The sequence below is a fragment of the Yoonia sp. KMU-150 genome (genome assembly GCF_056858355.1).
Map to the genome: position 1 here is coordinate 1 of NZ_JBXEQF010000002.1, position 224,372 is coordinate 224,372.

The 224,372-nt window shown below is 62.4% G+C and carries 223 protein-coding genes and 3 tRNA genes (1 of these 226 running past the window's edge); 108 read left to right on the forward strand and 118 right to left on the reverse strand.

Features of this window, described 5'->3' with window-relative positions; all coding sequences use genetic code 11:
- Positions 1-150: 150 nt before the first annotated feature.
- From AC04PH_RS12745 to AC04PH_RS12775, 7 genes are all read left to right on the forward strand, one after another.
- The gene (locus tag AC04PH_RS12745) at positions 151-888 is read left to right on the forward strand and encodes a hypothetical protein (RefSeq protein WP_483066195.1); all 738 of its coding nucleotides are present in this window, start codon (positions 151-153) and stop codon (positions 886-888) included.
- Between the two features lie 240 nt (positions 889-1,128).
- A complete protein-coding gene (locus tag AC04PH_RS12750; RefSeq protein WP_483066196.1) occupies positions 1,129-1,713 on the forward strand; it encodes a hypothetical protein in 585 nt (194 codons plus the stop codon).
- Complete coding sequence (locus tag AC04PH_RS12755; protein ID WP_483066197.1) at positions 1,713-2,381, forward strand: ABC transporter ATP-binding protein; 669 nt, start codon at positions 1,713-1,715, stop codon at positions 2,379-2,381. The genes AC04PH_RS12750 and AC04PH_RS12755 overlap by 1 nt, the downstream gene beginning before the upstream one ends.
- The gene (locus AC04PH_RS12760) at positions 2,378-3,547 is read left to right on the forward strand and encodes an ABC transporter permease (protein WP_483066198.1); all 1,170 of its coding nucleotides are present in this window, start codon (positions 2,378-2,380) and stop codon (positions 3,545-3,547) included. The genes AC04PH_RS12755 and AC04PH_RS12760 overlap by 4 nt, the downstream gene beginning before the upstream one ends.
- A 15-nt stretch (positions 3,548-3,562) precedes the next feature.
- Entirely contained in the window at positions 3,563-4,333 is a 771-nt protein-coding gene (locus AC04PH_RS12765; RefSeq protein WP_483066199.1) for a DUF4198 domain-containing protein, read from the forward strand.
- Positions 4,330-4,665, forward strand: a complete 336-nt coding sequence (locus AC04PH_RS12770) for a hypothetical protein (RefSeq protein WP_483066200.1) — start codon at positions 4,330-4,332, stop codon at positions 4,663-4,665. Before AC04PH_RS12765 ends, AC04PH_RS12770 begins: the two co-directional genes overlap by 4 nt.
- Positions 4,666-4,669: 4 nt before the next feature.
- Positions 4,670-5,560 carry a metal ABC transporter substrate-binding protein gene (locus AC04PH_RS12775; RefSeq protein ID WP_483066201.1) on the forward strand — a complete coding sequence of 297 codons (891 nt, stop codon included), beginning with the start codon at positions 4,670-4,672 and terminating at the stop codon, positions 5,558-5,560.
- A gap of 54 nt (positions 5,561-5,614) precedes the next feature.
- Here the strand turns inward: AC04PH_RS12775 and AC04PH_RS12780 are convergent, their stop codons facing one another.
- The 5 genes from AC04PH_RS12780 to hmgA all read right to left on the reverse strand — a co-directional run bounded on the left by AC04PH_RS12780 (position 5,615) and on the right by hmgA (position 11,113).
- Entirely contained in the window at positions 5,615-5,800 is a 186-nt protein-coding gene (locus tag AC04PH_RS12780) for a DUF2783 domain-containing protein (protein ID WP_483066202.1), read from the reverse strand.
- A 3-nt stretch (positions 5,801-5,803) separates the two neighbouring features.
- Entirely contained in the window at positions 5,804-7,429 is a 1,626-nt protein-coding gene (locus AC04PH_RS12785) for an FAD-dependent oxidoreductase (protein ID WP_483066203.1), read from the reverse strand.
- A gap of 32 nt (positions 7,430-7,461) precedes the next feature.
- A complete protein-coding gene (locus AC04PH_RS12790; protein WP_483066204.1) occupies positions 7,462-8,412 on the reverse strand; it encodes an MBL fold metallo-hydrolase in 951 nt (316 codons plus the stop codon).
- 61 nt (positions 8,413-8,473) lie between these two features.
- Positions 8,474-9,727 (reverse strand): fumarylacetoacetase, encoded by a 1,254-nt coding sequence (gene fahA / locus AC04PH_RS12795; RefSeq protein ID WP_483066205.1) that lies wholly within the window; start codon positions 9,725-9,727, stop codon positions 8,474-8,476.
- 24 nt (positions 9,728-9,751) lie between these two features.
- Positions 9,752-11,113, reverse strand: coding sequence for a homogentisate 1,2-dioxygenase (hmgA, locus tag AC04PH_RS12800; protein ID WP_483066206.1), 1,362 nt, complete (start codon positions 11,111-11,113; stop codon positions 9,752-9,754).
- On the opposite strand from hmgA, the gene AC04PH_RS12805 reads away from it, so the two are divergent.
- Positions 11,112-11,675, forward strand: a complete 564-nt coding sequence (locus AC04PH_RS12805; RefSeq protein WP_483066207.1) for a MarR family winged helix-turn-helix transcriptional regulator — start codon at positions 11,112-11,114, stop codon at positions 11,673-11,675. The two genes, hmgA and AC04PH_RS12805, sit on opposite strands and share 2 nt — an antisense overlap.
- A 49-nt stretch (positions 11,676-11,724) precedes the next feature.
- Here AC04PH_RS12805 and AC04PH_RS12810 read toward each other — a convergent pair.
- A tRNA-Arg gene (locus tag AC04PH_RS12810) sits at positions 11,725-11,801 on the reverse strand.
- Positions 11,802-11,924: 123 nt separating this feature from the next.
- Between AC04PH_RS12810 and AC04PH_RS12815 the strand changes: the two genes are divergently transcribed.
- The gene (locus AC04PH_RS12815; protein ID WP_483066208.1) at positions 11,925-12,959 is read left to right on the forward strand and encodes a LacI family DNA-binding transcriptional regulator; all 1,035 of its coding nucleotides are present in this window, start codon (positions 11,925-11,927) and stop codon (positions 12,957-12,959) included.
- Here AC04PH_RS12815 and AC04PH_RS12820 read toward each other — a convergent pair.
- From AC04PH_RS12820 to AC04PH_RS12845, 6 genes are read right to left on the reverse strand one after another with little or no spacing between them, the layout of a single operon-like run.
- The gene (locus AC04PH_RS12820; protein ID WP_483066209.1) at positions 12,956-13,876 is read right to left on the reverse strand and encodes a dihydrodipicolinate synthase family protein; all 921 of its coding nucleotides are present in this window, start codon (positions 13,874-13,876) and stop codon (positions 12,956-12,958) included. The two genes, AC04PH_RS12815 and AC04PH_RS12820, sit on opposite strands and share 4 nt — an antisense overlap.
- Positions 13,866-14,552: an aspartate/glutamate racemase family protein gene (locus AC04PH_RS12825; protein ID WP_483066210.1), complete on the reverse strand. Its 687-nt coding sequence runs from the start codon at positions 14,550-14,552 to the stop codon at positions 13,866-13,868. Before AC04PH_RS12825 ends, AC04PH_RS12820 begins: the two co-directional genes overlap by 11 nt.
- Positions 14,552-14,959, reverse strand: coding sequence for a VOC family protein (locus tag AC04PH_RS12830; RefSeq protein WP_483066211.1), 408 nt, complete (start codon positions 14,957-14,959; stop codon positions 14,552-14,554). The genes AC04PH_RS12825 and AC04PH_RS12830 overlap by 1 nt, the downstream gene beginning before the upstream one ends.
- On the reverse strand, positions 14,956-16,347 hold the full coding sequence (gene hydA / locus AC04PH_RS12835; RefSeq protein ID WP_483066212.1) for a dihydropyrimidinase: 1,392 nt from the start codon (positions 16,345-16,347) through the stop codon (positions 14,956-14,958). The genes AC04PH_RS12830 and hydA overlap by 4 nt, the downstream gene beginning before the upstream one ends.
- Before the next feature lie 50 nt (positions 16,348-16,397).
- Positions 16,398-17,096 (reverse strand): winged helix-turn-helix domain-containing protein, encoded by a 699-nt coding sequence (locus AC04PH_RS12840; RefSeq protein WP_483066213.1) that lies wholly within the window; start codon positions 17,094-17,096, stop codon positions 16,398-16,400.
- Positions 17,074-17,355, reverse strand: coding sequence for a hypothetical protein (locus AC04PH_RS12845; protein ID WP_483066214.1), 282 nt, complete (start codon positions 17,353-17,355; stop codon positions 17,074-17,076). Before AC04PH_RS12845 ends, AC04PH_RS12840 begins: the two co-directional genes overlap by 23 nt.
- A gap of 164 nt (positions 17,356-17,519) precedes the next feature.
- Between AC04PH_RS12845 and AC04PH_RS12850 the strand changes: the two genes are divergently transcribed.
- The 4 genes from AC04PH_RS12850 to AC04PH_RS12865 all read left to right on the forward strand — a co-directional run bounded on the left by AC04PH_RS12850 (position 17,520) and on the right by AC04PH_RS12865 (position 20,579).
- On the forward strand, positions 17,520-17,999 hold the full coding sequence (locus AC04PH_RS12850; RefSeq protein ID WP_483066215.1) for a hypothetical protein: 480 nt from the start codon (positions 17,520-17,522) through the stop codon (positions 17,997-17,999).
- Between the two features lie 73 nt (positions 18,000-18,072).
- Positions 18,073-18,711: a ribonuclease HII gene (locus tag AC04PH_RS12855; protein WP_483066216.1), complete on the forward strand. Its 639-nt coding sequence runs from the start codon at positions 18,073-18,075 to the stop codon at positions 18,709-18,711.
- Positions 18,712-18,800: 89 nt separating this feature from the next.
- On the forward strand, positions 18,801-19,925 hold the full coding sequence (locus AC04PH_RS12860) for a DNA methyltransferase (RefSeq protein WP_483066217.1): 1,125 nt from the start codon (positions 18,801-18,803) through the stop codon (positions 19,923-19,925).
- A 135-nt stretch (positions 19,926-20,060) separates the two neighbouring features.
- Positions 20,061-20,579, forward strand: coding sequence for a DUF4329 domain-containing protein (locus AC04PH_RS12865; RefSeq protein WP_483066218.1), 519 nt, complete (start codon positions 20,061-20,063; stop codon positions 20,577-20,579).
- 3 nt (positions 20,580-20,582) lie between these two features.
- Here AC04PH_RS12865 and AC04PH_RS12870 read toward each other — a convergent pair whose 3' ends face one another.
- Positions 20,583-21,722 carry an alkane 1-monooxygenase gene (locus tag AC04PH_RS12870; protein WP_483066219.1) on the reverse strand — a complete coding sequence of 380 codons (1,140 nt, stop codon included), beginning with the start codon at positions 21,720-21,722 and terminating at the stop codon, positions 20,583-20,585.
- Between the two features lie 31 nt (positions 21,723-21,753).
- Entirely contained in the window at positions 21,754-22,749 is a 996-nt protein-coding gene (locus AC04PH_RS12875) for an A/G-specific adenine glycosylase (RefSeq protein WP_483066912.1), read from the reverse strand.
- A 120-nt stretch (positions 22,750-22,869) separates the two neighbouring features.
- On the opposite strand from AC04PH_RS12875, the gene AC04PH_RS12880 reads away from it, so the two are divergent.
- Positions 22,870-23,382, forward strand: a complete 513-nt coding sequence (locus AC04PH_RS12880) for a DUF721 domain-containing protein (RefSeq protein WP_483066220.1) — start codon at positions 22,870-22,872, stop codon at positions 23,380-23,382.
- A gap of 17 nt (positions 23,383-23,399) precedes the next feature.
- Positions 23,400-24,020 carry a DsbA family protein gene (locus AC04PH_RS12885; protein WP_483066221.1) on the forward strand — a complete coding sequence of 207 codons (621 nt, stop codon included), beginning with the start codon at positions 23,400-23,402 and terminating at the stop codon, positions 24,018-24,020.
- Here the strand turns inward: AC04PH_RS12885 and lpxK are convergent.
- The 8 genes from lpxK to AC04PH_RS12925 all read right to left on the reverse strand — a co-directional run bounded on the left by lpxK (position 24,017) and on the right by AC04PH_RS12925 (position 32,437).
- Positions 24,017-25,006 carry a tetraacyldisaccharide 4'-kinase gene (gene lpxK / locus AC04PH_RS12890; protein WP_483066222.1) on the reverse strand — a complete coding sequence of 330 codons (990 nt, stop codon included), beginning with the start codon at positions 25,004-25,006 and terminating at the stop codon, positions 24,017-24,019. The two genes, AC04PH_RS12885 and lpxK, sit on opposite strands and share 4 nt — an antisense overlap.
- 2 nt (positions 25,007-25,008) lie before the next feature.
- Complete coding sequence (locus tag AC04PH_RS12895) at positions 25,009-26,184, reverse strand: 3-deoxy-D-manno-octulosonic acid transferase (protein ID WP_483066223.1); 1,176 nt, start codon at positions 26,182-26,184, stop codon at positions 25,009-25,011.
- 14 nt (positions 26,185-26,198) lie between these two features.
- Positions 26,199-26,444, reverse strand: coding sequence for a DUF4170 domain-containing protein (locus AC04PH_RS12900; RefSeq protein ID WP_483066224.1), 246 nt, complete (start codon positions 26,442-26,444; stop codon positions 26,199-26,201).
- 68 nt (positions 26,445-26,512) lie between these two features.
- Positions 26,513-27,115: a hypothetical protein gene (locus AC04PH_RS12905; protein ID WP_483066225.1), complete on the reverse strand. Its 603-nt coding sequence runs from the start codon at positions 27,113-27,115 to the stop codon at positions 26,513-26,515.
- A gap of 70 nt (positions 27,116-27,185) precedes the next feature.
- Positions 27,186-27,971: a 3'(2'),5'-bisphosphate nucleotidase CysQ gene (locus AC04PH_RS12910; protein WP_483066226.1), complete on the reverse strand. Its 786-nt coding sequence runs from the start codon at positions 27,969-27,971 to the stop codon at positions 27,186-27,188.
- Positions 27,958-29,304: a TldD/PmbA family protein gene (locus AC04PH_RS12915; RefSeq protein ID WP_483066227.1), complete on the reverse strand. Its 1,347-nt coding sequence runs from the start codon at positions 29,302-29,304 to the stop codon at positions 27,958-27,960. Before AC04PH_RS12915 ends, AC04PH_RS12910 begins: the two co-directional genes overlap by 14 nt.
- 61 nt (positions 29,305-29,365) lie before the next feature.
- Entirely contained in the window at positions 29,366-30,880 is a 1,515-nt protein-coding gene (locus tag AC04PH_RS12920; protein WP_483066228.1) for a hypothetical protein, read from the reverse strand.
- Positions 30,881-30,949: 69 nt separating this feature from the next.
- A complete protein-coding gene (locus AC04PH_RS12925) occupies positions 30,950-32,437 on the reverse strand; it encodes a DUF2125 domain-containing protein (RefSeq protein WP_483066229.1) in 1,488 nt (495 codons plus the stop codon).
- A gap of 132 nt (positions 32,438-32,569) precedes the next feature.
- Here AC04PH_RS12925 and AC04PH_RS12930 point away from each other — a divergent pair, with 132 nt between their 5' ends.
- The 3 genes from AC04PH_RS12930 (at position 32,570) to AC04PH_RS12940 (ending at position 35,989) form a co-directional block, all read left to right on the forward strand.
- On the forward strand, positions 32,570-33,322 hold the full coding sequence (locus AC04PH_RS12930) for an SDR family oxidoreductase (protein WP_483066230.1): 753 nt from the start codon (positions 32,570-32,572) through the stop codon (positions 33,320-33,322).
- Positions 33,323-33,515: 193 nt separating this feature from the next.
- Complete coding sequence (locus AC04PH_RS12935) at positions 33,516-34,823, forward strand: mechanosensitive ion channel family protein (RefSeq protein WP_483066231.1); 1,308 nt, start codon at positions 33,516-33,518, stop codon at positions 34,821-34,823.
- Entirely contained in the window at positions 34,820-35,989 is a 1,170-nt protein-coding gene (locus AC04PH_RS12940; RefSeq protein ID WP_483066232.1) for a TIGR03862 family flavoprotein, read from the forward strand. The genes AC04PH_RS12935 and AC04PH_RS12940 overlap by 4 nt, the downstream gene beginning before the upstream one ends.
- On the opposite strand, the gene AC04PH_RS12945 is transcribed toward AC04PH_RS12940, so the two are convergent.
- The gene (locus AC04PH_RS12945; protein WP_483066233.1) at positions 35,990-36,652 is read right to left on the reverse strand and encodes a hypothetical protein; all 663 of its coding nucleotides are present in this window, start codon (positions 36,650-36,652) and stop codon (positions 35,990-35,992) included.
- Positions 36,653-37,429: 777 nt separating this feature from the next.
- On the opposite strand from AC04PH_RS12945, the gene AC04PH_RS12950 reads away from it, so the two are divergent.
- Positions 37,430-37,630 carry a hypothetical protein gene (locus AC04PH_RS12950; RefSeq protein WP_483066234.1) on the forward strand — a complete coding sequence of 67 codons (201 nt, stop codon included), beginning with the start codon at positions 37,430-37,432 and terminating at the stop codon, positions 37,628-37,630.
- Between the two features lie 62 nt (positions 37,631-37,692).
- Here the strand turns inward: AC04PH_RS12950 and holA are convergent, their stop codons facing one another.
- The 5 genes from holA to AC04PH_RS12975 form a co-directional block, all read right to left on the reverse strand.
- Positions 37,693-38,715 (reverse strand): DNA polymerase III subunit delta, encoded by a 1,023-nt coding sequence (gene holA, locus AC04PH_RS12955; RefSeq protein ID WP_483066235.1) that lies wholly within the window; start codon positions 38,713-38,715, stop codon positions 37,693-37,695.
- Positions 38,712-39,044, reverse strand: coding sequence for an LPS assembly lipoprotein LptE (gene lptE, locus AC04PH_RS12960; RefSeq protein ID WP_483066236.1), 333 nt, complete (start codon positions 39,042-39,044; stop codon positions 38,712-38,714). The genes holA and lptE overlap by 4 nt, the downstream gene beginning before the upstream one ends.
- Positions 39,045-39,195: 151 nt before the next feature.
- Positions 39,196-41,742 (reverse strand): leucine--tRNA ligase, encoded by a 2,547-nt coding sequence (gene leuS, locus AC04PH_RS12965; RefSeq protein ID WP_483066237.1) that lies wholly within the window; start codon positions 41,740-41,742, stop codon positions 39,196-39,198.
- Positions 41,743-41,819: 77 nt separating this feature from the next.
- On the reverse strand, positions 41,820-42,251 hold the full coding sequence (locus AC04PH_RS12970; protein WP_483066238.1) for a DUF3576 domain-containing protein: 432 nt from the start codon (positions 42,249-42,251) through the stop codon (positions 41,820-41,822).
- A gap of 159 nt (positions 42,252-42,410) precedes the next feature.
- Positions 42,411-43,511, reverse strand: coding sequence for a porin (locus AC04PH_RS12975; protein WP_483066239.1), 1,101 nt, complete (start codon positions 43,509-43,511; stop codon positions 42,411-42,413).
- Positions 43,512-43,744: 233 nt separating this feature from the next.
- Between AC04PH_RS12975 and AC04PH_RS12980 the strand changes: the two genes are divergently transcribed.
- Entirely contained in the window at positions 43,745-44,398 is a 654-nt protein-coding gene (locus tag AC04PH_RS12980; protein WP_483066913.1) for a YggS family pyridoxal phosphate-dependent enzyme, read from the forward strand.
- Entirely contained in the window at positions 44,391-45,038 is a 648-nt protein-coding gene (locus AC04PH_RS12985) for a pseudouridine synthase (RefSeq protein WP_483066240.1), read from the forward strand. The genes AC04PH_RS12980 and AC04PH_RS12985 overlap by 8 nt, the downstream gene beginning before the upstream one ends.
- 3 nt (positions 45,039-45,041) lie before the next feature.
- On the opposite strand, the gene AC04PH_RS12990 is transcribed toward AC04PH_RS12985, so the two are convergent.
- Positions 45,042-46,487 carry an aldehyde dehydrogenase family protein gene (locus AC04PH_RS12990; protein WP_483066241.1) on the reverse strand — a complete coding sequence of 482 codons (1,446 nt, stop codon included), beginning with the start codon at positions 46,485-46,487 and terminating at the stop codon, positions 45,042-45,044.
- Positions 46,488-46,610: 123 nt separating this feature from the next.
- Between AC04PH_RS12990 and AC04PH_RS12995 the strand changes: the two genes are divergently transcribed.
- Entirely contained in the window at positions 46,611-47,264 is a 654-nt protein-coding gene (locus AC04PH_RS12995) for a peroxiredoxin (RefSeq protein ID WP_483066242.1), read from the forward strand.
- 58 nt (positions 47,265-47,322) lie between these two features.
- Here AC04PH_RS12995 and AC04PH_RS13000 read toward each other — a convergent pair whose 3' ends face one another.
- The 4 genes from AC04PH_RS13000 to pnp form a co-directional block, all read right to left on the reverse strand.
- Entirely contained in the window at positions 47,323-47,868 is a 546-nt protein-coding gene (locus tag AC04PH_RS13000) for a L,D-transpeptidase (RefSeq protein WP_483066243.1), read from the reverse strand.
- Positions 47,869-48,003: 135 nt separating this feature from the next.
- Complete coding sequence (locus tag AC04PH_RS13005; protein ID WP_483066244.1) at positions 48,004-48,561, reverse strand: L,D-transpeptidase; 558 nt, start codon at positions 48,559-48,561, stop codon at positions 48,004-48,006.
- A gap of 139 nt (positions 48,562-48,700) precedes the next feature.
- On the reverse strand, positions 48,701-49,285 hold the full coding sequence (locus tag AC04PH_RS13010; RefSeq protein ID WP_483066245.1) for a L,D-transpeptidase: 585 nt from the start codon (positions 49,283-49,285) through the stop codon (positions 48,701-48,703).
- 273 nt (positions 49,286-49,558) lie between these two features.
- Entirely contained in the window at positions 49,559-51,688 is a 2,130-nt protein-coding gene (gene pnp, locus AC04PH_RS13015; RefSeq protein WP_483066246.1) for a polyribonucleotide nucleotidyltransferase, read from the reverse strand.
- A 293-nt stretch (positions 51,689-51,981) separates the two neighbouring features.
- Here pnp and AC04PH_RS13020 point away from each other — a divergent pair, with 293 nt between their 5' ends.
- Positions 51,982-52,611, forward strand: coding sequence for an RNA ligase family protein (locus AC04PH_RS13020; RefSeq protein ID WP_483066247.1), 630 nt, complete (start codon positions 51,982-51,984; stop codon positions 52,609-52,611).
- A gap of 207 nt (positions 52,612-52,818) precedes the next feature.
- Here the strand turns inward: AC04PH_RS13020 and rpsO are convergent, their stop codons facing one another.
- The 8 genes from rpsO to rbfA form a co-directional block, all read right to left on the reverse strand.
- The gene (gene rpsO, locus AC04PH_RS13025; protein ID WP_483066248.1) at positions 52,819-53,088 is read right to left on the reverse strand and encodes a 30S ribosomal protein S15; all 270 of its coding nucleotides are present in this window, start codon (positions 53,086-53,088) and stop codon (positions 52,819-52,821) included.
- A gap of 154 nt (positions 53,089-53,242) precedes the next feature.
- Positions 53,243-54,088, reverse strand: coding sequence for a calcium-binding protein (locus AC04PH_RS13030; protein WP_483066249.1), 846 nt, complete (start codon positions 54,086-54,088; stop codon positions 53,243-53,245).
- Positions 54,089-54,190: 102 nt separating this feature from the next.
- A complete protein-coding gene (locus tag AC04PH_RS13035; RefSeq protein WP_483066250.1) occupies positions 54,191-55,075 on the reverse strand; it encodes an alpha/beta fold hydrolase in 885 nt (294 codons plus the stop codon).
- Positions 55,072-55,584 (reverse strand): DUF1643 domain-containing protein, encoded by a 513-nt coding sequence (locus tag AC04PH_RS13040; protein WP_483066251.1) that lies wholly within the window; start codon positions 55,582-55,584, stop codon positions 55,072-55,074. Before AC04PH_RS13040 ends, AC04PH_RS13035 begins: the two co-directional genes overlap by 4 nt.
- Before the next feature lie 127 nt (positions 55,585-55,711).
- Positions 55,712-56,197: a hypothetical protein gene (locus tag AC04PH_RS13045; protein WP_483066252.1), complete on the reverse strand. Its 486-nt coding sequence runs from the start codon at positions 56,195-56,197 to the stop codon at positions 55,712-55,714.
- Positions 56,198-56,398: 201 nt separating this feature from the next.
- Positions 56,399-57,316, reverse strand: a complete 918-nt coding sequence (gene truB / locus AC04PH_RS13050) for a tRNA pseudouridine(55) synthase TruB (protein WP_483066253.1) — start codon at positions 57,314-57,316, stop codon at positions 56,399-56,401.
- 130 nt (positions 57,317-57,446) lie between these two features.
- The gene (locus tag AC04PH_RS13055) at positions 57,447-58,163 is read right to left on the reverse strand and encodes a phosphodiester glycosidase family protein (protein ID WP_483066254.1); all 717 of its coding nucleotides are present in this window, start codon (positions 58,161-58,163) and stop codon (positions 57,447-57,449) included.
- Complete coding sequence (rbfA, locus tag AC04PH_RS13060; RefSeq protein ID WP_483066255.1) at positions 58,163-58,558, reverse strand: 30S ribosome-binding factor RbfA; 396 nt, start codon at positions 58,556-58,558, stop codon at positions 58,163-58,165. The genes AC04PH_RS13055 and rbfA overlap by 1 nt, the downstream gene beginning before the upstream one ends.
- A gap of 105 nt (positions 58,559-58,663) precedes the next feature.
- Here rbfA and dapB point away from each other — a divergent pair, with 105 nt between their 5' ends.
- Positions 58,664-59,488, forward strand: coding sequence for a 4-hydroxy-tetrahydrodipicolinate reductase (gene dapB, locus AC04PH_RS13065; protein WP_483066256.1), 825 nt, complete (start codon positions 58,664-58,666; stop codon positions 59,486-59,488).
- Between the two features lie 90 nt (positions 59,489-59,578).
- A complete protein-coding gene (locus AC04PH_RS13070; protein ID WP_483066257.1) occupies positions 59,579-59,941 on the forward strand; it encodes a dihydrodipicolinate reductase in 363 nt (120 codons plus the stop codon).
- Here AC04PH_RS13070 and AC04PH_RS13075 read toward each other — a convergent pair.
- On the reverse strand, positions 59,938-60,117 hold the full coding sequence (locus AC04PH_RS13075) for a DUF1674 domain-containing protein (RefSeq protein WP_483066258.1): 180 nt from the start codon (positions 60,115-60,117) through the stop codon (positions 59,938-59,940). The genes AC04PH_RS13070 and AC04PH_RS13075 overlap by 4 nt on opposite strands.
- A gap of 72 nt (positions 60,118-60,189) precedes the next feature.
- On the opposite strand from AC04PH_RS13075, the gene AC04PH_RS13080 reads away from it, so the two are divergent.
- The 5 genes from AC04PH_RS13080 (at position 60,190) to AC04PH_RS13100 (ending at position 66,015) form a co-directional block, all read left to right on the forward strand.
- The gene (locus tag AC04PH_RS13080; RefSeq protein ID WP_483066259.1) at positions 60,190-61,461 is read left to right on the forward strand and encodes an RsmB/NOP family class I SAM-dependent RNA methyltransferase; all 1,272 of its coding nucleotides are present in this window, start codon (positions 60,190-60,192) and stop codon (positions 61,459-61,461) included.
- Positions 61,462-61,617: 156 nt separating this feature from the next.
- Complete coding sequence (locus AC04PH_RS13085; protein ID WP_483066260.1) at positions 61,618-63,336, forward strand: heparinase II/III family protein; 1,719 nt, start codon at positions 61,618-61,620, stop codon at positions 63,334-63,336.
- 7 nt (positions 63,337-63,343) lie between these two features.
- Positions 63,344-64,933: a bifunctional phosphoribosylaminoimidazolecarboxamide formyltransferase/IMP cyclohydrolase gene (gene purH, locus AC04PH_RS13090; protein ID WP_483066261.1), complete on the forward strand. Its 1,590-nt coding sequence runs from the start codon at positions 63,344-63,346 to the stop codon at positions 64,931-64,933.
- A gap of 16 nt (positions 64,934-64,949) precedes the next feature.
- Positions 64,950-65,450: a signal peptidase II gene (gene lspA, locus AC04PH_RS13095; protein WP_483066262.1), complete on the forward strand. Its 501-nt coding sequence runs from the start codon at positions 64,950-64,952 to the stop codon at positions 65,448-65,450.
- A 52-nt stretch (positions 65,451-65,502) separates the two neighbouring features.
- On the forward strand, positions 65,503-66,015 hold the full coding sequence (locus AC04PH_RS13100; protein WP_483066263.1) for a DUF3035 domain-containing protein: 513 nt from the start codon (positions 65,503-65,505) through the stop codon (positions 66,013-66,015).
- A 10-nt stretch (positions 66,016-66,025) separates the two neighbouring features.
- Here the strand turns inward: AC04PH_RS13100 and AC04PH_RS13105 are convergent, their stop codons facing one another.
- The 8 genes from AC04PH_RS13105 to AC04PH_RS13140 form a co-directional block, all read right to left on the reverse strand.
- Complete coding sequence (locus AC04PH_RS13105) at positions 66,026-66,394, reverse strand: GFA family protein (protein ID WP_483066264.1); 369 nt, start codon at positions 66,392-66,394, stop codon at positions 66,026-66,028.
- A 124-nt stretch (positions 66,395-66,518) separates the two neighbouring features.
- Entirely contained in the window at positions 66,519-68,774 is a 2,256-nt protein-coding gene (rnr, locus tag AC04PH_RS13110) for a ribonuclease R (RefSeq protein WP_483066265.1), read from the reverse strand.
- A gap of 82 nt (positions 68,775-68,856) precedes the next feature.
- Complete coding sequence (dapE, locus tag AC04PH_RS13115; RefSeq protein ID WP_483066266.1) at positions 68,857-69,999, reverse strand: succinyl-diaminopimelate desuccinylase; 1,143 nt, start codon at positions 69,997-69,999, stop codon at positions 68,857-68,859.
- Positions 69,989-70,342, reverse strand: a complete 354-nt coding sequence (locus tag AC04PH_RS13120; RefSeq protein WP_483066267.1) for a hypothetical protein — start codon at positions 70,340-70,342, stop codon at positions 69,989-69,991. The genes dapE and AC04PH_RS13120 overlap by 11 nt, the downstream gene beginning before the upstream one ends.
- 80 nt (positions 70,343-70,422) lie before the next feature.
- Positions 70,423-70,668 (reverse strand): GlsB/YeaQ/YmgE family stress response membrane protein, encoded by a 246-nt coding sequence (locus AC04PH_RS13125; protein WP_483066268.1) that lies wholly within the window; start codon positions 70,666-70,668, stop codon positions 70,423-70,425.
- Positions 70,669-70,710: 42 nt separating this feature from the next.
- Complete coding sequence (locus AC04PH_RS13130) at positions 70,711-70,998, reverse strand: hypothetical protein (protein ID WP_483066269.1); 288 nt, start codon at positions 70,996-70,998, stop codon at positions 70,711-70,713.
- The gene (gene dapD, locus AC04PH_RS13135) at positions 70,998-71,825 is read right to left on the reverse strand and encodes a 2,3,4,5-tetrahydropyridine-2,6-dicarboxylate N-succinyltransferase (protein WP_483066270.1); all 828 of its coding nucleotides are present in this window, start codon (positions 71,823-71,825) and stop codon (positions 70,998-71,000) included. The genes AC04PH_RS13130 and dapD overlap by 1 nt, the downstream gene beginning before the upstream one ends.
- Positions 71,826-71,884: 59 nt before the next feature.
- Positions 71,885-72,448, reverse strand: a complete 564-nt coding sequence (locus AC04PH_RS13140; RefSeq protein WP_483066271.1) for a thioredoxin family protein — start codon at positions 72,446-72,448, stop codon at positions 71,885-71,887.
- Between the two features lie 50 nt (positions 72,449-72,498).
- Between AC04PH_RS13140 and AC04PH_RS13145 the strand changes: the two genes are divergently transcribed.
- Positions 72,499-73,344 carry an LOG family protein gene (locus tag AC04PH_RS13145; protein ID WP_483066272.1) on the forward strand — a complete coding sequence of 282 codons (846 nt, stop codon included), beginning with the start codon at positions 72,499-72,501 and terminating at the stop codon, positions 73,342-73,344.
- 134 nt (positions 73,345-73,478) lie between these two features.
- Complete coding sequence (locus AC04PH_RS13150; protein ID WP_483066273.1) at positions 73,479-74,489, forward strand: hypothetical protein; 1,011 nt, start codon at positions 73,479-73,481, stop codon at positions 74,487-74,489.
- On the opposite strand, the gene AC04PH_RS13155 is transcribed toward AC04PH_RS13150, so the two are convergent.
- Positions 74,486-75,544 carry a LacI family DNA-binding transcriptional regulator gene (locus AC04PH_RS13155; RefSeq protein WP_483066274.1) on the reverse strand — a complete coding sequence of 353 codons (1,059 nt, stop codon included), beginning with the start codon at positions 75,542-75,544 and terminating at the stop codon, positions 74,486-74,488. The genes AC04PH_RS13150 and AC04PH_RS13155 overlap by 4 nt on opposite strands.
- A gap of 199 nt (positions 75,545-75,743) precedes the next feature.
- Here AC04PH_RS13155 and AC04PH_RS13160 point away from each other — a divergent pair, with 199 nt between their 5' ends.
- From AC04PH_RS13160 to AC04PH_RS13195, 8 genes are all read left to right on the forward strand, one after another.
- Positions 75,744-76,970 (forward strand): ABC transporter substrate-binding protein, encoded by a 1,227-nt coding sequence (locus AC04PH_RS13160; protein ID WP_483066275.1) that lies wholly within the window; start codon positions 75,744-75,746, stop codon positions 76,968-76,970.
- A gap of 91 nt (positions 76,971-77,061) precedes the next feature.
- Positions 77,062-77,979, forward strand: coding sequence for a carbohydrate ABC transporter permease (locus AC04PH_RS13165; RefSeq protein ID WP_483066276.1), 918 nt, complete (start codon positions 77,062-77,064; stop codon positions 77,977-77,979).
- Positions 77,972-78,898 (forward strand): carbohydrate ABC transporter permease, encoded by a 927-nt coding sequence (locus tag AC04PH_RS13170; RefSeq protein WP_483066277.1) that lies wholly within the window; start codon positions 77,972-77,974, stop codon positions 78,896-78,898. Before AC04PH_RS13165 ends, AC04PH_RS13170 begins: the two co-directional genes overlap by 8 nt.
- Positions 78,899-78,900: 2 nt before the next feature.
- Positions 78,901-79,980 (forward strand): ABC transporter ATP-binding protein, encoded by a 1,080-nt coding sequence (locus AC04PH_RS13175; protein WP_483066278.1) that lies wholly within the window; start codon positions 78,901-78,903, stop codon positions 79,978-79,980.
- The gene (locus AC04PH_RS13180) at positions 79,977-82,346 is read left to right on the forward strand and encodes a beta-mannosidase (protein ID WP_483066279.1); all 2,370 of its coding nucleotides are present in this window, start codon (positions 79,977-79,979) and stop codon (positions 82,344-82,346) included. Before AC04PH_RS13175 ends, AC04PH_RS13180 begins: the two co-directional genes overlap by 4 nt.
- A gap of 12 nt (positions 82,347-82,358) precedes the next feature.
- Positions 82,359-83,120, forward strand: a complete 762-nt coding sequence (locus AC04PH_RS13185) for a sugar phosphate isomerase/epimerase family protein (RefSeq protein ID WP_483066280.1) — start codon at positions 82,359-82,361, stop codon at positions 83,118-83,120.
- 3 nt (positions 83,121-83,123) lie between these two features.
- Positions 83,124-84,242: a Gfo/Idh/MocA family protein gene (locus tag AC04PH_RS13190; protein ID WP_483066281.1), complete on the forward strand. Its 1,119-nt coding sequence runs from the start codon at positions 83,124-83,126 to the stop codon at positions 84,240-84,242.
- A 58-nt stretch (positions 84,243-84,300) separates the two neighbouring features.
- Entirely contained in the window at positions 84,301-85,200 is a 900-nt protein-coding gene (locus AC04PH_RS13195) for a hypothetical protein (protein ID WP_483066282.1), read from the forward strand.
- Here AC04PH_RS13195 and AC04PH_RS13200 read toward each other — a convergent pair.
- The 3 genes from AC04PH_RS13200 to AC04PH_RS13210 form a co-directional block, all read right to left on the reverse strand.
- Positions 85,197-85,415, reverse strand: coding sequence for a hypervirulence associated TUDOR domain-containing protein (locus AC04PH_RS13200; protein WP_483066283.1), 219 nt, complete (start codon positions 85,413-85,415; stop codon positions 85,197-85,199). The genes AC04PH_RS13195 and AC04PH_RS13200 overlap by 4 nt on opposite strands.
- 38 nt (positions 85,416-85,453) lie before the next feature.
- Positions 85,454-86,635, reverse strand: coding sequence for a dual-specificity RNA methyltransferase RlmN (gene rlmN / locus AC04PH_RS13205; protein ID WP_483066284.1), 1,182 nt, complete (start codon positions 86,633-86,635; stop codon positions 85,454-85,456).
- Between the two features lie 97 nt (positions 86,636-86,732).
- Entirely contained in the window at positions 86,733-87,239 is a 507-nt protein-coding gene (locus tag AC04PH_RS13210; protein ID WP_483066914.1) for an invasion associated locus B family protein, read from the reverse strand.
- Positions 87,240-87,493: 254 nt separating this feature from the next.
- Here AC04PH_RS13210 and AC04PH_RS13215 point away from each other — a divergent pair, with 254 nt between their 5' ends.
- Together AC04PH_RS13215 and xth are read left to right on the forward strand one after the other, a co-directional pair.
- A complete protein-coding gene (locus tag AC04PH_RS13215) occupies positions 87,494-88,489 on the forward strand; it encodes an asparaginase (protein WP_483066285.1) in 996 nt (331 codons plus the stop codon).
- Between the two features lie 9 nt (positions 88,490-88,498).
- Positions 88,499-89,287, forward strand: a complete 789-nt coding sequence (gene xth / locus AC04PH_RS13220; RefSeq protein WP_483066286.1) for an exodeoxyribonuclease III — start codon at positions 88,499-88,501, stop codon at positions 89,285-89,287.
- A gap of 47 nt (positions 89,288-89,334) precedes the next feature.
- On the opposite strand, the gene AC04PH_RS13225 is transcribed toward xth, so the two are convergent.
- Positions 89,335-89,979, reverse strand: coding sequence for a GDSL-type esterase/lipase family protein (locus AC04PH_RS13225; RefSeq protein WP_483066287.1), 645 nt, complete (start codon positions 89,977-89,979; stop codon positions 89,335-89,337).
- Between the two features lie 105 nt (positions 89,980-90,084).
- Here AC04PH_RS13225 and AC04PH_RS13230 point away from each other — a divergent pair, with 105 nt between their 5' ends.
- From AC04PH_RS13230 to AC04PH_RS13245, 4 genes are read left to right on the forward strand one after another with little or no spacing between them, the layout of a single operon-like run.
- A complete protein-coding gene (locus tag AC04PH_RS13230) occupies positions 90,085-90,999 on the forward strand; it encodes a tetratricopeptide repeat protein (RefSeq protein WP_483066288.1) in 915 nt (304 codons plus the stop codon).
- 26 nt (positions 91,000-91,025) lie between these two features.
- Positions 91,026-91,673, forward strand: coding sequence for an LON peptidase substrate-binding domain-containing protein (locus AC04PH_RS13235; protein ID WP_483066289.1), 648 nt, complete (start codon positions 91,026-91,028; stop codon positions 91,671-91,673).
- Positions 91,670-91,849, forward strand: coding sequence for a Trm112 family protein (locus AC04PH_RS13240; RefSeq protein ID WP_483066290.1), 180 nt, complete (start codon positions 91,670-91,672; stop codon positions 91,847-91,849). The genes AC04PH_RS13235 and AC04PH_RS13240 overlap by 4 nt, the downstream gene beginning before the upstream one ends.
- Positions 91,846-92,232 carry a hypothetical protein gene (locus AC04PH_RS13245; protein WP_483066291.1) on the forward strand — a complete coding sequence of 129 codons (387 nt, stop codon included), beginning with the start codon at positions 91,846-91,848 and terminating at the stop codon, positions 92,230-92,232. Before AC04PH_RS13240 ends, AC04PH_RS13245 begins: the two co-directional genes overlap by 4 nt.
- A 16-nt stretch (positions 92,233-92,248) precedes the next feature.
- Here the strand turns inward: AC04PH_RS13245 and AC04PH_RS13250 are convergent, their stop codons facing one another.
- Complete coding sequence (locus tag AC04PH_RS13250; RefSeq protein ID WP_483066292.1) at positions 92,249-93,496, reverse strand: UbiH/UbiF/VisC/COQ6 family ubiquinone biosynthesis hydroxylase; 1,248 nt, start codon at positions 93,494-93,496, stop codon at positions 92,249-92,251.
- Between the two features lie 48 nt (positions 93,497-93,544).
- Here AC04PH_RS13250 and AC04PH_RS13255 point away from each other — a divergent pair, with 48 nt between their 5' ends.
- The 4 genes from AC04PH_RS13255 to AC04PH_RS13270 all read left to right on the forward strand — a co-directional run bounded on the left by AC04PH_RS13255 (position 93,545) and on the right by AC04PH_RS13270 (position 100,065).
- Positions 93,545-94,876: an amidase gene (locus AC04PH_RS13255; protein WP_483066293.1), complete on the forward strand. Its 1,332-nt coding sequence runs from the start codon at positions 93,545-93,547 to the stop codon at positions 94,874-94,876.
- A 143-nt stretch (positions 94,877-95,019) separates the two neighbouring features.
- Positions 95,020-96,198, forward strand: coding sequence for an aminotransferase class I/II-fold pyridoxal phosphate-dependent enzyme (locus tag AC04PH_RS13260; protein ID WP_483066294.1), 1,179 nt, complete (start codon positions 95,020-95,022; stop codon positions 96,196-96,198).
- 10 nt (positions 96,199-96,208) lie between these two features.
- Entirely contained in the window at positions 96,209-99,226 is a 3,018-nt protein-coding gene (locus AC04PH_RS13265; protein ID WP_483066295.1) for a DNA translocase FtsK, read from the forward strand.
- 227 nt (positions 99,227-99,453) lie between these two features.
- Positions 99,454-100,065: a LolA family protein gene (locus AC04PH_RS13270; protein ID WP_483066296.1), complete on the forward strand. Its 612-nt coding sequence runs from the start codon at positions 99,454-99,456 to the stop codon at positions 100,063-100,065.
- Positions 100,066-100,119: 54 nt separating this feature from the next.
- On the opposite strand, the gene AC04PH_RS13275 is transcribed toward AC04PH_RS13270, so the two are convergent.
- Both AC04PH_RS13275 and AC04PH_RS13280 read right to left on the reverse strand, forming a co-directional pair.
- Positions 100,120-100,704: a transglycosylase SLT domain-containing protein gene (locus AC04PH_RS13275; protein ID WP_483066297.1), complete on the reverse strand. Its 585-nt coding sequence runs from the start codon at positions 100,702-100,704 to the stop codon at positions 100,120-100,122.
- A gap of 79 nt (positions 100,705-100,783) precedes the next feature.
- Complete coding sequence (locus AC04PH_RS13280) at positions 100,784-101,665, reverse strand: AEC family transporter (protein WP_483066298.1); 882 nt, start codon at positions 101,663-101,665, stop codon at positions 100,784-100,786.
- A gap of 83 nt (positions 101,666-101,748) precedes the next feature.
- Here AC04PH_RS13280 and hspQ point away from each other — a divergent pair, with 83 nt between their 5' ends.
- Entirely contained in the window at positions 101,749-102,075 is a 327-nt protein-coding gene (hspQ, locus tag AC04PH_RS13285) for a heat shock protein HspQ (protein WP_483066299.1), read from the forward strand.
- A gap of 49 nt (positions 102,076-102,124) precedes the next feature.
- Here the strand turns inward: hspQ and AC04PH_RS13290 are convergent, their stop codons facing one another.
- On the reverse strand, positions 102,125-103,702 hold the full coding sequence (locus tag AC04PH_RS13290) for a gamma-glutamyltransferase family protein (protein WP_483066300.1): 1,578 nt from the start codon (positions 103,700-103,702) through the stop codon (positions 102,125-102,127).
- 250 nt (positions 103,703-103,952) lie between these two features.
- On the opposite strand from AC04PH_RS13290, the gene AC04PH_RS13295 reads away from it, so the two are divergent.
- From AC04PH_RS13295 to AC04PH_RS13335, 9 genes are all read left to right on the forward strand, one after another.
- Positions 103,953-105,116 carry an acetyl-CoA C-acyltransferase gene (locus AC04PH_RS13295; RefSeq protein WP_483066301.1) on the forward strand — a complete coding sequence of 388 codons (1,164 nt, stop codon included), beginning with the start codon at positions 103,953-103,955 and terminating at the stop codon, positions 105,114-105,116.
- Positions 105,117-105,221: 105 nt separating this feature from the next.
- A complete protein-coding gene (locus tag AC04PH_RS13300) occupies positions 105,222-105,677 on the forward strand; it encodes a GAF domain-containing protein (protein ID WP_483066302.1) in 456 nt (151 codons plus the stop codon).
- 88 nt (positions 105,678-105,765) lie between these two features.
- Positions 105,766-106,335 (forward strand): helix-turn-helix domain-containing protein, encoded by a 570-nt coding sequence (locus AC04PH_RS13305; RefSeq protein ID WP_483066303.1) that lies wholly within the window; start codon positions 105,766-105,768, stop codon positions 106,333-106,335.
- Positions 106,335-106,955 (forward strand): LysE family translocator, encoded by a 621-nt coding sequence (locus AC04PH_RS13310; RefSeq protein ID WP_483066304.1) that lies wholly within the window; start codon positions 106,335-106,337, stop codon positions 106,953-106,955. Before AC04PH_RS13305 ends, AC04PH_RS13310 begins: the two co-directional genes overlap by 1 nt.
- Positions 106,955-107,335, forward strand: coding sequence for a GFA family protein (locus AC04PH_RS13315; protein WP_483066305.1), 381 nt, complete (start codon positions 106,955-106,957; stop codon positions 107,333-107,335). Before AC04PH_RS13310 ends, AC04PH_RS13315 begins: the two co-directional genes overlap by 1 nt.
- Entirely contained in the window at positions 107,332-109,800 is a 2,469-nt protein-coding gene (locus AC04PH_RS13320; RefSeq protein WP_483066306.1) for a GcvT family protein, read from the forward strand. Before AC04PH_RS13315 ends, AC04PH_RS13320 begins: the two co-directional genes overlap by 4 nt.
- Before the next feature lie 21 nt (positions 109,801-109,821).
- Complete coding sequence (locus AC04PH_RS13325; protein ID WP_483066307.1) at positions 109,822-110,709, forward strand: homocysteine S-methyltransferase family protein; 888 nt, start codon at positions 109,822-109,824, stop codon at positions 110,707-110,709.
- Complete coding sequence (locus AC04PH_RS13330) at positions 110,709-111,659, forward strand: GlxA family transcriptional regulator (protein WP_483066308.1); 951 nt, start codon at positions 110,709-110,711, stop codon at positions 111,657-111,659. Before AC04PH_RS13325 ends, AC04PH_RS13330 begins: the two co-directional genes overlap by 1 nt.
- Positions 111,660-111,752: 93 nt before the next feature.
- Positions 111,753-114,197 carry a GcvT family protein gene (locus AC04PH_RS13335; RefSeq protein ID WP_483066309.1) on the forward strand — a complete coding sequence of 815 codons (2,445 nt, stop codon included), beginning with the start codon at positions 111,753-111,755 and terminating at the stop codon, positions 114,195-114,197.
- A gap of 117 nt (positions 114,198-114,314) precedes the next feature.
- Here AC04PH_RS13335 and AC04PH_RS13340 read toward each other — a convergent pair whose 3' ends face one another.
- The 6 genes from AC04PH_RS13340 to AC04PH_RS13365 form a co-directional block, all read right to left on the reverse strand.
- The gene (locus AC04PH_RS13340; protein ID WP_483066310.1) at positions 114,315-115,682 is read right to left on the reverse strand and encodes a S41 family peptidase; all 1,368 of its coding nucleotides are present in this window, start codon (positions 115,680-115,682) and stop codon (positions 114,315-114,317) included.
- Positions 115,683-115,697: 15 nt separating this feature from the next.
- Complete coding sequence (locus AC04PH_RS13345; RefSeq protein ID WP_483066311.1) at positions 115,698-116,825, reverse strand: murein hydrolase activator EnvC family protein; 1,128 nt, start codon at positions 116,823-116,825, stop codon at positions 115,698-115,700.
- On the reverse strand, positions 116,822-118,336 hold the full coding sequence (gene gpmI / locus AC04PH_RS13350; RefSeq protein ID WP_483066312.1) for a 2,3-bisphosphoglycerate-independent phosphoglycerate mutase: 1,515 nt from the start codon (positions 118,334-118,336) through the stop codon (positions 116,822-116,824). The genes AC04PH_RS13345 and gpmI overlap by 4 nt, the downstream gene beginning before the upstream one ends.
- Before the next feature lie 69 nt (positions 118,337-118,405).
- The gene (rlmH, locus tag AC04PH_RS13355) at positions 118,406-118,876 is read right to left on the reverse strand and encodes a 23S rRNA (pseudouridine(1915)-N(3))-methyltransferase RlmH (protein WP_483066313.1); all 471 of its coding nucleotides are present in this window, start codon (positions 118,874-118,876) and stop codon (positions 118,406-118,408) included.
- A 6-nt stretch (positions 118,877-118,882) separates the two neighbouring features.
- A complete protein-coding gene (gene rsfS, locus AC04PH_RS13360; protein ID WP_483066314.1) occupies positions 118,883-119,239 on the reverse strand; it encodes a ribosome silencing factor in 357 nt (118 codons plus the stop codon).
- A 195-nt stretch (positions 119,240-119,434) separates the two neighbouring features.
- The gene (locus tag AC04PH_RS13365; protein ID WP_483066315.1) at positions 119,435-120,826 is read right to left on the reverse strand and encodes a mechanosensitive ion channel family protein; all 1,392 of its coding nucleotides are present in this window, start codon (positions 120,824-120,826) and stop codon (positions 119,435-119,437) included.
- Positions 120,827-120,973: 147 nt separating this feature from the next.
- On the opposite strand from AC04PH_RS13365, the gene AC04PH_RS13370 reads away from it, so the two are divergent.
- The 8 genes from AC04PH_RS13370 to AC04PH_RS13405 all read left to right on the forward strand — a co-directional run bounded on the left by AC04PH_RS13370 (position 120,974) and on the right by AC04PH_RS13405 (position 128,555).
- Entirely contained in the window at positions 120,974-121,558 is a 585-nt protein-coding gene (locus AC04PH_RS13370) for a hypothetical protein (protein WP_483066316.1), read from the forward strand.
- A gap of 96 nt (positions 121,559-121,654) precedes the next feature.
- Positions 121,655-122,251: a hypothetical protein gene (locus tag AC04PH_RS13375; RefSeq protein ID WP_483066317.1), complete on the forward strand. Its 597-nt coding sequence runs from the start codon at positions 121,655-121,657 to the stop codon at positions 122,249-122,251.
- A gap of 244 nt (positions 122,252-122,495) precedes the next feature.
- On the forward strand, positions 122,496-123,902 hold the full coding sequence (gene leuC / locus AC04PH_RS13380) for a 3-isopropylmalate dehydratase large subunit (RefSeq protein WP_483066318.1): 1,407 nt from the start codon (positions 122,496-122,498) through the stop codon (positions 123,900-123,902).
- Positions 123,902-125,125 (forward strand): AAA family ATPase, encoded by a 1,224-nt coding sequence (locus AC04PH_RS13385; protein WP_483066319.1) that lies wholly within the window; start codon positions 123,902-123,904, stop codon positions 125,123-125,125. The genes leuC and AC04PH_RS13385 overlap by 1 nt, the downstream gene beginning before the upstream one ends.
- Complete coding sequence (locus tag AC04PH_RS13390; RefSeq protein WP_483066320.1) at positions 125,122-125,673, forward strand: DUF4276 family protein; 552 nt, start codon at positions 125,122-125,124, stop codon at positions 125,671-125,673. The genes AC04PH_RS13385 and AC04PH_RS13390 overlap by 4 nt, the downstream gene beginning before the upstream one ends.
- A gap of 9 nt (positions 125,674-125,682) precedes the next feature.
- On the forward strand, positions 125,683-126,288 hold the full coding sequence (gene leuD / locus AC04PH_RS13395; RefSeq protein WP_483066321.1) for a 3-isopropylmalate dehydratase small subunit: 606 nt from the start codon (positions 125,683-125,685) through the stop codon (positions 126,286-126,288).
- Positions 126,289-126,693: 405 nt separating this feature from the next.
- The gene (locus tag AC04PH_RS13400; protein ID WP_483066322.1) at positions 126,694-127,491 is read left to right on the forward strand and encodes a hypothetical protein; all 798 of its coding nucleotides are present in this window, start codon (positions 126,694-126,696) and stop codon (positions 127,489-127,491) included.
- Positions 127,491-128,555: an endonuclease/exonuclease/phosphatase family protein gene (locus AC04PH_RS13405; RefSeq protein ID WP_483066323.1), complete on the forward strand. Its 1,065-nt coding sequence runs from the start codon at positions 127,491-127,493 to the stop codon at positions 128,553-128,555. The genes AC04PH_RS13400 and AC04PH_RS13405 overlap by 1 nt, the downstream gene beginning before the upstream one ends.
- On the opposite strand, the gene AC04PH_RS13410 is transcribed toward AC04PH_RS13405, so the two are convergent.
- The gene (locus AC04PH_RS13410) at positions 128,490-129,401 is read right to left on the reverse strand and encodes an NAD-dependent epimerase/dehydratase family protein (RefSeq protein ID WP_483066324.1); all 912 of its coding nucleotides are present in this window, start codon (positions 129,399-129,401) and stop codon (positions 128,490-128,492) included. The genes AC04PH_RS13405 and AC04PH_RS13410 overlap by 66 nt on opposite strands.
- A 90-nt stretch (positions 129,402-129,491) precedes the next feature.
- Here AC04PH_RS13410 and AC04PH_RS13415 point away from each other — a divergent pair, with 90 nt between their 5' ends.
- From AC04PH_RS13415 to AC04PH_RS13430, 4 genes are read left to right on the forward strand one after another with little or no spacing between them, the layout of a single operon-like run.
- Positions 129,492-130,388: a LysR family transcriptional regulator gene (locus tag AC04PH_RS13415; protein ID WP_483066325.1), complete on the forward strand. Its 897-nt coding sequence runs from the start codon at positions 129,492-129,494 to the stop codon at positions 130,386-130,388.
- A gap of 57 nt (positions 130,389-130,445) precedes the next feature.
- Entirely contained in the window at positions 130,446-131,549 is a 1,104-nt protein-coding gene (gene leuB, locus AC04PH_RS13420) for a 3-isopropylmalate dehydrogenase (RefSeq protein WP_483066326.1), read from the forward strand.
- Positions 131,546-132,211 (forward strand): alpha/beta hydrolase, encoded by a 666-nt coding sequence (locus AC04PH_RS13425; protein WP_483066327.1) that lies wholly within the window; start codon positions 131,546-131,548, stop codon positions 132,209-132,211. Before leuB ends, AC04PH_RS13425 begins: the two co-directional genes overlap by 4 nt.
- 42 nt (positions 132,212-132,253) lie before the next feature.
- Positions 132,254-133,246 (forward strand): DMT family transporter, encoded by a 993-nt coding sequence (locus tag AC04PH_RS13430; protein WP_483066328.1) that lies wholly within the window; start codon positions 132,254-132,256, stop codon positions 133,244-133,246.
- Here the strand turns inward: AC04PH_RS13430 and AC04PH_RS13435 are convergent.
- Positions 133,227-133,724 (reverse strand): A24 family peptidase, encoded by a 498-nt coding sequence (locus tag AC04PH_RS13435; RefSeq protein ID WP_483066329.1) that lies wholly within the window; start codon positions 133,722-133,724, stop codon positions 133,227-133,229. The genes AC04PH_RS13430 and AC04PH_RS13435 overlap by 20 nt on opposite strands.
- Positions 133,721-134,572 carry a helix-turn-helix transcriptional regulator gene (locus AC04PH_RS13440; RefSeq protein ID WP_483066330.1) on the reverse strand — a complete coding sequence of 284 codons (852 nt, stop codon included), beginning with the start codon at positions 134,570-134,572 and terminating at the stop codon, positions 133,721-133,723. Before AC04PH_RS13440 ends, AC04PH_RS13435 begins: the two co-directional genes overlap by 4 nt.
- Positions 134,573-134,934: 362 nt before the next feature.
- Between AC04PH_RS13440 and AC04PH_RS13445 the strand changes: the two genes are divergently transcribed.
- The 8 genes from AC04PH_RS13445 to AC04PH_RS13480 all read left to right on the forward strand — a co-directional run bounded on the left by AC04PH_RS13445 (position 134,935) and on the right by AC04PH_RS13480 (position 142,336).
- Positions 134,935-135,129 carry a Flp family type IVb pilin gene (locus AC04PH_RS13445; RefSeq protein WP_483066331.1) on the forward strand — a complete coding sequence of 65 codons (195 nt, stop codon included), beginning with the start codon at positions 134,935-134,937 and terminating at the stop codon, positions 135,127-135,129.
- Positions 135,130-135,209: 80 nt separating this feature from the next.
- Positions 135,210-136,652 carry a pilus assembly protein TadG-related protein gene (locus tag AC04PH_RS13450; RefSeq protein ID WP_483066332.1) on the forward strand — a complete coding sequence of 481 codons (1,443 nt, stop codon included), beginning with the start codon at positions 135,210-135,212 and terminating at the stop codon, positions 136,650-136,652.
- Positions 136,649-137,137, forward strand: a complete 489-nt coding sequence (locus AC04PH_RS13455; protein WP_483066333.1) for a TadE/TadG family type IV pilus assembly protein — start codon at positions 136,649-136,651, stop codon at positions 137,135-137,137. Before AC04PH_RS13450 ends, AC04PH_RS13455 begins: the two co-directional genes overlap by 4 nt.
- A complete protein-coding gene (locus AC04PH_RS13460) occupies positions 137,134-137,757 on the forward strand; it encodes a TadE/TadG family type IV pilus assembly protein (RefSeq protein ID WP_483066334.1) in 624 nt (207 codons plus the stop codon). The genes AC04PH_RS13455 and AC04PH_RS13460 overlap by 4 nt, the downstream gene beginning before the upstream one ends.
- A gap of 11 nt (positions 137,758-137,768) precedes the next feature.
- Positions 137,769-138,971: a CpaE/TadZ family protein gene (locus AC04PH_RS13465; RefSeq protein ID WP_483066335.1), complete on the forward strand. Its 1,203-nt coding sequence runs from the start codon at positions 137,769-137,771 to the stop codon at positions 138,969-138,971.
- A 6-nt stretch (positions 138,972-138,977) separates the two neighbouring features.
- The gene (locus tag AC04PH_RS13470; protein WP_483066336.1) at positions 138,978-140,372 is read left to right on the forward strand and encodes a TadA family conjugal transfer-associated ATPase; all 1,395 of its coding nucleotides are present in this window, start codon (positions 138,978-138,980) and stop codon (positions 140,370-140,372) included.
- An 11-nt stretch (positions 140,373-140,383) separates the two neighbouring features.
- On the forward strand, positions 140,384-141,343 hold the full coding sequence (locus AC04PH_RS13475; RefSeq protein ID WP_483066337.1) for a type II secretion system F family protein: 960 nt from the start codon (positions 140,384-140,386) through the stop codon (positions 141,341-141,343).
- Between the two features lie 9 nt (positions 141,344-141,352).
- Positions 141,353-142,336 (forward strand): type II secretion system F family protein, encoded by a 984-nt coding sequence (locus AC04PH_RS13480; RefSeq protein ID WP_483066338.1) that lies wholly within the window; start codon positions 141,353-141,355, stop codon positions 142,334-142,336.
- Here AC04PH_RS13480 and AC04PH_RS13485 read toward each other — a convergent pair.
- The 3 genes from AC04PH_RS13485 to AC04PH_RS13495 all read right to left on the reverse strand — a co-directional run bounded on the left by AC04PH_RS13485 (position 142,330) and on the right by AC04PH_RS13495 (position 145,795).
- Positions 142,330-143,940 (reverse strand): bifunctional helix-turn-helix transcriptional regulator/alpha/beta hydrolase, encoded by a 1,611-nt coding sequence (locus AC04PH_RS13485; protein ID WP_483066339.1) that lies wholly within the window; start codon positions 143,938-143,940, stop codon positions 142,330-142,332. The genes AC04PH_RS13480 and AC04PH_RS13485 overlap by 7 nt on opposite strands.
- 140 nt (positions 143,941-144,080) lie before the next feature.
- Complete coding sequence (locus tag AC04PH_RS13490; RefSeq protein WP_483066340.1) at positions 144,081-145,073, reverse strand: NAD(P)H-quinone oxidoreductase; 993 nt, start codon at positions 145,071-145,073, stop codon at positions 144,081-144,083.
- 23 nt (positions 145,074-145,096) lie between these two features.
- Positions 145,097-145,795, reverse strand: a complete 699-nt coding sequence (locus tag AC04PH_RS13495; protein WP_483066341.1) for a COQ9 family protein — start codon at positions 145,793-145,795, stop codon at positions 145,097-145,099.
- Positions 145,796-145,903: 108 nt separating this feature from the next.
- Between AC04PH_RS13495 and rpsU the strand changes: the two genes are divergently transcribed.
- Positions 145,904-146,110, forward strand: coding sequence for a 30S ribosomal protein S21 (gene rpsU / locus AC04PH_RS13500; RefSeq protein WP_339932682.1), 207 nt, complete (start codon positions 145,904-145,906; stop codon positions 146,108-146,110).
- 297 nt (positions 146,111-146,407) lie between these two features.
- Here the strand turns inward: rpsU and rnhA are convergent, their stop codons facing one another.
- The 5 genes from rnhA to ispH are packed head-to-tail and all read right to left on the reverse strand — an operon-like array spanning position 146,408 to position 149,311.
- Positions 146,408-146,863, reverse strand: a complete 456-nt coding sequence (gene rnhA / locus AC04PH_RS13505; protein WP_483066342.1) for a ribonuclease HI — start codon at positions 146,861-146,863, stop codon at positions 146,408-146,410.
- The gene (locus tag AC04PH_RS13510; protein WP_483066343.1) at positions 146,864-147,457 is read right to left on the reverse strand and encodes a class I SAM-dependent DNA methyltransferase; all 594 of its coding nucleotides are present in this window, start codon (positions 147,455-147,457) and stop codon (positions 146,864-146,866) included.
- Positions 147,457-147,906 (reverse strand): DUF3429 domain-containing protein, encoded by a 450-nt coding sequence (locus AC04PH_RS13515; RefSeq protein ID WP_483066344.1) that lies wholly within the window; start codon positions 147,904-147,906, stop codon positions 147,457-147,459. The genes AC04PH_RS13510 and AC04PH_RS13515 overlap by 1 nt, the downstream gene beginning before the upstream one ends.
- The gene (locus AC04PH_RS13520; protein ID WP_483066915.1) at positions 147,903-148,355 is read right to left on the reverse strand and encodes a YdeI/OmpD-associated family protein; all 453 of its coding nucleotides are present in this window, start codon (positions 148,353-148,355) and stop codon (positions 147,903-147,905) included. Before AC04PH_RS13520 ends, AC04PH_RS13515 begins: the two co-directional genes overlap by 4 nt.
- A gap of 5 nt (positions 148,356-148,360) precedes the next feature.
- Positions 148,361-149,311 carry a 4-hydroxy-3-methylbut-2-enyl diphosphate reductase gene (ispH, locus tag AC04PH_RS13525; RefSeq protein WP_483066345.1) on the reverse strand — a complete coding sequence of 317 codons (951 nt, stop codon included), beginning with the start codon at positions 149,309-149,311 and terminating at the stop codon, positions 148,361-148,363.
- Between the two features lie 231 nt (positions 149,312-149,542).
- Here ispH and AC04PH_RS13530 point away from each other — a divergent pair, with 231 nt between their 5' ends.
- The gene (locus AC04PH_RS13530; protein WP_483066346.1) at positions 149,543-150,010 is read left to right on the forward strand and encodes an SRPBCC family protein; all 468 of its coding nucleotides are present in this window, start codon (positions 149,543-149,545) and stop codon (positions 150,008-150,010) included.
- 37 nt (positions 150,011-150,047) lie between these two features.
- Here AC04PH_RS13530 and AC04PH_RS13535 read toward each other — a convergent pair whose 3' ends face one another.
- Positions 150,048-150,887 carry a prephenate dehydratase gene (locus tag AC04PH_RS13535; RefSeq protein WP_483066347.1) on the reverse strand — a complete coding sequence of 280 codons (840 nt, stop codon included), beginning with the start codon at positions 150,885-150,887 and terminating at the stop codon, positions 150,048-150,050.
- 121 nt (positions 150,888-151,008) lie between these two features.
- Here AC04PH_RS13535 and AC04PH_RS13540 point away from each other — a divergent pair, with 121 nt between their 5' ends.
- From AC04PH_RS13540 to AC04PH_RS13565, 6 genes are all read left to right on the forward strand, one after another.
- The gene (locus AC04PH_RS13540) at positions 151,009-151,533 is read left to right on the forward strand and encodes a c-type cytochrome (protein ID WP_483066348.1); all 525 of its coding nucleotides are present in this window, start codon (positions 151,009-151,011) and stop codon (positions 151,531-151,533) included.
- 184 nt (positions 151,534-151,717) lie between these two features.
- Positions 151,718-153,628, forward strand: coding sequence for an extracellular solute-binding protein (locus AC04PH_RS13545; RefSeq protein WP_483066349.1), 1,911 nt, complete (start codon positions 151,718-151,720; stop codon positions 153,626-153,628).
- Positions 153,629-153,650: 22 nt separating this feature from the next.
- The gene (locus AC04PH_RS13550; RefSeq protein WP_483066350.1) at positions 153,651-154,730 is read left to right on the forward strand and encodes a microcin C ABC transporter permease YejB; all 1,080 of its coding nucleotides are present in this window, start codon (positions 153,651-153,653) and stop codon (positions 154,728-154,730) included.
- Positions 154,727-155,836, forward strand: coding sequence for an ABC transporter permease (locus AC04PH_RS13555; protein ID WP_483066351.1), 1,110 nt, complete (start codon positions 154,727-154,729; stop codon positions 155,834-155,836). The genes AC04PH_RS13550 and AC04PH_RS13555 overlap by 4 nt, the downstream gene beginning before the upstream one ends.
- Positions 155,833-157,425, forward strand: a complete 1,593-nt coding sequence (locus AC04PH_RS13560; protein ID WP_483066352.1) for an ABC transporter ATP-binding protein — start codon at positions 155,833-155,835, stop codon at positions 157,423-157,425. Before AC04PH_RS13555 ends, AC04PH_RS13560 begins: the two co-directional genes overlap by 4 nt.
- Positions 157,426-157,427: 2 nt before the next feature.
- Positions 157,428-157,967 (forward strand): ion channel, encoded by a 540-nt coding sequence (locus AC04PH_RS13565; RefSeq protein ID WP_483066353.1) that lies wholly within the window; start codon positions 157,428-157,430, stop codon positions 157,965-157,967.
- A 135-nt stretch (positions 157,968-158,102) separates the two neighbouring features.
- Here the strand turns inward: AC04PH_RS13565 and AC04PH_RS13570 are convergent, their stop codons facing one another.
- The gene (locus tag AC04PH_RS13570; RefSeq protein ID WP_483066354.1) at positions 158,103-159,638 is read right to left on the reverse strand and encodes a D-alanyl-D-alanine carboxypeptidase family protein; all 1,536 of its coding nucleotides are present in this window, start codon (positions 159,636-159,638) and stop codon (positions 158,103-158,105) included.
- A 352-nt stretch (positions 159,639-159,990) separates the two neighbouring features.
- Here AC04PH_RS13570 and clpS point away from each other — a divergent pair, with 352 nt between their 5' ends.
- From clpS to AC04PH_RS13585, 3 genes are read left to right on the forward strand one after another with little or no spacing between them, the layout of a single operon-like run.
- Positions 159,991-160,332, forward strand: a complete 342-nt coding sequence (gene clpS, locus AC04PH_RS13575; protein WP_483066355.1) for an ATP-dependent Clp protease adapter ClpS — start codon at positions 159,991-159,993, stop codon at positions 160,330-160,332.
- A gap of 24 nt (positions 160,333-160,356) precedes the next feature.
- The gene (locus tag AC04PH_RS13580) at positions 160,357-161,331 is read left to right on the forward strand and encodes a class I SAM-dependent methyltransferase (RefSeq protein ID WP_483066356.1); all 975 of its coding nucleotides are present in this window, start codon (positions 160,357-160,359) and stop codon (positions 161,329-161,331) included.
- 31 nt (positions 161,332-161,362) lie between these two features.
- The gene (locus AC04PH_RS13585; RefSeq protein ID WP_483066357.1) at positions 161,363-162,169 is read left to right on the forward strand and encodes an SDR family NAD(P)-dependent oxidoreductase; all 807 of its coding nucleotides are present in this window, start codon (positions 161,363-161,365) and stop codon (positions 162,167-162,169) included.
- Here the strand turns inward: AC04PH_RS13585 and AC04PH_RS13590 are convergent, their stop codons facing one another.
- Entirely contained in the window at positions 162,170-162,553 is a 384-nt protein-coding gene (locus AC04PH_RS13590) for a hypothetical protein (protein WP_483066358.1), read from the reverse strand.
- Positions 162,554-162,665: 112 nt separating this feature from the next.
- Between AC04PH_RS13590 and hemF the strand changes: the two genes are divergently transcribed.
- Positions 162,666-163,556, forward strand: a complete 891-nt coding sequence (gene hemF / locus AC04PH_RS13595) for an oxygen-dependent coproporphyrinogen oxidase (protein WP_483066359.1) — start codon at positions 162,666-162,668, stop codon at positions 163,554-163,556.
- Between the two features lie 107 nt (positions 163,557-163,663).
- On the opposite strand, the gene AC04PH_RS13600 is transcribed toward hemF, so the two are convergent.
- Positions 163,664-165,073: an FAD-binding oxidoreductase gene (locus AC04PH_RS13600; protein WP_483066360.1), complete on the reverse strand. Its 1,410-nt coding sequence runs from the start codon at positions 165,071-165,073 to the stop codon at positions 163,664-163,666.
- A gap of 253 nt (positions 165,074-165,326) precedes the next feature.
- On the opposite strand from AC04PH_RS13600, the gene AC04PH_RS13605 reads away from it, so the two are divergent.
- A complete protein-coding gene (locus AC04PH_RS13605) occupies positions 165,327-168,293 on the forward strand; it encodes a hypothetical protein (protein ID WP_483066361.1) in 2,967 nt (988 codons plus the stop codon).
- Between the two features lie 304 nt (positions 168,294-168,597).
- Here the strand turns inward: AC04PH_RS13605 and AC04PH_RS13610 are convergent.
- Positions 168,598-168,674 (reverse strand) — tRNA-Met (locus AC04PH_RS13610).
- A gap of 117 nt (positions 168,675-168,791) precedes the next feature.
- Between AC04PH_RS13610 and AC04PH_RS13615 the strand changes: the two genes are divergently transcribed.
- A complete protein-coding gene (locus tag AC04PH_RS13615) occupies positions 168,792-172,361 on the forward strand; it encodes a hydantoinase B/oxoprolinase family protein (protein WP_483066362.1) in 3,570 nt (1,189 codons plus the stop codon).
- Positions 172,362-172,407: 46 nt separating this feature from the next.
- On the opposite strand, the gene AC04PH_RS13620 is transcribed toward AC04PH_RS13615, so the two are convergent.
- The 12 genes from AC04PH_RS13620 to AC04PH_RS13675 all read right to left on the reverse strand — a co-directional run bounded on the left by AC04PH_RS13620 (position 172,408) and on the right by AC04PH_RS13675 (position 186,339).
- Positions 172,408-173,418: a cytochrome d ubiquinol oxidase subunit II gene (locus tag AC04PH_RS13620; protein WP_483066363.1), complete on the reverse strand. Its 1,011-nt coding sequence runs from the start codon at positions 173,416-173,418 to the stop codon at positions 172,408-172,410.
- Between the two features lie 3 nt (positions 173,419-173,421).
- Entirely contained in the window at positions 173,422-174,828 is a 1,407-nt protein-coding gene (locus AC04PH_RS13625; RefSeq protein WP_483066364.1) for a cytochrome ubiquinol oxidase subunit I, read from the reverse strand.
- Positions 174,829-175,017: 189 nt separating this feature from the next.
- Positions 175,018-175,986 (reverse strand): aldose epimerase family protein, encoded by a 969-nt coding sequence (locus AC04PH_RS13630; RefSeq protein ID WP_483066365.1) that lies wholly within the window; start codon positions 175,984-175,986, stop codon positions 175,018-175,020.
- A complete protein-coding gene (locus AC04PH_RS13635) occupies positions 175,983-177,884 on the reverse strand; it encodes a beta-galactosidase (protein ID WP_483066366.1) in 1,902 nt (633 codons plus the stop codon). Before AC04PH_RS13635 ends, AC04PH_RS13630 begins: the two co-directional genes overlap by 4 nt.
- Before the next feature lie 48 nt (positions 177,885-177,932).
- Entirely contained in the window at positions 177,933-178,754 is an 822-nt protein-coding gene (locus AC04PH_RS13640) for an SMP-30/gluconolactonase/LRE family protein (RefSeq protein ID WP_483066367.1), read from the reverse strand.
- The gene (locus AC04PH_RS13645; protein ID WP_483066368.1) at positions 178,751-179,368 is read right to left on the reverse strand and encodes a 2-dehydro-3-deoxy-6-phosphogalactonate aldolase; all 618 of its coding nucleotides are present in this window, start codon (positions 179,366-179,368) and stop codon (positions 178,751-178,753) included. Before AC04PH_RS13645 ends, AC04PH_RS13640 begins: the two co-directional genes overlap by 4 nt.
- 3 nt (positions 179,369-179,371) lie before the next feature.
- Complete coding sequence (locus AC04PH_RS13650; RefSeq protein WP_483066369.1) at positions 179,372-180,274, reverse strand: 2-dehydro-3-deoxygalactonokinase; 903 nt, start codon at positions 180,272-180,274, stop codon at positions 179,372-179,374.
- Positions 180,271-181,002 (reverse strand): SDR family NAD(P)-dependent oxidoreductase, encoded by a 732-nt coding sequence (locus tag AC04PH_RS13655; protein ID WP_483066370.1) that lies wholly within the window; start codon positions 181,000-181,002, stop codon positions 180,271-180,273. Before AC04PH_RS13655 ends, AC04PH_RS13650 begins: the two co-directional genes overlap by 4 nt.
- On the reverse strand, positions 180,999-183,164 hold the full coding sequence (locus AC04PH_RS13660) for an alpha-galactosidase (RefSeq protein WP_483066371.1): 2,166 nt from the start codon (positions 183,162-183,164) through the stop codon (positions 180,999-181,001). Before AC04PH_RS13660 ends, AC04PH_RS13655 begins: the two co-directional genes overlap by 4 nt.
- Before the next feature lie 13 nt (positions 183,165-183,177).
- Positions 183,178-184,026, reverse strand: coding sequence for a carbohydrate ABC transporter permease (locus tag AC04PH_RS13665; protein ID WP_483066372.1), 849 nt, complete (start codon positions 184,024-184,026; stop codon positions 183,178-183,180).
- Between the two features lies 1 nt (position 184,027).
- Positions 184,028-184,963: a carbohydrate ABC transporter permease gene (locus AC04PH_RS13670; protein WP_483066373.1), complete on the reverse strand. Its 936-nt coding sequence runs from the start codon at positions 184,961-184,963 to the stop codon at positions 184,028-184,030.
- Between the two features lie 116 nt (positions 184,964-185,079).
- Positions 185,080-186,339, reverse strand: a complete 1,260-nt coding sequence (locus AC04PH_RS13675) for an ABC transporter substrate-binding protein (protein WP_483066374.1) — start codon at positions 186,337-186,339, stop codon at positions 185,080-185,082.
- A gap of 186 nt (positions 186,340-186,525) precedes the next feature.
- Here AC04PH_RS13675 and AC04PH_RS13680 point away from each other — a divergent pair, with 186 nt between their 5' ends.
- From AC04PH_RS13680 to AC04PH_RS13695, 4 genes are all read left to right on the forward strand, one after another.
- On the forward strand, positions 186,526-187,335 hold the full coding sequence (locus tag AC04PH_RS13680; protein WP_483066375.1) for an IclR family transcriptional regulator: 810 nt from the start codon (positions 186,526-186,528) through the stop codon (positions 187,333-187,335).
- 3 nt (positions 187,336-187,338) lie between these two features.
- Complete coding sequence (locus AC04PH_RS13685) at positions 187,339-188,400, forward strand: ABC transporter ATP-binding protein (protein WP_483066376.1); 1,062 nt, start codon at positions 187,339-187,341, stop codon at positions 188,398-188,400.
- Complete coding sequence (locus AC04PH_RS13690; protein WP_483066377.1) at positions 188,400-188,801, forward strand: ectoine synthase; 402 nt, start codon at positions 188,400-188,402, stop codon at positions 188,799-188,801. Before AC04PH_RS13685 ends, AC04PH_RS13690 begins: the two co-directional genes overlap by 1 nt.
- Before the next feature lie 184 nt (positions 188,802-188,985).
- Positions 188,986-189,678 (forward strand): hypothetical protein, encoded by a 693-nt coding sequence (locus tag AC04PH_RS13695; RefSeq protein WP_483066378.1) that lies wholly within the window; start codon positions 188,986-188,988, stop codon positions 189,676-189,678.
- A 28-nt stretch (positions 189,679-189,706) separates the two neighbouring features.
- On the opposite strand, the gene AC04PH_RS13700 is transcribed toward AC04PH_RS13695, so the two are convergent.
- The 11 genes from AC04PH_RS13700 to AC04PH_RS13750 all read right to left on the reverse strand — a co-directional run bounded on the left by AC04PH_RS13700 (position 189,707) and on the right by AC04PH_RS13750 (position 203,671).
- Positions 189,707-190,579, reverse strand: coding sequence for a dimethyl sulfoxide reductase anchor subunit family protein (locus AC04PH_RS13700; protein WP_483066379.1), 873 nt, complete (start codon positions 190,577-190,579; stop codon positions 189,707-189,709).
- Positions 190,579-191,358, reverse strand: coding sequence for a 4Fe-4S dicluster domain-containing protein (locus AC04PH_RS13705; protein WP_483066380.1), 780 nt, complete (start codon positions 191,356-191,358; stop codon positions 190,579-190,581). Before AC04PH_RS13705 ends, AC04PH_RS13700 begins: the two co-directional genes overlap by 1 nt.
- A gap of 73 nt (positions 191,359-191,431) precedes the next feature.
- Entirely contained in the window at positions 191,432-194,260 is a 2,829-nt protein-coding gene (locus AC04PH_RS13710) for a molybdopterin oxidoreductase family protein (protein ID WP_483066381.1), read from the reverse strand.
- An 11-nt stretch (positions 194,261-194,271) separates the two neighbouring features.
- Entirely contained in the window at positions 194,272-195,033 is a 762-nt protein-coding gene (locus AC04PH_RS13715) for a TSUP family transporter (RefSeq protein ID WP_483066382.1), read from the reverse strand.
- 2 nt (positions 195,034-195,035) lie between these two features.
- Positions 195,036-196,097 carry an acetate/propionate family kinase gene (locus AC04PH_RS13720; RefSeq protein ID WP_483066383.1) on the reverse strand — a complete coding sequence of 354 codons (1,062 nt, stop codon included), beginning with the start codon at positions 196,095-196,097 and terminating at the stop codon, positions 195,036-195,038.
- 121 nt (positions 196,098-196,218) lie between these two features.
- Complete coding sequence (locus AC04PH_RS13725; RefSeq protein WP_483066384.1) at positions 196,219-197,154, reverse strand: phosphate acyltransferase; 936 nt, start codon at positions 197,152-197,154, stop codon at positions 196,219-196,221.
- A gap of 7 nt (positions 197,155-197,161) precedes the next feature.
- On the reverse strand, positions 197,162-197,902 hold the full coding sequence (locus AC04PH_RS13730) for a TSUP family transporter (RefSeq protein WP_483066385.1): 741 nt from the start codon (positions 197,900-197,902) through the stop codon (positions 197,162-197,164).
- A 3-nt stretch (positions 197,903-197,905) separates the two neighbouring features.
- Positions 197,906-199,678 carry a sulfoacetaldehyde acetyltransferase gene (xsc, locus tag AC04PH_RS13735; protein ID WP_483066386.1) on the reverse strand — a complete coding sequence of 591 codons (1,773 nt, stop codon included), beginning with the start codon at positions 199,676-199,678 and terminating at the stop codon, positions 197,906-197,908.
- Between the two features lie 212 nt (positions 199,679-199,890).
- Entirely contained in the window at positions 199,891-201,366 is a 1,476-nt protein-coding gene (gene pdxR, locus AC04PH_RS13740) for a MocR-like pyridoxine biosynthesis transcription factor PdxR (RefSeq protein ID WP_483066387.1), read from the reverse strand.
- A gap of 257 nt (positions 201,367-201,623) precedes the next feature.
- Positions 201,624-202,196, reverse strand: a complete 573-nt coding sequence (locus AC04PH_RS13745; RefSeq protein WP_483066388.1) for a hypothetical protein — start codon at positions 202,194-202,196, stop codon at positions 201,624-201,626.
- A gap of 92 nt (positions 202,197-202,288) precedes the next feature.
- Entirely contained in the window at positions 202,289-203,671 is a 1,383-nt protein-coding gene (locus tag AC04PH_RS13750) for an aminotransferase family protein (protein WP_483066389.1), read from the reverse strand.
- Between the two features lie 209 nt (positions 203,672-203,880).
- Here AC04PH_RS13750 and AC04PH_RS13755 point away from each other — a divergent pair, with 209 nt between their 5' ends.
- The gene (locus AC04PH_RS13755; RefSeq protein ID WP_483066390.1) at positions 203,881-204,438 is read left to right on the forward strand and encodes an NYN domain-containing protein; all 558 of its coding nucleotides are present in this window, start codon (positions 203,881-203,883) and stop codon (positions 204,436-204,438) included.
- A gap of 51 nt (positions 204,439-204,489) precedes the next feature.
- On the forward strand, positions 204,490-205,383 hold the full coding sequence (locus tag AC04PH_RS13760) for an endonuclease/exonuclease/phosphatase family protein (RefSeq protein ID WP_483066391.1): 894 nt from the start codon (positions 204,490-204,492) through the stop codon (positions 205,381-205,383).
- A gap of 4 nt (positions 205,384-205,387) precedes the next feature.
- On the opposite strand, the gene AC04PH_RS13765 is transcribed toward AC04PH_RS13760, so the two are convergent.
- From AC04PH_RS13765 to AC04PH_RS13780, 4 genes are all read right to left on the reverse strand, one after another.
- Entirely contained in the window at positions 205,388-205,783 is a 396-nt protein-coding gene (locus tag AC04PH_RS13765; RefSeq protein WP_483066392.1) for a PIN-like domain-containing protein, read from the reverse strand.
- 10 nt (positions 205,784-205,793) lie between these two features.
- Positions 205,794-206,462, reverse strand: a complete 669-nt coding sequence (locus tag AC04PH_RS13770; RefSeq protein WP_483066393.1) for a hypothetical protein — start codon at positions 206,460-206,462, stop codon at positions 205,794-205,796.
- A 54-nt stretch (positions 206,463-206,516) separates the two neighbouring features.
- Positions 206,517-208,727, reverse strand: a complete 2,211-nt coding sequence (gene uvrB / locus AC04PH_RS13775) for an excinuclease ABC subunit UvrB (RefSeq protein WP_483066394.1) — start codon at positions 208,725-208,727, stop codon at positions 206,517-206,519.
- Between the two features lie 92 nt (positions 208,728-208,819).
- Complete coding sequence (locus AC04PH_RS13780) at positions 208,820-209,230, reverse strand: hypothetical protein (RefSeq protein ID WP_483066395.1); 411 nt, start codon at positions 209,228-209,230, stop codon at positions 208,820-208,822.
- Positions 209,231-209,370: 140 nt separating this feature from the next.
- Here AC04PH_RS13780 and AC04PH_RS13785 point away from each other — a divergent pair, with 140 nt between their 5' ends.
- A complete protein-coding gene (locus AC04PH_RS13785; RefSeq protein WP_483066396.1) occupies positions 209,371-210,609 on the forward strand; it encodes an aminopeptidase in 1,239 nt (412 codons plus the stop codon).
- On the opposite strand, the gene AC04PH_RS13790 is transcribed toward AC04PH_RS13785, so the two are convergent.
- Complete coding sequence (locus tag AC04PH_RS13790) at positions 210,606-211,610, reverse strand: helix-turn-helix domain-containing protein (protein WP_483066397.1); 1,005 nt, start codon at positions 211,608-211,610, stop codon at positions 210,606-210,608. The genes AC04PH_RS13785 and AC04PH_RS13790 overlap by 4 nt on opposite strands.
- A 144-nt stretch (positions 211,611-211,754) precedes the next feature.
- Between AC04PH_RS13790 and AC04PH_RS13795 the strand changes: the two genes are divergently transcribed.
- The 4 genes from AC04PH_RS13795 (at position 211,755) to AC04PH_RS13810 (ending at position 213,960) form a co-directional block, all read left to right on the forward strand.
- On the forward strand, positions 211,755-212,825 hold the full coding sequence (locus AC04PH_RS13795) for an alpha/beta hydrolase family protein (protein ID WP_483066398.1): 1,071 nt from the start codon (positions 211,755-211,757) through the stop codon (positions 212,823-212,825).
- An 85-nt stretch (positions 212,826-212,910) separates the two neighbouring features.
- A complete protein-coding gene (locus tag AC04PH_RS13800) occupies positions 212,911-213,222 on the forward strand; it encodes an ETC complex I subunit (RefSeq protein ID WP_483066399.1) in 312 nt (103 codons plus the stop codon).
- A 53-nt stretch (positions 213,223-213,275) separates the two neighbouring features.
- Positions 213,276-213,352 (forward strand) — tRNA-Arg (locus AC04PH_RS13805).
- Between the two features lie 161 nt (positions 213,353-213,513).
- Positions 213,514-213,960 (forward strand): MarR family winged helix-turn-helix transcriptional regulator, encoded by a 447-nt coding sequence (locus tag AC04PH_RS13810; protein WP_483066400.1) that lies wholly within the window; start codon positions 213,514-213,516, stop codon positions 213,958-213,960.
- 15 nt (positions 213,961-213,975) lie between these two features.
- On the opposite strand, the gene AC04PH_RS13815 is transcribed toward AC04PH_RS13810, so the two are convergent.
- Entirely contained in the window at positions 213,976-214,332 is a 357-nt protein-coding gene (locus AC04PH_RS13815) for an iron chaperone (protein WP_483066401.1), read from the reverse strand.
- Positions 214,333-214,508: 176 nt separating this feature from the next.
- Here AC04PH_RS13815 and AC04PH_RS13820 point away from each other — a divergent pair, with 176 nt between their 5' ends.
- Both AC04PH_RS13820 and AC04PH_RS13825 read left to right on the forward strand, forming a co-directional pair.
- Positions 214,509-215,069: a CAP domain-containing protein gene (locus AC04PH_RS13820; RefSeq protein WP_483066402.1), complete on the forward strand. Its 561-nt coding sequence runs from the start codon at positions 214,509-214,511 to the stop codon at positions 215,067-215,069.
- A 170-nt stretch (positions 215,070-215,239) separates the two neighbouring features.
- A complete protein-coding gene (locus AC04PH_RS13825) occupies positions 215,240-215,749 on the forward strand; it encodes a CAP domain-containing protein (RefSeq protein ID WP_483066403.1) in 510 nt (169 codons plus the stop codon).
- Between the two features lie 61 nt (positions 215,750-215,810).
- Here AC04PH_RS13825 and AC04PH_RS13830 read toward each other — a convergent pair whose 3' ends face one another.
- From AC04PH_RS13830 to pcaD, 7 genes are all read right to left on the reverse strand, one after another.
- Positions 215,811-216,767, reverse strand: a complete 957-nt coding sequence (locus AC04PH_RS13830; protein WP_483066404.1) for a phosphatidate cytidylyltransferase — start codon at positions 216,765-216,767, stop codon at positions 215,811-215,813.
- On the reverse strand, positions 216,764-217,447 hold the full coding sequence (locus AC04PH_RS13835; RefSeq protein WP_483066405.1) for a lysophospholipid acyltransferase family protein: 684 nt from the start codon (positions 217,445-217,447) through the stop codon (positions 216,764-216,766). The genes AC04PH_RS13830 and AC04PH_RS13835 overlap by 4 nt, the downstream gene beginning before the upstream one ends.
- A 164-nt stretch (positions 217,448-217,611) precedes the next feature.
- Positions 217,612-218,841: a mandelate racemase/muconate lactonizing enzyme family protein gene (locus AC04PH_RS13840; protein WP_483066406.1), complete on the reverse strand. Its 1,230-nt coding sequence runs from the start codon at positions 218,839-218,841 to the stop codon at positions 217,612-217,614.
- A gap of 44 nt (positions 218,842-218,885) precedes the next feature.
- Complete coding sequence (locus tag AC04PH_RS13845) at positions 218,886-219,974, reverse strand: Zn-dependent alcohol dehydrogenase (protein ID WP_483066407.1); 1,089 nt, start codon at positions 219,972-219,974, stop codon at positions 218,886-218,888.
- 60 nt (positions 219,975-220,034) lie between these two features.
- Positions 220,035-221,261 carry a TCR/Tet family MFS transporter gene (locus tag AC04PH_RS13850; protein ID WP_483066408.1) on the reverse strand — a complete coding sequence of 409 codons (1,227 nt, stop codon included), beginning with the start codon at positions 221,259-221,261 and terminating at the stop codon, positions 220,035-220,037.
- Between the two features lie 46 nt (positions 221,262-221,307).
- Positions 221,308-222,063, reverse strand: coding sequence for a lyase family protein (locus tag AC04PH_RS13855; protein WP_483066409.1), 756 nt, complete (start codon positions 222,061-222,063; stop codon positions 221,308-221,310).
- 18 nt (positions 222,064-222,081) lie between these two features.
- A complete protein-coding gene (gene pcaD / locus AC04PH_RS13860; protein WP_483066916.1) occupies positions 222,082-222,882 on the reverse strand; it encodes a 3-oxoadipate enol-lactonase in 801 nt (266 codons plus the stop codon).
- Positions 222,883-223,256: 374 nt separating this feature from the next.
- On the opposite strand from pcaD, the gene AC04PH_RS13865 reads away from it, so the two are divergent.
- The gene (locus AC04PH_RS13865; RefSeq protein WP_483066410.1) at positions 223,257-223,655 is read left to right on the forward strand and encodes a barstar family protein; all 399 of its coding nucleotides are present in this window, start codon (positions 223,257-223,259) and stop codon (positions 223,653-223,655) included.
- A 135-nt stretch (positions 223,656-223,790) separates the two neighbouring features.
- On the opposite strand, the gene AC04PH_RS13870 is transcribed toward AC04PH_RS13865, so the two are convergent.
- Positions 223,791-224,372, reverse strand: partial view of an endonuclease/exonuclease/phosphatase family protein gene (locus AC04PH_RS13870; protein ID WP_483066411.1) — the final stretch only. Its footprint extends 630 nt past the window's final position; only the last 582 of its 1,212 coding nucleotides appear in the window; the start codon falls outside the window, past its right edge; the stop codon is at positions 223,791-223,793.

The window sequence follows — 224,372 nt, forward strand, 5'->3', positions numbered from 1 at the left end:
CAAATCCAGAACATAAAAACCCCGTCAGGCCCATAACCTGAAGGGTTTTGTGCGTCCCGGAGGGGCTCCAGTGGAGCCACTCAGCACAAAACGGGCGGAGCCCAGGCGTAGGTTCAAATCCTACTCCCGCAACCAAATCCAGAACAGCCCGTGCGACCTTCGAACAGTTCCCCGGACGGTTTGCCCACGGCAAGCCCTCGTCAGGCGCAGAACGAGCGGAGAAAAGGCGAGGGGGTAAAGCGCAGGCTTGCCGACGAAATCAAAATCTCGGGCGAACACTCTTCCGACAGCGAAGCGCTTCGCTATACTCTGCACACAGCCTCGTCGGAGAGACTTTTGCATCATCGCCGCGCCAACCGGATCCTCGCTTCAGTCATCTGCATTCCGGCGGCCATGGCCCTGATCGGCTGCGCACAGCCCGGACCTCCGCCGGAACGGTATCTCGCCAGCCAGAAAATCCTGCGCCAGCTTGGCGATGCGCCATGGGTGTTCCGGAACTGCGACGGCACCCGCGTCGGCGGCCATCTCGTCGACAGCGCACAGGGCTATACAATGTCCTACGTCGGATCAAAGAACCTGCCCGGTGATGAAGGGCCGATTGATATCTTCGTCGCCCAAGGCGATGCACTGAACTGCGGACTGATATTCTGGAACCTGCCAAGACGAGGGCAACCGTTGCCAAAAGAAAGCCACTTTAGACAAAAATGGCAAATCATCGAATTTCCAGATGTACAAAGGATTATTGGCAGTAGCTATCTCGATGATCTCGAAAGGGACGGTCCATCGCTTGTCTGGCGGGCCACTCAATTGAACGAAAACCGAATCTTGAGCACAACATTCGCCATTCTTGGCGGTGAATTGTACGTAGAATGGCAGAAATGGAATTGAACAAAATCAAACCCAATGATCTTCAAACGTTCTAGCCGTCACACAATCCCACTGCGTAGTGATCGCAGTGGTCTCCATCCAATCAGTCTGCAAATGTGCCTGTCATAAAATGGACCGACATCAATAACCTCACGATCCGGTAAGATATCCAGGTTGACGGTTCAGCCCCTCTTGTAGTCCGCGCCGCAGTGTAAGAGTCTTCCGACGACACCATCTGGCAGCCCGGACTTACCCCACCCAATGAATCGCACGTATCTCTATACCGGTCTTGCGCTTGCCGGTGCCGGTGCCGTCGCTGTGGCCGTGACGGTGTTTCTGCCGTCACAGGACGGTGTGCCTGCGGATCAGGCGTTTTCCGCGCCGGGTCTGGACGCGATGACCATCGAGGAAGCACGCGCGGAATTCTGGCGTTTGACGCCGGCGCTTTTGCTCGTCGTCTACGACGCTTTCGGCAAGACTGACGAAGACCAGATCTACGACACACTCGCCAGCGTGACCCACGGCGATGCATTGGAGTATCTCTACCTGGAGCGGGTCGGTGCCATGGCGGGCGGCGGACTTGAAGAGGCGGATCAGACCATCCACGAAATCAAACTGCTCAACACAAAGGTTGCGCGCGCGGGCGGCGCGCTGGCCATCGACGCGTCGTGGCAGGTGATCGGGACAGTCGGACATGCGGAACATCTGCATGTGCGCGGCAACACCTACAGCGCCGACCTGTCTGTCGCGCCGGTCGACGGTGCCTGGCGCATCACGGATTTCGAGTTGCTCGAGGTCAATCGGGACACGGCGGGGGAAACCTTTCTCGCGCCGCAGACCAACTGATGATCACCGTCAAGGACCTTACCTTTCGCTACAGCGCGACGAGCTTCCGGCTGCACGTGCCGGACTTCACCCTGAACGACAGGGAGCGGGTGGCTATCGTCGGCCCAAGCGGCAGCGGCAAGACGACGCTGCTTAACCTCATCGCGGGGATCCTGACCCCGCAGACCGGTCAGATCGACGTGGCGGGGACGGCCGTGGCCACATTGTCGGATACGGCACGCAGGCGTTTTCGCGCGAGCACGATCGGGTTCGTCTTTCAGGATTTTGCGTTGCTCGATTACCTCTCGGCCCGGCAGAACATACTTTACCCCTATCGGATTACGCCTGCGCTGACACTGGACACCGCCGCGCGTGAGCGTGCCGAGGCACTGGCGGTCTCTTGCGGAATCGGTGACAAGCTCGACCGGCATCCAACCGCGCTCAGCCAGGGCGAGCAGCAGCGTGTCGCAATCTGCCGCGCGCTCGTCACGCAGCCCAGGCTGATCCTGTCGGATGAGGCGACAGGCAATCTCGATCCCGACAGCAAGGCCCGGATCCTCGATCTGCTGTTCGAGCAGGCAGCCGAAGCCGGCGCTGCGGTACTGGCTGTCACCCATGACCACGAGCTATTGCCACGGTTCGAGCGTGTTCTGGATTTTGCACAGTTTCGGGAAGGGGTAGAGGCATGAATGCGCTCTATCTTGCCTTTGCCTATCTGCGGTACCACTGGGCTCGCAGTCTTGTGCTGACGCTTGTGACCGCGCTGATCCTTTTTGTGCCGGTCGCGACACAGATCCTGCTGTCGACCAGCGAACGCGCGCTTGTGGCGCGGGGTGATGCCACACCGCTGTTGCTGGGCAGTCGTGGGTCACAGCTGGATCTGACGATGTCCGCGCTTTATTTTTCGGACGAGCGGCCCGACCCGGTCCCGATGCGCGAGGTCGAGGCGGTCTGGGACAGCGGACTCGCCGTGCCGATCCCCGTGCATACGGCGTTTTCGTCCGGCGGATACCGGATCGTCGGGACAACACTCGACTATTTCGCGTTTCGTGAACTTGCGGTTACCGACGGTCGCGGACTGTCCGTGCTCGGTGATGCCGTCATAGGCGCCGAGGTCGCGCGGCGCCTTGGAAAAGGCGTGGGCGATACGCTCGTGTCGTCGCCCGAAAATCTGTTCGATCTGGATGGGGTGTACCCGCTTGAGATGCCGATTGTCGGGGTTCTCGCGCCGACAAATTCGCCGGATGACGAAGCGGTCTTTGTCGATATCAAAACCGCTTGGGTCATTCAGGGTATCGGTCACGGACATGAGGATGTCGTGACCGCGGCCGAGGTGGCAGCTGGCAGTCAGGCGCTCGCCAATGCCGCGGTGGTGCAATATCAGCGGATCACCGACGAGAATATCGACAGTTTTCATTTTCACGGCGCGCAGGATGACTTTCCAGCCTCTGCCGTGATTGTCGTGCCGAACGATACGCGCTCCGCCACGATCCTGAAGGGACGGTACCTTGATACGGCGGCCCCCACCCAGCTGATCGCCCCCGCTGGCGTGATACAGGGGCTGGTGGATCGCATCTTCCGGATCAAGGCCCTGCTGGACGTGGTCACCGCAATTATCGCAGTTGCGGCACTGGCCGCGGTTGGGTTGGCGGTCTTTCTGAGTTATCGTCTGCGCGCCCGCGAGATCGTGACTGCCGTAAAATTAGGCGCACGTCGCGGAATGGTCCTGCGGTTGTTGTCGGCGGAAACATTCACACTACTGTTTCTTTCGGCCGGTATCGCTGCCGGTGGCGCGGTGATCGTATCGCGGAATGCAGAAAACTGGGTGGGCTGGTTGCTTGCCCTTGGATCGTAACCAACAGGAGTTTTTATGAAACGTAGTCTTGTCACGGCGTCGCTGGCCGGGTTCATCGCCGCAACACCGGCAATGGCGCATTATGGTATGATCATCCCAAGCGATCCGATGATCAGCCAGGAGGACGGTCGCAGTGTCGCGCTGACGATGTCGTTCTCGCATCCGTTCGAGACTGACGGAATGATGCTCGACACGCCGGTCGCGTTTTCTGTGGCGCACGAAGGCACCGTGACTGACCTGCTGGGCGACCTTCAGGATGCTACTGTGATGGACGAACAGGGCTTCACGCTGGACTATCCGTTGGACCGGCCGGGCACCTATATCTTTGCGATGGAACCGCAGCCCTATTGGGAGCCCGCCGAGGACGCGTTCATCATTCACTATACAAAAACCTATGTCACAGCCTATGGCGATGACGAGGGATGGGATACAGAGCTGGGCCTGAAAACCGAGATCGTGCCGTTGTCCAAGCCTTTCGGCCTGTGGGAGCATAACGTCTTTCAGGGCATCGTGAAAATGGATGGCGAGCCTGTTCCCTATGCCGAGGTCGAGGTTGAATTCTATAACGACGGTGCGGGCGCAACGGTGCCCGATGATTTGATGATCACCCAGACCGTCAAGGCGGATGCCGACGGTGTCTTCACCTACGCGCCGCCTTCGGACGGTTGGTGGGGCTTTGCCGCATTGAGTACCGCCGATTACACGCTTCCGCAGGATGGCGAGGACAAGGCTGTCGAACTTGGCGCCGTGATCTGGGTCCACTTCGAAGAATGGACCGGGCAGTGATCCGTACCGCAGCCCTTGTCTGTCTTGCTGCCGCAGCTCCTGTCGGGGCTGCGGCGCACCAGTTGGTGGTTTTCGCTTCGGTCGACTGCGAGGCGGTGATGGTCGAGGCAAAGTTCTCAAACGGGAATGTTGCCCAGCAGGGCGAGGTACGCGTGCTCGACGGCGAGAACACGGTGCTCCAGACCCTGCAACTCGATATGGAAGGCACCGCACGTGTCCTGCTTGACGCGATCGACCATTCCGGCGGCCTGACCATCGAGGTCGATACCGGCAGTCACGACAATTACTGGATCGTGACCCCCGACGATATCGCCCGGAATTGCGGAACCTGAGGTGATGCGCTTGCTGAAACACATTCTGGCGGTCTGGCTCCTCGTCGGGCTGCCGCATGGCTCGCTGGCGCAGGATCGGGCCAGCGTGATAGCCGTCAATCATCCGCTTGCCTATTTCGCCGAACGTCTGCTGGGCGACGGTGCTGACGTCATGTTTCCGGTGCCGGCTGACGTCGATCCGTCATTCTGGCGACCGTCGATTGCGGATATCAGCGCGATTCAGGAGGCCGATCTCATTCTTCTGAACGGTGCCGGATTCGCCACCTGGATAGATCGGGTTTCGCTGCCGCGCGCAAAGGTGGTCAATACGTCCGCGGGCTTTGAGGATCGCTTTATCGTGACGGAGAGTATCACTCACAGCCACGGCGACGGGGGCGAGCATTCTCACGAAGGTCTTGCATCCTACACATGGCTCGATCCGGTGCTGGCGATCGCACATGCAGAGACGATTGCCGCTGCGATCACCGCGCGCGGACTTGCGGCGGAAGAGGATGTCGCGCGCGGGCTGGAGACGTTGCGGGCCGATCTGATGGCGATGGACGCTGATGCCGAAGCGGCGCTTGGTCATTTGCAGGGCGTGACCATGATCGCAACGCACCCGCGTTATCAATACCTTGCGCGGCGCTACGGTCTTACGCTTGCGTCGATGGAGTGGGAGGCAGGCGCGATGCCCACCGAGGCCGAAATCTCAGACTTGCGCGCGCTCGTCGCGGCAAGCGATGCAAAGGTGTTGATCTGGGAAGCGGAACCGCCGGCAGGCGCGTTCGAAATGACGGCGCAACTTGGGCTTGAAAATGTGGTATTTCCGCCCTTGGCACACGGTGTCGCGGGCCAGACCTATCTGGAAGCGTTTGACGCGGGGATCAAGGCGCTGGCCGCGGTCACCGCCCCCTAGCCGGTCGCATTGTTTTCAGAAGACCGCTTGTGCACGAGTTGGCACGGTTCCCGCCTACTGTGCCGCTTCGAGAGCCTCGCGCAGAACCTCCGGGTCACCGATGTGATTGGCTAGGATCAAGATCAGCCGCGCGTTGAACGCTTCGCTTTCGCTATCCGGCTTTCCGTCATGCGCCGCGATCAGGCTTGCATAGAAGGCGTCCGGATCCGCGATATTGGGCTTGGTGTTCAGTTTGGCCATGGGTCACGCCTTTCCGCAACAGGTGGTGATCGCAGCCTGCAGGTCGGCCGCGTCGTAAGATGGCCAGCGCGCAGCGATGTGCTGATCGGGGCGGATCAGATATACCGCGCCTGCAGCCTGCCCAAGATAGCGCGCCGCGATCGCGCCGGTCGTATCGTCCGCCGTGGAAATGCGCAGAGTGCGTAATTTCTGGCCCACGACGTCAGTCAGGTCCGGTACGTCAACGTTGATCGCCATTACGACAAAGCCGTCGCCAAGATGATCCAACAAATATTCTTCGCCCAATGGCGCATCTTTGCAGGCGCTGCCGACGCGGGTCGACACCGGGCCACCGGGCAAACGATCCGGTCCGTTCAGGGATGACCCGTCATAGACGCATGGCACCGAAAGACGCCCCGAATTGACCAGCGGCCTGGCCAAGTCGAACTTCTCGGAAAGGGTGAGGACGGCGTTGCGAAACCGATGGCTGACGTCTGACTTCGGCGTGATGAATTCGGTGGCGCGGGTCGAATTCAGGATATTTTCGTCGGCGGCCTGAATGCGTTCCTGATCGTAGCTGTCGAGCAGGCTGTCCGGGGCGATGCCGCGGACGACAAGCCCGAGTTTCCAGCCCAGATTATCGGCATCCTGAATGCCGGAATTTGCCCCGCGCGCGCCAAATGGCGAAACCTGATGCGCGCTGTCCCCGGCAAAAAGGACGCGCCCATGCCGGAAGCTCTTCATCCGTCGGCACTGAAACGTGTAGATGGATGACCAGATGATCTCGTAATCCACATCCGGGCCAAGCATGGCATCTAGGCGTGCGCGGATGTTGTCTTGTCCGAGTTCCCTTTCACGGTCGATATCCCAGCCGATCTGGAAATCCACGCGCCAGATGTCGTCGGGTTGCCTGTGCAGCAGCGTCGACGCACCGGATTTGAAATACGGCTCGAACCAGAACCAGCGTTCTGTCGGAAAACTGTCGGAGACCATCCTGATATCTGCGATCAGAAAATTGTCCTCGAAAACCCGCCCCTCGAACGTCAGGCCCAGCATGTCGCGGACTGGCGATCCAGCGCCGTCACAGGCAACGACATAGTCGGCGGCAAGGCGATACGGGCCATCGGGTGTCTGGATATCGAGCAGTGAGTGATCGGCGAGCGTTTCGATGTGCGTGACGCGATTCCCGCCGCGGATGTCAATCGACGCACCGGCGGCGATTTCTTTCTCGATCTGCTCGAAGATGAATTTCTCGAAATACGGTTGGGGAAGGTTGATAAAGGCGGGATGTCGGTGCCTGTCTTCGGCGGTCAGATTGAATTCAAAGACCTTTCGATCGTCCTGAAAAACCTTGCCCACGTTCCAGACGACGCCTTTGTCCAGCATGGGTTTGCTACAGCCATAGCGGCTTGCGATTTCCAGTGTACGTTTGGCAAAGCAGATCGCACGGCTGCCCTTTCCGACGCCCTCGTGATCGTCCAGAACCACGACAGGCACGTTTTGTCGTCCGAGATCGAGCGCAAGCGCGAGACCGACCGGTCCGCCGCCGACGATCACGACTGGATGCCTGACAGGAGTCTTGGCTGCCTGATCCGCCGAGGCCTTGTAGGGGTAGAGCCTGAAGGCGAGGGCGTAACGGTCCGCAGGCATATCGCTACCTCTCTGGTCGGGTTGCTACGGGGTCAGCCTTGCAGCGCCGCCCACATCTCCAGATCGCGTTTGTCGGTCCAGATGCGCGGATGGGCGATGCCGCGTGCTTCGTCATAGGCCCGGGCCACGTTGAAGGGCAGACAATGTTCGTAGATCGCGTAGTCGGCAAACTTGGGGTCGCAGATGGCGCGGACGGCATCCCATGCCTCTTTGAGCGAACCACCTTTGGCCGCCACCCGCGCAGCGGGGCGATAGGTGCTCTCGATAAAGTCGCGGGTGCTGGCGATCGCGCCCTCCACTGCGTCCTTGCCGATCAGCGCGCCGCCGCGACCCGGTGCCACAGCGTCGACATCATGGGCAAGAATATTGTCGAGCGTCCTGCCCCAATCGGCAAAGTGCCCATCGCCGCAATAGCAGGCCGAGCGGTCCTCGACGATGTCACCGGTGAACATGACATTTGCGTCGGGAACATGAATCACGGCGTCGCCCGCGGTATGTGCCCGCCCGATGTGTTTGATGTTCACGCGCCGATTGCCCAGATAGACGGTCATGCTGTCGCTAAACGTGGTTGTCGGCCAAGTCAGGCCGGGAATGCTCTCGTGCCCTTCGAACAGGCGGGGGAAACGCTGAAATTCGCTGTCCCAGTCTTCTTGCCCGCGTTCGGCAACCATACTACGGGCCGCATCCGACATGATGATCTGCTCAGCGCCATAGGCCGACGCGCCCAAGACGCGCACCGCGTGATAATGTGTCAGAACCACGTGGCTGATCGGTTTGTCGGTCACGCCGCGGACCTGCTCGATCACCTTTTGCGCCAGTCGTGGCGTCGCCTGCGCCTCGACGATCATCACAGAAGTGTCGCCGATGATGACGCCCGAATTCGGGTCGCCCTCGGCCGTGAAAGCATAAAGATCGCGCCCGACCTCGTCGAAGGTTATCTTCTTTTCCGTGAGATCCCCTTGGGATGCAAAGGCTTTGGGCATCTGTTGTGTCCTTTCGAATGCGCCGGGCGAGGCCCGGGCGTGCGTCAATACCGTTCGGCGATCAGGGAAACTGTGGCGCGGACCTTATTGTGCCGGTACAGATACCGAACCCGATTTTGTAGTCTGTGCCATGTGCGGCACCTGACAGGGTCAGCGTATCGCCGTCTTCGATAAAGCACCGTGTGTCACCTGTGTCGAGCGTCAGCGGCTCCTCCCCACCCCAGGTCAGTTCCAGCAGGCTGCCGCACTGATGTTTCTCCGGACCCGAAATCGTTCCGGAGCCCAGCAGATCGCCTGCGTTCATGGCGCAGCCGGACGCGCTATGATGGGCGAGCAGTTGCGGCGCGGAATAGTAGAGTTCGTTGTAGTTCGTCCGTGCGATCACGGTCGCGGCTTTGCCCGCCGGTTGCATGCTTACGCTGAGATCAATGTCGAAAAGCATCGGGGAAGGCTCTTCCAGATAGGGCAGGAGCGCGACCTCGCGGGGCGGCGTGCTGCAGCGAAACGGCTCCAGCGCGGCAGGGGTCACGATCCAGGGGCTGATGGTCGTAGCGAATGCCTTGGCCTGAAACGGGCCGAGCGGTTGATACTCCCAGGCCTGAATATCCCGCGCCGACCAGTCGTTCAGCAGAACGTAGCCAAAGATCATATCGGACGCTTTCTGCACACTCACGGGCTGGCCGATCTCGGTCGAGGTGCCTACGATCGCGCCCATCTCAAGTTCGATATCAAGGCGCTGGCTTGGCCTGAACGAGGGTGATGCGGCTTCCGGTGTCTTGGTCTGACCGTTGGGCCGGACGATATCGGTCCCGCTGACGACGACCGTCGATGCGCGCCCGTTGTAGCCGATGGGGATATGCAGCCAGTTGGACGGCAGAGCGTTTGCTGCGCCGCGGAACATCGTTCCGACATTGGTGGCATGGTGGCGACTGGCATAGAAATCCGTAAATTCCGACACCATGAACGGCAGATGCATCTGTGCCTTCGCTTGCGGGATCAGGCATTCTGCGATCCGGTCCCGATCAGGGCTGTCTTGGCTCAGAAGATCGGTCAAACGGCGGCGCAGCGTTTGCCAGGTATCCGGCCCAAGCTCCATGACGTCGTTCCAGTAAGGGACTTCAAACAAACCGTTTTCACCCAATAGGGGGCCCAGCACATCCTCGACCGCGACCAGATCGAGGATCATGTCGCCGATAGCGACCCCGCATTGCGGATCGGAATCTTCTGTCGAAAACACACCGTAGGGCAGGTTGTTGAGCGGAAAGGGGGTATTCGCGCTGTTGGCGGAGGGGACCCAGGACGTCAGACGTGGCATTTTCACCCCCTCGTGCGTACAGGATCATTTCTTTCCCGGCGCGCCATCGAATTTCTTTTCGATGTCATCCCAGCAGTCAATGTAGTTGTCCTGCAGCGGGGCCTGACGCGCCGCGAATGCGGTCAGATGCTGTGGGAAACGGGTCTCGAACATGAACGACATCGTGTTGTCGAGCTTATCCGGGCCCAGGTTTGCATGCGACGCTTTCTCGAACGCTTCCTTGTCCGGCCCATGCGGCAGCATCATATTGTGCAGCGAGATGCCGCCGGGCACGAAGCCCTGCGGTTTGGCGTCGTACTGGCCATAAATGTTACCCATCATCTCGGACATGATGTTCTTGTGATACCAGGGTGGGCGGAATGTATCCTCCGCCACCATCCAGCGTTCGCGGAACAGGACAAAGTCGATGTTGGCGGTGCCTTCCACACCGGAAGGTGCTGTCAGCACCGTAAAGATCGACGGATCAGGATGGTCGAAAAGGATGGCCCCGACCGGGCAGTAGGTGCGCAGATCATATTTGACCGGAGCGTAGTTGCCGTGCCACGCGACCACGTCCAGAGGCGAGTGGCCGATCCGTGTGCGGTGGAATTGGCCGCACCATTTGACCGTCACCGTCGAAGGAACCTCGCGGTCCTCGAACGCGGCGGCGGGCGTTTTGAAGTCGCGCCTGTTCGCCATGCAGTTCGCCCCGATCGGGCCACGTCCAGGCAGTTGAAATTTTTGCCCGTAGTTCTCGCAGACAAAGCCGCGTGCCGGCCCCTCGACAACCGCCACGCGATACAAGAGCCCGCGCGGGATGATCGCGATTTCTTTCGGTTCGAGGTCGATCACACCCAGTTCCGTAAAGATGCGCAGCAGGCCCTCCTGCGGTACGATCAGCAGTTCCGAATCCGCCGAATAGAAATATTCATCCTCCATCGTGGCGGTCGCCAGATACACGTGCGTGGCCATGCCGACCTGCGTGTTGACATCGCCCGCCGTGGTGATCGTGCGCATGCCGGTAACGAAGGTCAGATTTTCCGTGGTATGGGGCAGCGGGTCCCAGCGGTATTGTCCCAGGCTGGCGACATCCGGGTCCACATGCGGCGCCGATTTCCAGAACGGCATTTCGATTTTTTCGAAACGCCCGCAGTGCTTGACCGAAGGGCGGATGCGGTAGCACCATGTCCGTTCATTCTTGTGGCTGGGTGCGGTGAACGCTGTTCCCGACAGTTGTTCACCGTAAAGACCGTAGTTTACCCTTTGCGGGCTGTTCATACCCTGCGGCAGTGCGTCGGGCAGCGCCTCCGTTTCAAAATCGTTGCCGAAGCCGGGCATGTACCCCGCCGTCGTGCCACCACTGTCCTGGGCGCGTGTCATCCTGTCTGACGATGCCTGTTTAGCCATGGTCATTTCCCCGATCACCAACGAATCTGTTTGCAAGTATTCGCGGTCGTCCCTACCGCGTCAACAAACTTGTTGCATTTGCAATGACTATGTCGGCAGTCTGACCGTCAGGAGGGCAATCATGACTGCAACGCTTCCCGACTTCGACCTTGACCGCTATCTGCCGTATCGCCTGACAAACGTCGCGGCCCAGTTGAGCGCCGATCTTCTAAGACAGTACAAGGCGCGTTTCGGCATTTCGATGCCGGAATGGCGGGTCCTTCTGAACGTCGGCTACACGGAAAACCTTTCGGTCCGCGACATCGAGCAGCGGGTGAACCTTGAAAAATCAAAGGTCAGCCGTGCAGCATCCCGCCTGGAAGCCAAAGGCTACCTCGTCAAGCATATCGACAACCGCGATCGCCGCCTGCTCAGACTCGCGCTGACACAGGATGGCGTGCGCCTGCTCCACGATCTCATCCCGATCGCTCAGGGATTTCAGGCAGAACTGCGGGACAAACTCGGACCGTCATATGATAACCTTCACGCCGCCCTCGACCGGCTGACATCGCCAAACGCATGACGGCACGCGCCAACGTCTGCCACCGAACGTATGTCACACATCCCGAAAATGGCGACCCCGGCAGGATTCGAACCTGCAACCTGCCCCTTAGGAGGGGGCTGCTCTATCCAGTTGAGCCACGGGGTCTGCTCTACTTCATTGCCCGTCGTGCGGCGGCCGGTCAACGGTTGACCGGCTTCCCATGCGCTTTCTTGGCTTGGACAGGCGGGCGAGGCGGCGTAAAGATGTCATGACTGCGCATAATTCAGGATGCCCGACGTGACAATTCCTCCTCGCCGCCCTTTGACGCTTCGCGATGTATCGGAGGCATCGGGCGTGAGCGAGATGACCGTAAGCCGGGTATTGCGCAACAAGGGCGATGTCAGTGCGGCGACCCGCTCGAAGGTGCAGGATGCGGCCAAGCGCCTGGGTTATGTGCCCAACAAGATCGCGGGTGCGCTGGCATCGAGCCGGGTCAATCTGGTTGCAGTGATCATTCCGTCGCTGGGCAACATGGTGTTTCCAGAAGTGCTGGCTGGCGTGTCGGAGGTTCTTGAAGACACCGATCTGCAACCGGTGGTCGGGGTGACCGACTATTTGCCTGAGAAGGAAGAGAAAGTCCTTTTCGAAATGCTGTCCTGGCGGCCCTCCGGTGTGATCATCGCGGGGCTGGAACATTCGGAAGCGGCGATGGCGATGCTGCAGCAGGCCGGAATTCCGGTCGTCGAGATCATGGATGTCGACGGTGTCGCGGTCGATTCCTGCGTCGGAATATCGCATCGCCGCGCCGGGCGCATGATGGCGGAAAAGATCATCGACGCAGGCTATCGGCGTATCGGCTTCATGGGTACGAAAATGCCGCTCGATCACCGCGCGCGCAAGCGGTTCGAAGGCTTCACCCGGACGCTGGCCAAGGCGGGAATAGAGATTGCGGACCAGCAATTCTATTCCGGCGGCTCCGCCTTGGCCAAGGGGCGCGAGTTGACAGCTGTGATGCTGGACCGGACGCCGGACATAGATTTTCTCTATTATTCCAACGATATGATCGGTGCCGGGGGGCTTCTCTATCTTCTGGAGAAGGGGGTCGATGTGCCGGGCCAGATCGGTCTGGCCGGATTCAACGGTGTGGAACTGCTCGATGGCCTGCCGATGCAACTGGCAACCATGGATGCCTGCCGCCGCGAGATCGGGCAGCAGGCTGCCCGCATTGTTGCGGATCACTATGCACCCGATGCAAATCGCGCCGCGCAACGGGTCGAGCTGGAACCGAAAATTGCACTAGGCGATACGCTGATCCGCGACTAATCGAGGTCGAGCGCCGCCAGTTTGGCCGTTTGTCGCGCAATAAGCCGGTTGACCTCGTCTGCGGTTGCGGCGTCGATCCCGCCTCCGGGTTTGCGCACCGTCGGGTAAGCGATGGCCCCACGTTGGGCCAGCACGTGCTTGCGCACGCCAAGGCCCAGCCCGGGCTGGCTTTCGTATCGGACCAGCGGCAAGTAGCAATCGAAAATATTCTGCGCTCGCGATACGTCACCGGCATTATGTGCGGAGACGACACGCGCCATCATTTCGGGATAGGCAAACCCTGTCATGGCGCCGTCGGCGCCACGCGCCATTTCCTCTGGCAGGAACTGCCCACCATTGCCGCAGAGGATCGAAATGCGACGACCGCCCCCTTCGGACGCGGCGCGCAACGCACTGATCTTGGCCAGTCCGGGCCAGTCCTCGTGCTTGAGCATGACGCAGGTCGGCAGGTCTTCGACAATCTTGATGATGACCTTGGCCGGGATCGTCACCGTCGTCACCAAAGGAAAGTCCTGCAGCACAAAGGGGGTGTTTCCCAACGTCTCGGCCGTCGCGTGGTAGTAGGAGAGAATCTGGTCATCGCTGCGCAGGTTGCCGGGCGGGGCCACCATTACACCGGCTGCGCCAGTGTCCATGGCTGCGTCCGCTAGCGCCTGCATTGCCGCAAATCCGGGGGCCGATACGCCGACGATAATGGGCAGGTCCGTACGCGCAACGACCCGCGCGATGACGGCGCGGGATTCCTCTGCCGACAGTTTTCCAGCCTCGCCCATAATCCCGAGGATGGTCAGCCCTGTGCAGCCCTTTTCAACATAGAAATCTACCATGCTGTCGACGCTGTTCAGATCGAGGCTGCCGTCCGGCAGAAAGGGTGTGCAGGCGATTGTGAAGACGCCTTTGGCAGTTTCATCCAGCATAAGCATGTCCTTTGACGCTATGTGATTGCCCCAGCGCGATCCGGCAAAGCGCCATGCCGACGGCGGCCTGACAGGGTTCGACGACCGGAATACGAAGGGCATGTTCCAGCGGGGCGCGATATTGCGCCATCCCGGCGCATCCCATGATCAGCACTTCCGCGCCGTCGTCATCACGCAGTACGGTTCCCGTTTCCACCATTTCATCCAGCGTGCCGTCACCGGAAAGCGCGGTCACGCCCAGACCCAACGCGCGTTCGCCGACGATCCGGGACGACACACCCATCGCACCAAAGGCCCGCATGTGGCGGGGGATCGACGCGGGTTTGATCGCGATTACCCCGATACGCTGCCCCAGTGTCATCGCGGTCATCATGGCCGCCTCCTGAATGCCCAAAACCGGCAGGTCCGTGGCATCGCGCAAGGCGTGCAGGCCAGGATCGCTGAAACAGGCGATGACATAGCCAAGGGCGCTCTCCTTTTCCCGCGCAGCGAGATCGAGCATCGGAGTGATCGTGCGATCCGCCTGTTCCTGCGTTTCGATCCCCGGTGGCCCTTCGGCCAACGTCAGACACCGGATGGGAATTCCAAACCTGTGCAGCGGCTTCAGCGCCGCGGCGATCCCGTCAGTCACCGCCTGAGTAGAATTCGGATTGATGACGATCAGTGCCTTGTCCATCAGTCCATGCCCGGTTCGAAATCGTGGCGCGTGCTGGTCTGGATTTCGATCTGATATCCTTCCGGGTCGTTGAAGACGAATGCGCGGATGCCGATTTCGTCGTTCACGAAAAGCTCCGACAGGCCATCGAGCGCCTGATCCTGTGCATAGGCATACCAATCGTCCACGTCCGGCACCCGGAGGCACACCTGAACCGGGCGCGTCTCGGCCCATTTGTTCATGCCGCGGCTTTCATCTACCAGTCCGATGTGTGCGCCCGGGCACAGGCGGTAGATCTTGCACCAGCCCTGGTCGATGGCGAGCCGCAGTCCCAGTATATCTTCATAGAACCGCATCGCGGTTTGCAGGTCGCGGTAGTAGAGAAACGTGATCGCTAGGCTTGCGGTATTGTCCGGGCGTCGGGTCATATGGGCCATCCTGTCTGCGTGCGGGTCAGCCATTGCCCCTGACCGGGCGTAGCGCTGCATGTGCCATCTCTCACGATCACCTCGCCGCGTAGAATTACCGTCTCGGGCCAACCTGTCACGGTCGTTCCTTTCCAGGGGTTATAGCCGACATTGTCGTGCAAATCGTCCGCCGCGTAGGTATGTGATTTTTCCGCGTTCCACAGCACAAGGTCGGCGTCGCAACCAACCGCGACCCGCCCCTTGGCGGTCAGCCCGTAAAGCTCTGCCGCCGCGGTCGCGGTCAGGCGGGCAAAGCGCACCAGATCGCCGCGCCCTTGGTTTACTATCGCATCGAAGAGCAGCGGCAAACGGGTTTCCAGACCCGGCAGACCGTTTGCAATACTCTGAAAGGGCGGGTTTGGACCGGCGGACAGTTTCCCGGTTTCATCGAAGCGATAGGGCGCATGGTCAGATGACACCATGTCCAGCGTGCCGTCCGCCAACCCTTGCCACAGCGCCTCCTGATCCTGCGTTGTGCGTTGTGGTGGTGAACACATCCATTTCGCGCCGGTCACACCGGGTTGGTCGAGTACCTCGTCGGTCATCCGCAAATAGTGGGTGCAGGTTTCAGCCCTGACCGGAACACCGCGGGCTCGTGCGGCACGCACGATCTCGACGCCTTCGGCGGTGGAAACATGGAAGATCATTACCGGCTGATCGAGGTATTCCGCGAAATGGCAAATTCGTGAAATCGCCTCTACCTCGGCCATGCGCGGGTGGGACGCGGCGTGGTACTTCGGTGCCGTGTTGCCCTGCGCGATCAGGTCTGCCTTTGCGGATGCAATCATCGCGTCGTTTTCCGCGTGCACGCAGACAACGGCACCGGCCGCCTTGGCCTGCGACATCACCGACAGGATAGCGGCGTCATCCAACATGATATTGTAGGTCGTGAAAATCTTGATCGACCGGTGCCCGGCGGCGATCAACGCGTCAACGTCTGCGGCGAATTCCGGCACCTTGGGGTCGCTGACGATCAAGTGGAAGGCGTGGTCGATCATCGCGCCGCGCTTCGCACGGGCGGCATAGTCCGCGACGGTGTCTCTCAGGCGTTCGCCCTTGGCCTGCGCTGCAAAGGAAATCACCGTCGTCGTGCCGCCAATCGCAGCGGACCGGGTCGCCGTTTCGAAGGTATCGGCGTTCATCAGGCCCATGCCCGACATCTGTTCGATATGGGCGTGCGGATCAATGCCGCCGGGCATCAAGATCAGCCCGGTGGAGTCAATCGTTTCGCGGGCCGCGTCCGCCATCGCACCGACACCGGCGATTTTACCGTTGGAGACAGCCACATCGCCCGCGATGACGCCATCGGGCGTGACGACAGTGCCACCGGTGATCAGCAAGTCATACATGAGGCAATCTTGGCCCCGGCACCGACCCGAATGCAAGGGTCGCCTGTGGTCTAGACCATGCGGATCACGTCCTTGTCGATGGCCAGCATATAGCCCTTGCGCGCGATGTTCTTGACCAGCAGTTCGCTGACCATCTGGTTGCCCAAAGTATCGCGCAGGCGCTTGATCCGGGTTGCCCCTGCCGCCTCGTCGCAATCGGCGGCATCGCGTCCTGAAATCACCCCTTCGATCTCTGCGCCCGACATCACTTCGTCGTCCATGCGCGCCTCGGCCAGAACCGAGAGCGTTTCCATCGCGGCCTCGGTGAGCTTGAATTCGAAGTTGTTGAGATAGACAGCCTTCTGGTCGCGGCTGATCATCAGCGAATTGACCTCGATTCCCTTGCGCTCGATCTGCCCCATACGACGGTTCAGCGCGATCAGCATCACCAGGAACGCGACGGCAGCAATGAGCATGGCAGTCGCAAAGACGAGCAGCACGAAGATCACGAACCGATAGGACGACAGCGTGTCGGAAAACGCGGTGCCCGACTGCGCGAGGATCTCAAGCAACTTGATCTCGGCATTGCCGGTCAGCGTGTCGTTGGCGATGAAAAGCTGCTCGACCCGCGCGTTGAACGCGTTGGCGTCCGGCAGGTTGATGAACAGCAGGACTGCGGCCACGGCCAGAATCAGCACGATGGCCGCGATCCCGGCGACGACGATGCGGTTACCCGTCTGGCGGGCCTCAATAGCGGAGGTAGAACTCACCGGCGCTTGTCCTTCTTTGGTCCAGTCCTGCGTCATCGAAGACGCCAAGCACATTCAGCAACTGCCAGCCACCGCCTGCAAGACGGTCCGACAGTTGCGCCTGCGCGTTGGCGACGGTGCAGTCGCCGTTGATCTGTGCCACACCATAGTGCAGGCGCAGCGGATCGTCCTGTTTGGCTTTGTAGTCGGCATAACAGGCCGCCTGCGCGGCACCGGTCATGGCGATCAGGGCCAATAGTGTGAAGGTAAGCTGTCTCATGCAGAACCCATGGCGCGGCGGTGAACGGTTAGTCAATATCATGCCAGTCTAGCCTGCCCGCAATCCCATAGCCATCCCCGGATATTGAGCGGCAGGTACTCTCATCCCCATCCTCCTTTCACAGGCGTCGCCCTTTGGCGCAGCAATCGGAAAGGACCGGACCCATGTTCAAGACACTATTGGCAGGCGCGACCGCGCTGTCGCTTTCAATCGCCCCGGCACCGGTCATGGCCGACCGCATGTCGGACCGTGAAATCGGGCAGTTGATATTTGGCCTTGTTGCCGCAGGGATCGTGGCCAAGATCATCAGCGACCAGACCGATCGCGCGGCACCAGCGCGGGCACCTGACCTGTCCAGGCCGCCACGCGAAGTGCCGGGCCTGCGACCCCAGCAACCGACGGGCCGCGCACAAATCACGCAGCCGCGCCATATTCTGCCGGAAAGTTGCCTGCGCACACATGATACGCAGCGTGGCGCGCAACGCATCTTCGGCGCACGCTGTCTGGAACGACGTTATGATCATGCGCGCAGCCTGCCGGACCAGTGCTTCATCCGGTTGCGCACCTACGACGGCCCGCGCAATGGCTATGCGCCCGGGTGCCTGCGTGATTTCGGATATCAGATAGGTCACCGGACCCACTGATATCACAAGGCCGGACGCAGTCTGTTGCGCGAATCCGGGTTGAAAGGCAGGCCCGGCTCTGGTCACTGGAGATATGACCAAGACCGCGCCCGTTTTTTCATTCGAGTCGGAAGCCATCGCCAACGGCTATCTTCGGATTGCGGGTGTCGACGAGGTCGGGCGCGGGCCACTGGCCGGCCCGGTGGTCGCGGCAGCGGTCGTGTTGGATCCGGACGCCATTCCGGATGGATTGAACGACAGCAAACAACTTTCCCCGTGTCGGCGCGACGTCCTGTTTGCGGTTTTGAGTGAAACCGCGGATGTGTCGATTGCCCAAGCATCGGTCGAAGAAATCGAACAGCACAATATCCTGCGCGCATCCCATATCGCGATGGTCCGCGCACTGGCCGGGCTTTCACGTCCCGCCGATTTTGCATTGATCGACGGCAACATGGTGCCGCGCGGGCTGAACATCCCCGCGCGCACCCTGGTCAAGGGCGACACCCGTTCCCAGAGCATTGCGGCGGCTTCAATTGTGGCGAAAGTTTGGCGCGACCGTCTGATGGTGGCGTTGGCGCAACAACATCCGGGCTACGGCTGGGAGCGAAATGCAGGATATCCGACGCCCGAACACAAGGCGGGACTCAAAAGCCACGGTATAACTCAACATCATCGGCGTAACTTTGCACCCGTCCACAATATCTTGTGGCAAGAAAAAAACCTAAAGCGCTGATTCATTAAAGTTATTTACTCTGAATCGGGGCTGACTCACATTGTTCTCAACCAACGAGCGGAACAATCCGTCGCGGACAGAGGCAAGTGATGACGACAAAAGCGAAGACCCCGAAAGAGGGGCAGGAGGCGGCGACGCTTCCCCTGAACACGATCCTTGACGGCGATTGCATCGACCGGATGAACAGCCTTCCCGCAGGCTCCGTCGACCTGATTTTCGCCGACCCGCCCTATAATCTGCAGCTGAAGGGTGACCTGCACCGCCCCGACAATTCCAAAGTCGATGCCGTCGACGATGCCTGGGACCAGTTCGACAGCTTCAAGGTTTACGACAAGTTCACCCGCGACTGGCTTGCCGCCGCCCGCCGTCTGCTGAAACCGAATGGCGCGATCTGGGTCATCGGTAGCTACCATAACGTGTTCCGCATGGGCGCAGAATTGCAGAACCAGGGATTCTGGATCCTGAACGACGTGGTTTGGCGCAAATCCAACCCGATGCCGAATTTCCGCGGCAAGCGGCTGACGAACGCCCACGAAACCCTGATCTGGGCCAGCAAGGAAGAGGCCAGCAAATACACCTTCAACTACGAGGCGCTGAAGGCACTGAACGAAGGGGTGCAAATGCGATCCGATTGGGTCTTGCCGATCTGCACCGGGCATGAGCGGCTGAAGAATGACGACGGCGACAAGGCGCATCCGACGCAGAAACCGCAGTCATTGCTGCACCGCGTGCTGGTTGCCACGACAAACCCCGGCGACGTCGTCCTCGACCCGTTCTTCGGCACGGGCACGACGGGTGCCGTCGCCAAGATGCTGGGCCGTGATTTTATAGGGATCGAACGCGAGGCAGCCTATCGCAAGGTCGCCGAGAAACGCATCGCGAATACCCGCAAGTTCGACAAGGAAGCGCTGGAGGTCTCGACCTCGAAGCGGGCCGAACCCCGGGTTGCGTTTGGCGTGCTTGTCGAGCGCGGCATGCTGCGCCCGGGAGAGGAGCTTTGGTCGATGAACGGGCGTCACAAAGCGCGGGTGCGCGCCGACGGCACGTTGATCGGGGCCGATATCAAGGGCTCGATCCATCAGGTCGGTGCCGCCTGCGAAGGCGCGCCAAGCTGCAACGGATGGACCTATTGGCAATTCAAACGCGACGGCCAGAAAGTCCCGATCGATCTGTTACGTCAGCAGGTCCGCTCTGAAATGGCAAAGCACCACTGACACAGGAATACCGCCGGTGCAGACGGCCCGCCTCCCCCGACAGAGTGGGAGATCCGTCAGCACTAACTTCACCCCGCACTTCGGTGCGGGGTTTTTTCGTTTGTGCGCGTTCCGATCGAGGGCTAGGCTTTCGGCATGAGAAATTTGTTCATTCCAGTGCTTCTGCTTCTTGCCACACCGGCCACCGCGCAAAGCACCGCCGAGGCGCAGCTTGCACGGGACACGCTGGCCCAACTGCAATCGCGATCTTTTGCCGAGAACCGCGAATTTTGCGGCTATATCCTGATCGGTTCAGATGGCGCGATGAAGATTTCCGCCATCCACGCAGGCGACGAAAGCTCTTGCACCGGGCCAGAAGAAGGCCCGAATGAGATCACCATCGCGTCGTTCCACACACACGGGGCATTTGAATATGACACGCCGGCAGAGTTCCCGTCAGCCGGTGACATGGAAGGCGACGAGGCTGAGGGTATCGACGGCTATGTCGCTACGCCGGGTGGGCGTCTGTGGTACATCGACAGCAGCGATATGGTCGCAAGCCAGTTGTGCGGCGTCGGATGCCTGCCACAAGACCCGAACTTCGTCGCCGGTCTGGATGGCAATATCGCCGTCAGCTACCGGTACGAGGAACTGCTGGCGATCGAGAGCGAATAGCACTCAGCGCGGCAGCGGGTTCGTCCCGGTCTTGTAGGGCTGCCAGTCGGTGATCTCGGGATAGTATCTTTCTCGCCACGCCTGCACGCGCGGGTTCATCACGCGCCGCCAATGGCGCGGTGACAGCGCCACCATCGTCATGACCGGATAACCATAGGGCAACTGCGGCGCTTCGTCGTCGCTGTAGGTCTGCAAAAGTGGAAAGCGGCGGTCAGGCTTGTAGTGGTGATCCGAATGGCGCTGCAGGTTGATCAGGAGCCAGTTCGATGCCTTCTGCGCGGCGTTCCAGGAATGGCGCGGCAGGACGTGTTCGTATTTCCCGTCGCCCAGATGTTTGCGGGTCAGGCCATAGTGTTCGATGTAGTTGACCAGTTCCAGTTGGAAGATCGCGGAAAACGCCTGCACACCGAACAGAAACAGCCCCCACCACCCGCCGATCAGGACTGACAGCAGCAGAAACACGGCCTGCAGCGCCCAATACCGGAAGAACGGGTTTTTCAAATCGGTACAGGGTTTGCCCTTGCGCGCGAGCATCGCTTTCTCTGCAGTGAAAGCTGAAAGCCAGCATTGCCGCAGAACACGCGGAAAGAACCGCCAGAAATGTTCGTTGTAACGCGCAGTTACAGGGTCTTTGGGCGTCGCGACATAGCGATGATGGACCAGCAGGTGTTCCGACCTGAAGTGCGAATAGAGCACCGAAGCCAAAAGAATATCGGCCAGCCAGCGTTCGACCTTCGGTTTCTGGTGCATCAGCTCGTGGCTGTAGTTGATCCCCACGGTGCCCGAAATAATGCCTAGACCTGCGAACAGCAGCCACTCCTCGATCCAGTGCAGATGCTCGGTTTGCACGACATACCACATAATTCCGAACACCGTGACGATCTGGACCGGCGCCCAGATGAGGGTGATTGCGCGATACCAGCGCAGATCGTCGTCGGGGGTTTGCGGGTCGGCGTTGTCGGTATTCAGCCCGGTAAAGAAATCAAGGACCGAAAATAGATACCAGGTCGCAATCGGCAGAAGCAGCAACGCCAGCCCACCGTAAACGGCCGCAATCCAGGCGACAGGCACAAGGCCCAGCGTCATCCAGAACGGAAGCGCCGCAGTGAATTTCCTAAGTTTCGGGGCAGGGATCGCTGTCATGGACGAAAGATACACATTTCGTGCTTACCGCTCAATCGTGGCGTAGCGTCGCAACAAGGTCATAGACCTTGCGCATGGCTGTCGGGAGTGATGAAGGGTCAAATGTGGATGATGGCACGAAGCCCCCCCGATGCGGTTTCGAGGTCACGGGCAGGGTCGTCGTCAGCACGGCAAGCCGCAGATGGAAGTGGGTGAAGGTGTGTCGCGCCTCGAGCCCGGTCTCGGTCCATGTCGCATCGACCGGAGGGTCGGGGGCGGGTTCGTCCGACCATTCCGACGTCGGAAAGGCGAGCATCCCGCCCAAAAGGCCCGACGCGGGACGTGTTTCCAGAAGCCATTCCCCGGCAGTGGTCCGCGCGACATAGACAAATCCGCGGCGCACCGGGACTTTCTTCTTCGGTGTTTTCTTCGGCAACTCCGTTGCGGAACCAGCGATCCGGGCCTGACAAGGCTCGCGCCAAGGACAGATACCGCAGGCGGGAGATTTTGGCGTGCAGATCGTGGCGCCAAGGTCCATCACGGCCTGCGCATAGTCACCGGGTCGTCGGTTGGGTGTCAGATCAGCGGCAAGCGCCATGAGCGTAGGCTTTGCTGCAGGCAAGGGCGTGCGCACATCGTGCAACCGCGCCATCACGCGCTCGACGTTGCCATCGAGAACCGTCGCAGGCGTGTCAAAGGCAATCGCGGAGATCGCGGCGGCGGTATAGGGGCCGATTCCCGGCAGGCTCAGCAACGTATCGTAATCGTCTGGGAACCGTCCGCCGTGGTCCGAAACGACGACGCGGGCGCATTTCAACAGATTGCGCGCCCGGGCATAATAGCCCAGACCGGCCCATGCGGCCATGACATCGGCGTCTTCGGCTGCGGCCAATGCCGTGACCGTGGGCCAGCGTGCTGTGAATTTCCGAAAATAATCCCGGACCGCCGCGACCGTCGTCTGTTGCAGCATCACCTCTGACATCCAGATGAAATAGGGATCGGGCACTACGCCTTCGGCACGATCCGCCGGTGCGACTCGCCACGGCATAACGCGCGCGTGCCGGTCGTACCAGTCGAGCAGATCATGAGCGAGATCACGCACTGTTTATGTTTCCTTTCCAAATCGGTCTGGCTTGGCGGCAGGCGCGGCTTACAATAGATAGGGATGATGAAACAGACACGCCATCGCAACTCGACGACCCATGGGTTTTCGCAGGCTTCCGGCCTGATGCAATCGCGGATTCGCAAGGCCAGCGAAAGCCGCGGCTTTGCCGTCACGCGGCTCTTGACCCACTGGGCCGAGATCGTGGGCGAGCGGACGGCCGGTGTCGCCACACCGGTCAACGTCAGCTATGGGCGCGGCGGTATGAGTGCTACGTTGACCGTACTGACGACGGGGGCAAACGCGCCCATGATCGAAATGGAAAAGCAGAAAATCTGCGACAAAGTGAATGCCTGCTACGGTTACCGCGCCATCGCCCGGATCCGCATTACGCAAACCGCCCCGGTCGGGTTTGCCGAAGGGCGGGTCGCTTTCGCGGCGGCCCCAAAACCTGAAACAAGGCCGAACGCAAAGGCTCAGGCTGCCTCTGCGGCGCTCGCCGAAAGTGTGACCAGCCCCGAACTCAAAGCGGCACTTGCGCGATTGGGTGCGCATGTGCTGTCGAAAAACAACTCGTGAAATCAAAAGGTATCTTTATGGATCGCAGAACTCTTCTCCTCACCGGCGCTGCCGCATTTACGCTGGGCACCGCACCCCGGCTGACGCTGGCACAGGCCGCGGACAATGAATTCGGGATCGCCGACATGGTTCTGGGCGACGCTGACGCGCCGGTAGAATTGATCGAATACGCCTCCTACACCTGCCCGCACTGCGCCCGTTTTCACGCCGACGTCTATCCGCAACTCAAGGTGGACTACATCGACAGCGGGAAGGTGCGGTTCGTCTATCGCGAAGTCTATTTCGACCGGTTCGGGCTTTGGGCGTCGATGATCGCGCGGTGCGGCGGTGACGCGAAATTCTTTGGCATCACGGACCTGATTTACGAAAAACAACGTGAATGGACCGCATCCGGTGATCCCGCCAAGATCGCTGACGAGCTGCGCAAGATCGGCCTCATGGCGGGGCTGGACGGCGAGACGCTCGACGCTTGCATGGCGGACGGCGAAATGGCCCAGAACCTTGTGGACTGGTATCGCGCCAATGCAGAGCGGGACGATATCTCTTCGACACCCAGCTTCCTGATCGACGGTCAGAAATATTCCAACATGGCCTATGCGGAAATGCAGTCTATTCTGGATGATAAGCTGGGCGCCTAACGCGCCGCAATCTGCTGGAGAGCCGTATCGACCGGCCCCCAGCTATCGACCTTCAATCGAACCGGCACGGTAATCACCTTGGCACGAAATCCTTCGGGCAGGCGGACAGCGTCTTTCTCGGTGGTCACCAGTTGCGCGTTGCGGGCGCGTGCCTCGGCCTCAAGACGTCTCATCAGCGCCGGTGTCAGCGGCTGATGGTCGCTCAATGCCTCTGCATGGATCAGCTCGACCCCAAGCTCGCGTAACGTCGCAAAGAATTTTTCTGGATGGCCGATTCCGGCAAAGGCCAACACGCGCATCCCGCGCCATGGCATCCCGGTTTCGAGCGGAACAAGCGCGCCGGTGATCCGTGAGATTGTCGTTGGCCAGGCGTTTGCGAACTGTTTTTGCGCCGCGTTATCCCCGATCGACAATACGATTTCGGCCCGGCGTAGACCTGCCGCGACAGGCTCGCGCAGTGGTCCCGCGGGTATCACCCTGCCGTTGCCGAACCCGCGCTCGGCATCGACTACGACGATCGACACATCCTTGGCTACCGCAGGGTTCTGAAATCCGTCGTCCAGCACGATGATGTCAGCCCCCGCCGCCTCTGCCATCATTACCCCTGCAGCGCGATCCTTGGCAACCCAGGTCGGTGCGAAGCTCGACAAGAGCAGGGGTTCGTCGCCGGTTTCCGCGGCGCTGTGCCTGCGGTCATCGACTTGGACGGGCCCCGCCAAGCTGCCACCATATCCGCGTGTAACGAAATGAGGGTTATAGCCCCCGTCAGAAAGGTGCTGGGCCAGTGCAATGGCTGTCGGCGTTTTGCCGGTCCCACCGATATTGATATTCCCGATGCAAATGACAGGCACTGCACTGCGATAGGACGGCGGTTTGCCGACGCGCCACGCCGTTGTCTTGCCATAGAGCGCGGCCACCGGGGCAAGCAGATGCGCCTGCCAGCCGGGCGACGCGACCGGGTTGGACCAGAATCGCGGTGGGCGCATGGTTATCCTCCGTCCTGGTCCAGGCGTCGCACGATAAGATCCGCTATGCGCTGCGTGACGTCCGCCCCGCGCGTAGTCACGTCCCACGCCGCATGCGCCATTTGCGCGGCTTTGTCGGCAGAGAGCAGTTGTTCCACTGCGACGCCCAGCGTATCGGCAGATTGCACGGCCAGACATGCGCCAGCGGCGTCAAGCTGTGTAATCGCGCTGACGTGTTCGGCCACCTGCGGCCCATAAAGCACTGCAGAACCGAGCGATGCAGGTTCGTACGGGTGCCGTCCCGGCCCGTCTCGCAATGTCAGCCCCAGATACGTGATCGGAGCCACTCGATACCACAGGCCCAGGTCCTCACCGCCGGGTACGACGAGTATCTGCGTGGCGTCGCCCACTTGATCACCAGCGACACGGTCAGAGACGGTGAACCCTTCGGAGCGCAAGCTATCGGTCATCGCTGTCGTGTGAGTCGCGTCGCGCAGGGCAACGATCAGCAGTAGCCGATGGGACCGGCGACAGGCCTGCCGATGCGCTGCCGCCAGCAATTCGCACTCTTCAGGCCCGGTTTCTGCCGCCAGCCAGACCGGCCTCGTGTTCAGGATCCGGGCAAATTCCGCGCGCTCGTCCTCGTCATACGGCAGGATGGGCGGCGGTGAATCGATCTCGCCAACCGTCACGACAATGTCGTCAGCGGCGCCAGCTTGCAGGACTGCAACCGCAGCCTCTTGCGACGTCGTGATGATCCTGTCGCACAGCGCCAGAACCGCTTTGCCCAGCCCAGGGATCCAGGGGCGCGTCGGGGCGAGGGTGGCGTCCGGTCCGATCTCCATAAGCAGGATCGGAAGGCCCGCATCTTTGACCGCCGAAAGAATCAAGGGGTCGGGCATGTCGCCCAATCCGATCACCATCACCGGCCGGAAATGGTCGAGCATCGCTCCGACGCCGGCGCGCCCGGTCGGTGTCGACACGGAGCCGGACGGGCCACTGCAGACGATGGTGACAGGGTCGCCTTCCGCACGGATCGCCAACTCGAGACTTTGCGCCTTGCGCACCATGTCCGGCCCGCTGCAGACCGCCCAGATGACGATACCGTCCGGGCGCTTTAGCTTTGGCAGACTGTCAGGGGCGGTCTTTTCCGACCCGCGCAGGGCCAGATATGCCGACAGCGGCAGGGACCGCGCCATGGGGCGTGCTTTCCCTAGGTTCCCAGCTCTTCGGTCGGGGATGCAGCGGTTTTTTCGTCACGCAAGCGGTGAATATGCGCGATGAAGTAGCGCGTATGCGCATTGTCTACCGTGCGCTGGGCGGCACCTTTCCATGCATTGTAGGCGCTGTTGTAGTCCGGAAACATGCCGACGATATCAATGGCGTCGACGTCCTTGAACGCATTCTTCGTCGGGTCAACAAGCTCTCCGCCAAAGACGAGGTGCAGGCGCTGTGTCATATCAGATTCCTTGGGTCAGGTGATTTGCCACACACTATGCCGCCTGCATCCGCGCCTCAAGGCTGCTGTCAGCGCACCCGTTCCGCCACGATACCGCCCTTGATGGGTTCCTGTGCACCGCCGTTTACCTTGACCGACCCGGTCACAGTCGCCTCGAAGGCTTGCGCGTTGCGACCCAGCACATCGCCCTGCACCTGCCCGCTGACGGCATAATCGCGATTGAAACGATCCGTCAGTGTTCCGCGCAGTCCGGCGACGGCCTGGTTCTGCCCGGAACCCGGCCAGTCGTCGAACGTGCCGCGAAACAACTCAAGCTCGCCGTCGACATTACGGTTGAACCGGTCGACAAAGTTGTCGGCCTGTCCGCGGATGGTGTCGCGAGAAAGATCCACATCGACACGCACATCGCCGATCACGTCCTGTCGTGGCCCCAGCGTCGTGTTGAGAAGCCCGTCATAGGACAGCTGGCTACGAAACGGCAGATCGCGGCTGTCGGTTTCCTGCAGGGTGGCAAAGTCGTTGAGCAACCCGACCCGATCTGCCTCGCGCCGGGTAAAGCTGTCGCGTGGCGGTGGCGGCGGTGGCGTGTAAATCTGATCCGTCGTACGCAAGGTAGGCCCACAGGCTGCCGTCCCAAGGCAAAGCAACAGGAAGATGGCTGAAAATCGCATAAGTTTTCCTTTCGATGGCAGCAGGCTTGCAGCGCCCGTTCGTCATCGAAAAGAAGTGGTTACCGGCGTGCTATGCAATATCAGCAGCCAGGGCACGCTGCAAAGAGGTGTGGATGCCGCCTGCGGCGACAAGTCCGTTCAGTTTTGGGTGGCGATTGTTGAAAACGGGCGATGCGCCATCACGCGTGGTCACCGTCCCGCCGGCCTCCGTCACGATCAGCGCGCCCGCGGCGACGTCCCACTCCCACGTCGGGCGCAGCGTCAGCATGCTGTCAAAGCGGCCCTGCGCGACGAGACACAGGCGAAACGCGAGCGACGATCTGAAGTGGCGGTCCACCGGCGGAACCGCACCGCCAGACCAGTGCTTTGCGTCAAGGTTCCATTTGTTGGCAAGCACTGTCGCATTCTTCAATTCGGTGGTGTGAGAAACCTGGATCGGGTTGCCGTTCAGCGTGGCACCTTCACCTTTGGTCGCAGCGAACATCAGATCCCTCAGCGGGAGATACACCACCCCCGCCATGACCTCGCCGCCGCGGACGACGGCCAGCGCATGCGCCCAGTCCTTGGATTTCTGGATAAAGGCCCGCGTGCCGTCGATCGGGTCGACGATGAACAGCCGTTCTGCGGTCAGTCGCCGGGCGTCGTCATCGCTTTCTTCCGATAACCAGCCATAGTTCGGGCGTGCGACTTGCAAGTCAGCGGCCAATTGTGCGTTCACGGCAAGATCGGCTTCGGTTACGGGTCCGGCATCGTCGGGTTTGTCCCAGACGCGTGGGGTCGCTCCGAAATGCCGCATGGCAATCTCGCCCGCCGACCGGGCCGCGCGGATCAGCAGCGCGAGGTCAGTCTCCGGCAAGGGTGAGCCCTTCGACCAGCAGCGACGGGACGACTTTGCTGAGATACGGACGGGCGTCGTTCGCGGGGGTAATCCGCATCAGCATCTCACGCAGGTTGCCTGCCACGGTGCATTCGTTCACCGGATAGGCGATTTCCCCGTTTTCGACCCAGAAACCGGACGCGCCGCGTGAATAATCGCCGGTATTGGGGTTCACGGTCGATCCGATCAGAGACGTGATCAGCAGTCCGGTCCCCATGTCTGCAAGAAGCTCCGCCCGGGATTTGTCGCCCTGGGTCAAGGCAAGGTTGGTCAGGCTGGGATTGGGTCCGGAGGAGGTGCCGCGCACGGCGCTTGCGGTACTGTCCATGCCCAGCTTGCGCCCGGTCGAAAGATCGAGCGTCCAGTGCTTCAGCACACCCGATTCGACGATGGCGCGGCGTGCGGTCGGCAAGCCCTCTGCATCGAACATCCGCGAGGAAAAGGCACGCGGGCGGCGAGGATCCTCGATCAGCGATATGCCGTCCGGCAGGATCGCGCTTTCCAGATCGTCGCGCAACCAGCTGGCACCGCGCGCGATGGCGCGGCCGTTGATCGCGGCGACCAGGTGACCGATCAGGCTGGACGCAATCCGTTCATCGTAAAGCACCGGATAGCTGCCGGTCTTGGGCTTGCGCGCGCCATGGCGGGCAGCGGCCCGTTCGGCGGCAAGCCGACCGACGTCTTCCGGTGTCCGCAGGTCCGCGCGGTAGATGCGACTGTCAAAGTCGTAGTCGCGTTCCATTCCGGCGCCGCTGCCCGCAATCGCAACGCAGGACAAACTGTTGTCGGTGCGCATATAGCCGCCGGAAAATCCGTTGCTGGCGGTAAGATGTATCCGCCGCCGCCCATATCCGGCAGAGGCAGATTGTACCTGTGTCACGCCCGGATGCGCCAAAGCCGTGGCCTCGGCATTGCGTGCGGCCTCTTGCAATGCCGCGGGGTCAGGTTCCGATGCCGGATCGAACATATCAAGCTGCGAACAGTCGGTATCCTGCGCCAGTTGTGCGGGATCGGCCAGACCGGCATAGGGATCGGACGGTGCTTCGCGAGCCATCGTGACAGCCCGCTCCGCCATCGTGCGCAGTGTCGTCTCGCGCGCGTCGGATGCCGAAACAATCGCACTGCGCTGCCCGACAAAGACCCGGACCCCGATGTCGATTCCCTCGGACCGTTCGGCATGTTCAAGAGCGCCGCCGCGCACGTCGATCGACACCGATGTGCCATCTACCGCAATCGCGTCGGCGCTGTCGGCCCCGGCCCGTTGGGCGAGGTCGATCATGCTGTGTGTCAGGTCTGAAAGCGATGGGGTCATGCGGTGTCCTTTGATGTGACCATCAGGTAGGCTACCGCACGCCCTATCTCAAGCCCGGGTGTCAGCGGATACGCTGACCGTTGACGCTCATGTGGCCTTCTTCGTTGAATTCCACGCTTGTCTCGAAGCTGTCGTCGCCGGTGGACCGGGCAAAGAAGCCCATACCCATCCGCGCCCCTGTCGCGTCGTCTTCGCTCAGCAGACCAATCGCGACCAGACGGTCCAACAGGGCGTTGGCGCCCGAAACAGCGACGAATGCGTCGCCTTCGGGCCGGGGCACGCCGTCGTAGGTAGCAAGATCAGTGTTGTCGAACGTGAGTTGCGACGATCCGTCCAGCGTCGCACCGATGGCGGAGATCGCCAGCGTGCTGACATTGAGCGACTCGAGGCTGAAGGGCGGCATGGGGCGGTCAAATTTGCTTTCAAGCGCCATCACGTCGAACAGATCGACTTCCGTGATCGTGGTGCCTTCCATGTTGAGCGCAAAGTTTGCCGGATCGCGGGGCAATTCCTGGCCCGGGTCGAATAGCGACCAGATCTGGTCACTGATCGTCAAGCCGTCGAAGACCATGTCGAACGAGAACTCCTGCGGGTCAGGGCTGGCAACCAGCGGGAACGCATAACCTGCTTCAAGCCCGGCCATTTCGATCTCGATCGGGAATGGCATGAGGTCGGCCTGCGTGATGGCCAGCACAAGGTTGATTGCATCGACATGCAGATCGAGCCCGGCGTCTGAGATCGAAACGCTGGCATTGGTCGGGCCCGCGCTCGAAAGCTGATCGGACAGCACCTGACCGTCGATGACCGAGGTGTTCTGACTGACAGTGCTTTCGGTCTCGGTGCTGTAGGCCAGCAACATGCCCGCTTTCAGTGCTGGTGTCAGGTTCAGAATATCCGTACCGCCGGGCACCAGCGCCGTTTCGAACTCGGTGATGCTTGTCCCGTAGGCCGCGGTCGAGGTGATGGAAAATCCATCGGGCGTGGAAATGTCGTAATCCACCGTCAGCGGCGCGACTGTCGAGGTGCCGACATAATTGACAAGCTCGCCCATAGTCACGGTCGATGTGGCGGTGTAGCCCTCGCCCGACGCCATCATCTTGACGGAAACCTCGTCAGCGCCGTCAAACGCCAGATCGGACAGCGTCACGGTGAACGCGCCGGCGCGGTAGTCATAGACCATTTCGTCGGGTGTGCCGGTGACGGTGCCGGAAAATCCGTCCTGTGCGACGTTCAGCGTGGCCGATACCGGTGCCTCGCCCGCGATGTTGGCGGTGATCGTCATGTCATAGTCGCCGATATCGTCGAGCGTTACAGAGCCATCGCCTGCGTCGGTCATCTGAATCGACGGCAGGGTCAGCGTGAACGAACCGACACCCATCGGAAGATTGTATGTGATCTGTCCGTTGTCGACCGTCGTGGTGTCACCGCTGGTGGACAGATCGCCGGTCAGGGTTCCGCCGGTCGCGGCATAAAACGCCTGCGTGTTGGCCCAAACGTCGGCACTGGTGACATCCGCAAGCGCGGGCACCGCAAAGGCGGCGATGAATGTGGAACTCAAAAGATAACGGCGCAGCATGGCAAACCCCTGTTTTGGAAATAAAAAAGGCGGACAGGCTGACCTGTCCGCCCCTGTTTCGACATGATCTTACTGCAGGCGCTGGCCATTGGCCAGAACGTGACCCTGCTCATTGATCTCAAGTTTCGATTCAAGCTGATCGTCGCCGACGGACCGTGCGAACATACCCATCATCATACGCCCCATCATCGCCTGATCTTCGGGCAGCAATCCCATGCCGACCAGATTGTCGATCACCGCGTTGGCTCCATTGATGGACAGGTTCACCTCGCCCATCGGGCGGGGCAGACCGTCGAACGTCTCAAGATCGCTGTTGTCAAAGGTAAAGGCTCCGTTGCCCTCGATCATCGCGCCGATTGCGGCGATCTTCAGCGTTTCAAGCGTCAGGGAGTTCAGCTCTCCGGGAATATCGCTGCGGGCCGCGGCCTCCATCTGCTCGGGATCGAGCAGGTCGAAGAACAACTTTGCCGTGCCGACCAGATCAAACTGGATCGTAGCGGGATCGCGCGGCAGTGTGCCGCTTGGATCCGCCATCATCCAGATTTCGTCATTGACGGCAAAGTCCGACAACACAACATTGGCCCCGAATTCCGCAGGCTCGTCGGTCGCTTCCAGCGGCATGTAGAACCCGACACCGTATTCCGTCGCCGACACGCTGATCGGGAACGGCAGCTGGTTCGACTGGATCGCCACGTCGATGTCCTTGGTCCCGACACGGTAGGACACTTCGGAGCTTTCAAGCGACGCGCGCAATCCGCCCTCGCCCATCGTGACGGTGCCTGCGGCCTGTTCGCCGTCGACATTGAAATCGAAGAGGTAGCTTGCGGAGGCAAATTCGTATCCGCCGCCAAACCCAAGACCGTCGACAAACGCCGTTTCGGGCGCGTCATAGTCCATGCCGTCGGGCAGGAAGGCCCCGAAGCGGGACTCGAAGTTGCTGATCTTGCCGCTGCCGACGATATAGCCGTCGCCACCAGGCTCCTGGATGTCGACCAGCAGGTCGATGCTGTTGGCGTTCATGCGATAACCGGTTTCCTTGCCACCATCTTCCACTGCCGAACCAAAGCTGCCGGCAACGCCGTTTGCGGTCAGAACCATATCGCCCTCGACGTCCTCGATGCTGTCGATCCGGATACCGTAGCTATCGACGGTCAGGTCATAGGTCATGTTGTCAGCCTCGCCGCTGACGGTCATGTCCATGCCATTCTGGAAGACGGTCATTTCGACGGGGGTGCCTTCGAGGTCGAGCGTGATCGGGTAGCTTTCATCCATCGTCACGCTGACCGTGCCGTCGCCGTTCTCCGTGAAAACGAGCGATCCGAGATTGGCTTCGACCGAACTGTATTCGTCACTCATCGAAAGCGTCATGTCGGTGACCGTGACAGTCCCGTCCGCGATGTCCTCCGATCCGACCGTCACTCCGTTTTCGCCATAGACAGCGAGGCTTTCCTGCCAGTTGGCCCAGACCTCTTGCGCGGTAACATCGGCAACGGCGGCCGTGCCGGTCATCAAAGCGACGATGCTGACTGCACCCTTGAGTGTGTGAAATCCATTCATTCCATTATCCTTTCGATTCAAACCCGCGCTACGATCCCCCGCCAGCCAAGTAGGGTCAAGGTCGGGTTTTCTGGACCTTATCGCCCCAGTCGGGCAGAAATGCCCCAGAACTTCATCAAAGGATGCACATTCATGCACGACCTTTCGGGACAGACCGTCGCCATAACCGGCGCCAGCCGCGGAATCGGGGCGGCTGCCGCCGGGGCATTTGCGCAAGCCGGTGCGAACGTTGCACTGCTCGCCCGATCCGCCGACGATATTTCACGCATTGCCGCCGAAATCGGTGACAAGGCTCTTGCGGTCACCTGTGACGTTTCGGACTTCGGCGAACTGTCCGATGCACTTGCTCAGATCAAGGCTCATTTCGGCGGTCTGGACATCTACATCGGGAATGCCGGTACCATCGATCCGATCGGGCATCTGTCCGGGCTCGATCCCGCGGCCTGGGGCCGTTTGGTCGACGTGAACCTCAAGGGCGTATTCAACGGAATGCGCATTGTGCTGCCTGACATGATCGCGCAAGGGCGCGGGACGATCATCACCGTGTCGTCTGGCGCGGCGCATGGGCCGGTCGAAGGCTGGTCGGCTTACTGCAGCAGCAAGGCAGGGGCATACATGCTGACCCGCGTTGCGGATAAGGAGAACCGTGACAAGGGCGTGCGCGTGCTGGGTCTTTCACCGGGCACCGTCGCCACGCAGATGCAGCGGGAAATCAAGGCGTCGGGCATCAATCCTGTCAGCAAGCTGGACTGGTCGGATCATATCCCACCCGAATGGCCGGCAAAGGCACTGGTCTGGATGTGTGGCCCCGATGCGGATGCGCATCTCGGCGACGATGTGTCGCTGCGCGACGACGACATCCGACGCCAGATCGGCCTCGTTTGATCGACCCGACGCCCTGACGACCGCCTGCGGTAAGTTCTGCCTCCCTTTTCGGTGAAATCAGGTCCACGGCACCGACGTAATCGCGGCGCATCCGGCGCAGGCAAACGCCATGACTATCATCGCGATTCGTTAACGCTTGTTTCGAAGCGCGGTGCCGGGCAATACAACATGATGATACGGGGGTGGGGGATAGATGGAACCGCAAGTCATTCTTGATACGGCGATGGGGTATCTGGATCAGGCCATCGCGCTGGGCCGCGAATGGCTTCTGTCTCCTGCCGCATGGTCGCAATTCGCCTTGCTGGTCGTGTCCTACCTGCTTGCACGGCTGGTCAACCGCGTTGCCAGCCCGCGCATTACAAGGCTGCTGACCCCGGCGTCCGACAACCATGGTATCATCGCCAAGGTCCGCCGTTTTGTGCTGCGCTTGCTGCCGCTCTTGCTGCCGCTTCTGGCCTACGGCTTTACCGCACTTGGTGAATTGGTCGTCCGCTCACTGTTCGGGTCAGGCGCGGTCATTGCTTTTGGCAAACGTGTTTTCCTGTTCCTGGCGATCCGCGCTTTCGCGCGCGATATCCTTACCGATCCGTTTCTGCATCTGCTGGGCAAATTCGTCCTGATCCCGGTCGGGGCGCTTTATGCGCTGGGCATCCTCGATCCTGTGATGTTCAGTCTTTCCGAAACGCGGGTCACTGTCGGTAACATCAGCTTTTCACTCATGGCGATTATTCGCGGTGTGATCGCGGGCAGCCTGCTTTTCTGGCTTGGCCATTGGTCCAACAGCCAATCGGCGGCCTATATCGAGAAACAGCCCGTGCGCCCGGCAATCCGTCAATTGCTCGTAAAGGCGGCGGAGTTCGCGATTTTCGGTCTGGCGTTCCTGCTGCTGATGAACATCATCGGCGTCAATCTCAGCACGCTTGCCGTTCTTGGGGGTGCTGTCGGTGTGGGTCTCGGCTTCGGCCTGCAAAAGATCGCATCCAATTTCATCTCAGGTGTAATCCTGCTTGTCGAAGGGCAGGCGACTGTCGGTGATTATGTCGAACTCGACGGCGGCGAGGCAGGCACGATCATTCGCATGACGGCCCGTGCCACATTCCTTGAAACCTTTGACGGGCGCTGGATCGTCGTTCCGAACGAGGATTTCATCACGACCCGCGTCGTGAACTATTCAGACAGCGGGTCTGCCAATCGGCTGGAGGCGGAATTTTCCGTCAGCTACGACACCGACATCAACAAGGTGCCTGATATCATCGCCGCAGCGGTGTCGAAACATCCCGGTGTGCTCCAGACGCCTGAGCCACCGGATTGCGAGCTTCGGGGGTTTGGCGACAGCGGTATTGATTTCGCGGTGGAATTCTGGGTCGAGGGGATCGACGACGGGAAGAACAAATATACTTCGGACGTGCTGTTCCTGATCTGGAACGCGCTCAAGGAACATGACATCGAAATCCCGTTCCCGCAGCGGGTCGTCGAAATCAAGGGTGGCCTGCCCACGTGAAGACCGCATTGGTGATCGGTGCCGGGCCTGCAGGTCTGATGGCCGCCGATGTCATGGCAAGTGCGGGGCTGCATGTCACAGTGGTTGACGCGATGCCGTCCTTCGGACGCAAGTTTCTGATGGCGGGCAAGTCGGGTCTGAACCTGACGAAAGACGAACCGTGGGAGGAGTTCCTGAACGCCTACGGCGCTATACCACCGGTGCTCGCGACCGCACTCGCCGCATTCTGCCCAAAAGACGTTGTCGATTGGGCGGCAGATCTGGGGCAGCCGGTATTTACGGGATCAAGCGGCAGGGTCTTCCCGGAAGCGATGAAAGCATCGCCATTGCTGCGGGCGTGGCTGGCCCGGTTGGACGGTCTTGGCGTCGCACGTCGGGTGCGCTGGCGCTGGACCGGCTGGGTCGATGACGGCGTGCTGTTCGCCACACCGGACGGCACGGTTCAAGTGCATGCCGATGTTGTCGTTCTCGCCTTGGGCGGGGCAAGCTGGTCACGGCTTGGTTCTGACGGTGCCTGGACGGCGCTTCTGGATGACGTCGCACCGTTTCGACCGGCGAACGCGGGCCTCGCGGTGGCATGGACGATCCATATGGCCCGGCACTTCGGTGCGCCACTGAAGGGCATCAGGCTGACGGCCGGTGACACGACCTCGCGCGGCGAATGTGTCTTGACCGCACGGGGGCTGGAAGGCGGTGGCGTTTACACGGTCTCTGCAGCCGTCCGCGACGGTGCGCCGCTTGTGGTCGATCTGATGCCGGATGTGGCGCAGTCAGTCTTGACCGCGCGCCTTGCTGGCATGCCCAGAAAGATGTCGCTCTCGAACATCTTGCGTAACCGGCTTCGGTTGTCACCGGTCAAGGCCGCACTTTTTCACGAGGTGACGCGCGGCATGAATCTGTCAGCGCCGGATGCGATTGCGTGCGCGCTCAAATCGCTGCACCTCCCCGTCACGGCGCTTTTCCCGCTCGACGAGGCGATATCGACCGCAGGCGGAGTCCGATTTGCGGATTTGGACGATAGGCTGATGCTCAAGATAAAAGCCGGCGTCTTCTGCGCGGGCGAGATGCTGGATTGGGAGGCTCCGACAGGCGGCTATCTGCTCACCGCGTGCCTTGCGACAGGTCGGCATGCCGGTGCCGCTGCAGTCGGATATGCGCTTGGCTGACTATACCGCGGCGCGGCGCGCGGGGCATCGGTATCCATATTGTGCAAGGTCCCAGGCGTATCTGGCGTTCATCAGTTGGATTGACCTGTCGTCGTAGCGGCGCATCCAGTCCTTTGTAGTCGTTGAGCGCCAGAGCGTGTTTTCAAAAGCCGGCGCAATCCCCAAGATGCCCAGAACGGTCGTCAGGTCTTCTTCCACCGCTTCCTGCCTGATCACATGGCTGATGCAACTGCCGCACCAATGGCGCGCGCTCCAGGCGGCGTGGCGTCGCCACCGTGGGCCGTGCCGCCCTGCTGCCCCGTGCCCGTCTGGCCGCGTCGATGTCAGCCAGTTTCCGAACGACGGCTGGCCCAGCCCTGTCCGCATCCGTGTACGCCAGATCGGATCGGTCCTTGCGATCCGATCATAAAGTTGTGCCATCCGCAGATAGGGGTTCTGCACGACCGCAACGCGAAGGTAGCTGCGAAAAGCCAACCCCATCGCGTCGAACGCCCACTCCGCCTCCTCCGGGGACATGTCTGACGTGAACGGAACCGGCGCGCTGCGGTCCTTCGTTTCGGAAATGTCCACGTCGCCGAAAGGTTCGAAGCCGCGGCTTAATGCCGGTGATCCGTCCAGCGGATCGGGAAAGAAAACGAATCGGCGGGCATGGGAAATGATCATCCTTGCAGCCTGCCCGCCGGAGATTAAGAAACCGTCGCCCTTGGATTGTGGCCATATTGCCGCCGCAATCCTGTGCTGCGCTGAAATCGGCGCCGCAGATTCGGTAAAACCGGTTCCAAATCGGCACCATCCGCGGAATCCCGCTGAAACGGTCGGGGTTGCAATGCTGTGTCGCAGCATACACTGTTGCATCGACGCATCGTTTTGACCGCGGCACGAGGGTAAGTTGCCCACTGAAGGTCCGTATTTGGAAGTGGTGAAAACATACCTATTTTAGTCCAAGTATCTGAAATCTTTAATATTTACAGAAACCCATCTCTCCATGGTACCACCGGAATGCGGTCGTATCTACCAATCGGGTGTTGCGGGAAAATGATATTTCGCTATTTCTGCTGCTGACTTCGCTAATGGAATTCGCTACTTGTTTTCGCGGAACAACGTGGATAGACAAGCGTTGATCGTTCACAACGTGCATTAATTTGGAGTACCGACATGCGCCTTACAACTACTCTTGCTGCCGCAGCTGCTATCGCAGTTTCCGGCGTTGCTGCAAACGCTGGTGGCCTGGCCCCAGTCGTCGCTGAAGCCCCTGTTGTCATCGTTGACACGCCAGCTCCTGCTGGTTCCATCTCCCCCGGTCTGATCGTTCTGGGTGTGCTGGGTGCTCTGGTTGCAGCTTCTGCTTCTTTCTAATCCCTGATTAGAGACCATTGAAAGAGGCCGACATTGCGTCGGCCTCTTTTTCATTTTAGAATATCGACAGGAGGAGACCTTATTATGAAAAAATTCACCACGCTTCTCGCCGCTGGCGTCGTCGCCACAGCCGCGACGACCGCAACAGCCGGTGGCCTTTCGCCGACAATCGTGCCACCGCCCAACGTGATCGTTGATCCACCTGCACCTGCCGGTTCGATCAGCCCTGGTTTGATCGTGCTTGGTGTATTGGGTGCATTGGTTGCGGCATCCGCGTCGTTCTAACGACGTTTCGAAGATAGATTGAAAAGGCAGGTCGCATGACCTGCCTTTTTTCGTTTTCGGGTCTAACGACGTGCCATCATCGCCAGTCGGATCAACGCCCGTTCGACCAGCGCTCGATCCGGTGTCTGACCGGCACTGCGCATCATAAGGTCGGTGTCGGTCAGGGCGGTCAGGGCGCGCTCAAGGCGGTCCCGTCCCCAATGGCTGGCCTGACGGACGATCTTGTCGCGTCGCGGGCCGAATACAGGCGGGCGCAACCGTCCGATCCCTGCATTCGGACCGCCCGGGTCCGCCGCGACTGTATGGAGCGTGCGAAAATAGCGCGTTGCCCCGATGCACAGCGTGACAGGTGTCACGCCCTGCGCGTAGAGATTGCGCAATACAGGTCCGATTTGATCGGCCTGACCCGCGGCCACGACCGCCAAAACGTCATCGACGTCGACATCCGCCGATTGCGGCGCGTTGGCCATTACGTCGGCGATACTCAGCGGGGTCCGGTCATCGCGTTTATAGAGTGCGACCTTCTCCATCGTCTGCCGGAAATCACCGGGTTCCAGCGATTGCGCCAGCGCGAAAATCGCATCCATGACGTCCTGCCCCGGTGCGTCGATACCCGCATCACGCAGGACTTGTGTGATGTCGTCCCGTGTCGGGGGATCATCGTAGATGCCGATTGATACGGCGTCCTTACGCGGCTCGAAAACCTTGCGAAGTGCGGATTTCGCGGTGAGCGAACCGGCGGTGACGACCAGTTGCGCATCACCAGGTCGCCAGTCAGCCAGAACGCTGTCGCAGAGTTTTGACAGCCCGTCCGTCGCGTCCTCCACAAATGCAAGGCGATGCCCGGGAAAGAATCCTTGCGCCTTGATCGCATCGTCAAGCAGCGCCGGGTCCTTGCGCAGATCTGCGGCATTGATCCGCGTCAGGCGCATTTCCTCTTCACCCTGCGGACCGACGAGCGCGGCGATCACCTGCTGGCGCTTTTCCGCGACACGCATCGTGTCCATGCCGAAAATCAGTATTCCGGCATGATCGGGGTCCGGTTTGCGGCAATAGGCGCTCGCAGCGGGGCCGGAGAGCTTCATGGGGTATCGACCGCTACGATAACCTGCGCGCTGACCAGATCGGCCAAAGACCTCGCCAATCGTGCCTCGGCATCGCGACGTGCGGTCTGCGTCGCAACAGTCGATCCGGTGGCGGAATAGCTGGCGAATGTCTCGACGGTTCCGGTCGATGCCGGGTCAGCACCGTTTCCTGACAGAACCCATGTTGCACGTCCGACCAGGTTGAAGCGTGTCGTGTCACCGTCGACAGTGATCGTCGCGGGGCTTTGGGTGTAATTCAGCGTAACGTCAAGATCATAGCGGCTGTCCTGCGCGCGCCCGAAGCGATCTTCCAGGCGGCGTCGCAACATGAAACCCGGGACTGTTTCGGGCGTCGTGAACGCAATCGCGTTCTGTAACGCATGTCCCGTTTCGCCCGGCGCCAGAAGCGGCGTAAACCCGCAGCCTGCCAGCAGAGCGAAACCTGCAACGGCAGTCCTGCGAGTCGGGCGATATGACCCGTCAGATGACAATGTTCACGATCCGTCCAAGTACGACGATCAGTTTTTTGGGCTGTCCACCGTTCAACGCTTTGACGACCGCCGGATCGGCAAGGGCCAGTTTCTCGATTTCTGTCTTCGGCGCGTCGGGTGCGACCGAAATTTCGGACCGCCGCTTTCCGTTGATCTGGATCGGCAGCGTTACGGCGTCCTCGACCAGCATCGCGTCGTCTGCAATGGGCCAGGGTGCATCGATGATCAGCCCCTCGCCCCCAAGCAACGCCCAGATTTCCTCGGCCAGATGCGGGGTCATCGGGGCCATCAGCTGTGCAAGCACACGGGCCGCCAGCATTTTGGTCTCTGTACCTGCGGTGGATTTGGCCAACGTGCCCGTGAACCCATAGAGTTTGGCAATCGCCGCGTTGAAGCCGAAGGAGTCCAGCCCGTTGGTCACGTCGCGGATGGTCTTGTGCATCGCGCGCAGCAGATCGTCATCGGCCGGGCCACCGTCGCTTGGGTCAGCCGTCGCAATCTCGTGCGCGATCCGGTGGACACGGTTCAGGTGTTTGAACGCGGCTTCCGCACCGGAGGCCGTCCATTCCACATCACGCTCGGGCGGGCTGTCGGACAGGACGAACCAGCGCGCCGTGTCTGCGCCATAGGTGGCGATAATCGCGTCCGGATCGACGACGTTTCTTTTCGACTTCGACATTTTGGCAGAGGGTATCACGCTGACCTCTGTGCCATCGGCGAGCTTGCCGTCGGTCACGTCTTTCGGGAAATGATAAACCGGCCGCCCATCCGCACCGTTCGTCTGGTAGATTGCATGGGTCACCATGCCTTGCGTAAACAGCGCGTCGAACGGTTCGATGGCCGCGGCGGGCAGATGCCCGGTGAGGTGCATCGCGCGGGCAAAGAAACGCGAATACAGCAGGTGCAGAATCGCGTGTTCGATCCCACCGATGTATTGATCGACGTTCATCCAGTAGGCGGCGTCCGCTGCATTGGTCGGCGTCGCAGAGTCAGGTGCGGTGAACCGCGCGAAGTACCACGAGGAGTCGACGAAGGTGTCCATCGTGTCGGTCTCGCGGGTCGCGGGCCCGCCGCATTCAGGGCAGGTGCAGTCGCGCCACGTCGGATGACGGTCGAGCGGGTTTCCCGGCACGTCGAAGCTGACGTCTTCCGGAAGCCTGACGGGCAGGTTCTCCTTGGCTTCCGGTACCACACCGCAAGCGTCACAATGGACCACGGGGATCGGCGCGCCCCAGTAACGCTGCCGCGACAGCCCCCAGTCGCGCAGACGGTACTTCGTGACACCATGTCCGACACCGTTTTCTTCGCAAAAGGCGATAGCGGCATCGACGGCGGCATTGCCTGTTTGTTCGGTCTCTCCCGCGAATCCTTTGCAGTAATGCACTGTTTCGGTCTTCGCCGGCACATAGGCCTCGGTCAGATCCGGCGATGCCTCTGCCTCGGGCAGATATGTCGCGATGATCGGCAGATCGTATTTGGTGGCGAACTCGAAATCGCGCTGATCATGCGCCGGGCAACCGAAGATCGCGCCGGTGCCATAGTCCATCAGGATGAAATTGGCGACATAGACCGGCAGTTCCCAAGCGGTATCGAACGGATGGCGCACCCGCAATCCGGTATCGAAGCCGCGCTTTTCGGCCTTTTCCAGTGCTTCTTCGGTCGTCCCGCCTTTGCGGCAGTCTTCGTTGAAGGCGGCCAGATCGGCGTCGTCACGCTCCAGTTCCCTGGCCAGCGGATGGTCCGGTGAAATGCCGACGAAGGACGCGCCCAGCAGCGTGTCGGGTCGCGTCGTGTAAACCTCGACACGGTCATGCCCCGCCGGGCCGTCGAGCAGGCCGAAAGAAAACTGCAAGCCGCGGGATTTGCCGATCCAGTTGGCCTGCATCAGCTTGACCTTGGCGGGCCAGTTGTCCAGTCCGTCCAGCGCCGACAGCAATTCCTCCGAATAGTCGCTGATCTTGAAGAACCACTGCACCAACTCGCGACGCTCGACGTCGGCACCGGATCGCCAACCCTTGCCGTCGATGACCTGCTCGTTGGCCAGAACGGTCATATCGACCGGGTCCCAGTTCACCACCGCCTTCTTGCGATAGATCAGGCCCTTTTCCAGAAAGTCGATGAACAGTGCCTGTTGCTGACCATAGTATTCCGGATCGCAGGTCGCGAATTCCCGGCTCCAGTCCAGCGACAGGCCCAGTGTTTTGAATTGTCGCTTCATGTCGGCGATGTTGCCGTAGGTATATTCCTTCGGATGGATGCCTGTGGCCATAGCCGCGTTTTCGGCGGGCATCCCGAAAGCATCCCAGCCCATCGGGTGCAGCACGTTGTGTCCCGTCGCCATCATATAGCGTGCCACCACATCGCCCATGCCGTAATTGCGCACATGACCAATATGCAGCGCACCGGAGGGATACGGGAACATCTCCAGTACATAGTATTTCGGTTTACTCTCGTCCCGGACAGCCTTGAAGGTTTCAGCGGCATCCCAGGCCTTCTGCCATTTCAGCTCGATCTCGGAAGGGGAATAGGTCGCCATGGAATAGTATCTTTCTGAACGGGAAACGCCGGGCTTGGTGGCCCGGCGATGGTCATACTCTGTGTGGTGTGTCTTGACTAGAGATCAGCATCGCCGCTGCGGATTTCGCGCGCGCGTGATAGAATCGCGTCCTCGATGGCACGCTGCGTTTCACGAGCCACCGGGCCGGATTGCGTCGACAGGGCGACGTTCAGCGACCGCGCATCCAGCGCAGGATCGTTGATGTAGACTGTCCCGCGATAGGCGCGCGCTGCACCGGGCGGGCGGCCATAGCCGAATACGATAACCCCGGTAAAAGGATCGACGCTTTCGATCGGCAGGAAGTTCAGCACGTCGATGGAGGCGGCCCAGATGTAACGATTGACTGCAACGCTCTCTGCGCCGCGTGTGCGGACTGCCTCGCGCGTGGCGTCGACAGGCCCCCCGCCAAACAGGCTGCCGCATGCCGAAAGTGTCATCACCGTCGCCAGCCCGATCGTAAGCCGCGTATTGCGCTGAATTGCCTTCAAAACCGTTCCCCTTGGGGTAATTCCTCTGAAATTGTTTAACGAAGCCCCGCCACTGTCACAAGCCATTTAGCGGCAGGATCGGCCCCGCGAACAACGGCTGCGTCTAAAAAGAAAGAGCGGCCCCGGAGGACCGCTCTGACTTAAGTCGTTTCGGTTCGATTAGAACGCGAAGGAGACCTCGACAGTGATACCTTCCTGGTAGTCACCTGCGCCGATTTCGTCTTCCTGGTCGCCATCTGCATCTTCTGCATATGTCATCAGAACGGAAGCACCGCCACCCAGATCGTAGGTCGCACCGACGTAGTAGTCGACTTCGTCACCTTCGTTCTGGTTCTCGACACCGGCGATAACGGCCAGGCCGTTGCCCAGGTCGTAGGAGCCGTCGACGGAGTACTTCTGAGTACCCTGGTCGTCCTGGTAGTCGACCGTGACTGCGATGCCGTTGTCAGCATAGGACACTGCAACACCGTAGTTATCTTCACCGTTACCCGAACCGTCTTCCATGACGTAGTAGCCAGTCGCGGTGACCGGACCGAATGGGTAAGCAACCTTGATACCGGTGGACGAAGTGCCCTCGGTCTCGTTGGAAGCGTAGGCTGCGGTCACAGTTGCGCCAGCGAACGTTGCGCCAACCGAGATACCGTAGACTTCGTCAGCGTCAAAGTCGCCGCCAGCGGAGAAACCGGAAGTGACTTCTTCCTGGTAAGCTGCTGCAACAGTGAATGCACCGAAGGAACCGGCAGCACCGATCGACAGCTGCTCGACTTCTGCACGTGCGTCGTCATAGATGTACGACAGCGAGGTTTCGAAACCAGCGATGGAGACGTCGCCACGCAGAACTGCGGAGTCGGAACCGGTTGTGAAGTCATCGGCTTCCATGTCGCCAGCAGCAACCCAGTGCTTCGTGGCGGCGGTGGAAGTGTCACCGAAGTACAGGCTTGCGGTGTCGGAAGTCAGCGACAGAACGAAGTCGGAAGAGGACAGCGCGATGCCGCCGTCGTCGTTTGCGTCGTCATCGTCTTGACCGACGGTCACTTCAAAGTAGGCACCAGCTGTCAGGCCGTTGTCCAGCTCGGCAGTTGCGGTAACCATCAGGTTACCTTCCCAGTAGAAGCCATCTTCGTTGTCGCCGGTGGCTGCTACGGTGTCGTTGTAACCCAGAGTTCCGCCCAGGCCGAAAGATACTGCGGCGTGGCCGTCGGCTGCAGCGGCGCCAGCGAAGGCGACCAGGGCAGTCGAGGTAAGAAGGATGCTTTTCATGGATATTCCCTCGTGTTTGCATTCCCAAGATGCCAGATCGTCTAGCATTGGGTGTGTAACTGCGCCCAAGCGGCTGCACACTCAAGGTCTTTACGATTGCCCGCCGTGCGTCTGTCCGAAATGATGCAACGAGGTCACACACGATTTTGCCCGTTTTCAACCATGACAAAGCGGGCGAAACCCCATATTTCACGGGCATCGGGGATTCCTACAACAAATACAGGGTGCTGGCGATGTCGCTTGGTGAAATTACGGAACGGATGCAGGCGGCGCTGGCAAAGGCGGGGCGCCCCAAAGATGATGCGACCCTCATTGCGGTTTCCAAGGTGCAGCCAAATGACCGTGTCAAAGCGATTCTCGATGCCGGCCACCGGGTTTTTGGAGAGAACAAGGTGCAGGAAGCGGCGGGCAAGTGGCCTGACTTCCGCGAAGCCTATGCCGGTGTTGCGCTGCACCTGATCGGCCCCCTGCAGACCAACAAGGCACGGCAGGCGATGGAGCTGGCCGATGCGATCCATACCCTCGACCGGCCCAAGCTGGCCAATACACTCGCGCGTCTGGCGCAGGAAATGGGGCGTTGCCCCGATCTGTTCATTCAGGTGAATACGGGCGAAGAAGAACAGAAGTCGGGTGTTCTACCCGCGGACACGGATGACTTCATTGCCGAGGCGCGTGCGCTCGATCTGCCGGTCAAAGGATTGATGTGTATTCCGCCGGTCGACGAAGAGCCGTCCCTGCATTTTGCATTGCTTGCAAAGATCGCGGCCCGAAATGACCTATCCAGTCTCTCGATGGGAATGAGCGGCGATTATGAAAGCGCCATTGCTCTTGGCGCGACTCATGTGCGTGTCGGGTCCGCGATCTTTGGCGAACGTGTATATGACTGACACCTACGCGCCGCCGCAGGACCCACTTGAGGTCCTGCACGATGATCATGAAGTGCTTTTGGTCAACAAACCGAGCGGGCTGTTGTCGGTGCCCGGTAAGGGTGAACACCTGTCCGACTGCTTGATCTCCCGGGTGCAGGCGGTATTTCCGCAGGCGCTTCTGGTGCACCGCTTGGATCGCGACACCTCTGGAGTGATGATCTTTGCGCTGACACCGCACGCGCAACGGCATCTTGGCCTGCAATTCGAAAAGCGTCAGACAAAGAAAACCTATGTCGCGCGTGTCCAAGGCGAAATGGCGGAACAAACCGGTACTGTCGATCTGCCGCTGATCGTGGATTGGCCCAACCGACCCCGTCAGATGGTGGATCATGAGAACGGCAAGCAGGCGGTAACCGATTGGCGTGCGCTGCGGGTCCGGAATGGTGAAAGCCGTGTGCGGCTGATGCCAAAGACCGGACGATCGCATCAGTTGCGTGTGCATATGCTGGCTTTGGGCCATCCCATCCTTGGCGATCCGTTCTACGCCACTGGCCCCGCGCGCGATTACCCGCGCCTGATGCTGCATTCCGAAAGCCTGCAGTTCCGCCACCCGGACGGTGGACGCGGCACCAAAATTACCGCGAAACCGCCGTTCTGAGAATCAAGGCGCGCTCGGGTCCCACCCGGATACGGCTTTCGCCTCCAGAAATTCCTCGATACCCCAAACACCGCCCTCACGCGCCCGGCCGGATTGCTTGACCCCGCCGAATGGCGAACCCTGCGCGCGGCTCTCTCCGTTCATCTCGACCATCCCGGATTTCAGCGCGCGCGCCATCCGGTTGCGCCGTGCACCATCCTGCGTCTGCACATAGTTGGTCAGGCCGTAAGGCGTGTCATTTGCGATGCGAATGGCCTCCGCCTCGTCCTTGAACGGCATGATCGACAGAACCGGGCCAAAGATTTCCTCGCGCTCGATCGTCATGCCGGGCTTTACATCGGCAAACACCGTCGGGCGCACGAAATAGCCGCGGTTCACGCCTTCCGGCAGGCCGGGTCCGCCGGCCACAAGGCGTGCGCCTTCGGTGATGCCTGTCTCGATCAATCCCTGGATCTTGTCCCATTGCGTCTTGTTGACGACAGGGCCGATATGCCTGCCCTCTTCGGACGCGGGGCCGACCTTGGTCGCCTCGGCCACCTGGGTCGCGATCTCTACCGCTTCGTCGTAATACGACTGCTCGACCAGCATCCGCGTCGGCGCATTGCAGGACTGGCCCGTATTCTGCATGCAGTGGATCACGCCACGCTTGACCGCTTTCTCATCCGCATCCGCGAAAATGACGTTGGCCCCTTTGCCGCCCAGTTCCAGCGTGACCCGCTTGAGCGTGTCGGCAGCCGCTCGCGAAATCGCCTTGCCTGCACGGGTGGAGCCGGTGAAGGAAATCATCGCCACATTCTCATGCGCGGAAAGCTGTGTGCCGACGCCTGCGCCATCGCCGTTCACGAGGTTGAAAACGCCTGCGGGTACACCTGCCGCATCGACGATCTCGGCAAAGACCATGGACGACAGCGGTGCCTCTTCCGACGGCTTCAGCACGACGGTGCAACCCGCCAGCAAGGCCGGAATGACCTTCAGCGTGACCTGGTTCATCGGCCAGTTCCACGGCGTGATCAAGCCGACGACGCCGATGGGCTCCATGATGATCCGGTCGGTCGGGGCATCGTCCCGCAGGGGACGATCCCAGGCGATCTGATCGAACGCTTCAAGAAATCCTTCTGTATGCCAGGGCAGACACGGGGCCTGGCTTTCGCGCGCCAGTTTCAGTGGCGCGCCCATCTCCATGCTGATCGCCTGCGCCATATCCTCGGCACGCGCTTCGTATTCTTTCAGGATCGCCTGAACATAACGCGCCCGTTCCCGTGGCGGCGTCGCGGCCCAGCCCGGAAAGGCGGCTGACGCTGCGGCGACGGCGGCATCGGTATCGGCTTGCCCACCCAGCGAAATCACCGCGCAGGGTTCTTCCGTCGATGGGTCGATCACATCGTGATCGTGGGCCTGTGCCGGGGCGACCCATGCACCGTTGATATAGAAGTCACGTTTCTCGATCATGGGACAAATCCTTGGATATTTTCAGCCACCGTGTCATCGCATCACGCCCGGTGCAAGCGGCGGTGGCGGTTCCGATCCAGAAGATTATATTGGCCTCAACGACACACATCAAAGGAGCACGAGATGAGCCTGCGTATCAACGACACGATCCCCAACCTGTCCGTCGAGACCGATCAGGGCCGCTTTGACCTGCATGACTGGATCGGCGACAGCTGGGCCATTCTGTTTTCCCATCCCAAGGATTTCACGCCCGTCTGCACGACCGAATTCGGTGCAGTCGCGCAGCTGGCCGACGAATGGGAAAAGCGTGGCACAAAAGTAATCGGCGTTTCAGTCGACGGTGTTGAGGATCATAAGAAATGGAAAGGCGATATCGAAAAGGTCGGCGGTGCTGCTGCCGGTTTCCCGATCATCGCCGATGCCGGGCTGGAGGTGTCCAAGGCTTTCGACATGCTCCCTGCAGAAGCATACCTGCCCGACGGACGCACTCCCGCGGACAGCGCCACAGTGAGATCGGTCTTCATCATCGGACCCGACAAGCAGTTGAAACTGTCGATGACCTATCCGATGACCGTCGGGCGCAACTTTGCCGAAGTGCTGCGCGCACTGGACGGGTTGCAAACCTCGACGGGCCGCGGCGTTGCCACGCCAGCAAACTGGAACGTCGGCGACGACGTTATCATCCCCGCCACGGTCAGCGACGAAGACGCCAAGGCAAAGTTCGGCGATTTCAAGACCGTTCTTCCCTATCTGCGGATGACCCAACTCAAGGATTGAGAGGCTGACCCGCAAGCGTGACGACAAAAGCCCCGGCCAGCGTGCCGGGGGCTTTTGTTTATGTAACGATCACGCGGGTACCAATCGGCACGCGGGCATACAGATCGGCGATGTGATCGTTGGTCAGACGAATACAGCCCGATGAAAATGATTGGCCGATGGTCCACGGTTGATTTGTGCCATGGATACGGAACAGCGTGTCGCGGCCATTGCGATAAAGATAAAGTGCGCGCGCACCCATCGGGTTCTGCGGATGCCCACCGGGAAGCCCCGCGCGAAAGGGGCCGTAAACCGCGGGTTCCAGCCGGATCATATTGGCGGTGGGCGTCCAGCCCGGCCATTCCCTTTTGCGGCTGATGGTGGCACGACCGCGAAACGCGCGTCCCTGCGCGCCGACCGCAATGCCGTAGCGGATCGCACCCGTGCCGCCGAGTGTCAGGTAAAGGAACCGCTGCGCCGTGTTCACATGAATGATACCGGCGGCCTGCGTGCTGTTCATCTCGACCAGTTGCGGCTGATAGGCAACGGGAAGCGGGGCGGCGTTTGTCGTTGCAGGTGCGATAGAGGCAAGCATGGCACCGCACAGGAATTCCCTGCGTTTCATTTCGACATCCTTCCGGCTGTGACAGGTTCATACAAGTTGCGGAATGATCGTTAATTTTGTGTGTGCCACAGAGCCGAAAATGCAAACGGGCACCCGTTCGGGTGCCCGCGTCATCAACTGACTGACGAGTGAAAATCAGAAAATATAGACGTTCGTGCCGACCGGCACCTGATCGTAAAGCTCTTCGACATGATCGTTGATCAGGCGCACGCAACCCGAGGAAAACTGCTGACCGATGGTCCAAGGCTGCATCGTGCCGTGGATTCGGTAGTAGGTATCGACATTGCCGTTGTAGAGGTAGAGCGCCCGTGCACCCATCGGATTCTGCGGATGCCCGCCTGGCAGGCCGTTGCGATAGGGACCATAGATTTCAGGTTCGAGGTTCACCATATTTTGAGTCGGCGTCCAGCTGGGCCACTCTGCCTTGCGCCGGATCGTCAGCACGCCGGTATAGTTGCGCCCTGTGTCGCCCAACGCGATGCCGTAGCGGCGTGCCCGGCCGCCACCCAATGTCCAGAACAGGAAAAACTGTTCCTTGATCACATGGATCTGCCCGGCAGGAAGCTCCGGGTTCACGGCGACCTCTTGCGGCATGAACTTGTGAGGGATCCGCACGATGGTCGGAGTTGCGAGGGCGGGTGCGGCGCAAACGGATGCTGCAGCCCCTGCCACGAAAGTGCGACGTGTCAACATGGTTTCAGTCCTGCTCAACGGATCATTTTTTGATTGCCGACCGACCTAGCAGCAAATCGTCGAAACGCGAACAGGGCCCGCATCGTTTTGCGCGCCCTGCGGATTTTTTGCATCAGTGGTGTCGGACACCGTCGCCGGATCAGCCCGTGCGGCGATATAAGAACACCTTCGATCGCATTGGTACGCGGTCATAAAGGTCGACGATGTATTCGTTCGTCAGGCGCGCACAGCCGTTCGACACCGCGGTGCCGATCGTGCGGGGTGCGTTTGTGCCATGGATGCGCAGGAACGTATCGCCGCGCTCTGGTGTGAAAAGATACAGCGCCCGTGCGCCGAGCGGGTTGTTGGGGCCACCGGGCATCCCGTCTTCCCACTGCTTGTAACTCTCTGGGTCACGCTCGATCATTTCGGGTGTCGGGGTCCAGCTTGGCCACTCCCGCTTCGCGCCGACGAAGAACGCGCCGGGCTCGTACAGGCCGGGACGGCCGACGCCGACGGCATAGCGGATCGCTTGCGTCCCACCGAGGCTGAAGTAGAGCCGGAACGTATTCGGGTCCATGTGGATTTCATTGGCCGGAATCGCACCGGCAAGCGTGACGAAGGTCGGCGCAAGCGGGTCCGCAGGTTCTGGCGCCGGGGCTTCGGCTTCCTGCGCAAACGCGGGATGGGCGGCGAAAAGGCCAAGGGCCGTCCCGGTCGTGATGAAATGTCGACGTGTGAGCATGGCAGGCTCCCCCAATGTAAATCTTGACTTGATTCATCAATTAAGGGCCGCAACGTCAAGTTCCCCATCAAAAAAGAGTGAGCGTGATGCGGTGGTGCCATTGTGCCACGATCCCGGCGGCATGTGTGCCCCCGAAACCTCGATATTGTTGGCGTGGTGCCAGGACCGACACTCAGGGGAAAAAATGGCTGACCAATAACTCTTCGATCCAAATGCAAATGGCCCCGGCGTATCCACCGGGGCCTTGATCATTGGTACTCGAAAAGGCGCGAGCTAGTCGTCGTCGCCCTTCTTGATCTCTTCGCCGCTCTCTTGATCGACCATCTTCATGGCGAGACGGACCTTGCCGCGGTCGTCAAAGCCCAGCAGTTTGACCCAGACTTCCTGACCTTCCTTGAGCACATCCGACGGATGGTTCAGGCGGCGGTTCTCGATCTGGGACACGTGGACCAGACCGTCGCGCTTGCCGAAGAAGTTCACGAAAGCACCGAAGTCGACCAGTTTCACGACCGTGCCCTTGTAGATCACGCCTTCTTCCGGCTCTGCCACGATCGAGTGGATCATGTCGTAGGCCTTCTTGATGGCTTCGGCATCGTTCGACGCCAGCTTGATCACACCGTCATCGTTGATGTCGACCTTGGCACCGGAAACTTCCACGATTTCGCGAATGACTTTGCCGCCGGAGCCGATCACTTCACGGATCTTGTCTGTCGGGATCTGCATCGTCTCGATCTTGGGTGCGTGAACGCCCAGATCCTTGGCACCTGTCAGGGCCTTACCCATCTCGCCGAGGATATGCAGGCGACCGGCTTTCGCCTGATCCAGCGCCTTGGACATGATTTCCGGCGTGATGCCAGCGATCTTGATGTCCATCTGCAGGGATGTGATGCCGTTTTCAGTGCCTGCGACCTTGAAGTCCATATCGCCGAGGTGGTCTTCGTCACCCAGGATGTCGGACAGGATCGCGTAGGATCCGTCGTCTTCCATGACCAGACCCATCGCCACACCGGCAACCGGTGCTTTCAGGGGCACACCGGCGTCCATCATCGACAACGAACCACCGCAGACGGATGCCATTGACGAAGAACCGTTTGATTCCGTGATCTCGGACACGACGCGGATGGTGTAAGGGAACTCGGTTGCCGCGGGCAGAACCGCCTGCAACGCACGCCATGCCAGCTTACCGTGACCGATCTCACGACGGCCGGGGCCACCCACACGACCGACTTCACCGACCGAATAGGGCGGGAAGTTGTAGTGCAGCATGAAGTTCGACTTATACATGCCCGACAGTGCGTCGATCATCTGTTCGTCGTCGCCGGTGCCCAGCGTGGTCACGACCAGACCCTGCGTTTCACCGCGGGTGAACAGGGCCGACCCGTGTGTTCGTGGCAGGATGCCGGTTTCGGACACGATGGGGCGGATGGTGTCGAGCGCACGCCCGTCGATCCGCTTGCCGTTCTTGACCACATCGCCGCGAAGCACAGCCGATTCCAGTTTTTTCAGCGCGGCACCAAGGTTACCGTCTTCCTGCTGTTCTTCGCTCAAACTGTCGATGATTTCCTGCTTGGCAGCGGCCACAGCGGATGTGCGTTCCTGCTTGTCGGTGATCGCATAAGCGGCGCGCATCTTTTCTTCGCCAGCAGCTTTCACGGCGGCGGAGAGGTCAGAGTAATCTTCCGGCTGGAAATCAAACGGCTCTTTCGCGCAATCTTCGGCCAGATCGATGATCAGGTCGATGACGGGTTGAATTTGCTCGTGTGCGAATGTCACCGCACCCAGCATCTCTTCTTCGGTCAACTCGTAGGCTTCGGATTCAACCATCATCACGGCGTCTTTGGTGCCGGCGACGACAAGGTCCAGACGCTGTTCGGGGTTCATGCGCAGGTTGTGCATGTCGTCCATCTCGGGGTTCAGGATGTAATCGCCATCCTCGTAACCCACGCGACAGGCGGCAATCGGGCCCATGAACGGCGCGCCGGAAATCGTCAGCGCGGCGGAGGCTGCGATCATCGCCAGCATGTCGGGATCGTTGACCAGATCGTGGCTCAGCACGGTGCACATCACCAGCACTTCGTTCTTGAAGCCGGGGACGAACAGAGGGCGGATGGGACGGTCGATCAGGCGGGATGTCAGCGTCTCTTTCTCGGTCGGACGCGCCTCGCGCTTGAAGAAACCACCGGGGACTTTACCGGCAGCATAGTATTTTTCCTGGTAATGCACCGTCAGGGGAAAGAAATCCTGACCCGGCTTCTGCTTGCGGGCAAATGTGACGTTTGCCATGACGGATGTTTCGCCCATCGTGGCAATCACGGAGCCGTCTGCCTGACGCGCAACCTTGCCGGTTTCGAGAGTGAGGATTTCTTGGCCCCACTGCATCGACTTCTTCACTTCGTTGAACATAGATGTTTTTCCTTTTGGCACGCTGGCCACTTTGCATAGGGGGCGTATTCCCCCTGACCCCTTCATCTTGCCCTTCGTGCGGGGTGGCGCTGGGTCCGGGCGCCGATACGTCTCAAGATGGCTGCGCCATACAGGGGATTGCGGGATTTGGGAAGGGGGTGACGTGTGGGGCTTTAGGCCGTCTGGTTCGGAGGTCTGCTTTGCGGGACATTGCTGCCGTTCGCCATATCCGATTGAAGGACCGTTTCAGGGGCGCTCTTTCTTCTGCGAAGCGGTTCTGCCATTAGATTTGCATGAAGAAATACGGACGTACATTCCACTTGCCTACCTCCCCGGGTGTTGGGAGTGATGACAAGATCATCCAAGACCTTAAACATCTACAGGGAGCCGACGAAGTCGTGTTCACCGAAAAGATGGACGGCGAGAACACGACAATCTTCGCGGGCGGTTGCCATGCCCGAAGCCCTGACAGCGGATACCACGCATCTCGCGACTGGATGAAGGCCTATGCGGCTGGCATTTCGCCAAGCCTTTCCGGCGATGAGAGGATTGTGGGGGAATACTTGTTTGCAAAGCATTCAGTGGCTTATGACGATTTGCCGTCTTATTTCCTCGGCTTTGCTTGGATCGTAGACAACGAAGTCAAGGGTTGGGATGAAACACTAAGCCGCTTTGAGGAATTGGGCGTGGCACCTGTTCCTGTACTTCGACGAGGCCAGTTCAAAAATGCCGCCATCAAGTCGGTGCTAGACCTCTTAGACCTTGAGAACCAAGAAGGCTTTGTTGTGAGATCGGTTTCACCATTTCTTGAAAGCGACATGGCCACACATATCGCGAAATACGTTCGGGAGGGGCATGTCCAAAGCGACACCCATTGGACAAAGGCTGAGATAAAGAAAAATGGCCTGCACCGGGACAGCTGACATTCGCCGCTCTGCAACAACTTGGTAGGTTTGGGCTCATTCTTGGCTTTCGCTGCTCAACAGCATTAAACAATGATTGCTTCGTCAAAACAGAAAAACGCCCACCAAAAAGGCAGGCGTCTCTGTTCTCAGACTATCAACCGGGTACCGGAACATATTTCGCACGCGAAACGCTGCCTCCGCCCGCGTTCAAACAGGGTTTGAACGTTACCGACGCAGACCCAACCGCTTGATCAGGTCCTTGTAGCGGTCCTCGTCCTTGGCGCGGGTGTAGTCCAGCAGCTTGCGGCGCTGTGCCACCATTTTCAGCAGGCCACGGCGACCGTGGTTGTCTTTCTTGTGGGTTTTGAAGTGTTCCGTCAGGGTCGCGATGCGCGACGACAGGATGGCAACCTGCACCTCGGGCGAACCGGTGTCGCCGTCCTTGGTTGCGTATTCCTTCATGATCCGTGATTTCTCTTCGGCAGTGATCGACATCGGGGTCTCCTGTTTTCAAAGGGTTAAGGCACGATCCGGGATGTCGTCCAGAAAGGCCCGTGGAGGGTCCGTGCGGGGCTGGCCCGCGCGGATGGCTGCGCATAAGGCAGATTCGCCGTAATTGAAAGTGTTTTGTGGATGGCGGTTGCGTCGATCAGGCCGCCACCAGCCGGACCAGCGACAGATCGATCGACGGTGCGTTCAGGAAACTCGCCACAGCCTCACCATTCGCGCGCAAGACGGTCAGCTTGCCCTGTTCGTCCAGCGTCAGGTCGGGGATACCGTCGGCCGGATCATAATGCACCTCGATCACGTCTTCGGCCGGATCGAAATCGGCAACCGTGGCATTCGCGCCGTCGTCGATGGCAAAAGTATCCGCGCCATCGCCGCCGGTCATGTAATCGTCCTGTCCGCCGCGGATCAGGTCGCTCTGGATACCGCCGTTCAGATAATCGCGCTCTGCATCGTCATTGCCGATGATCTCGTTGTTGCCGGTGCCGCCGAAAATCGTATCGGCCCCCAGCCCGCCGATCAGCGTGTCGTCGCCCATCGACCCCAGCAGGCTGTCGTCACCGTCGCCCCCATCGAGCAGATCGTCACCGCCGCCGCCGTTCAGCGCATCGTCCCCGTCACCGCCGAAAAGGGTGTCGTCGCCGATGTGACCGAACAGCATGTCGTCGCCGGTCCCGCCGGAAAGTGTGTCGTCACCCGCGCCGCCACGGAGTTCGTCATCGCCCGCGCCCGCGTCGATGGTGTCGTGCCCATCGCGGCCGTGCAGGTAATTGTCGCTGTCGCCGCCCGTGATGCTGTCGTTGCCATCGGAGCCCTGAACCTCTGCATCGTCGTTGTCGAGGAAACTGTCGACGGATATGGTTTCAAGCGCCTCCGCGTTGTCCGAAAGGAGGTCGGATGCGCTTTCATCCGGTTGCGGTTCATCCTCCGCGCCGACCATGACAGATGCGGCGACGGCGAAACCGAGCAGGCCAAGAATTGCAAGCATTGGGAAAATCCCCTGTTAACCGAGTCGCCCCCAACCCGTGTTCGCTTGCCTGATCTTCTACCCGATCTGCGCCGGTCTTTGGTGTGAATTCGGGTTAAATGGTTAACGCGCAAAGAAAGCACGGAAGGTGTCGATCACCGCTTTCGGGTTCTCCTCCATGGCGAAATGCCCCGATACGCAGGATGTCGCCGTGACCTCGCTGGCCCACCGGCGCCAGACCGCGGCAGGGTCACCGGTTTGCGCGGGAAATCCGTCCTCGGCGTAAAGAAAATGTAAGGGCGCTGCGATGGTGCGGCCCGCCGCGCGATCGGCCTCGTCCAGTGCCCTGTCGTAGGTGGCGCCCGCGCGATAGTCGGCGCACATTGCGTGCAGACGGGCGGGATCCTGCGCCTGCGCGCGGTAACTTTCCAGAGCGACCTGCGGAAAGACGTCCAAGTTCCTGCCCAAAGTCCAAGACGCTAGCGTCCAGTCGATATAGCCTGCAGGATCTGCCCCAATCATCCGCTCGGGCAATGGTGCGGGCTGGGCGAGGAACGTCCAGTGATAGGCTTTCATCGCAAGATCGGCGGTCCAGCCCGCCCAGAAATCCCCGGTAGGCACGATCTCGATGATACCGAGCTTGGACAGGCGCGCCGGGTGGTCCAGCGCAAAGCGATAGGCGACACGACCGCCGCGATCATGGCCCAGGACATGCGCGCGCTCCAGCCCCAGCGCGTCCATCAGCGCGACGATGTCTGCCGCCATTTGCCGTTTGGAATAGGTCTCGTGCGACGCATCGTCGGCCGGAGCATCGCTGTCGCCATAGCCCCGCAGGTCGGGAACGATGACATCGAATGCATCGGTGAATCCCGGGGCGACCCTGGCCCAGCACTGGTGGTTTTGGGGATAGCCGTGCAACAGGATCAGCGGCGTGCCGGCCCCGGCGCGATGCACCGAGAGACGGACATCGCCGCATTGCACGAAAGACCGGGTAAATCCGTCGATCATGTGATCCTCCAAAGGCGTGGTAGTTCGGAATAGGCGATATAGAGTGGGTGCCTGGGGTGGCCGTCCTTGGTCAGCCCAAGTGTGTGCAGCGGTCGGCCCAGCCCCTGCAGCATGGCCGCGACGGCAGGGCCACGCCCGCGATGCGCGCCATGCACGCCCCAGGCACAGATGATCTGATCGGCCCAGGCGACACCCGCGCGCAGGGTGTCGTCGTTGTCCGGCCCGACTGGGGCATCGGCGCGGCGCATGGCGAACGGATCGGTATCGCGCCAGGCAAAGATATTCGTTACCCGGAACGCCCCGAACCCCAGCGCCCGCGCCCGTCGCTCGCAACGTTCGACGGTCGGGTCGTTGGCGACCTCGTCCGCTTTGGACGGGTTGAGCATGATGAACAGCACCTTTCCCCTTGCTGCATCCCATTCCCGTGTGAGGGCATAGCGATAGCGCGCACAGTCTGAATAGACCGCGGTCGAGGCCGTATCGTCTGTGTCGTGCTGCCGGATGATCATCCCTGCAATCTGGCGACAAAGCCTGCATATGACAACGCAGCAAAAAGCCGCCCCTGGGAGGAGGGGCGGCTTTCGATGTCGCCGGCGTCAGCCTGCGGGACGGGCAGCGTCACGCCAACGGGGGATATCAGGCCATGGCGGCGTGCCGGGGTGCGGGGCTTTTCACGACACCGCGGGCTTCCATCACCCATGCGGCGACGACGGCAAAGACGATGTGTCCCCAGAGCGCCACCCAGGTAATGCCGGTGAAACCCAGAAATGCCGGATTGCCTGCGACCAGATGCGCCATTACGTAAAGCGCGAAGACCCACAGCACGACGCCATAGACGACGGCGGTGGCGATCCAGGGCAGGGCGGGCATGATTCGCTGCTGCAAGGGCCGGGCGATCAGAAGATAGCCCAGCGTGTAGGCGATCATGCCGGTAAAGACATGCAGCAGATGTGCCAGACCGGACGGGCTGGAACCGAACACCGTGTTCAGCGTCTGGTTGGCCAGCCCGACAGGGGCCAGCTTGGCAAATCCGAACAGCGGCGAAAGGCCCTGTCCGAAAGCGTCGAATGCGATGGTGGCGAAGGCGCCGGCGGCAAGAACGGTGAATGCGGTCTGTTTCATGATGATGGGTCTTTCGATTGCTGGCTTGTGTTGGTCGCCGACAAGATGCCGTGCTTCGGGCCCTCATGGCAGCCCCCCTCACGCCGGTCTGATGGGATCGGCCGGAGTTGTAATATTGCATGAAACAATCATCGCCCTCCGCTGACGGCGGCGTGAGGTCCGTGACAGGCTGTAACATTTGGTCACGCCCGGCGCTGCGGCTCAGTCGTTTTGCGGCGGCACGAAGACCCGCGCGGGCTGCAATGTACCGCCCAGATAGCGCCCGACCGCAACGGCATGTCCGTCGTGTGACGCCCAGACCTCTTCTCCATAGGCAACGTCCGAAGCGATCACCGGCGCCGGATTCCCGTTGCGCAGGCGTGGGACGCTTTCGGCAGGGCAGCGGACTTCCGGCAGGTCTGCAAGGCCGATTTCCAGCGGCTGCAACCGGGCCAGCAGGGCAGGCGTGCGGGCCTCTGCTTCGACGGTTTCAAGCGTCACGCCGTCCGCGGCGACGAACGGCCCGGACCAAACGCGACGCAGTTCGCGTACGTGACCATAACAGCCAAGCGCCTCGCCCAGATCGCGCGCGATGGAGCGGACATAGCCACCCTTGCCGCAGATCATCTCCAGCATGACATGGTCAGGATCCGGCCTGTCGATCAGCAGCAGTTCTTCGACCCACAGCGGGCGCGCCGCCAGTGCCAGATCCTCGCCGTCCCGCGCCAGTTTGTAGGCCCGTTCGCCATTGACCTTCACGGCGGAAAACTGTGGGGGCACCTGCATGATGTCACCCAGAAAGGTGGACAGCGCAGCCTTGATTCCGTCATCGGTGGGGCTTGTGTCGGACGTCGCGATAACCTCGCCCTCGGCGTCGTCCGTATTGGTCGCCTGTCCCAACCGCACAGTGAATGTGTAGCACTTCAGCGCGTCGGTGACGTAGGGCACGGTCTTGGTTGCCTCGCCGAGCGCGATGGCCAGAACGCCCGTCGCCTCGGGGTCGAGCGTTCCGGCGTGGCCGGCCTTGCGCGCCTCCAGTGCCCAGCGGACCTTGTTCACGACAGCGGTCGAGGTGATCCCGGCAGGCTTGTCCACGACCAGCCAGCCGGAAATTTCCTTGCCCTTTTTCCTGCGCGCCATGTCGGGTGTCCTTTGTGGGGTCATCTGGAGTGGCGTCTGCTAGTGTTCGCGACACGGCGGGTCAAGAGGGGTGCTGCCCCCGGCCTACGGCCTCCCCCGAGGTGTTTTTGACCGGAAGAAGCGGGTCCCGCTATTCCACGACACCGATGATCGGACCAAGCTGAAATCCGAAATCGTTCCTGTTCAGTTGCGGGGCGTAAAGCCGGCTGACCTTGCCATCGAAATACAGCGCGTTGGGCAGTTTCAGCCCGTCGCGGAACAACCGTCCGAAGGTGTGGAAATTGACCGGATCGCCGGAAATCGCAAAAATCGCCGTCTTGCCGTCCGCACTTGTGCCGACCCCGTTGCGGATGTGGCGCGACGTTCCCCCGGCGATGAAACGCGGATGCAACGCGCCGTCGATGACCAGCATCGGACCCGATTGCGATGCGTCACGGCAAGCGGGCGCGCGTGCGACGTAATCAAGCGTTTCATAGACCCGCGCGCTCGTTTCCGTGAGGCAAAGCACACCATTGGGTAACAGACCGAAATTGCCCGGCCCGTCCGACGTGACGATGCCGGAAACCTCGCGCCCGTTTTCCACGTAAAGACCGACCGGCGAACGGTCTTCATGATACATCCCCGCATTCATTGCGAACGAAAGCGATTGACCCGCCAGCGTCGTTTCGACAGCGGCAAAATCACCCAGCACGCGGCCCTGTGGGTCACTGTGAAACAGCCGCAGGTCCTCTTGCGTCACGTCAACGGCGCAGATCGTAAAGGCAGTGCCGTCGAAACGAATGTCCTCGCAGGTGACGGCCCAGCCCGGTGCGGCGCAAAATACGATCAGCACCGCAAGCCAGCGCATCAGTCGTCAAGGTCCTGACGAACGTGGTCGGTCTCCAGCAGCGCCCGGGTCGCGTCCATCTGATCGAAGGTGCCGTCGATTTCGAAACGCAGCTCGGGCGCGAACTTCTGACTGCCGCCGCGCACGACCAGATGCCGGATCTCGTGCCGGTTGCGGCGCAGCGCGTCCAGCATCAGGTCCTTGTCCTTGCCACCCAGCGGCAGGACATAGGCCGTCGCGACACGCAGGTCCGGCGACATCCGTACCTCTCCGACGGTGATCGACATGCGCCCCAGATCGGGGTCGTGCACATCGCCGCGCTGCAACACCTCCGAAAGGGTCCGGCGGATTTTCTCACCGACCTGCAACATGCGCTGTGTGGGTGCGCGCCCGTCTCTGTTTGAACTCTTTGCCATGGGGTTGATGTAGTGGCTTGCACGCCGCTTGCCAAGCAAGCCTTTGCGTCGGCTGCCGCGTGCGTCTAAGACGGTCGGGGATTTATCAGCGCACAGGACGACAGCATGGCCGACGGACCGGGGATTGTAGTGACAGGGGCATCCGGGCGCATGGGACGTATGCTTATCAGCCATGTGCATGGATCGGACCGGTGTCATCTGGCCGGCGTTCTGGAACGCCCCGGTCATGACTGGATCGGGCAGGATGCCGGAGTTGTCATGGGCGGGGCGGCGATCGGCGTGACGGTGACCGACGACCCGCTGGAGATCTTTGCCAAGGCGCAGGCGGTAATCGACTTTACCGCGCCCGCCGCAACCGTCGAATTTGCCGCATTGGCCGCGCAGGCCCGCGCGGTGCATGTGATCGGCACGACGGGCTTGTCAGACGACGATCTGGTCCGGATCGCCGCTGCCGCACGCCATGCCGTGATCGTGCGGGCAGGGAATATGTCACTGGGTGTCAACCTGCTGGTGCAGATGACCCGCAAGGTCGCCGCGGCGCTGGACGCCGATTTTGATATCGAGGTGATCGAGGCGCATCACCGCCACAAGGTCGATGCACCGTCCGGCACGGCGCTGATGCTGGGCGAGGCGGCCGCCGAGGGGCGCGGCGTGGCGCTGGCCGACGTGCGCGACAGCGGGCGCGACGGGATCACCGGCGCCCGCAATCGCGGCGACATCGGATTTTCCGCCATTCGCGGCGGTGACATCGTGGGTGAACATGACGTGATGTTTGCCGCCCCCGGAGAGCGGATCACCCTGCGGCACGTCGCCACCGACCGCAGCGTCTTTGCCCGCGGCGCGCTCAAGGCCGCACTCTGGGGGCAGGACAAGGCACCCGGCGAATACGACATGATGGATGTGCTGGGCCTGTCGGACAGCGGATCGTGATCATGACACCTGGCGCTAAATTGCCCTGTCATGCAACCGAATCGGGGGTCGGGCCGTAGTATCGGTGAACCTGTATAAGGAGAAACCGATATGAAGACCCTTGCACTTGCCGCCGCTCTGGCCACCGCGACCGTCGCCCCCGCCGTGGCCCAAAGCTACGAACCGGTCACCGACCGTGCCACGTTTCTGGCATTGATCGGGGATAAAAATCTGTCCAACCGCCTGTATGGCGTCAACCTGCGCGTCTCGCCCGACGGCACGATTTCGGGAACCGGCGCAGGCTGGGACGTGACCGGAACATGGTCATGGGAGGGTGGATATTTCTGCCGCGAAATGAACTGGGGCGGCGATCCGATCCCCTATAACTGCCAGTTGGTCGAAAGCGCGGGCAGTGACATGCGTTTCACCACCGATCAGGGGGCCGGTGAATCCGCGTCCTTCACGCTCCGCTAGAAGTCGATCGCCAGGCCCTTTTTCTCCCAATCGCCATAGCGCACGGGCTCCGGCCCGTCGCGCCCGCCAAGCTCCGGCGGCAGGTCGATGTCCTCGGCCTTGGCGCGCCGCTCGGCCGCCTCTGCCAACGCACGCTGTGCCGCAGGAGGCAGATCGTCATGGTGTTGTCCGGACACGGGCGCGCCTCCTTGCTGTGGTCACGGCGTTGATATACCCCGCGACGACAGCGAGACAAGCGAGGATACATCATGGCGCAATCCGGTCTGCCTCCACGCCGCGCGGCCCATTACCTGTTGGATCAGATCATCGGCGACGGCCGCCTGATGTCCGAACTGCTGGGCGGCGGCGCGCTGGACCACCTTGCCGCCGACGACCGTGCCCGGGCGCAAAGGCTGGCCACACAGGCATTGCGTGGTCTGGATCGCGCTGACCGTATGCTCAAGCCCTACCTCAAAAGGCCCCCCGCGTTGACCGTACAGAACGCCCTGCGCCTCGGCACGGTAGAGCTTGCGGGTGGCGAGGCCGCGCACGGTGTCGTCAACGCCTATGTCGAACTGGTCAGCCGGATCAAGCATGCCGCGTCGTCCAAGGGGATGGTGAATGCCGTCCTGCGTCGGATCGCCGAAGAAGGGCAAACCGGTTGGGACCAACGCAACGTGCCCCTCATTCCCGGCTGGTTGCGTCAGCCTCTGGTGGCTGCATGGGGCCGCCCGGCAGTCGAGGCGATGGAGGCTGTGCAGTTCGGGCAACCGCCGCTTGATCTGACGCCAAAGGGCGAGACTGCTGCCTTGGCCGCCGAAGCAGGCGGGAAGTCTTTACCCAATGGCTCGATCAGACTGACTGACGTGGGACAGGTTACCGCCTTGCCCGGGTATGACACAGGCGACTGGTGGGTGCAGGATGCCGCCGCGGCGATGCCTGTGCAGGTGCTGTCTCCGCAACCTGGCCAGCGTGTGCTCGACCTCTGCGCGGCTCCGGGTGGCAAGACATTGCAACTTGCGGCGGCGGGTGCCGAGGTGACGTCCGTCGACAACAGCGAGGCCCGCATGGCGCGGGTGACGCAGAACCTGCGGCGGACCGCCCTGACCGCCCAAACTATCGTCGCCGATGCATTCACCGTCACCGAAGGCGGATATGACGCGGTGCTGCTCGACGCACCCTGTTCCGCCACCGGCACGCTGCGCCGCCACCCCGATCTTCCCTACGCCAAGGACGGATCGGAATTCGGCGCCCTGATCGACCAGCAGGCGGCCATGATCGACCACGCGCTGACGCTTCTCAAACCCGGCGGCACGCTGCTGTTCTGCACCTGCTCACTGTTGCCGGACGAGGGCGAAATTCAGGTCGACGAGGCCTTGGAGCGCCATCCGAATCTGCAACCGATCCTTGCGGCATACGATCTGCCGTGGATCGACCCGGTCTGGCGCACCGAGGAAGGCGGCCTGCGCCTGCGCCCGGACTATTGGGCGGATCGTGGTGGTATGGATGGCTTCTATATCGCCGCCCTGCGCAACGGCTGATCCCCGCCCGCCGTTGGCGCAGTTTACAACACCACGTGACAGAATCGCCCCGGTCACTTATCCTGTGCCCAACAACAAAAAGCGCGTTGCGCAAACCCGATAGGCAGCAGGACCTTGACCAGACCGCAGACATGGCGTGCCCGGCGCACGTCCTTTATGCATCGTTTGCACGCGCGCCTGATCGCGCGCGGCAAGCCCGCGACGGCCTTTGTCCTGCAACCTGAACCCCGCACCATCGGTCATTTCGCGCGCGGGCGGCAGTTGATCGCCGGCAATTTCCTGTTCTCCGGCTTGCTGGTCGAAGCGAAAGGTGCGTCGATCTGGGACATTCCGGGCGACAACGCTGTGGTCGCGGACGAAGTGCAGGGCTGCGCATGGCTGGACGATCTAGCTGCTGTGGGTGACGCCAAGGCCCGCGCGCTGGCACAGGCATGGGTCAATGACTGGATCACGCGGTTCGGGTCGGGGACGGGGCCGGGATGGACGCCCGACCTGACCGGCAGACGGCTCATCCGCTGGATCAATCACGGGTTTTTTCTGTTGCGTGGGCAGGAAAAGACGCAATCGGAAGCATTTTTCCGGGCGCTGGGTCACCAGACCATCTTTCTGTCGCGCCGCTGGAAGACGACGCTCCCCGGTCTGCCACGGTTCGAGGCGCTGACAGGCATGATCTATGCCGGGCTTTCGCTGGAGGGGATGGAGGATCACGTCGGTCCCGCCGTCGCGGCACTGGCCCATGACTGCGCTGTCGAAGTCGATTCCGACGGCGGGATCGCAACCCGCAACGCCGAGGAACTGCTGGAGGTCTTCACGCTGCTCACATGGGCCGCCCAATCGCTGAACGAGGCTGACCGTCGCCCGCCCCCTGAACTGCTCAACGCCATCACGCGGATCGCACCCACGCTGCGCGCCCTGCGGCACTCCGATGGCGGGCTTGCGCGGTTCCACGGTGGCGGGCGCGGGTTGGAAGGACGGCTGGATCACGCGCTTGCCACCTCTGCCGTGCGCACCCGGGCTGATGACGGGCTGCACATGGGCTACGCCCGGGTCAGTGCCGGTCGCACGTCGTTGATCATTGACGCCGCCGCTCCGCCTGCCGGTGCAGCATCGACAAATGGCCATGCCAGCACGCTCGCATTCGAACTGACCTCGGGTCGCAGACCGCTGATCGTCAGTTGCGGGTCCGGGCGCAGCTTTGGCGAGGAGTGGCGCCGGGCAGGGCGCGCGACGGCCAGCCACTCCACACTTGCCATCGACGGTTATTCATCCTCGCGGCTTGCCGCGCCTGCCCGTCTGGCGAACGCGGACCTCGAATTGCTCGAAGACATTCCGACTTTCGTTCAGTGCGAAGTCAGCGCGCTCTACGATGGCCGGCGGATGGAGCTGTCGCACGACGGATATCAGCGCACCCATGGCCTGACCCACGCGCGCATTTTCGATATCGCGGTCGATGGCCGCGGCATGGTGGGCGAGGAGTTGCTGACCACGCTCAGCCCCACCGACAACCAGCGGTTCGACCGCGCCCTCGACCGCACTAGTCTGCAGGGTATTCCCTTTGCCGTACGCTTCCATCTGCACCCAGAAGTCGATGCAACACTCGATCTTGGCGGTGCCGCCGTGTCCATGGTGCTGAAATCCGGCGAAGTCTGGGTTTTCCGGCAGGACGGCAGCGCCACCCTCTCCGTCGAACCGTCGGTCTATCTGGAAAACGGACGATTAAAGCCCCGCGCCACGAAACAGGTGGTTTTATCCGGGCGCGCAATGTCCTATGCGAGCCGCGTCCGCTGGTCGCTGGCCAAGGCCCAGGATACGCCCGATGCCGTGCGCGATCTTGTCGTCAGCGATCCGGCGGATTTGGATTTGGACGAACCATAGGACACCGATGACCGATCTTGCCCCCCTCCGCCGCGCCCTGCTGTCCGTCTCCGACAAGACCGGGCTGATCGACTTGGCTCACGCCCTTGACGCGCGTGGTGTGGAATTGCTGTCGACCGGGGGGTCCGCCCAAGCGATCCGCGACGCGGGGCTGCCGGTGCGCGACGTGGCCGAAGTGACGGGCTTTCCCGAAATGATGGATGGCCGCGTCAAGACGCTGCACCCGGTCGTGCATGGGGGGTTATTGGCGCGCCGTGATCTGGACAGTCACGTTGCCGCGATGGATGCGAATGGCATTGGTGCCATCGACCTGCTTGTGGTCAACCTTTATCCGTTCGAGCAGACCGTCGCCAAGGGCGCTGATTTCGACACCTGCATCGAAAACATCGACATCGGCGGACCTGCGATGATCCGCTCTGCCGCCAAGAACCATGCCTTCGTCAGCGTCGTGACGGATGTAGAAGACTACGATGCTTTGCTGGCAGAATTGGAAGCCAATTATGGCCAGACGACGCTGGCATTCCGTCAAAAGCTGGCACTGACCGCCTATGGTCGCACCGCCGCGTACGACACCGCCGTCAGCACATGGATGGCGGGCGCAATCGACCTAGCAGAACCGCGCCGTCGCAGCTTTGCCGGGACTTTCGCGCAAACGTTGCGCTATGGCGAAAACGCGCATCAGTCGGCGGCCTTCTACACAGACGGGACAAACCGCCCCGGCGTGGCGACGGCGCAGCAGCATCAGGGCAAGGAGATGTCCTATAACAACATCAACGACACCGACGCTGCTTTCGAACTCGTCGCGGAATTCGATCCCGCCGAAGGCCCCGCCGTCGCGATCATAAAGCACGCCAATCCCTGCGGCGTGGCACGCGGCAAGACGCTGCGGGAGGCGTATCAAAACGCCTTTGACTGTGACCGCACCAGCGCCTTCGGTGGTATCGTCGCGCTGAACCAGCCGCTGGACGAAGCAACCGCAAAGGCGATTACCGAAATCTTCACCGAGGTCGTGATCGCTCCCGGTGCATCCGACGCCGCCAAAGCAGTGTTCGCCGCCAAGAAGAACCTGCGCCTTCTGACGACAGATTGTCTGCCCGATGTCACGGCCAAGGCGTTGACGATGAAACAGGTCGCAGGCGGGATGCTGGTGCAGGACAAGGACACCGGCTTTGTCGGCATCGACGACCTGAAGGTCGTCACCAAGGCCAAACCGACCGAGTCGCAAATGGCCGATCTGCTATTCGCATGGAAAGTCGCCAAACACGTCAAATCCAATGCCATCGTCTATGTGAAGGACGGTGCGACGGTCGGCGTTGGCGCTGGCCAGATGAGCCGTCTGGACAGTGCCCTGATCGCCGCCAAAAAAGCCGAACGCATGGTTGATGCCATGGGCTTGCCCGAATCGCTCACCAAAGGCTCTGCCGTGGCCTCCGACGCGTTCTTCCCCTTTGCCGACGGGTTGATGGAGGCCGCCGCCGCCGGAGCGACCTGCGTCATTCAACCCGGCGGCTCCATGCGCGACGACGAGGTGATCGCCGCCGCGGATGACGCGGGTATCGCGATGGTCTTCACCGGTATGCGCCACTTCCGCCACTAACGACAGAAAGAGCACCATGCGCACAGTCTTCTGGACAGGGTTCTGGGTCTTCCTCGCCGATCAGGCGACGAAATATTTTGTCGTCCACTATCTTGGCCTGATCAACGACGCGGACCAGCGGATCACCGTCTGGCCACCTTTCATCGAATTCCGCATGGCCTGGAACCGCGGCGTCAATTTCGGGCTGGGTGCCGGGTATGACCTGCGCTGGGTTCTGATCGGCGTGGCTGTCGCGATTTCGGTCGCCGTGCTCTTCTGGTTGCGACGCGCGGGTGGCACGCGGAATATGTATATCGCGGCGGGCTTTCTGATCGGTGGCGCGTTGGGCAATGTGGTCGATCGGCTGATCTATGGTGCGGTGGCCGATTTTCTGAATATGTCCTGCTGCGGAATCAACAATCCGTTCTCGTTCAACATCGCCGATGTGGCGATTTTCATCGGTGCCATCGGGCTGGCGTTCCTGTCCGAGGATGGCAAAGCCACACCGCGCAAACCCCGCCGGAACAAGACCCCGTGACGTGACCGGCAAGCTGGGTTAAAGAGGGCGGCAAGAGGCAAGAGGACGATCCATGCGCGTAACGATACTGGCAGCTCTGGCCGCATTGACCCTCGCGGGCTGCACGGCAGGCAACCGACCGCTGCACGATCTGCGCGTAAACTCCGAAGGGCCGGACGAATTTTCCGTCGTCCCCGTCGCGCCGCTCATCCTGCCCAGTGATTTGGGCAACCTGCCGGAACCGACGCCGGGTGCCGGTAACCGCACCGATCCGAACCCACAGGGCGATGCTATTGCTGCTTTGGGTGGATCCCCGGCACGGGCCTTTGCTGGCGGTATTCCGGCCAGCGACGCAGCCCTTGTCGCCGCGACCGGTAGGCACGGCGTAAACCCCGCGATCCGCGCCGAACTCGCTGCCGAAGACGCTGGCATCCGGCGCAATGCGCAATACCTCAACTGGTTCAATTTCCTCGGCACCGACCGCTATTTCAGCACCTACCGCAATCAGGCGCTGGATGCCTACCGCGAACTCGACCGCTTCCGCGCGCTGGGGGTGGCAACCCCGAGCGCTCCGCCGCTGAACTGACCGGACGCGGCTACCAGGCGTTGCGCCCGTCAAGTTTTTCCACCGCCAGTTTGTCGATCGCGGGATCGTCCACAAGTTTCAGATTGATCGAGATTCGGTGTGGTGGTGTTTCATCGCCCTCTGCCATCGCACTCCAGTCGGGTGTGCGCGACCACGTCGAACAACCGCATACCCCGCAGAAATGATGATGGTTCATGCCTGACGGCGCATAGTCACGGTCATTTTCGCCTGCTTCAATCGTAACATCCGGCGGCGAAAAATAACCCCAAAGGACGCCGCGCTTCGTGCAGAACGTGCAGTTGCAGGTCGTTGCGGTTTCGGGCAACGCCTGAAACGCGATGCGTGTGTCACCGCAATGGCACGTGGCGAGATATGGCATCGGAAGTCCTCTTTTGCAGGTGATATGCTACAGCGCCGCGAATGCAATCACCGCGCGGCTCGTCCCTGACTACACCGACACTATTGACACATATTGGCAGTAGGTGAGGGCTGCGAAGCATCAGCTACTTCCGCGTTCTTTTGACCTTCCGCGCGACCTTGTCGGCTTTCTTCTTCGACGCTTTCGCCTTGCGTTTCACCGGCTTTCCGCGCCCCCTCGACGGGCCGCGCGGCATCGCCTTACCCTCAAGCGTCAGCAGGTCGACGATCAGACCCCCGGTCACCGGTGCCGCCTCCACCAGCTTTACCTGCACCTTCTGCCCCAGCCGGATCACGACACCGGTGTCAGATCCCATCAGCGTCTGCGTCTCGGCGTCGTAATGAAAATATTCGGCCCCCAGATGGCGCATCGGAATCATCGCATCCGCCCCGGTTTCGTCCAGCTTCACGAAAACGCCGAATTTGGCGATGCCGCTGATCCTGCCCGAAAACTCCGCGCCCACCCGTTCTTTCAGGAAAGCCGACAGATAGCGGTCGGTGGTGTCGCGTTCCGCCATCATCGACCGGCGTTCGGTGTCGGAGATCTGTTGCGCAGTCTCGGGCAGCCGTTCGATATCCTCTTCCGTCAGGCCGTCCTTGCCCCAGCCATGGGCCGAGATCAGCGCGCGGTGCACGATCAGATCGGCATAGCGCCGGATCGGCGAGGTGAAATGCGCGTAAGCCCGCAGCGCCAGGCCAAAGTGCCCGAAGTTTTCCGGGTGGTAATAGGCTTGCGTCATCGACCGCAGGGTCGAGATGTTCACAAGCTCCGCATGATCCGTGTCGCGCGCCTGTGCCAGCAGCCGGTTCAAATGCGCGGTTTTCAGCACCTGTCCCTTCGCCATGGTCAGCCCGGCCGCCTGCGCCACCTCGCGGAGCGCGTCCAGTTTGTCGGTATTGGGTTCCTCGTGCACGCGGAACAGCAGCGGTGATTTTCTGGCGATCAGCACCTCGGCGGCGGCGACGTTCGCCAGCACCATGAATTCCTCGATCAGCCGATGCGCGTCCAGTCGGTCCTTGAAGTCCACCGCCGTCACCGTGCCCTTGTCGTCCAGCACAATCTTGCGCTCCGGCAGATCGAGATCGAGCGGTTGCCGCCGTTCCCGCGCCGCTTTCAGTGCCTCGTAGGCGGCATAAAGCGGCCTGATCACCTCATCTAATAGAGGCGCGGTCCGGTCATTCGGCGCGCCGTCCATGGCCGCCTGTACCTCTTCGTAATGCAGCGACGCGGCGGACCGCATCAGCGCGCGGTGGAATATCTGCCCCAGCTTGTTGCCGTCGGCATCTATTTTCATCGCCACCGCGATACAGGCCCGGTCAACGCCCTCGTGCAGCGAACATAGGTCGCCCGAAAGCACATCGGGCAGCATCGGCACCACGCGGTCGGGGAAATAGGTGGAGTTGCCCCGCTGCCGCGCCGCCCGATCCAACGCCGAATCGGGGCGCACGTAGTAGGCCACATCCGCAATCGCGACCCAGATGACGAAACCGCCCTTGTTCGTCGGGTCGTCGTCCGCCTCTACGAAACAGGCGTCATCATGGTCACGCGCATCCGACGGGTCGATGGTGACGAGCGGCATGTCGCGCAGATCGGTCCGCTTGCCAAGTGGTGCGGGCTTGGCGGAGTCCGCCTCCGCGATCACCTCGTCGCTGAACTGGTCGGGGATGTTGTGCTGGTGGATCGCGATGAGCGACACCGCACGCGGTCCGCTCGGGTCACCCAGCACCTCGATCACACGCGCCTTGGGCAGCCCCATGCGACCTTTCGACCCCGTCTGCTCTGCCTCGACCAACTCGCCTTCTTTTGCATCCTTGGAGGCTCCGGCAGGGACGACCCATTCCCGGTCGGATCCCTTGTCGATGGGCAGGATACGGCCGCCGTCGCTGCCTTTGCGGTAGATGCCCAGCACCCGCTGCGGGTTCGTGCCGATACGCCGGATCAGTCGCGCGGTGTGGCTGTGATCTTCGTCTACCACCGCCGTCAGCCGGGCCAGCACACGCTCTCTCGCCCCAAGTGCCGGATCACTCTCGCGCGGGACCATCAGAATGCGCGGCTCCGCCCCGTCGCCGGACCATTCCAGCGGCCGCGCGAAGATGTCGCCATCCGCGTCCGGCCCGGTGATTTCCAGCACGCTGACAGGCGGCAGCACATTCGCGTCGCGATAGCTGTTGCGCCGCTTGGCCAGCTTGCCCTCCGCCTCCAGTTCCTTGAGCATGCGCTTGAGGTCGATCCGCGCCGCACCCTTGATCCCGAATGCCTTGGCGATGTCGCGTTTCGCGGCCTTGGTCGGGTTGTCGGCGATCCATTGCAGGATGTCGGACTTGCTGGGAAGTGATGTCATGGCGCAAGGCCCCTTGTGGTAGAGGATTGGGGGCCAGCCCCCAAACCCCCGAGGTATTTTCGACCAGAAGAAGATAGGCTGATCAGCAGAAGTAGTCGCTCAGGATGCGGGTGTAGATGGACTTGAGTTGATGGATCTGCGCAATCTCGACCCGTTCGTCCACCTGATGCATCGTCTTGCCGACCAAGCCGAACTCTACCACCGGGCAATGGTCTTTCACGAACCGCGCATCTGACGTGCCGCCCGTGGTGGACAGGGCGGGTGTGACGCCGGTTTCTGCCTGCACGGCGCCGGCGACAAGATCGGACAGCGGACCGGGCGGGGTGATGAAACTTTCGCCGGAGACTTTGACCGTCATGTCAATCCTGAGATCGAAACTGTCCGCCACTGCATCGGCCTCTGCCCGCAGCCACTCCGTCAGACTTTCGCCGCTGTGCAGATCGTTGAAACGGATGTTCACGGCAGCCTTGCATGTCGCAGGGATCACGTTGGTCGCAGGGTTGCCGGTGTCGATGGTGACCACAGCGAGGGTCGAGGCATCGAAGTGGTCAGTACCCTCATCGAGTGCGTGCGATGCGAGTCGGTCCATCAGCCGCGCCATCGCGGGTAGCGGGTTGTTGGCGCGATGTGGATAGGCGCTGTGTCCCTGCACCCCCGTGACCGTGAACCACGCCGTCAGCGACCCGCGCCGCCCGATCTTCATCATCTCGCCCATGGTATCGGGGCAGGTGGGTTCACCCACCAGGCACACCGACATCGCTTCGCCCTCCTGCGCCATCCAGTCAAGCAGCGCCGTGGTGCCGTCCTGCGCGTCACCTTCCTCGTCACCCGTGATCGCCAGCACGACCGCGCCGTCGGGCGGTGTGTCGGCCACGAAATCGACGGCGGCAGCAGCAAAGGCGGCGACGCCCGATTTCATGTCCGTCGCCCCCCGGCCATAAAGCCAGCCGTCTTTCGCCTCGGCCCCGAACGGGTCCACCGTCCAGGCGGCCCTATCGCCGACAGGCACAACATCGGTGTGGCCGTTGAACCCGAAGGTCCGGTTCGCGTCCTTGCGGCCCCAACGGGCATAAAGGTTGCAGATGCCACCGCGGTCCACGCGGGTGCAGTCGAAACCGCCGTCGCTCAGCAGTTTTTCCAGCAATACCAACGCGCCGCCCTCTTCCGGCGTGACAGAGGGGCATCGGATCAGGTCGGCGGTCAATGCGACGGGATCAGTCGGCATCCTTGTCGTCTCCTTCGAAGAACGGCGTCATTTGCGCGATGATCACGGAATTTTCGTCCAGAGCGCGTTGCATCAATGCCTTTTCATCTTCGGAAATGTCGTGCCCTTCCGCCAGCCGTTCATCCAGTGTGCCATAACCCGAGACGTCCAGCGGAGCGAGGTCGGCCTGTTTCAGGATCGCGACCGTCTCGCGCACGGCCTCCGCCTCGTCCACGCCGCTGGCAAAGCACATCAGTGCGGCCCCGGTCGCCCCGTCTGGCAAGCCGTCATCGGCATTCCGACCCACCTCGACCAGCAAGGTGAATACTTGCTGTCGGCTGGCTTTCTTGGGCTTTGTTGGCATTGGCAATACCCTGAACGTCAACGAACCTGCCGACGTCTGTCGGCAGGTTCGTTCCTAACCCGGTCGCGCGGAAAGTGCGATCAGCTTTTCACACGGCGATAGAGCACGATCAGCGCCGCAGCACCGGCGGCACCCACGATCAACTGTGGCAGCCAGCTGCGTTCGGCGTAGATGCCGAGCAGGCTCAGCACCAGGTTCAGCACGAAGGCACCGGCAATCCCCAGTCCGATATTGAGAATAAGGCCGGTGTCGGCCTTCATGATGATAGAGGCGATCCAGCCGGCCAGTCCGCCGATAATGATGCTTGCAATAAGTCCCAGTCCCATAGCATGTTCCTTGATGTTGCTTTGATTGCAAACACAGGTCAGTCAGATTTGGTTCCGGTCCTTATCCATCCAGCGCGACCGGACCGCCCACATGGACGATACAATCAGCACGATCTGCATCGGCACAAAGAAGACGAAGAACAGAATGGCAAAGGTGGCCCCTTCACCCGGTTGGGCGGCATAGATCGCTGTCATTACCGGATTGAAGATCAGGGCCAGCACCAGCAGGATGGCCGCCCAGTCACCCAGGACCGGCAGCCATGCCGCCACAAAGCCGGGCCGGTCGTCGCGGGCGATCCGGCCCTTGGCAAGGTGGCGGCTGAGGATCATCAGTCCCGCAGCAACTCGTTGATGCCGGTCTTGGACCGTGTGCGCTCGTCCACACGCTTCACGATCACCGCGCAATAGAGCGACAGGTTGTTCTTTGTCGGCATGGAGCCTGCGACGACCACCGAATAGGGCGGAACCTCGCCGTACATGACCTCGCCGGTTTCCCGGTCCACGATCTTGGTCGATTGGCCGATGAAGACGCCCATGCCCAACACCGAACCTTCGCGCACGATGCAGCCCTCGACCACCTCGGACCTTGCACCGATGAAACAGTTGTCCTCGATGATCGTCGGCCCCGCCTGCATCGGTTCCAGCACACCGCCAATCCCTACACCGCCCGACAGGTGCACGTTCTTGCCGATCTGCGCGCATGATCCGACCGTGGCCCAGCCATCGACCATCGACCCCTCGTCGACATAGGCGCCCAGATTGACGAAAGACGGCATCAGAACGACGCCCGGCGCGATATAGGCCGACCGGCGCACGATGGACCCGGGCACCGCGCGGAAACCGGCGGCGCGCCATTGGTTTTCGCCCCATCCCTGCCACTTCGAAGGGACCTTGTCCCACCAGCTTCCGCCGCCGTTGGACCCCTCGACCATCTCCATATCGTTCAGGCGGAACGACAGCAGCACGGCCTTCTTGGCCCACTGATTGACGTGCCATTGCCCGTCGTCCCGGCGCTCCGCCACGCGCAGCTTGCCGCTGTCCAGCGCGTTCAGCGTGTCCTCGATCGCCTCGCGGGTTTCGCCGGTCGTTGCGGGGCTGATTTGGTCGCGGGTGTCCCACGCGGCTTCGATGGCGGTCTCAAGGGCTGCGTTGGACATGGGCGATGGCTTTCCTGATAATCCCGGTTACGGCCTTCTAGCGAGCGGGCCGTCATCAATCAACGCCACTTGATCGAACAGCCCATCGACGGTGTCTGGTCCTGCGGGCCACCTTCGCCGCGCGCGACAGCATACATCGCGTCGCGCAGTTCCGGCACACGCCCGGCGGGGTCGTTCATCATCGCGCTGTCGATCCGGCCACGGTATTGCAGGCCGCCCTGCGCGTCGAACCCAAAGAAATCGGGCGTGCAGACCGCACCATAGGCCCGCGCGACGCTCTGATCCTCGTCCACCAGATAGGGAGCCGTCAGCCCGTGGGTCTTCGCGAATGCGCGCATGCGGTCGGGGCTGTCAGCGGGATAGGCGGCATAGTCGTTCGACATGATGCAGGCGGTGCCGATACCCGCCTTTTGCAGGTCCGAAACGTCTTTTGCCAGCCGGTCGATCACGGCGATGACATAGGGACAATGATTGCAGATAAACGCGATCAGCATGCCGTGTGTGCCCATCACGCTGTCCCGGGTCCAGACTGCGCCATCCGGGGTTTCCAGACTGAAATCGGGGGCGGGCCACCCGAAATCACACGGTTTCGTTTTCAGCAGCACCACGTTCTCCCATTGCATATTTGCGTCACGCGGGTGACTTTGCCCGTTCCACAGATAAGGGCAAGCCCATGAAAGACGACCGCAAACATCCGTTCCGTGACAGTGGCCAGGACCGCAAGGCCGCGCAGCAAACGCCCGTGACCCCCCAGACACAGGCCCCGTCCTATAAGCTGGCGTTTGCGGACGAGGAATTTATGTGCCGTGATGAGCTGCGCCCGGTGCGCCTGCAGCTTGAACTGCTCAAGCCCGAACTGCTGATGGACGAGGCCGAGATTTGCTCGACGGTTGTGCTGTTCGGCGGGGCGCGCATTCCGCCGCCCGACCTCAGGCAGACTGCCCGAACCGAAACGCTGGCCGATCTGTCGCGCTACTATGAAGAGGCGCGCAAGTTCGCCGAGATCATGACTCGCAAGTCGATTGAGAGCGGCGGCAAGGACAACGTCATCGTCACCGGCGGTGGTCCCGGCGTGATGGAGGCGGGCAACCGCGGCGCGATGGACGCCGGTGGCAAATCCATCGGTCTGAACATCGTTCTGCCGTTCGAGCAGGCCCCGAACGCCTATGTCACGCCCGAGCTGTGCTTCAATTTCCATTACTTCGCGATCCGCAAGATGCACTTTCTGATGCGCGCCGCGGCGATCACTGTCTTCCCTGGTGGCTTCGGCACGCTTGATGAAACTTTCGAGGCGCTGACCCTGATCCAGACCGGGCGCATGGCCCGTGTGCCTTTCCTGCTGTTCGGGCGCGCATTCTGGGAAAAGATCATCAACTGGGAGGCGCTGGCCGATGCCGGCACGATTTCGGCGGATGATCTGGAACTCTTCCGTTTCGTCGAAACCGCCGAGGAAGCCGTTGCGGCGCTGGAGAACTGGGAAGGCAAGGGCGAGAAGCGCGGCGAGATTCCAGGGCGATAGTCACACCTGCGACAAATTCCGCCGCATGGCGGCTCCGGCACTGGAGAATCACCGCGGTTCTGCCGCATCCTGACCCAAAGTCCGACAAACAGGACAGGCAGATATGGTGCGTCGACACGCGCCGGAGGCAGAGCATGATTTCACCCCGCAGCGCCGCAAGGCGTCTGGTCCTGTCGGTCGGCCTGTTTGCCGGCACCGCCGCGCAGTCCGATCCGATTCTGTCGATTGCGGGAACGATGGACGCGACCGAAGACTATACTGTCGTACTCGACGCGTTGGATGCCGCTGGCGCGCAAGCGACGAGCCTCACGCTCTATTGGGATCTGATGGCCCCTGACGGGACCTATGCGCCCGACCCCGACTGGCCGGGCATCGCGAACATCGTCTATCCCGCCGAGGGCTTGCAGGTCACTTTGAACATCGCCGTGATCGACACCGTGGCCGACAGACGCCCAAGCGCCTTTCAGCAAAAGGCGTTTTCCGATCCGGAGGTCATCGCCGGTTTCGAGGCGTTTCTGACCGACGTGCTGACCGCGATGCCCGATGTCACCCTGACCAGCATCGGCATCGGCAACGAGGTCGACGGCTATCTGGACGACACCACCTATGATGAATTTGCGGTTTTCTTCGCCGCAGCCGTCGATGCGGCGCACCGGCTTGCCCCCGACGTGCCGGTCGGCACCACACTGACGTGGAATGGGTTGCGTGACGACCCGCGCGCACAGGCATTGGCCGCGCTGGGCGACGTGCTGATGATCAACCATTATCCGATCACCCCGGAATTTCAGGTCCAGAATCCGCGCAACGCGGCCGCTACCCTGTCGGACATGATTGCACTGGCCGATCGCACACCGGTCTATCTGACGGAAACAGGTTATCCCGGCGGCGGCTGCGGTGCGACGGAAGAGGGTCAGCGGATTTATACGCAGGAAGTGCTGCGCTTTGCCGCGGAAAACACCGAGGCGATGCCCTTGGTCACGCTGGTCTGGCTCCACGATATCCCCGAGGAGACGGCGACCGAATACGCGACCTACTACGGACAGACGGGCGACTGTTTCATGTCCTACATCGGCTCGCTTGGCCTGCGCAGCCATACCGGGCGCAACAAGCCTGTGTTTCGCTGGTTGCGGAACCGGGACGGCTAGATCGCGCTCTTGTCGATCACCGTATCGGGCAGTTCCAACGCCTGCATCGGCGGTTCGTCCGGCGCGCGGATCGCCTGGATCGCGGCGCGCGCCAGAAACGCACCGGCGTCCTCCACCCGCTCCGGTATCGTCAGAATGCCAGAGCGGAAGAGGCGCAGGAACGGCGTCGCTTCTTTCGCCAGCAAGGCCAGATCAGACCCGATCTGTCGGCCCAGCGCCTCTGCCGCGCCGACAGTCGCCACTGCCGCCGTGGTCGATGACGCGATCACGGCGTCGGTTTCGGGGTGCGCCGTCAGATGCGCGCGAACCGCGTCGACAATGGTATCACCTTCATTGTCGCTGGTTACATCAGACAGGATGGTCACAGATTGACCGTTCCGCGCGCCCTGCGTAATGCAGGCATCGACGATATGCCGACCATAGCTTTGCGTGACGGGTGGTGCGATCACCATCACGTTGCGACAGTGCCGATCATTCAGCGTTTCGAGCGCAAGCCGCGCGAAAACGGCGTTATCGAAATCATAGTATGGATGCGTGTCCGCCCACTGGCTGCGCCCATGCGTGGCAAAGGGAAAACTCCGCTCCATCAGATAGGCGATGCGCGGGTCCGCCGGTTCGATCTTGTTGAGAATCACAGCGTCGGCCGACCCGGTCTCGACGATATATCGCACCGGCTTCATCGGGTCGTCCCCAGGGGTATAGGGCGTGACGTTGAGATGAAATCGCGTATCCTGCAATCCCGCGGCGACGGAGGATATCAGCTGCGCCGTGTGGCTGTCGTGTTCCGTCGACATCACCAGACTGATCACGCTTGTCCGCCCCGTGCGCAGACGTACACCTGCCCGGTTCGGGACATAACCGATGTCTTTCGCGATCTGCCGCACGAGCGTCTTCGTCGCCGACTTGATGTCGGGCGCATCGTTGAGTGCGCGTGACACGGTGGGCACCGCAAGCCCGCTGATCTGCGCGATGGTCTTCAACGTCGGCTTGCCATCGGGCGGCATCGCCAACTCGACCGGCAGTCGGGGGCGGATCGTCGCTTTTTGTCGTGCCATGGTTTGGCCCCCTGTTCTTGCCACCCCTGCATGTCCGACGGTCAGGGCGCGGTGATTCTCTGATCCCGTGCCGGAAATTTATTCAGTAGCGGCATAGAGTTGCGCCAACGATTCCGACAGGGAACTTTTATGTCTTGCCTGACCAATCTAAAACGATATAGAATTTTCTACAACGATTTAGAAACGGGAGGAGAGAATCGTGAAACTCACAACCAAACTGCTGGCGGCGACGGCCATCGTCAGCGCATCCGCCGCGTCCGCGGTCGAACTTGAAGTCACCCATTGGTGGACATCCGGCGGTGAAGCTGCCGCTGTCGCAAAGTTTGCCGAAGCGTTCAACGCCACCGAACACACCTGGGTCGACGGTGCCATTGCCGGTTCCGGCGGCACGGCACGTCCGATCATCATTTCGCGTATTCTCGGCGGCGATCCCATGGGCGCCACACAGCTCAACCACGGTCGTCAGGCCGAGGAACTGATCGAGGCTGGTCTGATGCTCGATCTGACCGACGTGGCAGAGGCCGGCGGCTGGGCCGATCTGGTCAACCCTCCCGCACTTCTGGAATCCTGCACGCTGGACGGCAAGATTTACTGCGTGCCCGTCAACATCCACTCCGCGCAGTGGCTGTGGCTGTCCCACGACGCCTATGAAAAGGCCGGTCTGGACGTACCATCCGACTGGAACGAATTTGTCGAAACCGCACCCCAGCTGCAAGAGGCGGGCCTTGTGCCACTCGCCATGGGTCAGCAGGGCTGGCAGCAGAACCTTGCGTTCGGTGCGATCACCATCGCCGTCGCCGGTCTTGACGCCTGGCGCGAAGTCACCGTGAACAAGAATGCGGATGTCGCTCGCGGTCCTGAATATACCGCAGTGTTCGAGGCCGTCGCGGCCGCCCGTGAACTGGCACGTGACAGCAACGTGCAGGACTGGAACCAGGCCACCAACATGGTCATCACCGGCGAGGCCGGCGCGCAGCTGATGGGCGACTGGGCCCAGGGCGAATTCGCCGTGGCCGAACAGGTCGAGGGCGAGGATTACTCCTGCCTGCCCGGTCTGGGTCTGAACGCCATTCTCGATACCGGCGGCGATGCGTTCTACTTCCCGGTCAACGATGATCCAGAAATCACCGCAGCCCAGAAAGAACTGGCCGCCCTGCTGATCTCGCCAGAGGTGCAGGTGTCCTTCAACCTCGCCAAGGGCTCCTTGCCCGTGCGCGGTGACATCGATATGTCCGCGGCCAACGGCTGCATGCAAAAGGGCCTCGGTATCCTGGCTGACGGTGGCGTGCTGCCATCGGGCGACATGAACCTGTCAGCCGACACGCAGACCCAGATCGAGGATCTGATGGCGCAGTTCTGGTCCTCCGACATGCCTGCCGCCGAAGCGCAGGAAAAATATGCAGATATCATCGCCAGCGCCGACTAGGCCCTGAGCGTCACTGCACGCACGCCCGGCGCACCCGTTGCGCCGGGCGACACCACCCCAGATCATCCGTTATTCAAGTGGAGCCGACACGATGACCGTGGCACCGGACCCCCTAGCACAGCCCGCGCGCAGGCCGATCCGCCTGTTCAGGAACCTGTCCGCCAAGATCGCCTCTATCCCGATGATCGTGACCGCACTCTTCGTCTTCGTCGGCGGCACGCTCTGGACGGTCGTTTATTCCTTCACTGGCTCGCGGATGCTGCCCAAAACGAACTGGGTCGGCTTCGACCAGTATGAGCGGCTCTGGAATACCGACCGCTGGATCATCTCGATCAAGAACCTCGCCGTCTACGGCGTCTTCTCGATGATCCTGACGCTGACCATCGGCTTTTGCCTCGCCGCCTGTCTGGATCGGAAAATCCGGTTCGAAAGCGCCTTTCGCACGATTTTCCTCTACCCCTTCGCCCTGTCCTTCGTCGTGACCGGCCTCGCCTGGCAGTGGATCCTCAACCCCGACTTCGGTTTTCAAAGCGTCGTGCGCGACTGGGGTTGGACCAGCTTCAACTTCGACCCGCTCAACAACCCCGATATCGTCATGTTCGGCCTGCTGATCGCGGGCCTGTGGCAAGGCACCGGGCTGATTATGTGCATCATGCTGGCAGGCCTGCGCGGCATCGACGAGGATATCTGGAAAGCAGCCAAGGTCGACGGCATCGGCACCGTGAAAACCTATGTCGTGGTGATCATCCCGATGATGCGCCCGGTCTTCGTGACTTCGCTGGTTCTCATCGCCTCTGGCATCATCAAACTTTATGACCTCGTCGTCGCCCAGACCAACGGCGGCCCCGGCCTGTCCTCCGAGGTGCCGGCGAAATACGTCATCGAATATATGTTCCGCGCCCAGAACCTCGGACAGGGTTTCGCTGCTTCCACGATGATGCTCTGCTCTGTGATCATCATTCTGATCCCATGGGCATACCTCGAATTCGGAGGCAAGAAACGTGGCTAATCCCGCAACGCTGAACCCCGCAATTGCGGCAGACGCCGCCACTGGCCCATCTGGCCCACGCCCGCGCCGCCGGTTCTCTCGCGCCAATATTTTCCTCTACGGCACGCTCATCATCGTCAGCATGTATTACCTGCTGCCGCTCTACGTGATGATCGTCACATCGCTCAAGGGGATGCCCGAAATCCGGCTCGGCAACGTCTTCGGCCCACCGCTGGAGGTCACGACAGCCGCCTGGACAAAGGCATGGTCAGAGGCCTGCACCGGGCTCGACTGCACCGGCCTGTCCAAGGGCTTCTGGAATTCCGTGCAAATCCTGATCCCTTCGGTCCTGTTGTCCATCGCCATCGCGTCGATCAACGGCTACGCGCTGTCGAACTGGAAATTCAAAGGGTCGGAGGTGTTCTTTACCATCCTCATCATCGGCGCCTTCATCCCCTACCAGACGATGCTCTATCCCATCGTGATCATGCTGCGCGAAATCGGCCTGATGGGCGACCTCTGGGGGCTGGTGCTGGTGCATACCGTGTTCGGTATGCCGATCCTGACGCTGCTCTTTCGCAACTACTTCGCCTCGATCCCAGAAGAACTGTTCAAGGCCGCCCGCGTCGACGGTGCCGGGTTCTGGCAGATTTATTTCCAGATCATGCTGCCTATGGCCCTGCCGATCTTCGTCGTGGCGATCATCCTTCAGGTCACCGGCATCTGGAACGATTTTCTGTTCGGCGTGATCTACACCAAACCCGCCACCTATCCGATGACGGTGCAGCTCAATAACATCGTGAACTCCGTGCAGGGCGTGAAGGAATACAACGTCAACATGGCCGCGACACTGCTGACCGGTCTCGTGCCACTCGTCATCTACTTCGCATCCGGCAAACTCTTCGTGCGCGGTATCGCCGCTGGCGCAGTCAAAGGCTGAACATGACCAATTCCGTAGAAATCAAGAACCTCGACCTCAGCTTCGGTGCCGTGAAGGTGCTCAAGGATCTCAACCTCGATATCCGCGAAGGTGAATTCATCGTCCTGCTGGGGTCTTCGGGCTGCGGCAAGTCCACGCTGCTGAACTGCATCGCGGGCCTGCTGGAGGTCACCGCCGGGCAGATTTTCATCAAGGGCCAGAACGTCACATGGGCCGAACCCAGCGATCGCGGCATCGGCATGGTGTTCCAAAGCTACGCGCTCTACCCCCAGATGACGGTGAAGGGTAACCTGTCGTTCGGCCTCAAGAACGCCAAGGTGCCGAAGGACGAAATCGAACGCCGGGTCCAACGCGCCGCCGAAATCCTGCAGATCGAAGCACTGCTGAACCGCAAGCCGGGCGCTTTGTCAGGTGGGCAGCGCCAGCGTGTCGCAATCGGTCGCGCGCTGGTGCGCGACGTCGATGTCTTTCTGTTCGATGAACCGCTGTCCAACCTCGACGCAAAGCTGCGTGTGGACCTGCGTGTTGAATTGAAGCGCCTGCACAACCAGCTTGAAAACACCATGATCTACGTCACCCACGATCAGGTGGAGGCGATGACCCTCGCCGACCGGATCGCGGTGATGAAGGGCGGCAAGATCATGCAGCTTGGCACGCCCGACGAAATCTACAACCAGCCGCGCAATCTCTATGTGGCCGATTTCATCGGCTCGCCCTCGATGAACTTCCGCGAAGGGACGCTGAAAGACGGCGTATTCACATCGGGGGACCTGACGCTGCCCATGACCGGCTATCAGTTCGCCGATACGCCCAGCGGCGAGCGCGCGGTGACCATCGGTATCCGGCCCGAACATATCGTTACTGGGGAGCTGACCTCCGGCGCGCCGGTGCAGATGACTGTGCCTGTCGATCTGGTCGAACCAATGGGCTCCGATACCTTGGTCTATGCCAAGGTCAATAACGAGACCTTCCGCATCCGCATGGATGGTCAGGCACGGGTGAAAGAGGGCGATATGCTCGACATCGGCATCGACCCCGCGCGCGCGTCGCTCTTCGACAAGAGTGATGAAAACCGGCTATGACATCCCTTTCACTCGCCGGTGACTGGCGACTTTTCGATGCCGACGGCGATCATGCCTGCACGCTTGCGCTGCCCGGCGATGGTATCACGGCCCTGCATCGCGCCGGTCTCATCCCCGATCCCTATTGGGGCCGGAACGAATATGACCTGCGCTGGATTTGCGAACGCGATTGGGTCGCCACGCGCGATTTCGCGCTGACCGATACCGATGTCGATCTGGTTTTGTCCGAACTCGACACAGTGGCGACGGTCCGCGTGAACGACACGGTCGTGTTGGAGGCGCGCAATGCCTTTCGCACCTATCGGATTCCGCTACGCAAGGCAGCCCGCGAAGGCACCAACACGATCACCATCACCTTCCACTCCCCTGTCGCGGCGGGAAAGGCCGCGTACGACGCCCACCCCTTCGAAATACCGTGGAGCTGGAACTGCCCGATTCCCTACGGCAACTTCCTGCGCAAACCTGCCTGCGATTTCGGCTGGGACTGGAACATCGCGCTGGCCCCGTTCGGGGTTTACGGAGCACTTGAAATCCAGCGCTCCGCCGCGACCCGGATCGACCGGGTTCAAGTTACGCAGGATCATACCGGCGGCGGTGTCGAATTGACTGTCACGGCGCATGTCACCAACCACGACGGGCCGGTCGAAATGGAAATCGAAGGCCAGAAAATCGGCGGCACCGCGGTGCACGGGCTGTGCACGCTCTGTGCACGCATTTCAGACCCCGATTTATGGTGGCCGGCAGGGCAGGGCGACCAGACACTTTACGATCTGAAACTGAGCGCCGGCAGCGCCGTGGCGACCCGCCGGATCGGCCTGCGATCCATGGAACTGATCACCGAGAAGGATGCCACCGGCCTTGGTTTTAAATTCCGTGTCAACGGGCGCGACATCTTCGCCAAGGGGGCGAACTGGATCCCGGCGGACGCGCTGCCCGGTGCCATCACCGATGCCAAAACCCGCGACCTTCTGCAATCCGCTGTCGACGCCAACATGAACATGATCCGCGTCTGGGGCGGCGGCCGGTACGAGCCGACCTCGTTCTACGACACCTGCGACGAACTGGGCCTGATAGTCTGGCAAGATTTCACGTTCGCATGCAACCTGTATCCATCCGACCGCGCGTATCTTGCTGAAGTCAAAGCGGAAATTGCGGATAACGTCGCGCGCTTGCAGCACCACGCCTGCCTCGCGCTCTGGTGTGGTGACAACGAACTCGTCGGCTCGATTACATGGTACGATGTCAGCAAGAATGACCGCGACCGCTATCTGGTGAACTACGACAGGCTGAACCGCGCGGTCGAGGATGCTCTTTTCGAGACCGATCCCGACGCGAATTGGTGGCCCTCGTCCCCCTCTGCCGGGCCGCTGAATTTCGGCGACACGTTCCACAACGACGGTTCCGGCGATATGCACTTCTGGTCCGTCTGGCACGAAGGCCGCGACTTCGATCACTACCGCGACGTTGCCCCGCGCTTCTGTTCCGAATTCGGCTTTCAAAGCTACCCCGGCATGAACGCGATCCGGCGGTTTTCCGATCCCACTGACCACAACATCGCCGCCCCGATCTTCGAAAGCCACCAGAAGAACGCAGGCGGCAACGCCCGCATCGCCGAGACCATGTTCCGTTATTTCCGCTGGCCGGAAAAATTCAGCGATTTCGTGTACTTGAGCCAAGTGCAACAGGGCCTCGCGATCCGCACGGCGGTGACCCACTGGCGGTCGCTCAAGCCGCACTGCATGGGCACGCTGATCTGGCAGTTGAACGACACCTGGCCAGTCTGCTCCTGGGCGTCGCTCGATCACGGGGGCGACTGGAAGCTGCTGCACTACATGGCACGTGACTTCTATGCGCCGGTGCTCGTTTCCATCATTCCTGAAGGTGCGGACCTCGTGCTGCGCGGCGTCAACGACGCGCCGGTTGGCGTCGAGCTGACGGTAATTGCGCAGGCGGTGAACCTCGACGGCAAGTGTCGGCTGTTGCTCAAGCAGGATGCCGCATTGTCCGACGTCGCGCGCGATCTGGCCCGCATTCCTCTATCCGACTTACGCGCCGATGAAATTCTGGTGGTCGATTGGGAAAACGGCGGCGTTTGCGGACGCACGCACCACGCCCCGCAACCTTACAAAACCTATGATCTGCGCCCTGCAGGTCTGCATTTGGAGACCGCTGACAATACGCTCACCATCACCGCCGATGGCCTGGCGCTTTTTGTCGGACTCGAAGCCGATTGCGCCGGACGTTTCAGCGACAACGCCTTCGACATGCTGCCCGGAGAGACGCGCAGGGTGATCTTCACCCCCGCCGAGGCAGACGCGAAAACGCACTTTACGCTGCGCGACCTGCACAGTGCCACGATGATCTGAAAGGACCCGTCCATGACTCATATATCCTATCAACTCTATTGTTCGCGGAATTTTCCACCGCTCGACGACACCCTCGCCATGATCGCCAAGGCCGGCTTTGCCGAGGTCGAAGGCTACGGCGGTATCCTGGGCGATGTCGTTGGCCTCAAGACCGGACTGGATCAGCACGGACTGACCATGAGCAGCAGCCATATGGGGCTATCAGACGTGACCGGCGACAATGCGGCGGCGGCGCTGGCCACCGCCAAGGCATTGAATATGCGCGCAGTTTTCGTGCCGCATCTGGCGGCAGGTGACCGTCCGACCGATGCAAAAGGATGGACCGCTTTCGGTAAGACCCTTGCGGACGCGGGCAAACCATTTCTGGACGCGGGTATCCGATTTGGCTGGCACAACCACGATTTCGAGTTCGAAGCGACGCCGGAAGGCGACCTGCCACTTGATCTGATCGCCGCTGCCTCGGATGACCTCTCGCTGGAGCTTGATCTGGGATGGGTCCGGGTTGCAGGTTTCGATCCGGCGGAGTGGATCGAAAAATATGCTGGGCGCATCGCCGCCGTGCATGTCAAGGATATCGCGCCCGACGGAGAGAACGAAGACGAAGATGGCTGGGCCGACGTCGGGCATGGCATCATGGACTGGGCCAGCATCTACGCCGCACTTCAGCGTGCAGGTGTCGATCATCTTGTCGCCGAACACGACAACCCGAATGACGACGCGCGCTTCGCGCAACGATCCTACAAGACCATCGCAAACTTCGGTAAAGGGGCCTGAACGATGACACAACTTGGTGTCGGCATCATCGGTGCCGGAAATATCTCGACGACATATCTTCAGTTCGCGCCAATTTTCAAGGCGCTGAAACTGGTCGCCATTGCCGATATCAATATGGATGCCGCCCGCGCCCGGGCCGATGAATACGGTATTCGCGCCGAGACGGTGGACGATCTGCTTGCGGCGGAAGATGTCGATGTCGTCGTGAACCTCACGATCCCGGATGTGCACTACAAGATCACCCGTCGGATCCTTGAAGCGGGCAAGCACGCCTATTCGGAAAAACCGCTGGTGCTGACGCTGGAGGAGGGTAAGGACCTCCGCGATCTGGCGGAGGCAAAGGGCCTGCAAATCGGTTCGGCCCCCGACACGTTTCTGGGTGGCTCGCATCAACGCGCGCGCGCTGCGATCGACGCGGGCGACGTCGGCCGGATCATTGGTGGCACCTGTCACGTCATGGGCCACGGAATGGAGGCCTGGCACCCCAACCCGGACTTTTTCTACAAACCCGGTGCGGGGCCGGTGCTTGATATCGGACCCTACTACGTGACCAACCTCCTGCAATTGCTCGGACCGGTCAAAAGCGTGGCCGCGCTGGCCACGACCACATTTACCGAACGTACCATCGGCAACGGTGCCCGCAACGGCGAGGTAATCCCCGTCACCACCCCGACCAATATCCATGCGTTGCTGGAATTCGCCAATGGCGCGACAGTGACCATGGGCACCAGCTGGGATGTCTGGGCGCATCGGCACGGTCATATGGAACTCTATGGCGCGGACGGCACGCTGTTTCTGCCCGACCCGAATTTCTTTGGCGGCACCGTCGAGATCGCGGGCGAAGACGGCAAGGCGAAGCCGCTGTCGGAATGGGATCATCCTTTCGGTGTGCCCAACCAGGACGACCGCGCGAACTATCGCTGTGCGGGGCTTGCGGATATGGCGACGGCTATCACCGAAGGTCGAGAGCATCGCTGCAACATCGAGCTTGCTGTGCATGCCGTCGACGTGATGACCAGCATTCTGAAAGCGGGCGAGGCAAAGCGGTTCATCGAGTTGTCCACAACCTGCGATCGTCCGGTGTCATTGTCACCGGACGAGGCGCGCGCGCTTCTGGCTTGATTGGCCACGCTCCTGCGGCCCCCGCTGTGCTATAGTGGGGGCCGGGGAGGGACCGGCCATGAAAATCACCATCGGTCAGACGACCTATAAGCTGCATCCATTCACGCCTTACGTCGAAAGGCACAGGTTCAGTATCTTTCCCGGCAGGTATGCCCACCAAAAGGCAATGACGCGCACACTGTATGACCGGACCTACAGGCGTGTTTTTCAATATGACTGCAAAGGTCCTGCAGAAAAACGGATTGGCTTGGGGCCCGGCGACACTGTCCACGCGCCAGCCGAAATCGTCTTCTTCGCGACCCATCATGATCCAACGACCCGCTTCGGGACACCGGACATCAAGATCATTCGCAAGGCCATTTCCCGTGCGATTAAGACGGCGGGCGTGACGCCTGCGCAATGGGTCGGGTCAGTCCGGCAACAATTCGGAGAGCTGAAGCAACCGGTGCCGATCAAGGCCTTCAAGGCCGAGTTCGATCCCAAGATCAGTTTTTCGATCTACGTCGCATTCAATTACCGGTTCTTCTCCCTGTCCGGTGGCCCGAAGCGGCGCGTGGCTGATATGATCCTTGCCGTGCCTACGGGGGTCAAATTTCGGGGCTTCACCGAAGACAGCTGTAACGACGGCGAAGAGGAAACCTATACGTTTCGCGATCCGGTAGAGATCGAGGGCGCGCCCTATGTTCCGTCGGCATCGAAGGCGCGCAAGGTGGTTCGGGCTGATATGAAGGACGAACTTGCCCGTGAGACGGCAGAACGTGAGGCAACCCGGTTGCGGTGGGAGGAGTTGCTGAAAGTCTTTGTCACGAATGATACGCCAAAGAAGGAGCGCAAACGCATCAGGGACTGGCGCAGATCGGTGCTGGATACGCATGACGCGGAAATCAAGCGTTACAAGGACACACTGAAGAAGCTTGGCAATGCGCCTAAAGAGGACGGCACCGATCAGGGCGACTAGCTGGCCTTGCGCAGTTCGGACCCGGATTTCAGAACCTCGTCGCCGTCGTCCTGTTCGATCTTGTAGGCCGGATCGTCGTCGCTGGCATTACGGGTTACCTCCGTCCCGTCGATCTTGAGCGTGATCTTCTGGGTGTATTTCTTCGCGACCTTGCCGGTCCCGGTGCCATTGCCCCAGTCCCACTCGACCTTGTCGCCTTCGTTGTAGTCGGCCATGTGCAGTCTCCTTGCGTTGATCGCAGGAAGAACGCCGTTCAGCCCGTTCCGGTTTCCGCGGCAATCTGTCTGCGTGACTTGCGCTCGCGTTCGGTCGCCGATTTCAACTGTCCGCAAGCGGCCATGATATCCTCACCCCGAGGCGTGCGGATGGGCGAAGCGTAGCCTGCCTTGTAGATGATATCGGCGAAGGTGCGGATGCGGTTGTTGGATGACCGTGTATAGGCCGACCCGGGCCATTCGTTGAACGGGATCAGGTTGATCTTGGCCGGGATGCCGTCGATCAGCTTGATCAGGCGGCGGGCGTCTTCATCGCTGTCATTCACGCCGTCCAGCATCACGTATTCAAAGGTGATTCGTTCGGAATTGGACACCTTGGGGTAGTCGCGCAGCGCGTCCAGCAGAGCGGCAATCGGCCAGCGCTTGTTGATCGGCACCAGCACGTCGCGCACCTCGTCGGTGGTGGCATGGAACGACACGGCCAGCTGGCAGCCGATTTCCTGCGCGGTGCGGGCAATTTCGGGCACCACGCCTGAGGTCGACAGCGTGATCCGGCGACGCGACAGTTGAATGCCGTCAGGGTCCATGGCGATCTTCATCGCGTCGCGCACGTTCTCGAAATTATACAGTGGCTCTCCCATCCCCATCAAGACAATGTTGGATAGTAGGCGGGTTTCGTTCTTGGGCGCGCCCTGCGTGGGCCATTCGCCCAGATCGTCGCGCGCGACCATGACCTGCCCGATGATCTCGGCACTGGTCAGGTTGCGGACCAGCTTTTGCGTGCCGGTGTGGCAGAAGGTGCAAGTGAGCGTGCAACCAACCTGGCTGGAGATACATAGCGTACCGCGATCGGTTTCAGGGATATAGACGACCTCGACCTCGTTACCGCCTGCGATCCGCACCAGATACTTGCGCGTGCCGTCCTCGGACACCTGTTTCGTCACGATTTCGGGCAGCGCGATTACGAACTTTTCCGCCAGCATCGCGCGGTAATCCTTGGACAGGTTCGTCATCGCCGCGAAATCACGCACGCCCCAGTGATAGATCCACTGCCAAATTTGCCCGACCCGCATCTTCGCCTGCTTTTCCGACGTGCCCGCGGCGATCAACGCCGCGCGCATCGCGTCGCGTGTCATGCCGACAAGGTTCGGCAGCCCGCCCGGCGCATCCTTGCGGGGCAGGGTCAGCATGTCTTGCGTGATCGGGGCTTTGGCGGTCATGGGGAACCCTCGTGCGTGAAGTTGCGCCTCATATAAGCGAAAAGGCGCGGTTTCCAATGGAAAACCGCGCCCTGCCGTATGTGAGGTGGAATGACGCCTAGCCGGCGCAACGCCGCTCTGCCGCCTCGACCGCCGCAGTAAAGCCCAGCAGCGAGAACGTATCGGTCGTCACCGTGCCGCGGCCTGACCGCGCTGTGATCACGGCACTTGCACCGCGTTTCATCGCGGCGACGATGCGCTGGTCATCCTCTGGCGTAGCAGGCCAGGCCCATTCGCCCTCGGTGAACAGCTGGAAAGTCGTGCCCCCGATATCGAGGTTTGCGGTGGAGCCGCTTGCAAAGGGGTATCCACCGGTAAATGCCACCTGACCCTGCACCGATGCACCGGGGCGGTAGAACACGAACAGCAAGATGTCACCACGCCGGACGGTCACGACATTGCCGTCGCGGGTGTTCACGGTTTCTTTGGGGGCCGATACGCCCCAGCATTCCTTTGGATCGTCCTCCACGAATACGCTCCAGTCCGTATTCGCGGCGACACGGTTATTGCTTTCCTGCGCGTGGACGGGGGCCGTCATACCAAGTGCTGCAATGGCGCCGATCATCCCGTAAAACTTCAATTTCATAACTACAGCCTCCAAGCTGTCCTTGCCTCTGGTTGCCCCGACCCGCGCCGCGGTGCTGCATATGTCCAGCGATGCGCCGGGCTGCGCCTTCTGATGGCACTTTTCCGGCTGGCGGGGGCGGTTTCAACGCGATAGGCAAGGTGGTAGCAAAAAACCGCCCGGGTTTGAAAGCCCTGATCGCGCCTGTCGGTGGGCCGATGCGGCGAAAGGGCGCGGCGCAGAAAGGGGGCTTCATGGACAATACGGTCGATCTGGTCGAAATCTGGCGTGGTGACCTGCTGGAGTCCGTGCATCGGGGTCACGCCGTGGTGTGCGGTGCGGACGGTGAAATCCTGCACGCTTGGGGCGATCCACAGGCAGTCGTCTATCCGCGGTCATCCTCCAAGATGCTGCAGGCCCTGCCGTTGATTGAAAGCGGGGCGGCCGACGCGCATCGCCTGACGGATGAGCAATTGGCACTGGCCTGCGCCTCGCATCAGGGGGCCGACGTCCACTCGGCAAAGGTCGGCGCTTGGCTCGACCACCTGGGGCTGAGAGACGACGATTTTCGCTGCGGTCCGCAGGAATCGCGCGATCTGGCCGTCCGCAACCGTATGATCTGTGCGGGCGAAAGTCCTTGCCAGATTCACAACAATTGTTCGGGCAAACACGCGGGGTTTCTCACGCTGACGCAGCATCTGAACGCGGGGCCGGACTATCACGAGATTGGCCACCCCGTGCAGCAGGCCTGCAAGGCCGCTTTCGAGGAGGTCACGCAGGAGACTTCGCCGCTCTGGGGTGTCGATGGCTGTTCCGCCCCGAACCACGCCTGCACCATGCACGGTATGGCGCGCGCCATGGCGTTTTTTGCGACTGCGCAGGACCGCAGCGACACGCGCTCAAAGGCCGCCGCACGCCTGACACAATCCATGGCCACCTACCCGGAGCTTGTCGCAGGTGAAACGCGTGCCTGTACGGACCTGATGCGCGCGATGGACCACAAGGTTGCGATCAAGACTGGGGCCGAAGGGTATTTTATCGCCATCATCCCTGAAAAACGGCTGGGTGTCGCGCTCAAGATCGCGGACGGTGCGACACGCGCGAGCGAGGCCGCGATTGCCGCGATCCTCGTCAAGCTGGGTGTGCTGGACCCTCAGCACCCCGCCACGCTGGCGCGCATGGCACCGCCTATCGCCAACTGGCGCGGCATCGTCACCGGCCAGATGCGCCCGGCTGCAAATCTAATTTAAGGAAACGCCATGCCCTTCACTCTTGCCACGTGGAACATCAACTCGGTTCGCCTGCGTGAACAACTGGTGGTCGATCTGATGACGCAGGAAGCACCGGACGTGCTCTGCCTTCAGGAATGCAAGAGCCCGGTCGACAAGATCCCGCAGGATCAGTTTCGCGACCTTGGCTACACCCATATGATCGCCCGCGGGCAAAAGGGCTATAACGGTGTCGCCATTCTGTCCAAACTGCCGCTGGTCGAAGTGGCCGCCTACGATTATGCCGCCCTGGGCCACGCGCGCCATGTCGCCGGGCGGTTGGAGAACGGCGTCACGATCCACAATTTCTATGTGCCCGCCGGTGGGGATGTGCCGGACAGCGCCATCAACGAAAAGTTCGGGCAGAAGCTGGACTACCTTTCGGAGATGCGGGATGCCTTCGCAGCCACACCACCCGAAAGGGCGATCCTGGTCGGCGACCTGAACATCGCCCCGCGCGAAGACGATGTGTGGGATCACAAGAAGCTGTTGAAGATCGTCAGCCATACGCCAGAAGAGGTCGCGGCCCTGACAGAGGTACAGCAGGCCGGCAACTGGGTCGACGTGACCCGGGCGGACATTCCCGATGGGCGGCTTTACAGTTGGTGGTCCTACCGTGCCAAGGATTGGGATGCGGCAGACAAGGGCCGCAGGCTTGATCACGTCTGGGCTACGGCGGATATTGCGGATCGCGCCAGTGGCAGCCGTATCCTGCGCGACGTGCGTGGCTGGGAGAAACCCAGCGACCACGCACCGGTATTCGCGCGTTTCGATCTTTGAGCCGTCGGGCGACGCGCGGCTGCGCCGACGCCCCGCCCGCCGTCCCGTCAACCCCAGAGATCGTTGATCCGTTCCGCAACGGCATGGCCGAGTATTTTATGTGAAGCCGCCGACAGGTGCACGCCGTCCTCGGGGCAGGAGGCGATGTGCTGACCGGCATCCAAGAAAATGATACCCCAACTGGACGCAAGCCGTTCATAGCGGTCCGCCAGCGCGGCCGAGGTCGCCGCCGCACCCAGCATGCCACTGGCGAAAGGGCCGCATTCCTGCACAGCGGGCGGGCAAATCAGCAGGATCTTCAGATCGGGATGCGCGGCGACAACTTCTGGGGCGTGTGCTATCGACAACAGCCCCGCGATCCCTGCGGTTATGCCGTCTGCATCCAGCCCGAAATGGGTTTTGGCATCGTTCGTCCCCAGCATCAGGGTCAGCACGTCGACGGGTTTGTGGCTGGCTAGGCTGATCCGCAGGCCAAGCCGCCCGTCCATATGCGCGCCCATGACCGGGTCCGCGCATGCGGCGGTCCGCCCGGGCAGCCCGTCTTCGACAAGGTGCCAGCCCGCACCCAATGCCGCCGCTGTCACGGTCGGCCAGCGGATGCCCGATGGGAACCGTTCGTGCAGGCCGATCTGCGTCATCGGTGGTGTGCCGTGGGTGTTGCTGTCGCCAAAGGTCAGGAACGTGCGGGTCATCCGAACAGGCTAGGGCTGTAGAGACGACGGGTAAACCGCCAAATGCCCCTTGGCGCGGCTGTTCCTTGCGCCCATATAGGCGGAACAATTTCAAAGGAGACAGCGATGATCGAGCTTGGCGGCACGCAGAAACCGGATACCGGCACCCATATCACCGAAGGCACCGACGCGACCTTTATGCAGGACGTGATCGAGGCATCGCAGACCGTGCCGGTCATCGTGGACTTCTGGGCGCCGTGGTGTGGCCCCTGCAAGACACTGGGTCCGGCGATCGAGGCTGCGGTGACAAAGGCCGTGGGCCGCGTGAAGCTGGTCAAAATCGACGTCGACGCCAACCCCGGATACGCAGGTCAGCTGCGCGTGCAGTCGATCCCGACGGTCTATGCGTTCCACAAGGGCCAGCCGGTCGATGGCTTTCAGGGTGCATTGCCGAATTCCGAAATCGACGCCTTCGTCGAGAAGATCGCGGCACTGGGTGGAGAGCCGGAGGACGACGGACTGGGTGCCGCCGTCGAAGCAGCCGAACAGATGCTGGAGGCTGGCGAGGCGACGGATGCCGCCGAAACATTTGCCGCCATCCTGCAGGAAGACCCGGTGAATGCACCGGCCTATGCAGGTCTTGTGCGCAGCTATCTTGCGCTTGGCGACTCAGAACAGGCCGAGGCGGTGCTGAACGGCGCACCTGCCGAAATTTCGCATGACCCGGCACTGGAAGCGGTCGCGGCCCAGATCGCGCTGACCAAAGAGGCGGAGAACGCCGGCCCGTTGGCCGATCTTGAGGCTGCCGTCGCGGCCGACCCCGATGACCATCAGGCGCGGTTCGACCTTGCCACGGCCCTGCATGCGAACGGCCAGACGGAGGCCGCGATCGACGCACTGCTCGATATATTCCGCAAGGCGCCGGAGTGGAACGACAACGCCGCGCGCACGCAGCTCTTCAAAATATTCGATTCGCTCAAGCCGAATGACCCTCTGGTCCTGAACGGGCGGCGCAAATTGTCGTCGCTGATATTTGCCTGAAGCGGGTCGCGGGCTAGTTCCCTGGTATGCCCCAGCGAAGAGACATGCCAGGAACGATCCCCGTGTTCCCGTTGCCCGGGGCGCTGCTCCTGCCGCGGTCGCAACTTCCGCTTCATATCTTCGAGCCGCGCTACCTCGCGATGATCGAGGACGTCATGAAAACGCCCGAGCGGCTGCTTGGCATGGTTCAGCCGTTCCAGGGACCGGAGCAGCGCGATCAGTTGCACAGGATTGGATGTGCCGGGCGTCTGACCGCGTTTTCCGAAACGGATGACGGGCGGTACATGATCACCCTGACAGGCGTATCGCGATTTCGTATCACGCAGGAGGTCGATGGCTTCACGGCCTATCGCCGCTGCGATGTCGATTGGGCAGGGTTCGAGCGTGATATGGACGGTGCCGAAAAGGACCCGTCGTTCAACAGGCCGGTCTTCATGAAAGCCCTGTCGCGCTTCTTTGCCGAACAGGGGCTGAAGACGGACTGGGAATCGCTGGACGAGGCGGATGACGAATTGCTGATCAATTCGCTGTCGATGCTGTGCCCCTTCGAGCCGGAGGACAAGCAGGCCCTTCTGGAGGCGCCGTCGCTATCGACCCGTCGCGAAACGCTTGCGACCCTGATGGAATTCGCCTGCCGCGGTGGGTCCGGAAGTGGAGAGGATCTGCTGCAATGAGTGATACGGGCTTTGACCCCAAGATGCTGGAATCGCTGGTCTGCCCGCAGACCGGGGCGACGCTGTCCTACGATGAAGAACGGCAGGAACTGGTCTCGAAGGCGGCTCATCTCGCCTTTCCGATCCGGGGCGGGATTCCGGTGATGCTGCTGGACGAAGCGCGCAAGCTCGATTGACAGGACGTCTTGCATTAACGAAAATTTTGGATTTTCCGGCTCATTTTGGTTTTACGATACCAATGAGGATTGATGCCATGCGTGTGACCCGCCACCCCGCCGATGAGCTTTCGGATATTCGTAACGATATCAGACGCCTGCGTGCCCGAGAGGCATTCCTCCGGCGCGGGTTTCTGAACGACAGCCTGCCGCGTGTCGGGCAGGATGTGGTTGCGCAGGTCAAACCCTTGGTCAGACGTGTTTTTCTCCGCGAAAAGCTGCCGCATCACATCCTTGAGGATGAGACGTTCTGGCGTACCGAGCGTGTGGATGAAGTTGAATGCGCTCCTGCTCCGGGCGCTGCGGGGATGCATTCCGCCGGTTTCATGGACATGGCCGGATAGTCAGGCCCGATTACGTTTAGCCGCGCATCAGTTTTGGCAACTCACCGGAAAGCCCGGCGGCGTGTCGGATGATTCCACGGCGCAGCGCAGGGGTGGCGTTGACAAGGCCCATCCCGAGATCGCGTACAGTACGCAAGAGCGGGTTGTCGTTCGAAAAGAGACGATTGAAAATGTCGGTGGCCGCGGCGAGCGTTGCAATATCGCCGCGTCGCCAGCGGTCATAGCGCGCAAGGGTTTGCGCGCCGCCGATGTCCTCACCGCGCGCGCGCGCTTCTTGCAGGACCTGTGCAAGGGCCGCAATATCCTTGAAACCGGCGTTCAGGCCCTGACCGGCGATCGGATGTACCCCATGCGCGGCATCGCCGACCAACGCCACCCGGTCGGCAGTCAGCGATTGTGCCAGTGACAGCCCCAGCGGATAGGCGTATCGCGCGCCGGTCAGGCTGATCTCGCCCAGAAAACTGCCGAAGGCCGGGCGCAGGGCGTCAAGAAACGCCTTGTTGTCCAGACCTGCCAGAACCTCGGCGCGCGGGATCGCCTCTGACCAGACGATTGCGCTGCGGTTGCCGGTGAGCGGCAGAATGGCCAGCGGACCGCCCGGCATAAAGAACTGATGGGCGATGCCGTGATGCGGTTTTTCGTGGGTTACGGCACAGACAAGCGCCGTCTGGTCGTAACCCCAAGCGGTGCGCCTGATCCCCGCTCGCTTCGCGGTACCGCTGCCGCGCCCGTCGCAACCTGCAAGGATCGCGCCGTCAATCACGGTCGCGTCGTCAAGTGTGACGCTGATACCTGCCGACACCGGATTTTGTTGCGTCACCGTGGCCCCAGCCAGATGCGTGATCCGCTCTTCTTCCGCGACGGCGTCGAGCAGGGCCGCCCGCAAATGCCGATCTTCGACCATGAAACCCATCGGCCCTTCCTCGATCTCGGCATGATCGAAATGCATCATCCACGGGCTTGGCCCTTCCCCGGCACGTCCGTCCGTGACCTTGATATCCAGCATCGGCTGCGCCTGTTTCGCGATCCGGTGCCAGACGCCGATCCGGTTCAACAGACGTTGGGACGCAAGCGCGATGGCATATGCACGCCCGTCGAAATCATCCGCCGCCCGCGTCGCAAGTGGCAGCGCATCGATCAACGTCGTGCGGAAGCCTGCCTGCGCCACCGCAAGCGCGAGGGCCGGGCCATTCAGGCCGCCGCCGGTGATGATGATGTCGGTATCCATTGCGGTAAATATGCGCGGCGGCACGGGATTGTCCATGCGGCGCGGCGCCGCTACGGTTTGCCGGATCAGCCGAAAGGAACACACATGCAGGACTGGCTCTGGATGACGGCGGCGGACCTTGGGCGTGGCATCGCAGCGGGTAGCATTGACCCCGTCGCGCTGACCGAAACGTATCTTGCGGCAATTGACGCACATCAGCACCGCGACCGCATCTATGCGCGCGTCACCCATGACCGCGCCCGGGCGGAGGCAGCGGCGGCAGGCGCGCGGGCAGGGGCGGGTTTGCGACGCGGGCCGCTCGACGGTGTGCCGGTCTCGTGGAAGGATCTGTTCGATACTGCCGGTATCGGCACCGAGGCTGGGACGAGGCTGATGGACGGGCGCGTGCCCGACAGCGACGCGGCAGTTATGGCAACTGCAACCGGTGCGGGGCTGGTCTGCCTGGGCAAGACCCATATGTCGGAAATCGCGTTTTCGGGGTTGGGTCTCAATCCCGTCATGGGCACGCCACCCTGCAAAAACGACGCAAATGCAGTGCCCGGTGGGTCCTCATCCGGGGCTGCCGCATCCGTGGCGTTTGGTCTTGCCGCGGCGGCGGTCGGGTCCGACACAGGTGGGTCCGTGCGCATTCCCGCGGCCTGGAATGATCTTGTGGGCCTGAAGACGACACATGGCCGTATCCCGCTTGATGGTGTCGTGCCCCTGTGCCTGACGTTCGACACGGTCGGCCCGCTCTGCCGGTCGGTCGAGGATACGGCACTGATGTTGGCGGCGCTTGAGGATCGACCGGCACCCGATCTGACATCGGCATCGCTGTCCGGTGTGCGGCTGCGAGTTCTCGATACGATTTCACATGATGACCTGCGCGATGCGCCGCGCGCCGCGTTCAGCGATGCTGTCGAAAAGCTGAAGGCCGCGGGGGCCACGGTCGACCATTGGTCGTTCCCGCCGCTGACCGACGCTTTTGCAGTGGCAGGAAATCTTTACGCTGCCGACAGCTATGGCTGGTGGCGTGATCTGGTCGAAGCGTATCCGGAGCGCATGTTCCCGCAAATTCTGGAACGTGTGCGGGGCGGGCAATCCGTCTCCGGTGCGGACTACTGTGCCGGTTGGAACCTTTTGCACGACATTCGCCGACAATACGCAGCAGAGAGTGCCGGTGCTGACGCGGTCCTGCTGCCGACTGCGCCGACGATGCCGCCTGACAGCCAGCGCCTGCTGGATGACGATGCCTACTACAAGACCCAAAACCTGCTGGCCCTGCGCAATACGCGTATCGCCAATCTGCTGGATATCGCATCGCTGACAGTGCCGACGGGAACACCCTCCTGCGGATTGATGCTGAACGGACGCACCGGCGGAGAAGCGGCATTGTTGCGTCTGGGGGCTGCGGTCGAAACGGTCCTGGCATCCTGATCCCGCCGATGACGGGCGGCTCAAAAGACACAACTGTCGTTTTCCGCCCGTCGCCAAGTCATTGAATTTCTGGACAGCGCCCCGCGATTGCCGCTAGTTTGACTGCAATGCGAGGCGTCAACGATCTCGCGACCGAGGCAGTTATGACTTATCCAGAGCGGTTTTCAGCCCTTCCGGCGCCGACGTGGCCACGTCTGCGTGCGTTATTGGACCATCGCCACCCGGGCGGTGACGTCATCGACATGACTATCGGCACCCCGATGCACGACATGCCCGCTTTTGTCGGCCCCCTGATCGCCGAGAATATCGGCGGGTTTCGCGGCTACCCTGACAATAACGGTGTGCCCGCGCTGCTGGAGGCGATCGCACTGTGGCTCGATCGGCGCTATGGCGTGACAATCGGAATTGATCGGATCATGGCCCTGAACGGCACGCGCGAAGGGCTTTACAATGCCGCCATCGCGCTGAACCCCGAAACCAGGAACGGCGAGACGCCTGTCATCCTGCTGCCCAATCCGTTCTACACGTCTTACCCGTCGGCTGCGGCGGCTGTCGGCGCGGACAGCGTCTTTGTCCCCGCCGAGCGACAAAACGGCTATCTGCCGGATTTTTCATCGTTGCCTGCCGACGTGCTGCGTCGCACGACGATTGCCTATGTCGGATCACCGACAAACCCGCACGGGGCGATGGCTGACGCCGAGTACTGGTCCGATCTGATCGGACTGGCCGAAATGCATGACTTCAAGATTTTTGCCGACGAGTGTTACTCCGAAATCTATCGGGACACGCCGCCGACAGGCGCTCTGGAAATGGTGCAGCGGCTGGGCGCGGACCCGGAGCGTGTGCTAGTTTTCCATTCCCTGTCGAAGCGATCCAACCTTGCCGGGTTGCGGTCCGGCTTTGTCGCGGGCGGGACCGAAAGCATCGCGCGTATCCGCCGGATGCGCGCCTATTCCGGCTCTCCGGTGCCGGGACCGCTGCAGGTGGTGTCCGCTGCGGCCTGGCTCGATGAAACCCACGTCGATCAATCGCGTGCGATCTACCAGCAGAAATACGAGATCGCCGACAACATTCTCGGGCAGGTGCCGGGCTACCTGTCACCGCAAGCCGGCTTTTTCCTGTGGTTGCCCGTGGACGACGGCGAGGCTGCGGCGGTGAAACTCTGGGAAGCGACCGGGGTCAAGACCTTGCCCGGCGCATATCTGTGCAAGGACATCGACGGGGCGAACCCTGGTGACACATTTATCAGGGCCGCGCTTGTGGCCCCAACACAAGACGTGCAGCGCGGGCTGACCCATATCCGCGACTGCATCTACGGCTAAGGGACGAAACATGGCATCATATCAGGCACGCAAACGCGATCCGCTGCTCGACAGCAACACACAGGCGGTGATCGAGAAACGCAGCAAGGAACTTTTGGGCCTTGGCTTGATCGTGGCCGGGTTGATGTTTGCGGCGATGGTATTCAGTTATGCCGCCGATGACCCAAGCTGGATTTCGGCGACCGACGCACCGGTACAGAACTGGATGGGCCGGATCGGTGCATCGGCTGCTGCAACGCTCGTGATGATCGTGGGTAAGGGTATCTGGGTGGTTCCTGTCGTCCTTGTCGGCTGGGGCGTGCGGTTCGTGTTGCACATGGGTAGTGATCGCGCGATCGCGCGGGTCATTTTTGCCCCGATCGCCGTCGCTGCCGCGTCGCTCTATGCCGCGACCCTGACCGCCGGCGTGAACTGGCCGCCGAACTTTGGTCTTGGGGGTCTCTTCGGCGATACGGCTTTGGGCATGTTGTTGAATATCCTGCCGTTCGGTCCGATTTTTTCGGTGAAGATGATGTCGCTCCTGACGGGGCTAGTCGTCGTGGCGCTGGTGATCTATGTGCTTGGTTTCGTGAAAGAAGAGGTCAAGACCGGTCTGCGCACGGCCTTTATCGGTTGTGTGATGCTTTATGCGTTGATCCTGCGCGTCATCGGACGCGGGGCTTCTGTCGCCGCACAGACGGCGCAGGGCGTCGGTGGCACGATTGCCGCGCGCCGCGAACAGTCCCGCGAGGCGCGGGAAACACGCATGGCGTTTGCCGCAGAGGAGGCCGCCGCCCAGCAGGCTATCCCGGAACCCGATATGAAAGCCCGTGCAGCCGCGGTCGTGCGTGCCAATATGGCACAGTCGCAGCCCGGTGTGGTGACGGCAGAGGGGCGCAAGATGCCACCCGTCACACGTCAACGGGCAGCGGTTGAAGAGCCGGTCCTTGCGGCACCGGCCCGCACAGCGCCGCAACCCGCAAGCCAACCCGGCGGTGGATTTCTTTCCAGCCTGCTCAAGCGGTCCGATCCGATGCCTGAACCGGAACTGGTCAGCGCCGACGTCATGGCAGCGGCGGACGCGCCCGATGACGACCGGATCAGCGCCCGGATTTCCGATGCGATCCGCAGTCGGGCCGGGGGCATCGTGCCCAAGGCCGTAGCCGCCCGCGTCGAACCCCGCCTGACCGGCGGCAAGGGACCGCGCCCCCTGTTACTGAATACGGACCCGGTTGAAGTGCCGGCGCAGGCCGCCGTCGCCATGGATACCATGATGGACATGGAAGAGGATGGCGCGGTTCTGCTGGCCGATGACACACCCGCGCCACGACAGGCTCCGCTGATCCGCGCGCGTCTGCCGCAGTCGGAAGCCGCACCGCTGACCGCAGAGCCGCTCTATGACCCCGAAGCCCCCGTCGCGGTCCCGGCAGGCGAGGCAAAGAAGGTCGTCCAGCATCCACTGAAACGCGCCACCATGCCGTCGAAAAAGGCGCTCGCCGAATCCCAGCCAAAATTGCAGTTCGAGGACAAGTATGCCGATTACGAATGTCCGCCGCTTTCGCTACTGACAAGCCCGGACACGATCAAACGGCATCATCTGTCCGATGAGGCGCTGGAAGAAAACGCGCGCATGCTGGAAAGCGTGCTGGACGACTACGGCGTGAAGGGTGAGATCGTGTCGGTCCGTCCCGGTCCGGTCGTCACCATGTATGAACTCGAACCCGCCCCCGGTTTGAAAGCGTCCCGCGTGATCGGGCTGGCCGACGATATCGCCCGCTCCATGTCGGCCCTGTCCGCGCGTGTGTCCACCGTTCCGGGCCGGTCGGTTATCGGGATTGAACTGCCCAACGAAAACCGCGAGATGGTGGTGCTGCGCGAAATGCTCGCCGCCCGCGATTTCGGCGACAGCAACATGAAATTGTCGCTTGCGCTTGGCAAGGACATCGGTGGCGAGCCGATCATCGCCAACCTCGCCAAGATGCCGCACCTTCTGATCGCGGGAACGACCGGTTCCGGCAAGTCCGTGGCGATCAACACCATGATCCTGTCGCTGCTCTACAAGCTGACGCCCGAAGAATGCCGGATGATCATGATCGACCCCAAGATGCTGGAATTGTCGGTTTACGACGGCATCCCGCACCTTCTCTCACCTGTCGTGACGGACCCGAAAAAGGCAGTCGTCGCCCTGAAATGGGTCGTGGGCGAGATGGAAGAACGCTACCGCAAGATGTCCAAGATGGGCGTGCGCAACATCGACGGCTACAACGGCCGCGTAAAGGACGCGCTGTCGAAAGACGAGTTGTTCAGCCGCACCGTGCAGACCGGATTCGACGATGAAACCGGCGAACCGGTGTTCGAGACGGAGGAATTCCAGCCCGAGGTTCTGCCCTATATCGTCGTAATCGTCGACGAGATGGCCGACCTGATGATGGTCGCGGGCAAGGAGATCGAGGCCTGCATCCAGCGGCTTGCACAGATGGCGCGGGCGTCCGGCATCCACCTGATCATGGCGACGCAGCGCCCCTCGGTCGACGTCATCACCGGTACGATCAAGGCGAACTTCCCCACGCGCATTTCCTTCCAGGTTACGTCGAAGATCGACAGCCGTACCATTCTTGGTGAACAGGGCGCTGAACAACTGCTGGGTATGGGCGACATGCTTTACATGGCGGGCGGGTCCAAGATCACCCGCGTGCACGGTCCGTTCTGTTCCGACGAAGAGGTCGAGGAGATCGTGAATTTCCTCAAGGGCTTCGGCCCGCCTGAGTATATGTCCGGTGTGGTCGACGGCCCGTCCGAGGATGCCGAAAGCAGCATCGACCTGGTGCTGGGTCTGGGTGACGGGTCCGACAGCGAAAACGCACTTTACGATACCGCTGTCGCCATCGTCATCAAGGACCGCAAGTGCTCTACCTCCTACATTCAGCGCAAGCTGGCGATCGGCTACAACAAGGCCGCGCGTCTGGTCGAGCAGATGGAGGACGAGGGCGTCGTGTCCTCTGCCAATCATGTGGGCAAGCGCGAGATCCTGGTGCCTGAACAGCATTGACAGTTCTGACCTGACGGGCGCACCTCATGGTGCGGCACGATGTTTGCGCTGCCCTTCGGGCGTCGTGGTGCCTGCCGGCGGCGCGTATTTCCGGCAAGATAATACGAAGGATGCCATGCCTGTTATTGCCTGACGCCGGGCGTGATATCGCTTAACTGCTGGTCTAACCTCAGGGTGATACCTATCTTGAGCGGGAACAGATACCCGGACTGACGAAAGGTACAGTTATGTTAAGACGTTCATTCATCGCGCTGGGCGCTGCCGCGCTTGCGACACCCGCGTTGGTGACATCGGCCAGCGCGCAGGCGATTTCGCTGGATGCGATTTCCGGCTACCTCAACGGGCTACAGACAGCTCAGGGCGGCTTCACCCAGATCAACGGTGACGGTACCCTGTCCACGGGCCAAATCTATATCAAGCGGCCGGGGCGTATCCGGTTTGAATACAATCCGCCCGATAACTCCCTGATGGTCGCGGGTGGTGGACAGGTGGCGATTTTCGATCCACGGTCAAACACTGGGCCGGATCAGTATCCGCTGAACCAGACGCCGCTGAAGATCATTCTGGAAAGCAACGTGAACCTTGGTCGCGCGCGGATGGTGACTGCGCATACATCCGACGGGACCAGCACGACGGTCACCGCGCAAGACCCCGACAACCCGCAATACGGCAATATCCAGATGGTTTTCACCAACAATCCGGTGGAATTGCGTCAGTGGATCGTGACCGACGACACCGGCACCCAGACAACCGTGATCCTGAACGATCTGGTGCGTGGCGGATCGATCAGCGAAATAAAATTCAACATTATCGCTGAATTGAACCGCTGGAATAACTGACCAGCGCGTGACGAACGCGGAAAGGGGCAGCCGCATGGGCTGCCCTTTGCGTTTTCAGATCTTGCCGCAGGACCGCAGTTGCGCCCCGTAAAGCACGGCGCGTTGCTCCACCTCGCCGGCAATCCGGATCAGCCATGCCTTGCGGCGCCACGTGCCGCGCAGATAGCCGGAGCGCCCATCGTGATAGGCCAGGTATTGGTTGCGTGTGTCATGAAGTGGCACCCCGGTTTCACGCACCGTGGCGGTCATGTACCAGCCCATGAAATCCGTGGCGTCCCAAATATCCTCGCGGTCGGCGCCGCTGCCGCCGGGACCGGCGCGATACTCGTCCCAGGTGCCGTCCAGCGCCTGCGAATACCCCAGCGCCGAGGATTGCCGCCCGATCGGGATGACGCCCAGCGCGTATTGATGCGGCGGACGGTTATTGGAGATGAACTTACTCTCCTGATAGATCATGGCCATGATCGTGGGGATCGGCACGCCGTATTTGCGTTCGACCGCGCGAAAGGCGCGCAGGTATTCGGGGCGTTCGTTGACGATGGCGCAGGCGTTTTCCAGATCGCGCGGGGCCGTGCCATAGCCACTGCTACAGCTGCCCAGAATCACCAGAACGACTATTGCGCGAAAGAGTTTGCTCATCTGCCTCTCGCTTGTTTGTCTTATTTTACGGACAACCTAGCAAAGAACGGCAGGTCTGTGAACGGCAAACGCATAACCGTCAGATCACAAATGCAAGGATAAGCGGTAAAGTGACCACGGACAGAAGTGTCGACACCACGACGAGTCCCGCCACCGGTTTGGCATCCGCACCATATTTTTCCGCCAGAAGGTAGGATGTGACGGCGACGGGCGTGGCGACCTGTACGATCAGCACGCTGGTCGCGACCGGGTCCAGCGCGAACCAGACCGCGGCCACCCAGGCGGCACCCACACAGATCGCAACCTTGGCGACCGAGAGTACGACCGCCTGACCCAATGCGCGTGTTTCCAGCCGGGCCACGGCGACACCCAGCGTAATCAGCATCACGGGAATCGCGATCTGCCCGATCAGGCTCAGCGTGTTGGTCAGGAATTCCGGTGTTTCCCAGCCCTGCCACAAAAACAGAGCGCCAAGCAGCGTCGCGGCCACCAGCGGCTCGCGCACGACGCGCCAGAGCGATCCGCCACCGGCCACGACCCAGATGCCGATTGTAAAAGACAGGATCGCCATGACGGCAAATACGACAACAGCGTAGCCCAAGCCGGTTTCACCGAAAGCGAACAGCGCCAGCGGCAGCCCCAAGTTGCCTGTGTTGCCGAAGGTCAGCGGCGCGAGGAATGTCGGAATGTCCAGCCGTGCCAGTTTCACCACGACCAGACAGGCGACACCGACCAATCCGTAGGCCACGAAACTCGCCAGCGACAAAGCGGCGAGCGCAGTCGGGTCGATCTCTGTTTGCATCAGGGCCACGAAGATCAGGCAAGGCACAGACAGGGTCATGGCGAGCCGGGTGACGAACTCGACCCGATATTCGAACCCAAGCCTGACCCAGACGAAACCCACCGCCGCCAGCAGAAAAACCGGTGCGGTGATGTTCAGGACTGTCAGTGCAAGGTTCACAGACTGTTTCCTCTGATTCGCGGTGTTTGGCGTGGACAGCGCCCCTTTTTGGCGTCTAGTAGAGGAGCGGGGGTTCCGTTTCCATGTTCAAGACGCGCGCAAAATATCATCTGGGCCAGATCGTCCGCCACCGCAAGCACCCGTTTCGCGGTGTTGTCTTTGACGTGGATGCCATGTTTTCGAATACCGACGCCTGGTACGAAGCGATCCCCGAGGACAGCCGCCCGTCGAAAGATCAGCCGTTCTATCATCTGCTCGCTGAAAACGATCAAAGTTACTACGTGGCCTACGTGTCGGAACAGAACCTTGTTGCCGACTACTCAGGTCAGCCGGTCGAACACCCCGACCTTGACGACCTGTTCGGACCTTTCGAGGATGGTCAGTATCCGCTGCAGGTGCAGTTGAACTAGCGCCTTTTATGCAGCGGTCGGGTGGGTTTCACCCCATCACTTGCAACCATCAATACCCCAACGCGCATCCGTCCTTGCGCGGGTCCGAAGCACCTTCCAGCACGCCGCTGTCGTGCACCGCGATCGCCTGCGCTCCGCCGATGGGACCGGGCGGTGTCACCACGGTGTGTCCCAGATCGACCAACTCCTGTCGGACCGTGTCTGAATATCCGGTCTCGACCCGCAACTCGCCCGCATCGGCAAAGCAACGTGGGGCGTCGATTGCCGCCTGCGCCTCCATTCCGAAATCGCGCATGTTGCTGATGAACCGCGCGTGGCCGGTACACTGATAGGCCCCGCCCATCACGCCGAACGGCATGTAGGGCTTGCCGTCGCGCTTCAGCAGCCCCGGAATGATCGTATGCATCGGCCGCTTGCCCGGCGCCGCCTCGTTCGGGTGCCCTTCCCCCAGCGTGAAACCCGCGCCACGATTCTGGAACAGAATACCGAATTTGTCGGACGCCAGACCTGACCCGAACCCGTGAAAGATCGAATATATCAGCGACACGCACATCCGGTCGCTATCGACGACCGTGATATAGACGGTGTCCTTGTGCACCGCCCCAGCCCCCGGCAGTCCGGCGGGCAGGGCGCGATTAGGGTCGATCAGCGCCGCCAGCTTTTCCGCGATCTCGGGTGCCAGAATATGCTCCAGCCGGGTCATGTGATCCGGGTCCGCGACCATCCGGTTGCGCGCATCATATGCCAGTTTCGTCGCCTCCGCCTCGATATGCGCGCGGGCTGCCCCCAGCGGGTCCATTCCGCTCAGATCGAAATGCTTGAGGATGTTCAGGATCAGGATCGCCACCGCACCTTGTCCATTCGGCGGATGCTCGTACAGGTCCAGCCCGCCATAGCTCCCGGTCACTGGATCGGTGTAGTCGCAGGCGACGCCCGCGAAATCATCCAGCGTATGTGTGCCACCCATTGCGTTCAGCGACGCGACCATATCCTCGGCCACCTCGCCCTCGTAGAACCCGGCCCGGCCGTCCATCGCGATCCGGCGCAGTACCTCGGCTTGTCCAGGTGCCCGGAATATCTGGCCTGTCCGCGGTGCCGCGCCATCCAGCAGGTAGGTGTCCCGCGCCGCGCCTTGCAGATCACCGGCCAACTGCGCCCAGTCGAACGCTACGCGCGGCGCCACCGGCACACCGGCCTCGGCATAGTGGATCGCGGGGGCAAGTGCCGCTTTCAGCCCCAACCGCCCGTGGTCTTTCGACAACCTGCAGAACGCGTCGACCGCGCCCGGCAGCGTCACTGCTTCCACCCCGTGCACAGGGACCGTCCTGTGTCCCGCGGCCCGCAATGCTGCCGCATCGAACCCGGCGGGCGCACGCCCGGATCCGTTCAGCGCGATTACCTCGTCCGATCCGGGTGGCGTCATCAGCACGAAACAGTCGCCGCCGATTCCCGTCATTTGCGGCTCGCACAACCCAAGCAGCACCGCCCCGGCGATGGCGGCGTCCACCGCGTTGCCGCCTGCCTCCAGCATCTGCACGGCGACCTTGGCCGCCAACGGATGTGACGTGGCACACAGGCCGTTCGTCGCAAAGGTGGCGGACCGGCCACCTGCGGAAAAGTCGCGCATGGAAAAACTCCCTCTGGATCACGGTCGATCCTAGGGATTTCGGGTCGCGCGGCAATGGGGGGAACGTATCCGGCACCGCGCCACTGGGTGGGGGCTATAACGACGCGGTACCGGATGAAGCTATGCAGCTACAGATGCAGGTTTGCCCACCGGGTCGGGCATTTCCATGATCACAATGCGGCACTTTCAGGGCTTTCACTTCGGCGCGGCGGTCCTTACCTTTCGCGCAACCGGTTTCAGGAGGGGTGCCATGAAAGATGTCGTCATCACGGGGGCCGCCCGCACCGCAATGGGCGGGTTTCAGGGCGTTTTCGCCGATACCGATGCCGCGATCCTTGGCGGTGCTGCAATCCGCGCGGCCCTCGCACCGCTCGACGGGCCACAGGTCGACGAGGTGCTCATGGGATGTGTCCTGCCCGCAGGGCAAGGGCAGGCCCCCGCGCGTCAGGCCGGTTTCGCCGCCGGTCTGGGAGAGGATGTGCCGGCCACGACCCTCAACAAGATGTGCGGATCGGGGATGAAAGCGGCGATGATGGCGTTCGATGCGCTGGCACTTGGGCAGGCGACCACCATCGTCGCGGGCGGGATGGAAAGCATGACGAACGCGCCGTACCTCATGCCGAAAATGCGCGGCGGAGCCCGCATCGGACACGCGCAGGTCATCGACAGCATGTTCCTCGACGGGCTGGAAGACGCCTATGACAAGGGCCGCCTGATGGGCACCTTCGCCGAGGACTGCGCCGAGAAATTCCAGTTCACCCGCGAAGCACAGGACGACTATGCGCTTACCTCGCTATCGAACGCCAAAGCCGCGCAATCCAGCGGCGCGTTCGCCGCCGAGATCACGCCGGTTACCCTGACCACACGCAAGGGCGACACGGTGATCGCCGAAGACGAACAGCCCGGCCGCGCGATGCCCGACAAGATCCCCCACCTCAAACCCGCCTTCCGCAAGGACGGCACGGTGACGGCGGCGAACGCGTCGTCGATATCGGACGGAGCCGCGGCGCTCGTCCTGCAAACCGCTGACACTAGCTCCGGCTTGATCCGCGCCCATATTCGCGGCCACGCCACCCACGCGCAGGCCCCCGGCTGGTTCACCACCGCCCCCGTGCCGGCCGCGCAAAAGCTGATGAAGCGCCTGGGCTGGACCACCGCCGACGTGGACCTGTGGGAAGTGAACGAGGCTTTCGCCGTCGTGCCCATGGCCTTCATGCGTGAACTCGATATCCCGCGCGACCGGATCAACGTGAACGGCGGTGCCTGCGCGCTGGGCCACCCCATCGGCGCGTCGGGTGCGCGTATTATCGTGACGCTTTTGCACGCGCTGGAGGCTCGCGACCTCAAGCGCGGCATCGCCGCCATCTGTATCGGCGGGGGCGAAGGCACGGCCATCGCCCTCGAACGGCCCTGACCATCTGCATTATCTTGCTGAAAATACTCGAAATACTGGGGCGGCGCAGCCGCCCCGGCCCTGCGACGCGCGTAGCGCGGCGCAATACCTCTGACGGATCACCACATGAAAATCGACTACAACCACATCGCCAAGACCATCGCCGCCCTGACCGAGGGCGAGGACGATTCCATCGCCCTCATGGCCACCATGGTCTGCGAACTGCACCATGCCGACGACCGCTTCGACTGGACCGGCTTCTACCGAGTGACTGGCCCGGAGATGCTCAAGATCGGCCCTTATCAGGGCGGTCACGGCTGCCTGCAAATTCCGTTCTCGCGCGGCGTTTGCGGTGCCGCGGCACGCACGGGCGAAACGCAAATCGTCGATGATGTCGATGCTTTCCCCAGACATATCGCCTGTGCGTCTTCCACCCGGTCAGAGATCGTCCTGCCGGTTTGGAAAGCCGACGGTGACCTGATCGCCGTCCTTGACATCGACAGTGACCGGCCCGCGGCCTTTGATGCAGAGGATGCGAAGGCATTGGCGAATATCCTGCGTTCGGTTTTCGCGCGTGGTTAGTCACTCACATCGCGGGCGTGAAATTTTGCTTTGAAATTTCACGAAGCCATGCGAGGTTTCATGTAACCGAAACCATCCGCTGATTCCGATGCTGCATGAATTGCCCCCCGACGCCCTGACGCTTGGTGCCGACCTGCGCGCGCTGCGCAAGTCGCGCGGGTTGACGCTGACCGCGCTTGCCTCCGATCTGGGCAAGTCCGTGGGCTGGCTCAGTCAGGTGGAGCGTGACATTTCCGAACCGTCGATCTCGGATCTGCGCGATATCGCCGCCGTTTTCGGCGTGCCGATCGCCAGCCTGTTCCGCGCGGCCGCGGCCCCCGGCGAGGAGGGGTTGATCGTGCGCGCCGATGCCCGCCGCCCCATCGGGTCACGCAACGCGGGCTCGGTCGAGGAACTGCTGTCGCCAGACCTGACAGATGATTTTGTGATGATCCACACGACGTTTGAAGCGGGCTCCGAACTCACCTGCGCCGTCGCCCGCCCCACGCAGGAGGTGGGCTATGTCGTGACAGGACAATTCACGCTCTGGATCGACGACACCGCCTTTCACCTGAACGCAGGCGACAGTTTCCGCCTGCGCGGCCAATCCTATCACTGGGTCAACCCGCATGATGCCGCTTGCGTCGTGGTCTGGGTCATCGCTCCGCCGGTCTATTGATGAGCGTCGAAGCCTGGATCATCTTCGCGCTATTCTGGCTCGTTTTCGTGACGACGCCCGGCCCCAATGCCGTCAACTGCATCACGAACGGGATGACCCTGGGCTTTCGCCGCGCGATACCCGCGATTCTCGCGATCCTGACACAGGCAAGCCTGTTCCTCGCCCTGTCCGCACTCGGCGTCACCGCCCTGATCGCCGCTTCACCCACGGTCTTTCTCGCGACGAAACTGATCGGCGCTGGCTTTCTGATCTACCTCGGCATTCGCGGCTGGATCATGGCGTCGCGGCCCGCGCCGCAAGTCCGCGCGACCGGCGGGTCGATTTATCTGCGCGCACTGGCCATCGCCACGATCAACCCCAAATCCGTCGCGGGCTATTTCGCCGCATTCACGCAATTCGTGCAGCCGGATACACCCATCGGTCCGCAGATGTGGGTGATCGTACCCACCGCCCTCACACTGACGGCGCTGTCCTATAGCGGCTACACACTGCTGGGCGTCGCACTTGGCCGCACGGCGCTCGCGACCGTCTTCAACACCGCGTTTCGCCGCGTCATGGCAGTCTGCTTCATCATCTATGGCGTGGCTTTGGGCACCGCCACCACACCGGGGAGGGCGTAATGCTGAATGGAAGTTGTCTTTGCGGCGCGATCACTTTTCAAGCTGACGGAGCGGCGCGTGACCCCGCCGCGTGTCATTGCAGCCAGTGCCGCAAGCAGTCGGGCCATTACTGGGCCGCGGTGCAAGTCGATGACGACAAGCTGATGATCACGGGCGATGTGCGCTGGTATGCATCCAGCCCCGGCGTCCGGCGCGGTTTCTGCCCGACATGCGGGTCTTTCCTGTTCTGGAAGTCCGACGCCGACCCCGACACCGGGGTCGCCCTGGGCGCGCTCGACGGTCCTACAGGTCTGCGCCTGAACCGGCACATCTTCACCGCCGACAAAGGCGATTACTACGACATCACGGACGACGTCCGGCAAGAGGAGCAAGAAACATGAGCGATTTTCCAACTTCGGCCCGCGTGGTCATCATCGGCGGTGGCGTCGTGGGAGTCTCGACCCTCTACCATCTGGCCAAGAAGGGCTGGACCGACTGCGTTCTGCTGGAAAAGAACGAACTGACCGCCGGATCCACATGGCACGCGGCGGGCAACTGCCCGTCGTTCAGCACATCATGGGCGATCATGAACATGCAGCGGTATTCGCTGGGTCTTTACGCCGGGCTGGCGGATGAGGTCGACTACCCGATGAACTACCACGTTACCGGCTCCATCCGACTGGCGCACAGCAAAGAGCGGATGCAGGAATTCGAACGCGCCCGGTCCATGGGAAATTATCAGGGTCTCAGTATCGAGATGATGAACCTCGACGAGATGCAGGCCGCTTATCCGTTTCTCGAAACACACGACCTTGTCGGCGGTCTTTACGATCCCGACGACGGCGACATCGACCCCGCGCAGCTGACTCAGGCGTTGGCCAAGGGCGCGCGCCAGATGGGCGCCAAAATCGAACGCTTCTGCGAAGCCACTGGCGTCACCCAGCACGCCAACGGTACGTGGACGGTCCACACCGCCAAGGGCGATATCGATTGCGAAAAGGTGGTGAACGCGGGCGGATACTACGCGCAGCGTATCGGCGAATGGTTCAAACCCTACGGCGGGCGCACCGTGCCGATGGTCACCATGTCTCACCAGTATTTCCTGACCGAGGAAATTCCCGAACTAAAGAAATGGACAGAAGACAATGGTCGCAAGATTCCGCTGCTGCGCGACGTCGACAGCAGCTACTACCTGCGGCAGGACAAGAACGGTCTGAACCTTGGCCCCTACGAGCGCAACTGCAAGGCCCATTGGGTCACGCCTGACGACCAGATGCCCGACGACTTTAGCTTTCAACTGTATCCCGACGATTTGGAACGTCTGGAATGGTATATCGAGGATGCGATGGCCCGTGTCCCGATCCTGGGCACCGCCGGTGTGGGCCGGGTCATCAACGGCCCGATCCCCTATGCGCCTGATGGCCTGCCACTGATCGGCCCTATGCCCGGTGTCACGAACGCCTACGAGGCCTGCGTTTTTACATTCGGCATCACGCAGGGCGGCGGTGCGGGCAAGGTCATGGCCGAATGGATCGTCGATGGTGCGACCGAATGGGATATGTGGGCCGTCGATCCGCGCCGCTACACCGACTACACCGATCAGGACTATTGCGAAGCGAAGGCGCTGGAAACCTACGGCCACGAATACGGCATTCACTTCCCGCACAAGGCATGGCCCGCAGGCCGCGACAAGAAACTGTCACCGGTGCATGACCGGATTGTGGCACTTGGTGGCCAGATGGGCGCCTACAACGGGTGGGAACGCGCCAACTGGTATGCGCAGGACGGCGACGACACATCGCTGGAGGCGACGGAAACCTGGGGCCGCGCAGGCCCTTGGGAGCCGCGCGTGCGCGAAGAGGCAGAGGCCGTGCGCGACGCCGCCGGTATCCTCGATCTGCCGGGCTTTTCCCGCTACCGCCTGCAGGGCGACGGGGCGGCGGAATTCCTGCGCGCCACCTGCACCGGCGGCATCCCCAAGGTGGGCCGTATCGGGCTTCTCTATTTCGCGGACGACCGGGGCCGTATTCAGACGGAAATGTCGGCGATGCGGCTTGACGAGGATTTCTTTTTCCTGATCACCGCCGCCTCTGCCCAATGGCACGATCTGGAATGGCTGCAACGCCACATGCCCGCTGACGCGAAGTTCACCCTCACCGACGTGACAACCGAATTTTCCTGCCAAATCCTCACCGGACCGAAATCCCGCGACATTCTCGCGGCCTGTTCCGATGCGGACCTGTCGCAGGGCTGGCTGACCCATCAGTCGGCGCAGATCGCGGGTACATGGGTACAGCTGGTCCGTGTGTCCTTTGCGGGCGAACTCGGATGGGAAATCCACAGCAAGGTGGAAGACACACCGCATGTGTTCGCTACTGTTATGGAAGCCGGACAGCCGCACGGACTCAAACCCTTCGGCATGTTCGCCCTGAATTCCCTGCGGATCGAAAAGGGTTACCGTGCGTGGAAGGGCGATCTTTCCACCGATTATTCCATGCTCGAAGGCGGGCTCGACCGTTTCATCAAGCTCGACAAGCCGCAGGACTTCCCAGGAAAGGCGGCGATCCAGTCAGAAAAGCAGCAGGGGATCGCCAAACGCTTCGTCACACTGACGCTCGACGACCCCGGCAAGGCTGACGCCCCCTATATGTCCACCATCCTGCACGACGGTCAGGTCGTGGGCGAAACCACCTCGGGTGCTTGGGGTTACCGCGTCGGAAAATCTATCGCACTTGGTATGATCCGCGCCGATCTGGCTGAACCGGGCACGCAGGTTCAGGTGGAGATCTACGGCAAGACTCACGCCGCCACCGTTCAGCCCGATCAGCCATTGTGGGATCCCGACAATGCCCGTATCCGCGCCTGAGCACGGATAAAGGGGCGGGCCATGGCGAACATCACACTTCTCGACGGCGGCATGGGGCAGGAACTGGTGCACCGTGCCGGTGACCGACCGACGCCGCTCTGGTCAACGCAGGTGATGATCGACCGTCCCGGTCTGGTGGCCGATGTACACCGTGCCTATTTTGCAGCCGGGGCGACCGTTGCAACGACCAATACCTACGCCATTCACCGCGACCGGCTCGCCCCGGCGGGGATCGAGGCACAGTTTTTGCCCCTGCTGGATGCCGCATTGAAGGAAGCTGCAGACGCGGCCCGTTCGGGGACACGCTGCGCCGGGGCGATCGGGCCGCTGATCGCGTCGTATCGTCCCGACATCCATCCGCCCGCCGATATAGCGATCCCGCTTTACACCGAGGTCGCACGGCACATCGCGCCCCACTGCGACCTGCTGATCTGCGAAACGGTCGTATCGCTCGACCATGCGCAAAGTGTGCTGACCGCGGCACTCACCACAGGCAAACCCGTCTGGCTTGCCGCTTCCGTCGATGACCGGGACGGCGCGAAGCTCCGCTCGGGTGAGGCGCTGGCCGATCTGCTCCCTATCGTGCAGGATCGTGCCACAGCGATCCTCATCAACTGTTCCGCACCTGAGGCGGTGACGCAATCACTGCCTATCATCGCCGATGCGGGTTTGCCGTTCGGTGGCTACGCCAACGGGTTCGAGCAAATCACTTCTGATTTCCTGAAAGACCGCCCGACCGTCGACAGCCTGACCGAGCGCCGCGATCTCGGCCCTGAAGCCTATGCCGGGCACGTCATGGATTGGGTCGGGCAGGGTGCCACCATCGTCGGTGGCTGTTGCGAGGTGGGTCCGGCGCATATCGCTGCCATTGCGTCCGCGCTGCGCGATGCAGGTCACCAGATCGTCTGATGGACACGGCTGCGCCTGTCGCCTTCGACATCCTGGTCGCAGATGGATACGTGCTGACCGAACTGGCCGGGGTTGTCGATGTGCTGCGACTGGCGAACCGGGTGTCCAAACGCAATGCGTTTTCGTGGACCTATCGTTCGGTGCGTGGCGGATCTGCCGTCAGCAGCAGCCTTGCGACCATCGCGACGGTTCCGCCGCCGGATCGACCCGCCGCGGACTATGTCGTCGTTATCGGCAACGCGGACCCTGATCACCCGGAATTGTCACTGACACGCACCATCGCACAGTACACGGCCAGGCAGGCGCGTGTGATTCTGCTTTCCGAAGCGGCCAGCCGCTACATCGCGGATAGCGGCGTCGGGGCCGAGCATCATACCACACACTGGGAAAACCGGGCTGTGCTGCTTGAACGGCAGGGGCTGCACGAGACCAAGACCGCGCTTGCCGTCGACACCGGCGCGATCGTGACCTGCGCTGGCATGGGTGCGACCGTGGACATGATGCTGTCGCTGACCGCCCGTCATCTCTCTGCCGCGGCGACGATGACCGTGGCGGATATCCTGCTGCACGAGCGTGTGCGCAACTACAATACCTTGCAGCCGTTTGGGGGGCGTGCGGCCTTTGCTTCGGGTGACCGTGAAATCGACCAATGTGTTGCGATGATGCAGGAGAATATCGAATTTCCGCTGCCGATCAGCACGATTGCCGCGCAGTCGGGTCTGTCGAAACGCTCGCTCGAGCGTCGGTTTCAGGCGGTACTTCACACGACGCCCAACGGATTTTATCGCGAACTGCGGCTTGGCCGCGCCAATAACCTGCTGTTGAACACCGACATGGGCATCCACGAGATCGGTCTGGCCTGCGGCTTTCCATCGGGGTTTTCCGCGATCTACCGGGGCGTGTTCGGAATGACCCCGAACGTGGCCCGCAAGCAGGGTCGCCTCAAATAGCGGATTTGCGTCAACGATGACGCATTTCAGCAGGCACCGGGTTGCGCGCCGTGCCATGGGAAAGCATCGCAACCCGTAACAGGACTCACAGCCATGCCCGTTCCGACCCATGCCCGCGTCGTCATCATCGGTGGTGGTGTTATCGGTTGTTCGGTTGCCTACCATCTGGCGAAACTGGGGTGGAAAGACGTCGTTTTGCTGGAACGCAAGCAACTGACCTCCGGCACCACCTGGCATGCCGCCGGTCTGATCGCGCAGCTGCGGGCCACGGCAAACATGACGAAACTCGCAAAATACAGCCAGGAGCTTTACGGCAACCTCGAGGCAGAAACTGGCGTCGCGACCGGGTTCAAACGGGTGGGGTCGATCACCGCCGCCCTCACCGCCGAACGGCGCGAGGAAATTTTCAGGCAGGCGGCCATGGCCCGCGCGTTCGGCGTGGAGGTCGAGGAAATCAGCCCGACCGAGGTGAAGAAACGCTACGAGCACCTCAACATCGACGACGTGACCGCCGGCGTCTATCTGCCGCTGGACGGGCAGGGCGACCCCGCCAACATCGCGCTGGCCCTGGCCAAGGGCGCGCGGCAGAACGGCGCGCAGATCATCGAACGCACCGCCGTGACCGGGATTGTTCGTGAAGGCCGCCGCGTGACATCGGTCGAGTGGGACGATGGTAAGGAAACTGGCCAGATCGCCTGCGATATGATCGTCAACTGTGGCGGCATGTGGGGCCACCAGGTCGGGCGCATGGCAGGCGTAAACGTGCCGCTGCAAGCCTGCGAACACTTCTATATCGTGACCGAGGCCATCCCCGGCCTGCAACAACTGCCCGTCCTGCGCGTGCCCGACGAATGTGCATATTACAAGGAAGACGCGGGGAAAATCCTGCTCGGCGCGTTCGAACCTGTCGCCAAACCCTGGGCTGTGAACGGCATCCCCGCTGATTTCGAATTCGACCAGCTGCCCGAGGATTTCGATCACTTTGAACCCATCCTCGAACAGGCCGTGAACCGGCTGCCGATGCTGGCCGAGGCGGGCATCCACACCTTCTTCAACGGCCCGGAATCCTTCACCCCCGACGACGCCTACCACCTCGGTCTGGCACCCGAGATGGACAACGTCTGGGTCGCCGCCGGTTTCAACTCCATCGGCATCCAGTCGGCAGGCGGCGCGGGCATGGCGCTGTCGCAATGGATGGACGCGGGCGAAAAGCCGTTTGATCTGGGCGACGTGGATATCGCGCGGATGCAACCGTTTCAGGGCAACAAAACCTATCTGGCCGCCCGCGCCACAGAATCGCTGGGCCTGCTCTACGTCGACCACTTTCCCTACCGCCAGAAGGCCACCGCCCGCGGCATCCGCCGCACGCCGTTCTACGCGCACCTGCTGGACCGTGGCGCGGTCATGGGCGAGCTTGCGGGCTGGGAGCGCGCCAACTGGTTCGCGCGCGCTGGGCAAAAGGCGGAATATGATTACAGCTGGCAGCGCCAGACCTTTTTTGACAACGTCGCTGCCGAACATATGGCGGTGCGCGAAAATATCGGCATCTACGATATGTCCTCCTTCGGCAAAATTCGCGTCGAAGGACCGGACGCGACCGCATTCCTCAACCACATCGGTGGTGGGCAGTACGATGTGCCGGTGGGCAAGATCGTCTATACCCAGTTCCTCAACACGAAAGGCGGGATCGAGGCGGACGTCACCGTCACCCGTCTGTCGGAAACCGCTTACCTCGTCGTGACACCCGCCGCCACACGACTGGCCGACCAGACCTGGATGCGGCGCCACCGCGACACTTTCAACGTGGTCATCACCGACGTCACGGCAGGAGAGGGCGTGCTGGCCGTCATGGGGCCAAACGCGCGCAAACTCCTGCAGGCCGTTTCGCCCAACGATTTTGGCAACGACATCAATCCCTTCGGCACCGCGCAGGAGATCGAGATCGGCATGGCGCTCGCCCGTGTGCATCGCGTCACCTACGTGGGAGAGCTCGGCTGGGAAATCTACATTCCGACCGACATGGCCGCCCACGTGTTCGAGGTGCTGGCAGAGGCAGGTGACGCGCTGGGCGCAAAACTTTGCGGTATGCACATGATGGATACATGCCGGATGGAGAAAGGCTTCCGCCACTTCGGCCACGACATCACGGCAGAGGATCACGTGCTGGAGGCGGGGCTTGGTTTTGCCGTCAAGATGGACAAGCCCGCCTTCATCGGCCGCGACGCAGTTCTGCGCAAACGTGAGACGGGCCTGAAAACCCGCCTTTTGCAATTCAAACTGACCGATCCGGAACCGCTGCTCTATCACAACGAACCGATCCTGCGTGACGGCAAGGTCGTGGGGTATCTGTCATCGGGGGGATACGGCCACGCGTTGGGGGCGGCGATCGGCATGGGCTACGTACCTTGCGCGCCTGGTGAAAAGCTGGCCGATCAACTGGCGAGCGATTACGCCATCGACGTCATGGGCACACGAGTGGCTGCAGAGGTGAGTGCGAAACCGTTCTACGATCCGACGGGCGACCGCGCGAAGGCCTGACACGCAACCAATTCGTTTCAAAGGAATTGGGCAGAACCTCGTCGAGCATTTCAAAAAGACTTTCGTGAAAGTCCGGTCGTGGCAAGCCACCTAAAGAGGGCGGCTTGCCGCCTCTGGTCAGTTTCCGTCCGTGACAGCCACATCCACGGTCACCTGCGGACCCAACGCGTTGAGACCCTTCAGAATGTCGATGGCATAGGCCAGCTGATAGTCTTCTTCGCGCAGGTCGGCTGCAGCTTGCGCACGCTCGCGATCTTCCTCGATCTGGCGAATTTCATCCTCTGTGAGGCTGTCGTTGTCGAGACTGCCGCGCAGGTCCGCTTCGGACCGGAACTGACGTGGTTCATCCTCGCCCTCGGTGTCTTCCTCGACCGGGCGGCGCGGCTGTTCGACGATGATGTCAGGCGAAATCCCCAGCGCCTGGATCGAACGGCCCGACGGGGTGTAGTAGCGCGCTGTGGTCAGGCGCATGGCCCCCTCTCCCTGTAGCGGGACGACTGTCTGCACGGACCCTTTACCGAAAGACTTCGTGCCAACGACGATGGCGCGGCGATGGTCCTGCAACGCGCCCGCTACGATTTCGGATGCCGATGCGGAGCCGCCGTTGATCAGCACGACGATGGGCTTCCCTTCCGCAAGATCGCCCGGCTGGGCGTTGAAGCGATCACCGTCCTGCGGATCGCGTCCGCGGGTCGATACGATCTCGCCCGCGTCGAGAAATGCGTCCGAGACATAGATCGCCTGGTTCAGCAGCCCGCCGGGGTTGTTGCGCAGGTCAAGAACGATACCGTCGATATTGTCGATGCCGCCCGCCGCTTCGACCTGCTCTGCCAGACCCTCCTGAAGGTTCGGAAACGTCTGGTCGTTGAATGTCGTGACGCGCAACACCACGGCATTGCCTTCGGTACGGTGACGCACAGCCGTCAGTTTGATGGTGTCGCGGATCAGCGACACGTCGAAGGGTTCGACCTCACCCTCGCGCACGACGGTGATCACGATCTCTGATCCCACGGGACCGCGCATCAGCTCGACCGCATCGTCCAGCACCAGCCCCAGCAGGCTCTCGCCATCCACCGCGGTAATAAAGTCGCCCGGCTGAATACCGGCATCCGATGCGGGTGTGCCGTCGATGGGCGACACGACTTTCACGAAACCTTCTTCTTGCGTGACCTCGATGCCCAAACCACCGAATTCGCCGCGGGTCTGCACGCGCATATCGGCGGCATCTTCCGCCGAAAGGTAACTGGAATGCGGATCGAGCGATGTCAGCATCCCGTTGATTGCCGCCTCGATCAGGTCCTTCTCATCCACATCCTCGACATATCCCGCACGGATCCGCTCGAAGATATCGCCGAACAGATCAAGTTGTTCATAGACAGAGGCATTGTTGGCCGCTTCCTGCGCGATCAGCGGACCGGCAATCTGCGTCGTCGCGACCAGACCCAGAAACGAACCGCCCGCGGCGGCCATCATCAGCTTTTTCATTCCTCACACCTCAATCTAGTCCAGCGCAAACCACGTGGCCGGGTCGACGGGACTTTGCCCGTCCCTGACCTCAAGATAAAGGGTCTGCGACTGTTCGCCGCCTGTATTTAATGCGCCATTCCCGGCGGAACGGGTCAAAATCGCGTCAACACCCGGCTGATCTCCGCCGAGCAGTCCGATCGGTGTGCCTTCCGGGATCACTTGACCCGGCAGACCATAGACCTCGGCCAGTCCCGCAATCACAAACAGGACGTCTGCCGCCGGTTCCAGAATGACCACGTTGCCGTAGTCCAGCAGGGGTCCGGTAAAAAGCACCGTCGCCGCCACGGGTGTCGTGACGATGGCACGTGGACGGGCGGCGACAATCACGCCGGGTCGCGCCACGCCTGCCGCATCGGGAGCGTTGAACCCGCGCAATACCTGTCCTTGCACCGGCAATGGCAGATCGCCCCGGATTGCTGCGGCGCTGGTGTCATTGGCCCGCCCGCCCGGCAGTGCATCGCGCAGCCCGCTCGCGAAGGCATCCAGCGTTTCCGTGCTGGCCAGCAACAGCGCAGTCTGCACTCCGTCATCCGTGAACCGTTGCGGCAGATCTGTGCGCTCTTGCATGGCGGTGCTGAGGGCTGCGCGCGCGGCCTGCGCGCCCTCCAGCCCCTCTTGCAACGTATCGGTGGCGCTTTGCTGGATTTGCCGCAGCAATGCCACCTCTTCCAACTGGCGGCGCAGCAGGCCGACTTCCGCTTGTAGGGCAGGGGTCAGATCGGCCACGATCATCCCGCCCCGCGCAGTGCCCGTCGGCCCGTTGGGATGCAAAAGCAACAGCGGCGCAGGTGCGCGCCCCATGGATTGCAGTACACCCAGCAATTGACCCACTTCGGCGCTCTTTGCGTCCAGTTGGTTTTCCAGCGTGCGTTGCCGAACGGCGGCACGGCGCAGCCCGTCGCGCATCGCGATCAACCCGTCCTCGTACGCCTGCACCGTCTCCGTCAGCGCCGCGACCCGATCGCGCGCGCCGCCTGCTGCTGCCAACTGTTCTCCGGCAGCGACCAGCCGGGCGGCGGCGGCCTGTGCCACTGCAGCCGGGTCGTCCTGGGCGGCCAGCGGCAGCGCCAGCAAACACAGCAGCGCGGCCAGCCGGATCATCGCGCGATCAGGCTTTCGCCGGTCATCTCTTCCGGCAAGCCGAGGCCCATCAGCTCCAGCAGCGTCGGCGCCAGGTCGGCCAACCGCCCGTCGCGCAGCTTTGCATCCTGCGGCCCGCCGACAAGCGCCACAGGCACCGGATTCAGCGTATGCGCCGTATGCGCGCCGCCCGTCTCCGGGTCGATCATCACCTCACAATTGCCGTGATCCGCCGTGACGATCATCGCCCCGCCAGCCTTCTTCAGCGCCTCCAGCACCTGGCCAAGCCCCTTGTCCACCGCCTCGCAGGCCGCAATCGCCGCCTGCAAGTCGCCGGTATGCCCCACCATATCGGGATTGGCGTAATTGGTGACAATCAGGTCATAGCCCTTTCCGATCGCCCCGACGAACGCATCCGTCACCTCGCCCGCCGACATTTCCGGCTGCAAGTCGTAGGTGGCGACCTTGGGCGATTTCGGCATGTGCCTGTCCTCGCCCTCTGCAGGCGTCTCCACCCCGCCGTTCAGGAAGAACGTCACATGCGGATATTTCTCGGTTTCCGCCAGCCGGAACTGCGTCAGCCCGTGCTTGGAAACCCATTCCCCCAGTGTGTTGGGGATGTTCCGTTTCGGGAAAACCGTGTCGTACCAATCCACATGGCGGTCGGAATATTCCACCATCCCCAGCCGCGCCGACAGCGCGGGCATGTCCCGCGCGAAGCCGTCGAAATCAGGGTCACCGATGGCCGCAAGGATTTCGCGCGCCCGGTCCGACCGGAAATTCAGGCAGAACAGCCCGTCGCCTTCCGCAAACCCTGCGTATTCACCGATTACGGTGGCGGGGATGAATTCATCCGTCTTGCCCGCGTCATAGGCCTGCGCAATGGCTGCCATCGCATCGGGCGCGGTGTCGCCTTTTCCGCGCACCATCGCGTCATAGGCGGTTTCGACCCGTTCCCACCGGTTGTCACGGTCCATGGCGTAATACCGCCCGATCACCGTGCCGATGATCACGCCCTCGGGCAGATCATCCAGCAAGGCACCCACAAAATCCATGGCCGAAGACGGCGCCACGTCGCGCCCGTCTGTAATCGCGTGCAAAACGACAGGAACATCCGCCGTCCGCAGCGCCCGCGCCGCCGCGACGATATGCGCCACATGCCCGTGCACGCCACCGTCAGACGCAACGCCCATCAGATGCGCGACACCGCCACTTTTCTTGAGCGTGGCAATGAAACCCTGAATCGCGGCCTGTCCGGCAAACGACCCGTCCTCGATGGCCAGATCGATCTGGCCCAAATCCATCGCAACCACCCGACCCGCACCGATATTGGTGTGCCCGACCTCAGAGTTACCCATCTGTCCGCTGGGCAGCCCCGCGTCCCGCCCGTGCGTCAGAAGCTGCGCGCGCGGTCCCTGCATGATGCGGTCGAAATTTGGCGTGTCGGCCAGCAGTGGCGCATTGCCCTCTTCCCGCTCGGAAATGCCCCAGCCGTCAAGGATACACAGGACAACAGGCTTTGGCGCGGGCATGGCGATCTCCGTCGTTGGTTTCACGCGATGAGTAGCCTATCGACCGGCCAAGGAAAACCGCTCGTATGGTCAGGCCCGGTGATACGGCCCGCTCGACAGGATCGACGCCGCACGATACAACTGTTCGGCCAGCATCACGCGCACCAGCATATGCGGCCAGACCATCTTGCCGAAACTCAAAGTGGCATTGGCGCGGTCGCGCAGGGCGGGGTCGATTCCATCCGCGCCCCCGATGACGAAGGCGACGTCCTGCCGCCCCTGATCGCGCCACGCCGCCAGCCGGTCGGCAAAGGCGGGCGAGGTCATCACGCTTCCCCGTTCGTCCAGCGCACAAATCAACGCGCCTGCCGGGGCGGCCTTTTCCAGCAGCACAGCCTCTCCGGCCATGCCGCCACTCCTTTTGTCCTCGACCTCGATCAACTGCGCCGGACCCAGCGCTAGGCTGCGTCCGGTCCGGTCGAACCGTGTCAGGTAATCGTCATAAAGGTCGCGCTCGGGCCCCCTGCGCAGGCGGCCCACAGCGCAGATTTGAATCCGCACGACGGATCAGCGGGCGTCGGCCTGGCCCGGCATCCACATCTTTTCGAGCTGATAGAAGTCGCGGACTTCCGGGCGGAAAATGTGCACAATCACATCGCCGGTGTCGATCAGCACCCAGTCGCCTGCGTCCTTGCCTTCCATCTTGCAGATCACGCCGAAGTCGGCCTTGACCCGCTCGGCGAGCTTTTCGGCCATCGCAGCCACCTGCCGGGTGGAACGGCCGGAAGCGATCACCATGTAATCGCCGATCTCGGATTTGCCGCGCAAATCGACATGGACGATATCCTCGCCCTTGTCGTCGTCCAGTGATTTCAGAATTGCGGCCAGAAGCTTGTCACTCGTGGCGCGAGTTTGGCCATTCATGGAAGGGCCGTCCGAACGGGCCGCGGATGCGACCGAAGGGGTAAAAGACAGTGCATTGTCCTCCGTTGTGCGCCGATCCAAATGAAAACTGTGCCCCGGCGCAAGGCTCGCCCAAAGGTAGCAACCGGCGTGCGGCTTTTCAACACTCTGCGTTGCGGGCAGGGGCGTGGCGCGGCACGACCGGCGGAAACAGCCCTAGTCGCCTGTTTCCGGCAATTTCGCGCGCCCCAAATCCTTGGCGTTCAGCAGGTTCACTTCGCGCTGCGGGAAGGGGATCGAAATGCCGTTTTCCGCGAACGCATCCCAAAGCGCCAGGAACACGTTGCCGCGGATGTTGGTCAGTCCACCCGTCGGGTCGGAAATCCAGAACCGCAGGATGTAATCGACCGAACTGTCACCGAAGCCCACGATATGGCACACGGTCGGCCGCGACCGCAGCACCCGATCCACACTTTGTGCCGCTTCGATGGCAATCCGGCGCACATCGTGCGGGCTGTCGCCGTAGGCAGTGCCGAAATAGATATCGAGGCGCACGTATTCATTGGAATGCGACCAGTTCACCACTTGACCGGTGATCAGGTCCTCGTTCGGGATCAGGTATTCCTTCCCGTCCCGCGTGACCACGGACACATAGCGTGCGCCCAGCGAATGGATCCAGCCAAACGTGTCGCCAAGGCTGATCACGTCGCCCGGCTTGATCGACTTGTCCAGCAGGATGATCACGCCGGACACAAGGTTCGACACTACCTTCTGCAGGCCGAAACCCAGACCCACGCCAATGGCACCCGACAGCACCGCAAGGCCGGTCAGGTCGATCCCCAGCGACCGCACCCCGATGAAGAAGGCGGCGGCATAGATCGCGATCTGCAGCACCTTCACGATCAGCACCTGCATGGACGGGCTGATGTCCTCGTTGGTGCGGATGCGGCTGGCGGTGCTCGTCGTCACAAAGCGCGCCAGCGTGATCAGCGCGCCCAGTATGACGATGGCCTGCACGACGAGCAGCAGCGAAATCCTGAATTCCCCTATGGAAAACCCTGCGCTGTCGAGAACCTGCTCCGCCTCGCTGACCAGACCGAGGATGTAGAGCGTGACGTAGATCCACGCGCTATAGCGCACCAGCTTGCGCAGCGTCGGGCTTTTGATCAGACGCGTGATGAAAACCACGCAGGTCCAGGCCAACGCCAGCGTTGCTATGACGGATAGCAGGTAACTGCGGCTGGGCCATGTGACCTCGCGCATGATCCAGACCGTCGCCCAGATCAGCGCCACGAAGAAGATCGGTCGCAGCCGCTGATGCACCACTGCCAGAATACGCAAGCGCCATTTCGGCCAGTTCTTCCGGCTTGCGATCCAGCCACGAAACCGCGGCCCCAGCACATGACGCAACAGATGGGCAAAGGCGAACAACCCGATCGCGATCAGCACCTGATAGAAATTCCACGGGCGCAAAAGGCTGTTCAGGAATACCTCGATCTGCCCATAGACAGATTGCCCGACCGTCAGGATATCGGTCAGCGGCGCTTCCACCGCCTGCTGCTCTCCGATCACCTCGTCGGGGCCGGTCATTTGAACGTGTCGTGACATGGCACCCTTTGCGCGAAAAACCTTGCCGATGTTGGCACAATAGTCCCGCGATGATCAACTGCGCTTGCAGCCCGCTACGAATTGCGAATCTTGACGACTGCCGCGCGTATCGGGTGTGATAGAGGTGTGAAAATTATTGGAAAAAATATGGAAAACGATATTCTGAAAATCTGTGTAATTTGCACCGCTGCTGTGTCGCTTGCCGCCTGCGGTGGCGGTGCGTCCGACCCGGTCAGAATGCCCGGGCAAAACCTTGCGCCCTACACCGCGCTTGATAACCGCATCGACGCAGTGGCATTCACGCCTGCCTTCGATCTGCCGAATGGCATGGACGTCGCCTACGACGGCTTCGCCCGTCTGGCGCTGTTCGAAGGTGGACAGGAAAGCACTGTCGCCTATGGCACCGCTGATTTCAGCGTGGACATCGCCGGAAACAGTCCCGAAGTTTCGGGCACCCTGCGCGATTTCAGCGACGAGACTGCGTTCTATTCCGGTACGCTCGCCGTCACGGCGGGCGGCGGAAACCTCGAACCCGGCGGGACATTCGCTTTTCCGACGATCAGCGGGTCCCTGACGCGAGAGACGGGTGAGACGATCGACGTAGACACAAGAACAAACCTGCGCTTTTACGGACCACGTGGCGAATTCTTTCAGGGCGGGGGCAATTTCGTGACACCGTTCGGCGGGCAAACGGTCGATGGGCGGGTAGCCATCGTGGCAGAGGCCGACTGATCCGATCCGGCACTGTTGCCGCGCGTCAGCAACCTTGACCGGCGAAAGATGTTCGATGTCATATCCCGGTGTCTAGTGAACTATGGGGAAGTGAATATGACCGTTCGATTTTTCAAATCCTGCGCTTTGGGCGCGACCGTCGTTGCACTCGCTGCCTGCGGCGGCAGTGGCGGCGGTGCGACCGATTCGATGCGCGAACCGGGCCAGAACAAGTCGCTGCTGGAGGCCCTGCAAGCCGAGAACCAGACACTGCTGACGATGCAGCGCGACAACCAACCCGCACCGGGCGGCGTGAATTATTCCGGCTTCGCGCAGATCGCCTCCGACGGGACCGTTGTTCCGGCGGGCGAGGCTGTCGGCCGGGCGACCCTCACCGCGATGTTCGGGGCCGGTGGCACCGACGTGCTGAACGGCCGGTTCTACGATTTCGACGATCCGGTCGCCACCTATGACGGCGAACTGACCGTGACCGGCGTGGGCATCGCTCAGGAACAGAGCCGCACCGTCCTTGATACGACCGTCGCCGGAACGCTCACCCGCAGCACCGGAGAGGTGATCGACGTCGACGGTGGGCTGCGCGTGCGGATGTTCGGGGCGGATGCGCAATATCTCGTCGGGTCCGGCGATGCGGCAGTGACCAGTGGCACAACCTCCGGCACCGCGGAAGTGTTCATCAACGTCACTGCGGACTGATCGCAGACGGCGGGCCGCGCCGACCTGTGGGGCGGCCCGTCTCCTACATTCCATCATTCCCTTGCGACCGCCCGCGCGTCGCTGTATCTGAGCTTTATGAACAAGGTTTTCGATATGGATGATCGCGCGCGCCTGCCTTGGCGCTTTTACGGCGCGTCCTGCACGATTCTCGCGCACGGCTGACCGCCGCCGTTTCCGCACGCCTGCCATTTCACATCGCCACATCTGATACGGGAGGGAACCCATGTCCCCCAAAACGCTCTATGATAAAATCTGGGACGACCATGTCGCCCACGAAGCCGACGACGGCACCTGCCTGCTCTACATCGACCGCCACCTTGTCCACGAGGTCACCAGCCCGCAGGCCTTCGAGGGTCTGCGCATGACCGGCCGTACCGTGCGCAAGCCCGGCCAGACCATCGCTGTGCCCGATCACAACGTGCCCACCACGCTGGACCGCGCCAACGCCGAGACGATGACCGAGGACAGCCGCATCCAAGTCGAGGCGCTCGACAAGAACGCCAGGGAATTCGGGCTGCACTATTACCCCGTCAGCGACGTCCGTCAGGGCATCGTGCATATCGTCGGCCCCGAACAGGGCTGGACACTGCCGGGCATGACGGTCGTCTGCGGCGACAGCCACACCGCGACCCATGGTGCGTTCGGCGCGCTGGCCCACGGTATCGGGACGTCGGAGGTCGAACACGTGCTGGCGACGCAGACGTTGATCCAGAAGAAATCGAAGAACATGAAGGTCGAGATCACGGGCAAGCTCGCCCCCGGTGTGACGGCCAAGGACATCACCCTGTCCGTCATCGGCGCTACCGGCACCGCAGGCGGCACCGGCTACGTCATCGAATACATGGGTGAGGCGATCCGCGACCTGTCTATGGAAGGCCGCATGACCGTCTGCAACATGGCGATCGAAGGCGGCGCGCGCGCAGGCATCATTGCCCCGGACGAAAAAACATTTGCCTACTGCAAGGGTCGCCCCAACGCACCGAAGGGCGAAGACTGGGACAAGGCCGTCGCCTATTGGAAAACACTTTATTCCGACGACGACGCGCATTTCGACAAGGTGATCACGCTCAAGGGCGAGGATATCGCCCCCGTCGTCACCTGGGGCACATCGCCCGAAGACGTCCTGCCGATCACCGCAACTGTCCCTGCCGCCTCCGATTTCACCGGCGGCAAGGTCGGCGCGGCGCAACGCAGTCTGGATTACATGGACCTCAAGCCCGGCACGCCATTGTCGGAAATCCTCATCGACACGGTCTTTATCGGCTCCTGCACCAACGGCCGGATCGAGGATCTGCGCGCCGCCGCCGCGATCCTGAAGGGAAAAAAGAAAAAAGACGGCCTGCGCGCCATGGTCGTGCCCGGCTCCGGCCTCGTCCGCGCACAGGCGGAAGAAGAGGGGTTGGCGCAGATCTTCATCGACGCCGGTTTCGAATGGCGGCTTGCGGGCTGTTCCATGTGCCTGGCCATGAACCCTGACCAGCTCGCCCCCGGTGAACGCTGTGCCGCGACGTCGAACCGCAACTTCGAAGGCCGGCAGGGCCGGGGCGGACGCACCCACCTGATGTCCCCGCAAATGGCCGCCGCCGCCGCGATCACCGGCAAACTGACCGACGTGCGGGAGATGATGTGATGCGGGTTCACTCCGTTAAGGTGAGAAATTACAAGGCGCTGCAGGATGCAGAAATGAGCGATGTTCCCGGTTTTGCGGTTCTTGTTGGGGCAAATGGCACCGGGAAGTCTACATTCATTGATGTCTTTGATTTTCTGAAGGCGTCTTTGAAGGATGACGTTCGAACAGCGCTGCGCGCTCGCGGCGGTTTTCAGCAAGTGGTCTCTCGCGGGCATGAAACGGAAGCAATCGAAATCACGTTGCAAATTGAAATGGACATTGATGCCGCTCAACAAAGCGCACAAACCTCTCGTCTTGTAACTTATCACCTTTCAATTGAAGAGGGTGAAGGAAGGCAAATATCTGTTGCAAAAGAAACTCTTCGATTCAAACGTTCATCCTACGGTGCACCCTACCATTTCATTAGGTTCGAGCATGGTAAGGGCGAAGCGTTGGCGGAGTCTTTTGATGCTTTGAACGCCGAAATTCCGCTGGATCAGCTTACTAGAGAAGAACAAGAGTTGGATGCGGCCTACATCCTTGCACTCAAGGGTTTGGGACAGTTTAAGAGGTTCGACGCAGCTAGCCAGCTTCGCGAGTTAATTGAAAACTGGGAAGTAACTGACCTTCACATTGAAGACGCAAGAAAGGAGCCAGACGCGGCAATCGCAGAACACCTGAACTCCGACGGAAGTAATATTGCGTTGTATGCACAGTACCTTCGGGAAGATTACCCGGAGGTTTTTGAGCAACTCGTCAACTCCACAGCCGCCTATGTTCCTGGCATCGGGAAGGTGGAAGCTGAGGACCTGAATGACGGCCGCGTCGCTTTGAGATTTTGGGACGAAGCTTTCCAAGATGGCTTTCTTGCGAGGTCCGTGTCGGACGGTACTATCCGTATGTTTGCATATCTTGCGCTCCTAAGTGACCCTAATCCGCACCCCCTACTTTGTATCGAGGAGCCAGAGAATCAACTCTATCCTACTCTTTTGCGAATCCTTGCTGAACAATTCGCACTATACGGCAAACGTAGAGAAGGCATTGGGCAAGTATTTGTAACGACGCATTCTCCAGATTTTTTGAACGCAGTTCCTTTGGAATCGATTTATTGGTTAAGAAAAAAAGATGGATTTAGCAAAATTTCTCGCGCCGCAGAAAACGCGCAACTATGTGCACTTGTCGAAGAGGGGGATGTACCCGGTGAACTTTGGCGTCAGAGTCTTTTTGACGGAGTTAACCCGTGAAAGAGATCGTTGTACTTACCGAAGAACCCTCGATAGAGCCTGTTTTCAATAAGTTGCAAGATCTATTTGATCCGTCGTCGGTTTCGATACGTGTCATCGTTCATCAGGGTGTGTCTGATCTGGAAAAGTCGTTGCCACGTAAATTGCGTGCCTGGCAAAACCCGAATGCACGTTTTCTTATAGTAAGGGACAATGATAGCGGGGATTGTCATTTAAGGAAGAATCGTTTGGCGGCCATGATAGATGAGGCAGGAAAGAGTGAAGTTTCTCTTGTTCGGATAGTATGTCAAGAACTTGAGGCATGGTTCTTGGGCGATCGTGATGCAATGCACGCAGCCGGAGTGCTAAAAAGAACTGACAATCCTGCTTCTTTGCGTGGCTCACCAGATAGCTTAAAAAAACCGTCGATGCTGCTTGAAAATTACTTGAATGGGTATCCGAAGACAATCCGAGCAAGAGAAATTGCTCCCCATATGATCGTAGAGAAAAACATCTCGAATAGCTTCCAGCAAACAGTTGCTGCGCTCAATAAACTTGCAAATAGGTAGATCAGAATAATGCAACCCTTCACCACCCTCACAGGCATCGCCGCCCCCATGCCGCTGGTCAATATCGACACCGATATGATCATCCCCAAGCAATTCCTGAAAACGATCAAGCGGTCGGGTCTGGGCGTGAACCTGTTCGACGAGATGCGCTATGACGACGACGGCAAGGAGATCCCGTCTTTCGTCCTGAACCAGCCCGCCTACCGCGAGGCGTCGATCCTCGTCGCCGGTGACAACTTCGGCTGCGGGTCATCGCGCGAACATGCGCCCTGGGCCATCGCGGATTTCGGCATCCGCTGTGTGATCTCCACCAGCTTCGCCGACATCTTCTACAACAACTGTTTCAAGAACGGCATCCTGCCAATCGTATTGCCGGAAGATCAGCGCGATGCGCTGATGAAGGACGCCGAGAAAGGCGCGAACGCTCGCATCGAGGTCGATCTGGAGGCACAGACCGTTACGTCGTCCGACGGCGAAACCTACAGCTTCGAGGTCGACAGCTTCAAGAAGCACTGCCTGATGAATGGGCTCGACGATATCGGTCTGACCATGGAAAAGGCCGCTGCGATCGACAGTTTCGAGGCCGGCGCATCCGCGGCACGGCCATGGGTCTGACCCGCTGTCGATCGAGATTTGGAAGACATCGCATACAGAGGCCGGATCACCAATTCGGCCTTTTTGCATTGCATTGACCATAACGTCAGAAAATATGTAGAGGCCGAAAACCAAGCATATACAATATCTTGTGTATCGCGCGCGCCTGCCATCGCTCCGGCCTCAAATGGTTGCATTCCCGCACCAGTCCTGTCCCAAAACAGCCGCAGTTTCCCTGTCTGTCAAACCCGTAGCTTGATGGATTCTCGGAATGTGGGCAGAAAGATGGCAAGATTGAGGCAGCCTGCGGCACAACCGCAGGAAAAAAACGGAACAAGGACGCGGCATCGTATCGCATCCGGCCGGAACGAGGGTAGTAAAGCAGTGCAATCTCGCTTGCCAGGTGCGCTTTCGCGTGCCGCACTGATGATCCTGATGATCATGACGCCGTCCATCCTGCTGCCCGGATCGGGTGCGGACGGCACGCAGATGGTCACGGTCGTGGCATTGTTCGCCGCACTGTTCACCATCATCGAATACGCGTCCGCCAGCCCCAGCCTCGTCGAGTTCCGCTCCGCGCCACCGTTCAACCGGGTCCGCTTCGGTGCGCTTTTCGCGACCGTTTTCGCATTGTCGGTGATCTTTCGCGGGGCCGACGATCCGTCGACATTCACCCAGTTCTTCCAGGTCATCGGCGAACGGATCGGAACGTCGATCGACTTTCCCTATTCGCCCGTGCGCTTGATGCTGGTGATGCTGCCCCAGACGACCGACCCTGACGTGTTTGCGGCCATGCGCACTGCGGCGGGCCTGTCCTACTTCGTATCGCTGATCTCGCTTGCGGTCTTCGTCCTGTTGCTGCGCCGCCGTCGGTGGCCCAAGCGGACCGAATCCTTCAACGTCTGGGTCAATCTTCCGACCTTCGATCCGACGGCGGGTGGTGATGTGGTCGACCGGTTGAACCGCGACAGTCAGATTAACCTTATCTTAGGATTCCTGCTGCCATTCATGATCCCGGCGATCTTCAAGCTGACGTCCAGCTTCATGGACCCGATCAGCTTTCACGATCCGCAGACCTTGATCTGGACGGTGACCGCATGGGCCTTCCTTCCGGCAAGCCTGCTGATGCGCGGTGTCGCACTCAGCCGGGTGGCACAGATGATCTATCTGCAGCGCAAGCGCGCCTATGCGGTTGCGGTTGCCGAGGGTATGATGACCGCCTGATGGTCGGCCTTGGGGGGCTGATTCTTGCCCTCTGGGCCGGGATGGCCCCCGCTGACACGCTCCGCATCGCGACATACGCCGCCCCGCTCAGCCGGGACGGCCCGGGATTGTTGTTGCGTGACATCCAGCGCGGCGAGGACGACAACATCGCGGCGATCATCGCCGTGATCAGGGCCGTCTCTCCCGATATCATCCTGCTCACCGACTTTGATTACGATCACGACGGTCGCGCGCTTGCTGCCTTTGCCACGGCGCTCGACGGCGGCTACGATCATCGCTTCGCCCGCCTGCCCAACACCGGCATGGCCACCGGGATTGATCTGGATGCCGACGGCTGGACAGGCGATGCGCGCGATGCAATGGGCTATGGCCGTTTTGCCGGTGACGGCGGCATGGCACTGCTGTCACGCTATCCGATTCTGACCGATCAGGTGCGCGACCTGTCCACGATCCTGTGGCGCGACGTGCCGGGTGCTACGCTGCCTGCACACCCGCAACCGGACCGCGTCTATGACATCCTGCGCCTGTCGCACACCGCCCATTGGATCGTGCCGGTGGACGCACCCGGCGGCCCGATCGCCCTGATGGGATGTGACGCATCGCCGCCGGTCTTTGACGGGCCGGAAGATCGCAACGGCCTGCGCAACCGGGACGAGTTGCGCCTCTGGTCGCTGGTGCTGGACGGCAACTATGGCCCGCCGCCAGAGGATTTCGTGATCCTCGGCAATACCAACCTCGATCCCGTCGATGGCGATGGCTACGCCGATGCGATGGCCGCTTTCCTCGCCGATCCACGCCTGCAAGACCCGCAACCGATCAGTGAAGGTGCTGTGCGGTCCGCCGACCTAAATCACGCCGGAGATCCAGCCACCGATACCGCCGATTGGCCCGACGACGGCCCCGGCAACCTGCGGGTCAGCTACGTCCTGCCCGCCGCCGACATGACCGTGACGGATGCGGGTGTGTTCTGGCCCGCCTCCGACGATCCGCAAGCGGCGCTACTCGGTGAGGATGGATTGCGCGCGGGGCCGCACCGGCTTGTCTGGGTCGATATCGCGCGGTAGCCCGGCCAGCATGGCCGTCTGCATATCCGTCGCCTGAAACCCCGGCAGTAACCGGTCGAACTTCTCCGACCCCAGCCAATGCGGCGTGTCGTTGAGATACCGCATCTCGCGGAACTCGCGCATCAACTCCCAGAACGGGGACATCAATGTGACGGACCACCACGGAAACCGCTTGATCCTGACGGGCCTGCCCAATTCTGCGGCGACAGCATCACGCAGGTCGTCCATCGTGAACGTATGTCCGGGGAACGGCACATCCTCGAACGCCGCCAGATCGTCACGCATCTCAGCCAGCATCACCGCGGCCCGCGCCCAGTCGGGCAAATAGGCATGTGCCTGCGGCACCGTCGGATCGCCCAGCGTCGTCACTACACCCTTACGCGCCGATCTCAGGATCAGCATCGACTGGATATCGCCGTTCCGGTTCGGATCGAGGAAATTGCCCGCCCGCAGCACGATGGTCCGCACGCCCGCGTCGCGATAGGCCTGTTCCATTTCGACCCTGATACGCCCCTTGCGTGTGCAGGGCACCTGCGGCGTCGTCTCATTGATCTCTCCGCCCCGGTCGCCAAAGTTATAGACGTTGCCGGGGATGATCACCGTCGCACCGCTGGCTTTCGCCGCTGCGATGACCTGCCGCGTGATCGCCGGGATCGTTTCGGCCCAGTTGTGGTAATTCGCCGGGTTCAGCCCGTTGACGATCACGTCCGCGCCCCGCGCCGCTTTCACCATATCTTCCGTCTTGCGGTCGAACTGCCGCACCTGCCAACCGGCGTTCCAGAACGCCTCCGCACTATGCGTGCCGATCTTGCCGCTGCCGCCAAGGATCAAAACCGTCTGTGTCATGTCGTTTCCTTTCAAGGTCCGCCGTCAACCTCGCCCATGCGCAGACGAAAAGAAATTGCGCCGAAACGCAGACGGTATATTCATTAATGAATGGATAAACCGCTCCACACCCTCGATTGGTCGCTCGTGCAGGCCTTCCTTGCCGTGGCAGAAACCGGCAGCCTTTCCGCCGCCGCACGGCAACTCGGTGCGAGCCAGCCGACGCTGGGCCGCCAGATCAAGACGATGGAACGGCAGCTGTCGGCGGACCTCTTTCACCGCAAACCGCGCGGTCTCACGCTCACCGATACCGGTGCCGCCCTCGTCGCCCCCGCCCGGCAGATGCGCGACGCGATCCACCAGATTGCACTGACCGCCGCAGGCCAGACCGCAAGCCTGACAGGCCCCGTGCGCATCACGGCAAGTGCCGCCACTTCGGTCTATCACCTGCCTGCGATCATCGCCGATATCCGCCGCGCAGAACCCGATATCGCCATCGAACTCGTGCCTTCCGATGAAAGCCGGAACCTGCTGTATCGCGAGGCGGACATCGCCGTGCGCATGTATCGCCCGACGCAGCTCGACCTGATCACCCGGCACATCGGCGATCTGGAACTGGGCATGTTCGCGTCCGAAAGCTACATCGCCCGGAACGGCACTCCGCAATCGGCAGCAGACATGCTGACCCACGATTTCATCGGCTACGACCTGAACCCGATCATCTGGGAGGGCTTCGCCGCCGCGGGCTTCGACGTTGGGCGCGATTTTTTCAATGTCCGCTGCGACGATCACATCGCCTATCTGGAACTGTTGCGCGCGGGCTGCGGCATCGGCTTTGCACAATGCTCCATCGCGCAGGCCGACCCCACGATCCGGCAACTCGATCTCCCGTTCCCGATCCCGCCGCTGCCGATCTGGCTGACCGCCCACGCCGCAATGCACCAGACCCCGCGCATCCGCCGCGTCTGGGATCTGCTGGCGCAGGGTCTGGCCCCGCTGGTATCTTGAACCCCGCCCCGCAAAGGGCTACCCCCACGGCAACCCGTGTCAGCCAAGGATTGCCCCATGTCGAACCCCTCCCTTCTCATCCTCGCCGGTGACGGCATCGGTCCCGAAGTCATGGACGAGGTGAAGCGCGTCATCGGCTGGTTCGGCGACAAGCGCGAAATGGCCTTCGACGTGTCCGAAGATCTCGTCGGCGGTGCCGCCTATGACAAGCACGGGGTGCCGCTGCACGACGATACGATGGCCAAGGCGCAGGAGGTCGACGCCGTCCTGCTCGGTGCCGTGGGCGGGCCGAAATACGACAACCTCGATTTCAGCGTGAAGCCGGAGCGCGGCCTGCTGCGCCTGCGCAAGGAAATGGACCTCTTCGCCAACCTGCGCCCCGCCCAGTGTTTCGACGCGCTGGCCGATTTTTCCAGCCTGAAGAAAGACATCGTGTCAGGCCTCGACATCATGATCGTGCGCGAACTGACGTCGGGCGTCTATTTCGGTGAACCGCGTGGCATCCACACCGAAGACAACATGCGCGTCGGCGTGAACACCCAGCGCTACACCGAAGCCGAGATCGAGCGTGGCGCGCGTGCCGCGTTCGAACTGGCCATGAAGCGCGACAAGAAGCTGTGCTCGATGGAAAAGGCCAACGTGATGGAATCCGGTATCCTCTGGCGCGACGTCGTCACGGAGGTCAGCGCGGACTACCCAGAGGTCGCGCTGTCGCATATGTACGCCGACAACGGTGCCATGCAGCTTGTCCGTGCGCCCAAACAGTTCGACGTGATCTATACCGACAACCTGTTCGGCGACATCCTGTCCGACTGCGCCGCGATGCTGACAGGCTCGCTTGGCATGCTGCCCTCCGCCTCTCTCGGCCTGCCGATGGCCAACGGGCGGCCCAAGGCGATGTATGAACCCGTGCACGGCTCCGCCCCCGACATCGCGGGGCAGGGCAAGGCGAACCCGATCGCCTGCATCCTGTCCTTCGCCATGGCGCTGCGCTATTCCTTCGATCAGGGGGCCGAGGCCGACCGGCTGGAAAAAGCCATCGAAACCGTCCTCGCCTCCGGTGCCCGCACCGGCGATCTGATGGGACCCGAAGGCGGCACACCGCTGTCCACCACGCAAATGGGCGATGAAATCCTCGCGGCGCTTGACGCATCGCTGTGAAAAAGCGGCTCATCGCACTGACCGGGTTCGCCGTTCTGGCCGTAGGGTTTATGGTCGTCGGCGGACCCGAACTTGCCTACATGACCTACCTGAACAGCACGACGACGACCGTGTTCACCGTGGATGGGGAAACGCTCTATATGGCGGGCGCGATCAACAGCAAGACGGACGATCAGTTCGATACGGTCATCGCTGCCAATCCGCAGATCACGACAATCGTGGAATGTGTCGTGCCGGGCTCGTTGGATGACGACACGATGATTCCGCTGTCCTACAAGGTGCGGGAACTTGGGCTGAACACACATCTGACCGCGACAAGCGATATCGCATCTGGCGGGGTCGATTTCTTTCTTGCAGGGGTCGAACGCACGATGGAGCAGGGGGCCGCAATCGGTGTACATTCGTGGTCGGACGGTGTCAGGGATGCCGCCGACTATCCGCGCGACGCACCGGAACATACCGCCAACAGTCGCTATATCAAAGACATGCTGGGCGACGATGCGTTTTATTGGTTCACCATATACGCGGCCCCGGCCGCCGGTGTGCATCAGATGACCCCCGACGAAATCGCGCAATACGGCCTGCTGACCGGCCCGGTGATGACGGAAAGCGCCGGTTACACCTGTCCTGACGGGGGCGTTGAATTGCCGGGCGATCTTTGACAGGACACCCACAAGCCTGACCCGGCCGAAAGGATAAAGACTATGTCACCCAACGCGCGCGGCGCACTGTTCGCCCTGGCCGCATTCGGTATCTTCGCCACGCACGACGTGATCATCAAGGTGCTGGGCGGGGTCTATTCGCCCATTCAGGTGGTGTTCTTTTCGGTGCTGCTGTCCTTTCCACTGGCCACCGTCATGCTGATGCGTGACGCAACCCCCGGCACCCTGATCCCGAAACACCCGTGGTGGCTGGCCCTGCGCACCGTCGCCGCGGTCGTCACCGGCGTGTCCGCCTTCTATGCCTTTTCCGTCCTGCCGCTGGCGCAGGTCTATGCGATCCTCTTTGCCGCACCGCTGCTGATCACAATCCTCGCCATTCCGATATTGGGCGAAGAGGTCCGCCTGCGCCGCTGGCTGGCGGTCATCGTCGGCCTGATCGGCGTGCTTGTGGTGCTGCGCCCCGGTGCCACGGAACTGACGCTTGGCCACGCCGCCGCCCTTGCGGCAGCCCTCGGCGGCTCGCTTGCGTCCATCATCGTCCGCAAGATCGGGGCAGAGGAACGGCCGGTGGTTATGCTCCTTTATCCCATGGTCACCAACTTCGTCATCATGGCCTGCCTGCTGCCGCTGGTTTACGTGCCCATGCCCATCGAACACCTGGGGATGCTGGGTGTCGTCGCACTTTTCGCATGGATCGCGGGGCGCATGATCATCGTCGCGTATCAGTCGGGCGAGGCCGCGATCATCGCGCCGATGCAGTATTCTCAGATCATCTGGGCCTCGATCTACGGCTTTTTCTTCTTTGACGAGGTGATCGACGCGCCCACCGCCATCGGGGCCGGCATCATCATCGCGTCGGGCCTTTACATCGTGCTGCGCGAAACCCGTGCCGGGGCGTCCAAGCATACGCCAGTGCTGCGCACCCGGTCCCGGTCCGAAACCGGCACCACGCCGCGCGTCAGTCTGGTGATGCGCGCGCAGGGGCTGATCCCGCCGCGCCTGGTGCATCTGGCGGTCAAAGAAAGATCGGACTGACGTTTCCGATTCCAATAAAGATCAACCCCGCCAGTCCGATGCTCAAACCCATCGGATAGCGGCCATGGCCATGCAGGCAGCGCCAGCGCGTCGGAACCCTGCGTAATGCCAGACGCACGACGGTCAGCCCCGCGATTCCCGCCAGCAGCGCGCCCGACAGGATGAACATCCACAGCGCCAGCGCGTCGGGCGGGATGAACAGCATCAGTGCCGCCAGTATCTTCACGTCACCACCGCCCAGCAGCCGCAGCGCGAACCCCGCGATGCCAAGCGCAAAGACCGCGCCCGCAATCGCCAGCCGCAGCATCACGTCTGGCGGCGGCACCGCAAACGGAACGGTCGCCAAAAACACCACGCAAAGCAGAATCGCCAGCGCGTTGGGGATTTTCATCAACCGCAGATCGAACAGGATCACAGCCAGCAAGATCGGCACCAGCAGCCACCCGGTGGAGATTGTCGTCGCAAGCGCGTCCATCATGCGACCGCCTCCGTTTCGTTGTTGATCACTGCGATCAGTTCGACCTGACCGCTGGTATTGGTCTTGGCGTAGATGTTGCGCAGATGGGTGCGCACGGTCGGCACCGACACGTTCAGCGTGTCCGCGATGCGCGCGGCGGTATCGCCACCGGCCAGCAGCTGGCAGACACGACGTTCCGCCCGGCTCAGCGCGCAGGGATTGTCGCTGCCCAGAATGCTGCTGCCGGTCGGTTCTGTCGCGGCGTTACGCACCCGGCCATAGCTGCGGATCAGCCGGGTAATCAGCCCCGGCGTGCGGTTCGCCCAGGCGTCGGCCATCGCCTGTGTGATGATCGACGTCGGCAATTCCGGGCTCCGCCGGGGCGAGATATCGAAACTGATCTCGATCACGTCCATCTGGCGCGCGGTGGATTCGAGCACGATCAGACTCACCTCGACAAGGTCGTCACGCCCGGCCCATTCCGCCAGAAACGGACTTTCGGCAAAGGCCGGATCCTTGCGCAATTCGGTCAGCCGCCAGATCGACCCGGGTTCCAGCTTTTCGGGGCAGGCCGCATGCAGCATCGCCGCAAGGCCGCCCTTGCTGACCCGCGGCTTTACGTCGTCCAGCGCGCGCGCCGCGGTGGCGATCGGATGCGCCTTTTTGTTGTGCAGACGATAAAGGGCAACGTTCGCGCCCTGCACCTGACGGGTCAGCACGGTGATCACATCCTGCACCAGCGCATGGCCCGCAAGCGCCGCGTTCCAGCCGTTGATCAGCGCGAAACAGCGCGCGATGCGAAAATGAAAATCAGTGGCGTCTGCGAACGGGATGACCTGTGTACGATCTTTGAACTCACGAAGGGGCACCGGAAATTCCTGCATCAAACTGGTTCGGGTGACTCGTCTTGTCCGAAACGCAGGTGGTCTGACCAAGACCGGATTGCGGCATGTTTGTGGGATGACGACTGTCTGCGGGCTCATTGCGGCAGGCATATGCCCGCAAGGGTTGCAAATCGGTCAAGCCTTGCCGCAATTCGGGCACATTCCGGCAATTCCTGCCCCGAAATGGTCACGAACTCTCATCCATCTGAACGATGCCCGCGAGGTAGCAAAGGCTTAACTTCGCTTTCATCGGCAGTCGCACATAGTGGCACCTGCTTACTCCCCGGGGTGTCTTGAACACCTGAACTGCTCGCCGGCTTACGGGCCGCACAACAAGGATGAATGCAATGAAAGACCAAATGTTGAACCTCTATATCCGTCTGCGCCACTGTGACGAAGGTGCGACCCTCGTCGAATACGGGATCGCGCTCGGCCTCGCCGTGACACTGGGTGCCGGTGCACTGCTGACGCTCGGCAACGACGTTGGTGCCACGATGGGTGCGGCCTCTACCGCACTGCCTGCACAGGCGCCGGCCAACTGATCAAACGCGGTATTGCCGCACCGGAAATACGGCGCGGCGATCCGCTCTCTCTTTTGCCCTGAACGAGTAACCTGTTTCCCATGCGCACCCCCCGGATCATCACCTCTCTCGCCCGCGACGACAGCGGCGGTCTGTTGGTGTTCTGGGCGGTGTCGCTGGTGGTCTTTCTGGGCCTGATGGGCCTGATTTTCGATGCGGGCCGCCTGGCCAGCACGCAATCCGAACTCCAGTCCTTTGCCGATTCCGTCAGCCTCGCCGCCGCGGCAGAGCTTGATGGCCGCGCCGATGCGATCACCCGCGCCCGCGCTGCCGCCGACGTGCTGATATCCGACACCCAGACCTTTGCCGATGGCGGTGCCGCGCTGAGGCCCGCCGATATCGCCACCCTGACCTTCTTTCGCCCTGCCGCCGACGGCAGTTTTCAGTACGCAGCGGCATTGGAGACGACAAACCCTCGGCTGGCACGCTTCGTGACCGCTGCCGTCGATGACTTCACCGTTGCCCCCGGCTTTGGCGCAGCGGTCGCCGCGGTCAGCAACGCACCCGCCTTCGACAACACCGTTTCCGCTATGGCGACCGCCGGTTTCTCACTGGAGGCCTGCAATGTTGCACCTGTCGCCGTCTGCCTGCCCTCCATCGACTTCGACGCGCAGGCCAGCATCGGCCAGACGCTTGAACTCGACTTCGCCGTCAACGTGAACAACCTGCTTCCCGGCCAGATCGCGGCTGTGGATACCGTGACCAATCTCCTCGATGGGCTTGAAGTTTGCGCCGGTCTGCTTGGCGGTGACCTGCAGGCGTGCCTGCTCGCCGCGCGCGAACCCGAGACCGCCTGCACCGGGCGCGGCGGGCTGGAAATCTCCGCCAATCTCTCCGGCACCGGTCTGCTGCAATCGCTCAACACCCGCTTCGATCAGTTTCAGGGGGTCGCTGCGGGCTTTGCGGGCAACCCGGATTTCTCCGCCGCACCCAATGTGCTCACCGGGCTGACCAACTCTCTGGGCCTGTGCCTGCCGCTGAACCTGCTGGGCAGTGGTGGCGATGCCGTGGGGCTGCCTGTCGATGACTGCATCGCTTCCGGCACCTGCGGCGTGCAGGGCGACGGAAACTGGTCCGTCGGACGCGCGGCCTATGTCGACGCGCACTACGACGGCACCGACCCGCACCCGCAGGCGCAAACCCGTTTCGAATTCTATCAGGCCGAAATCGCCGCAGCCGCCACCCCCGGGGCGCCATCCCTCCTTGGCGGGCTGCTGGGCGGTTTCGTTCCACAGAAATGTGCGCCACAGGCCGATCACGATCCGCTACGCCGAGTGATGGTCGTGGCGGGGATCGACTGTTTGTCCGCATCCGTCGATGCGACGGTCACGACTCCCCCGGTGCAGCAGTTCTTCGAGGTCTTCGCCCTTGGCCCCGCCGAGAACGGCACTCTCAAGGTCGAGATTTCGGCCTGCCTCGGCGGCCCCTGCGGCAAAGGCAACCTGAATACGGACGTGCGTGATATCGTACGGCTGGTCCAGTGACCCGGCGCGTCCTGCAGGCCCTGCGTCGCGACGATCAGGGCGGCGCGCTGGTCGAATTCGGCCTTCTGCTGCCCGGCCTGCTGATCTTTCTGGCGCTCACGGTGGAGGGCACGCGCACCTTCTGGTCCTACCAGACCACGATCACCGGCGTGCGCGATGCCACTCGTTACCTGTCCCGTGTGACAGACCGGTCGATCTGCACTTCCGGTGCCGCGATTTCCGACTGGGACGTAACACTGACGCAGATCGTGCGTACCACCCACGCGGGCGACAGCCTTTTTCCTTCTGCCGTCACGGTCGACGGCGTCACCACATCGTTGACCTGCGCCACCGGCGACTATCGCAGCGGCACGGCCCCTGTGGCCCAGGTCACTGCGCAGCTAACGATCACCTATCCCTTTGCGGGGGTGTTCTCGCTCGTCGGTCTCAATCTCGATCCGGTCACCACCTACGTCACCGACCAGACCCGGATCGTCGGATCATGACCCGATTTGCCGCCCTCATACGCCGTGCCCTGCATGATGACGACGGGACCACGCTGGTCGAATTCGCAGTGGTTCTGGCGGTCTTCCTGTTCCTGTTCTTCGGGCTGATTGATTTTGCCCGCCTCGGCTTCAGTAACGTGCTGGCGGAAAAAGCGACGGAAACCGCTGTGCGCATGGCCGTGGTGCGGCCCGCCGCCTGCGCCGACGTACCATCGACCAACCAGCGCGGTCTGATCGGGGCGCTGTCCGTCGATCTGCCTAACGGCACGCCCTGCACCGCGCGGCAGGGTCTGTGCGCACCGGCCGACACCGTGACGTGCACCGGCAATGTGTCCGACCCTACGAGCGGGGCGATCTTTGCGCAAATCGCACCCTTATTGCCAGTGAACGCTGCAGTCGAGAATCTCGCCTTCACCTACAGCTTCGATCCCGCGCTCAACCGCGTGGGTGCGCCCTATGCTCCCGTCGTCACGGTCGGTCTCACCGACCTTCCATTCGATTTCATATCACCCCTTGGGGCGCTGGCGAGTTTCGCCGGTGCGCAGAACGCAGCGACGCTGGGGGAGAGTTTCACCTTTCCCTCGATGAGCGCGTCGCTCCCCGCCGAAGACCTGAAATAGGAGGTTTCATCATGTCACTCGCACAAAGCCAGATCGAATGGCAGGTCGCGGAGGCGGTCGCACCACCGACGCCCTCCGCGTCCGCCCGCACCCGCGTCCTGATCATCGCACAGACCCCGGCCCTGGCCGAAATGATGACCGCGCGGATGTGCGACGACGACACCGTGTCCGGCGACACTGTCGCGGGCGATCTGAACAGCGTCATGCAAGCCGGGCAGACCGACTGGTCCGCCATCGACTTCGTCGTCTTCGAACGCGGGGCGGACCAGTCCGACGATCTGGCCGCCGTGGCCGCACTGCTTTCAGTCCATGGCGACACCCTGCGGTGCATCGCCATCAGCACGACGCCCGTCGACGATGAAACGCTCGCAACGTTCATACAGTCCGGGGTGCATGACATCCTGCCTGTCACGCTTCCGGTCGCACAGTCGATGCCGGACATCGCACCCGCCGTTTCGTCCGAAACCGGCGGTGACCTCACGATCTTTCTGCGCGCGCGCGGCGGGGCCGGGGCCTCCACGCTGGCGGTGAACACCGCCGTGACGCTGGCGCAGGAGGTCGGGCCGGGCCGCGTCGCGCTTGTCGATCTCGATGTGCAGAACGGTGCGCTGGCGATGATGCTGGACCTGCCCGACTCGGAACCCGCTTCGGCCTGGATCACAGGCGCCACACCCGCAAACCCTGCCTTTCTCGACACCGCGATGGTCCGCCACGACAGCGGCATCGACGTGCTGACCGCCCCCCACGTCTTCGCCCCGCTCACCGCGATCACGCCGCAGATGGTCATGGCCCTGCTCGACCCGCTGCTGGCCCGCTACGACCGCGTCGTCGTGGATATGCCGCAGGCCGTCACCGACTGGATGGAACCCGTGCTGGCCTGCGCGGCCCGCGTGATGCTTGTGTCCGACATGACCCTGCCGTCGGTGAAGCGGACCGCGCGCCTGATCACCCTGATCGGAGAGGAGCACATGACCCTGCCGATCCAGATCGTGATGAACCACGAAAAGAAACCACTGGTGATGTCGGCCGCGCACAAGGAGGCGGAACGCCTGATCGGGCGGCCGCTGTCCCACTGGGTGCCGGACGATACAAAGGCCGCCCGCCGCGCCACCGATATGGGCGTGCCGGTCGCCATGTCCGCCCGGCGCACGCCGATGGCGCGCGCGGTGACTGCCCTGTGCAAATCGGCCTTCAAGCCCCGCACGGTGGAGTAACCAGCCATGTTCAACGCCTTCAAAACGACAACCGCGCCGCAGCCGGTGCAGGCTCCTGCTCCCGCTGCGCCCAAGACACCGGTCGCCACTGCGCCTTCCGTGGCAACCGCCCGCCCGTCTGCCGTTACCGCCGACACCTCGCGCCTGAAATCTGCGCTGCACGAACTCCTGCTCGATCAGTTGAACCTCAGCATGCTGGATCAGGTCGGCAAACCCGAGATCCGCCGTGAGATCGCGACGCTCGCAGCAGGCTATCTGCAGGAAAAAAACCGTATCCTGCCAGCGGAAACGTTCCAGAAGCTCATCGACGAATTGCTGGACGAGGTACTGGGCCTCGGCCCGCTGGAGCCATTGCTGGCCGATCCGTCGGTCAGCGACATCCTCGTCAACGGTACCACCCACGTCTACGTCGAACGCGGCGGGCTGCTGGAACGGACCGAGGTGCAGTTTCGCGACGAACGCCACCTGCTGCGGATCATCGACAAGATCGTGTCCCGGATCGGTCGCCGGATCGACGAAAGCCAGCCCTGGGTGGATGCCCGGCTTGAGGACGGCAGCCGCGTCAACGCCATTATCCGGCCCTGCGCCATCGACGGCCCCAGCCTGTCGATCCGCAAGTTTTCTCGCAAGCCGCTGGATATGGCGGCGCTGGTCGAGCACGGCGCACTGTCGAAACCGGCGGCGTCGTTTCTGCAGGCGGCGGTGAACGGACGGATGAACGTGCTGATCTCCGGCGGCACCGGGTCGGGCAAGACCACCATGCTGAACGCCATGTCCGCCTTCATCGACAAACGGCACCGCATGGTCACGATCGAGGACGCCGCCGAACTGCAGCTGCAACAGGATCACGTCGTCCGGCTCGAAACCCGCCCAGCCAATGCCGAGGGCAAGGGCCGGATCACCCAGCGCGACCTGCTTGTGAACGCCCTGCGGATGCGCCCCGACCGGATCATGGTCGGAGAGGTCCGCGGCAACGAGGCGTTCGACATGCTGCAGGCGATGAACACCGGCCACGACGGCTCCATGACCACGATCCACGCCAATACCGCACGCGACGCGGTCAGCCGACTGGAACAGATGGTCACGATGATCGGCGGCGACTTTCCGATGCAGGCCGTGCGCAGCCAGATCGCAGGGGGCCTGCAACTCGTCGTTCAGCTCAACCGTCTGTCCGACGGTCGCCGCAAGGTGATGAGCATCTCCGAAATCGTCGGCCTCGAAGGCGATGTCGTGATGATGCAGGATATCTTCGTGTTCCGCAAAATGGGCGTCGATGAAGCGGGCAACGTGCAGGGCCGTCTGATGGCCACCGGGATCCGGCCCCGCTGTTTCGAGGCGCTGACGGCCTCCGGCGTCGACCTGGGCCTCGATGCGTTTCAAAATCGCGACGGGGTGGCGTGATGTCATTAGCTATGGTTCCCGTTAGTTTCTCGACCATCCTCATCGTCGGCGGGATCAGTTCGCTCTTGCTGACTTCAGTCGCCCTGCGCCTGATCTTCGCGCCAGAAAACGGGCAGGAGAAAGCGGCGCTCAACCGCATCCGCGGCATGAACGGACAAAGCGGGTACAGCACGGCGACAGCCCTACTGCGCAAACAGGGCGGCACGGACGACAGGCTGACCCTGCCATGGATCGGTAATCCGGGACAGCTGATGCGCCGGGCCGGGCTCGAAGGCAAAGGGTTCCTTTTCGCTCTGGGGGCGGTGGTGATCGGCCTCTTGCTCGCCGCGATTCTCACTCGTGTCCTGCCGCCCCTGATCGCCGTCGTCGCTGGCCTAGCCGTGTCCGGCTGGCTCACGGTCACTGTCCTGCAGGCGCGCTATCGCAAACGGGTCGATGCCTTCACGCGGCAGCTTCCCGACGCGCTCGACCTGATGATGCGCGGCCTGCGCGTAGGCCACCCGGTCAGCGCGACGGTCGCCAATGTCGGCCGCACCATGGCCGACCCAATCGGGGCCGAGTTCCGACAACTGGCCGAACAGATCAACCACGGCGACTATCTGTCGGATGCCTTCAACGATCTGGCCGACCGGATCGGGCAGGAAGACGTGGCCTATCTGGCGGTCTCCATCAGCATCCAGAACGGCACAGGCGGCAATCTTGCGGACATGCTGGGCACGCTGTCCAAGGTGGTGCGCGACCGGATCGTCATGCGCCGCCGCATCCGCGCAATTTCGTCAGAGGGGCGGATCTCGGCCTACCTGCTGTCTGCCCTGCCGGTCGTGATATATGTCGCTACGTCACTCTCCGCGCCGGACTACTACGGCGCCGTCAGCGACGACCCGATTTTCATGCCTATCGCCTACTCGATCATCGCACTTGTCACCGCCAATTTCTTGGCGCTGCGCAAGCTCGTGACCTTCCAGATTTAAGGCCCCCCCATGCTGTCATCCTCCGATCTCACAGGTGTCCTGTCCTTCGCAAACCCTGAACGGCTGATCCTCTTTTGCGCAGGGGTGGCACTGGTGTTGCTCCTGTGCGGTGTCGCGGGCCTTTACGGGATGCGCGACCGGACGGCGGCGCGCATGCGGCGCATGTCCACAGTGGCCGAGGGTCAGGGCAACAGCCTTACCAAATCCCGTGATGCGGCACCGGGTGGCTGGAAAAAGGCGCTGATCCCCGACGATCCGTCGGAACGGGCGCAAATCCGTTTCCAGCTCAGCAACGTCGGATTCGACCGGTCCGACGCGGTCGAGATGTTCTTTCTCGGTCGCCTGCTGCTGGCCTTGTTGCCCCCGGTTCTGGTGTTCGGGGCCATCGCGCTCGACCGCGCCGGGTTGCTGCCCGCGGCTGCGGCGGAACGGTTGGCCGGCATCCCGCGCCTGGGCCTGCTGCAAATGGCGGCCGTGGGGGCCGCCATCGGGTTCTACGGCCCCGGTCTCTGGCTTTCCAGCCGGATCAAGGCCCGTCAGGCCAAGATCAGGGCCGCGTTTCCCAACGCGCTCGATCTGGTGCAGATCGCGATCGAGGCAGGCCTGGGCTTCGATGCCGCGATGACCCGCGTCGGGCAGGAACTCGCCCGTGTGTCCCCCGAAATCGCCTATGAATTTCTGCTCTACCAGGTCGAAACCCAGGCCGGTCGCGACCGCGAGGCCGCGTTGTTCGACATGGCTGAACGGATGGGTATCGAAGAGGCGAAGGCATTCGCGCTCGTCATTACCCAATCCATGCAGTTCGGCACCAGTCTGACGCAGGCGTTGCGCACCTACGCCGCCGAAATGCGCGAGATGCGGGAACTTGCAGCGCAGGAAAAGGCCAACAAACTGCCCGTGCAGATGTCCGGCGTGATGTCGATGCTGATGCTGCCCGCGCTGTTCCTGATCACCCTCACGCCGATCATCATCCGCTACATGGCGATCTACTGATCGGACGCGGCCAGACCGTTTGCGACATGGTCCCAGAACACGCGCGTATGCGATGCGGCGGCGAACTGGCCCGCGCCTTCGATGACGGTCAACGCCGCGCTCGGTCGGGCCAGCAGATGCTTTTGCAACTGTGCGACAGAGGTGAACGTATCGTCGGACCCGTGCACGAAACTCACCGCCACCGTCTCGGGTACACTGGCGAGGATGTTGTCGTCAGGGTATGACATCAGGTTGAAATCGCTGGCGATCCCCAGCATCGACCCGGCGTGCAGCGCCCGATACCAGACGAATGCGTCACCCTTGCCGACCACGCTGTTCAGCGCATCCAGATCGCCCTGACAGCCCGCGAACAGACGGCGGAACACGATGCGTGTCGCGGTCTCGTTGCTGAACACCCGCCGGTGAAACTGCTGGGTCACCACTTTGTACATGCCGTTTTCGGATGCCAGCCGCCGCAACCCGTTCAGAAACTTGCCGCCCGCCGATTTGGGCCGGTCGTCGCCTTTCAAAAGGTTGATCGTGGTGACCACGATCCGGTCGAACAGCTTGGGGTGCGCAATGGCCATCAGCATCGCGTAATATCCGCCCGTGCCCTGGCACAGCACCGGGATCGGCCCCGTCCCGAGTGTTTTGGCAAAGGCGGCAAGATCGGCCACCGTCTCGTCCTGCAGGGTATTCTGGTGATAGGCCGCCGCCTGCGCCTGTTCGTCGAGATAGCCGCCGCGCACCGGAATGATCAGCCGATAGCCCAGCCGCCGCAACTCCGGCGCGGCATTCAGGATCACGAACGGAAAGATATAGCCGTGGATCATCAACAGCGGCTTGCCGTTCTCCGGTCCACATTCCCAATAGCGGATCAGCCGCCCGTTGGGCAGACGCGCCACCGAAAGCGTGACATCCTCGCGCAGGAAATCGGCGGTAAACCGTTCGACGCAGGCAATATCCGACGTTTCCGCCTCGCACATATAAAGCAGATGCACCAGTTGCCCCACGATCAGCCGGATCACATCCCGCTGGCTGGAACAGTCCAGCTTGGCCGTAGCCTTCTTCAACTGCGACCGTTTCGTCTCCACCGCCAGCCCGTCTGCCAGCGCCGCCTCCGACGGGTTCAATCCGGTCAGAAGCTGGAACAGCACGTTTTTCTCGGCACCGGTCAGCGCGGCACTGTCGTTGAATATGTCGAACAGGTCCATGAACAGCCGCTTTGTCAAAAGCAGCACCCGCATCCGGTTTTCGGGGATCGCCGCACCGCTGCGCGCCAGCGTCGGCACACACCAGAAATGCCCGTCCTGCGTCAGCGAGCCGACAAGCCGCCCCGGCGACAGGGCCCGGTCCTTGATCAGGTTGATCATCTCGATGACGGTCGTGTCGCTGCGCCAGTCACTGTCGATCTGCGTGTACATCGCGTCGAAATGCGACGTGCCCGAGCGCACAAAATTGCCCTTGCTGTCGAATTCGGCCCATTTGATCTTGTTGGCGAGGTCCGGGGAATTGCGCAGATAGGTCTCGACCACCTCGCGCGACGACGTGATCGCCTCGGCGCTGGGCACTAGGGCAAAGACCTCTTCCAGAATGGCTTGCAGGTCTTCTTCGGTATTGGGCATGGGTCCTCACCAAAATCGGTTCTGACAAAAATATGCGCAATATTCAGTGCGAAAAAACACCCATATGGGTGACGCGAGTATCGGCCAAAGCGCCGTTTGCGGTCAAGATTGGTGAAAACCCGGCGCGGAAGATGCGGGCGTCAGCCGCCAGCGCGCAACACGATCTTGCCGATATAGGCGCTGCTTTCCATCCGGGCATGGGCGGCGACGGCATCCGTCAGGTCGAATTCCTGATCCATCACAGGCGCGATCCGCCCCGCCTCCAGCAGCGGCCAGACCTGCGCGCGCAGCGCGTCGGCGATTCGCGCCTTGGCCAGATCGGACTGCGGCCGCAACGTCGATCCGGTGATCGTCAGCCGCCGGGTCATCACCTGCGCAAAATTCAGCGTCACCTTCGGCCCGCCCAGAAACGCGATCTGCACCAGCCGCCCGTCATCGGCGAGCGCGCGAATGTTGCGGGGAATGTAATCCCCGCCAACCATATCGAGGATCAGGTGCGCGCCACCTGCCTCACGCAGCACCTCCACGAAATCTTCCGTCCTGTAGTTGATCGCGCGTTCCGCCCCCAGATCGAGACAGGCCGCGCATTTCTCGTCCGTCCCGGCGGTCGCAAACACCCGCGCGCCGAAAATGCGCGCAAGCTGGATCGCCGTGGTGCCGATCCCCGACGATCCACCGTGCACCAGAAATCGCTCGCCCGCCTGCAGTCCGCCGCGCATGAACACATTGGACCAGACGGTAAAGAACGTCTCCGGCAGGCAGGCCGCCTCTTTCAGCGACAGTGACCCCGGCACCGGCAGACAGTGCGCCGCGGGCGTCACCGCGTAATCGGCATAGCCGCCGCCGGGCAAGAGGGCACAGACTTGATCGCCCACCGCCAGGTCCGTCACACCCGGACCTTTTGCCGCGATCTCGCCGGAACATTCCAGACCCGGGATCGGGCTCGCCCCCTTCGGCGGGTCGTACATCCCCGCCCGTTGCAATGCGTCGGGCCGGTTCACCCCGGCATAGGCCACGCGGATCAGCACCTCGCCATGGCCCGGCTCTGGCATCGGGCGCGTCTGCGCCTCCAATACCTCCGGCCCGCCGGGGGCCGTGATTGCGATCACGCGGGTGGTATCGGGCAGTGTCATCGTCGTGGCCTTTGCAAGGTGGGTTACTGCGGATCGCGCCACATGCCGGGCAGGTCGTTCATGTCCGGCATCCGCCGCGGGGCCTTCACCATGCCCAGCAGCTTGCCCAACGGCGCGGTCAGCGGGGCAAGCACCTTGCTGTCCTGCACCCCCGCCTTCAGCTTTTCGAACTGCATCACGTTGTCGATGCGCCGGTCGATGAAATCGGTCGTCGCCGCCTGACCCTCGCTCTGGTCGCCCAGCCAGAACAGAACGACCGATCCGTAAACCGCCGAAAGCGTCGCCCGTTTCGTGTACCAGTTCACATCGTCCGAAGTGTCGCCAAGCGCCGTCCAAATCGCGTCCGCCGTCCCCCAGATCAGCGACGCGCCCATCGGTGCCAGATGCGGCAGCGCGAACAGTGCCGTGCCGCGCCGCACGACCTCGCGGTCGCCGATCACGTCGAGCCGCAGCCGCACCGCATGGGCCACCTTGTCGCGGAACCGCATGTTGGACAGGTCCGCCGCCTCCAGCGCCTCTACCATCGCCGCATCGCCGCGCTGGTGATACAAGACAGCGAGATCGACCGCCCCGCGCGGGCACAGCGTGCGGGCATGGGCCGGATCCATCCTCACCTCCTTGACCGCCGCGTCGAACGCCGATTGCGCCCAGCCATCGAACGCCACATGCGGCAGGATCGCATCCAGCAGCTTGGTTTTCATCGGATCGACAGGCGGTTGCATGGCGGTTGCTCCTTTGGCGGTTACCCTAGACAAACTAGGGCAGAGTTGCTACATGCCCAGTTCCTGCAAATCATTGCAAATCCAACTTAGAGAGGTGGTGAAAACCACATGCAGGTAAGTGTTCGTGATAACAACGTCGATCAGGCGTTGCGTGCCCTGAAGAAGAAACTTCAGCGTGAGGGCGTTTTTCGTGAAATGAAGCTCAAGCAGCATTTCGAAAAACCGTCGATCCGCAAGGCCCGTGAAAAGGCCGAGGCGATTCGCCGTCAGCGCAAGCTGGCGCGCAAGAAAGCGCAGCGTGAGGGTCTGCTGTAAGGCACCCCCGATCAACGTGACGACAAAAGACCCCCGTAGTTTACTGCGGGGGTTTTTGTTTTGTGCAACACAGGGCGGTGTGCGACCGCGGGCGGTAAGCGAAGCGTCCGCCCTTGGGGGCGGTCGGACGCTGCCCGGCGCTGCCGGGCCAATCGCAACTTACCCGTGCGACCGTTGCCCGCAGGTGGCAACGCAACACCCGGCAATCCGTGATCATCCCGCTGTTTTCAAAAGCATATTCAAGGTTAACACGCCGTTAGAGTGCGCTGCACATAAAAAGTTTCGCATGCGAAACAGTCACTTGTCCTTGAACGGTTCCATCCCCGCACGGGCCAACTCGTCCGCGCGCTCGTTCTCCGCATGGCCCGCGTGGCCTTTCACCCATACCCAAGTCACGTCATGGCGGGCCACCGCCGCGTCCAGACGCTTCCAAAGTTCTTCGTTCTTCACCGGCTTTTTCGCTGCGGTCTTCCAGCCGTTGCGTTTCCAGCCGTGGACCCATTTGGTGATGCCGTCCTTCACGTAGGAGCTGTCCGTCACGACCGTCACCCTGCTGTCGCGCGACAGCGCCTCCAGCGCCGAAATCGCCGCCATCAATTCCATCTGGTTGTTGGTCGTCAGCGCGGCACCACCGTTCAGCTCACGCTCCTTCACCACCTTGTCGCCATCCTTCGCGATCAGGATCGCGCCCCAGCCGCCGGGGCCGGGATTGCCGGAACAGGCACCGTCTGTGTAGGCATAGAGGTCGGGCATTTACTGCTTTCTGGCACGCATCACGACGAACGGGTCGACGGTGCCTGCACACCCTTTTTCGCGCCCCTCGTCAATGCCCAGCACGGCGAAGCCTGCGTCTTCGAGCAAGCCGCGCAACTCCGGTACGGTGACGTAAGTGTATTTGCGGTCGATGTGGTCGCGGTCCTCGCCCTCGCCTGTTTTCATGCCGATATGCAGCACGCCCTTGTCCCGCAGCGCCGTGGCGATCGCGGCCAGATGGCGCGGCAGATCGGCACGTGGCGCGTGCAGCAGTGAGAAGTTCGCCCAGACCCCATCGTAGGCCGCAACCATGTCGATGTCGTCGAATGTCAGTAGCCGCGCGCCGATGTCGTGGGTCTCGTTCGCCAGCCTAACCATGCCGGTGGAGGCATCGACCGGATCGGGATGATACCCCGCGTCCCGCATATGCGCCGAGGCGCGCGCCGGACCGCAGCCCAGATCGAGGACGGCAGCACCCGCAGGCAGCAATGCCATGAAAGCCAGCAGATGCGCATCCGGCGCGTCCTTGGCCGTCAGATTGTCATAGCGGTCCGCCGCCGTGTCGTAGAAGTGGATCGTCTTTGCATCGACCATCAGATCACCACCGGGACAAGAGTCAGGATAACGATTATCGTGAGCAGCACGCGCAGGTACATCCACCAGCGCGGGGCGAGGTTCAGTCGCCAGAAATGCCAATCCAGCAGCAGCAACCCGACGAACCCCGCCATCAGGTTGATCGCCGCCGCGACCGGCCCGCCGCCGACCATGAAGAACGCCCAAAGCGCCGGTATGACCGACAAACCGTAGCCCATCGTGGCCAGCGGTCCTGTGGCTTTCGTGGCGAACCCCCAAAGCACACCCGACATGAACGACAGGATCACCGTGCCGTAGGCCAGTTGCAGATAGGGGCCGACGAACCGCCCGCCCAGCGTCTGCTGCGCCCACAGCCCGAGGTCGGGCGACAGCATCGTCGCCAGTCCGAACAGAAATGGCAGCAAGCCCGCAAGGCCAAGGATCAGCGCGGATCGGGGGATCTGTGTCATAAGTCCGCGATCAGTTTGGCGATGCGGGTCTGGCGCGTCGCGGCGCGCTTGGCGGAGGTGACCGTGTGGATCAGCCCGCGCTGTTTGCCCGGCGTCAGTGCATTCCAGCGGTCGGTCGCTTCGGCCTGCCGCAGGGCCAGCGTCAAATCTTCTGGCATTTCGACCTCCTGTTCAGGGGCCATGCGCAACCGCACGTCGATCTCCTCGCCCGGTGCCAGACCGGCCTCGCGCAGGAACGCCTTGCCGGTGTAGAGAAACACCGCGTCGATCACCGGGGCCTTGGTCAGGGCGAGGTTCACCGGATGATCCCCGATCTCGCCCTCCACCCGTTTCGCGCCCTCGCGGGCCAGTGCGTCGGAGACGTCAATCGGCAAGGGCAGAACGGTATAGACGTTCTTGCCCCATTCCATCGTGATGATTTCGCCGGTGAAGCTGTGATACTCCGCCATGACGCTCACGCCGGTTCGCGCAGCACGCGCGGCACCTTGAACTCGACGTTCTCTACCGCGGTTTCCACCATTTCGACCGTCACGTCGTAGCGGGCGCGAAAGGCGTCGATCACCTCGTTGATCAGGACTTCGGGGGCAGAGGCCCCGGCGGTGATGCCGATGGAAGTGATCCCCTCCAACGCCCGCCAGTCGATATCCGCCTCCCGCTGCACCAGTTGCGCATAACCGCAGCCCGCGCGCGCGCCCACCTCGACCAGACGGCGCGAGTTGGACGAATTGGGCGCTCCCACCACCAGCATCGCGTCGCATTTCGGGGCCATTGCCTTCACCGCTTCTTGCCGGTTGGTGGTGGCGTAGCAGATGTCTTCCTTGTGCGGCCCGACGATCTGCGGGAACCGCGCTTGCAGTGCCGCGACAACGTCCGCCGTGTCGTCGACCGACAGGGTGGTTTGCGTCACGAACGCGAGTTTCGCCGGATCACGGGGGGCGACCGTCGCCACATCCTGTGGCGTTTCCACCAGCAGCACATCGCCCGGCGGCAGTTGTCCCATGGTGCCCACCGTTTCGGGGTGGCCCGCGTGGCCGATCATGATGATCTGCAAGCCGTTGTCGGCGTGGCGCTGCGCCTCGATATGCACCTTGCTGACCAGCGGGCAGGTGGCGTCGACATAGATCATCTCGCGCTTCGCGGCGGCGGCGGGCACCGCCTTGGGCACACCATGCGCGGAAAAGATCACCGGGCGGTCGTCAGGGCACTCGTCCAGCTCTTCCACGAACACCGCGCCCTTGTCGCGCAGCCCGTCGACGACGAATTTGTTGTGCACGATCTCGTGGCGCACATAGACCGGCGCGCCCCATTTTTCGAGCGCTATCTCCACGATCTTGATCGCGCGGTCCACGCCGGCGCAAAATCCGCGCGGCGCGGCAAGGTAGAGTGTCAGCGGTTTGGCGGTCATCGGCAGCCCCTTGCGGTTCGCGCTACAGGTAAGCCCTTGCCCCCGCTACGTCCAGCCGTCGGGCCGGTTTTGACCTGGCGGAGCGGCTACGCCGCACGACATTTTCGATTTGGCGCTTTTTGTCACGCCCGGCGCAAATAACCGGCCTCGCGCGTGATTGCCCCTCACTTTCGCCACAAAACCGCGCTAAAGGCAGGCGCACAGGACAGCAGCCACGCCAAGAGACGACCCATGAAATTCTCCACCCGTGAAGATATCGAAGCCCCGATCGACTATGTCTACGCCCGCGCGACCGATTTTGCCGGATTCGAGCGACAGGCGCTGCGGCGCGGTGCACAGATCACGCGGCTCGACGGGTCCGGGCCGCATGACGTCGGCACCGCATGGGATGTGGCCTTCAAGTTCCGTAACAAGGACCGGCAGATGCGGGCAGAGGTCATCACGCTCGACAACCCGAACACGATCCGCATCGACACGGTCGCACAAGGTCTCGACACCATCGCCAAGGTCGAACTGGTGTCGCTGTCACCCAAACGTACCCGGATCGTCGTGGGGCTGGAACTGACGGCCAAGTCGCTGTCGGCGCGTCTGCTGTTGCAGTCTCTCAAGCTGGCGAAAACCAATCTGAACGCACGTTTCCAAAGCCGCGTGAAGGGCTTTGCCGATACGACCGAAGAGGATTATCGCAAGGGTCAGTGACCCTGCTTTGCAGACGATCCGGCGGGGCCGACAGGACCTAGCGTTCGTGACGCCGCGCCGCCGACGGGTAAACGCCCATCAGGTGCATATAGTCGGTGAAGTAATCGAGTTCCTCCAGCGCAAGCTGCACGTTGCGGTCGTCAGGGTGGCCCTCGATCTCGGCATAGAACTGCGTCGCCTTGAAGGTGCCGCCGATCATATAGCTTTCCAGCTTGGTCATGTTCACGCCGTTCGTGGCAAAACCGCCCATCGCTTTGTAAAGTGCTGCGGGAATGTTGCGCACACGGAACACGAAACTGGTCATCATTACATGATCTCCGCGTTTCTTGTAGTCGGGCTCGCGCGACATGATCAGGAATCGCGTGGTATTGCGGTCGTGATCCTCGATATGGCGGGCCAACACGTCGAGCCCATAAATTTCCGCCGCCAGTTCCGACGCCAGCGCCGCCTGCGTCACATCATCGCCTTCGGCCACGGTGCGGGCGGCCTTGGCGTTGTCGGAACAGGTGACCGTGCCGATGCCATGGTCGCGCAGGAACACCGCGCATTGCGGCAGGATCACCGGATGCCCGTGCGCGGTGCGGATCCCGTCGAGCCGCGCGCCGGGCTTGCCCAGCAGGTTCACATGCACCCGCACAAAGGCCTCGTCCACGATATGTAGCCCGCTTTCAGGCAGCAGCGAATGCACGTCGGCGACCCGGCCATAGGTGGAATTTTCGACCGCGATCATGCCCAGATCGGCATCGCCCTTGCGCACCGCTTCGATCGCGTCGGTGAAGCTGTCGCAGGGCAGGGGGTCGAACCCGGGGCGGGTTTCGACACAGGCCTGATGGCCATAGGCGCCAAGCTCTCCCTGAAACGCAATTCTGCCTGTCATTTTCGCGCTCTCCCCCCAAGGACGCGCCCAAAAAGGGCATTTGGTCGCGGGACTATACCTTGCAACCGGACGTGGGAAGCGGATAGATACCGCCTAAACATTGAACGGAATGGAACGCGACATGTTCGACACAATGACGATGACCAAGGTGGTGGGCGGCCTGTGCGGCACGTTCCTGGTCTTTTTGCTGGGCGGCTGGGCCGCCGAACTGATCTACCATAGTGGCGCAGGCGGCCATGGGGACGACCATCAGCAGGCCTACGTCATCGAAGTCGAAGGCAGCGGCGATGCTGAGGCGGAAGCCGATCAGGGCCCGCCGTTCGCTGAACTGCTGGCGGCAGCAGACCCAGCCGCGGGCGAGGCGAAATTCCGCCCCTGCATGGCGTGTCACGTGGTCGAAGACGGCGAAAACGGTGTCGGTCCGCATCTTTACGGCGTCGTCGGGCGCGAGGTAAGCGCTGTCGACGGTTTCGGATATTCCGGCGCGCTGGTGGCCGTGGCCGACGTCTGGACACCGGAAAACCTGAACGCATTCCTCGAAAAGCCAAGCGGCTATGCCCCCGGCACCGCGATGAACTACAACGGGATGCGTAGCGCCGAAGATCGGGCGGCCCTCATCGCCTGGCTGGACAGCCTCGACGACTAGGATCGTCACGTCACGCAGAATTTGGGCCGCCGGACTACCGGCGGCCTTTTTCGTGCCGTCGTTGACTGCGGGCTGTCGCGCACCCAGGTCACGCCCTGTTCACGTAATCTCAACTTGAATGTTTGCCACAACGGCTTGTAGCGTCATATGAGTGTCACAGACCGTTATCCGTAAGGGGACAAAGATGTACCATCGCCGCCAGACACCCGCCGCCGCCCGTGCCCGTCAACAGGTCCGCCACGGGATGCGACACTGGCTGGGCGCGACCGCCATTCTTGCGGGCGGCGCACTTTGGGCCGGGCAGGCGTTCGCCGACGCGCATATCATCGAAAGCCACGGCTTCAACGAATACGACGAGTTGAAATACCCCGCCGACTTCCCGCATCTCGACTACGTGAACCCCGACGCGCCGACGGGTGGAGAGATCAGCATTTCCGCCGACGGCACATTCGACAGCATGACCCCCTACGCTACGCTGGAAGGCACGCCGGGGTCGCTGGCCTCTATCGGGTATGAAACGATCATGTCCGCGACAAGCGACGAGGTCGGATCGCAGTACTGTGTGCTTTGCACCACCATCGAATACCCCGAGGACAAGGCCTGGGTGATCTTCAACCTGCGCGACGATGTGACGTTCTCGGACGGAAGCCCGATGACCGCTGCGGACGTGGCCTACACCCACGAATTGCTGCTGACGCAAAGCACGCCGTCCTATGCCGCCGGGCTGACGGCACTGGTGCCCAGCTACGAGGTGATCGACGACTACACGATCCGGTTCGATTTCAACCCCGAACGCCCCTTGCGCGCGCGCATCGGGCAGATGGCGGGCATGCCGGTGTTTTCAAAGAAATGGTTCGAGGATAACGAGGCGCGGCTGGACGAGGCGAGCCTGGATGCCCCGCTGACGACCGGCGAATATGTCGTGGGGTCCGTCGATCCGGGCCGCCAGATCATCTATGAACGCAACCCCGATTACTGGGGTGCCGACCACCCGATGAACGTGGGGCGCGGCAACTACGACCGCATCCGCGTGGAATATTTCGCCGACCGCTCCGCCGCTTTCGAGGCGTTCAAGGCCGGGGAGTTCACCTTCCGGCGCGAGCTGTCGTCGCTGATCTGGGCGACGGGGTATGATTTCCCGGCGTTCGAAAACGGCTGGGTGGTGAAGGACACGCTGCCCGATGCGACCCCGCCCAGTTCGTTCGGCATGGTGTTCAACCTGCGGGATCCCAAGTTTCAGGACCGTAACGTGCGGCTGGCGCTGGGGCTGATGTTCAACTTCGAATGGACCAATGAGAACCTGCAATACAGTCTGTTTTCGCAGCGCGAGAGTTTCTGGGAAACCGACCGCCTGAAGGCCACGGGCCTGCCGGAGGGCCGCGAGCTGGAGATGCTGGAAACCGTGCGCGACATGCTGCCGGAACGCATCTTTACCGAAGAACCGCGCGTACCGCACACCAGCGGCAACAGCCCGGTGGACCGCGGCAACTTGCGCGCCGCACTCGCCCTGATGGCCGAAGCCGGCTACACTCCCAATGCCGAAGGCCTGCTGGCCGATGAAAACGGCCAAACACTGGACATCGAGTTTCTGGAAACCCGTCCCACATTCGACCGCGTGCTGACGCCCTATATCGAAAACCTCAAAGCGTTGGGCGTGAACGTGACCTACAACCGCGTCGACAGCGCGCAGTATCAGTCGCGCACCCAGACCAACGATTTCGAGATGCTCTACGGCGGCTACCGTTCGGGGTTGCTCGAAGGCACGGGCCTTTCGCAGCGGTTCGGCTGCGAGGACAAGGACGATGTCTTCAACCCCGCCGGCTTCTGTAACGAAGCGGTGGATGCCCTGTCGAAATTTGTCGAGAACGCCGAGGATTACGACGAAATGGCCGCCGGTGTGAAAGCCATCGACCGCGTGATGCGCGACGCCTATTTCATGGTGCCGACCTGGTATTCAGACGGCAACTGGGTCGCCTACTACGATATGTATGAATACCCCGAAAACCTGCCGGACTTTGGCTTGGGCTACCTCGATTACTGGTGGTACAACGCCGAAAAGGGCGAGGCCCTGCGCGAAGCGGGCGCGCTGCGCTAGACCGGCGGGTTAAGGCACCGCGATGGGCGCATATATTCTACGGCGGCTGCTGCTCGTGATCCCCACGTTGCTGGGGATCATGATCGTCAACTTCGCGCTGATCCAGTTCGTCCCCGGCGGCCCGATCGAGACGATCATCGCCCGCATGGAAGGCGGCGGCGACGTGTTCGAGGGGATTTCAGGCGGCAGTAACGATGTCGAGGCATCGGGCGCGTCGGAGAGCGAATATGCCGGGGCGCGGGGCCTGAGTGCCGATTACATCCGGCAGCTCGAAGAACAGTTCGGTTTCGACAAGCCGCCGTTCGAACGTTTCCTGAACATGATGTGGGATTATGTGCGCTTCGATTTCGGGGAAAGCTATTTCCGCTCCATTTCCGTCGTCGATCTGGTGCTGGAAAAGATGCCGGTCAGCATCACGCTGGGGCTGTGGTCCACGTTGATCGCCTATCTGGTGTCGATCCCGCTGGGCATCCGCAAGGCGGTGCGCGACGGATCGAAATTCGACACATGGACCAGCGGCGCGATCATCGTGGGCTACGCGATCCCCGGTTTCCTCTTCGCGATCCTGCTGATCGTGCTCTTTGCCGGGGGGTCCTACTGGCGCATCTTCCCCCTGCGCGGGCTGACGTCATCGAATTTCGAGGACCTTTCGCTGATCGGCAAGGTGTTCGATTACCTCTGGCACATCACGCTGCCGGTGCTGGCTTCGACCATTTCATCCTTCGCGGTGCTGACGCTGCTGACCAAGAACAGCTTTCTGGACGAGATCAAGAAGCAGTATGTGATCACCGCCAAGGCCAAGGGACTCGCCGAAAACCGGGTGCTTTACGGGCATGTGTTCCGCAACGCGATGCTGATCGTGATTTCGGGGTTTCCGGCGCTGTTCGTCTCTGTCTTCTTCGGCGGTTCGCTGATCATCGAAACGCTTTTCTCGCTCGACGGGCTGGGCCGTCTGGGGTTCGAGGCGGTGGTGGCGCGCGACTACCCGGTCGTCTTCGGCACGCTGTTCACTTTTACGCTGCTGGGGTTGATCGTGGGCATCCTGACCGACATCACCTACGTCTTCATCGACCCGCGCATTGACTTCGAGAGCCGCCGATGAAGTTGTCCCCGCTCAACCAACGCCGCTGGCGCAACTTCAAACGCAACCGGCGGGCGCTGTGGTCGCTGATCATCTTCGGCATCCTGTTCGGCCTGTCGCTGTTCGCGGAGTTTCTTGCTAACGACAAACCGATCCTCGTCAGCTATCGCGGCGAAATCCGCGCGCCGATCTTCTCGTTTTATTCCGAGCGTGATTTCGGCGGTGATTTCCCGACAGAGGCGGCTTACGGCGATGTCGAGGTCGAGTGCCTGATCGTGACCGGCGGGCTGGTCGATTGCTTCGACACGCCCCATTCGCTGATCGAGGCGGTGGACAACGATATGACGCTGGACATCAAGGGGTTCGAGGCGGGCTGGACCCTCTGGCCGCCGATCCCCTACAGCTATGACACCATCGTGGACGTGCCGGGCGTGGCACCGTCGGCCCCCGACGACAACAACCTGCTAGGCACCGACGACACGAAACGAGACGTGCTGGCGCGGGTGATCTATGGCTTCCGCCTGTCGATCCTCTTCGCGATCATCGTGACGGTCGTGGCCAGTATCATCGGCATCATCGCGGGCGCGGTGCAGGGGTATTTCGGCGGCTGGACGGACCTTCTGTTCCAGCGGATCATCGAAATCTGGACAGGCACGCCATCGCTCTACGTCATCATCATCCTGACGGCCGTGCTGGGGCGAAGTTTCTGGCTGCTGGTGTTCCTGACCATCCTGTTCGGCTGGCCCGCGCTGGTGGGTGTGGTGCGCGCGGAATTCCTGCGCGCACGGAATTTCGAATACGTCCGCGCGGCCAAGGCGCTGGGGGTTTCCGACCGCACCATCATGTTCCGCCACATGCTGCCCAACGCGATGGTGGCGACGGTCACCATGCTGCCGTTCCTCGTCACCGGCGGGATTGCGACGCTTGCTTCGCTCGACTTCTTGGGCTTCGGCCTGCCGTCGTCTGCCCCGTCGCTGGGCGAATTGACTCTGCAGGCCAAGCGCAACCTGCAGGCGCCGTGGCTCGGCTTCACCGCGTTCTTCGCCTTTGCGATCATGCTGTCGCTGCTGGTCTTCATCTTCGAGGGCGTGCGGGATGCCTTCGACCCCCGAAAGACGTTTTCATGACCCTGCTGCAAGTGCGTGACCTGAATGTCCGCTTCCGGCAGGACGGGGAGACCACCCACGCGGTGCGCGGCGTGTCCTTCGACGTGGAAAAGGGCGAGACGGTCGCGCTCGTCGGCGAATCCGGGTCAGGCAAATCCGTGACCGCCCTGTCCACCGTGCAGCTTCTGGGCGACAGCGCCAGTGTCGACGGGTCGATCACCTATGACGGCGCGGAGATGATCGGCGCGGACGAACGCGAGCTGCGCCGGGTGCGCGGCAACGACATCAGCTTCATCTTTCAGGAGCCGATGACCTCGCTCAACCCGCTGCACACGCTGGAAAAACAGCTGGCGGAAAGCATCGAACTGCATCAGGGCCTGCGCGGGGCGGCGGTGCGCAACAAGATCGTGCAATTGCTCAATCAGGTCGGCATCCGCGACGCCGAAAGCCGCCTGGGTGCTTACCCGCACCAACTGTCGGGTGGGCAGCGGCAGCGCGTGATGATCGCCATGGCGCTGGCCAACGGCCCGGACCTGCTGATCGCGGACGAACCGACGACCGCGCTCGACGTGACGATCCAGGCGCAGATCCTCGAACTGCTGGCGGACCTGAAGGACAGGCGGGGGATGAGCCTGCTGTTCATCACCCACGACCTGACCATCGTGCGCAAGATCGCCGACCGGGTCTGCGTGATGAAGGACGGCGAGATCGTGGAAACCGGCCCCACCGCCGAGATTTTCGCCAACCCGCAGCACCCCTATACGCAGATGTTGCTGGCCGCGGAATCCACCGGCGTTCCGGCGCCTGTGCCCGATGATGCCAAACCCGTCGCCGCGACGCAGAATTTGAAAATCTGGTTCCCGATCCATCGCGGCCTGCTGAAACGCACGGCGGGTTACGTGAAGGCCGTCAACGACGCCACGCTGGAAGTCCGCGCGGGCGAAACCGTGGGCATCGTCGGTGAAAGCGGGTCGGGCAAGACCACGCTGGCGCTGGCGATCATGCGGCTGATCCGGTCGGAAGGGCGGATCAACTTCATGGGCACCGACATCCAGCATCTCAACCAGAAACAGATGCGCCCCTATCGCAGCGCCATGCAGATTGTGTTCCAGGATCCTTACGGCTCGCTGTCGCCGCGCATGACCGTGCAGCAGATCATCGCGGAGGGGCTGACGATCCACCGGATCGACCCCGACCGCGACCAGCGCGACATGGTGGGCGAGATCATGGGCGAGGTGGGCCTCGACCCCGCGCTGATGGACCGCTACCCGCACGAGTTTTCCGGCGGCCAGCGCCAGCGCATCGCCATCGCCCGCGCGATGATCCTGCGCCCGCAACTGCTGGTGCTGGACGAGCCGACATCGGCGCTGGATATGACGGTGCAGGTGCAGATCGTGGAACTGCTGCGCGACCTGCAACAGAAATACCGGCTCGCCTATCTCTTCATCAGCCACGACCTCAAGGTCGTGCGCGCGCTGTCCCACAAGGTGATGGTGATGAAACAGGGCGACGTGGTGGAGGCGGGCGACGCGGCGGATATCTTCGACGCGCCCCGCACCGAATACACCCGCGCGCTGATGGCCGCGGCGTTCGAGGGGCGTGCGCTCTAGCGATGCGGTTCCTGTTTCCGAGCCGAACCAGCACACCGTGGAGCAATTTCCGCAAGTTCTGGTCACTCGCGTCACTGATTATCCTCACGACACTGATCGCGGAAAACGCCTTTCCGCAGTTGCTCGCGAATGGCCCGGCGTGGCATCGATTGATCGGCGTCATCCTCGCGATATGGTCTGTCAGTTTTTTCCTGCTGGTGGTCCTGACAATCCCGTTTCTGACATCAAAAGATTTTCAGCCCGATCCGGTACGATTATTCTTCGACGGACTGATTTCCATCAGCCTGTCGATCCTGTCATTCGCACTGATCTACCGGATGGGCGGGATCAGCGGTGAGGGCGATGACATGCTGCGCAGCTGGGACTACGTCTATTTTTCGGCGGTGACGTTTTCGACACTGGGGTTTGGCGATTTTCGTCCCGATGCAGGTGTAAGACTGGTCGCTGCAATTCACGCGATTATCGGCAACTTGCATCTGGGGATCGTCATAGGCGCGGCGTTTTTCGCCGCGCAGCAAAGCGGTCAGGTCACGAAAAGATAACCGATGCCGCCCACCGCCGCGACCAACGCAATGGTTGCAGCAATGGTGCCCGCTGTCGCGATGGCGTTATAGGTTCGTGTACTCATACGCCATAGATAGCATATTGCGCGTTCATATTCAATGAACGCGCAACCGTCAGCTATCCGATCCGAGCATGAAACAGGTGGTGCCGCGCGCCTGCAACCTGCGGCAGGCCAGGTCTGCGCCTTCACGGGTCAGCCCCATGAAATTCGCGTCGAACCCGCCGGACCGCTGCACCACGCGGCGCAACGCGCCATCGAGCGCCGTCATCTCGTTCAGTGCCACGCGCAACAGGACCCGTTCGGCCTCGTAGCGCGACCGGTAGCGCCCGACGTTCACGCCCCAGTGCCGTCCGCCGGAAGTGGAAATCCGCGTGATGACCTCTGGCTCGGGTGCTGCGGCGGCGGGGGCAGGGGCCTGCGCCGATGCGGTGATCAGTTCTGCCGGGCGAGCCTGCGGCGCAACGGTCACGACCGCTTCCAGGATCGCGGCCTCTGTCAGGCCGGATTGGGTCGTGTCCAGAACCGCGGGTGCCACAGCGGCGGTCTGTCCGAATGCTGCGGAATCGATCAGTGACGCTCCCAATGCCTCTGCCAGCGCGTCGTTGATCACATCCGTATCCACATCTAGGTCGGCCACTGCGACGGCCGTCGTCGGGCGGCTCTGCGGCCGCGGGCTGGTCTGGATCAGACCTGTCACGCGGATCGTCTTGCCCGCGCCGCCGTTGGTGGCCGGGCCCGTCGTGGTGCCTGCGACCAGTTCACCCGCGTTCTGTGACGCCCCGGTCGAGATGGCGGGCGGCTGCGGTTCGCGCACGGTCACGTTCGACGGCGCGCGGTTGAACCCCATATCCATCAATTCGATGATCCGGCGGGTGCGGTCGGCGGTCGAGCGGCCACCGAAGACGGTCGCGATGATCCGCTCCTGCCCGCGTTGCGCGGATGCCGTCAGGTTGAAACCGGCGGCACGGGTGTAGCCGGTCTTGATCCCGTCGGCCCCTTCGTAGTTGTTCAGGAACCGGCGGTTGGTGTGGCTGACGGTGGCGATGCCCGCATCGGCGGTGCGCCGCGAGAAGAGGTTATAATACTGTGGGAAGTCATAGATCACATGGCGACCAAGGATCGACATATCCCGCGCGGTCGACATATGCCCGTTCTGCGTCAGCCCATGGGCGTTGCGGAACGTCGTGTTGGTCATGCCCATGGCGGCGGCGGTCCGGTTCATCCGCTCGGCAAAGGCGGATTCAGAGCCGGAAATCGCTATGCCGATGGCGGTGGCGGCATCATTGGCGGATTTCACGGCCGCCGCGCGCAGCAGATACCGCAGGCGGATCGTCTGGCCGGTGCGCAGGCCCAGTTTCGACGGTGGTTCGGCGGCGGCGGCGGCGGTGATGCGGACCTCGGTGTCCAGCCCGATCTCGCCGCGCTGCACGGCCTGAAAGGCGATGTAGAGCGTCATCATCTTGGTCAGCGATGCCGGATGCAGCCGGGTATCGGCGTTGCGCGAATGCAGCACCTCGCCGGTGCGGGCGTCCATCACCATCGCGGCATACGGGGCCGCGCGTGTCTGCGACGCCGAAAACGCCGTCACGATTGCCAATAATGCGATAAATAGCCCGCGGAGGGCCAGCTGTCCCGTACGACTTGCCACGTCGTTCACCTCGATTTTCTGCCTCGTGGTCCCTGCTTTTGCGCGGGTGACCTTATTGATTGGCGTCACGCTAGCACGACATATGCGCGCCGGAAAATAGCCTAAATTCAAAGACTTTCACTGTGTCTTTGAAGCCGCTGTGCCATATCTGGGGGGCCTATGTGCTGATTCCCGCTAGATCGGCCAATGTGGCAAAATTGGGGCAGCCGGTTCGCGCCGATCGGACGGAGAATCCCTGCGGGATCGCAGCGACTCGCCCCAAAGACCCGTCTTGCCCTTGCTTGGGGTTTTCTTGCGCGCCGCAAACCATATATACACAGCCAGCAAGCAAGGCGCGGGACCGGATCGAACGATGATGACAGATGTCACCATGATGGCAGGCGGAAAGGATGACGACGACAGCGATGTCGGCGTCAAACTCGAAACCAAGCCGAAGACCAAGAAGCCGCCACTTTATAAGGTGTTGATCCTGAACGACGATTTCACGCCGATGGAATTCGTCGTGCATGTGCTGGAACGGTTTTTCGGCATGTCGCACGCGCAGGCGTTCGAACTGATGCTGACCGTGCACAAGAAAGGCCTCGCCGTCGTGGGAGTCTACAGCCACGAGATCGCGGAAACGAAGGTCGCGATGGTGATGGATTTCGCGCAGCGCCACCAGCACCCGCTGCAATGCACGATGGAGAAAGAGTGACGGCGCGCCCGTCGCTTTGCCCTGATGGCTGCATATTCTCGCCTGACGACCGCACTTGGCGACGGCTCGCTCGTTCTGCCTGACGGCCCCGTCGCGGTGCTGCGCCCCGGTGCAACCTATGACATCTCCGCCCTGCCGCGCGACGCGGTGCACGTTTCGCACAGCTTCTACCCCGATCATACCGCTTGGGCCAACGCGGGCTATGCCGTGCGCACGGACATGCTGCCTGCCGACAGCGCCATCGTCGTCGTCCCACGCGCCAAAGCGCTGGCGCGTGCGCTGATCGCGCGGGCCGCGGCGACCGCGCAGATCGTGGTGGTGGACGGACAGAAGACCGATGGTGTGGATAGTCTCTACAAGGACTGCCGTAAGCGGCTCGGTGCCCTGCCGTCAGTGACAAAGGATCATGGCCGCATCTTCTGGTTCGCGGGCACCGACACCTTTGCCGACTGGGATCAGCCCGACAGTGAAGTCGGGCCGCACGGGTTTCACACCGCCGCCGGTGTTTTTTCCGATGGCACGGTCGATCGTGGCTCGGAATTGCTGGTCTCTGTCCTGCCGCCGAAGCTGCCGGCGCATCTGGCGGATTCCGGGGCGGGATGGGGCTATCTGGCACAGGCCGCGCTGCAAAAACACGGTGTGCAATCCATCGCCCTGATCGAGGCGGAGGCGCTGTCGCTTGATTGTGCCCGGCTGAACGTCACCGATCCGCGCGCGACCTTTATCTGGGACGATGCCACCACCCACCGGCCCGCGCGCGCCTATGACGGTATCGTCATGAACCCGCCGTTCCACACCGGGCGCGCCGCCGATCCGGGGCTGGGGCGAGCGTTCATCGCCGCCGCCGCGCAGACGCTCGCCCCGCATGGCAAGCTCTGGATGGTGGCCAACCGGCATCTGCCCTATGAACAGGCATTGCAGGATGCATTCCGCAATGTCGAAACCCTGACCATGACCAATGCGTTCAAGGTCTTTCACGCGACGCGCCCGATCCGCTGATCCACGCCGCCGCAAAACCAAAGGTAGCCCCATGTCTTTTTCGATTTCCGGCAAGACCGCCATCGTCACCGGTGCCGCCAACGGCGTGGGGCTGGCCATCGGGCGGCATTTTCTGCGCGGCGGGGCCAATGTCGTTTTTGCCGATATGGACGAGGAGCGGCTTGAAAAGGAGGTGGGCGACGCGGCGCGCGAAGAAGGACAAGTGCGGATCTTTTCCGGCGATTTGCGCCAGAAGCTGACCATCGCCAACCTGCTGTCCGCCGCCGTCGATGCGTTCGAGCGTGTCGACATCCTTGTGAACGCGTCGCGGCAGGTGATGCTGACCGACCCGCTCAACCCCGATGACACCTCGGTCGAGGATATGCTGAACCAGAACATGCTGACCGCCCTGCGCATGACGCAGGCCGTGTCCCGCCGGATGATCAAGCAGGCAGAGGATGACGAGCCGGACGCCCCCGCCGGGGCGATCGTCAACCTGTCGTCGATCGCGGCACGGCGCACGCATCCCGATCTGATGGCCTATTCGGTCAGCTCTGCAGCACTTGACCAGATGACGCGGTCGATGGCTGTGGCCCTGGCCCCCAAGCGGATCAGGGTGAACGCCGTGGCCTTCGGCTCGGTCATGAGCGCGAGCCTCAAGGGGTCACTCAAGGAAGACGACGATCTGCGCGAGGCGATTCTGGAAAACACACCGCTGCACCGGATCGCCAGCCCCGGCGAAGTGTCGGATGCGGTGCAATATCTTGCCTCGGATGCCGCCGGTTTCGTGACCGGTCAGATCATCACTGTCGACGGTGGCCGCACGCTGATCGACCCTGCAGCGGTATCCGCCCACTGATCATTCGGGGTTCTGGGCGATGCATTGCGCGATGCCGGATTCGGCATTGCGCCGGTTCTGGGCCTGCCGTTCCTCCAGCGATTGCAGTTTGTCGCGTTCCGCGTTCAGGTCGATGGCGACCGGTTCGCGCCGGGTGCGGGTTTCGGTTTCCGAACAGGGCACCTCGGTGATGAAGCCGCGCGGGCTGCGGCGTTCGCAGGTCGTGTTGACGATCCGCACCTCCTCGCGCTCTTCCAGCGCGTATCCGCGCGCAAGGTTGGCACGGGTTTCCGCGATCAGCCGGTCCAGCACGCGCAACTCGCTGTTCACGCCATTGATGCAGGCTTCGCGCGGGGTGGCGCAGGCGGTGACCAGCAGGGGCAGAATGAAAAGAGCAGGGCGCATGGGGTTCTCCGAACAGGCAGGATTATATCTGGTCCGGCACAGCGACAGACCGGTTGCTTGCAACTTACACGTAACGCAGGTTGATATGCCATATCACAGATGAAAGCCGCCCATGACCGACGTGACCGAGACCGAGAAAGCCACCGCAGCCGCATGGTTCCGCACCCTGCGCGACGAAATCGTCGCAGCTTTCGCGGCGCTGGAGGACGGACAGGTAACAGGCCCAACGGCGGAGGCACCACCGGGCCGGTTCGAGATGACGCAGACCACGCGCGCATCGGACGACGGATCGGACGCAGGTGGCGGGCTGATGTCGGTGATGCGCGGTGGCCGGGTTTTCGAGAAAGTGGGCGTGAACGTGTCCACGGTTTACGGAACGCTTGGTGCCGCAGCACAGCAGGCGATGGCCGCGCGCGGTGTGCCGGGGATGGACAGCGACCCGCGCTTCTGGGCCTCCGGCATATCGCTGGTGGCGCATGTCCAGAACCCACATGTGCCGGCGGTGCATATGAACACGCGGATGTTCTGGACCCCGCAGGCCTGGTGGTTCGGTGGCGGGTCGGACCTGAACCCCTGCATCCCCTACGCTGACGACACCGCACATTTCCATGCCATGCAGGAGCGGCACCTCGCGCCCCATGGCACGGACCTTTATCCGCGGCTGAAGGCCTGGGCCGACGACTATTTCTACATCCCCCACCGCAAGCGGTCGCGGGGTGTGGGCGGGATTTTCATGGACGATCACTGCAGCGGCGACTGGGCTGCGGACTTTGCGCTGACGCAGGATATCGGCCGCGCGTTCCTGCCCGCCTATGTGCCGCTGGTCGAAAAGCGCCTGCCGACGGAATGGAGCGAGGCCGACAAGGACGCGCAACTGGTGCATCGCGGGCTTTATGCGGAATACAACCTCGTCTATGACCGCGGCACGAAATTCGGACTGGCGACGGGGCATGACCCGGACGCGGTGCTGATGTCGCTGCCGCCACTGGCCAAATGGGCCTGAGCCGCGTCTGACCTGGCGGAGCGGCTGCGCCGCACGACATTTTTTGCCTTCAGGGCTCCGCCCTCGCGGCTGCGCCGCTCACCCGAGGTATTTCCGACCGGATGAAATCAGTCCGGGATCACCTTGCCGGGGTTGAGGATGTTGTTGGGATCGAGCGCGCGCTTGATCGTGCGCATCACGTCGAGTGCTGTCGGGTCCTTGCGGCGGCGCATGGTGTCGAGTTTCGACACGCCGACGCCGTGTTCGGCGCTGAACGACCCACCGGCCGCCTGCACGGCGTCCTCCACCGCCTCGACCATGGCGGCCATCACGTCGGGCGTGTTGCGGCGCGGATAGGCGGTGTGGTGGATATTGCCGTCGCCCAGATGGGCCACGATGATTTCATGCACGTCCGGGTCCAGCCGTTTCAGCCGCGCGGTGATGTCGCGCAGTGCGGTTCCGACCTGACTTAATGGGACGGCGATATCGGTGTTCACGGCGATGCCCGGATCGAAGAGGATTTCGCCCGCCGCCTCGCGCCTTGCCCAGATTTCGGCGCGCTGGGTGTCGTTCTGTGCCACGACCGCATCCAGCACCTGGCCGGTTTCGAACATCTGCGCCAGTGTCTGTTCCAGTTGGGTCACCACTGGAATTGCGCCGGTGTCATCCGGCGTGGCGTCGCGCGCCGCCGTGGCACCCACCTCGATCATGATGTTCACGTCGTGGCTGTCGTCGAAGGGCGGACGGGTATCCGGCTTGCGTTGCATCAGCCGTTCCATGTAGCTGTGCGGCATATATTCGAACGCCTCCACCGCGCCGCCGGTGGCATCCTGCACGGTGTTGAGCAGGTCCAGCCCGTCCTCGATCGTGGGCACGGCCACCATGGCCGTGGCATAGGCGCGCGGCTTGCGGTGGAGTTTCAGCACGGCGGCGGTGATCACGCCCAGCGTGCCCTCGGCCCCGATCACAAGGTTGCGCAGGTTTAGGCCGGAGTTGTCCTTGTGCAGCTCGCTCATCAAATTCATCACCCGGCCGTCGGCCAGCACGACCTCCACGCCCAGGCAAAGGTCGCGGGTGTTGCCATATCGCAGCACGTTCGACCCGCCCGCGTTGGTCGACAGCGCGCCGCCGATCATCGCCGTGCCGCGCGCGCCGAAGGTGAGCGGGAAAATGAGGTCGTGTTCGACTGCCGCGTCGTGGATCGTGGACAGGACCGTGCCCGCGCCGACAGTGATCGTGCGTGCGGCGGGGTCCAGTTTAGCAATCCCGTTTAGCCGGTCGACCGAGAGCATCAGCGCGCCCTCGTTCGACGTGGCCCCGGTCAGCCCAGTGTTGCCGGACACCGGCACGACCGGCGCGCGCGCGTCATTGGCGATCTTCAGGATCGCGGCGACCTGATGCGTGTCGGCAGGGCGCAGCACGGCCAGCGGCGCGATGGTATAGTCGCCGGTCCAGTCGGCGTGCCATTTCGCGGTGTCGTCACCGGTCAGGACGTAGCCTGCGCCGATTGCCTGTTCCAATGCGTCAAGCAGTGCCATGAGTGCCCTTTCTGCGTGATCCCGCGTCAGGCTACGCAAAGCGGGATGCGAAAGAAAGCCTGCGGGTGCCGGGTGCCTGCCATCGTGGAAACAGGCCGTTTTTCCAGTTTTTGCTTTGCGTCACGTCAACTTGCGGCTAGGTTTTGCGCCATAGTTTAGCATTTCCAGGAACGGACCTGCGCAGGGGCATGTCCGTTCGTGCATATTACGGTTTCGGGTTTGGGCCGGGCCGACAACACTCAGGGAGATTTCCATGACCGATTTTATCGTGACCAATACCAGCAATGCGGGTGCAGGCAGTCTGCGACAGGCGTTTCTTGACGCGGGCGTCGGGCCGCGGCCCGCGACACCGCACCGGATTTTGTTCGACGACGCGATCGCCGGGCAGACGATCACGCTGACCTCGCAGATCGACTGGAACAATCAGGGCCAGTTGATCGTCGAGGGCGCGGAACAGAACATGACGATTTCCGGCGGCGGGACGTCGCGGTTGTTTTTCGTCGGTACGACGACCTTTTTAGATGGGCTCACCTTCCGCAATCTGCGGCTGGCCGACGGGTTCGAGGACGAGTTGGGTGCCGTCATCACCAGCCGTGCGACTTTGACTTTGGAAAACGTCGCGCTGTCGGGTCACGAGGTGACCGGTGCGCCACCAAGCGCCCCGGGCGAGGACGGCGGCGATGCTGCGATCATCAGTAACCAGAACGGTTTGCTGATCCTGCGGGACGTCATCTTCGAGGACGACAATATCGTCACCGGGCAATTCGGCGCGGGTGAAGGTCCCGGTGTGGGGCCGGGTGACGGCGGTGATGCGGCGCTGATCATAAGCAACGGCTCGGTGGACGGTACCCAGGTCGTCTTTGGCGGCACCGTTACGGGCGGTGGCGGCGGCAGCGCCTTCAACGCCGGCATCGACGGCGCGGACGGTGGAGATGCGGCCGGCATTCTCAATACCTCGTCGACCTTCAACCTGTCGATCGACACAAACAACATGGCCATCGCCTACTCCGTCACCGCTGGTGCCGGTGGTCTCGGTGGCCCGACGGCATTCGACGGCCAGCCCGGCGGGTCCGATCTGAAGGTGCTTGGCGGCACCCAGACGGATATCACCGAAATCGCCGACAACTCGGGCACCTACGGTAACGATGCAAGCCTGGTCGTCGACGCCGCGAACGCGGACGGCGATCCGGTCTATGGTTTCGCGGGCAGCGACTCCATGTTCGGCAACACCGGCAACGACGTGCTTTATGGCGGCACCGGTCAGGATTTCATTTTCGGAAATTCCGGCAACGACATGCTTTACGGTGACGAGGGCATCGACGTTCTGTTCGGCGGAATCGGCAACGACACGGCCTATGGCGGCGAAGGATCGGATGGTTTTCAGGGCGGTGGCGGACAGGACACCTTTTTCGGCGGTGTCGGCGACGATGCCATCCTCATCACGGCCGAAGGGGGCCACGACAACCTGACCGTGGGTGACGAGTATTATGGTGGCGACGATACCGACACCATCGGGGTGACCGGCATCGACGTGACGAACGGCGCGCGCCAGTTCGATCTGGCCTCGGGTTTCTACAGCGATGAGCTGGGTCCGGGTGGCGCGGAACGATTTATCATGATGGCGGAGTTCGAAAACTATTCCAGCCTGAACGCCAATGTCATGGCCGGTCAGGAGAACGCGCAGGCGGAATCCGTGTTCGGGACCGATGGGACCAATATCCTGGAGGGCGGCGCGGGGCGGCAGTATTTCTTCGGCGACGCGGGGGCCGACACGCTGTCGGGCGGCGAGGGGAACGACGATCTCGAAGGCGGGCTGGGCGGTGACAGTCTGATCGGCGGCGCGGGGCGCGACCGTGCGCTCTACACCGGAGCGGCATCCGGCGTGACGGTGAACTTCATCAACGCCGCGCTGAATACCGGCGAGGCGGCGGGCGACACCTTCGACAGCATCGAAAGCGTGATCGGCAGCCAGTTCGCCGACACGCTGACATCTGGCAACGACGACAACGACCTGATCGGCGGGCGCGGCGACGACACGCTGATCGGCGCGCGCGGGCGCGACCGGCTGTTCGGCGGCGAGGGCGAAGACCGGATGCTGGGCGGTCAGGGCAACGACGACATCTTCGTGGGCGACGGGTTCGACACGGTCGTGGTCCAGGCCAATGCGGGCACCGACCGGATCTTCGGCTTTCAATTCGATCAGCAGCTGATCCAGTTCGTCGGCGGGCCGGGGTCGATCAACGATCTGGTGTTCACCTTCGACGGGGCGAACACGGTGATCACGTCGGAGCTGGGCACGCTGAAGATCATGGGGTTCGCCGATTTCGAGGACTTCATCCCCGAGGATTTTCAGTTCACCAACCCGGTGCGGCAGGTCACGACGCTGACGCCCAATGCCGATACCTTCACCGGGTCGGATTTCGGTGACGAGATTCTGGGCCTTGGCGGCAACGACAGCCTGACCGGCGGGTCGGGTGACGACATCATCCGCGGCGGCGATAACGACGATACCATCGACGGGGCGGACGGCAACGACATCATCTATGGTGGCGACGGGCGCGACAGGCTGACGGCGAGCGGGCGGAACTACATCGGCGACACCAGTACGCCCGTCGGCGATACCCTCTTCGGTGGTGACGGGAATGACGACCTGTTTGGCGGGAATCTTGTCAGTAATAGCGATGTCTTCGACGGCGGGGCGGGCCGCGACCGGGTGTTCTATTCGATTCAGACGGAGGGTGTTGGCGTGACGGTCAATTTCATCGACCAGACGCTGAACGCCGGTGCCGCCTTTGGCGACACCTACGTCAGCATCGAAAGCGTCACCGGCACGAATTTTGACGACAGCATGACATCGGGCAACGACGACAACGATCTTGTCGGTCTGGGCGGCGAAGACGTGCTGATCGGCGCGGGCGGCCGCGACCGGCTGTTCGGCGGTGCCGACGACGACCGCCTGCTGGGCGGGCGCGGCAACGACGACCTGTTCGGGCAGGGCGGTAGCGATACCTTCGTGATCCGCGCCAACGCCGGCAGCGACCGGATCTTCGGCTTCGACCAGGGCCTCGACACGATCGAATACCGCGACGGCGTGACCTTCGGATCGCTGACCATCGCGCAGGCCGGGGCCAACGTCACGATCACCTCTGCCAACGGCGTGCTGACGGTGATGAACGACACCGCCGCCAACTTCACCGCCGACGATTTCGACTTCCTCTGAGCGTCTCGGCACCCCCCGACAACCGTCGGGGCATGCCGAAACACACTGCTCTACGGTCTAGTGAAAGGGTGATAGGTGGTGGCGTGGGGGAGATTTGAACGCCCGCACTCAGCAGCGGTGCGTCAGCACCGCGCGTCAGTCGGGCTTTCGGAGGTATCGTGACCTCGCAGCGAGATATGTGGGTGAGGGGTGGTGGCGTGGGGGAGATTTGAACTCCCGCACTCAGCAGCGGTGCGTCAGCACCGCGCGTCAGTCGGGCTTTCGGAGGTATTGTGACCTCGTAGCGAGATATGCGGGTGAAGAGTGGTGGCGTGGGGGAGATTTGAACTCCCGACCTAACGATTATGAGTCGTTCGCTCTAACCAACTGAGCTACCGCGCCAACGCCGCCCCGATTAAGCAAAGCCATGCGGGGTGTCAAACCGAATCTTGGCGGCTGCGGGGTATTTCCTTGGGTCCGGTCGCTGGCTAGGGTCGGCCCGAACGCAAGGGGGCCGCGATGACCGCAAAGCAATGGGAATTCTGGATCGACCGGGGTGGCACGTTCACCGATGTGGTCGCGCGGCAGCCGGACGGCGGGATCGTGACGCACAAGCTGTTGTCGGAAAATCCCGAACGCTACCGCGATGCCGCCGTCCAGGGGATCGCCGATCTGATGGGCACGGACAGCCCCGCGCCGGGCAGTATCCGCGCGGTGAAGATGGGCACGACCGTCGCGACCAATGCCTTGCTGGAGCGCAAGGGCGAAGGCGTGTTGCTGCTGATCACCGCGGGCTTCGGCGATCTGCTGCGCATCGGCTACCAGAACCGGCCGCGACTGTTCGATCTGGAGATCCGGCGACCCGAACTGCTTTATGCCGATGTGGCCGAAGTGCCGGAGCGGCTGGATGCGGAGGGTGAGGTCGTCACGCCGCTGGACGAGGATGCCGCGCGGGGCGCATTGCAAGCCGGGTTCGACGCGGGGCTGCGCGCTGTCGCCATCGCGTTCTTGCACGGCTACCTGAACCCCGTGCACGAGGATCGCGTGGCCCGGATCGCGCGCGATATCGGCTTTACGCAGATCAGTACCAGCCATGCGACCTCGCGGCTGGCAAAGCTGGTGTCGCGCGGCGATACCACGGTGGTGGATGCCTATCTGTCGCCGATCCTGCGGCGCTATGTCGATCAGGTCGCCGGGGCGCTGGACGTAGGGCGCGTGTGCGAAACCCTGCTGTTCATGCAGTCGTCCGGTGGGCTGACGGATGCGGCGCTGTTTCAGGGCAAGGACGCGATCCTGTCAGGGCCTGCGGGCGGGATCGTCGGCATGGTCAAGACGGCGGAACAGGCGGGGCACGGCCGGCTGATCGGGTTCGACATGGGCGGGACCTCTACCGATGTGAGCCACTATGCCGGCACCTACGAACGCAGTTTCGAGACGGAGGTGGCGGGCGTGCGGATGCGCGCGCCGATGATGGATATCCACACCGTCGCCGCCGGTGGCGGGTCGATCTGCAGTTTCCGCGATGGGCGGTTTCAGGTCGGCCCGGAGAGTGCGGGGGCCGATCCGGGGCCTGCGTGTTACCGCCGCGGCGGGCCGCTGACGGTAACCGACTGCAACGTGATGCTCGGCAAGCTGTCGCCCGCGCATTTCCCCGCCGTGTTCGGGCCGGAGGGCGATCAGCCGCTGGATGCGGATGTGGTGGCTGAGAAATTCGACGCCCTGATCGCAGAGGTGTCGGAGGCGACCGGCGAAAGCCCCGGCAGCGCCACCGATCTGGCCGCCGGGTTCCTGCGCATCGCGGTCGATAACATGGCCAACGCGATCAAGAAAATCTCTGTCCAGCGCGGGCATGACGTGACGGATTACACGCTGCAGTGCTTTGGCGGTGCGGGTGGGCAGCACGCCTGCCTCGTGGCCGATGCGCTGGGGATGCGGCGGGTGTTCGTGCATCCGCACGCCGGTGTGTTGTCGGCCTTCGGTATGGGGCTGGCCGAGATCCGGGCGCTGCGCGAGGTGCAGTGTGACGCCCCGCTGGAGGATGTGGAGACCGCGCGGCAGGCGCTCGACGCTATCAGGGCAGAGGCATGCGCCGAGGTGGCCGAACAGGGTGTCAGCGACGTGCGGACGCAAGCACGTGCGCATCTGCGCTACGACGGATCGCACCAGCCGCTGGAGGTGCCGTTCGGGGAGACCGCCGAGATGCAGACGGTGTTCGAGGAGGCGCACCGCCAGCGGTTCGGCTTTGCCAGCCCGGACCGCGCGATCCTGTTCGAGATGCTGAGCGTGGAGGCGATCGGCGGGGCCGTTCCGCCGCCGCAACTGACCGTTCCCGCGCGCGACGAACCCGCCCCGGTCGGGACGGTGCGGGTGACCTATGAGGAGGCGACTGAGGTGCCGCTCTATCAGCGTGAGACGCTGGGGCAGGGGGCCACGATCTCGGGTCCCGCGATCATCCTTGAACCTACCGGCACCAATGTGGTGGAACCCGGCTGGCAGGCGCGGGTCGACGAATACGGCAACCTGCATCTGACCCGCGACGGCGCCGCGCGCCGCCCGGCAGCGGCGGGGACGAAGGCCGACCCGGTGGTGCTGGAGGTGATGTCGAACCTCTTTATGTCCATCGCAGACCAGATGGGTGCGACGCTGGCCAATACCTCCTGGTCGGTCAACATCAAGGAACGGCTGGATTTTTCCTGCGCGATCTTCGATGCGAACGGTGATCTGGTCGCGAACGCGCCGCATGTGCCGGTGCATCTGGGGTCGATGTCGGACAGCATCAAGACCGTGATGCGCGAGCATCCGGGTGCGGCAGAGGGCGATGCCTTCATGCTGAATTCGCCCTATAATGGCGGCACGCATTTGCCAGATGTCACGGTCGTCACGCCGGTGTTCGTGGATGGAAAACCGGCGTTCTGGCTCGGCTCGCGCGGGCATCATGCGGATATCGGCGGGCGCACGCCCGGCTCCGGTCCGCCGGACAGCACGCATATCGATCAGGAAGGTGTGCTGATCGACAACGTGCAGCTGGTACGCGGCGGGACTCTGCTGGAGGAGGAGGCGCGCGCGGTCTTGGCATCGGGCAAGTATCCCTGCCGCAACATCGCGCAGAACATGGCCGATCTGCAGGCGCAGGTTGCCGCGAACGAGACCGGACGGCAGGCGCTGCTGGGGGTGTGCGACACCTACGGTGCGGATGTCGTGACCGCCTATATGGCGCATGTGCAGGACAACGCCGAGGAAAGCGTGCGCCGCGTGATCGACAGGCTGGCGGACGGGGAATTCACCTATCCGATGGATGAGGGACAAAGGATCAAGGTCGCCGTGCGGGTGGATCGTGCGGGTCGCCGTGCGACGGTCGATTTCACCGGCACCAGCCCGCAGCATTCCGGCAATTACAACGCGCCGCAGGCGGTGTGCCGTGCGGTCGTGCTTTATGTGTTCCGCACGCTGGTGGGATCCGACATTCCGCTGAACGAAGGGTGCCTGAAACCGATCGAGATTATTGCCCCCGCAGGCACGATGCTGAACCCCGCCTATCCGGCGGCGGTGATCGCGGGGAATACCGAGGTGTCGCAGGCGACCTGCAACGCGTTGATCGGGGCGCTGGGCGTCATGGCCTGTTCGCAGGCGACGATGAACAATTTCATCTGGGGCAACGACACGTTTCAGAACTACGAAACCATCGCGGGCGGCACCGGTGCGGGGCCGGGGTTTGCCGGGTGTGACGCGGTGCAAAGCCATATGACCAACACACTGATGACCGACCCGGAGATTCTGGAGAAACGCTTTCCGGTGCGGCTGGAACAGTTCGCGATCCGTGACGGATCGGGGGGTGCTGGCAAATGGCGCGGCGGGCATGGCGTTGTGCGCGAGATGCGGTTTCTGGAGCCGGTGACGGTGACAACGCTGTGTTCGCACCGCGTCGTGCCGCCCTTTGGCGTGGACGGTGGCGGGGATGGCAAAACCGGCGAAAACAGTGTGATTCTGCCCAATGGCACCACGCGCGCGTTGCGCGGAAATGATGAGGTCGATCTTCCAGCGAGTGCCGTGTTCGTGCTGAAATCACCGGGCGGTGGCGGCTGGGGCTAAGACTTTTGCAAAAGTCTTGGCAAAAACCTTCTAAGGTTTTTGGGCATCAGTCGTAGCGCAGCGCCGTCGCCTTGCCGCGGAACACGGTGTAGGCCAGCAGGGTATAGCCGATGATCGTCGGCAGCACGAAGATCGTGCCGATCAGGATGATAAACAGGCTTTCGGGCGCGCTGGCCGCGTCATAGATCGTCAACTGATCCGGCACGACGTAAGGATAAAAGCTGTAGGCCATGCCGCCGAAGGCGGTGCACCAGAGCAGGGTTGCCGCGAGGAAGGGCAGCCAGTTCCAGCGGTCCTGCGCGAAAGGCATGCGTTGCAACATCCACCAGAGCCAGAGGACCAAGGCAGCGGAGGCGAGAGGTAGCGGCGAGAGCAACAGCGCCTCGGGCCAGCTGAACCATTTGTCGAAGATGCGCGCGCTGACGAAAGGGGTGGCCAGCGAAATCGCGCCTATGCCCGCCACCAGCCCCCAGATGCCGCGCTTGGCCCAGTCCACCGCCTTGACCTGCAAATGCCCCTCGGCCTTGTGGATCACCCAGGCGGCCCCGATGAAGCTGTAGCCGACCGTCAGGAACGCGGCGGTGAGCAGGGCAAAGGCAAGGTGCCCCCAGGTCCACGTCAGGCCCATGACATACATGCCCAGCATGAATCCCTGCGCCAGCGAGGTCATCAGCGAGCCGGTGAAGAACAGGGTGTTCCACAACCGTTTGCGCGCCACACGGGCCTTGGCGCGGAACTCGAACGCGACGCCGCGCAGGATCAGCCCGATCAGCATGACGGCGACAGGAAGGTAAAGCGCGGTCAGGATTTCGCCATGCGCCGCCGGGAAGGCGACGAGCAGAATGCCCACCGCCAGCACCAGCCAGGTTTCATTGGCGTCCCAGAACGGCCCGATGGAGGCGATCATCATGTCCTTTTCATCGTCGTCCGACCACGGGAAGAGCAGGCCGACGCCGAGGTCATAGCCATCGAGGATCACGTAGATCAGGATCGACAGGCCCATGAGGGCGGCGAAGGTGAAGGGCAGCCAGACGGTCGGATCGCCAAAATAATCCATGATCTATTCTCCCGGCACGGCGGATAGCTGCGCCTCTTCGGATTGCGCGGTGCGGCGGCCGATGGGTTCGCCCTTTGACGCCTGACGCGCGAGATAGAAGATCACGCTGATATAGGCCACGAGCAGCAGCGCATAGACGGCGAGGTAGACCAGCAGCGTCGAAAGCACCATGCCCGCGGGAACGTCGGCGACCGCTTCTTTCGTGGACATCAGGCCGGTGACGAGCCAAGGCTGGCGGCCGATTTCGGTCGTGTACCAGCCGGCGAGGGTGGCGACCCAGCCGGAAAAGCTCATCCCCACAAGAGCGACCAGCATCCACTTCGGCAGGCCGTCGACGCTGCGGCGCTTGATCTGGCCGGGCGCGCGGCGCAGCATCAGCGCAACGGCGGTCCAGCTGACCAGCAGCATCAGCATGCCGGTGCCGACCATCACGCGGAACGACCAGAACACCGGGGCGACGCGGGGGTGCAGCGGGGTGCCGTCTTCGGCGACAAAGTCGTTCAGGCCCTTGATTTCGCCGTCCCATGTGTGGGTCAGGATGAAACTGGCGAGGTTCGGAATGCCGACCTCAAAGTGGTTTTCACGGGCCTCGTCGTCCGGAATCGCAAAGAGCAGGAGCGGCACGTTGCCGCCGGTTTCCCAGTGTCCTTCCATCGCAGCGACCTTGGCGGGCTGGTATTCCTTGGTGTTCAGCCCGTGCATGTCGCCGACGTAGATCTGCACCGGGATCAGCAGTGCGGCGGCGACCACGGCGGTACGCAGCGCCACGCGCACGCCCGCCGTTTGCCCGCCGATCAGCCAGCGGAAGGCCGAGATGCCTGCAATCAGGAAGCTGACGGTCAGGAAGCTGGCCAGCATCATATGCGCGAAACGGTAGGGCATCGACGGGTTGAACACGATGGCCCACCAATCGGTCGCATGTGCCACGCCGTCGATCATCTCGTAGCCCTGCGGGGTGTGCATCCAGGAGTTCAGCACGATGATCCAGAAGGCCGACATCGTGGTGCCGAAGGCGACCAGGAAGGTCGCCAGCGTATGCAGCCAGCCCGGCACGCGGGACGCGCCGAAGAGCATGATGCCGAGGAACACGGCCTCCAGAAAGAACGCGGTCATCACCTCGTAGGCCAGCAGGGGCCCCGCGATATTGCCGACTTTTTCCATGAAGCCCGGCCAGTTGGTGCCGAACTGGAACGACATGGTGATGCCCGACACAACGCCGAGCGCGAAGGACAGGGCGAAGATCTTGACCCAGAAGGCATAGGCCTCCATCCAGCGGTTGTCGCCGCTGCGGGCATGGCGGAGCTTGAAATAGAGCAGGACCCAGCCTAGCGCGATGGTGATGGTTGGAAATAGGATATGGAAAGAGATGTTTGCGGCGAACTGGATGCGCGACAGGAGAAGGGTTTCCATGGGCGGGCCTTGTGGGTGACTGCGGTGTTTCGGTCTTGTCCTAGATATAGGACATGACGCGCCTTGGGCAGTCCGGTGCGACACTATGCGCAGGCCACGCGGGAACGGCGATGTCGGATGTCGCGCAACAGGTAACCCGTGGGTTACTTTATGTTTATTTACAATGCGTTAAGGTGATCGCACGGTCCGTTAACCTGCGAAGGTCCAGCGGGTCGTCTGGCTGTAGGTCTGATCCGGCGCAACCATGATCGACGGAAATTGACTGTTGGTGGGGGCGTCCGGCCACATCTGCGCCTCGATCGCCAGGCCCTCGTAAGGCGCGCGTCCCGGGCGGCGCGCATCGCGCCCGTCGTAGATCTGGATGCCAGGTTCGGTCGTGGTCATTGTCAGGCTGACGCCGCTTTGCCCGGTGAGGGTGAGCACGTCGCGCAGGGGCTCGCGCCTGTCGGACAGGCAGAAGTTGTTGTCGAGCGCGGGCGCGCGCGGTGCGATGGTGCGCGGGGTGCGGAAATCGAGGTCGGTCTTTGCGACATCGACGATCTCGCCGGTCGGGTAGTTGTCCACGGTGCCTGGCAGCACGCGGTCGGCGGCGATCTGCAGACTGTGGCCGGACCAGTCGGCGGTGCCGTCGAGGTTCCAATAGCTGTGGTTGGCGAAGCTGAGCGGGGTCTTGGCGTCAGTCGTCGCGGTCACCGTCATTTCCAGCGTCGCGGGGGCGGCCACGGCATAGCGCGCCGTGATCGTGCGGTTGCCGGGCAGGCCGCATTCCCCGTCGCGCAGGGTGCAGGTGAGGGTGACGCTGTCGGGGCCGTGGTCCGCGATCTGCCAGAGCCGCCGGTGCGTGGCCTGTGCGCCGGAGTGCAGGTGGATGCGATTGTCCTGATTGCGCTCCAGCTCGTACATGATGCCGTCGATCTTGATCCGCGCGGTGCTGATCCGGTTGGCGATGGGGCCGATGAGGGAGCCGTGGTGGCGCATGTCGCCGAGGTAATCGGCCAGATCGTCCGACCCGAGCGTCAGCGACCGCTCGATACCGGCCAGCCGCACGTTCTGCACCACCGCACCCCATGTGAGCACCGCGACGGTCAGGTCGCCGGCGGCGAGGGTGATCTTGTCCACCTGTTCGCCCTGCGGGGTCGTGCCGAAGGGGGTGATCACAGCGGTTCCCAATGCACGCCCGCGGCGGGAATGGTCACATCGCCCCACGTGCGGGCCTTCGGCGCGTAGTTGAAGATGAACCGATGGGTGGTGGTGTCGCGGATGCGCAACCCCTTGGGCAGGTCGTAGGTTGCGATGTCGAGCGTATCGCAGAGGTTGCCGATGATGCTGTCGAAGGTGGCGTCGTCGGGCCAACCGGCGAGATAGCGGATATGATCGCCGCCCATGATCGCGGGCTGGCCGGATTTGGTGGCGAGATGCACGTCGGCACTGCCTTCGAGGTGTTCGAACCAATGCACGAACCTGCCGCCGCCCTGCAATTTGATCGCGTCCGAGGGCGGCAGGCTTTCGACCATCACGGTCGTCACGCCGGTATCGGGCAGGTGGGGACCCATGGGCGTGGGGATCGCCAGTTCGTCGGTCTTGCCGTCGCTGCGCGGACCGATCAGCGCGATGCCTTTGAAACTCGCGAGGGCTGCGCGGAACGGGTCCGACAGTTTCATCAGGCCGGGGGCGAGAACGAGTTTGTAGGCGGAGAGGTCCGCAGAGTCCGGCGGCAGGATATCGACCGACAGACCCGCGCGCCTCAGGGCGCGGTAGGCGGCGAAGGCAAGGCGGAACATATCGAAGTCCGCGCCCTGCGGCTGCGTGTCCCAAGCCCATGCGCTTTCGTAGTCGAACACCAGCGCGACGGGGGCGGCCCCTGCGTCCACCTCCGGCAGGTCCGCGATTTCCTGCGCGACCTGCGTGGCCTCGGCCAAAGCAGGGGCGGCGTCGCTGTCCGGGCGGAGCAACCCTGCGTGCATCTGTTCCTGCGCGAAGGGGGCCTGCCGCCAGCGGAAATAGCAGACGGTTTCGGCCCCGTGGGCAAACGCCTCCCACGCCCAGAGGCGGGCCATGCCGGGCAGGGGGGCCGGGTTGTAGGGGGCCCAGTTCACCGGGCCGGGCTGCTGTTCCATCACCCACATCCGATTGCGGCCCACGGCGCGGTAAAGATCGTGGTGGAACGCCTGATTGTCGGGGTGGCCCTGGCGCAGGTAGAATTGCTTTTCCTTGGCCGTGCCCTCGATCCGGTCGGAGAGGAAGCCGATGGGGTAGCTGTCCCATGACGCGATATCGAGGTCGGCCCCCACGGCCCAGTGATCGAAGGTCGTGATGCGGCCCATGTAGTTGTGGATCAGGGGTGCTGCCGAATGTTCACGGATCGCGTCGGCCTGCACGCTGTTGAAGGCCACGACCTGATCGGAGGAATAGCGCCGGAAGGCCAGCACGTGCGCGGGGTTCGGTTCCGTTACGGTGAGGTTCGGCAGGTCGATCTGCTCGAAACTGTCGTAATCCATCGACCAGAACACATTGCCCCAGGCACGGTTGAGCGCGTCGGTGGACTGATAGCGCTGCGCCAGCCAGTCGCGGAAGCCGTGCAGGGCGGCATCCGAATACGATAGTGTCGTGTCGTGGCAGTCGTATTCGTTGTCGATCTGCCAGGCGGCGATATGCGGGTTGCGGCCATAGCGTTCGGCCATGAGGCGGGCGATGCGCCGCGCCTCCTCCCGGTAACCCAAGTGGCTGAAATCGTAGTGCCGGCGCGATCCGAATTTGCGGGTGTGGCCGTCGGCGGCGACCGGCAGCATGTCTGGCAGCTTGTCCAGCATCCAGCGCGGCGGCGTGGCGGTGGGCGTGCCGAGGACGATCTTCATCCCCGCATCGCCTAGCACCGCGATTGCCCGGTCAAGCCAGCCCCAATCGAATTTGCCAGGCACAGGTTCCATCCGCTGCCAGCCGAATTCGCCGATCCGCACCCATGTGAGGCCCGTTTCGACCATGCGCGCGGCGTCCGTGGCCCATTGGTCTTCGGGCCAGTGTTCGGGGTAGTAACAGACGCCGAGCGTGCGTTTCATGACGGTGCCTTTTTTAGTATTTTTGGCAAGATAATGCGAAGATCGCGCCTAGAAAATCACGCGGTGTTCGGCCTTGCCCTTGGAGTCGGTGTCGACGGTGAAGGTCTTGCCGTCGTCCGCGCCGTCTTTACCCTGTGCGGCCGAGGTGCAGTAGAGCGTTGTCAGGTCCGGCCCGCCGAAGGCCGGGCAGGTAGTCTGGTCGGCGGGAAAGGTATGTTCGCGCAGGTATGTTCCTTGATGATCATAGACCGCAACGCGACCGGCACCCCATTGCGCGTTCCACATATTGCCGTCCGCATCGACCACTGCGCCGTCGGGGCGGAAATCGGTGTCGGACAGGTCGATGTGCAGTTCGGGGTCGGCGGCGGGCCAGCCCTGCATGTCGAGCGTCACCCGCATGATCTTCTGCGTCGGCGTATCGGTGAAATAGGCGGTCTTGCCGTCGGGGGCGAAGCAGATCGCGTTGGAGATGGTCACGTTCGGCACGACGCGGCGCAATTCGCCCCGGTGATAGCGGTAGATCGCGCCCGCCTCGTGTTCGCCGTCAAACCCCATCGTGCCGATCCAGAAGCCGCCCTGCGGGTCTGCGCGACCGTCGTTGGAGCGGGTGGTCTTGTCGTCGGATTCGAGGCTGTAGACGTAGGTTTGCTCCTCGGTTTCCAAGTTGAACCTGAACAGCTGCGTTTCGGAAGCGATCAAAAGCGTGTCGCGGTCGATCCAGCCTGCGGCGGAGACGTGTTCATCGAATTGCCAATGGCGGCCTGCGGTGTGCAGGCGCTTGCCCAGAATGTCGAACCAGAACAGTTGCGCGCGTTCGGGATGCCAGAGCGGGCCTTCGCCCAGTTGGCATTGCGTGTCGTCATGGATCATGTGGCCGCACCTTTTGCTGTGTCATAGGCCGCGACCATCGCATCGGCGCGGGCTGCCACGTCTGACACGGTCAGTCCGGGCTTGTATAGGGCCGATCCGATCCCGAAGCCGTCGGCGCTGGCCGCCATCCATGCGCCGAAGTTGTCGGCCCCCGCCCCGCCCACGGCATAGACGAGCGTTCCCTTGGGTAGAACGGCGCGGATCGCCTTGATCCCGTCGGGGCCCAACAGGCTGGCGGGAAAGATTTTCAGGCCGTCCGCTCCGGCCTTGAGGGCGGCGAAACATTCGGTAGGGGTCATCACGCCGGGCCAGCTGGCCATGCCGGCGGCCTTGGTCGCCATGATCACGCGCTGGTCGCAGTTCGGGCTGACGATAAGTTCGCCGTCCGCGTCGCGCACGCGGCCCACATCGTCGGTGGACAGGACCGTACCCGCGCCGACGATGGCATCAGCGCCGACGGCGGCCTTCATCGCCTTGATGCTGTCGAAGGGCGTGGGGGAGTTCAGCGGCACCTCGATCCGGGTGATGCCGGATTTGACCAGCGCCTCTGCCATAGCGGGGGCTTCGGCCGTGGTGACGCCGCGCAGGATCGCGATCAGGGGGCGGTGGGACATGATTTATCCTTTCAGGCGGCGGTATGCGGCGGTGAGGCCCGCGAGCGTCGCCGCATCACCTTGCACCTGCGTGGCCGGGACGCCTTGCTGGCCAAGTGCGGTGACGTAGAGTTTCGCGACCTTGCCCGCCCCGATCACGGCGATCTGCTGGCCCAGCCAGTAGGGTTTCGCCCCGGCCAGTTCGGCACCGATCAACAGCCCGGACAGGCGGGCGCGGGCGGTGGCGGGTGGCATGTCGTTCAGCAGGTTTTCGGCGCGCAGGGAAAACAGGTCGGACGTCATCCGTTCGGGGCGCGACATGGTGTCAGACAGCGTGTCGGCGAACATCGCATCGTCCCAGCCGTCGGCACCGACGGTGTGTCGCAGGACGGTCTGCTTGCCGATCACGGCGAAGAGTTCGCCGGTCATGAAGGTCTTGAAGCTGACGACTTCGCCGGCGCTGACGTGGACCCATTTGGTATGGGTGCCGGGCAGGCAGATGACGCCGTCCCAATTGGAATTGTTGGCTAGAAATCCCGCGATCTGGGTTTCCTCGCCGCGCATGACGTCGGCGGGTTTGGTCTGGCGCAGGCCGGGAATGACGTAGACCTGAAGATCGGGGTCGGTGGTCCGGGCGCGGGCGAAGCCCTCGGCCACGGGCGGGCAGGGAACGGTGGCGTAGGGCGCCTCGACCCAGCCCTGCCGCGCGCCGACCATGCCGCAGGCGATGACGGTGGTGGGGCCGCTGATCCAGTCACCGGCGATGGCCTTGAAGGCCGGTTCGAACCCGTCGCGCGCGAGCGTGCCCATACCAGCACCCGAGGCGGCGTCCGCCAGCACGGTGTCGCTGGCCGACATGGCCCAGACCCGCAGGTTCGAGGTGCCCCAGTCGGCGGCGATCCAGTCGGGTTCGATCGTTTCGTTCATCCGAAATGCACCACACCTGCGTCCACTGCGATTGTCTGTCCGGTGATCATAGCCGAAGCGTCGGAGGCCAGAAAGAGCACCGGGCCGATCATGTCCTCGGTGGCCATGTGGCGCGGCAGGCACTGTTTGTCGAGGAAGGCGGCGAGGTTTTCCTCGGTTGCCCATTTCTCGCGCTGCTTTTCGGTCAGGACCCAGCCGGGGGCGATGGCGTTGACGCGGATGTTCCGGGGCCCGAGTTCGCGCGCCATGCTGCGGGTCAGCCCCATGATGCCCGCGTTGGCGGCAGCGTAGGGGGCCATGCCCGCGGCACCCAGCGCATAGGTGATCGAGGAGAAGTTGATGATGCTGCCGCCCTGCGCCATGCCTGCGGCGGCATGCTGGCTGGCAAAGAAATAGTGTTTGAAATTCACCGCCTGCTGGCTGTCCCATATGGCGGGCGTGATGTCGGCGATGTCATAGCGCATGTCGTTGGCGGCGTTGTTGACCAGCACGGTGACAGGACCGTGCGCTGCGACGGCAGTGTCGATTGCCGTCTGCAGGGCGGCGATGTCGGTCACGTCGCATTCCAGAAACAGCGCGTCAGGGTGCTGTTCGGTATCGGCAATATCCGCGAAGGCCACGCGCGCGCCCTGTGCGGCGAACCCGGCGACGAGGGCGGCCCCGATGCCGCTGCCGCCACCGGTGACGAAGACCGACGCACCTTTCAGCGATGGGAACTGCGCCGTCACAGGCGCTGCCCTTCGACCACCCACATGCGTTCGGGGAAGGACCACGGGAGAGTGATGCCGTTGCGCATCAGGTAGGTGCCGGACAGGTCGACGGTTTCGGTCTTCAGCGCAGGCCTGCCGCGCGACAGGGTCGGCGCGGTGTCGCGGTTGATCAGCGTGACCCGGTAGATCGCCTCCGGGTCCAGCGCCGTCAGCCGCAGCGGGCGCGGGGCGATCTGGGCGGAGGTTGCGGCCTTGCCCGCGAAGACCACGAAACGGGTGCCGTCACGTGCCAGTTGCTGTTCGGCCAGCACGGCGGGGTCGGCGCTGTCCAATCGCAGAATATCGGCGGTCTGCATCCAGTGCCGGTTGTGTTTCCACCAGCTTGTGACCTCTGTCAGCACCGCGGCCTCGTACGCGTCGAGTTCGCGCGGGTCCATCTCGAAGCCCATGTGGCGCTGGGCGGCGACCCAGGCGCGGAAGCTGATGTCGAGCACACGGCCCGACGTATGGCATTTGCGCGGGCCGACATGGCTGCCGGTGACAGAGAGCGGCAGGAATAGCGCCGCGTCGTGCTGGATGCGCAGGCGTTCCAGCGCGTCGTTGCTGTCGGACAGCCAGACCCGCTGCGTGCGCTGCAGGATGCCGAAGTCGATGCGCCCGCCGCCCGAGGCGCAGGTTTCGATTTCCACATGCGGGAAATCCGCGCGCAACCGGTCGATCAGCGCATAGGACCCGCGGGTCTGGGCGGCATCGGGCATCGGCAGGACGCGGTTGTGGTCCCATTTGATGTATTCGATCTGGTTGTCGCGCAGGATTTTTGACATGCGGTCATAGAGGAAATCGCGCACTTCCGGCAGCGCCATGTTCAGCGCCTTTTGCTGGCGACCCAGCGTCTGGTCCTCCGACCCCAGCGCCCAATCGGGGTGGGCGCGGTGGATGTCGCTGTCCTCGTTGATCATCTCGGGTTCGAACCAGATGCCGAAGGTCATGCCAAGGCCATGCACGTGGTCGATCAGCGGGGTCAGGCCGTCGGGGTATTTGCGGGGATCAACCTCCCAGTCGGACAGGGAGCGCGTGTCGTCGTCGCGCTGGCCGAACCAGCCGTCATCCAGCACGAAGCGTTCCGCGCCGAGGGCTGCCGCCTTGTCGGCGATGTCCTGCAGGACCGGCAGCTTATGGTCGAAATAGACCGCTTCCCAGCAGTTGTAGTGCACGGGGCGCGGCGCATCGGGCTTGGGCCATGTTACGATGCGGTCACGCAGGTGGCGCTGGAAGGCCACCGCACAGCCGTTCAGTCCGGTGTCGGAGTAGGTAATGTAGAGCGGTGCGGTCTTGAACTGCGTCGCGGCCTTCGTCTCCATCCGGGCAGCATGGCCCCATTGCACCTGACGGCGGCCGTCCTGCAGTTCCTCTGCGATCATGCGGTGGCCGCCGGACCAGCCGTAGTGAAAGGCGTAGGCCTCTCCGCGTGTGTTGGTGGCCCCGGTGCAGGGGATGATCAGGCCGGGGAAATGTTCGTGCCCGGTGCGCCCGGTGCGGTTTTCGCGGTAGCGGATACCGGCGGACCAGGCGGTGCGCGACAGCTGGAATTCGCCGCACCAGCGGCCCGAGACGTCGATCATCTCGTCCGATTGCTGGGGGGCGGGCAGCACCGGGGCGGCGAGCCAGTGCAGGTGCACCGGGCGCGAGGCGTCCAGCGTGGTCTGCGCCGTGATCATGTGGGTGTCTTTGTCGGCGGTGAATGTGAACGTCAGTGTGAGTCCATTGTCCGCATCGGCATAGGTCAGGTCGAGTTTGCCGTTCTCTTCGGCGCGTTCGAAACAGAATTTCGGCAGCAGCGGCGTACCGTCGGTGTCGCGCACGATCAGGCCGGGCTGACCGGGGAAGGAGCGGACGGCCTCCGGGCAAAGCGACAGATCGGGGTTTTCGTCGAGCATCCCGCCGGTCACGTCGATCACGTTGGCATAGTGCAGCGTTTCGAGGTTCTCGCCCTCGGGCAGAGCCGCACCCCAATAGACCACCTGCGGCAGGCGTTCGCCCGTGGTGGTCAGCACCAACGTCTGCTTGCCGTCGTCAAGCCGCCAGACGTGGCGCACGGTGTTGGAGGCGGTTTTGGTATCGCCCAAGGGCAGGGCGGTCGCCGGTGTCGTTGCACCGGCGACGTCATCGGTCATCGTCATCGTTTTCGCCTGTTTACTTCACTGCGCCCAGCGTCAGGCCAGCGATAAAGTGTTTCTGCATCAGGAAGAACATCGCCACGGGTGGAAGGGCCGCGACGATGCTGCCCGCGCTCATCAGGTGATAGGCGGCGCGGAACTGGCTGTTAAACTCTGTGATGCCGGCTGTCACGGGCTGCGCGGAGGGACCTTGCGTCAGCACCACGGCCCAGAAGTAATCGTTCCAGATGAAGGTGAAGATCAGCACGGCGAGGGCCGCCAGCGCCGGTTTCATCAGCGGTAGGACCACATACCAGAAGATGCGGATTTCCGAGATGCCTTCGACCCGTGCCGCCTCGATCAGGGGGAACGGCAGGGCGCGGATGAAATTGCGCATGAAGAGTGTGCAGAACCCGGTCTGGAACGCGATGTGGAACAGCACGAGGCCATAAATCGTGTCATACATCCCGAGGCTGATCGTCAGGTCACGGACCGGCACCATCAGGATCTGGAAAGGCACGAAGTTGCCCGCGATGAACATGAAGAAGATCAGCAGGTTGCCCTTGAACCGGTAGATGCCCAGCGCGAAACCCGCCATGCAGGACAATGCAACCGCACCGATCACCGTGGGAATCGTGATGAAGAGCGAGTTCAGCAGATAACGCGGCATGTTGGATTCGAAGAACACCTTGCCATAGTTGGTGAACGCCTCGAAACTGCTGGGCCAGCCCCAGTAGTTGCCGTTGGTGAAATCGCTGTCGGGCTTGATCGAGAACATGGCCACGGCAATCAGCGGCAACAGCCAGACGATCAGAACGACGGGCAGGAACGCCTGGTAGCCGATCTGCGCGGCGCGGGACCGCTTTTCAATGGGTGTCGGAAACATATCAGCGCCCCCCTTTCTCGTCTTGATACATCGACCACAGGAAGTAGACGATGAAGCCCAGCATGATGAAGAACAGCACCACGGCGATGGCCGCGCCATAGCCCATGCGGAAGCCGAATTCGGACAGCGATTCCTCGAACATATAGAACGACAGCACGCGGGTGGAGCCGAACGGACCACCGTTGGTCATCACGCTGATCAGGTCGAACGACCGCAACGCGCCGATGATCGTCACCACGAAGGCGATGAAGGTTGCGGGCTTGAGTTGCGGCAGGATGACGTACCACAGCATCCGCCAGCCCTTTGCCCCGTCAAGGCGCGCGGCCTCGACCTGTTCGGGGTCCACGGCGTTGAGGCCGGTGAGGTAGAGGATCATGCAGTAGGCGGTCTGCGGCCAGAGGCCCGCGGCGATGATACCGTAGGTGGCCAGCGTCGGATCGCCCAGGATGTTCACCGGGCCGGTCCCGAACACGGCGAGAATCGCGTTCAGCAAACCCTCGCGCGGCAGGTAGAACCAGGAAAACACGAGGCCGACGACGACCTGCGAAATCACGAAGGGGAAGAAGAACAGCGACTTGTAAAGCCGGATGCCCCGCACCGTCTGGTTCAGGAACAGCGAGATGAACAGCCCCAGCGGGATCGCCAGCAAATAGAGGATCAGCCACTTGAGGTTGTTCCAGAAAGAGGTGTTGAACTTGCGGTCGTCGAACAGCAGGCGTTCATAGTTGGCGGTGCCGACCCATGTCGCCTCTCCCAGACCGTCCCACTGGTGGAACGAGATCCAGAACGACTGCCCGATGGGGATGATGACGTAAACGGCGAAGAACAGCATCGCGGGGGCGAGGAACAGCCACGGCGTGATCGCGATCTCGTTGCGCTTGTACCAGCCGCGTTGATTGCCGTCGGGCGGCAGGGCTGCTGCGGGTGCGGTGGTCATGGGTGTTCCCTCCCCGGGTGGTTCAACACATGCGAAAACCGGCGTGGCGGCTTGCGGATGGGTTGGGGCCTTGGGCAAGGGGGCGAACCGCTGTGGCCCGCCCCTATCATGATGGCTTACTGGTAGATGCGCTGACGTGCGTCTTCCAGGCGGGCCAGAATGTCGTCCAGGTTGTCCGGGAACACCATGAACTCCTGCAGGCCTTCCATGCCGACCGACGCCATTTCGGCGGGGAAGTCACGGTCGAAGAACTGTGCGACACCGCCGGTGGCGTTGGTGCTCAGCATTTCGAATCCCTGCTCCAGGAATTCGTCCGCGTCCACGCTCGATTCGGCGTTCACGGGCAGCTGACCCAAGGCATCGCCGGAGTTGATGCGGGTCTGCACGTCAGCGGATGTGACGAACTGCAGGAACGCACGGGCGTTGTCCTTGTTTTCCGCACCCGACGGGATGTGGAACGTGTCGGTCGGTGCGTCTTCGCCCATCGGATGATCGTTGATCATCGGGAACTGGTAGAAGTCGATCTGATCGTCGGTCAGGCCCGCGTCACGCATCGGTGCCACGGCGAAGTTGCCGATCAGGTAGGCTGTCGCCTCGCCGTCGGTCATGAAGTTCAGTGCTTCCTGCCAGCTGTAGGACTGGTGATCGGGGATATAGGCACCCATGTCGATCAGCTTGCGCCAGTTGGCGAAGGTCTCACGCACGCGGTCGTCGGTCCACTCGACCTCGCCACGGGCGAGCTGCATGTGGAAGTCGAAACCGTTGGTCCGCATGTTCATGTAGTCGAACCAGCCGCCGGCAGTCCAAAGGAACTTTGTGCCGATGGCATAGCAGGAACGACCGCTCTCGATGATCTTCTCGCAGTTCGCGATTTCCTGCTCGAAGGTTTCAGGCTCTTCAAGACCCAGCTCGTTGAAGATGTCTTCGCGGTAGTAGATGCCCCACTGGTAGTAGGTATAGGGCACGCCCCACTGCTTGCCGTCGAGGGTCATCGCGCCCTTGATGCTGTCCAGACCGGGCAGATCGCCGTTCGCGTACATGTCAGAGATGTCTTCGAACAGGCCGGCCTCGACATACGGGCCCATGCGGTTGGCCGCATACCAGTTCACGACGTCCGGCGGGTTGGCGCCCAGTGCGTTGCGGATCTGTGTTTTCCAGGCCTCACGGTCGACGATGGTCAGCTCGATGTTGAGGTCGGGGTGCATTTCCCCGAATTCCGCGACAAGCCCTTCCATGACGGCCCGGGGTGCGGGGTTCGACATATCGGATGTGATTTTCAGATCGCCCGACAGCGCGTGCGCGTCTGCCTGTGCAGAGGTTGCCGCGATGGCAGCCGCCGCCAACGCCGCGAACGACGTTTTGAGAATGGAATGCATGGTGTCCTCCCTGGTGCTTCCATAGTGGTCCAAGTCGCAAACTCTGATTCCGCAATGGTCTCATTATTTGAAACTTGGTTTTGGATATTGATACTAAACCGCGAACAGGCTAGCCTTGTCAACAGTGCAGCACAGGTGCGGTGGAGGAGAAACCGCAATTCTGGGGCAGCGCGCGGGAGGACGAAAATGGGACGGGTGACCGGTGACGGCACAGTCGGAAAGGCACTTGAGGTGCTGGAGCAGGTGGCGGCTTTCGGGCGGCCCGTACGGTTCCGCGAGGTGTTGGCCGAATCGGACTATCCCAAGCCCACGCTTTACCGTTTCATGCAGACGCTGACCTCTCAGGGAATGTTGTCCTACGACCCCGACCGGCAGACCTATGCGCCCGGTGTGCGGCTGGTACGGCTGGCCCATGCGGCGTGGTCGGTCTCGTCACTTGCGCCCATCGCGCGCCCGCATATCGACGCGCTGAGCGCCAAGGTCGGCGAAACCGTACATCTGGCACAGATGGATAACGGGCAGGTCCTTTATATCGACAAGCGCAATGCGCAGCAGCCCATCGAGATGTACAGCCAGGCCGGTAAGGTTGGCCCGGCCTATTGTACCGGCGTGGGCAAGGCGATGCTGGCCTTCATGGATGCCGAACAGCGCGACGATCTGATCGCGCAGCAGTCGTTTCATATCTTCACCGACAAGACCTTGCCCGATGCCAACGCCCTGCACGCCGAACTGGCCGATATCCGCGCCAATGGCTACGGCTTCGATCGCGAGGAGCACGAGCCGGGAATCATCTGCGTCGCGATGCCGATTCTGTCGGCGACCGACCGGGTGCTGGGCGCGATTTCGGTGACCAGCTCCACGCAACGCACGCGGCTCGCCAGTCTGGAGGCCTATGTGCCGCTGCTGGAAGAAACCGTCACGAAAATTTCACGGGATGCCCAGAACTGGAGTTTTCCCGACTATGCCAATCAACACGCAGCAAACACGGGGATCTGACGCATGGCAGGTGTAACACTGAACAAGGTGATCAAGCGCTACGGCGATGTGCAGGTGATCCACGGGATCGACCTTGAAATCGCGGATGGTGAATTCTGCGTTTTCGTCGGCCCGTCGGGATGCGGCAAGTCCACGTTGCTGCGCATGGTCGCGGGGCTGGAGGAAACGACCGAGGGCAGCATGTTCATCGGCGACCGCGACGTGACCCGCATGGACCCGTCGGAACGCGGCGTGGCGATGGTGTTCCAGACCTACGCGCTTTACCCGCACATGACGGTCAAGGACAACATGGGCTTCGGCCTGAAGATGAACAAATTCCCCAAGGCCGAGATCGAGGCGAAAGTGGCCGAGGCGACGCGCATCCTCAAGCTGGAGGAATACCTCGACCGCAAGCCCGCCGCCCTGTCGGGCGGTCAGCGTCAGCGTGTGTCCATTGGCCGGGCCATCGTGCGCGGGCCGGAGGTGTTCCTGTTCGACGAGCCGCTGTCAAACCTCGACGCCGAACTGCGGGTCGAGATGCGGGTGGAGATCGCCCGTCTGCACAAGGAAATCGGCGCCACGATGATCTACGTGACCCACGATCAGGTCGAGGCGATGACGCTGGCCGACAAGATCGTGGTGCTGCGCAAGGGCGTGATCGAACAGGTTGGCGCGCCGATGGACCTTTACCGTGATCCCGACAACCGCTTTGTGGCGGGTTTCATCGGATCGCCCGCGATGAACTTCATGAAAGGCACCGTCGGCAACGGAGAAGTACAAGTGCCGAATCTGGGTCAGTCGATCACCACCGCGATCGCCCCGGCCTACAAGGGCCACGAGGTGATCTGCGGGTTGCGGCCCGAGCACCTGAGCATCGACCCCGCAGGTGATGCGCTGACTGTCGATCTGGTGGAAAGCCTCGGCGGTGTGTCCTTCGCCTATCTGTCCGGTGCGACCGGTGAAAAGATGGTGGTGGAAGAGCGTGGTGACGACCGGGTGAGCGAGGGCCAGAAGGTCGGCGTGACCTTCGACCCAGCGCGGCTTTACCTTTTCGATGCCAAGACCGAGCAGCGCATCCGTAGCTGATGTTCACTGTTTCCAGCGATGATCTGAGGGGCGGGCCGCGCGATGCGTCCGGCCCCGGCTGGTCGTCGCTGCGGATGCTGGTGCGGTCGGACGGCATGGGCTATTCGCTGAACGACACCGTCGTGGCGGCGGGCGCGCGGATGGTCCTGGAATACAAGCACCATCTGGAAGCCTGTTTCTGCATATCGGGGGCGGGCACCGTCACCGATCTGGCGACTGGCACTGTGCACGATATCCGTCCCGGTGTGCTGTATGCGTTGGACCGGCATGACCGGCACGAACTTTGCGTGACGAGCGCCGAGGACATGCGCCTGATCTCGATCTTCACCCCCGCGCTGGAAGGCGACGAGGTCCACGGCCCAGACGGCAGCTATGCCGCACCCGCAGGTGATCCTGCATAGGGTGGGGTCTCACTCACCAACCAACGCGTGCAATGGACAGGGCGAAATCTCGGCTAGTCACCGCCCGCCCTTTTGATGTCAGATTCCTGTCGCCGCCCTACCCCCCGGTTGTGGGGGATACTAGAGATCGCGTCGTTCCGCGTATCCTGCGCGCATCGTTTGCTGTATCGGGGGAGATGGAACGATGAAATATCTGATGACCTTGGCGCTGTGCGCGGCCACGGGGCAGGCGGCGCAGGCGCAGACTTGCCGCTATGCTACTGCACCTGCGTCCTGTGACATGGCGGGTGCGGTCGCGCCCGATTTCTGGGCCGGGACATGGCAGGCGCTGGCCGGGCCGCAACGCATGACGATCATGGGCCGCACGGTCAACGGCCCGCCCGAGGACCTAGGCTTCGCCGGGGTCACCACGTCACAGGACGGCGGACTGTTTCTTGCGGTGGCCGGCACCGTGATCAACGGCCAGCAGACCGGCTTCTCGGGACGCATCACATCCGTCGACGGCCAGGGCCGGATGCTGTTCTGGGACGAGGACCTGCGCCAGGGGCTGCCGCAGCCTGGCCTATCGGATATCGAGCTGGTGCTGCCGTGTCAGATCGCGGACCTGCCGCAGTGGTCCTCCACCGTACTGTCCGACGACGGCTATCAGATGCAGTTCGACATGGTCGCGATCTCTCACAGCCTGATCCAGGGCAACCTGTTTTTCGACGGGGTGGTGGATGGCACGCCGATCGTTCTGGAACGGCGGGTGAACCTGACGCGCGAAGGCTGGCCGACGGAGGCGGAAGGTGTGGTCTGGGCGACCGGGGACGCGGCGCAGTGCGAAAGCATCTGTACCGAGGAAAGTTTCCGGTGTCTTGACTGGGACGGCGGATAGGTGGCGGTAGAGGCCTGTCCGACCGCCTCTACCGCTTGCCGTAATACAGCCCCACGACATGCTCGGCCTGCGCGAAGAACAGCCAGCGCAGTGCGAGAACGCCCGCGATGTGGCTCAGCACCGCGATGGCCGCGGAGACGTGGCTGAACGGCAGCATCAGAAACACCACCGGTAGCACGAAACCGAAGGCCATGGCAATGATGCGCAGTTGGCTGGCGTGCTTTCGCCCGACCACATGCACGAATTCGCGCAGCAGATAGTTGGTGCCGGTGTGCGGCGGCTCGAACGCGCGAACGGTGCCGATATTGCCCAGGCCGGTCGCGCTCGCCATATCTGTGCCGGAGGCGGCAAACCGGCCATCGCCGGTGAGCCAGGCGTAGGCCTGCAACGCGCCCGCGATGAACAGCAGGACCACGGCCACGACGATCTGCCCCGCCAGCAGCGCGCCGCCGCCGATGGAGAGCGCCAGAAACAACGCGGGTGTGGACCAGTGATGCCAGCGCGGCACGGTCTTCATCTGGGTATAGATCATCGCGGTGGTAAAGACGGTCGCCACCGCGCCCACCGCGCCCAGCCAGCCGAGCGGCACCCAGCGACTGCCGAAAAACACCAGCCCCGCGCCGTAGATCGCCATGATGAGCAGTGTCGCCACGGCGGCGATGCCCTCGCGTGACAGCCAGCTTGTGCGCCATTGCGTGACGGCCTTCCACGCCCGTTCCGGGTGGCCAAGGTGGAAGGTGGAGGCGATCAGCCCGCCGACCGACAGCAGATAGGCCAGCGTGAACCAGATAAAGGCGGCCCAGCCGGTCGGCACGATGGCACCGAGGCCCAGCCAGAACAGCAGGCCGAAGCCGAGGCCGGAAAACGTGGTGAAGATGATGACGGATGGTGCGGGATGCATTATTTCGCTCCTCCGGGCAGGGCGGACAGGGCCTTGTCAAGCCAGCCGACGAACCCCTTCGCATCCTGCGCGATGGGTTCGAGATAGGGCGACAGCACGTCGAATTCAGGGGCCGCGTCCTTGGGCCGTGGCGGCAGGTACTTGTTGACGGGCTTGGTGCCCTGCTCCGGCATCAGGTCCATGCCGCCGCGCTCGGCGGTCAGGATGCTGACGTTGCTTTCGGGGTCCGCGAAATCGCCGAAATGCCGCGCGCCTGCGGGGCAGGTGCGCACGCAGGCGGGCGTGCGGTCAACCTCGGGCAGGTTTTCGTTGTAGATGCGATCGACGCAGAGGGTGCATTTCTTCATCACGCCTTCATCGGCGTCCATTTCGCGCGCCCCATAGGGGCAGGCCCATGCACACAGACCGCAGCCGATGCAATCGCTTTCGTTCACCAGCACGATCCCATCCTCAACCCGCTTGTAGCTGGCCCCGGTGGGGCAGACGGTGACGCAGGGCGCGTCCTCGCAATGCAGACAGGATTTGGGGAAGTGGATGAGTTGGGCGGCGGGCTGCGTGCCGTCCTTGAGGCTGGGCGGCTGCACTTCGTAGGAGTGTACGCGGTTCAGGAACGTGCCCGTCGGTTTGGCCCCGTACGGGTCCTGATCGGACAGCGGCGCACCGTAGTTCTCGGTATTCCAGCCCTTGCAGGAAATCACGCAGGCATGGCAGCCGACACAGGTGTCGAGGTCGATCACGAGGCCGAGCTTTTTCTGGGTGGAGGATGGCAGGGTGGTCATAACGGACCTCCAGTCAGGTTGTTAGTGCGGGATGCCTGCGGCGCGAGTATTTCGGGCAAGATAATACGCATTGTCATTCTCCCACCTTCCACGCGAGTTCGTCGGGTCCTTGGCCGACGGGGGATTTGATCGGCGGCAGGACGGGGTAGGCCTCGTTCGGGACTTTCGATTTCTCGATCTTCACCCGCAGATCGAACCATGCGGCCTGCCCGGTCACGGGATCGGAGTTGTTCCAGCGCAGCCCGTCGCCCTTTGGCGGCAGCAACTCGTGGATCAGGTGGTTGAGCAGGAAACCCTTCGTGGCTTCCGGCGCATCGCGGTCGAGCGCCCATGCCCCCTTGCGCTTGCCGATGGCGTTCCATGTCCAGACGGTGTTTGCGTTCAGGCTAGCCTGATGCGCGACCGGCACGACGATCTCGCCGTGTGCGGAGGTGACCCGCGCCCAGTCGCCGTCTTCGAAGCCGTTGGCCTCCCATATCTTGGTCGGAACATAGAGCGGGTTGTGTCCGTGGATTTGCCGGAGCCACGCGTTCTGCGTGCCCCAGGAATGGTACATCGCCATGGGGCGCTGGGTCAGCGCGTGGATCGGGTATTTCACGGGGTCGACATGGCCGTCCTCGAAGGGCGCATACCATGTCGGTAGAGGGTCCATCGTGAGTTTCAGCCGCTCGCGCAGGTGTTCGGGCGGCTGGCGGGTGCCGATGCCCTCGGCGGCCAATTGGAACTTGCGCAACGGTTCGACATAAAGCTGGAAGATGTAGGGCTGCACGGCGTCGTAAAAGCCCATCTTCACTGCCCAGTCCTGATAGGCCGTATTGAAGGGTTTGTAATAGGCGCAGTCTTCCGGCACGTGTTCGATCCAGAAACCGCCGTTCTTGATGTAGCTGTCGATCTGGCCTTCGTTGGGCGCGCCGCGCCCGTGGGTCAGGCCGGTGTCGCCCGTGCGCCAACCCGCAAGCGGGCCGATGCCGGGGCGGCGGATGTGGTGGGTGATGTAGTCGGCGTAATCCGCGTATTTCTGGCTGCCGTCGTCGTTGACGAAACCGGGCATGTTCAGCCGCGCGCCGAGGTCACACAGCACCGATTGGAAGCCGCGCACGTCACGGTCGGGTTTCACGACAGGCCAGCGGATCGCGTCGGCCACAGCATCGGCCTCGCAGATCGGGCGGTCGAGCAGCGAAATGCAGTCGTGCCGTTCCAGATAGGTCGTGTCGGGCAGGATCAGGTCGGCGTAGGCAACCATTTCCGATGAGTAGGCGTCGGAATAGATGATGTTGGGGATAATGTAATCGCCGTTTTCATCCGTATCCGTCAGCATCTTGATGACGCCGCCGGTGTTCATCGAAGAATTCCACGACATATTCGCCATATACATGAACAGCGTGTCGATCTTGTAGGGCGTCCCGGCGTGGGCGTTGGAAATGACCATGTGCATCAGCCCATGGGCCGACATCGGGTTTTCCCAGCTATAGGCCTTGTCGATCCGCTTGGGCTGGTCGTTTTCGTCCAGAAGCAGGTCTTCGGGGCCTTGCACGTAGCCCAGATGCGGGCCGTCCAGCGGTGCGCCGGGGGTCACCTTGCCGTGCGGTTTGGGGTGCGCTGTCGCGGGCTTGGGATAGGGCGGTTTGAAACGCATCCCGCCGGGGGTTTCGACGGTGCCGAGGATGATCTGCAAGGTGTGCAGCGCACGGCAGGTCTGGAACCCGTTGGAATGGGCGGAAATCCCGCGCATCGCGTGGAACGACACCGGACGGCCGATCATTTTGTCATGCGTCTTGCCACGGAAGTCCGTCCATTGGCGGTCGAGGCTGATTTCCTCGTCGAACGCCACGCGGGCCAGTTCGGCGGCCATCTTGCGGATCTGCGCGGCGGGGATGCCGGTGCGCTCCGCCACATTCTCCGGCGCATAATCGTCGGACAGGTATTTCTCGGCCATGTGGTGAAACACGGGGCGGTGGGTGATGCCCTTGTCGCGGATCGTGCCGGACAGATCAGGCTCGACCCCATGGCCATTCCACGGTGCGGGCTTGCCAGTGCGGCGGTCGATCACCAACGGCTGTCCGTCCTCGTCGCGCAGGAACAGGCCGAACTGATCGGACTTGGGGTCTTCGTTTAGCAGGACGGAGGCGTTGGTGAACCGGGCGAGGTAGTCCAGATCGACGCGCCCCGCCTTCATCAGGCAGTGGATCATCGACAGGATATACAGCCCGTCGGTGCCCGGTGTGATGCCGACCCATTCGTCGGCCACCGCGTTGTAGCCGGTGCGGATCGGGTTCACGCCGACGATCTTGGCCCCCTTTGCCTTGGCGCGGCCAATGCCCATCTTGATCGGGTTGCTGTCGTGGTCTTCGGCCACGCCGAAGATCATTACCATCTTCGTCAGGTCCCAGTCGGGTTGCCCGAATTCCCAGAACGCGCCGCCCATCGTGTAGATGCCACCGGCGGCCATGTTCACCGAACAGAACCCGCCGTGGGCGGCGAAATTCGGCGTGCCATAGGCCTGCGCCCAGAAGCCGGTGAAACTTTGCGATTGATCGCGCCCGGTAAAGAACGCCAGCTTTTCGGGTGCGGTTTCGCGGATCGGTTTCAGCAGACCGGTGGCGATCTCAAGCGCCTCGTCCCACGAGATCTCCTCGAACTCGCCCGATCCGCGCGGGCCGGTGCGCTTCATCGGCGCGCGCAGGCGGGAAGGCGCGTTGTGCTGCATGATCCCCGCGCTCCCTTTGGCGCAGAGCACGCCCTGGTTGACCGGGTGATCGCGGTTGCCCTCGATATAGGCGACCTTGCCGCCCTTAATATGCACGTTGATCCCGCAGCGGCAGGCGCACATATAGCAGGTGGTCTTGCGCACCTCGTCTGACACCTTGGGCGATGTATTCAGGTCGGGTTGATGATGCGTCATCGGCTCACCTTTCAGGTAACGGCTGTCCGGATGATGCCGATGGCCGCCAGGCCGATCAGCAACGTCAGGCAGAAGGGACGGTAGTAGGGTTCATAGCGTGGCGTGAAAAGCAATTGGCCCAGCAGCACGCCGATCATGGCAGGCACGGCCAGCGCCAGCCCGCGCCAGACGGCGGTCATGTCCATCACACCGAACCAGACGAGGTAGATCATCGAGGTGAAGGACGAGATGAACAGGAACAGGACAAGGGCTGCGCGCATCTTGCGGGCGGGGGCATTCTGGCTCAGCACGTAAAGGGCCACGACCATGCCGCCGACAGAGGCGAGGCCCGTGGCGATCCCGGCGGTCAGGCCGGACAGGTAGAGGCCCGGTTTCGTGGCCAGAAACGCGAGCCTGATTTTGGCGAGCTGCGTGGCGGACAGCACGATGATGATCCCCAGCGCGATCAGTTTCGAAGTCTCAACCGCGAGGGCCTGCGTCAGCATGAGGCCGAAAGGCACACCGATGGACGAGCCCACGAAAAGGCCGAAGACGACGCCGCGATCCGCCTCGCGCCACCCACCCCGGGCCATCAGGACAGAGGCCGACATTTCCAGCCACCAGCAGATCGGGATCAGTTCGACAGGCGGCAGCAGATAGACGGCGGAGGCCATCACGAGGGCAGAGAGGGCAAAGCCGGAAAAGCCGCGCACGAGGCCCGCCCCGAACGCGATCGCGCAAAGGATCGCGAAATCCACAGCAGAGACGTCGATCGCTGAGAGCAGGCTGTCCACGGTTATGACGCCTCCATCACGGAAAGCGCGTCGCGGGCGATGGCTTTTTCCTCGTCGGCGGGGATCACGTGCACCGGGACGTCGCCGAAGCACGAAAGGTGGTCCATGATCCGGTCACGGATCGGTTCTGCGTTCTCGCCGATGCCGCCGGTGAAGGCCACGGCGTCCACGCCGCCCATCGCGACGATGGCGCTGCCTGCATGGCGCGCGGCCCAGTAGCAGAAATGATCGACGGCAAATCTTGCGGCGGCGTCGTCACGCTCCAGCAGGGCTTTCATGTTGTTGTCGCCCGCCAGCGCCTTGAGACCGGAGTTCTTGTTCAGCATCCGGTCGGTCTCGTCCTCGCCCAGAGCAGCGGACAGGCGCAGCACCGCTGCACCGTCGATATCGCCCGAGCGGGTGCCCATGGTCAGGCCCGACAACGGGGAATAGCCCATCGAAGTGGCGATGGATTTGCCGTCGCGGATCGCGCAAAGCGACGCACCGTTGCCGAGGTGCAGGGCGAGCAGACGGTGCGGCAGGTCGGGCCCGAATTCGGCGACCATGTTGGCATAGGACAGTCCGTGAAACCCGTAGCGGCGGATGCCCGCATCATGCTGTGTTTGCGGAATGGCGTAGCGGGTGGCGACGTCCGGGTTGGTGGCGTGGAAGGCCGTGCCGAAAGAGCAATATTGCGGCAAGTCCGGCGCGGCTTCTTGCAGCGCAAGAATTGCGGCGAGGTTGTTGGGGTTGTGCAGCGGGGCCAGCGGGATGCACGCCTCTATCGCGCTGATGACGGCGGGGGTCACGCTCGCGGGCTGCGTCAGGATCGTGCCGCCGTGGACCACGCGATGTGCGGCAGCGGTCAGGCTTTGCGGCGTGATGCCTTTGCCGGCCAGCGCTTTCATCATCTGCGACAGGGCGTCGGCATGGTTGGCGGTGGTGATGTCTTGCGCGGTGTCGTTCAGTTTCAGCACACCCGCGCCGCCGATTTCGGTGACGGCGCCGGTGTGGAGCGAGTTGAGATCGCGGTCGAACACTTCGATCTTGAGGGACGAGGACCCGGCGTTGAGGACGAGGATCATTGCGGTGTCCTCCGGTTCGTCAGAGGGCAGTGCCCGACCGCGGGTGGGAAGCGAAGCGCCCGCCCATGGGGGCGGTCGGGCGCTGCCCGGCGGTGCCGGGCAAGACCTGGATCGGTGCGCATCACTTCGGCAACCCGCAGCGGATCGCGGCCAGCGCTGCGGACGCCATGCGGGCGGCGGCGGGATCGGCGCGGCTGGTCAGCAGGATCGGCACCTTTGCCCCTGTCACCAGACCGGCCGCACAACCGCCGCCGACATAGACCAGTGCCTTGAACAGCGCGTTGCCCGCCACGATGTCGGGCACGATGATCGCGTCGGCTTGCCCCGCCACGGGGTTATCCGTCAGCTTTTTCGTGCGCACCGCGTCCATCGACAGGATCAGGTCGAGCGCCAGCGGGCCCGACACATCCGCATCCTTCACGTTCTCGGCGGCCCAATCGGCCAGCGCGCGTGCGTCCATCGAAGATGGCACCGCTTCGATCGGGGTTTCGGTAGCGGAGAGAATCGCGATTTTGGGGCGCGCATTGCCAAGCCGTTGCAGCAGGTCGGTGACCTCCTGAATGGCGACCTGCCGGGTTTCGAGATTCGGCGCGACGTTCACCGCGGCATCGGAGATCAGCATCGGTTTGCAGCCGTCGGGGTGGCTGATGTGGAAAATATGCACGAAACGCTTGCCGGTGCGCAGGCCGCTGTCGCGGGCGACGGCTGCCTTCATGAAAACATCCGTGTGCAACTGGCCTTTCATCAGCACGTCGGCCGCGCCTTCACCACACAGGCGGGCGGCGGTCATGCCCGCCTCCTCTTCGCCCGTGGTGTCGTGCAGGGCATAGCCGGAGATGTCCCAATTCAGCTTGTCCGCCTCGGCGCGGATCACATCCGCCTCGCCCACGAAGACGGGTACCATGATGCCCGCCTTGGTCGCATCCTCCGCCGCTTCCATCGGCAAGGGCGCCGCGGCGCGGGCAATCGCCACGCGGGGCGGCGCGAACGTCTGGGCCAGGTCGATCAGGTTGGGCGGGCAGACCGCTTCGCGGGACGATACAAATGGGGATGTCATGGCAACCTCATAGAAATGCACGGATCAGGCCCAGCACCGACAGGGCCAGGAGCAGCATGACTGCAAACCGGCGGAATGTCGTGGGGGAGGCGGATAAAAATTGCCGTCCGCCCAGAAAAACGCCCAGCGCCAGCAGTGGCAGCGCCAGCGCGGCACCCTTCACCGTTTCCATGGTGACCAGTCCGCCGTGCCACATCAGCGGCATGGTAATCAGGTCCAGCCCGGTCAGATAGACGATCATCGTGGCGCGAAACACTGGCGCGGCGATGGGCTGCGCCGTCAGGAACGCCGCGACCGGCAGGCCGCCGATCCCCGCCGCGTTGCACAGACCCGAGACCATGCCGACGCCGGTAAAGCCCGGCAGCGGAATCGCCCGTGTGATGGTCCAGCCGGACAGCAGGATCAGCGACATCACCAGCACGATGGATGAAACAGCCAGCCGCGCCGAACCCTCGCCCACCGACAGGATGAACGTGACCGACAGGGGCAACACGATAGCAGCCCCCAGCAGCAACGCGCCGACGCGCCGCCAGTCGACATGGCCGCGGATGCCGCGCGCCTGCAGGGCTGTCATCAGGATTTCGCACGCGAAGACCACCGGGATAAGCGGAAGCGGATTGGTTATCAGGGCGGCAAAGGCGATGAAGATCGCCGAAAAGCCGAACCCCGAATAGCCCCGCACATAGGCGGCCCCAAGCAAGGCAAATGCAAGGGCCGCAGTCTGCGCGAGGCCAAGGTCGAATGGCACCGATTACTCGGCCGCCATATCGGTCTTGGACACACCGGCCACGCGCACGGGCTTTTTCATCGCGTCGCGGCGGAACGGCTCACCCAGTTCCTGGTTCAGGATCACCTCGATCAGGGTGGTCTTGCCGTTTTCCATCTGGTCGGTAATCGCCTGTTTCAGCGCGGCGGTGACCTCTTCCATGGTTTTGGCCTGCACCCCGATCAGCCCGCAGGCTTGCGCGATCCCGGCATAGGACACTTTCATGTCCAGTTCCGTGCCGACGAAGTTGTCGTCGAACCAAAGTGTGCTGTTCCGCTTTTCCGCACCCCACTGGTAGTTGCGGAACACGATCTGCGTCACGGCAGGCCATTCGTCGCGGCCAATCGCGGTCAATTCGTTCACCGCGATGCCGAACGCACCGTCACCGGCAAAGCCGATCACAGGCACGTCGGGCTGGCCGATCTTGGCGCCCACGATAGAGGGCAGGCCATAGCCGCAGGGGCCGAACAGGCCGGGAGCCAGATACTTGCGGCCATCGGGGAAAGACGGATAGGCGTTGCCGATGGCGCAGTTGTTGCCGATGTCGGATGAGATGATCGCGTTTTCCGGCATTGCGGACTGGATCGCGCGCCAGGCCTGACGCGGCGACATCCAGTCGGGGCGGGCCTGACGGGCACGCTCGTTCCAGCTGGTGCCGGGATCGTCGTCCTCGTGATCCATCGAGGTCAGTTCCTGCGCCCAGGCGGATTTCGTCTTGGCGATCAGATTCTTGCGGTCGTCGCGGCCTGCGTCGCCTGCGTCATCGGACAGATTGGCGAGGATGCCTTTGGCCGCTTTCGCGGCATCGGCGATGATACCCACGGTGACCTTTTTGGTCAGGCCGATGCGGTCGGGGTTGATGTCGACCTGAATGATCTTGGCATCCTTGGGCCAATAGTCGATGCCATAGCCGGGCAGGGTCGAGAACGGGTTCAGCCGGGTGCCGAGCGCCAGCACCACGTCGGCCTTGGAGATCAGCTCCATACCCGCCTTGCTGCCGTTATAGCCCAGCGGCCCGGCGAACAGCGGGTGGCTGCCGGGGAAGGCGTCGTTGTGCTGGTAGCCCACGCAAACGGGCGCATCCAGACGTTCGGCCAGCGCCTTCGATGCTTCGATTCCGCCTTCGGCCAGCACCACGCCCGCACCGTTCAGGATGACGGGAAACTTCGCGTTGGACAGCATCTCGGCGGCCTTTGCGATGGCGGTCTCGCCGCCGGAGGGGCGCTCGAAATCGACGATCATCGGCAATTCGATGTCGATCACCTGGGTCCAGAAATCGCGCGGGATGTTGATCTGCGCGGGGCCGGAGGCACGCTTGGCCTGCATGATCACCCGGTTCAGGGTTTCGGCGATGCGCGATGGATCACGCACCTCTTCCTGATAGGCGACGCAATCGGCGAACAGGTTCATCTGCTCCATTTCCTGGAACCCGCCCTGACCGATGGTCTTGTTGGCGGCCTGCGGCGTGACCAGCAGGCAGGGTGTGTGGTTCCAGTAGGCGGTTTTCACGGCGGTCACGAAGTTGGTGATGCCGGGGCCGTTCTGGGCGATCATCATCGACATTTCACCGGTGGCGCGGGTGTAGCCGTCGGCCATCATACCGGCGGAGCCTTCGTGCGCGCAGTCCCAGAAGGTAATGCCCGCAGTGGGGAAAATGTCGGAAATCGGCATCATGGCCGAGCCGATAATGCCGAAAGCATGCTTGATGCCGTGCATCTGCAGTGTTTTGACGAAGGCTTCTTCGGTGGTCATTTTCATCTTAGGGTTCCCTCCAGAACGAAACGGATGGCGCAGACGTCGCCATGATATATCGGCGGACCCTAGGGCCAGCCATTCAGGCGCAGTAGGGCCAGTTGACTGCGCCGCTTAAATCCAGCGTATTTGATTATTGAGACCGATGGTCTCAATAAGATGTGGCAACAATACCGACGAAATCGCGACTCGGCAAATGAAATACGACGCGGCTGCGATCAGGTCGGTCGGGCGGTCATCACGGCGATTTCTGCAGCGATGAGGGACATGCCGTCGGCGATGCGCGCGGCGGGGATCGAGGAGTAGGCCAGACGGAAATACCGATGCTGCGGGCTGTCTCCGGCAAAGAAGGGCGCGCCCGGTTCGATCAGTACCGACTGCTGCCGTAACCGTGCGGCCAAATCGCCCGCGTCGATATGCTCCGGCCCCGCGATCCAGACCGAGGAGCCGCCGTAGGTGCCCTGACCCGCGACGGTCAGCCCGTGGAAATCGAGCGCCCGGTCGATGATCTGCCGCCGCTCGTGATAGGCGCGGCTCATCCGGCGGATCAGCGCATCGTAGTGGCCAAGCGACAGGTAATAGCTGGCCGTGCGCTGGATGTGTCCCGGCGGGTGGCGCAGCACCGATGCGCGCAGCGCCCGCGCCTCGCGGATGAACGGAGCCGGGCCGACCAGATAGCCCAGCCGGAGACCGGGAAACAGTGATTTGGAGAACGAGCCGACATAGATCACGCGCCCGTTCCGGTCGAGCGATTTCAGCGCGGGCGAGGGGGATTTCAGGAACGACATCTCGAATTCATAGTCGTCCTCGACGATCAGGAAGTCCTTTTCCTCGGCCTTGGCCAGCAGCGCCTGTCGTCGGGCCAGCGGCATCGTCGCCGCCGTCGGGCACTGGTGACTTGGCGTTGTGAAGACGACGTCGGTGTCGTCCGGCAGCGCATCAGGCGGCAGCCCGTCGCGATCCACCGGCACGGTGGCCAGTTGGCAGTCCGCCTGCGTCAGGATCGTGCGCAGCGCGGGGTAGCAGGGGTCCTCGATCGCGGCGCGCTTGCCGGCGTTCAGCAGCACCTGCGCGGTCAGCCACAGCGCATTCTGCGCGCCCATCGTGACGAGTATTTCCTGCGGTCCGGCCAGAATACCGCGGCGCGGCAACGTCTGTCGGGCGATGAATTCCACCAGCTTGGGATCGTCGCCGTCAAAGTAATCTGCCGTCAGCGCCGCAAAATCGCGCTTGCCCAGGGCCTGCAAGGCGCAAAGCCGCCAGTTCGCGCTGTCGAACAGCGTCGGATCCGCCTGACCGTAGATGAACGGGTAGCGGTAGCTGGACCAGTCGGCGGGTTTCTCCATGCCAAGCGCGGGGCTGAACCGGTTGCCCAGCGCGCGGGTCCAGTCGACCGTGCCGGGGCCGGATTGCTGCGCGGGGAAGGCCGGCGGCTCCGGGGCGTTCTGCGACACGAAATACCCCGACCGCCCTTTCGCCGTTAGATAATCGTCGGCCACCAGTTCGGTATAGGCCAGCGTCACCGTGATCCGGCTGATCCCCAGATGCGCCGCCATCTTGCGGCTCGACGGCAGGCGTTCGCCCGGACGGAACCGGCCCGACAGGATGCCCTGTGCCACCATCTGCTGAATGCGCGCCTGCAGGGTGCCTTCGGCCGCGGGATCGAGAAAGAAGGTTTCGACGGAGATGGTCATGCTGGTCCTATTCTGGCGGCAGATTGGACCTATTCGGCGGCGCAATCAAGGCGCGCCGATTTTTCCGCACAAGCGCGACGGAATACGCCGCCTGGCGCGTATCAGCATCGTATCAAGAATTGGAGTTCCCGATGAGACTGCTGTCACTGGCCTTTATCGTCACCATGGGTGGGCTGAGCCTCGCCACTTTTGCAACATCCGAAACACTGGCGGCAACCTGCGTCACGGCGACGGCGCTCGGCGGCTGACGCGGCCCGTCAGGGCTGACGTTCGACCGCGAAACTGCCGTTGGTGTTGAAGCCCTCGGTCGCACCTGTCGTGATGTTCCCGACCGCCTGATTGGTGTTCACCGTGAAAAATCCGTTGATGAAAACATCGGCGTTCAGCGTCGCCGTGGCTCCGCCGACCGGCACGCCGCTTAGGGATATCGTAGTCGTTTCCTCGAACCGCCCATCCGTGATGGCCATGCCGGTGGCGGTGATCTCTCCACCCAGATCGGGCGAGGTCGGGCTTGTCAGGTTACGGATGCGCAGATCGGCGACAGGTGCCGTGCCGAAGCGGACGTTTAGCCGTGCGGTGCCGGCGATGGGTGTCACAGCTGAGTCGCGTGCGGTCACAAATTCGCCAGCATAGGCGCCCCGATAGACGGAGGTGCCGCTGGGCGGCAGATCGGCCTGCGTTGCCGTGGTCGTGGCGAGCGCGCTGATCCGGTTGCGATCCGACAGCAGGTCCGCATAGGTCGGCTGTGGCGTCGACGATGAACCATCGACGCCGCAGGCGGAGAGGGCGATGCAAAACACAAGGGAGGGCGCATGGGTCATATTTGTCATGGCCATAGCCTAAACGCCGCACCAAAGGTTGCGCTACAAAAAAAGATGCCCGTGGCAATGGCCCCGGGCATCGGTGTCCTCGGTGCGGCGGCCTATCCCAGAACGCGGGTCAGCGCCTGATCCACCGCATCGGTGATCTGGTCCAGATCGTCCTTCGTCGCGATCAGGGGCGGCGCGAACAGCAGCGTGTTGTTGAAGCCGGGTAGCGACCGGTTCGTCGCACCGATGATCACGCCCTGCGCCATGCAATCGGCGACGACGGCGGCGACCTGCTTTTCGTGCACCGGGTCCTTGCTGTCGCGATCCGTCACCAGTTCCGCGCCCGCAAACAGGCCCATGCCGCGCACGTCGCCGATCCAGCGGTGCTTTTCCATCAGCGCGTGCAGGTTGTTCTGCAGATGCACGCCCATGTCGACGGAGTTCTGCAGCAGGTTCTCCTCTTCAAGGATATGCATGTTCTCGATCGCCGCCGTCGGCCCTGCCGTGCAGCCGCCGAAGGTGGAGATATCGCGGAAATACGACAGGTGATCGGTGTCGTCCTTGAACTGTTCGAACACGGCGTTCGTGGTCACGCAGCACGAAATCGCGGCATAGCCGGACGCCACGCCCTTGGCCATCGTCACGATGTCGGGCTGCACGCCGAACTGCTGATAGCCGAACCATGTGCCGGTGCGGCCCAGCCCGCAGACGACCTCGTCGATATGCAGCAGGATATCGTATTTGCGGCAAATCTCCTGCACGCCGTCCCAATAGCCTTTGGGTGGCACGATGATCCCGCCGCCCGCCGTGATCGGCTCCAGACACAGCGACCCGATCGTATCCGCCCCCTCGCGCGCGATTACATCCTCGATGGCTTTCAGCGATGCGGCGGTATAGGCCTCGCCGCTGGACCCGTCCTGGCTGCGGTATTCCAGGCAATGCGGAATGGAGACGAAACCGGGCGTATAGGGCCCGTACTGCGCATTGCGCTCTTCCTGCCCGCCCGCCGACAGCGCGGTGATGGTGGTGCCGTGGTAATCCCGCTCGCGGAACAGGATCTTGTTCTTCTTTCCGCCATGGTGCTTGTGGCTGATCTGGCGGACCATCTTGAAGGCTTTCTCGTTCGCCTCCGACCCGGAGTTGGCGTAATAGACCCGGTCCAGCCCCGGCATCTTGTCGGTCAGCATCTCGGCAAAGTGCGACCCGGGGATCGTGCCGGCCATGCCGCCGAAAAAGCACATCTTGGTCATCTGTTCGGCCACCGCATCGGCGATCCGCTTGCGGCCATAGCCCACGTTCACCGTCCAGACACCGCCCGACACGGCGTCGACGTGCTCCTTGCCCTTGATGTCCCAGACCCGCAGGCCCTTTCCCTCCACGATGATGCGCGGATCGACGGCGCTTTCGTAGGGTTTGTGCTGCGACAGATGATGCCAGACGTGGGCGCGGTCCGCCTCGACGACATTTTCGGGGTCGTTGGAAAATGAATGGTCCATTTCGAGGCACTCCATCAAAAAGCGTGGTCCGGCGCGAATCCGCTGCTTCGCATCACGTATAGCATCATGCATCTTTCGGCCCGAATGTCATCGTCCACTAGGGCCAGAGCGGGGCGGTGCTTAGGTCCACTTGTCGGTAGACCGGGCGCGTTCGATCCCGGGGCGATCGACGACTTGCGCGCCCCCGCGCCCCGGGTTGAAGTAGCGGAATGACATTGGCCGATCTTCTTTTGCTGGCATCCTGTGCGGCGGTTTTCTGTGTACTCCTGCTACGGCGACGCCTGCGGCCATCGTGCAAAGCCCGCGATGCCGGACAGACCCGTAATACGCGGACCAGCGCCGCGCCGGATGCGGTCGCTGTCCCTGCGGATGCCATCGTCGTCGATGGATCGAACGTGATGCATTGGGCGGGCGCACCGTCGCTGAAGGTGCTGCGGCGTGTCCTGCGCGCGCTCGAAAAACAGGGTCATCGCCCCATCGTCTTTTTCGACGCGAATGCCGGCTACAAGCTGGGCGACCGCTATGTGGACGCGACGACGCTTGCAGAGATGACGTCGATACCAGCCGAACGCATCCATGTCGCCCAGTCGGGGGTTGTTGCGGACGAAGGCATGCTGGATTTCGCCACAGAATATGGCCTGCGGGTCGTGACGAACGACCGGTTCCGCGACTGGCGGGTCAGGTTCCCGATGGCCGCTGATCGCTGGCGGTTTCTGCGCGGCACGGTCCAGCACGGGCAGGTGATCTGGGGCGGCAAGCGGCGCTAGGTCACGGGACTGTCGGTTGCGCCGCCCTGTGCGACCGGACAAGATCGCTCCATGAAACGTCTCATCCTTCTGGCCGCCACTATCGGCCTCGTCGCCGTCGCGCTTGTGTCCTGCGTCGGCCAGACCGCCGCACCGATCCGTGCGAAACTCACCGCAGCGCTGCGCGTGGCCAGCTACAATGTGCACTACATCATCCTCGGGCAGCAGACCGGTGCCTGGTCCGTCGGCGACTGGGAGCGGCGCAAGGACCCGCTCGACGCCGCGTTCAAGACGCTGGACGCCGATATCGTCGCGTTTCAGGAGATGGAGAGTTTCGCCCGTGGCGGCGACGGCAACGTGAACCTCGCCCGCGATTACCTGCTGGACCACAACCCTGCCTATGCCGCCGCCGCCAACGGCGACGCGCGCGCGTTTCCCTCCACCCAGCCGATTTTCTACCGCACGGATCGGCTGGAAATGCTGGATCAGGGCTGGTTCTTTTTCTCCGACACGCCCGACGTGATCTATTCGCGCACCTTCGACGGCTCGTTTCCCGCCTTCGCGTCATGGGCGCTGTTCCGCGACGGGGATACGGCGTTCCGCGTGGTGAACGTGCATCTGGAATACAAAAGCGCGTCGAACCGGCGCCTGTCCTCCGACCTGATCGCGGAGCGCATCGCGCCGTGGGTGGAGGCGGGCGAGAACGTCATGGTGATAGGCGACCTGAACGCGCGGGCGGGCGGCGAGCCGCAGCAGATCATCGGGGAGGTCGGGCTGTCTTTCGTGGATGTCCAGGGCAGCACCTACCACTTCAACCGCGGCATCAACCTCTTCGGCGCCATCGACCATATCGGCGTGACAGAGGGCTTCCGGCAGGTGGGCGAGGCGCAGGTGGTGCGGCAGAAGTTTGAGGGCGAATGGCCGACGGATCATTATCCGGTGGTGGCGGATTTTGGGGTGGAGTGAGGCTCTAGAGTGGCCTAAATTTCCCTTTGTTTTCGGGCAATTGAAAAAGACCTCTCTCGTTAAGGTTTCGTATTGTAAGCATATTCTGCCAATGCCACAAAATGGATGCAGCTTGTTGGGTAACATGCTTTTTTTGCAGTCGGGGCGATAAGTAAAATGCGACCAGTCTGTTTCGAAGAATCGCTTGTCGTTCAGCTTTTTTGCGAGCGTTCGATAGGTCTTTAGATATAACGATCCAAGTTCCAGTACGTCCAAGAGCATCAAAATAGGCTATGTCTGAAATATCTGTTTCAAAATGATCGCGTAGCGCAATAGATTCATGTCCGTCACCGTTGACTATTTCATGTAGAGAACGCGCTAATTTCGGTGGCATGTTATGGTCGAACAAGACTTTAACCATCGGATCCGATCTAAGAGTGCCTTAAAGAGTCTTCATACATCACGGCTTGTTTGACGTCGTCCTCGGGAATTTCGTAGATGTTTGACAAGTACCTATAGTCAGAAAAATTCTGAAATTCTTCAAATAGTATATTTGTCGATATACCAAATTTCTCTAGAAGCGGACTTCCAAAAGATCTTTTAGGATCGATGACGACTTTTTTGAAACCTGCAGGGCGCCAGCGTGCGGCAAGTTTGTTTTCATACTCGAGATCGTGCAAAGATTGATTGATAATTGCGCTAAATATCTTCTGGCCAGGGTTTCGATATGATAGGCTCACGTATTCGCCATCTTTTTCAACGGCATCCATCAAAACACTCTGGCCGTCCGTCCGAAAATTCTGCGATGCTAGAGGGCGCTTAATTGCATATTTTTGTTGCGCAAATTTGATTGCAAAGCGGATCGCCTGCATCGAAACGCCAACCCGTCGCATAGCTGAAACTACCCGCACTTCGATCAAGTCTAAAAAACTTATTTCTGTTGAATCTTCGATGAATTGATAGTGAGCAGGCCAAAGTGGATCACTAGTTCCACTTCCACGAGTCCAGCGAAGGACTTGTTGCGGGGTTCGACCAATGAGGCGAGCGGCCTCACGCGGCGTATAGACACCTTTTCCAAGAATTGCTTGTTCAACCGACACCGAGTACTCCCTCGACCCTTCTTAGTGCCGATTTCTTTAGAAAGGAATCTCTTTCTACCGCTTCCCCCCATACCGCGACTTCCCCCCACGCATCCCGCCACGACCACCGGTGCTTCGTCCGGATTTCACCTGTGCGTCCTCCACCGCCTTGTCCACGGCCTGTTGCCGGGCCAGCGGGTCGTCGGCGATGGCAAGCTCCACCGTTTCCAGCCGTTTCACCTCGTCGCGCAGGCGTGCGGCTTCTTCGAACTCGAGGTTCTCGGCGGCCTTGCGCATGTCGGTGCGCAGACCTTCCAGCACGGTTTGCAGGTTGCCGCCCATGCCCTTGTCGACCTTGGCCGTCACGCGGTTCATGTCCACGTCGCCCTTGTAAAGACCGGCCAGAATATCCTCGACGTTCTTTTTCACCGTCTGCGGGGTGATCCCGTGTTCCTCGTTATAGGCCAGCTGCTTGGCGCGGCGGCGTTCGGTTTCCTTCATCGCCCGGTCCATCGACCCGGTGATGCGGTCGGCGTACATGATGACGCGACCGTCGGCGTTCCGCGCGGCCCTGCCGATGGTCTGCACCAGCGACGTTTCGGAGCGCAGGAAGCCTTCCTTATCAGCGTCCAGAATCGCGACCAGCCCGCATTCGGGAATATCCAGACCCTCGCGCAGCAGGTTGATCCCGATCAGCACGTCGAAGGCCCCCAGCCGCAGGTCGCGCAGGATTTCGATCCGTTCGATCGTGTCGATGTCGGAGTGCATGTAGCGGACGCGGATGCCCTGTTCGTGCATGTATTCGGTCAGGTCTTCGGCCATCCGCTTGGTCAGCGTCGTGCACAGCGTGCGATAGCCGTCGGCGGCGACGCGGCGCACCTCGTCCAGCAAGTCGTCGACCTGCATCTCCACGGGGCGGATTTCGATCTGCGGGTCGATCAGGCCGGTGGGGCGGATGATCTGTTCGGTGAACACGCCGCCCGCCTGCTCCAGCTCCCACGCGGCGGGGGTGGCGGAGACGAAGACGGACTGCGGTCGCATCGCGTCCCATTCCTCGAACTTGAGCGGGCGGTTGTCCATGCAGGACGGCAGGCGGAACCCGTGTTCGGCCAGCGTGAACTTGCGCCGGTAGTCGCCTTTGTACATGCCGCCGATCTGCGGGACGGAGACGTGGGATTCATCTGCAAAGACAATCGCGTTGTCGGGGATGAATTCGAACAGGGTGGGCGGCGGCTCACCGGGGGCGCGGCCGGTCAGATAGCGCGAATAGTTCTCGATCCCGTTGCAGACGCCCGTGGCTTCCAGCATCTCAAGATCGAAATTCGTGCGCTGCTCCAGCCGTTGCGCTTCGAGCAGTTTGCCGTCGGCGACCAGTTGGTCAAGCCGCATCCGCAGCTCTTTCTTGATGCCGATGATGGCCTGCTGCATCGTGGGTTTCGGCGTGACGTAGTGCGAATTGGCGTAGATGCGGACCTTTTCGAAGGTATCCGTCTTATGGCCCGTCAGCGGGTCGAACTCGGTGATGCTTTCCAACTCCTCGCCAAAGAAGGACAGTTTCCACGCGCGGTCATCAAGGTGGGCGGGCCAGACCTCGAGGCTGTCGCCACGCACGCGGAAACATCCGCGCTGAAAGCCCTGATCGTTGCGGCGGTATTGCTGGGCGACCAGATCTGCGATGATCCCCCGCTGATCGTAGTTTTTCCCGATATGGATGTCCTGCGTCATCGCGCCATAGGTTTCGACCGACCCGATACCGTAGATGCATGACACCGAGGCCACGATGATCACATCGTCGCGTTCCAGCAGCGCCCGCGTGGCCGAATGGCGCATGCGGTCGATCTGTTCGTTAATCTGGGATTCTTTCTCGATGTATGTGTCCGACCGCGCGACATAGGCCTCTGGCTGGTAGTAGTCGTAGTAGCTGACGAAGTATTCAACGGCGTTGTCAGGGAAGAAGCCTTTGAATTCCCCATATAGCTGGGCCGCGAGGGTCTTGTTCGGGGCAAGGATGATCGCGGGGCGCTGGGTCTCCTCGATCATCTTGGCCATGGTGAAGGTCTTGCCGGTGCCGGTCGCGCCCAGGAGCACCTGATCACGCTCGCCGTTTCTGATCCCTTCGGACAGTTCTGCAATCGCCGTCGGCTGGTCCCCCGCCGGTTCGAAATCGGTCTTGAGCACGAACCTGCGTCCGCCTTCCAGCTTGTCGCGGGTTTTCACATCCGGCGCGGGGTTGGCCATGAAGGCCATCTCCGCGATTTCGCGCTTGTCGGTCTGGGCGTAGGCCATGCGGGGAATCCTTTGGGGGTTGGTCTATAGTTGTGGCCAATTCCCGCAGGATCAACCCCGCCTACTGCCGGTTTCTGGCAGCAGGGCGCGGATCAGGGCAAGAGTTCGAGCGTCAGCAGCACCGTGGTCCCGTCCATCAAAAGGAGCCGCTCGGGCGCGGGCCCGGTTGCCAGATGCGTGGCCCGACCGAGGGCGTCGGCGATGATCACCGCTTCCTCGCTGATCGCCTCGCAATGGATGGCGGGGCGCGGACCCAGTACGGATATGTCGAAAGGCACGCCCAGCGTGTAGTAGTCGCGCCCGGTGGCCGACGGATAACACAGGTCACTGTGCGCAAGGTAGGTCGGTCCGAAATGCAGGCGGCGATTGGCCAGCGTGCCTGGTTCGGAGGTGACGATCTGCGCCACCCGCCCGTTCAGATGGTCGACCACCCGGCGCGCCGCGGTGTCGGTTGCGGCTGTGGCGAGGATGGCGGCCGCCACGATCCCGGTGAGGTATTTCATTTTCCACTCCTGTTTTTGCTTACAGGTCTGACGCGCGTGGGGCACCGATCCTTGGCTAGACGTTGAATTTCTCGATCCGGGGTCCGCTTGACCTTGCACCGCAGCACCGTAGGGTCTGCGCAAAGCAGAGAGGTATTCCCATGTCCGATCATATCGACCAAGACAAACTGAACAAACTGGCCGAGGTGGCCGTACGCACCGGCGTCAATCTGCAAGAGGGGCAGGACCTGATTATTTCCGCCCCGATGGAAGCAGCCCCGCTGGTGCGCCTGATCGCGGAACACGCCTACAAGGCAGGGGCCGGGCTTGTGATCCCGATGTTCAATGACGGCGAGATCACCAAGGCCCGCTACGAACATGGCGCTGACGCCAGTTTCGACCGCGCCCCGGCATGGCTGTTCGAAGGGATGGGACAGGCGTTCAAGGAAGGTGCCGCGCGCATGGCGATCACCGGCGACGACCCGATGCTGCTGGCCGATCAGGACCCGGCCAAAATCGCCCGCGCCAGCAAGGCGCAATCCATCGCCGCCAAGCCCGCGATGGACCCCATCGTGGGGTTCGAGGTGAACTGGAACATCGTGGCCTACCCCGGTGCCGGCTGGGCCGCGCAAGTGTTCCCCGATCTGCCCGTGGAGGAGGCGCAGGGCAAGCTGATGGACGCGATCTACGATGCCTCCCGGCTTGACGGCGACGACCCGGTCAAGAACTGGGCCGATCACACCGCCGAATTGCGCAAGCGGGTGGACTGGCTCAACGATCACAACTTCTCTGCGTTGAAATACACCGGCCCCGGCACCGACCTCACGCTGGGTCTGGCCGATGGCCATATCTGGAAAGGCGGCGCGTCGCCCGCGCTCAACGGTGTCGTCTGCCAGCCGAACATCCCCACCGAAGAGGTTTTTACTTGCCCTCATGCCTACAAGGTCGAGGGCACGGTCGCAGCCACGAAACCGCTCGCCCATCAGGGCAGCGTGATCGAGGATATCGCGGTGCGCTTCGAGGCGGGCAAGATCGTGGAGGCGACGGCCAGCAAGGGCCAGGACGTATTGCGCGAGTTGCTCAACACGGACGACGGCGCCAGCCGCATCGGAGAGGTCGCACTGGTGCCGCACTCCAGCCCGATCAGCCAGACCGGCACGCTGTTCTTCAACACGCTGTTCGACGAAAACGCATCCTGCCACATCGCACTGGGCCAATGCTACGCCGACACCATCGAAGGCGGGTCTGAACTGTCGCCGGAAGAATTGCAGCAGAAGGGCGGCAACCAGAGCCTCATTCACGTCGACTGGATGATGGGGTCGGACGCCGTGGATATCGACGGGATCACCGCGACGGGCGAAACCGTGCCCGTCATGCGCAAGGGTGAATGGGCGTTCTAGGTGGCGGCGGCATTCTGCTGCCGCCACGCACTCGGGCTGGTGCCCGTCACGCGCTGGAACTCGCGGTTGAAGTTGGATTTGGTCAGAAAACCGGCCGCGAGCGATACCTGCAAAACCGATTGGTCCGTGGTGGCAAGCAACCTGCAGGCGTCCGCGATCCGGTAGGTGTTGACGAATTGCGACACGCTGATGCCCCGTGTCCGGTTGATCGCCTGTGACACCGCGCGGTCGGGCAGGCGCAGACGGCGTGAAAGCCGCCGCAGGTTCAGGTCGGTGTCCCGGTGCAGGGCTTCCGAGGTGAACAGGGCGTCGAGCCGGGTCACGATGGCGGTATCCGCCTCGGTCGTTTCTGTGTCGGTGGGCGCTGGCGGGTCCGGCCGGTCGGCCACCACACCCGAATGCCCGCCGAGGGCGGCGACCCCGATGGCCAGCAGAAACGCCGTTTGCGCCAGCGTGACCGCGATGCCGACGTTCTGCCCGCCGGTGCGGATGAAATCCACCATGACGAAAACGTCGACGCAGGCCGAGCCGATCAGCGCGACCCCCGTCAGTGCCATCGCCCACAGCGCGTCGCCCGCCTGTCCGATCCGCACCAGCGCCAGACCGTCGCGCCCGCGCCGCACGGACCGGAGGATCATCACCCCGAACCCCACATAGGTCGCGGCGATCAGCGGATCGGCCGCGGCAGGTCCGGCCAGCAGAACGATCCAGTTCAGCGCGACGACCGCCAGCGGCCACAGGCGCACGGCGCGGTCCGACAATGACAGATAGGCCAGATATGCACCGGCGGGCAGGGCAGGGGCGAGCAGACCGATCCACAACCGCACGTCGATGCCATAGCCCCAGCGCAGGCAAAGCAGCATAGATTGCACGGCATAAAGCGCCACCACCAGCGCGAACAGGCGGTTGGCGCGCGCGGCCATCTGTCCGCCGGTCAGCATCCGGATCAGGATGAAGACAAGACAGAAACTGGCGAAAAGCGGGAGCGGCACGAAGGGCATGAAACCGGGAAGCCTCTGGCGGTGAATACGCTCTGGGTATCCTCGATCGCGGTCCAGGGCGACCTTTATCGCGATCGAGGACGCCACGCATCGCCCGGTGCGGCATCCGGGGTGCATCGCTTACATTCTGAACGGAGCAATCCCATGTCACGCATCACGACCATTCTTCGATTTACCGCCGCCGCCGCCCTGATCGGGGCAGCCGTCTGGGGCGGCAGCATTCTGTTCGCCCCGCCGCACGAGGGCAGCGCGGGTATCGCCTATGGCAGCGCCTTTGCGCCCGCGCGCGGGCAGGACGTCGACTTTCACATCTGGTATCCGGCACTGTCCGGTGGCCGCACGGTCACGGTCGGCGGTAACGGCGTGTTTCATGGCACGCCAGCCGGACGCGGTGCACCGCACCGTCCCGGGGCCTTTCCAATGATCGTCATGTCCCACGGCGCGGGCGGCAACGCCGGGCAATTCGGCTGGATCGCGTCGCAACTGGCGCAGGCGGGTTACGTCGTGGTCCTGCCCAACCACCCCGGCACGACCAGCGGCAATGCCTCGGCACTGGCTGCGGTGCGCGTATGGGAGCGGCCCGCCGACGTCGCCGCCGTGATCGACGCGATCACCGCCGCGCCGGAGGACTACCCCTATATCGACACCACACGCATCGCATCGCTCGGCTTTTCCGCCGGGGGTTACACCGCGATGGCGGTCGCCGGCGCACGGGTCGATCCGCAACGGCTGGAGGATTTCTGCGACGCGGGCGACCACGGCATGTCCGACTGCGCGTTTCTGGCGCGCGGCGGTGTGGACCTGCACGCGCTCGATCTGTCACCCGCCGGCCAGGACCTGCGCGATCCGCGTATCTCAGCGGCGGTGGTGATCGACCCCGGTATCGTCGAGACGCTGACGGCGGAAAGTCTGGCGGACATCGACATCCCGATGCTGATCGTCAATCTCGGCGCAGAGGAAACCGTGCCCGCCGGCGTCCACGCCCGCGCCGCCGCCGCACAGATCGAAGGGGCCGATTACCGGATCGTGCCCGATGCGATCCACTTCAGCTTTCTCGCCCGGTGCAAGCCGCGCGGTGCCGCGATTCTGGCGGACGAGGGCGAACCCGATCCCCTGTGTGACGATGCAGGCGGGCGCGACCGCGCGGCGATCCACGCGGAATTGTCGGATATCATCATCGGCTATCTGACACAGGTCATGCCTGCGGACAGCTAGGCATGATCGGGGGTGTCGCCCCGCGCATCCCCCTTGCGCCACTGACCGCTTTGCCCGATAACGCAACCAGTCAGGGAGACCCGCGATGCGTGCACGAATCTACAAACCGGCAAGAACCGCCATGTCCTCCGGCACGGCCAAGACCAACCACTGGGTGCTGGAATACGTGAACGAAACCGGGCGCGACGTGGACCCGCTGATGGGCTGGACATCGTCGGACGACACGCAGGCGCAGGTCAAGCTGCGGTTCGATACGAAGAAAGAGGCGCTGGCCTATGCGTCCCAGCACGGGATCGATGCCACCGTCACCGAACCGCAGGCCCGCAAGCACAACATCCGCCCCGGCGGCTATGGCGACAACTTCGCCACCAATCGCCGCGGCGCCTGGACCCACTGACGCTCCCGTCAGGGCTTGCCAAACGACGACGCGTTTTGCATCACACACCCAGCGGTCCCGTAGCTCAACTGGATAGAGCACCTGACTTCTAATCAGGATGTTGGGGGTTCGAGTCCTCCCGGGATCGCCAGTGCACCGGACCGTTCGCCTGATCGCTGAATGTGCAAGTCTTCTCCAGTCCGCAAATTCAGGTTCTCAAAACCCTTCGGTACGCTGCCCTTTACAATCACATTCACAATACCTAATTCATGCAAACTAATTGCATATGCACGTGATTCGAAAGGAAATGAAATGTCCGACCAACACACGACCAACGCCCTGCGCCTGCTGCAGGTCGCCGATGATTTCCGCGCTGGCCTGAGCGGCGAGTTGTCCGCCGTGCACGGGATATCCGTGAATGAATTTCTGCTGATGCTGCACCTCGAACGGGCTGCGGCGCACCGGCTGCCGCGTGTCGATCTGGCCAAGCGGATGCACGTCAGCGCGTCGACCATCACCCGCATGGCCGCGCCGATGGAAAAGATCGGTCTGGTCGGGCGCGAGGTCGATGCGCGCGATGCCCGGCTCGTCTTTGTGGTGGCGACGCAGGCCGGACGGGAAAAACTGTCAGAGGCGCTGGCCACCTTCGCCAAACGCGCGGGCTATCTGTTCGACGGGCGGTTGACGGCGGACGAGTCGGCGCAGTTCACGACGATGCTGCGCCGCCTGATTTCGGGCACAGGGGACACGCTCGCCTGATACCGCCGTGGAAACCTAAAGCCCAAGGTCCTTGCGCGATGCCAGCGCGAGGGCCGCGATCAGCTCATCCGGGATCGGGTTGCGCGGTGAAAAGGTCACCCCGGTTTTGGTCGCCCGCAATCCCGCCGCAGCGATGGCTTCTGTCTCGGCGGTGATGGCACCGTTGCTGACGTAAAGACCGCATTGCTTGGTAAAGGCGGCGTAGCCCGCGATGATCATCTTGCCAAAGCCGAAGCCCGGCATGTCGTAGGCGATGATCTCCTCCGCATCGGGCAGCGCCAGTGCCAGTTGCGCGCGCAGGTGCTGCAGCAGCGGCTGGAACGCATCCGGTGCTGCGGCGATATAGGCGTCGTGGTCTGCAAACTTTGTCATATGCCAACCTATACCGGCGGCCTGCGGTGGCGCAATCCGAGGGTTGGGTCGGCCTGCCCGAAACACCTCGAAACGCGCTACGGCGCCGGTCGGCGCGATTTCGCATACCTGCGGGTAACTTTGAAACTCATGACCTTTCTATGCGTTTATTCCTGGAACAAAGGGAGAATTTTGCTGTGAGACATGGTTATATGGTTGCCGTATTGATGCTGACCACCGCCTGCGGTGGCACGATCGGAAGCGGGTCCGCCACGATGGGCACACCCATTGCACAGGTGCCCGACAGCGACGCGCTGCTTGACGACATTCCGTCGCCGGTCACGAACGACCCGGTCAATTTGCCAAGCCCGATGGATACCCCCAATGATGCCAGCTTTGCCCGTTTGCTGAACGGTGTGCGTGCCGACAACAACCGGGGGGCAGTCGGTCATGACGACCGGCTGGACCGCGCCGCGCAGGGCCATGCCGAAGATATGGTCGCGAACCGGTATTTCGCGCACGACTCGCAAGACGGACGCACCGTCCTTGATCGCATCCGCGCCGAAGGCTACAGCCCCCGGGCCTATGGCGAGGCCATCGCCGGCCGCCAGCAAAGCGAGCGTGAGGTGATCCAGACCTGGCGCAACTCACCCAGTCACAACGAAATCATGAACGGAGAAGTGTTCGAGGATTTTGCGCTGGGCGTCGCGGGGCGCGGCCTCGATACCCGCTGGGTGCTGCTGATGGGCGCGGAGTAGCCCGGCAGACCAGCCCCGCACCGGGTCCGGTCGGCAAAATCGTCTGAAATCCCCGCTTTCCCGCCCGATCCGGGTCCTCAATCCGCCGCATTCACCGGGCATTCCACCTTGCAATACCGACCGATTGTCAGCCCGGCACCGTCGCCGGGCCATTGCAGAGGATGTAGCAGATGAACAGACTGAAGATCATTGGCGCGGCAACTGCCGTCGCGGCCCTTTCCGCCTGTGGCGGGGCCACCACGGGGGCGCTTGTGCTGCCCAGCGGCGTCGTCACGCCCGACACGCCACCCCCCGCCGTCACGCCCGACGACACGAGTTTCGCGCGGCTGGTGAACAGCTATCGCAGTGACACCGGCGCGGGTGCCGTTGCCTTCGACGCACGGCTCGACGCGGCCGCGCAGGCCCATGCCGAGGACATGGCGACCAATAACTATTTCAGCCACACCGGACGCGACGGTTCCACCACGCTGGAGCGTATCCGCGCCGCCGGTTATAATCCGCGCGCCTATGGCGAAAACCTCGCCGGTCGCCAGCAAAGCGAACAGGAGGCGCTCGACGCCTGGATCAATTCGCCGAGCCACGACCGTGTGCTGCGCGCCGACACCTTCGAGGATTTCGGCCTTGGCGTCGCCGGGCAGGGCGCGCGCACGCGCTGGGTCCTGATCATGGGGCGCGATTGAAATCCTGTCGTTCTGGGAAGCTGGAACCCCTGACCCGGTGCAGACCATGCACCGGGTCTTTTCATGTCAGGCTGCCGCCGCCCCAGAAAAACCGCGATAGATGATAAAAGATCGGGGCCGCGAAAACCACGCTGTCCAGCTGGTCCACAAACCCGCCCTGTCCGGGGATCAGATGTGACCAGTCCTTGACACCCCGGTCGCGCTTGATCGCGGCAAAGACGAGGTTGCCGAACATGCCCGCCAGCGAGGCCAGCCCCGCCATCGCCATCGCCCCGAACAGACCGAAGGGCGTGATCCAGGCCAGCAGCCCGCCGATCAGCATGGCACAGCCGACACCGCAGGCCACGCCCTCCCACGTCTTGGGCGAGAGGCCGGGCGCGATCCGGGTCTTGCCGATCCGGCGGCCAAAGAAATACTCCAGCAGATCGCCCAGCTGCACCACGATCACGAGGAACGCGATCAGCAGCACCACCCGGTCGCCATAGCCGGGAATGTCCAGCGCGATCAGCGCGGGCACGTGGCTGACGCAGAAGACCGTGATCATCAGCCCCCATTGCGTCTCCGCCACCCGGATCAGAAAGCGGTTGGCGTTGCCGCGCATCGCCGACACGATGGGCAGCAGCAGGAAGGCATAGATCGGGATGAAGGTGGTATACAGCCCGTGCCAGCCACACCAGACGAACAGGTATTGCAGCGGCAGCACGGCGAAGAACGCCAGTGCCAGCGAGATATGATCGGCGCGTGCCTTTGCGGTCAGCGTCAGGAACTCGCGCAGGGCGGCGAAGCTGGCGAACATGAACAGGATCACGACGCCCAGCTTGCCCGAGATCAGCGCAAGGCTGATCAGGATCACCATGCCCCACCAGCTTTCCACCCGGGTCATGTAGGTTTCCAGCACCGGGTTCTGCGTGCCGGGTGCCTGCCGGTTGCGGATGAATTCGCCGAACAGCGTCAGCGCCACGAGGATTCCGACGCCGCCCAGCGTCAGCAGGATGAGGTCGGATGTCGTGCTGGTCATGCGCGCTGACCCTGTGCCGAGGCCGGGGGTGTCGGGTCGGCGGATGGATCCTCAGGCCGCAGATCGGCCAGCGCCTTGGCGGCGCGGGCGAGGAAGTCATCCTTGCTCTCGCCCTCGCGCACATGCACCGGCGCGCCGAAGGTCACGGTGCAGATCAGCGGCAGCGGAATCACCTCGCCCTTGGGCATGATGGTGTTGAGGTTGGCGACCCACGTCGGCACCAGATCGACATCGGGCCGCGCGACCCCCATGTTGTAAAGTCCGGCCTTGAACGGCAGCAACGGGTCTTCGGTCATGTTGCGGTTGCCTTCGGGAAAGATGATCAGGCTGGAGCCTTCGTCGAGTGCGGCGAGGATCTTGTCCATCGGCTTGTCGTTCACCTCTGGCCTGCGGTCGATCAGCACGCAGTTGAACACTTCCGGGCCGACAAAGGCGCGGATCGGGTTCTTCAGCCAGTAATCGGCCGCCGCCACCGGGCGCACCGTTCGGCGCAGCGCGGGGGGCAGCACAGACCAGATCATCGGCATGTCCCCATTCGATGTGTGGTTGGCATAATAGATACGCTGTCGCGGCGTCGGTTCGATCCCCTGCCAGTCGGCCCGGACGGCTGTGATGAATCGGGCGAACAGCCGGATGGCGTTGCCGACGATGACGGCGGCGAAGGCGCGGAGTTTTTTCATTGCGTCAGATTGCCGAATGTCGAGGTGTTTGGGAAGCGGGTTGTTTCGCGGTGGAACGACACAGAGGGCCGTGCCCGTCCGCGGGCGGAAGCGAAGCGCCCGCCCATGGGGGCGGACGGGCGCTGCCCGGCGTTGCCGGGCGGACCAATCCAACCGGTTCTCACTTATTCCTTAACCGGCGCACCGCCCGCAAAGCTGTTGACCCCATGATACCCAATGGGGTCGTCCTGCATCTGCAAATGCAGCCCGTCGCCGGTGTAGGGGTGCGCGCGCGCCAGCGCCTCGTCCACCTCGATCCCCAGACCGGGGGTGGTCGGCACCGGGATATAGCCGCCCTCCACCGTCAGCCCGCCCTTGATCAGATCGTGATGGAACGGCGTCTCGATGGATTCGGCCATCAGGATATTCGGGATCGCGGCGGCCAGTTGCACGTTCGCCGCCCATTCCATCGGACCGGCATAAAGATGCGGGGCCATCTGCGCGTTATGGGCTTCCGCCAGCGTCGCGATCTTCTTCGCCTCCCAAATGCCGCCGCAGCGCCCCAACGCCGGTTGCAGGATCGTCGCCGCCCCGTCGCGCAACACCTGTGCGAACTCGGCCTTTGTCGTCAGCCGCTCGCCCGTCGCAACCGGGATCGGCACGGCGGCGGCGACCTTTGCCATTTCCGCACTGTTGTCCGGCGGGATCGGTTCTTCGTACCAAAGCGGATCATAGGGCGCGATGGCCCGCGCCAGTCGGATCGCACCGCCCGTGCTGAACTGCCCATGCGTGCCGAACAGCAGGTCCGCCCGGTCGCCCACCGCCTCGCGGATCGCCTTGCAGAAGGCCACCGACAGCGAAATATCGTACATCGACGGCATGTGCCCGCCGCGGACTGTGTACGGTCCTGCGGGGTCGAATTTGACCGCCGTATAGCCCTTCTCGACCATCGCAATCGCGGCCTCTGCTGCCATGTCGGGGCTGGCCCAGAAATCAGGCAGGGCGTGGCCCTTCTGCGGATACAAATAGGTATAGGCGCGGATGCGGTCGTTCGTGCGTCCGCCGATGAGTGCGTGCACGGGCCGGTCGCGATCCTTGCCCAGAATGTCCCAGCAGGCGATCTCCAACCCCGACCACGCGCCCATGACCGTCAGGTCGGGCCGCTGCGTGAAGCCTGCGGAATAGACCCGGCTAAACATCAACTCGATGTCTTCCGGGTTGCCGCCCTCCATATGCCGCGTGAACACATCACGGATCACGTGCGTCATGGCGTCGGGTCCAACGGAAGACGCATAGCACTCGCCCCAGCCGGTAATCCCCGTGTCGGTCGTCACCTTCACCAATATCCAATAGCGCCCGCCCCAGCCCGGAGCGGGCGGGGCGGTGACGATGATGTCGAGGTCTTGCAGCTTCATTGGGCGTAGGCCTTTTTGAGTATTTCGGGCAAGGTAATGCGGGATCAGTCGTCAAATACGATCACGTTGCGCCGGGCGGCCCCGGTCTTGGTGTCGGCAATCGCCTCGTTGATCTGATCGAGCGTCCAGCGGCCGGAAATCAACTCATCCAGCTTCAGCCGCCCCTGCCGGTAAAGGTCGACCATCCACGGAATATCCCGCTTGATCACCGTATCGCCCATTTTCGACCCGACCAGCGCCTGCCCTACGGCGGCGACCATCGCGGGTTCGTACTGCGACAGCTTGCCCGACGGGGGCATCCCCACCATCACGACCTTGCCGCCGTAAGCCAGGTATTTGGGCGCGGTATCGAACGCCGGGATCGCGCCGACGGTGACGAACACCGCATCCGCCCCGCGCCCCATCGCCTGTTTCGCTGCGCGCCAGGGGGCGTCATCCGTGGCCAGCACACCGTCCGTCGCACCGAACTCCCGCGCGATGGCGAGCTTTTCTTCCGACATATCCACCGCCACGATCCGCCGCGCGCCCGCGATCCGTGCGCCCTGGATCGCGTTCAACCCGACCCCGCCCGCGCCGATCACCACACAGTCCTGACCGGCGCGCAGGCCTGCGGCGTTCACCACGGCACCCACGCCGGTGATGACCCCGCAGGCGAGCAATGACGCCGAATCCAGCGGCATGTCGTCCGGCAGTTTCACGATCTGGCTCTGGTCGACCACGACAGCCTCGGCGAACGCCCCCGACGCCATCGCCTGATGCAGCTTGCCGCCGTCCGCCGTTTTCAGCGGGCCGTGGTCGCCGTCATAGCCGGTTTCGCAGATCGTGGGCTTGCCCGACGCGCAGGACGGGCAACTCCCGCAGGCGCGGATCAGCGTGACGACCACCGCGTCGCCCACGGCCACGCCTTCCACACCGTCGCCTACCGCCGTCACATGGCCCGCCGCCTCGTGGCCATAGACCGCGGGCAGCGATCCGCCCCAGGCTCCGTCGGCGTAGGAAATGTCAGAATGGCAAACCGCGCAGGCCCGCAGTTTCACTTGCACCTCGCCTGCCACGGGCGCGCGCAATTCGACGTCCTCGACGGTCAGCGGCGCGCCGAAGGCGTGGCAGACGGCGGCTTTGATCTTCGGCATGGCGGCTCCTTTCACGCGGTGTTCCCGCCACCTTGCCAGCGGGACAGCCGGATGCAAGACCTAAGACACCTCCGGCCCCTTGGTCACCGCGTCGGGGGCGGCCCGCAGGAAAATGGCGATGCAGCCGACCGTCAGGATCCCGCCCAGCAGGAACGGCGCGCCGGGCAGATAGACCGGGGCCGCGTCATGGGTGAAGTAGAAGAACGTCTGCGTCATCACCATCGGCGCCAGGATCGTCGCCACCGCGTTGATCGACGCTAGCGCGCCTTGCAATTCGCCCTGCTGGTCGTCGGCGGCGGTGCGCGACATGATCCCCTGCAACGCCGGCCCCGCGATGGACCCCAGCGCCGTCAGCGGCGTCAGTGCCAGCGCGATCCAGCCGTTGGTCACGAACCCGAGTGCGACAAAAGCCGCCACGTCGATCGACAGCCCCAGGATCACCGCGTTGCGTTCGCCGATCCGGCGCAGGATCGGCTTCATCAGCACGCCCTGCACCACGGCGATGCCGATGCCGAATATGCCCAGCGACAGCCCGATCATCCCCGGGCTCCACCCGAATTGCAGCGCGCCGAAATAGGCCCAGACGCCGGGATAGACGAAGAACGCGATAGTGTAGATGAAGATGATCAGCATCATCCGCCGCAGGCCGGGAAGCTCTCCGATATGCTTGAACGCGCCCAGGGGGTTCGCTCGCCGCCAGGAAAAAGGGCGGCGGATGCGGTCGGTCACGGTTTCGGGCAGCACGAAATAGCCGAAGACCGCATTCGCCGCCGCCAGAAACGCCGCCGCCCAGAACGGTGCCCGTGTGCCGTATTCCGCCAGCACCCCGCCGATCAGCGGCCCCAGAACGAAGCCCACACCGAAGGCCGCGCCGATCAGGCCAAAGTTCCCGGCCTTCTCCTCGGGCTTGGAAATATCCGCCATATAGGCCGCCGCAGTCGATTGCGTCGCCGCCGTGATCCCGCCGATGATCCGGCCCACGATCAGCAGCCACATGGTGCCTGCGACCGCCATCAAGACGTAGTCGAAGGCCATCACGGCCAGCGAAATCAGCAGGATCGGGCGGCGGCCGAACCGGTCCGACAGGCTGCCGATGGTCGGGCCGAACAGGAACTGCATCGCGGCGAAGATCGTGGTGAGAATCCCGCCCCAGACTGCCGCCGACCCCAGATCGCCGCCGTCGATCTCACGGATCAGGTCGGGCATCACCGGCATGATCAGCCCGATGCCCATACTGTCCATCACGACGGACAGCAGAATGAATGTGACGGCAAGGCGATTGTTCATGGGGGGCGGTCCTGAAAGTCTGCCCGACCGGATTAAACTCTTCGGTTCACTTTGCAAGCGGTGACGCGGGGATCAAGATGGCCAGCCCGAGGCTTATCTGCGGTACCGTCATCCCCGCAGCCATCCGCCCTGCCAGACCTTCCCGCGGGTCCAGTAGCGGCTGGCACAGATGCGGAATCATCTCCGCCGCTGCGTCCTGCGCGGGTGTCGTGCTGTGGGTCGACGCGCACGCATCCATCGCCCACTGTGCAAAATACGTCAGCGCCTGCGCCGGTGTCGCATCCTTTGCATCCGTCAGCCCCAGGCCCGCCGCCAGCCCCGCGCGCGTATCCGCATTGCCGTGATAGGCACACAGGATCAGCGGCCTGAGGTCCGCCAGCGTGGCCGCCGATTGTCCGCCCACCGGTAAACGCTTTTCGAAATGCCCGACAACCTGCCGCAACCGCAGCGCCAGCGCCGTCGCCGCCGTCAGCTCCGGATCGCTGTCATGATGCACCCATTTCGCGTGCTCCGGTGCCTTCATCTCGTGCCGGAACTGCGCGGCAAGCGCCAGTACCGGGTTGCCCGTCTGCGCTACGTCGCGGGTCAGCGCCGCCGGGTCGACCTGGATTTCCATCGCCGCCCGCTGGATCGCCTGCGCGCTGACCTCCGGCACCGTGCCCCGTTTTGCCTGTGTCAGCGCCAGCGTGCCCATCACCAGCAACTCCGCCCTCAGCACGGCGGTATCGGTGAACAACGGCGCAATGTCCGCATCGTGAAACTGGCCGCGCCAGATGGCGCTGTCGTAGGGGGTGGCGGGCATGGCGATCTCCGGCGGTTGTCAGTCGCGCACCATATGCCCGGTCGCCGCCATGAAATCCACCAGCAGCGCGGCATAGGCTTCGGGTTGCTCGACGCAAGGCAGGTGACCCGCGCGGCGCATCAGTGAAAACTGTGATCCGGGGATCAGGTCCACCGTCTCGCGCACAAGGTCGGGTGGTGTCGCACGGTCCTCCGATCCTGCGATGCCCAGCACCGGCAGGCGCAGGCCCGCCGTCGGCGTATAGAAATCCGTGCCCGCGATCGCGGCGCAGATGCCGCGGTAGCCGTCCACCGGCGTCGCGATCAGCATTTCCTGCCAGGGGCGCATCGCGGGCGTGCCATAGGTGTCGGGCCCGAACCAGCGTTGCATCACGCTGTCGGCAAGCGCCGCCATCCCATGCCCGCGTACCGCGTCGATTCTGTCCTGCCACAGTTTTGCGTTGCCGATCTTCGCCGCCGTGTTCGACAGCACCAGCGCACGCACCAGATCGGGCCGCTTCACCGCCAGACCCTGCGCCACCATCCCGCCGACCGACAGTCCGACGAACAGCGCGTCGCGCACGTCGCATGCGTCCAGCACCGCAGCGGCATCGCTGACCAGCGCGCCCATGCTGTGGGGCGGCGCGGGAATGCCGGACTGCCCGTGCCCGCGCATGTCATAACGGATGATCCGCAGGCCCTCCGGCAGGTGCGGCAACACAGCGTCCCACAGCGCCAGCGACGTGCCCAGCGAATTGGCGAACGCAATCGTCGGCGCTGCCGGATCGTCCGGCCCGTCGATCCGCACATGCAGATCAACGTCCGGGCGCTGCACTGTCATCACTCGCATGTCCGTCTCCGCTGCAAAAAAGATCAAGCCGCGCAAATGGGTTTCCCCCGCGCGGCTTGTTCCCGTCGCCCTGCGACCCGAAAACCGGATGCGAGCAACCCTCCCGCTGCGCACAGAAAGAAAAAACACGCCCGGAGTCAAGAATTTCATCAAAACGAGGGCGTCAAAGCCGGAAATGCCCGCGATTTCGGCAGCGCACGGCCCATGTTCGCCCCGTGACGTGACGGCATTTGCCAGAATCACAGGCGAAAATGCGCCCGAAATCGGGAAAAGGCGGGTTTTCCTGACCATGACGCAACCAAGGCGGGCATGTCATAGCGGGGCACCATCCACCGCGATACTTTTGGCCACGCAAAGGGAGTGTGATGCAGTTTCACATTGACGGTGCCCGGTTCGAGACCCTCGACGGGTTCTTCGAGACGGCAAGCCGCACGCTCGCCCCGGGGCAACCGGTGCAGCGCGACCTGAATGGATTCGACCGGATCCTGCGCGGCGGGCTTGCGCCTGAACGCCGGGAATCCACGCTGATCTGGAAGCACAGCGCCAAGTCGCGCTGGGATCTGGGCTATGCCGAAACCCTGCGCGTGCTTGAAGAACGGCTGGAAAACTGCCCGTCGCGCCAGCGCCCCTTCGTGCTGGCCGATATCGCGAACGCGAAACTCGAAACCGGCCCAACCGTATATGACTGGGTGGTCGAGGTGATCACGCAGCACGGACCTGGCGGGATGCGGGAAGAGGACAATATCAAGCTGGTGCTGGATTAATCCGAGGCGCGTTGCGTGGCGGTGGGCAACGCAACACCGGAGTCACATGGTATCCCTCTGATATCGCTGCCGTCGCAAGGTTAACCCGGCGGTAGCGCACGCTGCACATAAGATGTTTCGCCTGCGAAACGCGCGTTAGCCGCGCCCTTCGTCGTCCCCGTCGCCCAGCCGCATATGCGCCATGATCTGCCCGTGGTCGGAGGCGAGTTTGTTATAGGGCGCCTCCGGGTGGCTGCCGTCGGTCAGGTGGTCGTTGAGCACGCTAAAATACTGCATGTCGCCGATCCGCCCGCCATGGTCGGGCTGAAAATGCCGCGACATGAGGATCTGGTCGATGCTTTCGAACACGCCGCCGAAGGCGGATGTATAGACCATGTCGCGCAGTGATTTCTTCACGAACAGCTTTTCCGCCGACACCAGCTTCACCGCTGCAATCTTCTCCTGAATGATCTCGTTCTCCGCATCCGAATATCGGTCACCCGCGTGCTGGGCGTCGTGGCGGCGCATCCAGGCGTAGTTTTTGAACGCCGTCTCGCCGCTGATGATCTCGGACGAGACCGCATTTTCGCTGTCGTTGAAATCACCCAGCACCATGACGGGCCGGTCCTGTTCCAACTCGTCCAAGATCGCCCGCCGCAGCACCCAGGCCTCGGCCATGCGGCGCAGCCCGGCGCGCAGGCTGCCCATCGCGCGGCCCAGCGGATCGTAGTTCACAAG

Excerpts from the sequence above, each read along its gene's own strand:
- AC04PH_RS12750 (WP_483066196.1), top strand. The coding sequence starts at position 1,129 with ATGAATCGCACGTATCTCTATACCGGTCTTGCGCTTGCCGGTGCCGGT.
- AC04PH_RS12755 (WP_483066197.1), top strand. The coding sequence starts at position 1,713 with ATGATCACCGTCAAGGACCTTACCTTTCGCTACAGCGCGACGAGCTTC.
- AC04PH_RS12760 (WP_483066198.1), top strand. The coding sequence starts at position 2,378 with ATGAATGCGCTCTATCTTGCCTTTGCCTATCTGCGGTACCACTGGGCT.
- AC04PH_RS12765 (WP_483066199.1), top strand. The coding sequence starts at position 3,563 with ATGAAACGTAGTCTTGTCACGGCGTCGCTGGCCGGGTTCATCGCCGCA.
- AC04PH_RS12775 (WP_483066201.1), top strand. The coding sequence starts at position 4,670 with ATGCGCTTGCTGAAACACATTCTGGCGGTCTGGCTCCTCGTCGGGCTG.
- AC04PH_RS12780 (WP_483066202.1), bottom strand. The coding sequence starts at position 5,800 with ATGGCCAAACTGAACACCAAGCCCAATATCGCGGATCCGGACGCCTTC.
- AC04PH_RS12785 (WP_483066203.1), bottom strand. The coding sequence starts at position 7,429 with ATGCCTGCGGACCGTTACGCCCTCGCCTTCAGGCTCTACCCCTACAAG.
- AC04PH_RS12790 (WP_483066204.1), bottom strand. The coding sequence starts at position 8,412 with ATGCCCAAAGCCTTTGCATCCCAAGGGGATCTCACGGAAAAGAAGATA.
- fahA (WP_483066205.1), bottom strand. The coding sequence starts at position 9,727 with ATGCCACGTCTGACGTCCTGGGTCCCCTCCGCCAACAGCGCGAATACC.
- AC04PH_RS12805 (WP_483066207.1), top strand. The coding sequence starts at position 11,112 with ATGGTCATTTCCCCGATCACCAACGAATCTGTTTGCAAGTATTCGCGG.
- hmgA (WP_483066206.1), bottom strand. The coding sequence starts at position 11,113 with ATGGCTAAACAGGCATCGTCAGACAGGATGACACGCGCCCAGGACAGT.
- AC04PH_RS12815 (WP_483066208.1), top strand. The coding sequence starts at position 11,925 with ATGCCCGACGTGACAATTCCTCCTCGCCGCCCTTTGACGCTTCGCGAT.
- AC04PH_RS12820 (WP_483066209.1), bottom strand. The coding sequence starts at position 13,876 with ATGCTGGATGAAACTGCCAAAGGCGTCTTCACAATCGCCTGCACACCC.
- AC04PH_RS12825 (WP_483066210.1), bottom strand. The coding sequence starts at position 14,552 with ATGGACAAGGCACTGATCGTCATCAATCCGAATTCTACTCAGGCGGTG.
- AC04PH_RS12830 (WP_483066211.1), bottom strand. The coding sequence starts at position 14,959 with ATGACCCGACGCCCGGACAATACCGCAAGCCTAGCGATCACGTTTCTC.
- hydA (WP_483066212.1), bottom strand. The coding sequence starts at position 16,347 with ATGTATGACTTGCTGATCACCGGTGGCACTGTCGTCACGCCCGATGGC.
- AC04PH_RS12845 (WP_483066214.1), bottom strand. The coding sequence starts at position 17,355 with ATGAGACAGCTTACCTTCACACTATTGGCCCTGATCGCCATGACCGGT.
- AC04PH_RS12850 (WP_483066215.1), top strand. The coding sequence starts at position 17,520 with ATGTTCAAGACACTATTGGCAGGCGCGACCGCGCTGTCGCTTTCAATC.
- AC04PH_RS12855 (WP_483066216.1), top strand. The coding sequence starts at position 18,073 with ATGACCAAGACCGCGCCCGTTTTTTCATTCGAGTCGGAAGCCATCGCC.
- AC04PH_RS12860 (WP_483066217.1), top strand. The coding sequence starts at position 18,801 with ATGACGACAAAAGCGAAGACCCCGAAAGAGGGGCAGGAGGCGGCGACG.
- AC04PH_RS12865 (WP_483066218.1), top strand. The coding sequence starts at position 20,061 with ATGAGAAATTTGTTCATTCCAGTGCTTCTGCTTCTTGCCACACCGGCC.
- AC04PH_RS12870 (WP_483066219.1), bottom strand. The coding sequence starts at position 21,722 with ATGACAGCGATCCCTGCCCCGAAACTTAGGAAATTCACTGCGGCGCTT.
- AC04PH_RS12875 (WP_483066912.1), bottom strand. The coding sequence starts at position 22,749 with ATGCCGTGGCGAGTCGCACCGGCGGATCGTGCCGAAGGCGTAGTGCCC.
- AC04PH_RS12880 (WP_483066220.1), top strand. The coding sequence starts at position 22,870 with ATGAAACAGACACGCCATCGCAACTCGACGACCCATGGGTTTTCGCAG.
- AC04PH_RS12885 (WP_483066221.1), top strand. The coding sequence starts at position 23,400 with ATGGATCGCAGAACTCTTCTCCTCACCGGCGCTGCCGCATTTACGCTG.
- lpxK (WP_483066222.1), bottom strand. The coding sequence starts at position 25,006 with ATGCGCCCACCGCGATTCTGGTCCAACCCGGTCGCGTCGCCCGGCTGG.
- AC04PH_RS12895 (WP_483066223.1), bottom strand. The coding sequence starts at position 26,184 with ATGGCGCGGTCCCTGCCGCTGTCGGCATATCTGGCCCTGCGCGGGTCG.
- AC04PH_RS12900 (WP_483066224.1), bottom strand. The coding sequence starts at position 26,444 with ATGACACAGCGCCTGCACCTCGTCTTTGGCGGAGAGCTTGTTGACCCG.
- AC04PH_RS12905 (WP_483066225.1), bottom strand. The coding sequence starts at position 27,115 with ATGCGATTTTCAGCCATCTTCCTGTTGCTTTGCCTTGGGACGGCAGCC.
- AC04PH_RS12915 (WP_483066227.1), bottom strand. The coding sequence starts at position 29,304 with ATGACCCCATCGCTTTCAGACCTGACACACAGCATGATCGACCTCGCC.
- AC04PH_RS12920 (WP_483066228.1), bottom strand. The coding sequence starts at position 30,880 with ATGCTGCGCCGTTATCTTTTGAGTTCCACATTCATCGCCGCCTTTGCG.
- AC04PH_RS12925 (WP_483066229.1), bottom strand. The coding sequence starts at position 32,437 with ATGAATGGATTTCACACACTCAAGGGTGCAGTCAGCATCGTCGCTTTG.
- AC04PH_RS12930 (WP_483066230.1), top strand. The coding sequence starts at position 32,570 with ATGCACGACCTTTCGGGACAGACCGTCGCCATAACCGGCGCCAGCCGC.
- AC04PH_RS12935 (WP_483066231.1), top strand. The coding sequence starts at position 33,516 with ATGGAACCGCAAGTCATTCTTGATACGGCGATGGGGTATCTGGATCAG.
- AC04PH_RS12945 (WP_483066233.1), bottom strand. The coding sequence starts at position 36,652 with ATGATCATTTCCCATGCCCGCCGATTCGTTTTCTTTCCCGATCCGCTG.
- AC04PH_RS12950 (WP_483066234.1), top strand. The coding sequence starts at position 37,430 with ATGAAAAAATTCACCACGCTTCTCGCCGCTGGCGTCGTCGCCACAGCC.
- holA (WP_483066235.1), bottom strand. The coding sequence starts at position 38,715 with ATGAAGCTCTCCGGCCCCGCTGCGAGCGCCTATTGCCGCAAACCGGAC.
- lptE (WP_483066236.1), bottom strand. The coding sequence starts at position 39,044 with ATGTTGCGACGCCGCCTGGAAGATCGCTTCGGGCGCGCGCAGGACAGC.
- leuS (WP_483066237.1), bottom strand. The coding sequence starts at position 41,742 with ATGGCGACCTATTCCCCTTCCGAGATCGAGCTGAAATGGCAGAAGGCC.
- AC04PH_RS12975 (WP_483066239.1), bottom strand. The coding sequence starts at position 43,511 with ATGAAAAGCATCCTTCTTACCTCGACTGCCCTGGTCGCCTTCGCTGGC.
- AC04PH_RS12980 (WP_483066913.1), top strand. The coding sequence starts at position 43,745 with ATGTCGCTTGGTGAAATTACGGAACGGATGCAGGCGGCGCTGGCAAAG.
- AC04PH_RS12985 (WP_483066240.1), top strand. The coding sequence starts at position 44,391 with ATGACTGACACCTACGCGCCGCCGCAGGACCCACTTGAGGTCCTGCAC.
- AC04PH_RS12990 (WP_483066241.1), bottom strand. The coding sequence starts at position 46,487 with ATGATCGAGAAACGTGACTTCTATATCAACGGTGCATGGGTCGCCCCG.
- AC04PH_RS12995 (WP_483066242.1), top strand. The coding sequence starts at position 46,611 with ATGAGCCTGCGTATCAACGACACGATCCCCAACCTGTCCGTCGAGACC.
- AC04PH_RS13000 (WP_483066243.1), bottom strand. The coding sequence starts at position 47,868 with ATGAAACGCAGGGAATTCCTGTGCGGTGCCATGCTTGCCTCTATCGCA.
- AC04PH_RS13005 (WP_483066244.1), bottom strand. The coding sequence starts at position 48,561 with ATGTTGACACGTCGCACTTTCGTGGCAGGGGCTGCAGCATCCGTTTGC.
- AC04PH_RS13010 (WP_483066245.1), bottom strand. The coding sequence starts at position 49,285 with ATGCTCACACGTCGACATTTCATCACGACCGGGACGGCCCTTGGCCTT.
- pnp (WP_483066246.1), bottom strand. The coding sequence starts at position 51,688 with ATGTTCAACGAAGTGAAGAAGTCGATGCAGTGGGGCCAAGAAATCCTC.
- AC04PH_RS13020 (WP_483066247.1), top strand. The coding sequence starts at position 51,982 with ATGAAGAAATACGGACGTACATTCCACTTGCCTACCTCCCCGGGTGTT.
- rpsO (WP_483066248.1), bottom strand. The coding sequence starts at position 53,088 with ATGTCGATCACTGCCGAAGAGAAATCACGGATCATGAAGGAATACGCA.
- AC04PH_RS13030 (WP_483066249.1), bottom strand. The coding sequence starts at position 54,088 with ATGCTTGCAATTCTTGGCCTGCTCGGTTTCGCCGTCGCCGCATCTGTC.
- AC04PH_RS13035 (WP_483066250.1), bottom strand. The coding sequence starts at position 55,075 with ATGATCGACGGATTTACCCGGTCTTTCGTGCAATGCGGCGATGTCCGT.
- AC04PH_RS13040 (WP_483066251.1), bottom strand. The coding sequence starts at position 55,584 with ATGATCATCCGGCAGCACGACACAGACGATACGGCCTCGACCGCGGTC.
- AC04PH_RS13045 (WP_483066252.1), bottom strand. The coding sequence starts at position 56,197 with ATGAAACAGACCGCATTCACCGTTCTTGCCGCCGGCGCCTTCGCCACC.
- truB (WP_483066253.1), bottom strand. The coding sequence starts at position 57,316 with ATGGCGCGCAGGAAAAAGGGCAAGGAAATTTCCGGCTGGCTGGTCGTG.
- AC04PH_RS13055 (WP_483066254.1), bottom strand. The coding sequence starts at position 58,163 with ATGCGCTGGCTTGCGGTGCTGATCGTATTTTGCGCCGCACCGGGCTGG.
- rbfA (WP_483066255.1), bottom strand. The coding sequence starts at position 58,558 with ATGGCAAAGAGTTCAAACAGAGACGGGCGCGCACCCACACAGCGCATG.
- dapB (WP_483066256.1), top strand. The coding sequence starts at position 58,664 with ATGGCCGACGGACCGGGGATTGTAGTGACAGGGGCATCCGGGCGCATG.
- AC04PH_RS13070 (WP_483066257.1), top strand. The coding sequence starts at position 59,579 with ATGAAGACCCTTGCACTTGCCGCCGCTCTGGCCACCGCGACCGTCGCC.
- AC04PH_RS13080 (WP_483066259.1), top strand. The coding sequence starts at position 60,190 with ATGGCGCAATCCGGTCTGCCTCCACGCCGCGCGGCCCATTACCTGTTG.
- AC04PH_RS13085 (WP_483066260.1), top strand. The coding sequence starts at position 61,618 with ATGCATCGTTTGCACGCGCGCCTGATCGCGCGCGGCAAGCCCGCGACG.
- purH (WP_483066261.1), top strand. The coding sequence starts at position 63,344 with ATGACCGATCTTGCCCCCCTCCGCCGCGCCCTGCTGTCCGTCTCCGAC.
- lspA (WP_483066262.1), top strand. The coding sequence starts at position 64,950 with ATGCGCACAGTCTTCTGGACAGGGTTCTGGGTCTTCCTCGCCGATCAG.
- AC04PH_RS13100 (WP_483066263.1), top strand. The coding sequence starts at position 65,503 with ATGCGCGTAACGATACTGGCAGCTCTGGCCGCATTGACCCTCGCGGGC.
- AC04PH_RS13105 (WP_483066264.1), bottom strand. The coding sequence starts at position 66,394 with ATGCCATATCTCGCCACGTGCCATTGCGGTGACACACGCATCGCGTTT.
- rnr (WP_483066265.1), bottom strand. The coding sequence starts at position 68,774 with ATGACATCACTTCCCAGCAAGTCCGACATCCTGCAATGGATCGCCGAC.
- dapE (WP_483066266.1), bottom strand. The coding sequence starts at position 69,999 with ATGCCGACTGATCCCGTCGCATTGACCGCCGACCTGATCCGATGCCCC.
- AC04PH_RS13120 (WP_483066267.1), bottom strand. The coding sequence starts at position 70,342 with ATGCCAACAAAGCCCAAGAAAGCCAGCCGACAGCAAGTATTCACCTTG.
- AC04PH_RS13125 (WP_483066268.1), bottom strand. The coding sequence starts at position 70,668 with ATGGGACTGGGACTTATTGCAAGCATCATTATCGGCGGACTGGCCGGC.
- AC04PH_RS13130 (WP_483066269.1), bottom strand. The coding sequence starts at position 70,998 with ATGATCCTCAGCCGCCACCTTGCCAAGGGCCGGATCGCCCGCGACGAC.
- dapD (WP_483066270.1), bottom strand. The coding sequence starts at position 71,825 with ATGTCCAACGCAGCCCTTGAGACCGCCATCGAAGCCGCGTGGGACACC.
- AC04PH_RS13140 (WP_483066271.1), bottom strand. The coding sequence starts at position 72,448 with ATGCAATGGGAGAACGTGGTGCTGCTGAAAACGAAACCGTGTGATTTC.
- AC04PH_RS13145 (WP_483066272.1), top strand. The coding sequence starts at position 72,499 with ATGAAAGACGACCGCAAACATCCGTTCCGTGACAGTGGCCAGGACCGC.
- AC04PH_RS13150 (WP_483066273.1), top strand. The coding sequence starts at position 73,479 with ATGATTTCACCCCGCAGCGCCGCAAGGCGTCTGGTCCTGTCGGTCGGC.
- AC04PH_RS13155 (WP_483066274.1), bottom strand. The coding sequence starts at position 75,544 with ATGGCACGACAAAAAGCGACGATCCGCCCCCGACTGCCGGTCGAGTTG.
- AC04PH_RS13165 (WP_483066276.1), top strand. The coding sequence starts at position 77,062 with ATGACCGTGGCACCGGACCCCCTAGCACAGCCCGCGCGCAGGCCGATC.
- AC04PH_RS13175 (WP_483066278.1), top strand. The coding sequence starts at position 78,901 with ATGACCAATTCCGTAGAAATCAAGAACCTCGACCTCAGCTTCGGTGCC.
- AC04PH_RS13180 (WP_483066279.1), top strand. The coding sequence starts at position 79,977 with ATGACATCCCTTTCACTCGCCGGTGACTGGCGACTTTTCGATGCCGAC.
- AC04PH_RS13185 (WP_483066280.1), top strand. The coding sequence starts at position 82,359 with ATGACTCATATATCCTATCAACTCTATTGTTCGCGGAATTTTCCACCG.
- AC04PH_RS13190 (WP_483066281.1), top strand. The coding sequence starts at position 83,124 with ATGACACAACTTGGTGTCGGCATCATCGGTGCCGGAAATATCTCGACG.
- AC04PH_RS13195 (WP_483066282.1), top strand. The coding sequence starts at position 84,301 with ATGAAAATCACCATCGGTCAGACGACCTATAAGCTGCATCCATTCACG.
- AC04PH_RS13200 (WP_483066283.1), bottom strand. The coding sequence starts at position 85,415 with ATGGCCGACTACAACGAAGGCGACAAGGTCGAGTGGGACTGGGGCAAT.
- rlmN (WP_483066284.1), bottom strand. The coding sequence starts at position 86,635 with ATGACCGCCAAAGCCCCGATCACGCAAGACATGCTGACCCTGCCCCGC.
- AC04PH_RS13210 (WP_483066914.1), bottom strand. The coding sequence starts at position 87,239 with ATGATCGGCGCCATTGCAGCACTTGGTATGACGGCCCCCGTCCACGCG.
- AC04PH_RS13215 (WP_483066285.1), top strand. The coding sequence starts at position 87,494 with ATGGACAATACGGTCGATCTGGTCGAAATCTGGCGTGGTGACCTGCTG.
- xth (WP_483066286.1), top strand. The coding sequence starts at position 88,499 with ATGCCCTTCACTCTTGCCACGTGGAACATCAACTCGGTTCGCCTGCGT.
- AC04PH_RS13225 (WP_483066287.1), bottom strand. The coding sequence starts at position 89,979 with ATGACCCGCACGTTCCTGACCTTTGGCGACAGCAACACCCACGGCACA.
- AC04PH_RS13230 (WP_483066288.1), top strand. The coding sequence starts at position 90,085 with ATGATCGAGCTTGGCGGCACGCAGAAACCGGATACCGGCACCCATATC.
- AC04PH_RS13235 (WP_483066289.1), top strand. The coding sequence starts at position 91,026 with ATGCCCCAGCGAAGAGACATGCCAGGAACGATCCCCGTGTTCCCGTTG.
- AC04PH_RS13240 (WP_483066290.1), top strand. The coding sequence starts at position 91,670 with ATGAGTGATACGGGCTTTGACCCCAAGATGCTGGAATCGCTGGTCTGC.
- AC04PH_RS13250 (WP_483066292.1), bottom strand. The coding sequence starts at position 93,496 with ATGGACAATCCCGTGCCGCCGCGCATATTTACCGCAATGGATACCGAC.
- AC04PH_RS13255 (WP_483066293.1), top strand. The coding sequence starts at position 93,545 with ATGCAGGACTGGCTCTGGATGACGGCGGCGGACCTTGGGCGTGGCATC.
- AC04PH_RS13260 (WP_483066294.1), top strand. The coding sequence starts at position 95,020 with ATGACTTATCCAGAGCGGTTTTCAGCCCTTCCGGCGCCGACGTGGCCA.
- AC04PH_RS13265 (WP_483066295.1), top strand. The coding sequence starts at position 96,209 with ATGGCATCATATCAGGCACGCAAACGCGATCCGCTGCTCGACAGCAAC.
- AC04PH_RS13270 (WP_483066296.1), top strand. The coding sequence starts at position 99,454 with ATGTTAAGACGTTCATTCATCGCGCTGGGCGCTGCCGCGCTTGCGACA.
- AC04PH_RS13275 (WP_483066297.1), bottom strand. The coding sequence starts at position 100,704 with ATGAGCAAACTCTTTCGCGCAATAGTCGTTCTGGTGATTCTGGGCAGC.
- hspQ (WP_483066299.1), top strand. The coding sequence starts at position 101,749 with ATGTTCAAGACGCGCGCAAAATATCATCTGGGCCAGATCGTCCGCCAC.
- AC04PH_RS13290 (WP_483066300.1), bottom strand. The coding sequence starts at position 103,702 with ATGCGCGACTTTTCCGCAGGTGGCCGGTCCGCCACCTTTGCGACGAAC.
- AC04PH_RS13295 (WP_483066301.1), top strand. The coding sequence starts at position 103,953 with ATGAAAGATGTCGTCATCACGGGGGCCGCCCGCACCGCAATGGGCGGG.
- AC04PH_RS13300 (WP_483066302.1), top strand. The coding sequence starts at position 105,222 with ATGAAAATCGACTACAACCACATCGCCAAGACCATCGCCGCCCTGACC.
- AC04PH_RS13305 (WP_483066303.1), top strand. The coding sequence starts at position 105,766 with ATGCTGCATGAATTGCCCCCCGACGCCCTGACGCTTGGTGCCGACCTG.
- AC04PH_RS13310 (WP_483066304.1), top strand. The coding sequence starts at position 106,335 with ATGAGCGTCGAAGCCTGGATCATCTTCGCGCTATTCTGGCTCGTTTTC.
- AC04PH_RS13315 (WP_483066305.1), top strand. The coding sequence starts at position 106,955 with ATGCTGAATGGAAGTTGTCTTTGCGGCGCGATCACTTTTCAAGCTGAC.
- AC04PH_RS13320 (WP_483066306.1), top strand. The coding sequence starts at position 107,332 with ATGAGCGATTTTCCAACTTCGGCCCGCGTGGTCATCATCGGCGGTGGC.
- AC04PH_RS13325 (WP_483066307.1), top strand. The coding sequence starts at position 109,822 with ATGGCGAACATCACACTTCTCGACGGCGGCATGGGGCAGGAACTGGTG.
- AC04PH_RS13330 (WP_483066308.1), top strand. The coding sequence starts at position 110,709 with ATGGACACGGCTGCGCCTGTCGCCTTCGACATCCTGGTCGCAGATGGA.
- AC04PH_RS13335 (WP_483066309.1), top strand. The coding sequence starts at position 111,753 with ATGCCCGTTCCGACCCATGCCCGCGTCGTCATCATCGGTGGTGGTGTT.
- AC04PH_RS13340 (WP_483066310.1), bottom strand. The coding sequence starts at position 115,682 with ATGAAAAAGCTGATGATGGCCGCCGCGGGCGGTTCGTTTCTGGGTCTG.
- AC04PH_RS13345 (WP_483066311.1), bottom strand. The coding sequence starts at position 116,825 with ATGATCCGGCTGGCCGCGCTGCTGTGTTTGCTGGCGCTGCCGCTGGCC.
- gpmI (WP_483066312.1), bottom strand. The coding sequence starts at position 118,336 with ATGCCCGCGCCAAAGCCTGTTGTCCTGTGTATCCTTGACGGCTGGGGC.
- rsfS (WP_483066314.1), bottom strand. The coding sequence starts at position 119,239 with ATGAATGGCCAAACTCGCGCCACGAGTGACAAGCTTCTGGCCGCAATT.
- AC04PH_RS13365 (WP_483066315.1), bottom strand. The coding sequence starts at position 120,826 with ATGTCACGACACGTTCAAATGACCGGCCCCGACGAGGTGATCGGAGAG.
- AC04PH_RS13370 (WP_483066316.1), top strand. The coding sequence starts at position 120,974 with ATGGAAAACGATATTCTGAAAATCTGTGTAATTTGCACCGCTGCTGTG.
- AC04PH_RS13375 (WP_483066317.1), top strand. The coding sequence starts at position 121,655 with ATGACCGTTCGATTTTTCAAATCCTGCGCTTTGGGCGCGACCGTCGTT.
- leuC (WP_483066318.1), top strand. The coding sequence starts at position 122,496 with ATGTCCCCCAAAACGCTCTATGATAAAATCTGGGACGACCATGTCGCC.
- AC04PH_RS13385 (WP_483066319.1), top strand. The coding sequence starts at position 123,902 with ATGCGGGTTCACTCCGTTAAGGTGAGAAATTACAAGGCGCTGCAGGAT.
- leuD (WP_483066321.1), top strand. The coding sequence starts at position 125,683 with ATGCAACCCTTCACCACCCTCACAGGCATCGCCGCCCCCATGCCGCTG.
- AC04PH_RS13400 (WP_483066322.1), top strand. The coding sequence starts at position 126,694 with ATGATCCTGATGATCATGACGCCGTCCATCCTGCTGCCCGGATCGGGT.
- AC04PH_RS13405 (WP_483066323.1), top strand. The coding sequence starts at position 127,491 with ATGGTCGGCCTTGGGGGGCTGATTCTTGCCCTCTGGGCCGGGATGGCC.
- AC04PH_RS13410 (WP_483066324.1), bottom strand. The coding sequence starts at position 129,401 with ATGACACAGACGGTTTTGATCCTTGGCGGCAGCGGCAAGATCGGCACG.
- AC04PH_RS13415 (WP_483066325.1), top strand. The coding sequence starts at position 129,492 with ATGGATAAACCGCTCCACACCCTCGATTGGTCGCTCGTGCAGGCCTTC.
- leuB (WP_483066326.1), top strand. The coding sequence starts at position 130,446 with ATGTCGAACCCCTCCCTTCTCATCCTCGCCGGTGACGGCATCGGTCCC.
- AC04PH_RS13430 (WP_483066328.1), top strand. The coding sequence starts at position 132,254 with ATGTCACCCAACGCGCGCGGCGCACTGTTCGCCCTGGCCGCATTCGGT.
- AC04PH_RS13435 (WP_483066329.1), bottom strand. The coding sequence starts at position 133,724 with ATGATGGACGCGCTTGCGACGACAATCTCCACCGGGTGGCTGCTGGTG.
- AC04PH_RS13445 (WP_483066331.1), top strand. The coding sequence starts at position 134,935 with ATGAAAGACCAAATGTTGAACCTCTATATCCGTCTGCGCCACTGTGAC.
- AC04PH_RS13450 (WP_483066332.1), top strand. The coding sequence starts at position 135,210 with ATGCGCACCCCCCGGATCATCACCTCTCTCGCCCGCGACGACAGCGGC.
- AC04PH_RS13460 (WP_483066334.1), top strand. The coding sequence starts at position 137,134 with ATGACCCGATTTGCCGCCCTCATACGCCGTGCCCTGCATGATGACGAC.
- AC04PH_RS13465 (WP_483066335.1), top strand. The coding sequence starts at position 137,769 with ATGTCACTCGCACAAAGCCAGATCGAATGGCAGGTCGCGGAGGCGGTC.
- AC04PH_RS13470 (WP_483066336.1), top strand. The coding sequence starts at position 138,978 with ATGTTCAACGCCTTCAAAACGACAACCGCGCCGCAGCCGGTGCAGGCT.
- AC04PH_RS13475 (WP_483066337.1), top strand. The coding sequence starts at position 140,384 with ATGGTTCCCGTTAGTTTCTCGACCATCCTCATCGTCGGCGGGATCAGT.
- AC04PH_RS13480 (WP_483066338.1), top strand. The coding sequence starts at position 141,353 with ATGCTGTCATCCTCCGATCTCACAGGTGTCCTGTCCTTCGCAAACCCT.
- AC04PH_RS13485 (WP_483066339.1), bottom strand. The coding sequence starts at position 143,940 with ATGCCCAATACCGAAGAAGACCTGCAAGCCATTCTGGAAGAGGTCTTT.
- AC04PH_RS13490 (WP_483066340.1), bottom strand. The coding sequence starts at position 145,073 with ATGACACTGCCCGATACCACCCGCGTGATCGCAATCACGGCCCCCGGC.
- AC04PH_RS13495 (WP_483066341.1), bottom strand. The coding sequence starts at position 145,795 with ATGCAACCGCCTGTCGATCCGATGAAAACCAAGCTGCTGGATGCGATC.
- rpsU (WP_339932682.1), top strand. The coding sequence starts at position 145,904 with ATGCAGGTAAGTGTTCGTGATAACAACGTCGATCAGGCGTTGCGTGCC.
- rnhA (WP_483066342.1), bottom strand. The coding sequence starts at position 146,863 with ATGCCCGACCTCTATGCCTACACAGACGGTGCCTGTTCCGGCAATCCC.
- AC04PH_RS13510 (WP_483066343.1), bottom strand. The coding sequence starts at position 147,457 with ATGGTCGATGCAAAGACGATCCACTTCTACGACACGGCGGCGGACCGC.
- AC04PH_RS13515 (WP_483066344.1), bottom strand. The coding sequence starts at position 147,906 with ATGACACAGATCCCCCGATCCGCGCTGATCCTTGGCCTTGCGGGCTTG.
- AC04PH_RS13520 (WP_483066915.1), bottom strand. The coding sequence starts at position 148,355 with ATGGCGGAGTATCACAGCTTCACCGGCGAAATCATCACGATGGAATGG.
- ispH (WP_483066345.1), bottom strand. The coding sequence starts at position 149,311 with ATGACCGCCAAACCGCTGACACTCTACCTTGCCGCGCCGCGCGGATTT.
- AC04PH_RS13530 (WP_483066346.1), top strand. The coding sequence starts at position 149,543 with ATGAAATTCTCCACCCGTGAAGATATCGAAGCCCCGATCGACTATGTC.
- AC04PH_RS13535 (WP_483066347.1), bottom strand. The coding sequence starts at position 150,887 with ATGACAGGCAGAATTGCGTTTCAGGGAGAGCTTGGCGCCTATGGCCAT.
- AC04PH_RS13540 (WP_483066348.1), top strand. The coding sequence starts at position 151,009 with ATGTTCGACACAATGACGATGACCAAGGTGGTGGGCGGCCTGTGCGGC.
- AC04PH_RS13545 (WP_483066349.1), top strand. The coding sequence starts at position 151,718 with ATGTACCATCGCCGCCAGACACCCGCCGCCGCCCGTGCCCGTCAACAG.
- AC04PH_RS13550 (WP_483066350.1), top strand. The coding sequence starts at position 153,651 with ATGGGCGCATATATTCTACGGCGGCTGCTGCTCGTGATCCCCACGTTG.
- AC04PH_RS13555 (WP_483066351.1), top strand. The coding sequence starts at position 154,727 with ATGAAGTTGTCCCCGCTCAACCAACGCCGCTGGCGCAACTTCAAACGC.
- AC04PH_RS13560 (WP_483066352.1), top strand. The coding sequence starts at position 155,833 with ATGACCCTGCTGCAAGTGCGTGACCTGAATGTCCGCTTCCGGCAGGAC.
- AC04PH_RS13565 (WP_483066353.1), top strand. The coding sequence starts at position 157,428 with ATGCGGTTCCTGTTTCCGAGCCGAACCAGCACACCGTGGAGCAATTTC.
- clpS (WP_483066355.1), top strand. The coding sequence starts at position 159,991 with ATGATGACAGATGTCACCATGATGGCAGGCGGAAAGGATGACGACGAC.
- AC04PH_RS13580 (WP_483066356.1), top strand. The coding sequence starts at position 160,357 with ATGGCTGCATATTCTCGCCTGACGACCGCACTTGGCGACGGCTCGCTC.
- AC04PH_RS13585 (WP_483066357.1), top strand. The coding sequence starts at position 161,363 with ATGTCTTTTTCGATTTCCGGCAAGACCGCCATCGTCACCGGTGCCGCC.
- AC04PH_RS13590 (WP_483066358.1), bottom strand. The coding sequence starts at position 162,553 with ATGCGCCCTGCTCTTTTCATTCTGCCCCTGCTGGTCACCGCCTGCGCC.
- hemF (WP_483066359.1), top strand. The coding sequence starts at position 162,666 with ATGACCGACGTGACCGAGACCGAGAAAGCCACCGCAGCCGCATGGTTC.
- AC04PH_RS13600 (WP_483066360.1), bottom strand. The coding sequence starts at position 165,073 with ATGGCACTGCTTGACGCATTGGAACAGGCAATCGGCGCAGGCTACGTC.
- AC04PH_RS13605 (WP_483066361.1), top strand. The coding sequence starts at position 165,327 with ATGACCGATTTTATCGTGACCAATACCAGCAATGCGGGTGCAGGCAGT.
- AC04PH_RS13615 (WP_483066362.1), top strand. The coding sequence starts at position 168,792 with ATGACCGCAAAGCAATGGGAATTCTGGATCGACCGGGGTGGCACGTTC.
- AC04PH_RS13620 (WP_483066363.1), bottom strand. The coding sequence starts at position 173,418 with ATGGATTATTTTGGCGATCCGACCGTCTGGCTGCCCTTCACCTTCGCC.
- AC04PH_RS13625 (WP_483066364.1), bottom strand. The coding sequence starts at position 174,828 with ATGGAAACCCTTCTCCTGTCGCGCATCCAGTTCGCCGCAAACATCTCT.
- AC04PH_RS13635 (WP_483066366.1), bottom strand. The coding sequence starts at position 177,884 with ATGAAACGCACGCTCGGCGTCTGTTACTACCCCGAACACTGGCCCGAA.
- AC04PH_RS13640 (WP_483066367.1), bottom strand. The coding sequence starts at position 178,754 with ATGATCCATGACGACACGCAATGCCAACTGGGCGAAGGCCCGCTCTGG.
- AC04PH_RS13645 (WP_483066368.1), bottom strand. The coding sequence starts at position 179,368 with ATGTCCCACCGCCCCCTGATCGCGATCCTGCGCGGCGTCACCACGGCC.
- AC04PH_RS13650 (WP_483066369.1), bottom strand. The coding sequence starts at position 180,274 with ATGAACGAAACGATCGAACCCGACTGGATCGCCGCCGACTGGGGCACC.
- AC04PH_RS13660 (WP_483066371.1), bottom strand. The coding sequence starts at position 183,164 with ATGACGATGACCGATGACGTCGCCGGTGCAACGACACCGGCGACCGCC.
- AC04PH_RS13665 (WP_483066372.1), bottom strand. The coding sequence starts at position 184,026 with ATGTTTCCGACACCCATTGAAAAGCGGTCCCGCGCCGCGCAGATCGGC.
- AC04PH_RS13670 (WP_483066373.1), bottom strand. The coding sequence starts at position 184,963 with ATGACCACCGCACCCGCAGCAGCCCTGCCGCCCGACGGCAATCAACGC.
- AC04PH_RS13675 (WP_483066374.1), bottom strand. The coding sequence starts at position 186,339 with ATGCATTCCATTCTCAAAACGTCGTTCGCGGCGTTGGCGGCGGCTGCC.
- AC04PH_RS13680 (WP_483066375.1), top strand. The coding sequence starts at position 186,526 with ATGGGACGGGTGACCGGTGACGGCACAGTCGGAAAGGCACTTGAGGTG.
- AC04PH_RS13685 (WP_483066376.1), top strand. The coding sequence starts at position 187,339 with ATGGCAGGTGTAACACTGAACAAGGTGATCAAGCGCTACGGCGATGTG.
- AC04PH_RS13690 (WP_483066377.1), top strand. The coding sequence starts at position 188,400 with ATGTTCACTGTTTCCAGCGATGATCTGAGGGGCGGGCCGCGCGATGCG.
- AC04PH_RS13695 (WP_483066378.1), top strand. The coding sequence starts at position 188,986 with ATGAAATATCTGATGACCTTGGCGCTGTGCGCGGCCACGGGGCAGGCG.
- AC04PH_RS13700 (WP_483066379.1), bottom strand. The coding sequence starts at position 190,579 with ATGCATCCCGCACCATCCGTCATCATCTTCACCACGTTTTCCGGCCTC.
- AC04PH_RS13705 (WP_483066380.1), bottom strand. The coding sequence starts at position 191,358 with ATGACCACCCTGCCATCCTCCACCCAGAAAAAGCTCGGCCTCGTGATC.
- AC04PH_RS13710 (WP_483066381.1), bottom strand. The coding sequence starts at position 194,260 with ATGACGCATCATCAACCCGACCTGAATACATCGCCCAAGGTGTCAGAC.
- AC04PH_RS13720 (WP_483066383.1), bottom strand. The coding sequence starts at position 196,097 with ATGATCCTCGTCCTCAACGCCGGGTCCTCGTCCCTCAAGATCGAAGTG.
- AC04PH_RS13725 (WP_483066384.1), bottom strand. The coding sequence starts at position 197,154 with ATGACATCCCCATTTGTATCGTCCCGCGAAGCGGTCTGCCCGCCCAAC.
- xsc (WP_483066386.1), bottom strand. The coding sequence starts at position 199,678 with ATGAAAATGACCACCGAAGAAGCCTTCGTCAAAACACTGCAGATGCAC.
- pdxR (WP_483066387.1), bottom strand. The coding sequence starts at position 201,366 with ATGACCATCTCCGTCGAAACCTTCTTTCTCGATCCCGCGGCCGAAGGC.
- AC04PH_RS13745 (WP_483066388.1), bottom strand. The coding sequence starts at position 202,196 with ATGACAAATATGACCCATGCGCCCTCCCTTGTGTTTTGCATCGCCCTC.
- AC04PH_RS13750 (WP_483066389.1), bottom strand. The coding sequence starts at position 203,671 with ATGGACCATTCATTTTCCAACGACCCCGAAAATGTCGTCGAGGCGGAC.
- AC04PH_RS13755 (WP_483066390.1), top strand. The coding sequence starts at position 203,881 with ATGACATTGGCCGATCTTCTTTTGCTGGCATCCTGTGCGGCGGTTTTC.
- AC04PH_RS13760 (WP_483066391.1), top strand. The coding sequence starts at position 204,490 with ATGAAACGTCTCATCCTTCTGGCCGCCACTATCGGCCTCGTCGCCGTC.
- AC04PH_RS13765 (WP_483066392.1), bottom strand. The coding sequence starts at position 205,783 with ATGGTTAAAGTCTTGTTCGACCATAACATGCCACCGAAATTAGCGCGT.
- uvrB (WP_483066394.1), bottom strand. The coding sequence starts at position 208,727 with ATGGCCTACGCCCAGACCGACAAGCGCGAAATCGCGGAGATGGCCTTC.
- AC04PH_RS13780 (WP_483066395.1), bottom strand. The coding sequence starts at position 209,230 with ATGAAATACCTCACCGGGATCGTGGCGGCCGCCATCCTCGCCACAGCC.
- AC04PH_RS13785 (WP_483066396.1), top strand. The coding sequence starts at position 209,371 with ATGTCCGATCATATCGACCAAGACAAACTGAACAAACTGGCCGAGGTG.
- AC04PH_RS13790 (WP_483066397.1), bottom strand. The coding sequence starts at position 211,610 with ATGCCCTTCGTGCCGCTCCCGCTTTTCGCCAGTTTCTGTCTTGTCTTC.
- AC04PH_RS13795 (WP_483066398.1), top strand. The coding sequence starts at position 211,755 with ATGTCACGCATCACGACCATTCTTCGATTTACCGCCGCCGCCGCCCTG.
- AC04PH_RS13800 (WP_483066399.1), top strand. The coding sequence starts at position 212,911 with ATGCGTGCACGAATCTACAAACCGGCAAGAACCGCCATGTCCTCCGGC.
- AC04PH_RS13810 (WP_483066400.1), top strand. The coding sequence starts at position 213,514 with ATGTCCGACCAACACACGACCAACGCCCTGCGCCTGCTGCAGGTCGCC.
- AC04PH_RS13815 (WP_483066401.1), bottom strand. The coding sequence starts at position 214,332 with ATGACAAAGTTTGCAGACCACGACGCCTATATCGCCGCAGCACCGGAT.
- AC04PH_RS13825 (WP_483066403.1), top strand. The coding sequence starts at position 215,240 with ATGAACAGACTGAAGATCATTGGCGCGGCAACTGCCGTCGCGGCCCTT.
- AC04PH_RS13830 (WP_483066404.1), bottom strand. The coding sequence starts at position 216,767 with ATGACCAGCACGACATCCGACCTCATCCTGCTGACGCTGGGCGGCGTC.
- AC04PH_RS13835 (WP_483066405.1), bottom strand. The coding sequence starts at position 217,447 with ATGAAAAAACTCCGCGCCTTCGCCGCCGTCATCGTCGGCAACGCCATC.
- AC04PH_RS13840 (WP_483066406.1), bottom strand. The coding sequence starts at position 218,841 with ATGAAGCTGCAAGACCTCGACATCATCGTCACCGCCCCGCCCGCTCCG.
- AC04PH_RS13845 (WP_483066407.1), bottom strand. The coding sequence starts at position 219,974 with ATGCCGAAGATCAAAGCCGCCGTCTGCCACGCCTTCGGCGCGCCGCTG.
- AC04PH_RS13850 (WP_483066408.1), bottom strand. The coding sequence starts at position 221,261 with ATGAACAATCGCCTTGCCGTCACATTCATTCTGCTGTCCGTCGTGATG.
- AC04PH_RS13855 (WP_483066409.1), bottom strand. The coding sequence starts at position 222,063 with ATGCCCGCCACCCCCTACGACAGCGCCATCTGGCGCGGCCAGTTTCAC.
- pcaD (WP_483066916.1), bottom strand. The coding sequence starts at position 222,882 with ATGACAGTGCAGCGCCCGGACGTTGATCTGCATGTGCGGATCGACGGG.
- AC04PH_RS13865 (WP_483066410.1), top strand. The coding sequence starts at position 223,257 with ATGCAGTTTCACATTGACGGTGCCCGGTTCGAGACCCTCGACGGGTTC.